The sequence below is a fragment of the Pseudomonas sp. L7 genome, from assembly GCF_046605565.1.
GTDB lineage: Bacteria > Pseudomonadota > Gammaproteobacteria > Pseudomonadales > Pseudomonadaceae > Aquipseudomonas > Aquipseudomonas wayambapalatensis.
Genome location: NZ_CP176784.1, coordinates 4,802,501 through 5,029,125, shown reverse-complemented (window position 1 = coordinate 5,029,125; position 226,625 = coordinate 4,802,501). Strand labels below are relative to the sequence as shown.

At 64.2% G+C, this 226,625-nt stretch carries 195 protein-coding genes, 2 tRNA genes, 1 rRNA gene, 2 pseudogenes and 1 riboswitch (2 of these 201 running past the window's edge); of the genes and pseudogenes, 111 read left to right on the top strand and 89 right to left on the bottom strand.

Annotation, left to right across the window (positions count from 1 at the left end; all coding sequences use genetic code 11):
* From dbpA to ACK3BK_RS23005, 5 genes are all read right to left on the bottom strand, one after another.
* Positions 1–266, bottom strand: the beginning of a protein-coding gene (gene dbpA / locus ACK3BK_RS23025) for an ATP-dependent RNA helicase DbpA (RefSeq protein ID WP_411384507.1). The gene continues 1,072 nt to the left of window position 1, outside the view; 266 of the gene's 1,338 nt are visible here — the first part of the coding sequence; it begins with the start codon at positions 264–266; the stop codon falls past the left edge of the window.
* Positions 267–378: 112 nt separating this feature from the next.
* The gene (gene mdtD / locus ACK3BK_RS23020) at positions 379–1,806 is read right to left on the bottom strand and encodes a multidrug transporter subunit MdtD (RefSeq protein ID WP_186665860.1); all 1,428 of its coding nucleotides are present in this window, start codon (positions 1,804–1,806) and stop codon (positions 379–381) included.
* A 70-nt stretch (positions 1,807–1,876) separates the two neighbouring features.
* A complete protein-coding gene (locus ACK3BK_RS23015; RefSeq protein ID WP_411383393.1) occupies positions 1,877–3,208 on the bottom strand; it encodes a TldD/PmbA family protein in 1,332 nt (443 codons plus the stop codon).
* Entirely contained in the window at positions 3,208–4,650 is a 1,443-nt protein-coding gene (locus ACK3BK_RS23010) for a TldD/PmbA family protein (RefSeq protein WP_186721293.1), read from the bottom strand. The genes ACK3BK_RS23015 and ACK3BK_RS23010 overlap by 1 nt, the downstream gene beginning before the upstream one ends.
* A 30-nt stretch (positions 4,651–4,680) precedes the next feature.
* Positions 4,681–6,483, bottom strand: a complete 1,803-nt coding sequence (locus ACK3BK_RS23005; protein WP_411383392.1) for an acyl-CoA dehydrogenase — start codon at positions 6,481–6,483, stop codon at positions 4,681–4,683.
* Positions 6,484–6,756: 273 nt separating this feature from the next.
* Between ACK3BK_RS23005 and ACK3BK_RS23000 the strand changes: the two genes are divergently transcribed.
* Positions 6,757–9,657, top strand: a complete 2,901-nt coding sequence (locus ACK3BK_RS23000) for an RHS repeat domain-containing protein (protein ID WP_411383391.1) — start codon at positions 6,757–6,759, stop codon at positions 9,655–9,657.
* Positions 9,658–9,731: 74 nt separating this feature from the next.
* Here ACK3BK_RS23000 and putA read toward each other — a convergent pair whose 3' ends face one another.
* Positions 9,732–13,682, bottom strand: coding sequence for a trifunctional transcriptional regulator/proline dehydrogenase/L-glutamate gamma-semialdehyde dehydrogenase (putA, locus tag ACK3BK_RS22995; protein ID WP_411383390.1), 3,951 nt, complete (start codon positions 13,680–13,682; stop codon positions 9,732–9,734).
* Positions 13,683–14,039: 357 nt separating this feature from the next.
* Here putA and putP point away from each other — a divergent pair, with 357 nt between their 5' ends.
* The 9 genes from putP (at position 14,040) to ACK3BK_RS22950 (ending at position 24,762) form a co-directional block, all read left to right on the top strand.
* A complete protein-coding gene (gene putP, locus ACK3BK_RS22990; protein ID WP_411383389.1) occupies positions 14,040–15,518 on the top strand; it encodes a sodium/proline symporter PutP in 1,479 nt (492 codons plus the stop codon).
* A gap of 148 nt (positions 15,519–15,666) precedes the next feature.
* Positions 15,667–16,503 (top strand): 23S rRNA (adenine(2030)-N(6))-methyltransferase RlmJ, encoded by an 837-nt coding sequence (locus tag ACK3BK_RS22985; RefSeq protein WP_411383388.1) that lies wholly within the window; start codon positions 15,667–15,669, stop codon positions 16,501–16,503.
* Positions 16,504–16,619: 116 nt separating this feature from the next.
* On the top strand, positions 16,620–18,377 hold the full coding sequence (locus tag ACK3BK_RS22980; protein ID WP_186665871.1) for a carbamoyltransferase: 1,758 nt from the start codon (positions 16,620–16,622) through the stop codon (positions 18,375–18,377).
* Positions 18,361–19,491, top strand: a complete 1,131-nt coding sequence (locus tag ACK3BK_RS22975) for a glycosyltransferase (protein ID WP_288374109.1) — start codon at positions 18,361–18,363, stop codon at positions 19,489–19,491. Before ACK3BK_RS22980 ends, ACK3BK_RS22975 begins: the two co-directional genes overlap by 17 nt.
* Positions 19,491–20,387 carry an antimicrobial resistance protein Mig-14 gene (locus tag ACK3BK_RS22970; RefSeq protein ID WP_411383387.1) on the top strand — a complete coding sequence of 299 codons (897 nt, stop codon included), beginning with the start codon at positions 19,491–19,493 and terminating at the stop codon, positions 20,385–20,387. Before ACK3BK_RS22975 ends, ACK3BK_RS22970 begins: the two co-directional genes overlap by 1 nt.
* Positions 20,384–21,787 (top strand): PIG-L deacetylase family protein, encoded by a 1,404-nt coding sequence (locus ACK3BK_RS22965; RefSeq protein ID WP_411383386.1) that lies wholly within the window; start codon positions 20,384–20,386, stop codon positions 21,785–21,787. Before ACK3BK_RS22970 ends, ACK3BK_RS22965 begins: the two co-directional genes overlap by 4 nt.
* 46 nt (positions 21,788–21,833) lie before the next feature.
* Positions 21,834–22,790, top strand: a complete 957-nt coding sequence (locus tag ACK3BK_RS22960) for a glycosyltransferase (protein WP_186665879.1) — start codon at positions 21,834–21,836, stop codon at positions 22,788–22,790.
* A gap of 58 nt (positions 22,791–22,848) precedes the next feature.
* Complete coding sequence (locus tag ACK3BK_RS22955) at positions 22,849–23,622, top strand: glycosyltransferase family 2 protein (protein ID WP_186665881.1); 774 nt, start codon at positions 22,849–22,851, stop codon at positions 23,620–23,622.
* Positions 23,623–23,670: 48 nt separating this feature from the next.
* The gene (locus tag ACK3BK_RS22950; protein WP_411383385.1) at positions 23,671–24,762 is read left to right on the top strand and encodes a glycosyltransferase; all 1,092 of its coding nucleotides are present in this window, start codon (positions 23,671–23,673) and stop codon (positions 24,760–24,762) included.
* A gap of 3 nt (positions 24,763–24,765) precedes the next feature.
* Here ACK3BK_RS22950 and ACK3BK_RS22945 read toward each other — a convergent pair whose 3' ends face one another.
* A complete protein-coding gene (locus ACK3BK_RS22945) occupies positions 24,766–25,371 on the bottom strand; it encodes a toluene tolerance protein (protein ID WP_186708231.1) in 606 nt (201 codons plus the stop codon).
* A 100-nt stretch (positions 25,372–25,471) separates the two neighbouring features.
* Here ACK3BK_RS22945 and ACK3BK_RS22940 point away from each other — a divergent pair, with 100 nt between their 5' ends.
* The 3 genes from ACK3BK_RS22940 (at position 25,472) to hldE (ending at position 30,022) form a co-directional block, all read left to right on the top strand.
* Positions 25,472–26,647: an O-antigen ligase family protein gene (locus tag ACK3BK_RS22940; RefSeq protein ID WP_411383384.1), complete on the top strand. Its 1,176-nt coding sequence runs from the start codon at positions 25,472–25,474 to the stop codon at positions 26,645–26,647.
* A gap of 15 nt (positions 26,648–26,662) precedes the next feature.
* A complete protein-coding gene (msbA, locus tag ACK3BK_RS22935) occupies positions 26,663–28,471 on the top strand; it encodes a lipid A export permease/ATP-binding protein MsbA (RefSeq protein ID WP_186708227.1) in 1,809 nt (602 codons plus the stop codon).
* A gap of 129 nt (positions 28,472–28,600) precedes the next feature.
* A complete protein-coding gene (hldE, locus tag ACK3BK_RS22930) occupies positions 28,601–30,022 on the top strand; it encodes a bifunctional D-glycero-beta-D-manno-heptose-7-phosphate kinase/D-glycero-beta-D-manno-heptose 1-phosphate adenylyltransferase HldE (protein ID WP_151926040.1) in 1,422 nt (473 codons plus the stop codon).
* Between the two features lie 50 nt (positions 30,023–30,072).
* Here the strand turns inward: hldE and ACK3BK_RS22925 are convergent, their stop codons facing one another.
* From ACK3BK_RS22925 to ACK3BK_RS22910, 4 genes are all read right to left on the bottom strand, one after another.
* Complete coding sequence (locus tag ACK3BK_RS22925; RefSeq protein WP_186708225.1) at positions 30,073–31,041, bottom strand: metal ABC transporter ATPase; 969 nt, start codon at positions 31,039–31,041, stop codon at positions 30,073–30,075.
* 37 nt (positions 31,042–31,078) lie between these two features.
* The gene (locus tag ACK3BK_RS22920; RefSeq protein WP_186665887.1) at positions 31,079–31,891 is read right to left on the bottom strand and encodes an aldo/keto reductase; all 813 of its coding nucleotides are present in this window, start codon (positions 31,889–31,891) and stop codon (positions 31,079–31,081) included.
* Positions 31,888–33,063, bottom strand: coding sequence for an NAD(P)/FAD-dependent oxidoreductase (locus tag ACK3BK_RS22915; protein WP_411383383.1), 1,176 nt, complete (start codon positions 33,061–33,063; stop codon positions 31,888–31,890). The genes ACK3BK_RS22920 and ACK3BK_RS22915 overlap by 4 nt, the downstream gene beginning before the upstream one ends.
* Positions 33,064–33,130: 67 nt before the next feature.
* Complete coding sequence (locus tag ACK3BK_RS22910) at positions 33,131–33,463, bottom strand: DMT family transporter (protein ID WP_186665890.1); 333 nt, start codon at positions 33,461–33,463, stop codon at positions 33,131–33,133.
* Positions 33,464–33,550: 87 nt separating this feature from the next.
* Between ACK3BK_RS22910 and ACK3BK_RS22905 the strand changes: the two genes are divergently transcribed.
* The 3 genes from ACK3BK_RS22905 (at position 33,551) to ACK3BK_RS22895 (ending at position 36,337) form a co-directional block, all read left to right on the top strand.
* Complete coding sequence (locus ACK3BK_RS22905; RefSeq protein ID WP_186708219.1) at positions 33,551–34,441, top strand: LysR family transcriptional regulator; 891 nt, start codon at positions 33,551–33,553, stop codon at positions 34,439–34,441.
* A 98-nt stretch (positions 34,442–34,539) separates the two neighbouring features.
* Entirely contained in the window at positions 34,540–35,817 is a 1,278-nt protein-coding gene (gene waaA / locus ACK3BK_RS22900; RefSeq protein ID WP_288374119.1) for a lipid IV(A) 3-deoxy-D-manno-octulosonic acid transferase, read from the top strand.
* A gap of 85 nt (positions 35,818–35,902) precedes the next feature.
* Positions 35,903–36,337, top strand: a complete 435-nt coding sequence (locus ACK3BK_RS22895) for a hypothetical protein (protein WP_186665893.1) — start codon at positions 35,903–35,905, stop codon at positions 36,335–36,337.
* Positions 36,338–36,404: 67 nt separating this feature from the next.
* Here the strand turns inward: ACK3BK_RS22895 and ACK3BK_RS22890 are convergent, their stop codons facing one another.
* Complete coding sequence (locus tag ACK3BK_RS22890) at positions 36,405–37,841, bottom strand: TolC family outer membrane protein (RefSeq protein ID WP_054893157.1); 1,437 nt, start codon at positions 37,839–37,841, stop codon at positions 36,405–36,407.
* 160 nt (positions 37,842–38,001) lie between these two features.
* Positions 38,002–38,109: riboswitch (TPP riboswitch) on the top strand.
* Between the two features lie 160 nt (positions 38,110–38,269).
* Between ACK3BK_RS22890 and thiC the strand changes: the two genes are divergently transcribed.
* Both thiC and cytX read left to right on the top strand, forming a co-directional pair.
* Positions 38,270–40,150: a phosphomethylpyrimidine synthase ThiC gene (thiC, locus tag ACK3BK_RS22885; protein WP_411383382.1), complete on the top strand. Its 1,881-nt coding sequence runs from the start codon at positions 38,270–38,272 to the stop codon at positions 40,148–40,150.
* A gap of 165 nt (positions 40,151–40,315) precedes the next feature.
* Entirely contained in the window at positions 40,316–41,599 is a 1,284-nt protein-coding gene (gene cytX / locus ACK3BK_RS22880) for a putative hydroxymethylpyrimidine transporter CytX (protein WP_411383381.1), read from the top strand.
* Here the strand turns inward: cytX and ACK3BK_RS22875 are convergent.
* Positions 41,568–42,314: an RsiV family protein gene (locus ACK3BK_RS22875; protein ID WP_186665896.1), complete on the bottom strand. Its 747-nt coding sequence runs from the start codon at positions 42,312–42,314 to the stop codon at positions 41,568–41,570. The genes cytX and ACK3BK_RS22875 overlap by 32 nt on opposite strands.
* A gap of 172 nt (positions 42,315–42,486) precedes the next feature.
* On the opposite strand from ACK3BK_RS22875, the gene ACK3BK_RS22870 reads away from it, so the two are divergent.
* From ACK3BK_RS22870 to ACK3BK_RS22830, 9 genes are all read left to right on the top strand, one after another.
* On the top strand, positions 42,487–43,104 hold the full coding sequence (locus ACK3BK_RS22870) for an NUDIX domain-containing protein (RefSeq protein ID WP_186665897.1): 618 nt from the start codon (positions 42,487–42,489) through the stop codon (positions 43,102–43,104).
* Positions 43,095–43,547, top strand: a complete 453-nt coding sequence (locus tag ACK3BK_RS22865; RefSeq protein ID WP_186665899.1) for a DUF1249 domain-containing protein — start codon at positions 43,095–43,097, stop codon at positions 43,545–43,547. Before ACK3BK_RS22870 ends, ACK3BK_RS22865 begins: the two co-directional genes overlap by 10 nt.
* A gap of 84 nt (positions 43,548–43,631) precedes the next feature.
* A complete protein-coding gene (gene cpdA, locus ACK3BK_RS22860) occupies positions 43,632–44,441 on the top strand; it encodes a 3',5'-cyclic-AMP phosphodiesterase (protein ID WP_189657734.1) in 810 nt (269 codons plus the stop codon).
* A gap of 154 nt (positions 44,442–44,595) precedes the next feature.
* Positions 44,596–45,204, top strand: a complete 609-nt coding sequence (locus ACK3BK_RS22855; RefSeq protein WP_411383380.1) for a YqiA/YcfP family alpha/beta fold hydrolase — start codon at positions 44,596–44,598, stop codon at positions 45,202–45,204.
* A 36-nt stretch (positions 45,205–45,240) separates the two neighbouring features.
* Positions 45,241–47,145 carry a DNA topoisomerase IV subunit B gene (gene parE, locus ACK3BK_RS22850; RefSeq protein WP_054893165.1) on the top strand — a complete coding sequence of 635 codons (1,905 nt, stop codon included), beginning with the start codon at positions 45,241–45,243 and terminating at the stop codon, positions 47,143–47,145.
* Positions 47,142–48,128, top strand: a complete 987-nt coding sequence (locus ACK3BK_RS22845) for an esterase-like activity of phytase family protein (protein WP_411383379.1) — start codon at positions 47,142–47,144, stop codon at positions 48,126–48,128. Before parE ends, ACK3BK_RS22845 begins: the two co-directional genes overlap by 4 nt.
* Complete coding sequence (locus ACK3BK_RS22840; RefSeq protein WP_186665905.1) at positions 48,125–48,643, top strand: TIGR02281 family clan AA aspartic protease; 519 nt, start codon at positions 48,125–48,127, stop codon at positions 48,641–48,643. The genes ACK3BK_RS22845 and ACK3BK_RS22840 overlap by 4 nt, the downstream gene beginning before the upstream one ends.
* A 10-nt stretch (positions 48,644–48,653) precedes the next feature.
* A complete protein-coding gene (gene parC / locus ACK3BK_RS22835; protein WP_186665907.1) occupies positions 48,654–50,909 on the top strand; it encodes a DNA topoisomerase IV subunit A in 2,256 nt (751 codons plus the stop codon).
* A gap of 173 nt (positions 50,910–51,082) precedes the next feature.
* Positions 51,083–51,793: a membrane integrity-associated transporter subunit PqiC gene (locus ACK3BK_RS22830; RefSeq protein WP_186665908.1), complete on the top strand. Its 711-nt coding sequence runs from the start codon at positions 51,083–51,085 to the stop codon at positions 51,791–51,793.
* Between the two features lie 111 nt (positions 51,794–51,904).
* Here ACK3BK_RS22830 and ACK3BK_RS22825 read toward each other — a convergent pair whose 3' ends face one another.
* Positions 51,905–53,377, bottom strand: a complete 1,473-nt coding sequence (locus tag ACK3BK_RS22825) for a histidine kinase (RefSeq protein ID WP_186711414.1) — start codon at positions 53,375–53,377, stop codon at positions 51,905–51,907.
* A gap of 135 nt (positions 53,378–53,512) precedes the next feature.
* On the opposite strand from ACK3BK_RS22825, the gene serB reads away from it, so the two are divergent.
* Complete coding sequence (serB, locus tag ACK3BK_RS22820; protein WP_186665910.1) at positions 53,513–54,727, top strand: phosphoserine phosphatase SerB; 1,215 nt, start codon at positions 53,513–53,515, stop codon at positions 54,725–54,727.
* A 45-nt stretch (positions 54,728–54,772) separates the two neighbouring features.
* Here serB and asd read toward each other — a convergent pair whose 3' ends face one another.
* The 3 genes from asd to ACK3BK_RS22805 are packed head-to-tail and all read right to left on the bottom strand — an operon-like array spanning position 54,773 to position 58,036.
* Entirely contained in the window at positions 54,773–55,636 is an 864-nt protein-coding gene (asd, locus tag ACK3BK_RS22815; RefSeq protein WP_411383378.1) for an archaetidylserine decarboxylase, read from the bottom strand.
* A 9-nt stretch (positions 55,637–55,645) separates the two neighbouring features.
* Positions 55,646–56,455 carry a rhodanese-like domain-containing protein gene (locus ACK3BK_RS22810; RefSeq protein WP_186709718.1) on the bottom strand — a complete coding sequence of 270 codons (810 nt, stop codon included), beginning with the start codon at positions 56,453–56,455 and terminating at the stop codon, positions 55,646–55,648.
* Positions 56,456–56,500: 45 nt separating this feature from the next.
* On the bottom strand, positions 56,501–58,036 hold the full coding sequence (locus ACK3BK_RS22805; protein ID WP_186709716.1) for an HDOD domain-containing protein: 1,536 nt from the start codon (positions 58,034–58,036) through the stop codon (positions 56,501–56,503).
* A gap of 130 nt (positions 58,037–58,166) precedes the next feature.
* On the opposite strand from ACK3BK_RS22805, the gene motA reads away from it, so the two are divergent.
* Positions 58,167–59,018, top strand: a complete 852-nt coding sequence (gene motA / locus ACK3BK_RS22800; RefSeq protein WP_151926055.1) for a flagellar motor stator protein MotA — start codon at positions 58,167–58,169, stop codon at positions 59,016–59,018.
* Between the two features lie 3 nt (positions 59,019–59,021).
* On the top strand, positions 59,022–60,047 hold the full coding sequence (motB, locus tag ACK3BK_RS22795; protein ID WP_411383377.1) for a flagellar motor protein MotB: 1,026 nt from the start codon (positions 59,022–59,024) through the stop codon (positions 60,045–60,047).
* Positions 60,048–60,089: 42 nt separating this feature from the next.
* Here the strand turns inward: motB and rsgA are convergent, their stop codons facing one another.
* Positions 60,090–61,121 (bottom strand): small ribosomal subunit biogenesis GTPase RsgA, encoded by a 1,032-nt coding sequence (rsgA, locus tag ACK3BK_RS22790; protein ID WP_186665913.1) that lies wholly within the window; start codon positions 61,119–61,121, stop codon positions 60,090–60,092.
* A 92-nt stretch (positions 61,122–61,213) separates the two neighbouring features.
* On the opposite strand from rsgA, the gene orn reads away from it, so the two are divergent.
* Together orn and ACK3BK_RS22780 are read left to right on the top strand one after the other, a co-directional pair.
* Positions 61,214–61,756, top strand: a complete 543-nt coding sequence (gene orn / locus ACK3BK_RS22785) for an oligoribonuclease (RefSeq protein ID WP_054893178.1) — start codon at positions 61,214–61,216, stop codon at positions 61,754–61,756.
* Between the two features lie 85 nt (positions 61,757–61,841).
* Positions 61,842–62,453, top strand: a complete 612-nt coding sequence (locus tag ACK3BK_RS22780; RefSeq protein ID WP_054893179.1) for a trimeric intracellular cation channel family protein — start codon at positions 61,842–61,844, stop codon at positions 62,451–62,453.
* A 127-nt stretch (positions 62,454–62,580) separates the two neighbouring features.
* Here the strand turns inward: ACK3BK_RS22780 and queG are convergent, their stop codons facing one another.
* A complete protein-coding gene (gene queG / locus ACK3BK_RS22775; protein WP_186665915.1) occupies positions 62,581–63,648 on the bottom strand; it encodes a tRNA epoxyqueuosine(34) reductase QueG in 1,068 nt (355 codons plus the stop codon).
* A 65-nt stretch (positions 63,649–63,713) separates the two neighbouring features.
* Here queG and ACK3BK_RS22770 point away from each other — a divergent pair, with 65 nt between their 5' ends.
* From ACK3BK_RS22770 to ACK3BK_RS22665, 22 genes and pseudogenes are all read left to right on the top strand, one after another.
* Entirely contained in the window at positions 63,714–64,574 is an 861-nt protein-coding gene (locus ACK3BK_RS22770) for an NAD(P)H-hydrate dehydratase (RefSeq protein WP_186709715.1), read from the top strand.
* The gene (gene tsaE, locus ACK3BK_RS22765; protein WP_186665919.1) at positions 64,562–65,032 is read left to right on the top strand and encodes a tRNA (adenosine(37)-N6)-threonylcarbamoyltransferase complex ATPase subunit type 1 TsaE; all 471 of its coding nucleotides are present in this window, start codon (positions 64,562–64,564) and stop codon (positions 65,030–65,032) included. The genes ACK3BK_RS22770 and tsaE overlap by 13 nt, the downstream gene beginning before the upstream one ends.
* A gap of 3 nt (positions 65,033–65,035) precedes the next feature.
* Entirely contained in the window at positions 65,036–66,481 is a 1,446-nt protein-coding gene (locus ACK3BK_RS22760; protein ID WP_288374136.1) for an N-acetylmuramoyl-L-alanine amidase, read from the top strand.
* Positions 66,478–68,379, top strand: coding sequence for a DNA mismatch repair endonuclease MutL (gene mutL, locus ACK3BK_RS22755; RefSeq protein ID WP_186709706.1), 1,902 nt, complete (start codon positions 66,478–66,480; stop codon positions 68,377–68,379). Before ACK3BK_RS22760 ends, mutL begins: the two co-directional genes overlap by 4 nt.
* Position 68,380: 1 nt before the next feature.
* Positions 68,381–69,352: a tRNA (adenosine(37)-N6)-dimethylallyltransferase MiaA gene (gene miaA / locus ACK3BK_RS22750; protein WP_411383376.1), complete on the top strand. Its 972-nt coding sequence runs from the start codon at positions 68,381–68,383 to the stop codon at positions 69,350–69,352.
* 93 nt (positions 69,353–69,445) lie between these two features.
* Positions 69,446–69,706 carry an RNA chaperone Hfq gene (gene hfq / locus ACK3BK_RS22745; RefSeq protein WP_029612777.1) on the top strand — a complete coding sequence of 87 codons (261 nt, stop codon included), beginning with the start codon at positions 69,446–69,448 and terminating at the stop codon, positions 69,704–69,706.
* A 12-nt stretch (positions 69,707–69,718) separates the two neighbouring features.
* Positions 69,719–71,020 (top strand): ribosome rescue GTPase HflX, encoded by a 1,302-nt coding sequence (gene hflX, locus ACK3BK_RS22740; RefSeq protein ID WP_411383375.1) that lies wholly within the window; start codon positions 69,719–69,721, stop codon positions 71,018–71,020.
* 96 nt (positions 71,021–71,116) lie between these two features.
* Positions 71,117–72,298 carry an FtsH protease activity modulator HflK gene (gene hflK / locus ACK3BK_RS22735; protein ID WP_063546405.1) on the top strand — a complete coding sequence of 394 codons (1,182 nt, stop codon included), beginning with the start codon at positions 71,117–71,119 and terminating at the stop codon, positions 72,296–72,298.
* On the top strand, positions 72,298–73,167 hold the full coding sequence (gene hflC / locus ACK3BK_RS22730) for a protease modulator HflC (RefSeq protein ID WP_054893186.1): 870 nt from the start codon (positions 72,298–72,300) through the stop codon (positions 73,165–73,167). Before hflK ends, hflC begins: the two co-directional genes overlap by 1 nt.
* A 280-nt stretch (positions 73,168–73,447) precedes the next feature.
* A complete protein-coding gene (locus ACK3BK_RS22725) occupies positions 73,448–74,635 on the top strand; it encodes an ATP phosphoribosyltransferase regulatory subunit (RefSeq protein ID WP_063546403.1) in 1,188 nt (395 codons plus the stop codon).
* A 55-nt stretch (positions 74,636–74,690) separates the two neighbouring features.
* Positions 74,691–75,983 carry an adenylosuccinate synthase gene (locus ACK3BK_RS22720; protein ID WP_028688256.1) on the top strand — a complete coding sequence of 431 codons (1,293 nt, stop codon included), beginning with the start codon at positions 74,691–74,693 and terminating at the stop codon, positions 75,981–75,983.
* 552 nt (positions 75,984–76,535) lie between these two features.
* Positions 76,536–77,228, top strand: a pseudogene (locus tag ACK3BK_RS22715) (methyl-accepting chemotaxis protein); the annotation flags it as partial.
* Positions 77,229–77,249: 21 nt separating this feature from the next.
* Entirely contained in the window at positions 77,250–78,134 is an 885-nt protein-coding gene (locus ACK3BK_RS22710; RefSeq protein WP_411384506.1) for a methyl-accepting chemotaxis protein, read from the top strand.
* Positions 78,135–78,390: 256 nt separating this feature from the next.
* Entirely contained in the window at positions 78,391–79,101 is a 711-nt protein-coding gene (locus ACK3BK_RS22705) for an autoinducer binding domain-containing protein (protein WP_186665926.1), read from the top strand.
* Positions 79,102–79,213: 112 nt separating this feature from the next.
* A complete protein-coding gene (locus ACK3BK_RS22700; protein ID WP_186709702.1) occupies positions 79,214–79,834 on the top strand; it encodes an acyl-homoserine-lactone synthase in 621 nt (206 codons plus the stop codon).
* Between the two features lie 47 nt (positions 79,835–79,881).
* Complete coding sequence (locus tag ACK3BK_RS22695) at positions 79,882–80,478, top strand: NAD(P)H-dependent oxidoreductase (RefSeq protein WP_054893190.1); 597 nt, start codon at positions 79,882–79,884, stop codon at positions 80,476–80,478.
* A gap of 16 nt (positions 80,479–80,494) precedes the next feature.
* Positions 80,495–81,016, top strand: coding sequence for a DUF2867 domain-containing protein (locus ACK3BK_RS22690; protein WP_411384505.1), 522 nt, complete (start codon positions 80,495–80,497; stop codon positions 81,014–81,016).
* Positions 81,017–81,025: 9 nt separating this feature from the next.
* On the top strand, positions 81,026–82,240 hold the full coding sequence (locus tag ACK3BK_RS22685; protein WP_411383374.1) for an AfsA-related hotdog domain-containing protein: 1,215 nt from the start codon (positions 81,026–81,028) through the stop codon (positions 82,238–82,240).
* A gap of 5 nt (positions 82,241–82,245) precedes the next feature.
* On the top strand, positions 82,246–83,385 hold the full coding sequence (locus ACK3BK_RS22680) for an NADH:flavin oxidoreductase (protein WP_186665929.1): 1,140 nt from the start codon (positions 82,246–82,248) through the stop codon (positions 83,383–83,385).
* Positions 83,386–83,396: 11 nt separating this feature from the next.
* Entirely contained in the window at positions 83,397–84,170 is a 774-nt protein-coding gene (locus tag ACK3BK_RS22675) for an SDR family NAD(P)-dependent oxidoreductase (protein WP_411383373.1), read from the top strand.
* A complete protein-coding gene (locus ACK3BK_RS22670; RefSeq protein ID WP_411383372.1) occupies positions 84,139–84,921 on the top strand; it encodes an SDR family NAD(P)-dependent oxidoreductase in 783 nt (260 codons plus the stop codon). The genes ACK3BK_RS22675 and ACK3BK_RS22670 overlap by 32 nt, the downstream gene beginning before the upstream one ends.
* Positions 84,918–85,349 (top strand): hypothetical protein, encoded by a 432-nt coding sequence (locus ACK3BK_RS22665; protein WP_186665932.1) that lies wholly within the window; start codon positions 84,918–84,920, stop codon positions 85,347–85,349. The genes ACK3BK_RS22670 and ACK3BK_RS22665 overlap by 4 nt, the downstream gene beginning before the upstream one ends.
* Before the next feature lie 38 nt (positions 85,350–85,387).
* On the opposite strand, the gene ACK3BK_RS22660 is transcribed toward ACK3BK_RS22665, so the two are convergent.
* From ACK3BK_RS22660 to ACK3BK_RS22645, 4 genes are all read right to left on the bottom strand, one after another.
* Positions 85,388–86,953 carry an ABC transporter permease gene (locus tag ACK3BK_RS22660; protein WP_411383371.1) on the bottom strand — a complete coding sequence of 522 codons (1,566 nt, stop codon included), beginning with the start codon at positions 86,951–86,953 and terminating at the stop codon, positions 85,388–85,390.
* Positions 86,953–87,966, bottom strand: coding sequence for an extracellular solute-binding protein (locus tag ACK3BK_RS22655; protein ID WP_186665935.1), 1,014 nt, complete (start codon positions 87,964–87,966; stop codon positions 86,953–86,955). The genes ACK3BK_RS22660 and ACK3BK_RS22655 overlap by 1 nt, the downstream gene beginning before the upstream one ends.
* A gap of 170 nt (positions 87,967–88,136) precedes the next feature.
* Positions 88,137–88,223: transfer RNA gene (locus tag ACK3BK_RS22650), tRNA-Leu, on the bottom strand.
* An 81-nt stretch (positions 88,224–88,304) separates the two neighbouring features.
* Positions 88,305–88,391, bottom strand: a tRNA-Leu gene (locus tag ACK3BK_RS22645).
* 273 nt (positions 88,392–88,664) lie between these two features.
* On the opposite strand from ACK3BK_RS22645, the gene rnr reads away from it, so the two are divergent.
* From rnr to ACK3BK_RS22605, 8 genes are all read left to right on the top strand, one after another.
* Entirely contained in the window at positions 88,665–91,265 is a 2,601-nt protein-coding gene (gene rnr, locus ACK3BK_RS22640) for a ribonuclease R (RefSeq protein WP_411383370.1), read from the top strand.
* Positions 91,262–92,008 (top strand): 23S rRNA (guanosine(2251)-2'-O)-methyltransferase RlmB, encoded by a 747-nt coding sequence (gene rlmB / locus ACK3BK_RS22635; protein WP_411383369.1) that lies wholly within the window; start codon positions 91,262–91,264, stop codon positions 92,006–92,008. Before rnr ends, rlmB begins: the two co-directional genes overlap by 4 nt.
* A 316-nt stretch (positions 92,009–92,324) precedes the next feature.
* On the top strand, positions 92,325–92,750 hold the full coding sequence (gene rpsF, locus ACK3BK_RS22630; protein WP_029612766.1) for a 30S ribosomal protein S6: 426 nt from the start codon (positions 92,325–92,327) through the stop codon (positions 92,748–92,750).
* A gap of 28 nt (positions 92,751–92,778) precedes the next feature.
* Entirely contained in the window at positions 92,779–93,009 is a 231-nt protein-coding gene (gene rpsR, locus ACK3BK_RS22625; protein ID WP_003249563.1) for a 30S ribosomal protein S18, read from the top strand.
* A 33-nt stretch (positions 93,010–93,042) separates the two neighbouring features.
* Complete coding sequence (locus ACK3BK_RS22620) at positions 93,043–93,933, top strand: hypothetical protein (RefSeq protein ID WP_186665938.1); 891 nt, start codon at positions 93,043–93,045, stop codon at positions 93,931–93,933.
* A 20-nt stretch (positions 93,934–93,953) separates the two neighbouring features.
* Complete coding sequence (rplI, locus tag ACK3BK_RS22615; RefSeq protein ID WP_003249568.1) at positions 93,954–94,400, top strand: 50S ribosomal protein L9; 447 nt, start codon at positions 93,954–93,956, stop codon at positions 94,398–94,400.
* A 113-nt stretch (positions 94,401–94,513) separates the two neighbouring features.
* Positions 94,514–95,911, top strand: coding sequence for a replicative DNA helicase (gene dnaB / locus ACK3BK_RS22610; protein WP_054894540.1), 1,398 nt, complete (start codon positions 94,514–94,516; stop codon positions 95,909–95,911).
* Positions 95,912–96,126: 215 nt separating this feature from the next.
* Positions 96,127–98,424 carry a YgiQ family radical SAM protein gene (locus ACK3BK_RS22605; protein WP_186709692.1) on the top strand — a complete coding sequence of 766 codons (2,298 nt, stop codon included), beginning with the start codon at positions 96,127–96,129 and terminating at the stop codon, positions 98,422–98,424.
* A gap of 64 nt (positions 98,425–98,488) precedes the next feature.
* Here the strand turns inward: ACK3BK_RS22605 and ACK3BK_RS22600 are convergent, their stop codons facing one another.
* Complete coding sequence (locus ACK3BK_RS22600) at positions 98,489–99,076, bottom strand: TIGR00730 family Rossman fold protein (protein ID WP_186665942.1); 588 nt, start codon at positions 99,074–99,076, stop codon at positions 98,489–98,491.
* A gap of 372 nt (positions 99,077–99,448) precedes the next feature.
* Between ACK3BK_RS22600 and azu the strand changes: the two genes are divergently transcribed.
* Complete coding sequence (azu, locus tag ACK3BK_RS22595; RefSeq protein WP_186665943.1) at positions 99,449–99,898, top strand: azurin; 450 nt, start codon at positions 99,449–99,451, stop codon at positions 99,896–99,898.
* Between the two features lie 116 nt (positions 99,899–100,014).
* Here the strand turns inward: azu and nadE are convergent, their stop codons facing one another.
* Together nadE and pncB are read right to left on the bottom strand one after the other, a co-directional pair.
* Positions 100,015–100,842 carry an ammonia-dependent NAD(+) synthetase gene (gene nadE / locus ACK3BK_RS22590; RefSeq protein WP_411383368.1) on the bottom strand — a complete coding sequence of 276 codons (828 nt, stop codon included), beginning with the start codon at positions 100,840–100,842 and terminating at the stop codon, positions 100,015–100,017.
* 3 nt (positions 100,843–100,845) lie between these two features.
* Positions 100,846–102,051 carry a nicotinate phosphoribosyltransferase gene (gene pncB / locus ACK3BK_RS22585; protein WP_411383367.1) on the bottom strand — a complete coding sequence of 402 codons (1,206 nt, stop codon included), beginning with the start codon at positions 102,049–102,051 and terminating at the stop codon, positions 100,846–100,848.
* A 472-nt stretch (positions 102,052–102,523) separates the two neighbouring features.
* Here pncB and ACK3BK_RS22580 point away from each other — a divergent pair, with 472 nt between their 5' ends.
* The 6 genes from ACK3BK_RS22580 to ACK3BK_RS22555 all read left to right on the top strand — a co-directional run bounded on the left by ACK3BK_RS22580 (position 102,524) and on the right by ACK3BK_RS22555 (position 108,986).
* Positions 102,524–103,660: a branched-chain amino acid ABC transporter substrate-binding protein gene (locus ACK3BK_RS22580; protein ID WP_411383366.1), complete on the top strand. Its 1,137-nt coding sequence runs from the start codon at positions 102,524–102,526 to the stop codon at positions 103,658–103,660.
* 159 nt (positions 103,661–103,819) lie between these two features.
* Complete coding sequence (locus ACK3BK_RS22575; protein ID WP_186665947.1) at positions 103,820–104,734, top strand: ABC transporter permease subunit; 915 nt, start codon at positions 103,820–103,822, stop codon at positions 104,732–104,734.
* 2 nt (positions 104,735–104,736) lie between these two features.
* Complete coding sequence (livM, locus tag ACK3BK_RS22570; RefSeq protein ID WP_186665951.1) at positions 104,737–106,038, top strand: high-affinity branched-chain amino acid ABC transporter permease LivM; 1,302 nt, start codon at positions 104,737–104,739, stop codon at positions 106,036–106,038.
* Complete coding sequence (locus tag ACK3BK_RS22565; RefSeq protein WP_186665953.1) at positions 106,035–106,910, top strand: ATP-binding cassette domain-containing protein; 876 nt, start codon at positions 106,035–106,037, stop codon at positions 106,908–106,910. The genes livM and ACK3BK_RS22565 overlap by 4 nt, the downstream gene beginning before the upstream one ends.
* A complete protein-coding gene (locus tag ACK3BK_RS22560) occupies positions 106,907–107,623 on the top strand; it encodes an ABC transporter ATP-binding protein (protein ID WP_054894550.1) in 717 nt (238 codons plus the stop codon). Before ACK3BK_RS22565 ends, ACK3BK_RS22560 begins: the two co-directional genes overlap by 4 nt.
* A 595-nt stretch (positions 107,624–108,218) precedes the next feature.
* Positions 108,219–108,986: an SDR family oxidoreductase gene (locus tag ACK3BK_RS22555; protein WP_411383365.1), complete on the top strand. Its 768-nt coding sequence runs from the start codon at positions 108,219–108,221 to the stop codon at positions 108,984–108,986.
* 174 nt (positions 108,987–109,160) lie between these two features.
* Here the strand turns inward: ACK3BK_RS22555 and ACK3BK_RS22550 are convergent, their stop codons facing one another.
* From ACK3BK_RS22550 to ACK3BK_RS22540, 3 genes are all read right to left on the bottom strand, one after another.
* Positions 109,161–110,270: an AGE family epimerase/isomerase gene (locus ACK3BK_RS22550; RefSeq protein ID WP_411383364.1), complete on the bottom strand. Its 1,110-nt coding sequence runs from the start codon at positions 110,268–110,270 to the stop codon at positions 109,161–109,163.
* Between the two features lie 82 nt (positions 110,271–110,352).
* Positions 110,353–110,985, bottom strand: a complete 633-nt coding sequence (locus ACK3BK_RS22545; protein WP_054894553.1) for a TetR family transcriptional regulator — start codon at positions 110,983–110,985, stop codon at positions 110,353–110,355.
* 125 nt (positions 110,986–111,110) lie between these two features.
* Positions 111,111–111,611: a phage infection protein gene (locus ACK3BK_RS22540; RefSeq protein ID WP_411383363.1), complete on the bottom strand. Its 501-nt coding sequence runs from the start codon at positions 111,609–111,611 to the stop codon at positions 111,111–111,113.
* 341 nt (positions 111,612–111,952) lie between these two features.
* Between ACK3BK_RS22540 and ACK3BK_RS22535 the strand changes: the two genes are divergently transcribed.
* On the top strand, positions 111,953–114,016 hold the full coding sequence (locus ACK3BK_RS22535; protein WP_411383362.1) for an AsmA family protein: 2,064 nt from the start codon (positions 111,953–111,955) through the stop codon (positions 114,014–114,016).
* A gap of 158 nt (positions 114,017–114,174) precedes the next feature.
* Here the strand turns inward: ACK3BK_RS22535 and ACK3BK_RS22530 are convergent, their stop codons facing one another.
* Entirely contained in the window at positions 114,175–114,762 is a 588-nt protein-coding gene (locus ACK3BK_RS22530; protein WP_411383361.1) for a TetR/AcrR family transcriptional regulator, read from the bottom strand.
* Positions 114,763–114,878: 116 nt separating this feature from the next.
* Here ACK3BK_RS22530 and ACK3BK_RS22525 point away from each other — a divergent pair, with 116 nt between their 5' ends.
* Positions 114,879–116,060 (top strand): epoxide hydrolase family protein, encoded by a 1,182-nt coding sequence (locus ACK3BK_RS22525; RefSeq protein ID WP_411383360.1) that lies wholly within the window; start codon positions 114,879–114,881, stop codon positions 116,058–116,060.
* Between the two features lie 90 nt (positions 116,061–116,150).
* Here the strand turns inward: ACK3BK_RS22525 and ACK3BK_RS22520 are convergent, their stop codons facing one another.
* Together ACK3BK_RS22520 and osmE are read right to left on the bottom strand one after the other, a co-directional pair.
* The gene (locus ACK3BK_RS22520; protein WP_411383359.1) at positions 116,151–116,681 is read right to left on the bottom strand and encodes a bacterioferritin; all 531 of its coding nucleotides are present in this window, start codon (positions 116,679–116,681) and stop codon (positions 116,151–116,153) included.
* A gap of 39 nt (positions 116,682–116,720) precedes the next feature.
* Positions 116,721–117,062, bottom strand: coding sequence for an osmotically-inducible lipoprotein OsmE (osmE, locus tag ACK3BK_RS22515; RefSeq protein ID WP_186665960.1), 342 nt, complete (start codon positions 117,060–117,062; stop codon positions 116,721–116,723).
* A gap of 134 nt (positions 117,063–117,196) precedes the next feature.
* On the opposite strand from osmE, the gene ACK3BK_RS22510 reads away from it, so the two are divergent.
* Complete coding sequence (locus ACK3BK_RS22510; RefSeq protein WP_411383358.1) at positions 117,197–118,087, top strand: esterase/lipase family protein; 891 nt, start codon at positions 117,197–117,199, stop codon at positions 118,085–118,087.
* Here the strand turns inward: ACK3BK_RS22510 and ACK3BK_RS22505 are convergent.
* Positions 118,068–118,961, bottom strand: a complete 894-nt coding sequence (locus ACK3BK_RS22505) for a DMT family transporter (protein ID WP_411383357.1) — start codon at positions 118,959–118,961, stop codon at positions 118,068–118,070. The two genes, ACK3BK_RS22510 and ACK3BK_RS22505, sit on opposite strands and share 20 nt — an antisense overlap.
* A gap of 166 nt (positions 118,962–119,127) precedes the next feature.
* On the opposite strand from ACK3BK_RS22505, the gene ACK3BK_RS22500 reads away from it, so the two are divergent.
* The 3 genes from ACK3BK_RS22500 (at position 119,128) to ACK3BK_RS22490 (ending at position 121,350) form a co-directional block, all read left to right on the top strand.
* Positions 119,128–119,916 (top strand): AraC family transcriptional regulator, encoded by a 789-nt coding sequence (locus ACK3BK_RS22500; RefSeq protein ID WP_411383356.1) that lies wholly within the window; start codon positions 119,128–119,130, stop codon positions 119,914–119,916.
* Positions 119,917–119,978: 62 nt separating this feature from the next.
* The gene (locus ACK3BK_RS22495) at positions 119,979–120,272 is read left to right on the top strand and encodes a PsiF family protein (protein WP_186665964.1); all 294 of its coding nucleotides are present in this window, start codon (positions 119,979–119,981) and stop codon (positions 120,270–120,272) included.
* 70 nt (positions 120,273–120,342) lie between these two features.
* Positions 120,343–121,350, top strand: a complete 1,008-nt coding sequence (locus ACK3BK_RS22490; protein WP_411383355.1) for an AI-2E family transporter — start codon at positions 120,343–120,345, stop codon at positions 121,348–121,350.
* A 129-nt stretch (positions 121,351–121,479) separates the two neighbouring features.
* Here the strand turns inward: ACK3BK_RS22490 and ACK3BK_RS22485 are convergent, their stop codons facing one another.
* Positions 121,480–122,751: an Hsp70 family protein gene (locus ACK3BK_RS22485; protein WP_411383354.1), complete on the bottom strand. Its 1,272-nt coding sequence runs from the start codon at positions 122,749–122,751 to the stop codon at positions 121,480–121,482.
* Positions 122,752–122,914: 163 nt separating this feature from the next.
* Between ACK3BK_RS22485 and cbpA the strand changes: the two genes are divergently transcribed.
* Positions 122,915–123,868, top strand: coding sequence for a curved DNA-binding protein (gene cbpA, locus ACK3BK_RS22480; protein ID WP_186665967.1), 954 nt, complete (start codon positions 122,915–122,917; stop codon positions 123,866–123,868).
* A gap of 2 nt (positions 123,869–123,870) precedes the next feature.
* A complete protein-coding gene (locus tag ACK3BK_RS22475; RefSeq protein ID WP_186665968.1) occupies positions 123,871–124,176 on the top strand; it encodes a chaperone modulator CbpM in 306 nt (101 codons plus the stop codon).
* Between the two features lie 126 nt (positions 124,177–124,302).
* Here ACK3BK_RS22475 and ACK3BK_RS22470 read toward each other — a convergent pair whose 3' ends face one another.
* The 17 genes from ACK3BK_RS22470 to cbiE form a co-directional block, all read right to left on the bottom strand.
* Complete coding sequence (locus ACK3BK_RS22470; RefSeq protein WP_411383353.1) at positions 124,303–124,818, bottom strand: N-acetyltransferase family protein; 516 nt, start codon at positions 124,816–124,818, stop codon at positions 124,303–124,305.
* A 31-nt stretch (positions 124,819–124,849) separates the two neighbouring features.
* The gene (urtE, locus tag ACK3BK_RS22465) at positions 124,850–125,548 is read right to left on the bottom strand and encodes an urea ABC transporter ATP-binding subunit UrtE (protein WP_054894570.1); all 699 of its coding nucleotides are present in this window, start codon (positions 125,546–125,548) and stop codon (positions 124,850–124,852) included.
* A 117-nt stretch (positions 125,549–125,665) separates the two neighbouring features.
* Positions 125,666–126,523 (bottom strand): urea ABC transporter ATP-binding protein UrtD, encoded by an 858-nt coding sequence (gene urtD, locus ACK3BK_RS22460; RefSeq protein ID WP_186665971.1) that lies wholly within the window; start codon positions 126,521–126,523, stop codon positions 125,666–125,668.
* On the bottom strand, positions 126,520–127,599 hold the full coding sequence (urtC, locus tag ACK3BK_RS22455; protein WP_186665973.1) for an urea ABC transporter permease subunit UrtC: 1,080 nt from the start codon (positions 127,597–127,599) through the stop codon (positions 126,520–126,522). The genes urtD and urtC overlap by 4 nt, the downstream gene beginning before the upstream one ends.
* Positions 127,599–129,086 (bottom strand): urea ABC transporter permease subunit UrtB, encoded by a 1,488-nt coding sequence (gene urtB / locus ACK3BK_RS22450; protein ID WP_411383352.1) that lies wholly within the window; start codon positions 129,084–129,086, stop codon positions 127,599–127,601. Before urtB ends, urtC begins: the two co-directional genes overlap by 1 nt.
* A 139-nt stretch (positions 129,087–129,225) precedes the next feature.
* Positions 129,226–130,491: an urea ABC transporter substrate-binding protein gene (urtA, locus tag ACK3BK_RS22445; protein ID WP_186665977.1), complete on the bottom strand. Its 1,266-nt coding sequence runs from the start codon at positions 130,489–130,491 to the stop codon at positions 129,226–129,228.
* A gap of 270 nt (positions 130,492–130,761) precedes the next feature.
* Positions 130,762–132,168 carry a D-serine/D-alanine/glycine transporter gene (gene cycA / locus ACK3BK_RS22440; RefSeq protein ID WP_411383351.1) on the bottom strand — a complete coding sequence of 469 codons (1,407 nt, stop codon included), beginning with the start codon at positions 132,166–132,168 and terminating at the stop codon, positions 130,762–130,764.
* A 229-nt stretch (positions 132,169–132,397) separates the two neighbouring features.
* Complete coding sequence (locus ACK3BK_RS22435) at positions 132,398–133,765, bottom strand: PepSY-associated TM helix domain-containing protein (protein WP_411383350.1); 1,368 nt, start codon at positions 133,763–133,765, stop codon at positions 132,398–132,400.
* A 57-nt stretch (positions 133,766–133,822) separates the two neighbouring features.
* A complete protein-coding gene (locus ACK3BK_RS22430; RefSeq protein WP_411383349.1) occupies positions 133,823–135,880 on the bottom strand; it encodes a TonB-dependent copper receptor in 2,058 nt (685 codons plus the stop codon).
* A gap of 67 nt (positions 135,881–135,947) precedes the next feature.
* A complete protein-coding gene (locus tag ACK3BK_RS22425; RefSeq protein WP_186665984.1) occupies positions 135,948–136,385 on the bottom strand; it encodes a DUF2946 domain-containing protein in 438 nt (145 codons plus the stop codon).
* A gap of 19 nt (positions 136,386–136,404) precedes the next feature.
* Complete coding sequence (locus ACK3BK_RS22420; RefSeq protein ID WP_186665986.1) at positions 136,405–136,887, bottom strand: copper chaperone PCu(A)C; 483 nt, start codon at positions 136,885–136,887, stop codon at positions 136,405–136,407.
* A 44-nt stretch (positions 136,888–136,931) separates the two neighbouring features.
* Positions 136,932–137,318: a DUF2946 domain-containing protein gene (locus ACK3BK_RS22415; RefSeq protein ID WP_411383348.1), complete on the bottom strand. Its 387-nt coding sequence runs from the start codon at positions 137,316–137,318 to the stop codon at positions 136,932–136,934.
* Positions 137,319–137,548: 230 nt separating this feature from the next.
* Positions 137,549–138,403: an SPFH domain-containing protein gene (locus tag ACK3BK_RS22410; RefSeq protein ID WP_186665990.1), complete on the bottom strand. Its 855-nt coding sequence runs from the start codon at positions 138,401–138,403 to the stop codon at positions 137,549–137,551.
* A 24-nt stretch (positions 138,404–138,427) separates the two neighbouring features.
* Positions 138,428–138,865: an NfeD family protein gene (locus ACK3BK_RS22405; RefSeq protein ID WP_054894581.1), complete on the bottom strand. Its 438-nt coding sequence runs from the start codon at positions 138,863–138,865 to the stop codon at positions 138,428–138,430.
* A gap of 135 nt (positions 138,866–139,000) precedes the next feature.
* Positions 139,001–139,720: a cobalt-precorrin-6A reductase gene (locus ACK3BK_RS22400; RefSeq protein WP_186665992.1), complete on the bottom strand. Its 720-nt coding sequence runs from the start codon at positions 139,718–139,720 to the stop codon at positions 139,001–139,003.
* On the bottom strand, positions 139,717–140,811 hold the full coding sequence (locus ACK3BK_RS22395; RefSeq protein WP_411383347.1) for a cobalt-precorrin-5B (C(1))-methyltransferase: 1,095 nt from the start codon (positions 140,809–140,811) through the stop codon (positions 139,717–139,719). The genes ACK3BK_RS22400 and ACK3BK_RS22395 overlap by 4 nt, the downstream gene beginning before the upstream one ends.
* Positions 140,804–142,015, bottom strand: coding sequence for a precorrin-6y C5,15-methyltransferase (decarboxylating) subunit CbiE (gene cbiE / locus ACK3BK_RS22390; RefSeq protein ID WP_411383346.1), 1,212 nt, complete (start codon positions 142,013–142,015; stop codon positions 140,804–140,806). Before cbiE ends, ACK3BK_RS22395 begins: the two co-directional genes overlap by 8 nt.
* Positions 142,016–142,182: 167 nt before the next feature.
* On the opposite strand from cbiE, the gene cobG reads away from it, so the two are divergent.
* From cobG to ACK3BK_RS22355, 7 genes are all read left to right on the top strand, one after another.
* Positions 142,183–143,514, top strand: coding sequence for a precorrin-3B synthase (gene cobG, locus ACK3BK_RS22385; protein ID WP_411383345.1), 1,332 nt, complete (start codon positions 142,183–142,185; stop codon positions 143,512–143,514).
* Positions 143,507–144,133, top strand: a complete 627-nt coding sequence (locus tag ACK3BK_RS22380) for a precorrin-8X methylmutase (RefSeq protein ID WP_054894218.1) — start codon at positions 143,507–143,509, stop codon at positions 144,131–144,133. Before cobG ends, ACK3BK_RS22380 begins: the two co-directional genes overlap by 8 nt.
* Positions 144,133–144,864, top strand: a complete 732-nt coding sequence (locus ACK3BK_RS22375) for a precorrin-2 C(20)-methyltransferase (protein ID WP_186710806.1) — start codon at positions 144,133–144,135, stop codon at positions 144,862–144,864. Before ACK3BK_RS22380 ends, ACK3BK_RS22375 begins: the two co-directional genes overlap by 1 nt.
* Positions 144,852–146,558 (top strand): precorrin-3B C(17)-methyltransferase, encoded by a 1,707-nt coding sequence (gene cobJ / locus ACK3BK_RS22370; RefSeq protein WP_411383344.1) that lies wholly within the window; start codon positions 144,852–144,854, stop codon positions 146,556–146,558. The genes ACK3BK_RS22375 and cobJ overlap by 13 nt, the downstream gene beginning before the upstream one ends.
* A gap of 92 nt (positions 146,559–146,650) precedes the next feature.
* The gene (locus tag ACK3BK_RS22365) at positions 146,651–147,331 is read left to right on the top strand and encodes a hypothetical protein (protein WP_411383343.1); all 681 of its coding nucleotides are present in this window, start codon (positions 146,651–146,653) and stop codon (positions 147,329–147,331) included.
* A 60-nt stretch (positions 147,332–147,391) separates the two neighbouring features.
* Positions 147,392–148,072: a hypothetical protein gene (locus ACK3BK_RS22360; RefSeq protein ID WP_411383342.1), complete on the top strand. Its 681-nt coding sequence runs from the start codon at positions 147,392–147,394 to the stop codon at positions 148,070–148,072.
* On the top strand, positions 148,065–148,688 hold the full coding sequence (locus tag ACK3BK_RS22355) for a hypothetical protein (protein WP_411383341.1): 624 nt from the start codon (positions 148,065–148,067) through the stop codon (positions 148,686–148,688). The genes ACK3BK_RS22360 and ACK3BK_RS22355 overlap by 8 nt, the downstream gene beginning before the upstream one ends.
* Positions 148,689–148,702: 14 nt before the next feature.
* Here ACK3BK_RS22355 and ACK3BK_RS22350 read toward each other — a convergent pair whose 3' ends face one another.
* The 13 genes from ACK3BK_RS22350 to ACK3BK_RS22290 form a co-directional block, all read right to left on the bottom strand.
* Positions 148,703–151,474: a hybrid sensor histidine kinase/response regulator gene (locus ACK3BK_RS22350; protein WP_186666004.1), complete on the bottom strand. Its 2,772-nt coding sequence runs from the start codon at positions 151,472–151,474 to the stop codon at positions 148,703–148,705.
* Positions 151,475–151,609: 135 nt separating this feature from the next.
* Positions 151,610–152,905, bottom strand: coding sequence for a phosphoribosylamine--glycine ligase (gene purD, locus ACK3BK_RS22345; protein ID WP_186666006.1), 1,296 nt, complete (start codon positions 152,903–152,905; stop codon positions 151,610–151,612).
* Between the two features lie 133 nt (positions 152,906–153,038).
* Positions 153,039–154,646, bottom strand: a complete 1,608-nt coding sequence (purH, locus tag ACK3BK_RS22340) for a bifunctional phosphoribosylaminoimidazolecarboxamide formyltransferase/IMP cyclohydrolase (protein ID WP_186666008.1) — start codon at positions 154,644–154,646, stop codon at positions 153,039–153,041.
* 80 nt (positions 154,647–154,726) lie between these two features.
* Entirely contained in the window at positions 154,727–155,047 is a 321-nt protein-coding gene (fis, locus tag ACK3BK_RS22335) for a DNA-binding transcriptional regulator Fis (protein ID WP_029614158.1), read from the bottom strand.
* Positions 155,044–156,057 carry a tRNA dihydrouridine synthase DusB gene (gene dusB / locus ACK3BK_RS22330; protein WP_186666009.1) on the bottom strand — a complete coding sequence of 338 codons (1,014 nt, stop codon included), beginning with the start codon at positions 156,055–156,057 and terminating at the stop codon, positions 155,044–155,046. The genes fis and dusB overlap by 4 nt, the downstream gene beginning before the upstream one ends.
* Before the next feature lie 156 nt (positions 156,058–156,213).
* Positions 156,214–157,527: a DUF3426 domain-containing protein gene (locus tag ACK3BK_RS22325; RefSeq protein ID WP_411383340.1), complete on the bottom strand. Its 1,314-nt coding sequence runs from the start codon at positions 157,525–157,527 to the stop codon at positions 156,214–156,216.
* 54 nt (positions 157,528–157,581) lie between these two features.
* Positions 157,582–158,460 (bottom strand): 50S ribosomal protein L11 methyltransferase, encoded by an 879-nt coding sequence (gene prmA, locus ACK3BK_RS22320; protein ID WP_186710798.1) that lies wholly within the window; start codon positions 158,458–158,460, stop codon positions 157,582–157,584.
* 160 nt (positions 158,461–158,620) lie between these two features.
* Complete coding sequence (gene accC / locus ACK3BK_RS22315) at positions 158,621–159,976, bottom strand: acetyl-CoA carboxylase biotin carboxylase subunit (RefSeq protein WP_186666012.1); 1,356 nt, start codon at positions 159,974–159,976, stop codon at positions 158,621–158,623.
* Positions 159,977–159,993: 17 nt separating this feature from the next.
* Positions 159,994–160,452, bottom strand: coding sequence for an acetyl-CoA carboxylase biotin carboxyl carrier protein (accB, locus tag ACK3BK_RS22310; RefSeq protein WP_186666013.1), 459 nt, complete (start codon positions 160,450–160,452; stop codon positions 159,994–159,996).
* 109 nt (positions 160,453–160,561) lie between these two features.
* Positions 160,562–161,014, bottom strand: a complete 453-nt coding sequence (gene aroQ, locus ACK3BK_RS22305) for a type II 3-dehydroquinate dehydratase (RefSeq protein ID WP_186666014.1) — start codon at positions 161,012–161,014, stop codon at positions 160,562–160,564.
* 179 nt (positions 161,015–161,193) lie between these two features.
* Positions 161,194–162,966: a protein-disulfide reductase DsbD gene (locus ACK3BK_RS22300; protein WP_411383339.1), complete on the bottom strand. Its 1,773-nt coding sequence runs from the start codon at positions 162,964–162,966 to the stop codon at positions 161,194–161,196.
* 203 nt (positions 162,967–163,169) lie between these two features.
* Positions 163,170–163,949: a methyl-accepting chemotaxis protein gene (locus ACK3BK_RS22295; protein ID WP_411384504.1), complete on the bottom strand. Its 780-nt coding sequence runs from the start codon at positions 163,947–163,949 to the stop codon at positions 163,170–163,172.
* 1,295 nt (positions 163,950–165,244) lie between these two features.
* A complete protein-coding gene (locus tag ACK3BK_RS22290) occupies positions 165,245–166,861 on the bottom strand; it encodes a diguanylate cyclase (protein WP_411383338.1) in 1,617 nt (538 codons plus the stop codon).
* Between the two features lie 250 nt (positions 166,862–167,111).
* On the opposite strand from ACK3BK_RS22290, the gene ACK3BK_RS22285 reads away from it, so the two are divergent.
* The 4 genes from ACK3BK_RS22285 to speA all read left to right on the top strand — a co-directional run bounded on the left by ACK3BK_RS22285 (position 167,112) and on the right by speA (position 171,356).
* Positions 167,112–168,179 (top strand): DUF2333 family protein, encoded by a 1,068-nt coding sequence (locus tag ACK3BK_RS22285; RefSeq protein ID WP_411383337.1) that lies wholly within the window; start codon positions 167,112–167,114, stop codon positions 168,177–168,179.
* A complete protein-coding gene (locus tag ACK3BK_RS22280) occupies positions 168,176–168,709 on the top strand; it encodes an NUDIX hydrolase (protein ID WP_288376604.1) in 534 nt (177 codons plus the stop codon). The genes ACK3BK_RS22285 and ACK3BK_RS22280 overlap by 4 nt, the downstream gene beginning before the upstream one ends.
* 209 nt (positions 168,710–168,918) lie before the next feature.
* Complete coding sequence (locus ACK3BK_RS22275) at positions 168,919–169,290, top strand: translation initiation factor Sui1 (RefSeq protein WP_186666026.1); 372 nt, start codon at positions 168,919–168,921, stop codon at positions 169,288–169,290.
* Between the two features lie 152 nt (positions 169,291–169,442).
* Positions 169,443–171,356: an arginine decarboxylase gene (gene speA / locus ACK3BK_RS22270; RefSeq protein WP_153774079.1), complete on the top strand. Its 1,914-nt coding sequence runs from the start codon at positions 169,443–169,445 to the stop codon at positions 171,354–171,356.
* Positions 171,357–171,398: 42 nt separating this feature from the next.
* Here speA and ACK3BK_RS22265 read toward each other — a convergent pair whose 3' ends face one another.
* Positions 171,399–172,736 (bottom strand): MATE family efflux transporter, encoded by a 1,338-nt coding sequence (locus ACK3BK_RS22265; protein WP_411383336.1) that lies wholly within the window; start codon positions 172,734–172,736, stop codon positions 171,399–171,401.
* A 204-nt stretch (positions 172,737–172,940) separates the two neighbouring features.
* Here ACK3BK_RS22265 and ACK3BK_RS22260 point away from each other — a divergent pair, with 204 nt between their 5' ends.
* Positions 172,941–177,842 carry an alpha-2-macroglobulin family protein gene (locus tag ACK3BK_RS22260; protein ID WP_411383335.1) on the top strand — a complete coding sequence of 1,634 codons (4,902 nt, stop codon included), beginning with the start codon at positions 172,941–172,943 and terminating at the stop codon, positions 177,840–177,842.
* A 58-nt stretch (positions 177,843–177,900) separates the two neighbouring features.
* On the opposite strand, the gene ACK3BK_RS22255 is transcribed toward ACK3BK_RS22260, so the two are convergent.
* Positions 177,901–178,194, bottom strand: a complete 294-nt coding sequence (locus ACK3BK_RS22255) for a hypothetical protein (RefSeq protein WP_054894193.1) — start codon at positions 178,192–178,194, stop codon at positions 177,901–177,903.
* A gap of 59 nt (positions 178,195–178,253) precedes the next feature.
* Between ACK3BK_RS22255 and pbpC the strand changes: the two genes are divergently transcribed.
* From pbpC to ACK3BK_RS22240, 3 genes are all read left to right on the top strand, one after another.
* Positions 178,254–180,614, top strand: coding sequence for a peptidoglycan glycosyltransferase PbpC (gene pbpC, locus ACK3BK_RS22250; protein ID WP_411383334.1), 2,361 nt, complete (start codon positions 178,254–178,256; stop codon positions 180,612–180,614).
* 252 nt (positions 180,615–180,866) lie between these two features.
* Positions 180,867–182,453 carry a collagen-like triple helix repeat-containing protein gene (locus ACK3BK_RS22245; protein WP_411383333.1) on the top strand — a complete coding sequence of 529 codons (1,587 nt, stop codon included), beginning with the start codon at positions 180,867–180,869 and terminating at the stop codon, positions 182,451–182,453.
* 137 nt (positions 182,454–182,590) lie between these two features.
* Positions 182,591–184,261 carry a ShlB/FhaC/HecB family hemolysin secretion/activation protein gene (locus tag ACK3BK_RS22240; protein WP_411383332.1) on the top strand — a complete coding sequence of 557 codons (1,671 nt, stop codon included), beginning with the start codon at positions 182,591–182,593 and terminating at the stop codon, positions 184,259–184,261.
* Positions 184,262–184,280: 19 nt separating this feature from the next.
* On the opposite strand, the gene ACK3BK_RS22235 is transcribed toward ACK3BK_RS22240, so the two are convergent.
* On the bottom strand, positions 184,281–184,691 hold the full coding sequence (locus ACK3BK_RS22235; RefSeq protein ID WP_411383331.1) for a response regulator: 411 nt from the start codon (positions 184,689–184,691) through the stop codon (positions 184,281–184,283).
* Positions 184,692–184,739: 48 nt separating this feature from the next.
* Positions 184,740–184,916 carry a Flp family type IVb pilin gene (locus ACK3BK_RS22230; protein WP_065861672.1) on the bottom strand — a complete coding sequence of 59 codons (177 nt, stop codon included), beginning with the start codon at positions 184,914–184,916 and terminating at the stop codon, positions 184,740–184,742.
* A gap of 283 nt (positions 184,917–185,199) precedes the next feature.
* Between ACK3BK_RS22230 and cpaB the strand changes: the two genes are divergently transcribed.
* Genes cpaB through ACK3BK_RS22190 form a run of 8 tightly spaced genes read left to right on the top strand, consistent with a single transcriptional unit; the run spans position 185,200 to position 192,607 of the window.
* Complete coding sequence (gene cpaB, locus ACK3BK_RS22225; protein ID WP_411383330.1) at positions 185,200–186,147, top strand: Flp pilus assembly protein CpaB; 948 nt, start codon at positions 185,200–185,202, stop codon at positions 186,145–186,147.
* 18 nt (positions 186,148–186,165) lie between these two features.
* Positions 186,166–187,410, top strand: coding sequence for a type II and III secretion system protein family protein (locus ACK3BK_RS22220; protein ID WP_411383329.1), 1,245 nt, complete (start codon positions 186,166–186,168; stop codon positions 187,408–187,410).
* Positions 187,407–188,597, top strand: coding sequence for a pilus assembly protein (locus ACK3BK_RS22215; RefSeq protein WP_186666039.1), 1,191 nt, complete (start codon positions 187,407–187,409; stop codon positions 188,595–188,597). Before ACK3BK_RS22220 ends, ACK3BK_RS22215 begins: the two co-directional genes overlap by 4 nt.
* Entirely contained in the window at positions 188,594–189,850 is a 1,257-nt protein-coding gene (locus tag ACK3BK_RS22210; protein WP_411383328.1) for a CpaF family protein, read from the top strand. Before ACK3BK_RS22215 ends, ACK3BK_RS22210 begins: the two co-directional genes overlap by 4 nt.
* Complete coding sequence (locus tag ACK3BK_RS22205; protein ID WP_186708553.1) at positions 189,847–190,728, top strand: type II secretion system F family protein; 882 nt, start codon at positions 189,847–189,849, stop codon at positions 190,726–190,728. Before ACK3BK_RS22210 ends, ACK3BK_RS22205 begins: the two co-directional genes overlap by 4 nt.
* 1 nt (position 190,729) lies before the next feature.
* Entirely contained in the window at positions 190,730–191,617 is an 888-nt protein-coding gene (locus ACK3BK_RS22200) for a type II secretion system F family protein (protein WP_411383327.1), read from the top strand.
* Between the two features lie 10 nt (positions 191,618–191,627).
* Positions 191,628–192,329 (top strand): tetratricopeptide repeat protein, encoded by a 702-nt coding sequence (locus ACK3BK_RS22195; RefSeq protein ID WP_186721874.1) that lies wholly within the window; start codon positions 191,628–191,630, stop codon positions 192,327–192,329.
* Between the two features lie 17 nt (positions 192,330–192,346).
* Positions 192,347–192,607: a DUF3613 domain-containing protein gene (locus ACK3BK_RS22190; RefSeq protein ID WP_186666045.1), complete on the top strand. Its 261-nt coding sequence runs from the start codon at positions 192,347–192,349 to the stop codon at positions 192,605–192,607.
* 51 nt (positions 192,608–192,658) lie between these two features.
* Here the strand turns inward: ACK3BK_RS22190 and ACK3BK_RS22185 are convergent, their stop codons facing one another.
* Complete coding sequence (locus tag ACK3BK_RS22185) at positions 192,659–193,435, bottom strand: response regulator transcription factor (RefSeq protein WP_186708557.1); 777 nt, start codon at positions 193,433–193,435, stop codon at positions 192,659–192,661.
* 122 nt (positions 193,436–193,557) lie between these two features.
* Entirely contained in the window at positions 193,558–194,028 is a 471-nt protein-coding gene (locus tag ACK3BK_RS22180) for a prepilin peptidase (protein WP_054895204.1), read from the bottom strand.
* Positions 194,029–194,104: 76 nt separating this feature from the next.
* On the opposite strand from ACK3BK_RS22180, the gene ACK3BK_RS22175 reads away from it, so the two are divergent.
* Together ACK3BK_RS22175 and ACK3BK_RS22170 are read left to right on the top strand one after the other, a co-directional pair.
* The gene (locus ACK3BK_RS22175; protein WP_186708559.1) at positions 194,105–194,548 is read left to right on the top strand and encodes a TadE/TadG family type IV pilus assembly protein; all 444 of its coding nucleotides are present in this window, start codon (positions 194,105–194,107) and stop codon (positions 194,546–194,548) included.
* Positions 194,545–197,184, top strand: coding sequence for an ATP-binding protein (locus ACK3BK_RS22170; protein ID WP_411383326.1), 2,640 nt, complete (start codon positions 194,545–194,547; stop codon positions 197,182–197,184). The genes ACK3BK_RS22175 and ACK3BK_RS22170 overlap by 4 nt, the downstream gene beginning before the upstream one ends.
* Here ACK3BK_RS22170 and ACK3BK_RS22165 read toward each other — a convergent pair.
* The 7 genes from ACK3BK_RS22165 to ACK3BK_RS22135 all read right to left on the bottom strand — a co-directional run bounded on the left by ACK3BK_RS22165 (position 197,169) and on the right by ACK3BK_RS22135 (position 203,955).
* The gene (locus ACK3BK_RS22165) at positions 197,169–199,133 is read right to left on the bottom strand and encodes a pilus assembly protein TadG-related protein (RefSeq protein ID WP_411383325.1); all 1,965 of its coding nucleotides are present in this window, start codon (positions 199,131–199,133) and stop codon (positions 197,169–197,171) included. The two genes, ACK3BK_RS22170 and ACK3BK_RS22165, sit on opposite strands and share 16 nt — an antisense overlap.
* 219 nt (positions 199,134–199,352) lie before the next feature.
* Positions 199,353–199,913, bottom strand: coding sequence for a DUF4136 domain-containing protein (locus ACK3BK_RS22160; protein ID WP_411383324.1), 561 nt, complete (start codon positions 199,911–199,913; stop codon positions 199,353–199,355).
* An 18-nt stretch (positions 199,914–199,931) separates the two neighbouring features.
* Positions 199,932–200,564: a DUF4136 domain-containing protein gene (locus ACK3BK_RS22155; RefSeq protein ID WP_411383323.1), complete on the bottom strand. Its 633-nt coding sequence runs from the start codon at positions 200,562–200,564 to the stop codon at positions 199,932–199,934.
* A gap of 22 nt (positions 200,565–200,586) precedes the next feature.
* Entirely contained in the window at positions 200,587–201,336 is a 750-nt protein-coding gene (locus tag ACK3BK_RS22150) for a methyltransferase domain-containing protein (protein ID WP_411383322.1), read from the bottom strand.
* A complete protein-coding gene (locus tag ACK3BK_RS22145) occupies positions 201,333–201,638 on the bottom strand; it encodes a MazG-like family protein (RefSeq protein WP_186666055.1) in 306 nt (101 codons plus the stop codon). Before ACK3BK_RS22145 ends, ACK3BK_RS22150 begins: the two co-directional genes overlap by 4 nt.
* A gap of 110 nt (positions 201,639–201,748) precedes the next feature.
* Entirely contained in the window at positions 201,749–202,600 is an 852-nt protein-coding gene (locus ACK3BK_RS22140) for a MaoC family dehydratase (protein ID WP_411383321.1), read from the bottom strand.
* 2 nt (positions 202,601–202,602) lie between these two features.
* The gene (locus tag ACK3BK_RS22135; protein WP_411383320.1) at positions 202,603–203,955 is read right to left on the bottom strand and encodes a 3-oxoacyl-ACP reductase; all 1,353 of its coding nucleotides are present in this window, start codon (positions 203,953–203,955) and stop codon (positions 202,603–202,605) included.
* Between the two features lie 162 nt (positions 203,956–204,117).
* Between ACK3BK_RS22135 and ACK3BK_RS22130 the strand changes: the two genes are divergently transcribed.
* From ACK3BK_RS22130 to ACK3BK_RS22120, 3 genes are all read left to right on the top strand, one after another.
* Positions 204,118–205,395 (top strand): acetyl-CoA C-acetyltransferase, encoded by a 1,278-nt coding sequence (locus tag ACK3BK_RS22130; RefSeq protein WP_186721886.1) that lies wholly within the window; start codon positions 204,118–204,120, stop codon positions 205,393–205,395.
* Positions 205,396–205,434: 39 nt separating this feature from the next.
* Positions 205,435–206,223, top strand: a complete 789-nt coding sequence (locus ACK3BK_RS22125) for an AraC family transcriptional regulator (RefSeq protein WP_411383319.1) — start codon at positions 205,435–205,437, stop codon at positions 206,221–206,223.
* Positions 206,224–206,373: 150 nt separating this feature from the next.
* Positions 206,374–208,509: an autotransporter outer membrane beta-barrel domain-containing protein gene (locus ACK3BK_RS22120; protein WP_411383318.1), complete on the top strand. Its 2,136-nt coding sequence runs from the start codon at positions 206,374–206,376 to the stop codon at positions 208,507–208,509.
* 43 nt (positions 208,510–208,552) lie between these two features.
* Here ACK3BK_RS22120 and ACK3BK_RS22115 read toward each other — a convergent pair whose 3' ends face one another.
* The 5 genes and pseudogenes from ACK3BK_RS22115 to ACK3BK_RS22095 all read right to left on the bottom strand — a co-directional run bounded on the left by ACK3BK_RS22115 (position 208,553) and on the right by ACK3BK_RS22095 (position 213,933).
* Complete coding sequence (locus ACK3BK_RS22115) at positions 208,553–209,257, bottom strand: methyl-accepting chemotaxis protein (RefSeq protein WP_411384503.1); 705 nt, start codon at positions 209,255–209,257, stop codon at positions 208,553–208,555.
* Positions 209,258–209,458: 201 nt separating this feature from the next.
* Positions 209,459–210,343: pseudogene (locus ACK3BK_RS22110) on the bottom strand (cache domain-containing protein); the annotation flags it as partial.
* A 346-nt stretch (positions 210,344–210,689) separates the two neighbouring features.
* Entirely contained in the window at positions 210,690–211,094 is a 405-nt protein-coding gene (cueR, locus tag ACK3BK_RS22105; protein ID WP_186666067.1) for a Cu(I)-responsive transcriptional regulator, read from the bottom strand.
* Entirely contained in the window at positions 211,091–213,493 is a 2,403-nt protein-coding gene (locus ACK3BK_RS22100; RefSeq protein ID WP_411383317.1) for a heavy metal translocating P-type ATPase, read from the bottom strand. The genes cueR and ACK3BK_RS22100 overlap by 4 nt, the downstream gene beginning before the upstream one ends.
* A 53-nt stretch (positions 213,494–213,546) precedes the next feature.
* Positions 213,547–213,933 (bottom strand): hypothetical protein, encoded by a 387-nt coding sequence (locus ACK3BK_RS22095; protein ID WP_186666071.1) that lies wholly within the window; start codon positions 213,931–213,933, stop codon positions 213,547–213,549.
* A gap of 147 nt (positions 213,934–214,080) precedes the next feature.
* On the opposite strand from ACK3BK_RS22095, the gene ACK3BK_RS22090 reads away from it, so the two are divergent.
* The gene (locus ACK3BK_RS22090; protein ID WP_186666072.1) at positions 214,081–214,278 is read left to right on the top strand and encodes a heavy-metal-associated domain-containing protein; all 198 of its coding nucleotides are present in this window, start codon (positions 214,081–214,083) and stop codon (positions 214,276–214,278) included.
* Between the two features lie 125 nt (positions 214,279–214,403).
* The gene (locus tag ACK3BK_RS22085) at positions 214,404–215,585 is read left to right on the top strand and encodes a multidrug effflux MFS transporter (RefSeq protein WP_288376637.1); all 1,182 of its coding nucleotides are present in this window, start codon (positions 214,404–214,406) and stop codon (positions 215,583–215,585) included.
* Here ACK3BK_RS22085 and ACK3BK_RS22080 read toward each other — a convergent pair.
* Positions 215,536–215,733 (bottom strand): hypothetical protein, encoded by a 198-nt coding sequence (locus tag ACK3BK_RS22080; protein ID WP_238343432.1) that lies wholly within the window; start codon positions 215,731–215,733, stop codon positions 215,536–215,538. The two genes, ACK3BK_RS22085 and ACK3BK_RS22080, sit on opposite strands and share 50 nt — an antisense overlap.
* Before the next feature lie 526 nt (positions 215,734–216,259).
* On the opposite strand from ACK3BK_RS22080, the gene ACK3BK_RS22075 reads away from it, so the two are divergent.
* Positions 216,260–216,973: a transcriptional regulator gene (locus ACK3BK_RS22075; RefSeq protein WP_411383316.1), complete on the top strand. Its 714-nt coding sequence runs from the start codon at positions 216,260–216,262 to the stop codon at positions 216,971–216,973.
* Positions 216,974–217,005: 32 nt separating this feature from the next.
* On the opposite strand, the gene ACK3BK_RS22070 is transcribed toward ACK3BK_RS22075, so the two are convergent.
* The 6 genes from ACK3BK_RS22070 to ACK3BK_RS22045 form a co-directional block, all read right to left on the bottom strand.
* Positions 217,006–217,953: an adenosine deaminase gene (locus ACK3BK_RS22070; RefSeq protein WP_186666079.1), complete on the bottom strand. Its 948-nt coding sequence runs from the start codon at positions 217,951–217,953 to the stop codon at positions 217,006–217,008.
* Between the two features lie 94 nt (positions 217,954–218,047).
* Positions 218,048–219,403, bottom strand: a complete 1,356-nt coding sequence (locus ACK3BK_RS22065) for an 8-oxoguanine deaminase (RefSeq protein WP_411383315.1) — start codon at positions 219,401–219,403, stop codon at positions 218,048–218,050.
* Between the two features lie 120 nt (positions 219,404–219,523).
* Positions 219,524–220,210 (bottom strand): SDR family oxidoreductase, encoded by a 687-nt coding sequence (locus ACK3BK_RS22060; RefSeq protein WP_186666082.1) that lies wholly within the window; start codon positions 220,208–220,210, stop codon positions 219,524–219,526.
* A gap of 365 nt (positions 220,211–220,575) precedes the next feature.
* Positions 220,576–221,160 (bottom strand): IMPACT family protein, encoded by a 585-nt coding sequence (locus tag ACK3BK_RS22055; protein WP_186666084.1) that lies wholly within the window; start codon positions 221,158–221,160, stop codon positions 220,576–220,578.
* A 9-nt stretch (positions 221,161–221,169) separates the two neighbouring features.
* The gene (locus ACK3BK_RS22050; RefSeq protein ID WP_186666086.1) at positions 221,170–221,832 is read right to left on the bottom strand and encodes a TetR/AcrR family transcriptional regulator; all 663 of its coding nucleotides are present in this window, start codon (positions 221,830–221,832) and stop codon (positions 221,170–221,172) included.
* 72 nt (positions 221,833–221,904) lie between these two features.
* Positions 221,905–222,822, bottom strand: coding sequence for a LysR family transcriptional regulator (locus tag ACK3BK_RS22045; protein WP_186666088.1), 918 nt, complete (start codon positions 222,820–222,822; stop codon positions 221,905–221,907).
* A gap of 118 nt (positions 222,823–222,940) precedes the next feature.
* Between ACK3BK_RS22045 and ACK3BK_RS22040 the strand changes: the two genes are divergently transcribed.
* The 3 genes from ACK3BK_RS22040 to ACK3BK_RS22030 form a co-directional block, all read left to right on the top strand.
* Complete coding sequence (locus ACK3BK_RS22040) at positions 222,941–224,287, top strand: aspartate aminotransferase family protein (protein WP_186708573.1); 1,347 nt, start codon at positions 222,941–222,943, stop codon at positions 224,285–224,287.
* A gap of 66 nt (positions 224,288–224,353) precedes the next feature.
* The gene (locus ACK3BK_RS22035) at positions 224,354–225,847 is read left to right on the top strand and encodes a CoA-acylating methylmalonate-semialdehyde dehydrogenase (protein ID WP_411383314.1); all 1,494 of its coding nucleotides are present in this window, start codon (positions 224,354–224,356) and stop codon (positions 225,845–225,847) included.
* Positions 225,848–226,572: 725 nt separating this feature from the next.
* A 16S ribosomal RNA gene (locus ACK3BK_RS22030) occupies positions 226,573–226,625 on the top strand; it runs 1,484 nt beyond the window's last position.

The following is a 226,625-nucleotide window of genomic DNA, read 5'->3' as shown; positions in this document are numbered from 1 at the left end:
TTGATGTTGTCTTCGGCGCGGGCCAGGCGGCGCAGCTCCTTGGCGACCTGGTCGGCCAGTTCGCGCGTCGGGCACAGCACCAGCGCCTGGCAGCCGAAGAAGCGCGGGTTGATCGGATTGAGCAGGCCGATGCCGAAGGCGGCGGTCTTGCCGCTGCCGGTCTTGGCCTGGGCGATCAAGTCCTGGCCCTTGAGGATGACCGGCAGGCTCTGGGCCTGGATCGGGGTCATCGAGGCATAGCCCAGGGCGTCCAGGTTGGCCAGCATGGCGGCGGACAGCGGCAGGGAGGCGAAAGCGGTGGATTCGGTGGTCACGAGGCGGGCCTGCGGTGCGAAGCGAAAAATGCCGCACAGTCTACCAGCCTCATGGCCATTCGCCCTACGTTTCCACGTGCTCTTCCGGACGACGGGCACGCCTTCCGTCCGTCGGCGACAGTTGCAGGAAGATCGCCGCGGCCAGCATCGCCATCAGGCCGATGGTCAGGAAGGTCAACTGGAACGCGCCCAGTGTGGTTTCCACACCCTCGGCGCTGCCGGAGGCGGTAAAGCCGCCGAGCAGCGCACCGGCGCAGGCTACGCCCAGGCTCAGCGACAGTTGCGCGACCACCGACAGCAGGCTGTTGCCGCTGCTGGCGCTGGCGTCGTCGAGGTCGATCAGCGTCACTGTGTTCATTGCAGTGAACTGCAGCGAGTTCACCGCCCCCAGCAAGCCCAGTTGCACCAGCAGCAGCCAATAGGGTGTCTGTTCGTCGACCAGCCCCAGGCTGGCCAGCAGTACACCCAGCAACAGCGTGTTGCCGGTGAGGATGATGCGGTAGCCGAGGCGCTCGATCAGCGGCCGTGCCACCGACTTGGCGATCATCGCCGCTGCGGCCAGCGGGATCATGCTCATGCCGGCCTGGGCCGGCGAGTAGCCCAGCGCCACCTGCAGCAGCAGCGGCACCAGGAAGGGCAGGGCGCCGCTGCCCAGGCGGGCGAACAGGTTGCCGAGGATGCCGATGGCAAAGGTGCGCACGCGGAACAGGCTGGGCGAGAACAGCGGCTCCGGGTCACGCCCGGCGCGCAGCCAGTAGGCGGCAAGGCAGGCCATGCCAGCAAACAGCAGCAACATCACCCGCAGGTGCGGCAGGTGCAACTCGCCCAGGCCCTCCATGGCGATGGTGATCAGCACCATCGCGGCACCGAACAGGATGAACCCGGGCCCGTCGAAGGTGGTGCGTTCGCTGCCGCGCAGGTCGGGGATGAACTTCCATACTGCGTAGCAGCCCAGTGCGCCGACCGGCAGGTTGAGCAGGAAGATCCAGTGCCAACTGAGGATTTCCACCAGCCAGCCGCCGACGGTCGGACCCAGCAGCGGACCGAGCAGGCCGGGGATGGTGATGAAGCTCATGATCCGCACCAGCTCCGAGCGCGGGTAGGCGCGCAGCACCACCAATCGCCCGACCGGCAGCATCAGGGCACCGCCCAGGCCCTGGATGACGCGGGCGATGATCAGGAAGCCCAGGCTGTTGGCCGCCGCGCACAGCAGCGAACCCAGGCTGAACAACAGGATGGCGCCGAAGAAAATGTGCTTGGTGCCGAAGCGGTCGGCGATCCAGCCCGAGGCCGGGATCAGCAGCGCCACGGTGAGCATGTAGGCGATGATCACACCCTGCATGCGCAGCGGGTCTTCTGCCAGCGAGCGGGCCATGGCTGGCAGTGCGGTGTTGAGGATGGTGCCGTCGAGCGACTGCATGAAGAAGGCGATGGCCACCACCCAGGGGATCCAGCGGGCGGTGGTGGGGTCGAGCGGGGCGCGTTCGGGCATGGCCTCAATCCTGAAAAGTGCGCAGTTCCCTGCGGGCGCGGCGAACCGCCGCTCCCACAGGGGCGTGACGTTACAGTGTCAGCGTCAATCCTCTGACCAACGCCCCGGGCAGATGACTCGATCCGGTTTGCCGCTGCCCATAGGTACTGGTCGACAGGATCAGCTCGCGGTCACGGGTCAGCTCTTCCAACTGCTTACCCAGCAGGTTATAGAGGCTGTCGTCGAAGCGCATGGTGCTGACCGGGCCCTGGATCTGGCCGTTTTCCACCCAGAAGGTGGCGAAGCGCGTCAGGCCGGTCATCCGCGCTGCCGGCAGGTCTGAATAGTTCAGATACCAGAGGTTGCTGATGTACAGCCCGGTATCCAGGCGCGCCAGGATATCCGCCGACGCCAGCTCGCCCGGTGCCAGGCTCAGGGCGCACGGTGCCTCGTAGCTGTCGGCGCCGTTGCCCGGCAGGTCGAACTCTACTGCGCTGCGGGGGCTGACCAGGCGTGCGTGGCCCCGGCCTTCGACGATCAGCGCTACGTCCTTGCGGGGCGAGCCCTCGCTGGAGAACGCCGGGCTCAGCGAACCGCTGACCTGCTCCGAGAAGCTGACCCGCGGATCGAGCTTGTCATCACCGGTGTACAGACGCTGCAGTGGGCTGTTGCCGGTGGCCAGGGCCTGGGCCGAGAAACCGCCCCAGGCCAGCATGCCGGCGATCTCGTCCATGGCCGCGGGTGCCAGGTAGGCGCGGTAGCTGCCAGGCTTGAGGGTGATCGTCGGGCGCCCCAGGTACTCAAGCTGTTCGCGGGCCAGTTGCAGGCGTGCACTGAAGGCCTCGCCGCTCCAGACCTGGCCTGCATAGTTGGCCTTCACGGCCTGGCCATTGGTGTGGAACAGGCTCCAGTCGAAATTGAAGCTGTTGGCCTGGTGCCAGCCGAAGGCGCGGAACGAGCTGGCAAAGCCCCGGCAGATCGGGCCGGCGGCGTAGATGCCGACCAGGTCGAGGTCGCCTGCCTGCTGCTCGACCAGCGTCAGCACTTCGCTGAAGTCGGGCAGTGTTGGATCTTGCACGCTGTGGCTGTGCCAGGCGCTTTCGTCGAGTTTCAGGTAGGGGTCGAGCGGCAGCAGCGGCAAGGTCTGGCGCAATCGCTTCAGGGCATCCTGCAGGCGCTGGCGATCCAGTTGCGCATCGTCACCGAGGGTGAACTGCTGTTCGGCCTGGCGTCCTTCACGTATCAGGCGCAACTGCGCGCTAGCTTGGGCCACCTCGCCCGCCTGGCGCACCTTGGCATGGTTGAAACGCACGAAGCGCGACTGTTCGGCGTTGTAGCCGAGGGTGAATTGCTCGCCGGGGTGCAGCGCCTCGCGCAGGGCACTGACCAATGCCTCGAAGCGTTCTTGATAGGGGGTACTCATCAGGCGTCTCCTCCGAATACGTCGATCTGGCGGAACACGCAGGCCGGCGAGGCATGGCCGACCCGGATGACCTGGTTGGGTTCGCCCTTGCCGCAGTTGGGGGTGCCAAGCACCTGGAAGGTGCTGCTATCGCCCACGGCCGACAGGTTGCGCCAGAACTGCGCGGAGATGCCGCGATAGTTGGGGTTCTTGACCACGCCCTTGAGCTCGCCGTGCTCGATCAGTTGGCCCCATTCGCAGCCGAACTGGAACTTGTTGCGCGCATCGTCGATGGACCAGGAGCGGTTGGTGCGCATCAGGATGCCGTGCTCGATCCCCTTGATGAGCTGGTCGAGCGACTGGTCGCCCGGCTCGATGTTGAGGTTGGCCATGCGGTCGATCGGAGCGCGGTTCCAGCCACAGGCGCGGCTGTTGGCCACGCCGTCGAGCCCCGAGCGGAACTGCGACAGGGCGCCGCCCAGCGGGCGCAGCAGCTTGCCCTCGCGGATCAGGAACTGCTTGCTGGCCGCGGTGCCGTCGTCGTCGAAGCTGTAGCTGGCCAGCTCCTCGTCGATGGTAGGGTCGAAGGTCACGTTCAGCAGGGGCGAGCCGTATTGCAACTGCCCGAAATCGCTGGGCTTGACGAAGCTGGTGCCCGCGTAATTGCGTTCGTCGCCGAGAATACGGTCCATCTCCAGCGGATGGCCGATGGACTCATGGATCTGCAGCATCATCTGGTCGGGCATCAGCAGCAGGTCGCGCGCACCGCTCGGGGTGTTGGGCGCCAGCAGCAGTTGCAGGGCTTCGTCGGCGATGCGCCGGGCGGCGCCGACCAGGCCGCAGCGCTGGACGACTTCGAAGCCACCCTGCTGGCCAAAGTTCTCCCGGCCCAGGCTGCGGCTCTGGCTGTCGCGGCCATCGCTGGCGGTGACGCCAAGGCCCGGAAAGATGAAGCGCTGCGCGTTGCGCAGCTCGGCGCCGGCCGAGTTCAGGTAAGTCTGCTCGACCAGGGTGATGCCCAGGCTCGCCTGCCAGTCCACCAGACGTTCGTCCTTGGGCACGCTGGCCGATTCGGTGGCGAGCAGCTCGAGGCAATCCGCAAGGTTTGGCAGCGATTGGTCGAAGTTGGGCGAGATATGGTCGTGGCGCGTGCTCGGCACCGGTTGGTCGCGCAGGTCGAGCAGGTGGTGGCCGGTGATCTGCCGGGCCAGGGCCTCGGCGTGTTCCAGGGCGCGTTGCAGGCCGCTCTGCGACAGGTCGGCGGTGGCGGCGTAGGCCTCGACGCCGTTCAGGCGCACGGTGAGCATGGCACCTTCGTCCTGGCTGAAGAATGGCGGTTCGGCGACGTTGCGCCGCACCGACAGCGATTGATGCGATTGCTTCACGTGGCGAAGCGAGAACAGTTCGGCCTTGCTGCGCAGCGCTGCGAAGCGCTGGCGCAGCAGGGCGCTGGAATCGAACATGCGGGAACCTCCTGTTCGCGGTGGCTCCCCCTAGAACCACCCCTCTTGCATGCTCAGGCAGGTGTCGTCGCGTGCCTCGAGCAGTGCGAGCTCAGTATGGCAGCCTGGCACTTCCCAAGTCAGGAAATAACGTGCGGCCTGCAACTTGCCGTAGTAAAAATCGCGGTCGACCTCGACGCCTTTCATCAGCCCGAGCTCAGCATGGATGGCCTGCTCCAGCCAGCGCCAGCCGATCACGCAATGGCCGAACACCTTGAGGTACAGGGCCGAGTTGGCCAGGGCTCCGGCAACCTTGCCCTGGGCCAGGTCGCCGAGCAGTGCCAGGGTCACGGCTTGCAGGCGGTTGACCAGTTGCTCCAGCGGCTGGCGCAGTGCGTCCAGGTTGGGGTGATGGCTGGCGCGCTCGGCAGTGGTGGCGATCAGGCGAATCAGTTGCTTGAGCCCGGCGCCGCCGTTCTGTGCCAGCTTGCGCCCGAGCAGGTCGAGCGACTGGATGCCTTCGGTGCCTTCGTGGATCGGGTTCAGGCGGTTGTCGCGGTAGTACTGCTCTACCGGGTATTCGCGGGTGTAGCCGTGGCCACCGAGGATCTGGATCGCCAGTTCGTTGGCCTTGAGGCAGAACGTCGAAGGCCAGGACTTGACGATCGGGGTGAGCAGGTCGAGCAGTTCCTGGGCCTGGGCGCGTGCCGCCTCGTCGGGTGCGCTGTGGGTGTCGTCGAACAGCCGTGCGGCGTACAGACCCAGGTCGAAGGCGCCTTCCACGTAGGCTTTCTGCGCCAGCAGCATGCGTTTTACATCGGCGTGCTCGATGATCGGCACTGCTGGGCTGCTGGGGTCCTTGTTGTCCACCTGGCGGCCTTGCGGGCGCTGGCGTGCATAGTCCAGCGAGTACAGGTAGCCGGCGTAGCCGAGCATCACCGCACCCATGCCGACGCCGATGCGCGCTTCGTTCATCATCTGGAACATGCACGCCAGGCCCTGGTGTGGCTTGCCGACCAGGTAGCCGACGCACTGGCCGTTGTCGCCGAAGTTCAACGCCGTGGAGGTGGTGCCACGCCAGCCCATCTTGTGGAACAGACCGGCCAGCAGCACGTCGTTGCGGGCACCGAGGCTGCCGTCGTCGTTGACCCGGTACTTGGGCACGATGAACAGCGAAATGCCCTTCACCCCAGGCGGTGCATCCGGCAGCTTGGCCAGGACCATGTGCACGATGTTTTCCGACAACGCGTGGTCGCCGCCGGAGATGAATATCTTGTTGCCCTTGAGCCGATAGCTGCCATCGCCAGCGGGCTCTGCACGGGTGCGGATATCGGCCAGCGACGAGCCGGCGTGGGGCTCGGTCAGGGCCATGGTGCCGAAGTAGCGGCCTTCGATCATCGGCTGCAGGAACAGGCGCTTCTGCTCCTCGCTGCCAAAGCTCTCGATCAGGTTGGCTGCGCCCATGGTCAGGAAGGGATAGGCCGTGGTGCCAGCGTTGGCGGCCTGGAAATGGGCGAAGCAGGCTTGCGAGACCAGGCTCGGCAACTGCATGCCGCCGACGTCGAAGTCGCGGTTGGCGTTGAGGAAGCCCGCCTCGAGGAAGGCCTCTACCGCAGGCTTGACCTCGGGAATCAACTCGGCGCGGCCGTCGACATAACGCGGCTCGTGCTCGTCGCCCTTGCGGTTGTGCGGGGCGAAGTACTTCTCGGCAATCGCGCGAGCAGTACCGAGCGCGGCGTCGAAGGTCTCGCGGTTGTGCTCGGCGAAACGCGGGCGCTGGGTCAGGGCTTCGGCGTCGAGGACTTCGTAGAGTTCGAAGGCGAGGTTGCGGGGGTTGAGGAGGTGCTCGGACATGGCGGGATTCCTGGGTTCGAGATGCTGCGAGTCTAGAGCCAGGGAGAGGGGCTGCACAGGCTCATGGGTGCGCGTGATGACACTCCAGAAGGCTGAGCATAGGTGTGCGATTGGTGGCGCTCGCTGCGTCTCGAGATCCTTTGCGCTGCTCTACTGGTATTTGTGTCAGGTGTGGCCTGTACATCACTGGCGTAGCCTAGGCCTTTGCCGGATCCCCGTTGAGTCCTGATTGGGGGCTGCATGCCATCTAGACCTGAGCCGGAGCATCGCCCAATGACCAGCAACGCGCCATTAGTCCATCGCCAAACCCCATCGGTATCGGCGTTTGCTCGCAAGCTGAAGGTACGGGAAATCGCCTGCCATCGTGATGCGCTTGCGCTTGGACAGACCACACTGCTCATCACGCGGCACAGGTACGATCCTCGTGGTTTCCTGGATCGGAGCGTCGACCCGCGTATGGCTGGGCGCGGTCTGGTGAACTTCGCGTTGGGCAACGATTTCACTGGCAAAGTGCTGCGTGTTCAGAGTGTCGACGCGGGCATAGAAGTTGCCTTGGCTGATATCGATGGTCGGCCTTTGGTGCATGTCAGTGCAATCGCGGCAGGCGCAGAAGGGCGTGACGACTACAGCCAGGCGGTGGTACGTCGATCGATGTACGAGGCTCACGGTCTGGCGGGCCGTTTGTCGAGCATCAGCGATACAGTTGGCGGTGGTGTTCCCCGCATGACCCAGCGCTTTGTCTATGGGGGGAGCAGTGCACTGGAGCGGGGGCGAAACCTGGCTGGTCGCTGTACACGTCTTTACGACACTGCTGGCCTTGCGTTGCACGACGCCATCGCCATGACCGGTACCACGCTGTCTGTCACCCGTCGTCTTCTGGGGCAGGGAGATGAAGTACAGACAGTGGTCGATTGGCAAGGTGAGAGTATCGATGAATGGGACCGCGCACTTGAGCCGACTGCGCAGGCACACACTACGTGTTCGGTCGTGGACGCAACCGGAACCGTATCGAGCATCGTCGATGCAGCCGGGAACCGGCGGCGTGTCACCTATGATATCGCGGGTCGGCTCCAGGCAAGTTGGCTGAGACGCAAAGACTCTCAAGAGTGCGAGATCGTCCGGTCGACGAGTTACCTGGCAGGTGGAAATAAGACCCGTGAACTGCAGGGTAACGGTGTGTCGAGCACCTATTTCTTTGAGCCACGAACGCAACGCCAGGTTCAGCTACGGATCGAGCGGCCTGCGAGTCATGCCCTGGGTGCGAGGCTCCTGCAGGATTTGCAGTATTCGTTCGACCCGGTGGGCAATGTGGTGAGCGAACGGGACGAGGCCGACAACAGAAGATTCTGGCGGAACCAGGTGGCGGAGCCGCAGACCACGTACTGTTACGACAGCCTTTATCAATTGGTCGGCGCCTGCGGAAGAGAGCAGGTCAATGCGTCATCGCGGGCGGGAGAGTACAACACACCGTCTCCCTCTCCCTACGATGAGACACTCGTTACCCGTTATACCCGCAACTATATCTATGACACTGCTGGCAACCTGACGCGCATGGTGCACCGGGTGCCGGCCAGCAATCACTGTCGTGTCGTCGAGATCACAGTCAGTGACCGCAGCAATCGGGCGGTGCTGGGCATAATGGCGAAGACACCCGCCGAGGTGGAGGCGTTGTTCACGGCAAAGGGTCAGCAGATCTCGCTGTTGCCCGGCAATCCCCTGTGCTGGACGCCTCAAGGGGAGTTGCATCAGGTCATCTCCCAGCAACGCGAGGAGGGGCGGCATGACCATGAGCACTACCGTTATGACAGTGCCAGCATGCGGGTCCTGAAAGTCAACACGCAGTGGGCCGCTGCAAGCCGGCACACGCTTCGAGTCACCTATTTACCCGGGCTTGAATTGCGCTGCACTACCCGCGATGCCTCCCTTGAGGAGGAGTTGCAGGTTATTTCGGTCGGTGAGCCCGGTCATGCACAGGTGCGAATGTTGCACTGGTGCAGCGAGGTGCCAGACGGGTTGGAGAACGATCAACTGCGCTACAGCTACGACACGCCGCTGGGCAGCGGCATCCTGGAGGTTGACGGCGCGGGCAGGCTGATCAGCCATGAAGCGTATTACCCATTTGGGGGAACCGCGTTGTGGGTGGCCCGTAGCGAGCTTGAAGGGAGTTACAAGACTCTGCGTTATTCAGGCAAGGAACGAGATGCGACAGGGCTGTATTACTACGGTTATCGCTACTACCAGCCGTGGGTCGGGCGATGGCTGAGCGCAGACCCGGCGGGGGCGGTGGATGGCCTTAATTTGTATTGCATGGTGCGCAACAATCCGGTGACGCGCAGAGATGCCAACGGATTACACAGTTTTGAGGAGGAATTCGGGGCCGACTTCGCTGCGTTGGACAAGTTGATCGAGTTTCCGGAGATTTTTAAAAATCTGAAGCCTGGTGTTGTACTAAAGGGCAATGTCAGTCACGACACGCAACATCGAAAGAAATTAACGGTGTATTGGATGCGTGAGAGTGAAGCGTATCAACCCACTGAACTGGAAAGGGTCATAGGTCCGGCGGGCAACAGCGAGCAAGAAGCTCTTGGCCCGGCTGCGCAGCTCGCGCAGGATCTAGGGGTGACTGAACAGTTTGCCAAGGACTTTATGCGTGACACGTACACCCTGAAAGTAAACGAAAAGGAAACTCCCTTGGTTGTAGAGAACATTAAGAAGTATTTCAAAAAGCAGCAGCGAGGGATTATTTCGATGATTGCGCATCAAGCAATGGCTGCCGAGATTACCAGCTTACTCTACTCCATCAAGCCTGCCGGCGGGGAGTTTGACGAAAAAGGCGAGATGCGCGGCATATGGTCAGCGGCCTCGGGCGCGGCCTCTGAATACCAGATTGAAAGGAGTGAAGGGGGCGACGAGGTATCGATCACCTCGAGACAGGTCTTCCGCCTGAAGGATGTGGCGACAGGGGATTTTTTAGCTAAGGTTGATGCGATTACCCAGCAGACTGTATTTCTGGCCACATCTACAAAGAATGAAAAGCTAATTTATAACCTCCAGAATAAGGTGCCCAGCCTGCAAACAATAACGCTTTTGCATGATTTACCGGAACAACCGGTGACCAAAAAGTCGCCCGTTGTATCCAGATTCAAATTCTGGAAATCGAATAAAAAACAATAGCTGGGTTGCCCGCTGCCACCGTTTCGCTGCTGAACCGGTAGGAGCGGGCATGCATCCTGAATGCGTCAGTACCGTCAGCCGATGGTCATCAGGCTGGCGTTACCCCCTGCAGCCGCGGTGTTCACGCTCACCGCACGCTCGATCACCAACCGCTCCAGCGCGATCTGCTGATCGCCGCTGGACAGCCCATGCACACCAACGATGGCACCGGCGCGTTTGGCGACCTGCTGGCACACTGCGCGCAGCTGGTCGGAGTCGCCGTGGTGGATGACCGCGTCGAACGCCACGTCATCTTTGCTCCAGTCGGCCACCAGCTTGATCTTGCCTTGCAGGTCTTTCGGCAGGCGACCGCGCAGGCCCTTGGCCGGCTCGCCGTCGGCCCACACCGCCGAGCTGCCAACCGCCAGCACCGCGGCGAACTGCGCGAGCAGGTCGGCCTCGTTGTCAGCCAGGCACAGCACATGCTCGCGAGGCAGCACGGTGTAGGTGTTGCGCTCGCCGGTCGGGCCAGGCAGTACACGGGTGATGCCACTTTGCGACTGTTCGGCGAACTGCTCGCACAGTGCCACCAGCTCGGGCTGGTTGCTCGAAGCCCAGGCCTTGAGCACCTGCAGCGGCTTGATCAGCTGGTCGCGCAGGGTGGTGTCGGCTTTGGTCTCACCGTCGGCACGCTGGAAGTGGCGGGCGATGGCGTCAGCCGGGCGGGTCGACAGCAGGCGGTACAGGTACAGCGGGCCACCGGCTTTCGGGCCGGTGCCCGACAGCCCTTCACCACCGAATGGCTGCACGCCGACCACGGCACCGACGATGTTGCGGTTGACGTACATGTTGCCGGCGTTGACGTTGTCCACCACCTTGGCGATGGTTTCGTCGATGCGGGTGTGCACGCCCAGGGTCAAGCCGTAGCCGGAGGCGTTGATCTGCGCGATCAGCTGGTCGAGGTGCTTGCGGTTGTAGCGCACCACGTGCAGCACCGGGCCGAAGATCTCGCGCTTGAGCTCGTCGAAGCTCTCCAGCTCGATCAGGGTCGGCATGACGAAGGTGCCGCGCTTGCACTCCTCGGATTCGGCAATGGCCACCTGGTAGACACTGCGACCTTTCTCGCGCATGGCCTGGATGTGCTTCTCGATGCCGGCCTTGGCTTCGGCGTCGATCACCGGGCCGATGTCCACCGACAGGCGCTCCGGGTTGCCCATGCGGTTCTGCGCCATGGCGCCCTTGAGCATCTCGATCACGCGGTCTGCGGAATCCTCTTGCAGGCACAGTACGCGCAGCGCCGAGCAACGTTGACCGGCGCTGTCGAAGGCCGACGACACCACATCGATCACCACCTGCTCGGTCAGCGCCGAGGAGTCGACGATCATCGCGTTCTGCCCGCCGGTTTCGGCGATCAGCGGGATCGGACGACCCTGGGCATCCAGGCGGCCGGCGACGTTGCGTTGCAGCAGGCGCGCCACTTCGGTGGAGCCGGTGAACATCACGCCCTTGACCCGTTCGTCACCGACCAGGCCGGCACCGACGGTTTCGCCGCGCCCCGGCAGCAGTTGCAGCACACCTTCGGGGATGCCGGCTTCGAGCAGCAGGCGCACGGCCTGGGCCGCGACCAGCGGGGTCTGTTCGGCCGGCTTGGCCAGCACCGGGTTACCGGCGGCCAGTGCGGCGGCCACCTGGCCGGTGAAGATCGCCAGCGGGAAGTTCCATGGGCTGATGCACACCACCGGGCCGAGCGGGCGGCAGGCGTCGTTGCTGAAATCGTTGCGTGCCTGCACGGCGTAGTAGCGCAGGAAGTCGACGGCTTCGCGCACTTCGGCGATGGCGTTGGCGAAGGTCTTGCCGGCTTCGCGGATGAGCAGGCCCATCAGCGGCTGGATCTCGGCTTCCATCAGGTCGGCGGTGCGCTCCAGGATCGCGGCGCGCTCGGCTGGTGGGGTGGCTTGCCAGATCGGCGCGGCATTGAGGGCGCACTGGATGGCGTTGTCGACGTCGGTGACGCTCGCCTCTTGCACATGGCCCACCACGTCGCGGTGGTCGGCTGGGTTGAGTACCGGTGCGGCGGCTTCCTGGCTGGTGGCGCAGGCCAGCAGCGGGGCAGCCTTCCAGTCGTTGTGGGCGGTTGCCAGCATGGCGCAGGACAGCGACGCCAGGCGGTGTTCGTTGGCCATGTCGATGCCGGCCGAGTTGGCCCGTTCGCTGCCATAGAGGTCGCGCGGCAGCGGAATGCGCGGATGCGGCAGCCCGATGCTGCCTTCCTGGGTGGCCATGCGCTCGATGCTCGCGACCGGGTCGGCGACCAGTTCCTGGATGGAGATCGAGTGGTCGGCGATACGGTTGACGAACGAGGTGTTGGCGCCGTTTTCCAGCAGGCGGCGTACCAGGTAGGCCAGCAGGGTTTCGTGGGTGCCGACGGGTGCATAGACGCGGCACGGACGGTTCAGCTTGCCATCGGCGATCTTGCCGACGACCTGCTCGTACAGGGGCTCGCCCATGCCGTGCAGGCACTGGAACTCGTACTGGCCTGGGTAATAGTTCTGGCCGGCAATATGGTAGATGGCCGACAGGGTGTGGGCGTTGTGCGTGGCGAACTGCGGGTAGATGGCTTCCGGCACCGACAACAGCTTGCGGGCGCAGGCGATGTAGGACACGTCGGTATAGACCTTGCGGGTGTAGACCGGGTAGCCCTCCAGGCCTTCGACCTGGGCGCGCTTGATCTCGCTGTCCCAGTAGGCGCCCTTGACCAGGCGGATCATCAGGCGGTGACGGCTGCGCTTGGCCAGGTCGATGACCGAGTCGATCACGTACGGGCAGCGCTTCTGGTAGGCCTGGATGACGAAACCGATACCGTTCCAGCCCGTCAGCGATGGCTCGAAGCACAGGCGTTCGAGCAGGTCCAGCGACAGCTCCAGGCGGTCGGCTTCCTCGGCGTCGATGTTCAGGCCGATGTCGTACTGCTTGGCCAGTTGGGTCAGCGACAGCAGGCGCGGGTACAGTTCTTCCATCACACGCTCGTATTGCGCGCGGCTGTAGCGCGGGTGCAGCGCCGAGAGCTTGATCGAGATGCCCGGGCCTTCATAGATGCCGCGCCCGTGCGAGGCCTTGCCGATCGAGTGGATCGCCTGCTCGTAGGAGGCCAGGTACTTCTGGGCGTCGTGCTCGGTCAGCGCGGCCTCGCCGAGCATGTCGTAGCTGTAGCGGAAGCCCTTGGATTCGAAGCGGCTGGCGTTGGCCAGGGCTTCGGCGATGGTCTCGCCGGTGACGAACTGCTCGCCCATCAGGCGCATGGCCATGTCGACACCCTTGCGGATCATCGGCTCGCCACTCTTGCCGATGATGCGGGTGAGCGAGGAGGTCAGGCCGGATTCGTTGTGGGTGGAGACCAGCTTGCCGGTCAGCAGCAGGCCCCAGGTTGCGGCATTGACGAACAGCGACGGGCTGTTGCCCAGGTGTGGCTGCCAGTTGCCCGTGCTGATCTTGTCGCGGATCAGGGCGTCGCGCGTACCTTTGTCGGGGATGCGCAGCAGGGCTTCGGCCAGGCACATCAGCGCCACGCCTTCCTGGGACGACAGCGAGAACTCCTGCAGCAGGCCCTGGACGATACCGGCGCGGCCGCTGGCGCTCTTCTGGTTGCGCAGCTTGTCGGCAAGGCCTGCGGCCATCTTGTTAGTCGCTTCGGCCAGCGGGGCCGGCAGGCGGGCCTGCTCCAGCAGCATCGGCACCATTTCCTGCTCGGGGCGACGGTAGGCTGCGGTGATCGCTGCGCGCAGCACGGACTGCGGCAGAATGCTCTCGGCGAATTCGAGGAAGCACTGGTGGGTGTGGTCGGCCGGGAGTTCGCCAGCGTCGTCACCGAGCTGCGCAGCGTGGCCGTTGATTTCGTTCAGGGTTGCACCACCCTCGAGCTTCTCCAGGTAATTGAAGATCGCTTGCTTGATCAACCAGTGCGGGGTGCGGTCGATGGACTGCGCAGCCGCTTTGAGTCGCTCACGGGTCGGGTCGTCGAGTTTGACCCCAAGGGTGGTCGTCGCCATTTCTTATCCTCGTTATTGCCACGGGCGTGGCTAAGCTGGCGGCAAGATTAGCGCCAGGCACCTCTCGGGTGCAACCGGGTGCAACCCGAATTTTTCATGAAAAAGGTGCAACTCGTCTGGCGCAAAACGCTAAACAGCGGAAAGGGTCGTTTTTGCTGCTCTTGCTTATTAAAAGCGACGTTTTTGCTTCAAAAAGGAGCAAAAAAGGGGTTTTGACTGAAAAGACATTTCCAGGTGCAACTTGCAAATGAAAAATGGTTGCACCCGCTTCATGTTGTTGCATAGGATTCGCCGCCTGGGTGCAACCGTCTCACGAAGGTCGGCTGCAAGAGATAACAACAACGCCAGGGCACAACCATGGGCAATCCAATCACGATCACCTTTGTGGTCTACATCGCGGTAATGGTGCTGATCGGCTTCGCGGCCTATCGCTCCACCAAGAATCTCTCCGACTACATCCTCGGCGGTCGCAGCCTCGGCAGCGTGGTCACCGCGCTTTCTGCTGGCGCTTCCGACATGAGCGGCTGGCTGCTGATGGGCCTGCCGGGCGCCATCTACATGTCGGGCCTGTCGGAGGCCTGGATCGCCATCGGCCTGACTGTCGGTGCCTACCTGAACTGGCTGTTCGTCGCCGGCCGTCTGCGGGTGCAGACCGAGCACAACGGCGATGCGCTGACGCTGCCCGACTACTTCGCCAGCCGTTTCGAAGACCACAGCGGCCTGCTGCGGGTGATCTCGGCCATCGTCATCCTGGTGTTCTTCACCATCTATTGCGCCTCGGGCATCGTGGCGGGTGCGCGCCTGTTCGAAAGCACCTTTGGCATGTCCTACGAGACAGCCCTGTGGGCCGGTGCTGCGGCGACCATCGCCTACACCTTCATCGGTGGTTTCCTGGCGGTAAGCTGGACCGACACCGTGCAGGCCTCGCTGATGATCTTCGCGCTGATCCTCACGCCGATCATCGTGCTGATCTCCACTGGCGGCTTCGACACCACGATGTTGGCGATCGAGGCGCAGAACCCGGCGAACTTCGACATGTTCCGCGGCGCCACCTTCATCGGCATCATCTCGCTGATGGGCTGGGGCCTGGGCTACTTCGGCCAGCCGCACATCCTGGCGCGCTTCATGGCCGCCGACTCGGTGAAGTCGATCGCCAAGGCTCGTCGCATCTCCATGACCTGGATGATTCTGTGCCTGGCCGGCACTTGCGCCGTGGGCTTCTTCGGGATTGCGTATTTCTCGGCCAACCCTGATCTGGCTGGCCCTGTCACCGAGAACCACGAGCGTGTGTTCATCGAGCTGGCGAAGATCCTGTTCAACCCGTGGGTTGCCGGTGTGCTGCTGTCGGCCATCCTGGCGGCAGTCATGAGCACCCTGAGCTGCCAGTTGCTGGTGTGCTCGAGTGCGCTGACCGAGGACTTCTACAAGGCTTTCCTGCGCAAGGGTGCTTCGCAGACCGAACTGGTCTGGGTCGGTCGCCTGATGGTGCTGGCCGTGGCATTGATCGCCATCGCCCTGGCGGCGAACCCTGACAACCGTGTGCTGGGCCTCGTGGCTTATGCCTGGGCGGGCTTCGGTGCTGCGTTCGGGCCGGTGGTGCTGCTGTCGGTATTGTGGAAGGGCATGACCCGCAACGGTGCCCTGGCGGGGATCGTGGTGGGTGCGCTGACCGTGATCCTGTGGAAGAACTACGTCGGGCTTGGCCTGTACGAAATCATCCCGGGCTTCCTGTTCGCCACCATCGCCATCATCGTGGTGAGCAAGCTGGGGCGTCCGAGCGGCAGCATGGTTTCGCGGTTTGAAACGGCTGATGCTGCATATCACGCAGACAAGTAACACCTGCTGATTCGGCGACGGCTGCTTCGCGGGCGGGCCCGCTCCTGTGGGGGCGGGCCTGCCCGCGAATGGCCCTTGTGCCGATCGACGGCCAGGCCTGACTCCGCCCGCAAGGCAAGGTAAACTTGCCGCCCCCGCAGGAGTTGCCATGAACTATCGTCACGCCTTCCACGCCGGCAATCATGCCGACGTCCTCAAGCACATCGTGCTGACCCGCCTCATCGCCCTGATGTCGCGCAAGGAACAGCCGTTCGCCTATATCGACACCCACGCCGGCCTGGGTCTGTACGACCTGCAAGGCGACCAGGCGACGCGTACCGGTGAGTATCTCGAAGGTGTTGCCCGCCTGTGGAATCGTGAAGACCTGCCGGCTGCGACCGCCGACTACCTGCGCATCATCAAGCGCCTGAACGCGGATGGCGAGTTGCGCTACTACCCCGGCTCGCCGGAGTTGGCACGGCGCCTGATGCGCCAGCAGGATCGCGCACTGCTCAACGAGAAGCACCCTGAAGACGGGCCTTTGCTCAAGGAAAACATGAAGAAGGATCCGCGGGTCACCGTGCACCTGGGCGAGGGCTGGCATGTGCCGCGCGCCCTGCTGCCGGTGCAGGAAAAGCGCGCGATCATGCTGATCGACCCGCCCTTCGAGCAGGCCGACGAACTCAAGCGCTGTACCGTGGCGATGAAGGAGGCGATCGGCCGCATGCGCCAGACCGTCGCGGCCATCTGGTACCCGATCAAGGACCAGCGTTCGCTGACCCGCTTCTATCAGGACCTGACCAGCACCGGCGCGCCCAAGCTGCTGCGCGTCGAACTCTATGTGCATCACCAGGACAGCCCGCAGGGGCTGAACGGCTCGGGCCTCGCCATCGCCAACCCGCCATGGGGGCTGGAGGATGAGCTCAAGGACCTGCTGCCCTGGCTGGCCAGGGAGCTGGCGCAGACTTCGGGCAGCTTCCGCATGGACTGGCTGATCGCCGAATAGCCCCGCGCCGACAAGGGGCGGTGTGCCCCTGATCTTTGCGTTATAATCCCGCCCTTTAGCCGCCAGCCGCCCACGAGGCCGCTGGCGCATCTCTACCGAATGAAGAGGCTAGTCCCTTGGCATTGACGATTCTTGGCCTGTCCGGCGCCCTTAGCCATGACCCTTCCGCGGCCTTGTACATCGACGGCAAGCTGGTTGCCGCCGCAGAAGAAGAGCGCTTCGTGCGTGACAAGCATGCGAAGAACCGCATGCCCTACGAATCGGCGAAGTTCTGTCTGGAGCAGGCCGGTATCAAGCCGTCCGACGTCGATGTGGTGGCCATTCCGTTCGCCCCCATCAGCCTGTTCGGCAAGGCCCGCTGGCACTACGCCAAACGCTACTGGTACGCCCCGGATCGCGCCCTCGACGCGATCCTGATGGGCAACCGTCGCTACAAGCGCTACCGCAAGAAGATCGTCTGGTGCCTGGAGCAACTGGGCTTCGACCCGAAAAAGGTCAAGATCGAGCCGGTCGAGCACCACCTGGCCCACGCCTCCAGCGCCTACCACTGCTCGGGCTTCAAGGAAAAGACCGCGATCCTGGGCATCGACGGCAAGGGCGAGTACGCCACTACCTTCTTCGGCTACGGCGAAAACGGCAAGATCCACAAGATCAAGGAGTTCTTCGACCCGGATTCGCTGGGTGGCCTGTATGGCGCGATCACCGAGTTCCTGGGCTTCGAGATGCTCGATGGCGAATTCAAGGTCATGGGCATGGCCCCGTATGGCGACGCCAGCAAGTACGATTTCTCCCGTCTGGCCAGCTTCGAGAACGGCGAGCTGGTGATCAACACCGAGTACGCCAACGTCATCGGCCTGCGTCGCTATAAAGAGAAGGGCAAGGGCTTCTACTTCTCGCCCAAGCTGATCGAATGGCTGGGCCCCAAGCGCGAAGGCGATATCGCCGACGAGCCGTACATCCATTACGCGGCCAGCATGCAGGCGCTGTTCGAGAAGCTCGCCTTGCAGATGATCGATCATTACCTGGGCGACATCCTCAAAGAGACCGGCAAGCTGGCCTTCGCTGGTGGCTGTGCGCTGAACGTCAAGCTGAACCAGAAGATCATCGCCCGCCCAGACCTCAAGGAACTGTTCGTCCAGCCGGCCTCCGGCGACGCTGGTACCGCGGTCGGTGCAGCGGCCTACGTGTCCCACGCCCGTGGTGTGCCGGTCGAGAAGATGGAGCACGTCTACCTCGGCCCTGCGTACTCCAACGAGGACGTGATCGCCGCCTGTGCGCGCCATCCGAATGCACCGAAATGGCGCAAGCTCAGCGACATGCCGCAGCGCATCGCCAAGATCATGGTCGACGGCAACCCGGTGGCCTGGTTCCAGGGGCGCATGGAGTTCGGCCCGCGCGCATTGGGTGGTCGTTCGATCATCGGTTGCCCGAGCGTGCCGAACGTCGCCGACCGTATCAACGAGCAGATCAAGTTCCGCGAACGCTGGAGACCATTCTGCCCGTCGATGCTCGACACCGTTGCGCCACAGATGATCAAGATCGACCATCCTGCTCCGTTCATGACCTTCACCTTCGAAGTGGCCGAGGAGTGGAAAACCCGCGTGCCGGAAGTGGTGCACGAGGACGGCACCTCGCGTGCCCAGGTGCTCAAGCGTGAGTACAACCCGCGCTACTACGACATGATGAAGGCGCTCGAGGAGCTGACCGGCAACGGCGTGTCGCTGAACACGTCGCTCAACCGCCGTGGCGAACCGATGATCTGCTCGCCTACCGACGCGCTGAACATGTTCTACGGTTCGGACCTGCAATACCTGATCATGGAAGACATCCTGGTGGTCAAGGACGGCGCGGCCCCGTATGACCAGCCGCTCTGACCTGCGCGTCCTGCAGTTCTGCCATGGCTACGACGGGCCGTTCCTCGACTGCGCCCGTCAGTACGCCAGCCTGTTCGAGGGGCGTGGCTACAAGGTCACCACGGTCTTCCTGACCGGGAAGGCCGACCCGCAGGTGGCCGCTGGCTGCGCCTCCGACGAAGTGCTGTTTCTCGAGTTCAGCTCCAAGGCCGTACGCGGCCTGAAGCTGGGCGCGATCCGTGCGCTGCGCAAGATTGCGGCCGAGCGTCGTTTCAGCTTTTGCATCGCCCACCGCTTCAAGCCGATCTATGTCGCACTGCTGGGCACCGGCTTGCCGGTGATCGGCGTGCACCATGCCTTCGGCGATTACCAGCGCAAGGGGCGACGCCTGTTCGCCAACCTGTTTCGCAAGCGCTTGAGTCTGCTGGGTGTGTCCGACGCCGTGCGTGACGACATGCGCCGCTGTCTGGCGCAGTGGCCGCACGAACGCATCCAAACGCTGTACAACCGTATCGACGTCGAGGCGCTGCAGGCCAGTCTCGTGCCGCGCGACGAGGCGCGGCGTGCCCTGGGGCTCGATGCACAGGCGTGGATCGTCGGCAACGTCGGCCGTCTGCACCCGGACAAGGACCAGGCGACCCTGCTGCGCGGTTTCGCCGAGGCGTTGCCGGGCCTGCCGGCCAATGCGCGGTTGGTGGTGCTGGGCAAGGGGCGGCTGGAAGACACGCTCAAGGCCCAGGCGAGCGAGTTGGGGATTGCCGACCGTGTCGACTTCCTTGGCCAGGTGCCGGATGCCCGCCGCTATTTCCAGGCGTTCGATGTATTCGCCCTGAGCTCTGACCACGAACCTTTCGGCATGGTCCTGCTGGAAGCGATGGTCGCCGGTGTGCCGTTGCTGGCCACGGCCTGTGGTGGTGCGCGCGAAGTGGTTGAAGGCGTAGGCGTGCTGTTCCCGCTGGGCGATGCCGGGCAACTGGCGCAGGGGCTGAAGCACATGGCTGGGCTGAGCGACGATCAGCGTCGCGAATGCGCGCAACTGATGCTGCAGCGCCTGCGCGAGCGGTTTTCCGACGCAGCCGTGCGCCAGGCGTTCTGGCAGTTGCCGCAGGTGCGCGCACTGGAGGCTCGGGCCTGATGCTCAATCATCTGCAAGCCTGGCGCGAACGCGGCTGGGCCGTTATCGATGCGAACGAGTACGCCGACGCCTGGCAGCGGTTCGGCGGCAGTGTCGCCACCCATCCGCTGGTGGTCGAGCAACTGGCTGAACTTGCACAGATTCCGGTGCGCTACCTGGGCTGGTGCCGGGGCGGCGAGCTTGTGGCGGCAGTCCCTACCTGGGGACGGCACCTGGCGTTGTCCAAGGATGTTCTCAAGCGTCATGGCAAGAAGGGGCTGTTCGACCTGGGCAATGCCGAGCTCATCCTGCCTGCAGCCGTTGAAGCGGGTGCGCCCTTGCGCCATGCCGGGCGCTACCTGTCGGAGCTCAATCACGGGCGTTTCGAGGGTTTGAAACCCCAGGCCGAGCAATTGGCCATGGCGCGCCCGCATGAAGACCTTTCGAAGAAATTCCGCTACAACCAGCGCCGCGAACTGCGCCTGCTGGAGGAGGCCGGTGGAGTGGTGCGTCCGATCAGCGACTTCAGCGCCGCGGAGATCGCCGCGATGTACTGCGACCTGTTCCAGCGCCGCTGGAGCTTCCCCGCGACCGGCGCTGCGCGCATGGCCGAAGTCGTCGAGCGCCTGCGCGAGCTGCTGATCGGCTCGGTGCTGTTTCTCGAGGACAAGCCGATCGCCATCCAGTTGATCTATCGGGTCGAGTCGCCCGAATGGATCAGTGTCGAGTACGTCAACGGTGGTGTCGATCCTGAAACCAAGGCCTTCAGCCCCGGCAGCGTACTGAGCTTCCTCAATACCCAGGCCGCCTGGGAAGACGCCAACGCCCGTGGCAAGGCCCTGCGTTTCTCATTCGGCCGTGCCGACCGCGAATACAAGGACCGTTGGTGCAATCCGGTCCCGGTGTATCAGGCATGAGTCGCAAGCAGCAATTGCTCAAGCGCCACCGGCGCAACAAGCGCCTCGGGTTGGTGATCGCGTTGTTGCTGCTGATCGCATTGGGAGCGCTGGCCTGGTGGTGGCTGCCACTGCTGCTGCTGCCGCTCGTCTGGGCTGCCCACGAAGCCTGGTTCGCCGACCATCTGTTCTACGCGCCCGGCGAGGATTACACCTTCGATTTCGGTGAGCACAGCCGTGTCGAGGCCGTCAGCATTCAAGGCGGCGCGCTGAACAGCGATGCATCGTTCGGCGATGATGACACGCTGATCCTCGAGATTCGTGTGAAGTCCGGGTGGCTTGGCCGCTTTCTCGATCCTCGGGTCGAGCTGGTCGCGGACGCCATGCGCGACAGCCAGACCTTCGAGCGCGGTGTCGATGGCGTGCGTTTTCTCAACCTGACCGGCCTTGCTGCGGCCCTGCGCGATGGGCGACTGCGCCTGTCGGGGCGTCACTGTCGGCTGCTGGGCGAACCACGCCTGTGGATAACCCCGGCGGTGGTGTTGCGCCAGCGTCGGATCATGGTGGTCGCGCCCCATGCTGACGATGCAGAGCTGGCGGCCTATGGGCTCTACAGCCAGGCCGACGAGGCCTGGGTGGTTACCTTGACCGCAGGCGAGATCGAGGCCGAGCACTATCAGCAGATGGGCCTGGCCAAGGCCGAGGCGGCGCAGCTCAAGGGGCGCCTGCGCGCCTGGGACAGCATCGCCGTGCCACGCTGGGCCGGGGTGCCGGAGGCCCGTTGCGTGCAGTTGGGTTACTTCTGTCTGCAATTGCCTGCCATGCAGGCTGCGCCGGATCAGCCAGCGGCCTCGCGCGAGGCGGATATGGCCGATATCCGGCCGTTCCGTCGCTTCAATCCGTTTCCGCTACCGGCCGATGCCGATGGTGCGCCGACCTGGAACAACCTGCTGGCCGACTTGCGCGTACTGCTGCAGATGGCTCGCCCGGAAATCCTGGTCATGCCGCACCCGCAGCTCGATCCGCACCCGGATCATCTCTGCGCCCAGGCCGCCGTGCTCGAAGCCCTGCAGGGGCTGGACTGGCAGCCGCAGACCTTGCTGTGCTACGCCAACCACCTGCACGACAACGACCGCTGGCCCATGGGTGACAGCGGCGACGGTGTTGCCCTGCCGCCGCAACTCGAAGCCGCTCAGCCCTGGGCGCCCTGCAGCCTGGTGCTGGACGTGCCGACCCAGCGCGACAAGGCCATGGCGTTGGGCATGATGCACGACCTGCAGCCGCCGGCCCCGTTCAAGCGTCGCCTGCGCCGTCTGTTGCAGCGCTGGCTGGCCGGGCGTCGACCGTCGCCTTACGGGGAGAACGAATTCTTCCGCAAGGCGGTGCGTCGACATGAACTGTTCTGGCGCCGCGAGCTGTGAGTGCCCGATGATTGACCGCGATGGCGTCACGCCCCCAAGGAATGCAATGAAAGTCCTATTTCTGGTGCAGAAGGAACAACGGGCCATCCTCGATCGCCTGTACGACGGCGTCGCGGCCAACTGCGAGTGCGACTTGCGCTGGCTGTCGAGCGACGACCAGCGCAACCTGCGGCGCTACTTCAAGCGTGAAGTGGACGTCGAGCGTTATGACCGTATCGTCTTTTTCCTGCGCTTCAAGCAGGAGATTCGCCAGGTTGGCTTTATCCGCACGGTCCCTAATCTGGTGATCCTCGAGCACGATGCCTACCAGAACTACATTCCCTGCAAATACACCGGCAAGTTCAGCGCGCACTACCGCAAGCTGCCTTGGGCGCGAGTGATCAGCTCTGGCTACATGGTCAGCGAGCGCCTGCGCCAGGAAGGTTTCGATGCGGTGTTCGTGCCCAAGGGCTATGACGAGCAATTGCTGACCGACCAGGGGCGCGAGCGTGATATCGAACTGGCCTTTGTCGGCAGCACCAAGAGCGTCGCCTATAGCGGCCGCAAGGCGTTGCTCGATGAACTGGGGCAGGTGGAAAACCTGGTGGTGACTCGCACCAAGTCCGGTGAAGACTACTGCAACACGCTCAACCGTATCCGCTTCTTCGTCAGTGCCGACGTTGGCATGGGCGAGTACATGATCAAGAACTTCGAGGCCATGGCCTGTGGCTGCGTGCTGCTGGCCTTCGACCAGGGCGAGGCGGAAAACCGTGCGTTGGGTCTTGAGGACATGCACAACGTGGTGCTGTACGACAGCATCCCGGTGCTGCAGGAGAAGTTGCGGACATTACGCGCCGATCCGGCACTCGCCGAACGCATCGCCGCCAATGGCCGCGAACTGGCGGTTTCTGGCTTTAGTTTTGCCCAGGTCGGGCGTAGCATCGTCGACCACATGATGCCCCCCCTCAGACCGCGAGCGCCGCTTAGTGCGTGGCAGCGCCTGCGTCTGAAACTGGGGCTTTGAACCACATCAACCTGTCCGTCGGACGGATCGGAAATGGCCGCAAGGCGGAGGGAGCCCAGTGCGCTTCTCGGAAAACAGTGACATCACGCTGGTGGTAACCAGTTGCGGGCGTTTCGACCTGCTCAAGACAACGCTGGAAAGCTTCGACCGCTACAACACCGCGTCGATCCGTGAGGTGTTCATCACCGAAGACTCGGGAGACGATGCGGTTCACGCGGCCGTTCCCGAGCATTGGAAGGCCCACTGCAAGGTGTTCGTCAACCGGCCCAAGCTGGGGCAGCTGGCGTCGATCGACCTGGCCTACAGCCACGTCAAGACGCCCTACATCTTCCACTGCGAGGATGACTGGAGCTTCTATCGCCAGCACTTTGTCGAGGACTCCCGGCTGATCCTCGAGGCCAGCCCACAGATCCTGCAGGTGTGGCTGCGCAGCCATGCTCACGACCTGGCGATCCATAGCCCCTACATTCGCCTGGGCGACCGGCAGGTCATCGCGCAGGTGCCGTGTTACCCGCTGCTTTCGGATAAAGCCGATTGGCAAGCGTTTTCGCTTAACCCAGGATTGCGCCGCCTGAGCGATTACCAAACCTGCGCACCATTTGCTGCCTATTCTGGAGAGAAGGCGCTGTCGCGTCGTTATGCCGAGCTGGGCCTGACTGCGGTCACGCTCGAGGGCGATGCGGTGCTGCATACTGGTTTCGGTAGCCATGTGACCTTGCCCGAGGAAGTTCAGCGCAAGGCCAAGCGTCGCCAGCGCGATCGGATCAAGCTGGTGGCCGCGCTCGTTGTAGGAACATTGGTCGGTATTGGAATCGGCTTTCTTGCTCATTGAATCGGTTGACCTGGCGGTCGGCCCGCCGGGTATGAGGGAGCTCTACCGATGAATGTTGTCAATGTGATGTGGTCGGGAGGTGCCCCGTACATGTCAGTTCACAAGGTGCACCGTCAGATGTTGTGCCATGTTGCAGAAGGGGCCGAGATCAGCAACTGGCTGCTGCTGGGCGATGGCCTGTGCTGCGGCGAGGGCACGACCCGAGAGTGGCACATGCCGCCTCGAACACTCAAAGGCCGAAGTTTCTGGCGCTGGCTGACGCCTGTGTTGCGGCGCCGTTTGTACAAGGCACTGCAGCAGACCCGCCCCGATGTCTTGCTGCTCGACGGCATGGGTGTTGCGCGCCTTGTCTTGCCGTTGATGCGCCATTTCCCTGATGCGCGAGTGACGGTGCTTTTTCATGGGTCGACTCGGTTGCGCGGCAGCGACATTCGCTTGCTGCGTGCGGTCGAGGCGCACCGCCTGAGCATCGCTGCGGTTTCCCACACCCTTGCCCAGGCGCTGGAGCAGGCGCTTGGTCGTTCTGTCGAAACGCTGCGTGTCGCGCTGGACCCACAGGTGTTCGACGCAGCACTCTTCGAGCGTGACCACGCCAGACGAGAGCTTGCCCTCGTTCAGCGTCCGGGGCCTGTGTTCGGCGCGGTCGGTCGGCTGGTGGAAAGCAAAGGTTTCGAGATGCTGATCGATGCCTTTGCCCAGGTGCACCGGCAGCAGCCGGACGCTCGCCTGGTGATCCTCGGCGACGGCGAGCTGCGAGAGCGCCTCAGCGCCCGTATCCAGGCGCTCGGGCTGGGCGAAAGCGTGCAACTGTGCGGTTATCGTCCCGATCTATCTCAGCTCTATCGTGCCTTCGACTGGCTGCTGGTGCCTTCGCGTTCGGAAGGGCTGGGGCTGGTGCTACAAGAGGCGGTGCTGGCCGATGTGCCGGTGCTGTGCAGCGACCTGCCGGTGTTCCGCGAGCAATTGGGGCAGGCCGGACGCTACCTGCCGGTAGGGGACCAGGCCGCCTGGGCGCATGCCATCGGGGAGTGCAACACGCTCAGCGTCAAGGAGACGGCTGCCGGGCAGCGTGAGGCGCTGGCCCCGGAGCAGGCCTGGCGGGCATTCAGCCAGGGCTCGCGGACGTTGTTGCGGGGTTGAGGCTCAGCGCTCGAGCAGCGCCGACTTCAGTTCGGTGAGTGGGAAGTGGTCGCCGAGCCGCTCCCGTTCGATGTAGTTCGCCAGATGCTGCACGTTGCGCCGAACCATGCGTGCCGACAGCGGAGGGCGCAGGAAACGCATGTCGGCGACATCGATGAGGCCAAGCTGTTGCTCAGGGGTGACCACGACGTTGCCCAGGTGCAATGAACGGAAGTAGATCCCTGAGCGATGAAGGTGGCGGATCAGCGCGATCAGTGCCGGCAGGTAGTCATTCCAGCTGAACCCCGGCAGGCGCGAGCGCTGCAGCAGGGTTTCGCCCGGCAGCGGGCGGTAGAGCACCGCGGTGCGCCCCGGCAGGTCCAGCTTGTGATGGCTGATCACTTCCAGAGTGGGAATGCCCAGTTGCACCAAGCGCGCAGCGTTGTCGATGAAGCGCTGGGAGTAGGGACGCAGCAGCGCAGATGAAATCAGACGCTTACGACGAAAAACCTTGAGGATATTGCCATCCTCGAGCAGGTAGACTTTGGCGCCGTGACTGTCGGCCTCCAGAACCCTGGCGCCGAGTGTCAGCTGATCGAAGTCGGGCTGGGAGAGTCGGGAGCATTGCATGGATGGGTGCCTTGTCTTCTGCAAGCAAAATGACTGGCAATAATGCCGAAAATAATGCGGTTGCACCATGACGGTGTCATTGGACTGATCGGGGGAAGGAATGTTGTATGAAAAGCGCTGGGCCCAGGCCTGGCTCGGATTCGGTTTCGTCTGGTTCCTGGCGGCGATCGCCCTGGCGCCGAGCAACAAGCTCTACCAGCAAGGCCTCATCCTGTTCCTCTGGCTACCGACCCTGGTCTTCGCCTGGTCCGCCCGGCACCTGTTCGTGAGCGGGTGGCGACGTCAGCCGGCACTCTGGACGGCGATTGCACTGTTGTTGGCCTGGGGAGCGTTGAGCCTGGTGTGGTCATCCACCGAAGAGGGCGGACGCGAGGGTAAGCGTCTGGTCTATATCCTGCTGTTCCTTATGGCTTTCCCATTGCTGGCGCAGCTTGGTGCCCACCGTGTGCGTATGTTGTTGCGCATCGGTGGAGTCCTGATGGCGGTTGCTGCACTGATTTCGATCTATCGCTTCTATCATGTGGCCGGCAACGTACTGGTTTCTCGTCTTGAGGGAATCGGTGAAATCAGCCATCCGATCCTGGGCGCCTATGTCGTCGGTGTCATGGCCGTATTGATGCTCAACGATTGTCCGCGCAACCGCTTCGTGCAGTCGGGTTGGCTGCTGGCTCTGGCCTGCCTGGGGGCTTTCATTGCCTTTTGCCAGAGCCGCGGCGCGGGCGTGGCCTTGCTGCTCACTGTGCTGTTGGCGCCATTCTGGATGCGTGATCGGCTCAGCAAGCTGGTCTTCGTGTCATCGCTGCTGATCACTGCCGTCGCGATATTCCTGTTCCAGGACCTGATCATGCAGCGGGGTTCCTCTTACCGGCCCGAGATATTCCAGTCCTCGATGCAGATGATCGAACAGCACCCATGGACCGGCCTGGGGCTTGGCGCGTTCTACCGCGTGGAGGCAATGGGGATCCAGTTCGACCATACCCACAATATGCTCACTCACGTCGCCGTCGAGCTGGGGCTGCCCGGTATGTTGCTGTGGATAGCGGTATGGCTGTTCGCCCTGCGCGAGATCCTGCGTGCCCGGGAGACCATGTTGGGCAAGCTGGCGCTGGCGGTCTGGGTGTTTTCAACTGTGGCCATGCAACTCGATGCGGCAAGCCTGACTGGCACGCCACGGGCGGAGTGGTTCATCAGCTGGTTGCCGGTCGGTCTGGCGATGATGTTGCCGTGGGTGCATGCCGAGCGAAAAGCCTGTGGTAAAATTTCCGGTTCAACCTGAACAGCGAGCTCGATGATGGCCGAAACACCGCGACCGGCGGAGAACCCCACCAGCCTGAAGATCTATTTCAGGCTGCTGGGCTATGTGAAACCCTACATCGGCATTTTCCTGCTGAGCATTGTCGGTTTCGTGATCTTTGCCTCGACCCAGCCGATGCTGGCGGGGATCCTCAAGTACTTCGTCGATGGCCTGAGCAATCCGCAAGCGGTGTTGTTCCCCGACGTTCCCTATCTGCGCGATCTGCAATTGCTGCAGGCGGTGCCGTTGCTGATCATCCTGATCGCTGCCTGGCAAGGGCTCGGGTCGTTCCTCGGCAACTACTATCTGGCCAAGGTCTCCCTCTGCCTGGTCCACGATCTGCGCCTGGAGCTGTTCAACAAGCTGCTGGTGCTGCCCAACCGCTACTTCGACAGTCATAACTCCGGGCACCTGATCTCGCGCATCACCTTCAACGTCACCATGGTCACCGGTGCTGCCACCGACGCGATCAAGGTAGTGATCCGCGAAGGCCTGACGGTGGTGTTCCTGTTCGTCTACCTGCTGTGGATGAACTGGAAGCTCACTCTGGTGATGGTTGCCATCCTGCCGGTCATTGCAGTGATGGTGAGTACCGCCAGCAAGAAATTCCGCAAGCAGAGCAAGAAGATCCAGGTGGCCATGGGCGACGTCACCCACGTGGCCTCCGAAACCATCCAGGGCTACCGCGTGGTGCGCAGCTTCGGCGGCGAAGCCTACGAAGAGCGTCGCTTCAGAAACGCCAGCCAGAGCAACACCGACAAGCAGCTGCGCATGAACAAGACCGGCGCCCTGTACACCCCGGCGCTGCAACTGGTGATCTACAGCGCCATGGCCGCGTTGATGTTCCTGGTGCTGTTCCTGCGTGGCGATGCCTCGGCTGGCGACCTGGTCGCCTACATCACGGCGGCAGGTCTGCTGCCCAAGCCGATTCGCCAGCTTTCGGAGGTCAGCTCGACCATCCAGAAGGGCCTGGCCGGCGCCGAGAGCATCTTCGAGCAGCTCGACGAGAAGCCTGAGGTGGACGGCGGTACCGTGGAGAAGGAGCGTGTCGAGGGTCGTCTGGAGGTGCGCAACCTGAGCTTCACCTACCCAGGCACCGAGCGTCAGGTACTGACCGACATCAGCTTCGTCGCCGAGCCCGGGCAGATGATTGCCCTGGTGGGGCGTTCGGGCAGCGGCAAGTCGACACTGGCGGCGCTGATCCCACGGTTCTACCACCACAACAAGGGCGAGATCCTGCTCGACGGTGTGGAAATCGAACACTATCGCCTGCGCAACCTGCGTCGGCATGTGGCCCAGGTGACCCAGCATGTCACCCTGTTCAATGACACCGTGGCCAACAATATCGCCTATGGCGACCTGGCCGGTGCGCCGCGCGAGGCCATCGAGGCTGCCGCGGCCGATGCCTACGCCAAGGAGTTCGTCGACCAGTTGCCCAAGGGTTTCGACACCGAGGTGGGCGAGAATGGCGTGCTGCTGTCCGGTGGTCAGCGTCAGCGCCTGGCAATCGCCCGGGCGCTGTTGAAGAACGCCCCGCTGCTGATCCTCGACGAGGCGACCTCGGCGCTGGACACCGAGTCCGAGCGGCATATCCAGGCGGCGCTCGACCATGTGATGGAGGGGCGCACCACCCTGGTGATCGCGCATCGGCTGTCGACCATCGAGAAGGCCGACCTGATTCTGGTCATGGACCAGGGGCGTCTGGTCGAGCGTGGTACCCATGTCGAGTTGCTTGAGGCTAATGGCCATTATGCCCGCCTGCACGCCATGGGGCTCGATGAGCCGGACAAGGCCGATATCACTTGAAACCCTCATGAATCGGGGCGTGTGCGCCCCGATTGTCACTGGAATTGTCCCCACCGCAGTTGGCGTTAAAGCCGCCGGCTGCCGTGTGCTAATATCCTGCCCCTGTTCATTTTTTCATATGGGTTGCCCATGAAGTTGTCCATGCCGCGTTTCGATCAAGCCCCGGTACTGGTGGTCGGCGATGTGATGCTCGACCGCTACTGGCATGGCGGTACCTCGCGTATCTCGCCTGAAGCGCCGGTGCCGGTGGTCAAGGTCGACCAGATCGAGGATCGGCCTGGCGGTGCGGCCAACGTTGCCTTGAACATCGCGGCGCTTGGGGCCCCGGCTTCGCTGGTGGGTGTCACCGGCCAGGACGAAGCAGCCGACAGTCTGGCCAACAGCCTGCAGGCCGCAGGTGTGCGTTCGGTGTTCCAGCGTATTGCGCACCAGCCCACCATCGTCAAGCTGCGGGTCATGAGCCGCCACCAGCAACTGCTGCGCATCGATTTCGAAGAGCCCTTCGCCACCGATCCGCTGTCGCTGGGTGCCGAGGTCGATGCACTGCTCGAAGGCGTCAAGGTGCTGGTGCTGTCGGACTACGGCAAGGGCGCACTGAAGAATCACCAGTCGCTGATCCAGGCTGCTCGCAGCAAAGGCATTCCGGTACTGGCCGACCCCAAGGGCAAGGATTTTTCCATCTATCGCGGTGCCAGCCTGATTACCCCCAACCTCAGCGAATTCGAGACCATCGTCGGGCGTTGCGCCGATGAAGCCGAGTTGGTCGCCAAAGGCCTGCAATTGCTCGATGATCTTGACCTCGGCGCGTTGCTGGTGACGCGCGGGGAACACGGCATGACCCTGCTGCGCACCGGGCATCCGGCCTTGCACCTGCCGGCCCGCGCCCGCGAGGTGTTCGATGTCACTGGTGCTGGCGATACCGTTATCTCGACGCTGGCGGCTGCCATTGCCGCAGGCGAGGACCTGCCGCACGCGGTGGCTCTGGCCAACCTGGCCGCTGGCATCGTCGTCGGCAAGCTGGGTACGGCGGCCATCAGCGCCCCGGAATTGCGCCGCGCGATCCAGCGTGAAGAAGGCTCCGAGCGCGGGGTGCTGGGGCTCGAGCAACTGCTGCTGGCCATCGACGACGCGCGTGCGCACAACGAGAAGATCGTCTTCACCAATGGTTGTTTCGACATTCTCCACGCTGGGCATGTGACATACCTGGAGCAGGCTCGCGCCCAAGGGGATCGCCTGATCGTTGCGATCAACGACGATGCTTCGGTCAGCCGTCTCAAGGGGCCTGGGCGTCCGATCAACAGCGTCGATCGCCGCATGGCGGTGCTCGCCGGCCTGGGCGCGGTGGACTGGGTCATCAGTTTCCCTGAGGGAACCCCTGAAAACCTGCTGCGCCAGGTCAAGCCGGATGTGCTGGTCAAGGGGGGCGACTACGGGATCGACCAAGTGGTTGGGGCGGATATCGTCAAGGCCTATGGCGGCACGGTGAAAGTGCTGGGCCTGGTCGAGAACAGCTCGACCACCGCGATCGTCGAGAAAATTCGCAAGAACTGACCTGCCCTTGAAGGCGCAGGGCAGGTGGCAGCGGCCAAGCGCCGCTGCTGCTATTTATGCAGTGTGGTCTTCGCCCGCTGCAACAACGCCCGTGCCTTGTCGCTGAAACGCTGCAGGTGCGAAGGCTTCTCGGGCCGACTCTCCACCAGCCCTTGCTGACGCACCCATTCCCGCCAACGTACGCGTTCCTCTCTCACCACCCAGCCATCCTGCAGGGCGAAGCTTTCGGCCAGGTACAGCCCGCGCGTGCTCGCGGGAACAAGCTGATCCTTCTTCAGGGTGTACAGCTCCGCCAATGGCTGGCCGTCCTTCAGGGGCATCAGGTACAGGTCGGGGCGCTTTCGGTTGAGCCGGGCCACCAGTTGGTCACCTTCCAGGCGCTCGTCGACGTGAAACAGGCTGAGCGACTTGGCCTCCTTGGGTACTTGCAGGCGCAGATCGTAGATCAGTTGCAGCGAGGCGGTGGGCAGGTGCACATAGGCCCGTGGCCGCTCCAGTAGCATCAGGTTGCCGCAGTGTACCGGCCGCGCCGCGCCCGAGGCCGGGCTCAGGGTGAAGGGCAGGGCTTCGCGGTAGTGCAGGGCAGCGGCATACGGGGCGGGTAGCCAGGTGTCGTTGAAGCGTCCGCTCAGCCAGCCTTCCGGGGTTTCCAGCAGGCACTCTTCTGCCACTTCCTGAATGGCAGTGTGCAGTGGGAGGTTGAGCTCCTGGGCAGGTACGTAACCGGAGATCAGCTTGAGTACCACGTCGCCGCGGTCCTGGCGGCGTTGACGCACCAGCACCCAGTAGTCGCGGTTCTGCCAGTTGAGGGTCAGGCGTACCGAAACGCCCAGGTTGGCCAGTTCGATGACGAAGCGTTGGCTGTCATCCAGCTGGATCGCCTTGCGCCGTTGCAGGGTCTGGGCGAAGTTCAGCGGCATACCGATGCTCTGGTAACTCAGGCGTTCGGGGGTGGCTTCGACATGCAGCGGCAGGGTCTTGAAGTTGCTCGGGTTCTTGCGGATAAGCGTACGCGCCACGAGGCTCCTCCTTGCATTCGGCGGCCGCGTGAGCGGCTCAGGCCTGGCCCAGAATACGGGCGACGGTGGCCACGTTGTGGGCCAGGTGCAACGGATTGATGGTGCCGACAATAGCACTGCTCACCCCCGGATGGGTGAACAGCAGCTCGAAGCTGGCCTGTACCGGGTCCACGCCTGCAGACAGGCAGATATGCCCGCTGGCCAGGGCCTTCTTCACCAGGATGGCCTTGCCGTGTTCGGCAGCGTAGTCCAGCACCGGGCGCTCCGCCTGCTCGTTGAGGTTGTAGGTGACCATCGCGCAGTCGCCCTGCTCAAGCGCTTTCAGGCCGCCGGCGGCGGTCTTGCCGGAGAAGCCGTAGCCGAGGATCTTGCCCTCCTGTTTGAGTGCGGCGAGCGTCTGGTAGACCTCTTGCTGCTCGAGAATGGCCAGGTCGTTGCCGTCGGAGTGCACCAGCACCAGTTCGATGCGGTCGGTTTCCAGGCGCTTGAGGCTGCGCTCGACTGAGCGTCGGGTATGGGCGGCGCTGAAGTCGAAGTGCGACAGACCGTTTTCGAACTCTTCGCCGACCTTGCTGACGATGATCCACTCGTCACGCTGGCCACGCAGCAGCGGGCCGAGACGCTCTTCGCTGCGGCCATAGGCCGGCGCGGTGTCGATCAGGTTGATGCCCAGCTCGCGAGCCTGCGACAGCAGCAGGCGGGCATCGTCGTCGCCGGGAATGGTGAAGCCGTTGGGATATTTCACGCCCTGGTCGCGGCCAAGCTTGACCGTGCCCAGCCCCAGTGGCGATACCTTCAGGCCGGTGCTGCCCAACGGGCGGTGGAAATCGTGCAGGGTCGGCAGGCTCATGGCAGCAGTTGCTCCCAGGCTGGCGCGCCGAGCGGTGGACGCGGCAGGTCCGTCAGATCGACCTGGGCGCTCGGGCGAATACCATCGCGTTCGAAGGCGGCCAGGATGCGGTCGGAGAAGTCTGGCGCCAGCGCCAGTTTGGTCGGCCAGCCAACCAGCAGGCGATCCTGCTCGCTGAGGAACGCGTTGTCGGGGCGCACCAGGCCCGACTGTGCGGGCTCTGCGCGATCGACGCGCAAGGTCGCCCAGCGCACCTGGCTTTGATCGACCCAGGGCAGCAGGCTGGCGATCTCTTTTTGCGCCGCAGCGATCTGCGCGGCCGGCTCGCGTGCCACGCCATCGGCTTCGGCGAGGTCGCCGCCCAGATACCAGACCCACTGGCCATCGGCCGCCGGGTGGGTGGTCACGGTGACCCGTGGCTTGGGCCCACCGCCCAGGCAGTGGGCGTACAGTGGCTTGAGGTTGGGGCCCTTGGCCAGGACCATGTGCAAGGGGCGGCGTTGCTGCGCGGGCTGGCTCAGGCCGAGGGCATGCAACAGGTCCTCGGTGCCGCCGCCGGCACTGAGCACGATGCGTTGGGCACGGATCTCGCGGCCATCGACCTTCAGGCCGACCAGCGCCTGGCCGTCGCGCAGAGGCTCGATCCGCTCGCCGGCGAGCAGGCTGTCACCGGCGAGCTGCGCGAGGTTGGCGAGCAGGCTGGGCACATCGATGACCAGCTCGGCCAGGCGGTAGACCTTGCCTTTGAACGCGCGATCCTGCAGGGCAGGGGGCAGTTGCTCGCCCTTGACCTGGTCGACCCGGCCTCGCACGGCCTTGCTGGCGAAGAAGCTGGTGAGGTTGCCGGCCAGGGTGCCCGGCGACCAGAGATAGTGGGCGTCCGAGAGCAGGCGGGTGTCGCGCAGGTCCAGCTCGCCGCTGCCGGCCAGCGCCTCGCGCCAGCGCCGCGGCATGTCGGCGATGGCCTCCGAAGCGCCGGTCAGCGCGCCATGCAGGGCGTACTTGGTGCCGCCATGGATGATGCCCTGGGACTTGATGGTCTGCTCGCCGCCAAGGCTGGCGCGCTCCACCAGCACCGTCGAATAGCCCTGGCGACGCAGCCGGGCATTGAGCCAGAGGCCTGCGACCCCGGCGCCGACGATGAGTACGTCAGTGGAAATGGCGGATGGCATGCGGGCACCTCGAAAACTGGAACGATTGCCCAGTATACAGCCCGTGCCCGGCAATGTTGCCTATCGATCAATGCCCAGCAGTCTTGGAGAAGAGCTGGATCACCACCACGCCCCCTACGATCATCGCCATCCCCAGCATGGCCGGCACATCCAGCTTCTGCCCATAGATCACCAGCGCTGCGAGGCTGATCAGCACGATCCCCATGCCGGACCACACCGCGTAGGCGATACCCACCGGGATGCTGCGCACCACCAGCGTGAGCATCCAGAAAGCCACGGCATAGCCGCACACCATCAGCAGCAGCGGCAACGGCGTACTCAGGCCCTTGACCGCTTTCATCGAAGCGGTGGCGATGACTTCGGCGCAGATGGCGATGGTGAGATAGGTGTAGGCATTCATGATCGGTTTCCTCTGGTTACTGGTCGGGCATTCTAGGTTGTTCCTGATTGCGGTAAAGTCATTACCTATCGATTCTGGAGATAGGTAATGGCCGAACAGTGGAACCTTGAACAGTTGCGGCTTTTCGTCCAGGTCGCCGAGCTACGCTCGTTTTCTGCCGTCGCCCGTGCCCAGCGCAAAGCGCAGTCGGCCGTGAGCAACGCCATTGCGCTGCTCGAAGCAGACCTTGGCGTGACACTTTTCGAACGCAGCAGTGGTCGCCAGCCGCGCCTGACCGAAAGTGGCGAAGCCTTGCTGCGTGACGCCCAGGAGTTGTTGCGTCAGTGCGAGCGGCTCGATGGTCGCGCCCAGGCCTTGATGCGCGGCCAGGAACCGCTGCTGCGGGTGGCCCAGGATGAAGCCATGCCCTACCAGCCGGTGATCGACAGCCTCGATGAACTGGCCAGCCAGTTCCCCTTTCTCCAGGTGCAGCTGGCCAGCGGTGCACAGGGCGACGTGGCGCGCAAGCTGGTTGAGCGACGCGCGGACCTCGGCTTGTTCTTCCATCACGAAAGCATCCCGGACTCGCTGGAGCGTCGCACCCTGGGCAGCGTCGAGATGGTCACGGTCTGTGCTACGCATCATCCGCTTGCCCATGCCGGGCGGGTAACCTGCCAGCAGCTGGCGCGCCACCGGCAGTTGCTCATCGCCCCACAGGACAGCGACTATCCGGGCGGCGAGCCGGTCAGCGCTCAGGTCTGGCGTGCCGACAGCTTCTATGTCATGGCCGAACTGCTGATGCGAGGCCTGGGCTGGGCCTGGCTGCCGCGGCATGTGGTGCAGTACCCGACGTACCAGGCGCACATGGTCGAACTCGACAGCGAATGGCGTCCGCCTGCGCTGGTCGCTGAGCTGGCGTGGCGGCGCGACGAGCCGCTTGGGCCGGCAGCTCAGTGGCTGGCTGAACGCTTTGCCATGCACCTGCGGGCAATCGGCTAGGCCAACAGCCCTTTTGCTGCCGATCCCAGGGGCCGTCTTCAACGCTCTATGGGCGAGTGCAGACACATTTCAGACAGACCCTAGTAAACTGCGACGCCATGAACAGAACCCTCTACACCCTGCTGTTTCACCTGGGCCTGCCGCTGGTTGCGCTGCGCCTGTTCCTGCGTGGGCGCAAGGCGCCAGCGTATCGCCAGCGCATCGCCGAGCGCTTTGCCTGCAAGCTCCCGGCCATGCGCCAGGGTGGCATCTGGGTGCATGCGGTGTCGGTGGGCGAGAGCATCGCTGCGGCGCCGATGGTCAAGGCACTGCTCAAGGCCTACCCGGACCTGCCCATCACGCTGACTTGCATGACACCGACCGGTTCGGAGCGTATCCGCGCGATGTTCGCCAGCGAGCCGCGGGTCCAGCACTGCTATCTACCCTACGACCTGCCCTGGGCAGCGGCGCGTTTCCTCGATCATGTGCGTCCGAAGCTTGGCGTCATCATGGAAACCGAGCTGTGGCCCAACCACATCCACCAGTGTGCCAGGCGCGGTATCCCCGTTGCCCTGGCCAATGCGCGGCTGTCGGAGCGCTCGGCACGCGGTTATGCCCGCTTCGCCGGGCTGACTCGGCCGATGCTCGAAGAGATGAGCCTGATTGCGGTACAGACCGAGACTGAAGCAGAGCGTTTCCGCAGCCTGGGCGCCCGCGCGCAGTGCGTGCAGGTGACCGGCTCGATCAAGTTCGACCTGAAGGTGGATGATCAACTGCTGCCACGCGCACGCCAATTGCGCGAGCAGTGGGCGGCGACGCAGCGCCCGGTATGGATCGCCGCCAGCACGCATGAGGGTGAAGATGCGCTCATTCTCGAGGCTCATCAGCGCCTGTTGCAGGTTCATGGCGATGCATTGTTGATCCTGGTGCCGCGTCACCCGGAGCGTTTCGATGCAGTACACGCGCTGTGTCGCGAACGTTTCACTACAGTGCGGCGTTCTTCAGGAACGGCGGTGGACGGGCAGGTCCAGGTCCTGCTTGGCGATACCATGGGCGAGTTGATGTTCCTCTATGCCCTGGCCGATATCACCTTCGTCGGCGGCAGCCTGGTGCCCACGGGCGGACACAATCCGCTGGAACCGGCGGCGTTGGCATTGCCGGTGATCACTGGGCCCCATGTGTTCAACTTCCTCGAGATCACTGCGATGTTGCGTGAGGCCGGGGCGCTGCAGCAGGTGGACGATACGGAAGGCTTGGCCGTGGCAGTGCGTCGTCTGATCGAGTTGCCGCAGGACGGCCGGCGCATGGGCAAGGCGGGCAGGGCGGTGATGCAAGCCAATCAAGGGGCCTTGCAACGCCTGCTCGAGGGGCTGGGCGGCTTGCTGGGGTGTCGGTAATTAAGTGAGGCCTCTGCCCACTGACCCTTGTTTACCTTGATCAAGACGCGCGCCATGCCGGCGCGCTTTGATCAAGGTAAACATCATGGTATTCAAGACATTAGCGCTATTGCTGTCGGTAGTGGTCCTGCCGGCTCATGCCTTCATCGTACCGCGGCCCTACCCGGGAAAGGCCGCCCCGGCGCCACGGGTCAGCATGATGGTCGATTACGCGGACTCCAAGGCGAAGATCGATCATGCCGGGGACTTCCTCACTCCGGATTGGAACGCTTCCTTCGCAGTGGACGATGAGTCCAGGGGGCGACTGTGGTTCCTGGAGAAAGCGTTTGGAGGGAAGAACTTCAAGGAATCCGTCACCCTGACCAGTGGTGGCAAGCGCTGCAAGTTCACCCTTCGTTTCGATGCATCGAGCCGCGAGGTGAGGGCCAGCACGACGTCCTCCGGGTCGGAGTTGGCAGACTGCAGGAGCTCGATCGAGATGAACGGTGAAGTGCTCGATGTGCGATTCACAATGAACTGAAGTGGCGAGCGGCCTGCACGTGGGGCGCACGTGCAGGCCGCTCTCTTGAAGTGCGTTGGGGTCTGGTTCAGGGTCGCCGTTCGAAGTTCTTCGCCGCTGCCGCAGCCAGATCCGGTGGCAGGAAGTCCTTGTCCGGGTTGTAGTCGGCTTTCAGGTAGCGCCCCAGGTCCTGCAAATCTTGCGGGCTCAGGGTGCCAGCGGCCTGTTTGAGGCGCAGGTTGTCGAGGATGTAGTCGTAGCGGCTGTTGTTGTAGTCGCGCACCGACGTGTAGAGCTGACGCTGGGCGTCGAGCACATCGACGATGTTGCGGGTTCCGACCTGATAGCCGATCTCGGTAGCTTCCAGGGCGCTCTGGTTGGAGATGATCGACTGCTTGCGGGCCTGCACCTGCTCCACATCGGTATTCACCGCGCGGTGCAGGTTGCGGGTGTTCTCCACCACCTGGCGGCGCAGGCTTTCGCGCTGCTGTTCGCTTTGGCTCAGGCGGGCATAGGCTTCACGCACCTGCGAGCTGGTCAGCCCGCCGCTGTAGATCGGGATGTTCAACTGCAGGCCAATGCTGGTCTGCTCCACATCACCGCCGTAGCGCACGCCTGGTTGTGGCGCTGGGTTGGTGAAGCCGAGGTTGTCGTTGTCGCCTTTCTGGTAGCGCGCCACGGCGTCGAGGGTCGGGGCGTGGCCGGCCTTGCGCTGGCGCAAGGTTTCCTCGGCGGCATCGACGGCGTGGTTGGTCGCCAGCAGGTTGAGGTTCTGCCTTGCGGCGGTCTCCACCCAGGCCTTGGCGTCGTTGGGCGCCGGCACCTGCACCGGCAGGCTGTGGACCACACCCTGCAGCGATCCGTACTCACGGTTGGTCAGGGTCACCAGCGCCTCGAACGCGTCCTGCACCTGGCGCTCGGCGATGATCCGGTTGGCACGGGCGGTGTCGTAGCTGGCCTGGGATTGCAGTACGTCGGTCTTGTCGGAGAGCCCGACGTCGAAACGCTCGTTGGATTGGTCGAGCTGGCGCTTGAATGCTGCTTCCTCGGCCTTGGTCGAGGCCAGGTTGTCCTGCGCGCGCAAGACAGCGAAGTAGTTTTCGGCCGTTTGCAGGATCAGGTTCTGCTCGGTGGCCGACAGCTCCAGCGCCGCTTGCTCGTTGACCGCCTCGGCGGCCTGCAGCTGGAACCAGCGGTCGGCACGGAAGATCGGCTGCGACAGCGTGGCACTCCAGGAGTTACCGCTGCGGTTGGAGGTGATCGAGGGTTCGTCCAGCTTGGTGCGGGTGTTCATCATTTCTGCACCGGCGGACAGATTGGGCAGCAGGCCTGCCCTGGCCTGGGGCACCACTTCGCGGCGGGCGCCGTAGTCGGCGCGGGCGGCGGCGAGGTCGGCGTTGTTGTTCACCGCTTCCTGGTAGACGCTGACCAGGTCGGTCTTCACCGTCGTGGGCACATCCGCTGCCCAGACCACTCCGTTGGACGCACAAGACACGGCAATCGCCAGTGAAAGTTTGCGCAGCATAGGGCAATCCTTGTACGAAATTGAATTTCTGAACTGTTGAGTATCGTGCGATGCGCCAGTGTAGTGCCGCGCGCCGTCGGCAACAATCCGCCTGTTGCGCCTTTCGTCTCCCGTGCATTTACGGGCTTGGCTTTGCCGACCACTCCAGTCTAGACTGCGCACGTTCTTGTCGGGGTGCCTTGAATCGAAGGCTGAGATCGGAGAGTTTCCGGATCCCGTTGAACCTGATCAGGTTAGCGCCTGCGTAGGGAACAAGATTGCTCGCCTTCCCGGGGAGCCTCTTGTGCCAGGTCCGGGAATGTCAGCGCTGTCATGCAGCCAAGGCACCCCCATGTATCCGGCACTGCACTCCATCCAAGGGGTGCGTCCGCGCCTTTCAGGTTCTCCCCGACATTCCGCCCGCTAGGAAGCTGTCTGGAGAGCCTGTGATGAGTAAACAAGAAAAAGCGATCAGCCTGAGCGAGTCGGCCAAAGTCGACCAGCAGTCCGTGCAACCCCTGCCCAATTCGCGCAAGGTCTACGTCCAGGGCTCGCGCCCGGACATCCGCGTGCCGATGCGCGAGATCAGCCTGCACGACACCCCTACCGACTTCGGCGGCGAGAAGAACGCCCCGGTGCTGGTCTATGACACTTCCGGCCCCTACACCGACCCCAACGTCATCATCGATGTGCGCAAGGGCCTGGGCGATGTGCGCTCGGCCTGGATCGACGCGCGTGGCGACACCGAGCGCCTGGAAGGCCTGAGCTCTAATTTCGGCCAGCAGCGGCTGAACGACGCCGAACTCGCCAAGCTGCGCTTCGCCCACGTACGCAATCCGCGCCGCGCCAAGGCCGGCGCCAACGTCTCGCAGATGCACTACGCGCGCCAGGGCATCATCACCGCCGAGATGGAATACGTCGCCATCCGCGAGAACATGAAGCTGCAGGAGGCGCGCGCTGCCGGCCTGCTCGACCAGCAGCACGCCGGGCACAGCTTCGGTGCCAGCATCCCGAAGGAGATCACCCCCGAGTTCGTGCGTGAAGAGATCGCCCGCGGTCGCGCGATCATCCCTGCCAACATCAACCACACCGAACTCGAGCCGATGATCATCGGCCGCAACTTCCTGGTGAAGATCAACGGCAACATCGGCAACAGCGCCCTGGGCTCCTCGATCGAGGAAGAAGTGGCCAAGCTGACCTGGGGTATCCGTTGGGGTTCGGACACGGTCATGGACCTGTCCACCGGCAAGCACATCCACGAGACCCGCGAGTGGATCATTCGCAACTCGCCGGTCCCGATCGGCACCGTGCCGATCTACCAGGCCCTGGAAAAAGTCAACGGCGTTGCCGAAGACCTGACCTGGGAGCTGTTCCGCGACACCCTGATCGAGCAGGCCGAGCAGGGCGTGGACTACTTCACCATCCATGCCGGCGTATTGCTGCGCTATGTGCCGCTGACGGCCAAGCGTGTCACCGGGATTGTCAGCCGTGGCGGTTCGATCATGGCCAAGTGGTGCCTGGCGCATCACAAGGAGAACTTCCTCTATACGCATTTCGACGAGATCTGCGAAATCATGAAGGCCTACGACGTCAGCTTCTCGCTGGGCGATGGCCTGCGTCCGGGCTCGATCGCCGACGCCAACGACGCGGCCCAGTTCGGTGAGCTGGAAACCCTCGGCGAGCTGACCAAGATCGCCTGGAAGCACGACGTGCAGTGCATGATCGAAGGCCCAGGCCACGTGCCGATGCAGTTGATCAAGGAGAACATGGACAAGCAGCTCGAGTGCTGCGACGAGGCGCCGTTCTACACCCTCGGCCCGCTGACCACCGACATCGCTCCGGGCTACGACCACATCACCTCCGGTATCGGTGCGGCGATGATCGGCTGGTTCGGCTGCGCCATGCTCTGCTACGTCACGCCCAAGGAGCACTTGGGTCTGCCGAACAAGGATGACGTCAAGACCGGCATCATCACCTACAAGATCGCCGCGCACGCCGCCGACCTTGCCAAGGGCCACCCGGGCGCGCAGATCCGCGACAACGCATTGTCCAAGGCGCGCTTCGAGTTCCGCTGGGAAGACCAGTTCAACCTCGGCCTGGATCCGGACACCGCCCGCTCGTTCCACGACGAGACCCTGCCCAAGGAGTCGGCCAAGGTTGCGCACTTCTGCTCGATGTGCGGGCCGAAGTTCTGTTCGATGAAGATCACCCAGGAAGTGCGTGAGTACGCGGCCAAGATCGAGACCGTGGATGTGACTGCCGAGCAAGGCATGCGCGAGCAGGCCGAGCGCTTCCGCCAGGAAGGCAGCCAGATTTATCACAAGGTGTAAATGATGCCGGCAGGGTGGTGGTGAGCCACTCTGCCGTTGCATTTGTATCGAGGCCTCTGGCGCTTTCGCGGGCAAGCCCGCTCCTACAGGTTTTTGGGAGCGGGCTTGCCCGCGAAAGGGCCGGAGACTTCACCACAGACCCCAACTCCTTTGGCGACCCTTCCAATGACCACCCCCAGCCATTTCTCCCCCGATCACCCGGTCCCTTCCAGCCAGCGCCTGTTCGGCGCCCGCGACCTGTTCTCGCTGTGGTTTTCCCTCGGCATCGGCCTGATGGTGCTGCAGGTCGGCGCCTTGCTGGCGCCGGGCCTGGGCCTGGCGGGCTCGGTGCTGGCGATCGTGCTCGGGACTGCGGTCGGGGTGCTGTTGCTGGCAGCGGTCGGGGTGACCGGCAGTGATACCGGCCTCTCTGCGATGGCCGGTCTGCGCCTGTCGCTGGGGCGCCATGGCGCGCGCCTGCCGGCACTGCTCAACCTGCTGCAGCTGGTCGGGTGGGGATCGTTCGAGATCATTGTCATGCGTGACGCCGCCAGCCTGCTGGGCGCACGCACCTTCGGCGAAGGCAGTGCCTGGAACAGCCCGCTGCTCTGGACCCTGTGCTTCGGCGCACTGGCAACCCTGCTCGCCGTCAGCGGGCCGCTGGCCTTCGTGCGCAAGGTGCTGCGCAAGTGGGGGATCTGGCTGTTGCTCGGTGCCTGCCTGTGGCTGACCTGGAACCTGTTCGCCAAGGCCGATCTTGCCGACCTCTGGCGTCGCCCCGGCGATGGCTCGCTGTCACTGGCGGTGGGCTTCGATATCGTCATCGCCATGCCGCTGTCGTGGCTGCCGCTGATCGCCGACTACTCGCGTTTCGGCAAGCGTGCCAGCCGAGTCTTCGGTGGCACCGCGCTGGGCTTTTTCATCGGCAACGCCTGGCTGATGAGCCTGGGCGTGGCCTACACCCTGGCGTTCGCCCCGAGCGGTGAGGTGAATGCCCTGCTGCTGGCCCTGGCTGGCGCCGGGCTTGGTATCCCGCTGTTGCTGATCCTGCTGGACGAGTCGGAAAACGCCTTCGCCGACATTCATTCGGCGGCAGTGTCCACAGGCTTGTTGGTAAAGCTCAAGGTGGAGCACCTGGCGCTGGCGATCGGCCTGCTGTGCACCCTGATCGCGTTGCTGGCGCCGCTGGCCCAGTACCAGAACTTCCTGCTGCTGATCGGTTCGGTGTTCGCGCCGCTGTTCGGCGTGGTGCTGATGGATCACTTCGTGATCCGCCGTCGCCGCATGCCGCAGCAGGTGCCAGGGCTGCATTGGCCGGCGCTGCTGGCCTGGCTGGCGGGGGTGGTGGTCTACCACCTGCTGGCGAACAAGGCGCCGGAGCTGGGCGCGACCCTGCCAGCCTTGCTGCTGGCAGGTGGCCTATATGGGGTGCTGCGTGCTATCCGCGGCCGGGAAACAGTTCGGGCTTGATGACGCCGTTCAGGCGCGGATAAGGGATCTTCAGTTCGACGTGGCCCATGGAATAGGGCGCGATCGCGTAGACCTCATACTTCACCACCACCGCGCCGTACGTCAGGGCGATGTGCGGCGAGCGCTTGAATGGCCAGGTCTTCACGAACTCGGCGTCCTTGTCCATGCCGGTGCTGATCAGCCAGGCGCGGTGCGACTCCTCGACGGTCTTCCAGAAGGTCTCCTCCTGGCCGGGCACCAGCATGTCCTGCAGCGTGAGGACCTTGTCCTGCTTGCGTGAATAGTTGATGAAGGCCCGCCCTGGCATGCCGTGGGCGCCGCCGCTGTCCAGGTAACTGGACAGCTCGACGATCACCAGTCCGTCATGCTGCTCGCGTACCTTGGCCTGCAGGTAGCTGCTGTTGCGCGCTTGCGCGCTGGCCAGGTATTGCTGCTCGTACTGCTGCAGCGTGGTGGGTGCGGTGCCGCGCTGGTTGTCTTCGGTCAGTTGCAGCAAGCGACGCTCGACGATGGCATCGAGCTTGGGCAGCGCCGGGAAGTGTACGGTGTCGATGTTCACCAGCGGGCAATCGCGCTCGCTGCAACCGGGTTTGACGTGCTCCCAGGCTTCGCGCTTGACCTCGAGCGGTGCGCGATAGTTGGGCGTGAACAAGCTCTGGCAGGCGCCGAGGGTCAACGCCAGCAGGGCGACGGCAGTCAGTTTGACGAGCGTCATGGTGATCCTTGCAGAACATGGATGATCGGCCTTGGACCGTCGGCAGGGCCTTCGGTTCGCCACTAAGCTAACAGAGTGAGAACAGCCTGTCCCGGTCGCCGGAAAGGGATGAAAGCTGGCGGCACGCAGAGTAGGATGGCGCGACGCAGTCGTTGATGTAACGAGGAATTCCATGTCAGACACCTTGAATTCGGTGCCCAGGGCGGTCGAGATCGTCGAACGGGCCAATTGCTTCCAGGGCTTCTACAAGCTCGACAAGGTGCGCCTGCGCCACGAACTGTTTGCCGGTGGCATGGGACGCGAGATCAGCCGCGAGCTGTTCGTGCGCCACGACGCCGTCTGCGTGCTGCCCTACGATCCGCTGCGTGACGAAGTGGTGCTGATCGAGCAGTTCCGCGTCGGTGCGCTGGACAAGACCGACAATCCCTGGCTGATCGAACTGGTCGCCGGGCTGATCGACAAGGATGAGCAACCTGAGGAAGTCGCCCACCGCGAAGCCGAAGAAGAGGCAGGCTTGAGCTTCTGCGCGCTGTGGCCGATGACCCGTTACTTCCCGTCGCCTGGTGGCAGTGACGAGTTTGTTCATCTGTTTCTCGGGCGTTGCAGCAGCGAGGGTGCCGGTGGCCTGCACGGGCTGGAGGAAGAGGGCGAGGACATCCGCGTGCGTGTCTGGTCGTTCGAGGATGCGTTGCAGGCAGTACGTGACGGACGCATCGCCAACGCGGCAAGCATCATCGCCCTGCAGTGGCTGGCGCTGAACCGTGACGAAGTCCGGGGGATGTGGAAGTGAACCTGCTGCGCGAACGCTACCGGGTCGATCTCGTCGGCCTGCAGGCAGCCTGCGAGGCCAACTACGCGCGGCTGATGCGCCTGCTGCCGGACATGCGTACCACGCAAAGCTCGCGACGCATCGGCATGACCCAGGGCGACCAGATGCTCGGCGTGCTGGTGCTCGACGTGGTGCTGGCCTGCCCCTACACCACCACGCTGCGGGTATGCCAGGAGCACAGCCTGCCGTGGCTGCCGGTGCCGCAACTCGAAGTGCAGGTCTATCACGATGCACGCATGGCCGAAGTGGTGAGTGCCGAGCACACCCGGCGTCTGCGCAGCATCTACCCGTATCCCAACGCGGCCATGCACCAGCCCGACGAGAAGGCCCAGCTCAACCTGTTCCTCGGTGAGTGGCTGAGCCATTGCCTGGCCTGCGGCCACGAGTTCGAAACCGTGCGTTGAAATGTGACGCCGGTTGGTTTCGAGTATTTGCTCCAACTCTTTCTGCGGCCATAATCGTGCCGAATCCGATCAAGGAGACGGCCGTTGTCGCATTCACCAACCCCTCCCGCGCAGGCTCCGGTGCATGTGGTGCAGCTCACCGACGCCCACCTGTTCGCCGATCCGGCTGGCACCTTGCTGGGCCTCAACACCCGTGACAGCCTGCGCCACGTGGTGAGCCAGGTGCGGCGCGAGCAGCCGCGCATCGACCTGTTGCTGTGCACCGGTGACCTGTCCCAGGACGCCAGCGTGAACTCATACGCGGCGTTCCGCGAGCTGACCGACGGTTTTGCCGTGCCGACCCGTTGGTTGCCGGGCAACCATGACGAGGCCGAGGTCATGGCGCGTGTGGCGCCCGATCTGGTCCATGCCGTTACCGACATTGGCGCCTGGCGCGTGGTGATGCTCAACTCGGCGGTACTGGGTGCCACCCACGGGCTTCTTGAACAAGACCAGCTGGCGGCCCTCGATGCGGCTTTGGCGTCGGCGGGTGAGCGCCACTGCCTGGTGTGCTGCCACCACCAGCCGGTGGATATCGGCTGCGCCTGGATTGCGCCGATCGGCTTGCGCAATGCCGATGAGCTGCTGCAGTGTCTGCGGACTTATCCACAGGTGAAGGCGTTGCTGTGGGGGCACATCCATCAGGAGTGGGACGAGGTCCGCGACGGTATTCGCTTGCTGGCCACGCCCTCGACCTGCATCCAGTTCGCCGCGCACAGCGAAGACTTCAAGGTCAGCGAAGAACAGCCGGGGTATCGCTGGCTGCGGCTGCATGCCGACGGGCGGCTCGAAACCGGCGTCGAGCGGGCGAAGGATTTTGTGGTGACCCTGGATTTCAACAGTCCGGGTTACTGACAGGCTACCGCTCTTGCAAAGACCGCGGCAGCCGTGGGATTTGAAGATTGTGTTGCGAAAATCCCACCCTTGCGCCAAAACCCGGCGAACGCGCTACACTGCGCGTCCCTGTGCCCGCATCGTCGGGCGCGAAGCCACAGATTCCGGGGGCAGCATGTCGGGTTCCATCCTCTATATCCATGGCTTCAACAGCTCGCCGTTGTCCGCCAAGGCGCGCCAGCTCGAAGCGGTGATGCAGCAGTTGGGTCTGGGCGACCACCTGTGCGTCCCGGCCCTGCATCACCATCCGCGCCAGGCCATGGCCCAGCTCGAGACGGCTATCGCCGAGCTCGGTGCTCCGCTGCTGGTCGGCAGCTCCCTCGGCGGCTACTATGCCACGCACCTGGCCGAGCGCCATGGCCTCAAGGCCCTGCTGGTCAACCCGGCAGTGACCCCGCACAAGCATTTCGACGGCTACCTCGGCACGCAGCGCAATCACTACAGCGAGGAAACCTGGGAACTGACCCTCGACCACGTTCAGGCCCTGGCCGAACTGGAGGTGCCGCCGCCCCAGGACGCCTCGCGTTATCAGGTGTGGTTGCAGACTGCTGATGAAACGCTGGACTATCGCCATGCCGAACGTTATTACCGGGCCTGCGCCCTGCGTATCGAGGCGGGCGGTGATCACAGTTTCCAGGGTTTCGCCGAGCGCCTGCCGGCCCTGCTGGCCTTCGCCGGCATTGCCCGCGCGCAGTATGCGGCGCTTGATTTTTCTGTATTTTGACCTTTTTTGCACTCACCAGACTGACGACGAGAACCCATGGCCAATCCCAGCGCTAGCGCCTATAACGCAGACGCCATCGAAGTCCTCTCCGGCCTTGACCCGGTCCGCAAGCGGCCGGGCATGTATACCGACACCAGCCGGCCCAACCACCTGGCCCAGGAAGTCATCGACAACAGCGTCGACGAAGCCCTCGCCGGTCATGCCCGGTCGATCCAGGTCGTGCTGCATGCCGACCATTCGCTGGAAGTCAGCGACGATGGTCGCGGCATGCCGGTGGATATCCACCCTGAAGAAGGCGTCTCGGGTGTCGAGCTGATCCTTACCAAGCTGCACGCCGGCGGCAAGTTTTCCAACAAGAACTACCAGTTCTCCGGCGGCCTGCACGGCGTGGGCATTTCGGTGGTCAACGCCCTGTCGACCCAGGTCCGCGTGCGGGTCAAGCGCGACGGCAATGAATACCAGATGACCTTCGCCGATGGTTTCAAGGCCACCGAGCTGGAAGTAATCGGCACGGTCGGCAAGCGCAACACCGGTACCAGCGTCTACTTCGCGCCCGATCCCAAGTATTTCGATTCGGCCAAATTTTCCATCAGCCGTCTCAAGCACGTGCTCAAGGCCAAGGCCGTGCTGTGCCCGGGGCTGTCGATCAGCTTCGAGGACAAGGGCACCGGCGAGAAAGTCGAGTGGCACTACGAGGATGGGCTGCGCTCCTACCTGGTCGACTCGGTCAGCGAATTCCAGCGTCTGCCCGACGAGCCGTTCTGCGGCAGCCTGGCCGGTAATAAAGAAGCTGTTGATTGGGCGCTGCTGTGGCTGCCTGAGGGCGGCGACAGCGTTCAGGAAAGCTACGTCAACCTGATCCCCACCGCCCAGGGTGGCACCCACGTCAACGGCCTGCGCCAGGGCCTGCTCGATGCCATGCGCGAGTTCTGCGAGTTCCGCAACCTGCTGCCGCGTGGCGTCAAGCTGGCGCCTGAGGACGTGTGGGAGCGCATCACCTTCGTGCTCTCGATGAAAATGCAGGAGCCGCAGTTCTCCGGCCAGACCAAGGAGCGCCTGTCGTCTCGCGAGGCCGCGGCGTTCGTTTCCGGCGTAGTCAAGGATGCCTTCAGCCTGTGGCTCAACGCCCACCCGGAGCTGGGCATGCAACTGGCGGAGCTGGCGATCAGCAACGCCGGCCGTCGCCTCAAGGCGAGCAAGAAGGTCGAGCGCAAGCGCATCACCCAGGGGCCGGCATTGCCCGGCAAACTGGCCGATTGCGCCGGGCAGGACCCGATGCGTGCCGAACTGTTCCTGGTCGAGGGCGACTCGGCAGGTGGTTCGGCCAAGCAAGCGCGTGACAAGGAGTTCCAGGCGATCCTGCCCCTGCGCGGGAAGATCCTCAACACCTGGGAAGTCGATGGCGGCGAAGTGCTCGCCAGCCAGGAGGTGCACAACATTGCCGTGGCCATCGGCGTAGACCCAGGTGCCACCGACCTGTCGCAACTGCGCTACGGCAAGATCTGCATCCTCGCCGACGCCGACTCCGACGGCTTGCACATCGCCACGCTGCTGTGCGCGCTGTTCGTCCAGCATTTCCGCCCGCTGGTCGAGGCCGGGCACGTCTATGTGGCCATGCCGCCGCTGTACCGTATCGACCTGGGCAAGGAGATCTACTACGCCCTCGACGAAGCCGAGCGCGATGGCATTCTCGACCGCTTGGTCGCCGAGAAGAAACGTGGCAAACCCCAGGTCACCCGATTCAAGGGCCTGGGCGAAATGAACCCGCCACAATTGCGCGAAACGACCATGGATCCGAACACTCGGCGCCTGGTGCAGCTCACCTTGGATGACCTGGCCGGCACCACAGAGATCATGGACATGCTGCTCGCCAAGAAGCGTGCGGGCGATCGCAAGAACTGGCTGGAGACCAAAGGCAACCTGGCCGAGGTCCTGGTTTGATTCGTCTGCTTGTCGCAGCCTTGCTCGCGCTGGCCAGTTTGGCGAGTTTCGCCAGCGACTGGCCGGAGCTCAAGCTCACCGGCGAGCACCCGATCGAGGGCATGCGCGGCGGCAACCTGTCGGGCCTGGCCCTGTGCCGTGGCGCCCTGTGGGGTGTCTCGGACCGCGACGACGATCGTATCTACCGGCTGGAGCAACAGGAAGGTGTGTGGCGGGCAGAGGCCCTGGCCTTCACCCCGCCACCAGTGCCGGAGAGCGGGCTGCCCTGGGGGCTGAAGTCACGCAACTGGGCGGTATCGTTCATTCGTGGCGGCGAGCTGGATTTCGAAGGCATCACCTGTGACAGCGCGGGCAACTTCTATGTGGTCAGCGAGGCACATGCGGCGGTGTTGCAATTGCCCGTCGAGGGCGAGCCGAACTGGTTGAAGATCGATCCGGCCATGGTTCGCCAGGCCCGTGCCAGTGGCATGCTGCTGCACTTCAATGCCTTGTTCGAAGGCCTGGCCATCAATCCGGCCGGTGACCGCCTGTGGTTGGCTGCCGAGCGCGAGCGTCGTGGGCTGATCGCCGTGCAGCGTCAGCAAGCGGTATGGACCTGCGGACGCAGTTGTGTGCTGCTCAGCGAGGCCGGAGTGGAGATGCAACCGTCACAGATGCCCGGCTCGCGGGCACTGTCGCGGGACTTCGCCGACCTTGCACTGTTCGACGGCAAGCTGTTCACCCTGGAGCGCAATGCCTTCCGCATTTGCCGACGTGATGCCGACACCGGAGCGGTCGAGCGCTGCTGGTCGTTCGCCGCCGATGCCCTGGTCGACACGCGTCGCTACGACCAGCCGTTCGGCCTGGCCGAAGCGCTGGTGATCGACAAGGACGGCGCCTGGATCGGCCTGGACAACAACAACGGCACCCGTGCCGATGGTGAAACCCGCCCTATCGTCTGGCGCTTTGCCGCGCCTGCGGGCGGCTGGAGCGCGGAGCCTTGAGCCAGCCAGCGGGCAAGCGGGCGGGCCGGGTCCTGATGGTCCTCGCCTGGGCGGCGGCGATGTTTCTTGCCACGCGCTTTTTCGGGCAGTGGGAGGATCGCCAGCAGAACCCCAACAGTGTCGTGCAGTCCGAGCGCGGCGAAGGCTTTGTCGAGGTGCGCCTGCTGGGCAATGGCCAGGGCCACTTCGTCGCCGATGGCGCGATCAACGGCAAGGTCGTGCATTTCATGCTCGATACCGGTGCCACCGATGTGGCGATCCCCGAGGCACTTGCCCGTGATCTGGCGCTGCAGCGCGGCGCGCCGGTGATGCTCAGCACCGCCAATGGCCGCACCGAGGGCTATCGCACACGGCTCGACAGCCTGCAGTTGGGCGATATCCGCCTGCGCGATGTGCGTGCCCTGGTGGTGCCCGGGCTGGACGGACAGACGGTGCTGCTCGGCATGAGCGCGTTGAAACAACTTGAATTTACTCAGCGCGGCGGCACCATGCTGCTGCGCCAGAACCTGAAATGACGAGGCTCGCATGAGCGACTTACTGGACAGTCTCGAAGGCGTCGAACGCCGTTCCCTGGCCGACTTCACCGAACAGGCCTACCTCAACTACTCCATGTACGTGATCATGGACCGCGCCCTGCCGCACGTCGGCGACGGCCTCAAGCCGGTGCAGCGACGCATCGTCTATGCCATGAGCGAACTGGGGCTGGATGCCGACTCCAAGCACAAGAAGTCGGCGCGTACCGTCGGCGACGTGCTCGGCAAGTTCCACCCCCACGGCGACTCGGCGTGCTACGAAGCCATGGTGCTGATGGCGCAGCCGTTCAGCTACCGCTACACGCTGGTCGACGGCCAGGGCAACTGGGGTGCGCCGGACGATCCGAAGTCGTTCGCTGCCATGCGTTACACCGAGGCGCGGCTGTCGCGCTACTCCGAGGTGCTGCTCAGCGAACTGGGCCAGGGCACCGTCGACTGGGTGCCGAACTTCGACGGCACCCTGCAGGAGCCGCAGGTATTGCCGGCGCGCCTGCCGAACATCCTGCTCAACGGCACCACCGGCATCGCCGTGGGCATGGCCACCGACGTGCCGCCGCACAACCTGCGTGAAGTCGCCAGCGCCTGCGTGCGCCTGCTCGACGAGCCTAAGGCAACCATCGAGCAGCTGTGCGAGCACATCCAGGGCCCTGACTACCCAACCGAAGCCGAGATCGTCACGCCACGGGCCGAGATCCAGAAGATCTACGAAACCGGCAAGGGCTCGATTCGCATGCGCGCGGTGTACCGTGTCGAGGACGGCGACATCGTGGTCACTGCTCTGCCGCATCAGGTGTCCGGTGCCAAGGTGCTGGAGCAGATCGCCGCGCAGATGCAGAACAAGAAGCTGCCGATGGTCGCCGACCTGCGTGACGAGTCGGACCACGAGAACCCGTGCCGCATCGTCATCATTCCGCGCTCCAACCGTGTGGACGCCGACGAACTGATGCAGCATCTGTTCGCCACCACCGATCTTGAAAACAGCTACCGGGTCAACGTCAACATCATCGGCCTCGATGGCCGTCCTCAGTTGAAGAACCTGCGCACGCTGTTGCAGGAGTGGCTGCAGTTCCGCATCGGCACCGTACGCCGCCGCCTGCAGTTCCGCCTCGACAAGGTCGAGAAGCGCCTGCACCTGCTGGATGGCTTGCTCACAGCGTTCCTCAACCTGGATGAAGTGATTCACATCATCCGCACCGAGGATCATCCCAAGCAGGCGCTGATCGAGCGCTTCGAGCTGACCGAGATTCAGGCCGACTACATCCTCGAGACCCGCCTGCGTCAGCTGGCGCGCCTGGAAGAGATGAAGATCCGTGGCGAGCAGGACGAGTTGCTCAAGGAGCAGGCCAAGCTGCAGGCCCTGCTGGGCAGCGAGACGAAGCTGCGCAAGCTGGTACGTAGCGAACTGATCAAGGACGCCGAAACTTACGGCGACGATCGCCGTTCGCCAATCGTCGAGCGCGCCGAGGCCAAGGCGCTGTCGGAAAACGAGCTGATGCCGACCGAGCCGGTCACCGTTGTGCTGTCGGAAAAAGGCTGGGTACGTTGTGCCAAGGGCCACGATATCGATGCCACAGGCCTTTCGTACAAGGCTGGCGATGGCTTCAAGGCTGCAGCGGCGGGGCGTTCCAACCAATTCGCGGTGCTTATCGACTCCACCGGGCGCAGCTATTCGCTGGCAGCCCACAGCCTGCCATCGGCCCGTGGCCAGGGCGAGCCGCTGACCGGGCGTCTGACGCCGCCGCCGGGCGCCACCTTCGAGTGCGTGCTGCTGCCGGACGATGATGCGCTGTATGTGGTGGCATCCGATGCTGGCTACGGTTTCGTGGTCAAGGGCGAGGATCTGCAGGCCAAGAACAAGGCGGGCAAAGGGCTGCTCAGCCTGCCCAATGGCGCCAAGGTGATGACGCCGCGGCCCGTCGCCGATCGTGAGCAGGACTGGCTGGCGGCGGTCACCACCGAAGGTCGCCTGCTGGTGTTCAAGGTTGCCGACCTGCCGCAACTGGGCAAAGGCAAGGGCAACAAGATCATTGGCGTACCGGGTGATCGCGTGGCCAGTCGTGAAGAATTCGTCACCGATCTGGCGGTGATCGCCGAGGGATCGACGCTTGTATTGCAGGCTGGCAAGCGTACCCTGTCACTGAAGCCGGATGACCTTGAACATTACAAAGGCGAACGCGGACGTCGTGGTAGCAAATTGCCACGTGGTTTCCAGCGGGTCGACGGCATGGCGGTAGAGCGCCCGGAGTAAACCGGTGGTTCGCCTGGAACGGCGTTTTCAGCGTCGTTCCGGGCGGAAATGCTGGAGTCTGGCGACTATTTCGCGGATGATACACCCCTTGCGGGGCCGGCGTGGCCGTGTGCCCGCGGGAATCCACACGAGTATCACTGCGGTTGCCGGGCGGCGGCCGCTTGGATGGGATGATGAAATTTCTGCGCCTTCCATTTGCGCTGCTGATGACGGGGTTGCTGGGTCTGAGCGGGTGCAGCATGCACCAGCCGGTGGCCCTGTACCAACTCGACAGCGGCGACCCCGGCCAGCCTTCGCAGGCTGCCGGCATGGCGGTCGTGCTAGGTCCGGTATCGGTAGCCGACTACCTGCAACGTGAAACCTTTCTGCAACGCCAAGCCGATGGCAGCCTGACTGCGGCGACCGACGGTCGCTGGGCCGGCAGCCTTTCGTCGGATATCGACCAGTTGCTGGTGCGCCAGCTCGCCTGGCGCCTGGACAGCCAGCGTGTCGTGCTTGCACCTGCCAGCGCCGGCTTCACGCCGGATGTGCAGGTACTGCTGTCGATCACCCGCCTGGACTCGGGCGCCAACCAGCCGGCGATCCTCGATGCCCAGTGGCGCGTGCTGGACCGTCGTGGCCATGTGCGCGACAACCGTATCGTCCACCTCGAGCAACAGCATGAGGGCAGCGAGGCCTCGCAAGTCCAGGCCCAGGGGCAGTTGCTGCAGAAGCTGGTCGAGCAGTTGAGCGTTGCCGTCAAGCCACTGGCGAACCAGCCAGCGGTCGCTGAAGAGACGCCGAAAAAGCCGGCGGCTCCAGTTCAGGTCAAGAAGGAGCCGGAGAAATCGAGGATTCCGATGGCTTCGCCGATCCGCACCGATATGGAAGTCTATCGGTTCTGATTCAGCACCCACAAAAAAGCCCGCAGCGATGCGGGCTTTTTTGTGGGTGCCGGATTGCAGGCCTTTCGCGACACAGGGCCGCTTCGACAACTGCACCGCGGATCAGGCCATTCAGGCCCGACGCTCATGCATCCGCGCCAACTGGCGCTCGAGCATCGACGGGTAGGGCTCCATCAGTCGCTCGACACAGCAGGCGCCTTCAGGGCTGGCGATCGGGCGAATGCGCGCGCGCTGGCGGATCAGGGCGTCGTCGCTGACCTGGCGCTCGACCAGCAGCAGGTTGCGGCTGTGTTGCGACAGGGCCAGGGCATCCTGGGCCTTCTCGGTCATCAGCAGTTCGACCTGATCCATGCCCAGCAGGTCTTCACCCAGCGCCAGGCCCAGCTGCAACTGCAGGGTGATACCGCTGTCGGCGACCTCGATCTGCAGGGCGTGGCCCAGGGCGCGCAGCAATTCGCCACAGCAGATGGCGTTGGTGAGGTAGTCCTCGCCGCTGTCACGGCTGTGGAACAGCAGCAGTGTGCTGCCATCGTCGAGGGTGTGCACTTCACCTTCGTACAGCGACGCGGCCTGGTCGAGGCAGTCGCGATAACGCTCCAGCAATTCGGTCAGGCGCGTGCGTGGCAGACGGCGCAGTTGCTCCTGGGAGCCGAGTTGCACGGCGAGCACGGCGCTGGTGTTCGGCTCGTCAGATTCCGGTGCGGCCAGCGCCTTGGGGCTGTGCTCGGTGTCGTCGAGCAGGTCGGCAAAGGCGTCGTCGTCTGCGTCGTCGTCCTGGGCGGCCACCCTGGCCGCTACGGGCTTGGGTGCGGCCTTGCGTGGCGGCTCCTCGACATGCAGGTCGGCGAAATCATCCTCGTCGTCTTCCTCTTCTTCCGGCTCCGGCGGTGGCGGCGGGGCCAGACGGGCGTGGAGCTGACGAGCGAGATCGCCGATTTCGTCCTGGCGCTCGATGGCCGGGGTATAGGGGTGCGGGTCACGCAGCCAGACACGCAGTTGCAGCAGCGGCGTCGAGATGAAGCGACCCAGGCGCAGGCTGAGGGTGAGCGCCAACGCCAGCAGAATGGCCGCGAGAATACCCATGCTCTGCAGGCTGATCAGCATGGGTTGCTGGAACTGGCTCATGTCCAGGCTGATGCGCAGTTGCCCGGCGGTCACGTCCTGGAAGGTGATCTTGGTCTGGTAGACCCCTTCGGCCTCGCCCAGCAGGCTGTTCTTCGGCCGTTGCCCGGCCTCGGCGAGGATGCGGTTGTCGACGCTGTAGATCGCCGCGTGGGCCACCAGCGGGTTCTTCACCAGGTTGCCCAGCAGCACGTTGAGGCTGAGGATGTCGTTGGACACCAGCAGCTCGGTAGCCGAGGTCGCGGTCTGCACGGTCAGGCTCTGGCCGACGGCATCGGCCTGCTCGTGCATGGCCTGCTTGAACTGCAGGCCCATCACGCAGGCATAGATCACCAGAGCCAGCGCCACCAGGAAGATGTTGTGGCTGGCGATGCGCAATGCCAGGGGAATACGACGCTGGCGCAGGGCTCGGAAGATCATCAGAAAGAAGTTGTCGGTTTTGACAGGCGTGGGCCGGTTCACAGAGCGCGGCTCTTTATGGCGGAATAGATGCTGGGCAGTATAGCGACCCGCGTTTTGTCGGCAAAGTATCGATGGCGCCCGATGGTCATGGAAAGTGGGTAGAATGCGCATTTTTCATCGAGTTGGAGCCCGGTCTTGCGCGAAATCGTCCTGATCAATATCACTGGTGAAGACCGTCCGGGTCTCACTGCGGCCATCACCGGCGTCCTGCTCCAGGGCGGTGTGAACATCCTCGACATCGGTCTTGCGGTCATGCATGGCACGCTGTCGTTCGGCATTCTGGTCGATATTCCCGACAACGAAGTCGCCACCGGCTTGCTGCAGGGGGTGCAGTCCAAGGCCCATGAGCTGAACCTGCAGGCGCGCTACACGCCGATCTCCGAGGCAGACTACCAGCAATGGGTGGACGGCCATGGCGATAATCGCCACATCGTCACGCTGCTCAGCCGCAAGGTCACGCCTGAGCAACTGCAGCGGGTGAGTGCGGTCATCAGCCGATATGGCCTGACCATCGAACGTATCGAGCGCCTGTCGGCACGTGTGGCGCTCGACGCCGCCACCGACAAGAGTCGCGCCTGCCTGGAAATCTCGGTGCGTGGTGAACCGACCGACGCCCAGGCCCTGCGCGCCGATTTCTTCGCATTGTCGGCCGAGCTGGGTGTCGACATCGCCTTCCAGCAGGATGACCTGTTCCGTCGCAATCGCCGCCTGGCGGTGTTCGACATGGATTCGACGCTGATCGAGGCCGAGGTGATCGACGAGCTGGCCAAGGCTGCCGGTGTCGGCGAGCAGGTGTCGGCGATCACTGAGCGCGCCATGCGTGGCGAGTTGGATTTCCGTGCCAGCTTCAAGGAGCGCATGGCGCTGCTCAAGGGCCTGGACGTCGGCGTGCTGGACGAAATCGGCGCGTCGCTACGCCTGACCGAAGGGGCCGAACACCTGTTTGCCGAGCTCAAGCGCCTGGGTTACAAGACTGCGATCCTCTCCGGCGGTTTTTCCTACTTCGCCAAGCAGGTGCAGGCACGCCTTGGCATCGACTATGTGTTCGCCAATGAGCTGGAAGTGGTGGATGGCAAGGTGACGGGCGTGGCGGTCGAGCCGATTGTCGATGCCCAGCGCAAGGCCGACCTGCTGAAGGAGCTGGCGCACAAGGAAGGATTGCAACTGGAGCAGACCATCGCCGTGGGCGATGGCGCCAACGACCTGCCGATGCTGTCGCTGGCCGGCCTGGGCGTGGCCTTCCGCGCCAAGCCGCTGGTGCGTCAGTCGGCCAAACAGGCGATTTCCACGCTGGGCCTCGATGGCGTGCTGTACCTGCTCGGCTGGCGTGACCGCGACGGTCGCGCGTAAGGCCCTGAAACAGCGGGGCTGCAGAGCAGCCCCGCCAATCCTGAGTCAGCCCTGTGCCGGCAGCGCCAGTTGCTCACCCATGCGTACGGCAGACCCGGCGCCCAGGGCTTCGGCCCATTTCACCTGCTCTGGTCCGAACAGCACGATCGCGGTCGATCCCAACTTGAAACGCCCCAGTTCCGCGCCTTTTTCCAGATAGATCGGCGCGCGGCTGGCTTCGTCGTAGCGGAAGGTCTTCAGTTCGCGCTTGGGCGGCGTGACCAGCCCGGCCCAGACCGTCTCGATCGAGGCAACGATCATCGCCCCCACCAGCACTACGGCCATCGGCCCGCGTTCGGTGTCGAACAGGCAAACCACGCGCTCGTTGCGGGCGAACAGTTCCGGGACGTTTTCTGCCGTGGTCTGGTTGACCGAGAACAGGCGGCCCGGTACGTAGACCATTTCACGCAGGGTGCCGGCCAGCGGCATGTGCACGCGGTGGTAGTCCTTCGGCGACAGGTAGATGGTGGCGAACTCGCCGCCCATGAACGGCGCGGCCAGTGCCGGATCGCCACCGAGCAGCTCGAGGGCGCTGAAGCTGTGGCCCTTGGCCTGGAAGATGCGACCGTGCTCGATCGGGCCGAGCTGGCTGACCGCGCCGTCGGCCGGGCACAGGATCGCGCCCGGGGTTTCATCCAGGAGGCGCGCGCCGGGCTTGAGGGCGCGGGTGAAGAACGCGTTGAAGTGCTCGTAGGCGGTCAGGTCTTCGACCAGCGCCTCGGACATGTTCACCTGGTAGCGTTTGGCGAACCAGGCGGTGAAGGCATTCTTGAACCAGCGTGCGCGGCACTCGGCGACGCAGCCGGCCAGGCGCGACAGCAGGTGATGCGGCAGCAGGTGCTGGCTGATGATGAACAGACGGGATTTCATGCAGGTTCCTTAAACTTCTACAGGCGTGTCCGGGTGATTGCCCCACTCGCTCCACGAGCCGGCGTAGGCCTTGACCCGTGGATAGCCGAGTGACTTGGCCACCAGGTAGGTGAATCCGGAGCGACGGTGGGTCTGGCAGTGGGTGATCACTTCCTTGTCAGGGGTGATGCCCAACTGCTGCAGTACTTCGGCGATGTCCTTGCGAATGCGCAGGTGGTCGTTGAGGTCCATGCCGGCAGTCCACTCGAAGTTGACCGCGCCGGGGATATGGCCGCCCTTGGCTGCCAGGACTTTCTCGCCATTGAACTCCTGCGGGCCGCGGGCGTCCCAGACCACCAGGTCGTCTGCGCCCAGGCGGCTTTGCAGGTATTCGCGAGTGGCGGTGGGTTCGGCGCGCAAGCGCAGGCGTACAGGCGTGCTGGCGGCTGGTGGCACTTCAGTGACGAGCTTGTCCGCGGGCCAGGCCTGGATGCCGCCGTTGAGGTAGTGGTAGCGCGTGTGGCCGATCACGTCGAGCAGCCAGATGAAGCGCCCGGCCCAGCCGCCGCCTTCGTCGTCGTATACCACGTACACCGCGTCGTCCCGATGGCCAAGCTCGCTGAACAGCTTTTCCAGGTCGGCCTGGGTCGGCAGCAGGCCGGGGGCCGGGGGCTGGCCCAGTTGGGTGCGCTTGCCCTCGACGAACCGCGCGCCGGGGATATGGCCGCTGACATAGCGGTTGGCGCTGCTCAGGTCGACCAGGATCAGCTCAGGCGAATCCAGGCGTGGCAGCAGGTCGGCGGCTTCGATCACCAGGGGCAAGCCGGAAAAATCAGTCATCCACGGTCTCCGGGGAGCAAGGGAGGTGCGATTGTAGCGCAAGGCTCAGGCATTGCGGTTGGCGAAGCTGGCCAGCGCGCGCTCGATACACTGTGCGGTTTTCCCGAAGGCCTGCACGCTCACGTCGGCAAGCGGCTTGCCGCCCTGGTCGGCGATCGCCAGCATCAGCACCTGGTCGTTCACGGCCAGCGAGCGCAACAGCAGGTGTTCGCTGGGGAACAGCGCACGCAGCGGTGCGGGCAGCAGGGCGGAAAACTGGGCATGGTTGTCGGGTGTCAGGCGCAGTTGCGCGGCTTTGCTCAGCAGTTTTTGCAGCAGCTTGCTCTGGCCCAGTGCCAACGTCAGCCCTGAGGCTTCGCGCGGCAGGCCGGCGCTTTGCTGGACGCGCAGGCAGTCGTTGGGTTTGTCGAGCAACAACAACAGCACCCGCTGCATGCCGCAAGCCAGCAGCGCCTCGCGTGCCTGGGTGGCCAGGTGCACGGTGTTGGTGAAGGGGCTGGGCTGTGCAAGAAGGTCGCCGCACAGCGTGCGCCAGCGCGCCAGGTCTTGGGCGGGTGGCGGTGGCGGGGTGAGCATGTCCGGGTGCGGACGCCGCTGCTGCCAGGGCCAGATCAGCGCCTCGGCCGGGTGGAACAGCGCATGCCGGGCGTGGTGACGGGCGCTGGCCGCCGCTTGCTGGTGCACTTGCTGCTGCACATCGTCCAGCGTGGTTTGCAGGTACATGGCTGTGAGCAGTTGCCAGCGCAGCAGGTGCGGGTTGTCCCAGCCGACCTGGGCCGACAGCGCGAGGCCGTTGGCCAACAGCACGGTGTTGGCCGGTTGGTTGAACCAGCGGCGCAGCCCGGGCTCTTCGTCCAGTCGATGCTGCTTGCTCAGATCGTCGGGCTCGCGGGCGATGTTCAACACCTGGGCCAGTTGCTCGCGTTCTTCGAGCAGCAGGCGATAACCCTGGGTGACCCATTCCGGCAGGCGCCAGTGTGTGGCGACGGCGCGGCACAACTCCATGATGCGCACACCAAACAGTGCATGTTCCACCTCTGAAGCTTCTTCGCCCTTGTGAATGACCCGCAGTTCCCAGGTGTCGAGCAGCTTGGGGTAGGCCAGGGCCAGCGCCCACAGTGGCGAGAGGAACAGCAGGCTGCCCCAGTGGATTTCCTGCCACAGGCGTGCCAGGCGGCTGGCGAACAGGCCGTTGGCCTGCTGGGTGGCGTGCTGGCTGATCAGCAGGAACTGGCGCAGTACTGGGGGGATGTCGTCGCCCGGTATCGATGGCAGGCGCCCCATCAGTTGCAGGGTGCGGCTCAGGCCCAGGCGATTCAGGGCGACTTCCAGGCTCTCGGCGGGCTCGGCCTGGCTGGCGTGGGTCGGGTGATTGGCTTCGCGCATCACGCACAGCACCAGCGACGGGCTGTCCTGCATCAGTTCGGCGATGTCGCGCAGCGAGCGACGGTTGTCGTTGATGGCCGCCAGAACGCGGTCGTGACTTTCTTTGGGCACCGGCACGCGGATGCCGTCGAGCAGCCTTACCCAGGCATCTAGAGAGGAGGGGATCTGCGCTGGCACCTTGGTTTCGATTGGCATTTTGACATCAGTCCAAACTGGCTTTTCGCATTGAGTGGCTATAGTCTGGCGCAGTTCTGCCGATAAGGAGAAGAAGAGTTTCCAAGCTTCCGCCCCTGACCCTGACCACGACAGCAAGTGCTTTCAATCTATGGCTAAAATTATCGGCATCATCGTCGTATTCGCGAGTGTGCTCGGCGGATACGTGCTCTCCCACGGCAAGATCGCGGCGCTGATCCAGCCGTTCGAAGTGCTGATCATCGGCGGTGCGGCCTTTGGCGCGTTTCTCCAGGCCAACCCTGGCTACATGACCATGCACGTCATGAAGAAGTCGCTGAAGATGTTCGGCAGCCGCTTCACCCATACGTTCTACCTGGAAGTGCTGGGCCTGATCTACGAGATTCTCAACAAGAGTCGCCGCGAGGGCATGATGGCCATCGAGGGTGACATCGAGGATCCCGCGGCCAGCCCGATTTTCGCCAAGTACCCTGCGGTCATGGGCGATGCGCGGATGACCGCGTTCGTCTGCGACTACCTGCGCATCATGTCGACCGGCAACATGGCGCCCCATGAGCTCGAAGGCCTGTTCGACATGGAGCTGCTGAGCATGAAGGAAGACCTCGAGCACCCGTCCCATGCAGTGACCAGTGTCGCCGACGCCATGCCCGGCTTCGGTATCGTCGCTGCGGTACTGGGTATCGTGGTGACCATGGCCTCGCTGGGCGATGGCGACCAGAAGTCCATCGGCCTGCACGTCGGTGCAGCGCTGGTCGGCACCTTCTTCGGTATTCTCGCCGCCTACGGCTTCTTCGGCCCGCTGGCCAACTGCCTGCGCCACGATGCCAAGGAAGAACTGAACGTCTACGAGGCGATCAAGGCTTCGCTGGTGGCCTCGGCGTCCGGCATGCCGCCGTCGCTGGCTGTCGAGTTCGGGCGCAAGGTGCTGTACCCGGCGCACCGACCGAGCTTTGCCGAACTGGAACAAGCGGTTCGCGGTCGCTAAGTCATGGAGAACAATCAGCCCATCATCGTCAAGCGCGTCAAGCGCTACGGCGACGGCCACCATGGCGGTTCCTGGAAGATCGCCTTCGCCGACTTCGCCACGGCGATGATGGCGTTCTTCCTGGTGCTGTGGTTGCTGTCCACGGCCACTCCGGAGCAGAAGATCGCCATCGCCGGCTACTTCAAGGACCCGATCGGCTTCTCCGAAAGCGGTACGCCCTACGTCATCGACCTGGGCGGCTCGCCGCAGCTGGCACCGGAAAAGACCATCAACCCGGAAGAGAAGTCCGAGCCGACGCCTGACACCAGCGTGCAGATGGACAAAGACCGGATCGAGACCATGGCCGAGCAGGTCGAGCAGGAGCGTCTGCAACTGCTGCTGCAGGAGCTGCAGAACAAGGTCGAGGAAAATCCGCAACTGCAGAAGTTCAAGGACCAGATCCTGTTCGAGATCACCCAGGACGGACTGCGCATCCAGATCATGGACGCCGAGAACCGACCGATGTTCGACCTCGGCAGTGCGCGCCTGAAGCCCTACTTCGAAGACATCCTGCTGGCGATGGCCGACACCATCAAGGCTGTGCCGAACAAGATCAGCGTCAGCGGCCATACCGATGCCAAGCCTTATGCCGGCATCGGTGATTTCGGCAACTGGGAGCTGTCGGCCAACCGTGCCAACGCCGCGCGACGTGCGCTGGTGGCGGGTGGTTATCCGGATGGGCAGGTCGCAAGGGTGGTGGGTTACGCCTCCTCGTCGCTGTTCGACCGCGAGAACCCGTTCAATCCGGTCAACCGCCGGATCGACATCATCGTGCTGACCAAGAAAGCCCAGCGGGATATCGAGGGCGAGCAGGGCGCACCTGAAGCACCGGCCAATCCGACCCCGCCTGCCAATGCGGCGCCAGGAGCACCTGGTGCCTCCGCCGCGCCGGCCGATGGCGCGGCGCCGATGCAGCCGCGTGAATTGCGTCAGAAGCTGAACATCTTCGAGGATGGCGTGCTGAAGATGGACGAGCCCAAGGAAAACTGAGCACGTAATCGGCAAGAGCGGCGCAATGCCGCTCCTGCATCTTCAGTAGGTGTCTTGCGTCAGGCTAGCCACGATCGAGCGGTAGCTGTGCATCCGCTGCGCCGAGATACGCCCTTCCTCCAGCCCTTTGAGCAGCGCACACCCCGGCTCGCGGTCGTGCTTGCAGTCGCGGAAGCGGCAGTTGCCGAGCAGTTCGCGGAATTCGATGAAGCCTGCTTCCACATCGTCCCGGCTGACATGCGCCAAACCAAACTCGCGGATACCGGGTGAGTCGATCAGGTCGCCCCCGTTGGGGAAGTGGTAGAGCCGTGCGGTGGTGGTGGTGTGGGTACCCTGGCCCGACCACTCCGACAGGTCGCCCACTCGCGTCTGTGCCTGCGGCAGCAGGCTGTTGACCAGCGACGACTTGCCCACGCCCGATTGCCCGACGAACACGCTGATGTGCTCGTCCAGTGTCTGCTGCAGGCGTTGCATGCCATCGCCGTGGTGTGCAGACACCTCCAGCAGCGGGTAACCGAGGTCGCGGTACACTGCCAGCAACGCATTGAGCGTCGCTGCGTTGTCGTCGTTGATCAGGTCGGCCTTGTTCAGCAGCAGCAGCGGGCGGATGCCGGCGTGCTCGGCGGCGACCAGGTAGCGGTCGATGAGATTGGCCTGGGGCTCGGGTGCCGGGGCGAAGACGATCACGATCAGGTCGACGTTGGCCGCCACTGGCTTGAGTTGCCCGTGGTTGTTCGGCCGACACAGCTCGGTGCTGCGCGGCATCTGCGCGACGATCACGCCGTTGCCCTGGTTGCCGGCCCGCCAGACCACCTTGTCACCTGTGACCAACGCCGGCAGGTTGGCGCGCAAGTGGCAGCGGAACACCTGGCCTGCGACGTCGCCGTCCTGGGCCTCGACCTCGACCGTGACGCCGAAGTGGGCGATCACCAGGCCCAGTTGTTCGGGCCCCAGGTCGCCGCCTTCGAGCTCCTGCAGGGCGTGCTGCTCGCGTTTGGCGGCGCGGGCGGCGCGTTCACCCTGGATCTTTTCGATGCGCCAGTTCTGGCGGCGGTTGAGCTGGCGTTTGGCCATGGAGGTTCCGTGTTGGCGGGGCAAAAGAAAACGGCAGGCAGTTTAGCACGCTCCACTAGGCTAATATGTCGGCCTATTCGAGGAGCTCATTCATGCACAACCCACAGAACCTGATCTGGATCGATCTGGAGATGACCGGCCTGGATCCGGACAACGACGTCATCATCGAGATGGCCACCATCGTCACCGACAGTGAACTGAACACCCTGGCCGAGGGCCCGGTTATCGCCATTCACCACAGTGACGAAGTACTGGCGCGCATGGACGAGTGGAACACCCGCACCCATGGCGCCTCGGGCCTGACCCAGCGCGTGCGCGAAAGCCGTATCGACATGGCCGAAGCCGAAGCACAGACCATCGCCTTCCTCGAGCAGTGGGTACCCAAGGGCAAGTCACCGATCTGCGGCAACAGCATCTGCCAGGATCGCCGCTTCCTCTACCGCCACATGCGCGCGCTGGAAGGCTACTTCCACTACCGCAACCTCGATGTCTCCACCCTCAAGGAGCTCGCTGCACGCTGGGCACCCGACGTGCGCGACAGCTTCAAGAAAGGCAGCACGCACCTGGCACTGGATGACATCCGCGAGTCGATCGCCGAGCTGCGTCACTACCGCGAACATTTCATCAAGGTCTGATGAATCAAGGGGCGTACATGCGCCCCCTTTTGGTGCCCCGCGCGAGTGAGTAGACTGCGCGCCTTTTCTCGCACGGATCTGCGCCATGCTGTTGATGCTCTACCTCATCGCCATCACCGCCGAAGCCATGACAGGCGCCTTGTCCGCCGGTCGGCGCGGCATGGACTGGTTCGGCGTGGTGCTGATCGCCTGCATCACCGCCCTGGGTGGCGGCTCAGTGCGCGACGTTCTGCTTGGGCACTACCCGCTGACCTGGGTGAAGCACCCTGAATACCTGGTGCTGACCAGTTTCGCCGCATTGCTGACGATCTTCATCGCGCCGCTGATGCGTCACCTGCGCTCGCTGTTCCTGGTGCTCGACGCCCTTGGGTTGGTGGCCTTCACCTTGATCGGCTGCATGACGGCGCTGGAAATGGGGCAGGGGATGCTGGTGGCGTCGATCAGCGGCGTGATCACTGGCGTGTTCGGCGGGATCCTGCGCGACATCTTCTGCAACGATATTCCCTTGGTGTTCCGGCGCGAGCTGTATGCCAGCGTGTCGTTCGCAGCGGCCTGGTTCTATCTGGGCTGCGTGTACTTCAAGGTGCCAGCCGAGCAGGCGATGCTGTTGACCCTGTTTGGCGGCTTCCTGCTGCGGTTGCTGGCGATCCGCTTCCACTGGGAAATGCCCAAGTTCCACTACAACGACGAGCATTGAATCTTCGGGATCGACTGCGGCCTTTTCGCGGGCAAGCCCGCTCCCACAGGGACTGGCTGGCCTTTAGATTTGAGCAAGACAGTCTCCTGCAAGAGGTGCCGCCCGCGAAAAGGTCGCACTGTGCCTGTCAGCTCGCCGCCTCGTGCCGCGCCAACGCCCACTCCACATGCTCCCTGACCAATGCCGAAGGATGCTCGCGCCGCGCTTTCAGCGCCTCGAGCACGGCAATCGTCGAAGGTGCGTTGCCCAGCCCAACCGCCAGGTTGCGCAGCCAGCGCTCGTAACCGGCACGACGCAGCGGCGAGCCTTCGGTGCGGCTGAGAAAGGTCTTTTCGTCCCACAGGAACAGTGCCGCCAACTCGACATTGTCCAGTCCGTGACGCGGCTTGAAGTCGTCCTCGCCAGTCGATTTGGCGAAGCGGTTCCAGGGGCAGACGATCTGGCAATCGTCGCAACCGAACACCCGGTTGCCGATCAATGGACGCAGCTCCACGGGGATCGCGTCCTTGAGCTCGATGGTCAGGTACGAGATGCAGCGCCGCGCATCGAGCTGGTAGGGGCCGACGAAGGCTGCGGTGGGGCAGATGTCCAGGCACGCCTGGCAGCGTCCGCAGTGCTCGCTGGTCTGGGCTTCGTCGGCGGGCACAGGCAGATCGACGAACAGCTCGGCCAGGAAGAAGTAGCTGCCCGCTTTACGGTTGAGCAACAGGGTGTTCTTGCCGATCCAGCCGAGCCCGGCCTGTTGGGCGATGGCTTTTTCCAGTACCGGGGCGCTGTCGACGAAGGCACGGTAGCCGAAGGGGCCGATGGCTTCGTGGATGCGGTCAGCCAGGTGCTGCACGCGCTTGCGCACCAGCTTGTGATAGTCGCGGCCCAGCGCGTAGCGGGAGATGTAGGCTTTTTCCGGCTGAGCCAGGCGTTGGGCCATCAGCGTATCGCCGGGCAGGTAGTCCATGCGCAGCGAAACCACCCGCAAGGTGCCGGGAATCAGTTCGGCGGGGCGCGAACGTTTCGTGCCGTGCGCTGCCATATAGTCCATCTCGCCGTGATGGCCGGCCTCCAGCCAGCGCTGCAGGTGCTGTTCATGCTCGCCAAGCTCGACATCGGCGATGCCCACGTGGGCAAAACCGAGTTCGCGGCCCCAATCCTTGATCGATTGGGCCAGTGCTTGAAGGTCTAGAGAGGAGGCGGACATGGATGGACAAGGCATTGCAGGCTCAGGTGCGTATAATTCTGCCAGACATCGGAGCCTTTGACCCCATGCCTCAGACCAAACACCCCACCAACACCCCGCAAACGCTCAGCAGCGTGACCGTCGCGCACCTGCCTGCGCGGCCGGCGACTGCCCACAAGGGCGATTTTGGCCATGTGCTGGTGGTCGGCGGCGATCTGGGGACCGGCGGCGCCGTGCTGCTCAGTGCCGAAGCCGCCCTGCGCTGTGGCGCGGGGCTGGTCAGCCTGGCGACACGCCCCGAACATGTGTCCGCGAGCCTCAGCCGCCTGCCGGAAACCATGTGCCTGGGCGTCAGTTCGGCCAACCAGTTGATGGCGGTGCTGGAGCGCGCCTCGGTGCTGGTGGTGGGGCCTGGTCTTGGCCAGGCTGCCTGGGGCCGCAGCCTGCTTTCGGCTGTTGCCAATGCGCACCTGCCGCAGGTCTGGGACGCCGATGCGCTCAACCTGCTGGCGCGCACGCCCCTGGCTTTGCCGAGCGGCAGCATCCTGACCCCGCATCCTGGGGAGGCTGCGCGTTTGCTGGGCGTTTCCACCGAGGCCGTACAGGCCGATCGGCCTGGGGCTGCGCGTAAACTGGCGCGTCGCTACGACAGTGTCTGCGTGCTCAAGGGCGCCGGGACCCTGGTCGCCAACCCGGACGGCCAGTTGCGGCTGTGCGAGCGAGGGCACCCGGCCATGGCCGGTGCCGGCCTGGGCGATGTGCTGACCGGCGTGCTGGCCGCGTTGCTGGCCCAGGGCCTGGACGCCTGGCAGGCGGCGGGCCTGGGCGTGTGGTTGCACGCCTGCGCTGGCGAACGTCTGGGCGCGCAGGGCAGAGGTCTGGCGGCCAGCGATCTGGTTCCGGTCATTCGAGAATTGTTGGAGGAGCATTCAGCGTGTCAGGCATAACCCTGTTTCTGGCCGACGAGCCGGCCACCGTCGCGTTCGGCGCGACACTCGCCAAGGTCACCGGCGGCCATGGCGTGATCTTTCTGGAAGGCGACCTGGGCGCCGGCAAGACCACCTTGTCGCGTGGTCTGATTCGTGGATTGGGTCACACTGGCGCAGTGAAAAGTCCGACCTTCACTGTGGTGGAACCTTATGAAATAGGCGACATCCGCGCCTTCCATTTCGATCTTTACCGCCTGGTCGACCCGGAAGAGCTAGAGTTCATGGGGATTCGCGACTATTTCGAAGGCGATCCGCTGTGTCTTTTCGAATGGCCGCAGAAGGGCGAGGGCGTTTTGCCAAAGCCCGACCTGACCATTACCATAAGCCCCCAGGCGGGCGGCCGCTCGCTGAACCTGTCGCCGCAGGGGGCTCGCGGCGAAGCCTGGTGTGCCGCTCTGGCTGCCGAAAACAAATAGTAAGTGGGGAAAGGTATGCTGCGCATTCGCGCACTGGTCGCCGTCGTTGGACTGCTGCTGACAGCGGTGACCGTTGACGCTCTGGCCGTCACACAAGTCAAGAGCATGCGCCTGTGGCGCGCGCCGGACAACACGCGCCTGGTCTTCGACCTGTCCGGCCCGGTGCAGCACAGTGTCTTCACGCTCAGCGCGCCTGATCGCCTGGTCATCGACATCAATGGTGCGACGCTCGCCTCGCCATTGAATGTTTCCACCTCGAACACGCCTATCACCAGTGTGCGCTCGGCCCAGCGTACCGCCACCGACCTGCGCGTGGTGGTCGACCTGAAAAAGGCGGTCACGCCCAAAAGCTTCACCCTTGCACCCAACGCCCAGTACGGCAACCGCCTGGTGGTCGACCTGTACGACCAGGAAGCCGATGCGGTTGCCGCCAGCAACCCCACGCCGCCGCCGGTCACCCAGGCACCGGCGACCACGCCTGCGGTGCCAGTGACGCCGGCGCAACCGGCGATCAAGCTGCCGCCGGTGCCCAACGGCAAGCGTGACATCGTGGTCGCCATCGATGCTGGCCACGGCGGGGAAGACCCCGGCGCTTCCGGCTCGCGCGGCCAGCACGAGAAAGACATCGTGCTCGACATCGCCCGCGAGCTTCAGCGCCAGATCAACACCGAGAAAGGTTATCGTGCCGAGCTGACCCGTACCGGCGATTACTTCATTCCGCTGCGCAAGCGCACCGAGATTGCCCGCAAGAAGGGCGCTGACCTGTTCATCTCCATCCACGCCGACGCCGCGCCGTCGAAAGCGGCCTTTGGTGCGTCGGTGTTTGCCCTGTCCGACCGTGGCGCCACCTCCGAGACCGCGCGCTGGCTGGCCGACAGCGAGAACCGCTCCGACCTTATCGGCGGCGCCGGCAACGTCAGCCTCGATGACAAGGACCGCATGCTCGCCGGCGTGCTGCTCGACCTGTCGATGACGGCCACGCTCAGCTCCAGCCTCAACGTGGGCCAGAAAGTGCTGGGCAACATGGGCCGCATCACGCCGCTGCACAAGCAGCGCGTGGAACAGGCCGGGTTCATGGTGTTGAAGTCGCCGGACATCCCGTCGATCCTGGTCGAAACCGGGTTCATCTCCAACGCCAACGAAGCCAACAAGCTGGCAACCAAGAGCCACCAGCAGGCGCTGGCCCGCTCGATTCATACCGGTGTGCGCCAGTTCTTCCAGCAGAACCCGCCACCAGGCACCTACATCGCCTGGTTGCGCGATTCCGGCAAGATCGCCCAAGGCCCACGTGAACACAGCGTGCGCCCGGGCGAGACGCTGGCGATGATCGCCGTGCGTTACCAGGTCAGCGTGGCCAGCCTGCGCAGCACCAACAACCTCAAGAGCGATGAGCTCAAGGTGGGTCAGCACCTCGACATCCCGGCCACTACCCTGGCGTCCCAGCAATGAGTGGTGGTTCGCGAATCCAGCTGCTCAGCCCGCGGCTGGCCAACCAGATCGCCGCCGGCGAGGTGGTCGAACGCCCTGCGTCGGTGGCCAAGGAGCTGCTGGAGAACAGCCTGGACTCCGGTGCCCGGCGCATCGACGTGGATGTCGAACAGGGCGGCGTGAAGCTGCTGCGCGTGCGTGACGATGGTAGTGGCATCGCCCCGGACGACCTGCCGCTGGCGCTGGCGCGCCACGCGACCAGCAAGATTCGCGAGCTGGAAGACCTTGAGGGCGTGCTCAGCCTGGGCTTTCGCGGCGAGGCGCTGGCTTCGATCAGTTCGGTAGCACGCCTGACCCTGACCTCGCGTACCGCCAATGCCAGCGAAGCCTGGCAGGTCGAGACCGAGGGCCGTGACATGCTCCCGCGGGTGCAGCCGGCGGCGCACCCGGTCGGCACTTCCGTCGAAGTGCGCGACCTGTTCTTCAACACTCCGGCCCGGCGCAAGTTCCTCAAGGCCGAAAAAACCGAATTCGATCATCTGCAGGAAGTGATCAGGCGCCTGGCGCTGGCGCGTTTCGATGTCGGCTTCCACCTGCGTCACAACGGCAAGAGCATCCTCAGCCTGCACGAGGCGCCCGACGAACTGTCGCGTGCGCGACGGGTCGGGGCGATCTGCGGGCCCGGCTTCCTCGAGCAGGCGCTGCCGATCGAGGTCGAGCGCAATGGCCTGCGCCTGTGGGGCTGGGTCGGTTTGCCGACCTTCTCGCGTAGCCAGGCAGACCTGCAGTACTTCTTCGTCAATGGCCGCGCGGTGCGCGACAAGCTGGTCGCCCACGCGGTGCGCCAGGCCTACCGCGACGTGCTGTTCAACGGGCGGCATCCGACCTTCGTGCTGTTCCTGGAACTCGACCCCACCGGTGTCGATGTCAACGTGCACCCGACCAAGCACGAAGTGCGCTTTCGTGAAGGGCGCATGGTCCACGACTTCCTGTACGGCACCTTGCACCGTGCACTGGCCGATGTGCGCCCTGAGGACCAGCTCGCGGCGCCGGCGGCGACCACTGAAATCGTGCGTCCTAGCGGCCTGCAGGCCGGCGAGTTCGGCCCCCAGGGCGAGATGCGCCTGGCCGCCTCGGTGCTCGAGCAGCCCCAGGCGCAACCGCAGCCGTCGTTCTCCAGCGGTGGCGCCGGTGCAGGCTACCAGTACCAATACACGCCGCGCCCGTCGCAGCCGGTGCCGGCAGCCGAGGCGCAAGCGGTCTATCGCGAGTACTTCGCCCCGCTGGAGAACAGCGCCCAGCCAGCTGTGGCGCTGCCGCAAAGCCAGGGTGACATTCCGCCGCTGGGCTATGCCCTGGCTCAGCTCAAGGGCATCTACATCCTCGCCGAGAACGCCGTGGGCCTGGTGCTGGTAGACATGCATGCCGCCCACGAACGGATCATGTACGAGCGCCTGAAGCTGGCGATGGCCAGCGAAGGGTTGAGCGGCCAGCCGTTGCTGGTGCCCGAATCGCTGGCGGTGAGCCAGCGTGAGGCTGACTGCGCCGAGGAGCATGCCCAGACCTTCCAGCGCCTGGGCTTCGAGCTGCAGCGCCTGGGCCCGGAAACCCTGGCGATCCGCCAGATTCCCGCGCTGCTCAAGCAGGCCGAGGCCAACCGCCTGGTGCAGGATGTGCTCGCCGATCTCATGGAGTACGGCACCAGCGACCGCATACAGGCGCACATCAACGAGCTGCTCGGCACCATGGCCTGCCACGGTGCGGTGCGCGCCAACCGACGCCTGGCGATCCCCGAGATGAACGCCTTGCTGCGTGACATGGAAAACACCGAGCGCAGCGGCCAGTGCAACCATGGCCGACCGACCTGGACCCAGATGGGCCTGGATGATCTGGACAAACTTTTCCTGCGCGGTCGATGACATGAGCGGCAAGCCCCCAGCGATTTTTCTCATGGGCCCGACGGCTGCCGGCAAGACCGACCTGGCCATCGCCCTCACCCAGAGCCTGCCGTGCGAGCTGATCAGCGTCGACTCGGCCATGGTCTACCGCGGTATGGACATCGGCACCGCCAAGCCCTCGCCAGAGGTGCTGGCTGCCCATCCGCACCGTCTGGTAGACATCCTCGACCCGGCCGAGAGCTATTCGGCGGCGCAGTTCTGTAGCGATGCGCTGCAGGCCATGGCCGAGATCACTGCGCGCGGCAAGATCCCGCTGCTGGTCGGCGGCACCATGCTGTACTACAAGGCGCTGGTGGACGGCCTGGCCGACATGCCGCCCGCTGATGCCGAGGTTCGTGCCGAACTCGAGGCGCAGGCCCGCGAGCTGGGCCTGGGTGAACTGCACCGGCAGTTGGCCGAGATCGACCCGGTATCGGCGGCGCGCATTCATCCGAACGATCCGCAGCGGCTGATCCGTGCGCTTGAGGTGTACCGGGTGAGCGGCCAGAACATGACTGCCCACCGCGAGCGTCAATCAGCCGAAAGCCGCGGTTCAGACGCAGGCGCGGGCGGGCATTTGCCCTATACTGTCGCCAGTCTGGCGATTGCGCCTACAGATCGTCACATTTTGCATGAGCGAATTGCGCTACGATTTTCGCAGATGCTGGAACAGGGCTTCGTCGACGAGGTCCGAGAGCTGCGGGCCAGAAGTGACTTGCATGTCGGGCTGCCGTCTATACGGGCAGTGGGGTACAGGCAGGTATGGGACTATCTGGACAGCAAACTGACAGCCGAGCAGATGCGCGAACGCGGTATCATCGCCACCCGCCAGCTGGCCAAGCGGCAGTTCACCTGGTTGCGTAGCTGGTCCGACGTACATTGGCTGGACAGTCTGGCCTGCGACAATCTGTCCCGCACCTTGAAATACCTGGAATCGGTCTCCATATTGAGCTGAGTCCCTGCAATTGCCGTCTATTCTTGCGACTGACGGCCTTAATGAACGAATTTTTTCAGTTTTTTACTATTGATCCTTACAGGAGTGCGGCATATGTCAAAAGGGCATTCGCTACAAGACCCTTACTTGAACACCTTGAGAAAAGAAAAGGTCCCGGTTTCGATCTACCTGGTCAACGGCATCAAGCTGCAAGGCCAGATCGAGTCCTTCGACCAGTTCGTCGTGCTGCTGAAGAACACCGTCAGCCAGATGGTCTACAAGCACGCGATTTCCACTGTCGTACCTGCCCGTCCGGTTCGTCTGCCAAGCCCGTCCGATTCCGAACACGGCGACAGCGAGCCAGGCAACGCCTGATAGGAGCCTGCATTGTTCTTTGAGCGCCACGGTGGTGGTGAACGGGCGTTGCTCGTTCACTTGGAAGGTCAGAACCCTGAGGCGCGCGAAGACCCGCAGGAGTTTCAGGAGCTGGCACTGTCGGCCGGAGCGGACATCGTCCACCTGGCTACGGTTGCCCGGCACCAGCCCACAGCCAAGTTTCTGATCGGCAGCGGCAAGGTCGAGGAACTGCGCGACCTGGTCAAGGCCGAAGAAGCCGACCTGGTGATTTTCAATCACACCCTCACGCCCAGTCAGGAGCGCAACCTCGAACGCGTCTTCGAGTGCCGCGTGCTTGACCGTACCGGCCTGATTCTCGATATCTTCGCCCAACGAGCACGTACTCACGAAGGCAAGCTGCAGGTCGAATTGGCCCAGCTCGAGCACATGAGCACGCGGCTGGTGCGTGGCTGGACCCACCTTGAGCGGCAGAAGGGTGGTATCGGCCTGCGCGGCCCGGGTGAAACCCAGCTTGAAACCGACCGCCGCCTGCTGCGGGTGCGCCTGCGTCAGATCAAGGCGCGTCTGGAGAAGGTGCGCAGCCAGCGCGAGCAGGCCCGACGCGGGCGCAAGCGCGCGGACATCCCTTCGGTGTCGCTGGTGGGCTATACCAACGCCGGCAAGTCCACGCTGTTCAACGCCCTGACGCAATCGGAGGTCTACGCGGCCGACCAGTTGTTCGCCACACTCGACCCTACATTACGCAGGCTCGAACTGGATGACCTGGGGCCGATCGTGCTGGCCGACACCGTGGGTTTCATTCGCCACCTGCCGCACAAGCTGGTCGAGGCTTTTCGGGCTACGCTCGAAGAGTCGAGCAACTCCGACTTGCTGCTGCATGTGATCGATGCGCACGAACCCGAGCGCATGGAGCAGATCGAGCAGGTGCTCGCCGTGCTGGGCGAGATCGGTGCCGAAGGCTTGCCGATCCTCGAGGTCTATAACAAACTCGACCTGCTCGAAGATGTCGAGCCGCAGATCCAGCGCGATGCCGACGGCAAGCCGGAGCGGGTATGGGTTTCGGCCCGCGACGGGCGCGGTCTTGAGCTTGTGGGGCAGGCGATAGCCGAATTGCTGGGGGATGATCTGTTTGTCGGAACCCTGCGCCTGGAACAGCGACTTGCACGCTTGCGCGCGCAATTCTTCGAACTGGGGGCAGTGCAAGGCGAAGAACATGATGAACAGGGCAGCAGCTTGCTGAGCTTGCGTCTGCCACGGGTAGAGCTCAATCGCCTGGTCAGCCGCGCAGGCCTGGAGCCTGAGGTGTTCATCGAGCAACACACTTTGCAATAAATGCCCGTCGAGGTCGCCGGGCAGCCGTGACAGGCATTCTGTAGCATTGGACGGCGCGCCGTGGGCGCGTCTTTGCTTTATCAGATGGAGAGCGCTATGGCTTGGAACGAGCCGGGTGGCAACTCGAACAATCAGGATCCCTGGGGCGGCCGCCGTGGTGGCGGTGGTGGTGGCGACAAGAAGGGACCACCGGATCTCGACGAGGCCTTCCGCAAGCTGCAGGACAGCCTGAACGGCATGTTCGGCGGCAGCAAGAAACGCGGTGGCGGTGGTGACCGCAACATCGGCAAGGGTGGCGGCTACGGCTTGCTGGGCATTGGCTTGGCAGTACTGGCGGCCATCTGGCTGTACAGCGCCGTCTACGTGGTCGACGAGCAGGAGCAGGCCGTGGTGCTGCGCTTCGGCAAGTACTACGAGACCGTGGGGCCGGGCCTGAACATCTACTTCCCGCCGATCGACCGCAAGTACATGGAAAACGTCACGCGTGAGCGTGCGTACACCAAGCAGGGCCAGATGCTCACCGAAGACGAGAACATCGTCGAGGTGCCGCTGACCGTGCAGTACAAGATCAGCAACCTGCAGGACTTCGTGCTCAACGTCGACCAGCCGGAAGTCAGCCTGCAGCATGCCACCGACAGCGCCCTGCGCCACGTCGTGGGCTCCACCTCGATGGACCAGGTGCTGACCGAAGGCCGTGAGCAGATGGCCGTGGATATCCGCGAACGCCTGCAGCGCTTCCTCGACACCTACCGCACCGGTATCACCGTCACCCAGGTCAACGTACAGAGCGCGGCAGCCCCGCGTGAAGTGCAGGAAGCCTTCGACGACGTGATCCGCGCCCGTGAGGACGAGCAGCGTGCGCGCAACCAGGCCGAGTCCTACGCCAATGGCGTGGTGCCTGAGGCCCGTGGTCAGGCGCAGCGCATCATCGAGGATGCCAACGGCTACCGCGATGAAGTGATCGCCCGCGCCAAGGGTGAGGCGGATCGCTTCACCAAGCTGGTCGCCGAGTACCGCAAGGCGCCTGACGTCACCCGTCAGCGTCTGTACCTGGAGACCATGCAGGAGGTGTACAGCAACACCAGCAAGGTCATGGTGGCCACCAAGGACGGGCAGAACAACCTGCTCTACCTGCCACTGGACAAGATGGTCGAAGGCAGCCGCAACACTGCAGCGCCGTCCAGCAGCGTGTCGCCGTCGGTCAACGACGCTGCCACCCGCGCTGTACAGGACCTGCAACAGCAACAACAGCCGCTGCGCACTAGGGAGAGCCGCTGATGAGCAATAAATCGCTGTTCGCCCTGATTGCCGCCGTGGTGCTGGCGATCGTCGCCTGGAACTGCTTCTACATCGTGTCGCAGACCGAGCGGGCGGTATTGCTGCAGTTCGGCCGTGTGGTCCAGGCGGATGTCCAGCCGGGCCTGCATGTGAAGGTTCCGTACGTCAACCAGGTGCGCAAGTTCGACGCCCGTCTGATGACCCTCGACGCCCCGACCCAGCGTTTCCTCACGCTGGAGAAGAAAGCTGTGATGGTCGATGCCTACGCCAAATGGCGCGTGAAGGACGCCGAGCGTTTCTACACCGCGACCTCGGGCATGAAGCAGATCGCCGACGAGCGCCTGTCGCGTCGTCTGGAAAGCGGCCTGCGTGACCAGTTCGGTAAGCGCACCCTGCATGAGGTGGTTTCCGGTGAACGTGACGCGCTGATGGCCGACATCACCGCTTCGCTGAACCGCATGGCTAACAAGGAGCTGGGGATCGAGGTCATCGACGTTCGCGTCAAGGCCATCGACCTGCCGAAGGAAGTCAACCGCAGCGTGTTCGACCGTATGAGCACCGAGCGTGAGCGTGAAGCGCGCGAGCACCGTGCCAAGGGTAACGAGCTGGCTGAAGGTATTCGTGCAGATGCCGACCGTCAGCGCCGTGTGCTGCTGGCTGAAGCCTACCGTGAAGCTGAAGAAACCCGCGGTGATGGCGATGCCCAATCGGCTGCCATCTACGCCAAGGCCTACGGCCAGGACGCTGACTTCTACGTGTTCTACCGCAGCCTGCAGGCTTATCGCGAGAGCTTCGCCAGCAAGAGCGACGTGCTGGTCCTGGATCCGAAGAACGAGTTCTTCCGCTTCCTGGACAAGAGCAAGCCGTAACAGTAAAGACCCCCACCGGGCAGCTAAAACGCCCGGTGGGGTGCATCCCGAATCAAAAGGGGTGTATGATGAGTCAGCCGGGAAATTCCCGGCTTTTTTGCGTCTGCAAGGTTGATTGGCCCCAGGCTTTTTGACGACTTGGACAGGACGCGCGGTTTTTCGAGGGTGTTGGCACGGCGGCGGCGCTGGGATCGGTGCTGCCTGCTGTTGTGCGCCAATGCCTGCTTCACAGACGGCTAACCTGTTGGGCAGCCGCCCGGACCAGAGGGGAAATGGCGTAATGGCAACGGTAGACCGCTGGCTTCTGCCAGATGGCATCGAGGAAGTACTGCCACCTGAAGCGGCGCGCATCGAGATTGCGCGTCGCCAGGTGTTGGACCTGTTCCAGAGTTGGGGTTATGAACTGGTCGTCACCCCACATATCGAGTACCTGGAGTCGCTGCTCACCGGCGCCGGCCAGGACCTGGATCAGCGTACCTTCAAGGTGGTCGACCCGCAGTCCGGTCGCCTGATGGGTTTCCGTGCCGACTTCACGCCGCAGGTGGCACGCATCGACGCCCACACCCTGCGCCGCGAAGGCCCGAGCCGCCTGTGCTATGCCGGCAGTGTGCTGCACGCCGAGCCGCGTGCGCTGTCGACCTCGCGCAGCCCGATCCAGTTGGGCGCCGAGCTGTATGGCGACGCCAGTCCGACCAGCGACGTCGAAGTGATCAGCCTGATGCTGACCACCTTGCAACTGACTGACGTTGCCGATGTGCACATGGACCTGGGTCACGTCGGTATCTACCGCGGCCTGGCCCGTGCCGCCGGCCTGTCGGGCGCGGTCGAGCAGCAGTTGTTCGATGCGCTGCAGCGCAAGGCTGTCGATGAAGTTCACGAGCTGACCGCCGACCTGCCGAAAGACCTGGGCAACATGCTGCGTGCCCTGGTCGAACTGTGCGGTGGTCGCGAAGTGCTGGCCGACGCCCGTGTGCGTCTGGGCCGAGCCCCGGCCAGCGTGCTGGCGGCCCTGGACGACCTGCTGGCGATCGCCGATCGCCTGGCAGCGCGTTATCCGGACCTGCCGCTGTACTTCGACCTGGGCGAGCTGCGCGGCTACAACTATCACACCGGCGTGGTGTTCGCGGTGTTCGTACCCGGGGTCGGCCAGTCGATCGCCCAGGGCGGGCGCTACGATGACATCGGCGCCGACTTTGGCCGGGCACGTCCGGCCACCGGTTTCTCAACGGATTTGAAGACCCTGGTCACACTGGGGCGAGCGGAGGTCGTATTGCCTTCTGGCGGCATCTGGATGCCGGACAGTGGCGACGCGGCCCTCTGGCAGCAGGTCTGCCAGTTGCGCAACGAGGGCCAGCGCGTGGTCCAGGCACTGCCTGGCCAGCCGCTGAGTGCTGCTCTCGAGGCGGATTGTGATCGGCAATTGATTCAGCAAGACGGGCGCTGGCAGGTTCTGCCGCTGACCCATTGAGATTCTTCGCCGGCAATGGGCCGGCAACCAAGTTGCGTGAATGAGGACAAGTGTTATGGGTAAGAATGTCGTCGTCCTGGGCACCCAATGGGGTGATGAGGGCAAAGGCAAGATCGTCGATCTGCTGACCGAACATGCTGCCGCCGTCGTGCGTTACCAGGGCGGCCACAACGCGGGCCACACCCTGGTGATCAACGGTGAGAAGACCGTTCTGCACCTGATCCCGTCGGGTATCCTGCGTGAAGGCGTACAGTGCCTGATCGGCAACGGCGTCGTCGTCGCGCCGGACGCCCTGATGCGCGAAATCACCAAGCTGGAAGAGAAGGGCGTACCGGTTCGCGAGCGTCTGCGCATCAGCCCGGCTGCTCCGCTGATCCTGTCGTACCACGTGGCGCTGGACCAGGCCCGTGAAAAGGCCCGTGGCGAAGCCAAGATCGGCACCACCGGCCGTGGTATCGGCCCAGCCTACGAAGACAAGGTCGCCCGTCGCGGCCTGCGCGTGGGTGACCTGTTCCACCGCGAGCGTTTCGCCGCCAAGCTCGGTGAGCTGCTGGACTACCACAACTTCCAGCTGGTCAATTACTACAAAGAGCCGGCCATCGACTTCCAGCAGACCCTCGACGAGTGCATGGCCTATGCCGAGCAGCTCAAGCCGATGATGCTCGACGTCACCGCCGAACTGCACAACCTGCGCCGTGCCGGCAAGGACATCATGTTCGAAGGCGCCCAGGGCTCGCTGCTGGACATCGACCACGGCACCTACCCGTACGTCACCAGCTCGAACACCACTGCCGGCGGCATCTCCACCGGTTCCGGCGTTGGCCCGATGTACCTGGACTACATCCTCGGTATCACCAAGGCCTACACCACCCGCGTGGGTTCCGGTCCGTTCCCTACCGAACTGTTCGACGAAACCGGTGCTACCCTGGCCAAGCGTGGCCATGAGTTCGGCTCCACCACCGGTCGTGCCCGTCGTTGCGGCTGGTTCGATGCCGTGATCCTGCGTCGTGCCATCGACGTCAACAGCATCTCGGGCATCTGCCTGACCAAGCTGGACGTGCTGGACGGTCTGGAAACCATCAACATCTGCGTCGGCTACAAGAACGAGAACGGTGCGGTGATCGACGCGCCTTCCGATGCCGACAGCTATATCGGCCTGGAGCCGGTGTACGAAGAGATGCCAGGCTGGAGCGAATCGACCCTGGGCGTGAAAACCCTGGAAGAGCTGCCGCAGGCCGCGCGCAACTACATCAAGCGCATCGAGGAGCTGGTCGGCGCTCCGATCGACATCATCTCCACCGGCCCGGACCGCAACGAGACCATCGTGCTGCGTCATCCGTTCGCCTGATCTGCCTTCTGGCTGATCCAGCGCCGCAGCCCTGCAAGGGGTTGCGGCGTTTTTGTTCCTCGCTGCAGTGGTCTTTCGCGGGTAAGCCCGCTACCACGGTTCATCGTGCTGCTAGACCTTGGCGTATTTCCCTCCTGCTTCAGGCATGACCCTTGCTGTAAGAAGCTTCTGTAGATGCCATCAAAGTAATGGCGCCAGAAACACGGGGGTTCAAACGTGTCTGCCATCCTCTCTCTGTTACGAAGCCGCCTCCTGCGGCCTGTTTTTGTTGCACTTGGTATCGCTCTTCTGGTGCAGGTCGTGGTCGCCGTCGTGCTGACCCGCAGCACCGTCACTGCACTGGAGGCCGATTTGGGCGAACGCCTGGGGGCTGACAGTCGCAAGCTGGCAGGTGAGCTGGAGCAGGCGGGGCAAGATGTGCGCTCCGGTCTCGACAGCCTCTCGGCCAGTACCCGGCAACGCCTGAGCGCGGGGCTTTCCACGCGATTGCAGAGCGAACAGCAACAGCTACGCACCACACTGGAGCAAAGCCTCAAGGAGTCGGCCAACGACATGGCCGAGTTGCTGGCCTCGGTGGCACCGAGGGCGATCTGGGACAATGACGTCCCCACGCTATCTGACTTCGCTCGTCGCGCGCAGCGCAATCCCAACGTGCTGTTCGTGATCTACGACAACGCCGAGGGCGAGCACCTTACCCGTTACCTCAACCGCCAGAACCCGATCAATCAGGCACTGATGGAAAAGGGCCAGGGCGAGCGGGCGCTGGACAAGGTGCTCGACGCTGCGCGCCGGGATCCATCGGTGTACTTCGTCGAGGCTTCGATCAGCCCCAATGGCGCCCAGATCGGCAAGGTACTCATGGGGGTCTCCACCGCCGCCGTCGATCAAGAGCTCAAGGCGCTCGACCAGCGCTTTGCCGCCCTGATCGCCAGTAGCGAACAACTGGTCGGCGAGAGCCTCGGCGCTGCCGCAGCGGATAGCGGCAAGACCCTGCAGGCTCGTCTTGAGACGGCGCAGAACAGCGCCACTGCCATGCAGGCCAATACCGCGCAGACGGTTCGCGACGCGGCCGGCGAGCTGCGTTGGCGCATCGGCGTCGGCCTGGTGCTGGTCGGGCTTGGCGTGCTGTTGGTGGTTGCCGTGGTGCTGGGGCGGCGGGTGGTCAGCAAGCTGCGCCTGTTGATCGCTGCCCTCGACGACCTGGCGGCCGGGGAGGGCGACCTGACCAAGCGGGTGGCGCTCGACAGCCGTGACGAGATCGGCGACATGGCGTCGGCAGTCAACCGCTTCGTCGACAAGCTTCAGCCGATCGTCCGCGAAGCCGGTGAAGTGGCCCAGCGTACCGGGGTGGAGATCGGCACCATGGCCGAGCGTAATGCGGGGGCCGATGCAGCGGCAGCGTTGCAGCGCGACGAGGTGGCGGCGAGTCTGCGCGACCTGTCGAGCATGGCCGACGAGGCCCAGGCCGAGAGCCACGCCATGCAGGCGGCGCTGCAGCAGGTCGTGGATATCCGCCAGGCTACCGACGAGAACAGCCGTGCCTCGACCCAACTGGCCAAGCTGATCGAGAAGCTGGCGGGAGAAGTGGAAAGCGGCTCGCAGGTCATCGAGCGCCTTGCCAAGCAGAGCGAGCAGATCGAAGTAGTGCTGACCGTGATTCATGGCATCGCCGAGCAGACCAACCTGCTGGCACTCAATGCGGCGATCGAGGCAGCGCGGGCCGGCGAGACAGGGCGTGGTTTTGCAGTGGTGGCCGATGAAGTGCGGGCCCTGGCGAGCAAGACGCAGAGCTCCACCGGCGATATCCAGGCGCATATCGTTGCCTTGCAGCAGGGGGCGAAAGAGGCTGTGGCCACCATCGGCCAAGCCGGGCGTCAGGCCAGCGAAGGGCTGCTGGTGCTGCGCGATAACGAACGTCGCCAGCAGTCGGTGCAGGCGGCGGTGGAGCAGGTGCATGCCGCAATCGGCCTGGCGACTCGCGCCGCCGAACAGCAAGCCAGCGGCGCCCAGGCGGTGCGGGGGCGGGTCGAGAATATCCACGCGCAGGCAGAGCGCTCGGCCGAAGTGGTGATGCAGACCACTGCCAGCAGCAAGGTGCTGGATGATCTGGCGGCGCAGTTAAGGGCGAGCCTGGGGCAGTTCAGGGCTTGAGCAGGTGTCGATCCAGACAGGCACGAGATATCGTTGAGTTGCGCAGCGGCGGCAGCATTCTCGTAACGCTGTGCTTGTAGCGTCAGCGGTACGGTGCCGAACCGACGGGCTGGCCGCGCGATAAATATCGCGCGACAGCATTCGTCAACGTTGTGGCAAATTGATATCGCTCAATGCCCGGTTGTTGTAGCTTCGCTAGGCTCGCACCTTTCTGGGTGCGGCTGGGGCGGCTTCACACTCATGGAGAGAATAATTAATGCAATGGATGGGCGACATGCTGTCGGCGGTTTATGACGCGCGCGATACGCAAACGTTGTTGGAAGAGGTCAAGGCAGCCGCACGCCATCTGGGCTTCGATTACTGTGCCTATGGCCTGCGCACGCCGCTGCCAGTCACCAAGCCACGGATCTTCATGCTCAGCAACTACAGCCGGCCATGGTGTGATCATTACCATGCCAATGGTTACCTGCTTCTTGATCCGACGGTCCGCCACTGCCAGCGCTCGATGCAGCCAGTGGTCTGGGGCGACGAAATATTTGCCGACGCTCCGCAATTGTGGGATGAGGCGCGCCAAGCCGGTCTTCGCCACGGGTGGGCACAATCGTGTCTGGAGGGGAGCAAGGGCGGGGGGATGCTGACCCTGGCGCGCTCCGGTGAAGGCATCGGCGAAGGTGAGTTGCGTGCCCATGAGACGCGGATGCGCTGGCTGGCGAATGTCGCCCACCAAGGCTTCTCGCGGCTGCTGTCGGATTCCTGGCAACCGCAGCCGCAGTCCCCGCTTTCCGAACGGGAGCGCGAAGTGCTGCGTTGGGCTGCCGATGGCAAGACGCTCAACGAGGTTGCCGACATCCTCACCTTGTCGATTGAAACGGTGAAATTCCACACCCGCAATGCCGGCGCCAAACTGGGCGCTGCGAATCGTACGGCAGCGGTAGCGCGGGCGGCGCTTCTGGGGTTGCTGGCCTAGCGCGAACGCCCTGCGCTTATGTGCAGAAGTACCCTGCCAAATAGTGCAGTTTTGCTATCACCCTACTTCGAGTCGAATACGCGTCCTTTCCACATTGGCCGGAGGACGCGAGATGGAGATCGTCGTTGGAACACAGCAGGAGCTAGGGCAGACGCGCTTGCAGCAGATGGACCGTTATCGTTATCGGGTATTCGTCGACACCCTGGGTTGGGAGCTGGCTTGTGATCCAGGTCGCGAGCGTGATCAGTTCGACCATGACGAGACGCTCTATGTGCTTGCCTGCAACGATCAGGAGCAGGTCATAGGCACCGCGCGCTTGCTGCCAACCAGCCAACGCTACCTGCTTGCAGAGGTGTTCCCGCAGTTGATGGGCGATCAGACACTGCCATGTGATTCGCGTATCTGGGAGCTGTCGCGCTTCTCCGCCATGGACTTTGGCCTGGCCGGGACGAGCTCTGGCGGCCAATTTTCCTCCGTCGTTGCCACACAGTTGCTGGATGCCGTGTTGCGCTGCGCGGCCGCTCGGGGCGTGCGGCAGTTGATCACCGTGTCACCACTGGGCATCGAGCGGTTGCTGCGCCGTGCAGGCTATCGCGCCCGTCGAGCCGCGGCGCCGATGCGCGTGGGCGATCATTGGCTGTTCGCCTGCTGGATCGACGTCCCGACCCAGGCCTGCACAATTGGGGAGGTTACAGATGCCGCGGACTATCGTTCAATCCACCGCGCCGCATAGAAGCCCCTGGCTGCGGCCTGGACACCATCACTTGAAAGGACTTCTCCATGGATAACATTCTGGTCGTAATCGGTCATCCTGACTTGAGCAGCTCGCGGGCCAATGCCGCCATCGTCGAAGCCCTGCAAGGCAGCAATGTCACACTGCACCCCCTGTCGGCGGCATTGGGCAGCAATGGCTTCGACATTGCCGCCGAGCAGAAGCTGCTGTGCGCCCATGAGCGTATCGTGCTGCTGTTCCCGCTTTACTGGTACTCGTGCCCGGCATTGATGAAGCGCTGGATCGACGATGTCTTCACGCCCGGTTTTGCCTATGCACGCGGTGGCGACAAGCTGCAGGACAAGGAGTTTCTGATCGTCACCACCGTCGGGGCGCCAGCGTCCGGCTACCGCGCGGGCGGGTTCAACCGGTTCACGCTGGATGAGCTTCTGCGACCGCTGCAGCAGACCGTCGCCTACGTGAAAGGTCATTACCTGCCGCCGATTCCGTTGTTCGAGTCGGTGTTCATCGCCGATGAGCCGCTGGACGAGTCGGCGCGTGAAATCGCGGGCTTGATCACCAGCCGCCAGGAGTCGCCCGACGAGGCCTACGAGAAGCTCCTGCTCAAGGCCGAATTGGCTGCCATCGCCCTGCTGCAGCAATGACTGGGGCGTGCAGATGATGCCAGCGGCCCTGATTTGCGCCCCCAAGGATGTTCGTCTGGTCGCCGAGCTTGCGCAGCTGGATTTCCTGCACTGCGCTGCGGTGCGCGTCGGTGGGCGCATCACGGCCCTGCAGGCTTACTGCGCGATGACTGCGCATATCCCGGCGTGGCTGTCTGCGGCTTTTCGCCTTCGTGACTTCGTTTCCCGCCGGTTTCGGGTGGCCGACATCCATGGTTTTACACCCCGAACGGCCGAGCGGGAACCTGCGGTGGGCGAGCGCCTCGACTTCTTCACGGTGGAGGCGATCGATGCGCATCGGCTGGTCCTCACCTCCCGCGATACGCATCTGGCGGTCATGGTCTGCCTCGATCTCACACCTGCGGGCGAGGGGGGGCAGCGCTTGAGCGTGACGACCTCCGTCCAGCGATACAACGCCTTTGGAAGGCTCTACATGATCCCGGTCGGCCCTGCGCACGGCCCCATCGTCAAGCGCATGCTGAAGAACGCTGTGCTCGCCTTCCCCGTCGAACCCTATTAGGTAATCAACATGGAACGTCAGTTACCCCTGACCCCACAGGTCTTGCACAAGGGCACTGTGGATGACGTACTGCTCTCCGGATTTCAGGATCTTCTGCCGGCTCGTCTGACCCTCGAAGAGACCGACTTCCTGCTCGAGCATCTCGATGAGCGCGGTTGTGCTGTGTTGGGCGCCCTGTATCGCGACGACGATCAAGGTGGCCGGGTGCTTGCCAGCGTCCCCGCCACACTCGGGCAGGAAGACTTCGATTCCCTCGACAGTTTCGAAATGAATGCCCAGGGCTACTATGCGTTGCACGAGGGGGGCTATCGACTGTCCGCCGCCTGGCTGCCGCGCCAGGTCGAGTGCTACCTGCAGAGGCGTTTCGGGTTGCCGGTAGCAGATTCGGCGTTGGTCACTCAATTGGCCGACACGCTGCACGCGCTGCCGGGCTGGACACGTGCCAACCTGTCGTCGTACGGCCTGATGAACGACACCAACAACTACTTTTTCTACAACAAGCCCCATGAGCACGTGCCTGGCCTGATGCTGATCGAAGTGGCTCGTCAGGCGATGTACCACTATTTCTACAGCCATTCGGGTTACCGGCGCGGTGAAGTCTCGATCTCGATCGAAGACTTGTCCGTCTCCTTCAACAACTACACCGAGTCCACCTATGCGGTGGAGGTCGTGGTCCAGCACAGCGCTGGCGAAAAGCGCGCCCAGCCCCGGACGGTGGACAAGACCGCGATGTTCTTCCAGAACGGTAATCTGGTCACCACGCTGCGCCTGCGTGGCAGTGCGATCAAGATGCCGCTGTTCAAGCGCATGCGCACGGTCAACTTTCCGGAGAACCACTGGTTCGCCCCCTCCGACCGGGTGTTGCCGCAGGTCTTGTTGCACACGGCGCAAGGCACGGCAGTCGAAGGGTTGCTCGAGCATGTTTCACTGCGGGCGGTGAGGTTCCGCATGAAGGAAAACGCGCAGGCCCCTGAGGTGGTGCAACTGTCCATCTATGTACGGGACATGGGTTTCCTGAGCTTCCCGATCGCAGAATGCCGACCTTCGCAACAGCCCTCGGTGCAACTGGCCGTATTCGCCAAGCTCGATCGCGCCACCCTGTCGACGCTCAAGGAAGTCATCAAGTGCCATTGCTTCCACGAGCCCTTGCAGGAGCTGTCGGTGGCTGCCCAGGCGAGCAATGATGCCCAGGGCACGCCTTGCAATGATCGGCAGAGCGGGTAACTGGCGTGGCCTCGGGATACCCGTTGACACGCCAGTCGATCACCCTCGGACGACACCTGAACCTGAAGAACCGTGTGTACTTCGCACCCATGGGTATCGATCTGGGTCGTGAAGGTTGCCTGACGCCGCAGATGCTGACCTTCTACAAGGGCATCATCGACGGAGGCTGCGCCATGGTGGTGTTGGCCAACTCAGCAGTCGATGCATCCACGCGGCTGCACGAGGGAGGGTTGTGCCTGTACGAGCAGCGTCACGTCGAGCACTTGGCGCCGCTGATCGACTACGGGCGGGAAAATGCCTGCCCTGTGGTCGTGCAATTGCAGCACTACGGCAGCCAGGGCGATCTGGCGCGCAGTGGCGGTGTTCTGCTGACGCCCAGCCGGGCGGTGGGTAGTCGAAGCCGTCGCGGTACGAGGGTCATGACTCACGAGGACGCCCGCAGCGTCTGTGCCCAGTTCGCCAATGCCGCACGTCTGGCGCAGCAAGCCGGTGCGCGCATGGTGCAATTGCAGGCCTCCAATGGCTACCTGTTGAGCAGCTTCCTCTCGCCCTACAGCAACCGACGAACGGATCGCTACGGCGGCTCGCCGTTGCGCCGGGCCCGTCTGCTGCTGGAGGTCATGGACGCGATCGTGGAGGCAACCCAGGGCGGAATCGACATCTCCGTGCGTCTGGGTATCGATGATTGCCTGGGTGACAAGGGGCAGCAACCGGCACTGCTCGAGCAGGTGGTCCCTGCGCTGGAGCGTGCAGGTGTGGCGGCCTTGATGTGTTCGGCGGCAATCAAGGAAACGTTCCACTACATGCTGCGTGCCGATCCGCGTGTTCACGCCATGCTGGTGCATGGCGTGAAGCACATCCGCGAACTGACGTCGCTCCCGGTCGGCTTTGCCGGCTTCACAGGCTCGCTGGCCCAGGCCGAGGCCTTGCTCGAGCTGGGCGTCACTGACCTGGTGGGCATGAGTCGTGCCCTGTTCGCTGACAACGACCTGGTGAACAAGTCGTTGCAGGGCAAGCCGGGAAGCGTTCAGGCCTGTCGATTCGAGGGCAACTGTTTCCGTGACAAGAGCAATCCCCAGCTGGATCGCGTGTACTGCTGCGTCAATGAGCGGTACAAGCGGCCAGCCTCTATTCGATATGACTAAGGAGAGTCCAGATGCAGTTCCAGGGAAAGACCATCGTTGTCACCGGTGGCAGCAGTGGTATCGGCCTGAGCATTTCCCGGCGGCTGAGCGAGGAGGGGGCGCGCGTCGTCGTGCTTGGGCGCAGCCTGGAGAAGGGGCGTTCGGCGCTTGAGCAACTGGGCGCGCAGGCCAGTTTCATCCCGTGCGATGTCGCTGAGCCTGGCGCGGTGCGCGATGCCTTCGCCGAGATCGAGGCGCGTTTCGGCGGACTCGACCATGCCGTCAATGCCGCGGGTATCACAGCACCGTATGCACAGGTCGCCGACCTTCAGGTACAGGACTGGGAGCGGGTCGTGCGTATCAATCTGAACGGCCCGTTGTATTGCCTGCAACATGAGTTGCGGTTGATCGCCAGGAAGCCAGGCGGCTCGATCGTCAATCTGTCCTCCTGCGCGGGGGTGATGGCCATGCCCAACCAGGCTGCTTATGTGGCGAGCAAGGCAGGGCTCAACGCCCTGACCCAAGTGGTGGCGATGGAGAATGCCTGCGACCGCGATGGACGCCACGCGGTGCGTGTCAATGCGGTAGCGCCAGGGCCGATTCTTGGCGGGATGAATTCTCCGGAACGGCTGGCGGCCAATCCTGCGGGCACCGAGCGCAAGATCAACGCCACTGTCATGAAGCGCTTCGGCGAGGCAAGCGAGGTGGCTGCTGCAGTGCTGTTCCTGCTTGGCGACGGCGCCAGCTACATGACTGGCAGCGTGTTGAGCGTCGATGGCGGTTATCACATCGGCAAGTTCGAGTGAGGCGCTGATGGCTCACATATTCATTACGGGCGTCAGTTCGGGCATCGGGCTGGCACTGGCCAGGTTGCACCTTGAGCGGGGCGATGAGGTCTGGGGTATTTCGCGACGGATACCAACGGCGCTGCTGGAGCATCCGCGCATGCATTTCCGGGCGCTGGATCTTTGTGCGGGCGAGGCTGTCCAGCCTGTTCTGCAGGCCTTCATCGGTGAGACGACATTCGAAACGGCCTACCTTAACGCCGGAACATTCGGTAGCGCGCCGGAGCTTGCGAGCAATACGCCAGTGGAATCCTTCCGCTCGGTGCTGGAGCTCAACCTGGTGGCGGTGAAATGGGTGCTTGACCTGCTGTTGTGCCGACAGGCCAAGGTTAGCCAGGTGGTGTTCTCGGCCTCGGTTTCAGGCATCCGTCAGCGCGCAGGCATGCTTTCCTACAGCGTCTCTAAAGCCGCCCTCAACGCCCTGGCCAAGGTCTACCAGTTGGAGAATCCGCAGGTGTTCTTTGCGGTGCTGGGGTTATGCAATGTCGCCACCACCGTGGCGCAAACCATCCTGCAGGCCGACGAGCGCTTTCCCGAACTGGTGGCCTTGCGAGAGCGCTCGACGCAGCCGGGGTACATCGTCAGCGCACAACAACGCGCCGCGCAAATCGTCGACCTGCTTGGCCGGCGTCGCGCAATCGCGCTGCAATCAGGACAATTCTACGAAGTCAGAGAGCTTCTCGAACGCATGCACATGGAGGTTTGCCAATGAATCAATCCCGTTACGCCAACATCGTCCGGATCGGCGCGATCTATGACATCGTCGCCACCCTGCCATTTGCCGTTCCATTGCTGAGTGCCTGGGCATTCCAGCTTTTTGCAGGGCTCGATGCCTGGCTTGGCCTGGGTACGTCCTTCAGCGTGCTCGACCCCACCTCGATGTTCTTCATCAATCTAGGTGCCCTGGCTTATGTCATCTGGGGTGTGGCGCGCCTGCGCGAACCTTCGGTGGCCAATGGTCGACTCGATGCGTTGCTGCGTCTGTTGGTCGTCGGTCTGCAGATGGTGGCTCTGAGCCAGGGAGCGACGCCGATCCTTTGGGGGCTGGCGGTGGTTCTGTCGATTTTCGCGGTATTGCAACTGCGCAGACCGAACCATGCCGTTAGTGCCGCAGCGGAAAAACGCGCGCTGGGCTATTGAATGGCTGTGCCCGGGCCGCCTGCGCCCGGGCCTCGATGCTACGCCTTGTTCAGGTACATCCGCGTGGTCAGCAGGTATACCGGCAATCCCGATACCAGGATCAGCAACGCCGCATAGGGCGCTGCCGCTGCGAACTCGACGTTGGCCGTGTGCGCCCAGACTTCCGTGGCCAGGGTGGTCATGCCCGTGGGGCTGAGCAGCAGGGTCGCGGTCAGCTCCTTCATGGCGTCCAGGAACACCAGGGCGAAGGCCGCCGCCAGTGCCGGGAAGATGATCGGAAGGGTGACCCGGCAGAACGCCGCGAAGCTGCTGGCGCCCAGGGTGCGGGCGGCTTCCTCGAGTGTCGGCGAGGCCTTGTTCAGCGCTGTGCGCACTGGCGCCTGGGCCAGGGGCAGGAAGAGCAGGGCGTAGGCCAGGATCAGCAGTGCAGTGGTCTGGTAAAGCGCCGGCACGTAGTGCAGGGCGAAGAACACCAGGGTCAATGCGATCACCAGGCCCGGCAGAGCATGCAGCAGGTAGGGCAGGCGTTCGGCCCAGATCGCCAGACGGCCTTTGTAGCGCACCACCAGGAAGCTGATCGGCAATGCCAGTACCACGCAGAAGCCAGCACCACCAAGCGATACCGACAGAGAGGTCAGCAAGGCCTTGCCGATCGCCGCGACCGGGAAGGCTGCCGATGAGCCGACACTCAGCCAGTAGCCGAGCATGGCCAGCGGAATCCCGCTGCCCAACACCGCCAGTCCAAGGCAGAACAGTTGTGCCGGCAGGCTCCAGCCTTTGAGTCGCAATGGCTGTGCACGACGCGCCACGCCCTGGCCGATGCGCACGTGGCGGGCCTTGCCGCGTACGCGCAGTTCCAGCCAAAGCATCACCAGGCACAGTGCCAGCAGCACAGCCGAGAGCATTGCCGCGTTAGCGTTGCTGAACTCCAGTTCGAACTGCTGGTAGATCGCCGTGGTGAAGGTCTGCAGGCCGAGGATCGACAGTGCGCCGAACTCCACCAGCATGTGCAGGGCGATCAGCAACGCACCGCCGAGCATGGCTGGCCACAGCAATGGCAGGGTGACTTTGAGGAACACGCCCCAGCGGCTGCAACCGAGGGTGCGCGCCGACTCCTCCAGCGAGGTGTCCAGATTGCGCAGGGTCGCTGCCACCGGCAGGAACACCAGCGGATACTTTGACAGCGCCATCACCAGGATCGCCCCGCCGAGCCCTTCGAAGTCCGAGCTCAGCGACACCCAGGTGAAGCTGCTGACGAACGACGGTACGGCAAACGGCAGGCACAACACCACGCCCCACAGGCGGCGCCCGCGCAGGTCGCTGCGTTCGAGCAGCCAGGCCAGCGCCAGGCCGACCACCATGCACACCAGGGTGACACCGACCATCAGCAGCAAGGTGTTGCGCAGCAACCCCCAGACGAAGGGGCGCCAGAGCAGGCGCAGGGCTTCATGCCAGCCGGCTTCCCAGGCTTTGATGGCGACATACAGCAATGGCAACAGGCTCATCGCCACCAGGAACAGCACAGGCAGCACCACCCACACGGAGGGGCGCTTGCGGCGTGGCACGAAGCGTACCAGGGCCGGGTCGGGCGCGGCGGCAGTCATCAGAGCAGACCGACCTCGCGTTCGAGCTCGATGGCTTCTTCGGCATTGCCGAGGTCTGCCGGGCTGATCTTCGGTGGGCGCAGCTCTTCGAACGGCTTCAGACCGCGGTCAGACACCATGCCTTTGTGCAGTGGATATTCGGCGGTGGTCTGGGTGATCACGCGCTGGCCTTCTTCGCTGGCCATCCAGTTGAGCAGCGCTTGGGCTTCCTTGGGATGCTTGCTGGCCTTGACCGCTGCGGCGCCGGAAATGGTGACCAGGTTGCCGGCATCGCCATCGGCCAGGTAGTACAGCTTGGAGTCGAGCTTGCCGCGCTCGCGCTCCAGGGCGTACCAGTAATAGTTGTTCACCAGCACGGCAGCGACTTCGCCTTTTTCCACCGCTTTCAGGGCGACCATGTTGTTGGTGTAGGTCTTGCCGAACGCCTTCAGGCCGGTGAGCCATTCTTCGGTGGCTTCGCGCCCGTGCATCTTGAGGATGGCCACGGCCTGTTCCTGGAAGGCGCCGCTGGTCGGTACGTAACCGACGCGGCCGTCCCACTCAGGATCGGCAAAGTCCATCACGGTGGTGGGTAGGTCTTTCTCGTCGATCTTCTTCGGGTTGTAGACCACCACGCGGGTGCGCGCGGTCACGCCCATCCAGGTGCCGTTGGCACCCACGTATTCCTTGGGCAGCATGTCCAGGGTGGCGTCGTCGATTTTCGCCAGCAGGCCCAGTTCGCCCAGGTTGTTCAGGGGTGGGGATTCTTCGGTGTAGATGACGTCGGCAGGCGAGCGTGTGCCTTCCTCGATGATCTGGCTGGCCAGCTGGTTGCTGCTGCCCTTGCGGATATTGATGTGGATACCGGTCTTGGCCTCGTAGGCCTTGGCGATGGCTTCGCCGATTTCCTTGTGCTGGCCGTTGTACAGGGTCAGGCTGACCGGTTCGTCTGCCAGGGCGGCCGGCGCGCCAATCACCAGGCCCAGGACAGCGGCGGCCAAGGTGCGCATCAGCGGTTTCGGGCGGATCGTCATGCGGGTACTTCCTCGCTTACGGCTACATATTTCGAAACAATGGTAAACGAAATCGTTTCTCATGTGGCCGTATGAGGGCAAATAGTCGGGGGGAGGCGGATGCTGGCGCGGCGGGAGGGCAAAAAACGCAGGCAAGAAAAAACCCACTAGCAAGCTAGTGGGTTTTTATATGGTGCCCAGGAGAAGACTCGAACTTCCACGACCGTTAAGTCACTGATACCTGAAACCAGCGCGTCTACCAATTCCGCCACCTGGGCAAAGCTTTTACATCTACTGCATGAAACTTGAATCGTGTTGCTGAATGACAGAAAAACCTGCTATCTATCACTCGAAATATTTGGTGCCCAGGAGAAGACTCGAACTTCCACGACCGTTAAGTCACTGATACCTGAAACCAGCGCGTCTACCAATTCCGCCACCTGGGCACACATTTTGTCGAGGTCACATGATGCTTTACATCAGGTTTCATCTCAACTACAACGTCGGCTGTCCGTCGTTGTGGTGCGCACTATACGGATGCCCCTGAGGGCTGTAAAGCCCCGGATCGAAAAAAATTTCAAAAAATTCAAGTTGTTGATTCCAGTGACCTATTGCCGCTGCCGGGGCGCCCGGCAGGGGCTGTCCAAGGCAAAGATTTCCGGTTTCAATACGCGTATGCCAGAATCCCTATCTATATACCCCAAGGTGAACCCCTTCTGATGGCCGATTGGCAATCCCTCGATCCCGAGGCCGCTCGCGAAGCGGAAAAATACGAGAATCCCATCCCCAGCCGTGAGCTGATCCTGCAGCGCCTTGCCGACCGTGGCGAACCCGCCGCGCGCGAGGAGCTGGCGGCAGAGTTCGGTCTGTACGAAGAAGACCAGATCGAGGCCCTGCGCCGCCGTCTGCGCGCAATGGAGCGTGATGGTCAGCTTATCTATACCCGGCGCGGCACCTATGCCCCGGTAGACAAGCTCGACCTGATCTGCGGCCGTGTCTCCGGCCACCGCGATGGCTTCGGCTTCCTGATCCCCGACGACGGCAGCGAAGACCTGTTCCTCAGCCCGGCACAGATGCGCCTGGTGTTCGACGGCGACCGTGGCCTTGCCCGGGTCTCTGGTGTCGATCGCCGTGGTCGCCGCGAAGGCGTGCTGGTCGAGATCATCTCCCGCGCCCATGAAAGCGTGGTTGGCCGCTACTTCGAAGAAGGCGGCATCGGCTATGTGACCCCCGACAACCCGAAGATCCAGCAGGAAGTGCTGGTGACTGCGGGGCGCAACGGCGGCGCCAAGATCGGCCAGTTCGTCGAGATCAAGATCACTCACTGGCCGACCCCGCGGTTCCAGCCGCAAGGTGACGTGGTCGAGGTGATCGGCAATTACATGGCGCCGGGCATGGAGATCGATGTCGCCCTGCGCAGCTACGACATTCCGCACGTCTGGCCCAAGGACGTGATCAAGGAAGCGCGCAAGTTCCGCTCCGAAGTCGAAGAGAAGGACAAGGAAAAGCGCATCGACCTGCGCCACCTGCCGTTCGTCACCATCGACGGCGAGGACGCCCGCGACTTCGACGATGCCGTCTATTGCGAGCCTTTGGGCAAGCTGCGCCTGTTCTCCGGCGGCTGGCGCCTGTACGTGGCGATCGCCGACGTTTCCAGCTACGTGCGCCTGGGCTCGGCCCTGGACGTCGAGGCCCAGCAGCGCGGCAACTCGGTGTACTTCCCCGAGCGTGTGATTCCGATGCTGCCCGAGGAACTCTCCAACGGCCTTTGCTCGCTGAATCCGCATGTCGATCGCCTGGCCATGGTCTGCGAGATGACCATCAACAAGGCCGGCCAGATGGTCGACTACCAGTTCTATGAAGGCGTGATCCACTCCCATGCGCGTCTGACCTACAACAAGGTCAGCAGCATGCTCGAGCACTCCCGCACTCGCGAAGGCAAGGCGCTGCGTGAGGAGTACAGCGCAGTCCTGCCGGACCTCAAGCACCTCTACGCGCTGTACAAGGTGCTGGTCGATGCCCGCCATATCCGTGGTGCAATCGACTTTGAAACCCAGGAAACCCGGATCATCTTCGGCGAAGACCGCAAGATCGACGAAATTCGTCCGACCGTGCGCAACGACGCCCACAAGCTGATCGAGGAATGCATGCTGGCGGCCAACGTCGCCACCGCCGAGTTCCTGCAAAAGCACAACGTGCCGTCGCTGTACCGCGTGCACGATGGTCCGCCACCGGAGCGCCTGGAAAAACTGCGCGCCTTCCTCGGTGAGCTGGGGCTGTCGCTGCACAAGGGCAAGGATCCATCGCCGAAGGACTACCAGGCCCTGCTGGCGAGCATCGCCGGGCGCCCGGACTTCCACCTGATCCAGACCGTCATGCTGCGCTCGCTGAGCCAGGCGGTGTACAGCACGGAGAACAACGGCCACTTCGGCCTGAACTACGAGGCTTACACCCACTTCACCTCGCCGATCCGCCGTTACCCTGACCTGCTGGTGCACCGCGCCATCCGCAGCGTGATCCGCTCGAAGATCGATACTCCGCACGTCAAGCGCGCCGGTGCGATGAGCATTCCCAAGGCGCGGATCTACCCGTACGACGAGAACAGCCTCGAGCAGATGGGCGAGCAGTGCTCGATGACCGAGCGCCGCGCCGATGAAGCCACCCGCGACGTGGTCAACTGGCTCAAGTGCGAATACATGCGCGACCGCGTGGGTGAGACTTTCCCAGGCGTGATCACCGCAGTGACCGGTTTCGGCCTGTTCATCGAGTTGACCGACATCTATGTCGAAGGCCTGGTGCACGTCAGTGCGCTGCCGGGCGATTACTACCACTTCGATCCTGTGCACCATCGCCTGGCCGGTGAGCGTACTGGCCGCAGCTTCCGCCTGGGCGACACCATCGAAGTCAAGGTGATGCGCGTCGACCTCGAGCAGCGCAAGATCGACTTCGAGCTTTCCGAGGCCGCGATCAAGGCGCCGGGCGGCCGCAAGCCGCGTAGCGAATCGGCTGACACCGGCAAGCCTGCGGGCACCAAAGGTTCGGTCAAGTCCGAGCCTGCACCGGCTACCGAGGCGAAGATTTCGCCCAAGCCGCGCAGCCGCAAGAGCGAAGCTTCCGAGGCCTACTTCCCGAAAGATGCCGTGCAGCGTAATGCCGAGGTGCGCAAGAGCCGCGAAATGAAGAAGGCGCTGATGGGGGATGCGCGGCAGCACACCAGTGCCAAGGCCGAGAAGGGCACCAAGGCGTCCGGCAAGACCAAGCATCGCAAAGGCCCGTCGAAGTCCGGCGCGCCACGTAAGGGCAAGAGCGGCAAGTCATGAGTCAGCTGGAAAAAATCTACGGCGTGCATGCCGTGCAGGCGTTGTTGCAGCACCATCCCAAGCGGGTCAAGCAGATCTGGTTGTCGGAAGGGCGTAGCGAGCCACGTCTTCAGACGCTGCTGGCGCTGGCTGCAGAAAACCGCGTTGCGGTCGGCCAGGCCGAGCGCCGTGAGCTGGACGCCTGGGTCGAGGGCGTGCACCAGGGTGTGGTCGCCGAGGTGAACCCCAGCCAAGTGTGGGGCGAGGCGATGCTCGAGGAGTTGCTCGAGCGCACCGAGACGCCGCCGCTGATCCTGGTGCTCGACGGTGTCACCGACCCGCACAACCTCGGCGCCTGCCTGCGCACCGCCGATGCTGCGGGCGCGACGGCCGTGGTGATTCCCAAGGACAAGTCGGCCACGCTCACCGGCGTGGTGCGCAAGGTCGCCTGTGGCGCTGCCGAGGTGATTCCGCTGGTGGCCGTGACGAACCTGGCGCGTACCCTGGAGAAACTCCAGCAGCGTGGCCTTTGGGTGGTCGGCACTGCTGGCGAAGCGGAGCAGGAGATCTATCAGCAGGACCTCACCGGGCCCCTGGTGATGATCATGGGCGCCGAAGGCAAGGGCATGCGCCGCCTGACCCGCGAGCATTGCGACTTCCTGGTGAAGCTGCCGATGGCCGGCAGTGTCAGCAGCCTGAACGTCTCGGTGGCGACCGGGGTGTGTCTGTTCGAGGCGGTGAGGCAGCGTCAGGCCAAGCGTTGAGAGCCTGAAGCGGCGGCGTTCCTTTCGCGGGCAAGTCGGACCGCCGAACCGCCGCTCCCACGGGGCCTGTGCAGGTCTGTAGGAGCGGGCTTGCCCGCGAAAGAGTCACCGCCGCTCTCACATACCCCGCCAATATGTTTCCGACTGTTCAAATAATCGCCAATCACCTTGCTTGTCCAACCCGCCTTCTCTACAATTGCGCCCCTTGCCGGGCTGGCAGGTGCGCATGCGCCTTCCCTCAAGCAAGACATACAGTGTCATTCACTCCTTGTCTGACCAGATTCGCTGGCAGACTACTAACCCGTAAGGAGCATTCATGCGTCATTACGAAATCATCTTCCTGGTTCACCCGGACCAGAGCGAGCAAGTCGGCGGCATGGTCGAGCGTTACACCAAGCTGATCGAAGAAGATGGTGGCAAGATCCACCGCCTGGAAGACTGGGGCCGTCGTCAACTGGCCTACGCAATCAACAATGTTCACAAGGCTCACTACGTGATGCTGAACGTTGAGTGCACCGGCAAGGCCCTGGCCGAGCTGGAAGACAACTTCCGCTACAACGATGCCGTGATCCGTAACCTGGTCATCCGTCGTGACGAAGCCGTTACCGGCCAGTCCGAGATGCTGAAGGCTGAAGAGAACCGCAGCGAGCGCCGTGAGCGTCGCGAGCGTCCTGAGCATGCTGACTCCGCCGATGGCGACGACAGCAATGACAGCGACTCCAGCGATAACGCTGACGAGTAATCCACGGACCTTTAGAGGAGCCTATTAAATGGCACGTTTCTTCCGTCGTCGTAAATTCTGCCGCTTCACTGCTGAAGACGTGAAAGAGATCGACTTCAAAGATCTCAACACCCTGAAAGCTTACGTATCCGAAACCGGCAAGATCGTTCCAAGCCGTATCACTGGTACCAAAGCTCGTTATCAGCGTCAGCTGGCTACCGCTATCAAGCGCGCCCGCTTCCTGGCCCTGCTGCCCTACACCGACAGCCACGGCCGCTGAGACCGGGTCGTCGACAAGCAGTAAGGGATAGGCATGCGAGCGTTGGCTGATTTCATCATGCGCGGTCGTGTGCAGGCCACTGTCGTGGTGGCTGGTTGTGCGGCATTGCCGCTGTTGTTCTGGTTGAGTGCCGCCGCCGGGAGCCTGGTGTTCCTGCGGCGTGGTTTCAAGGACGCATCCTCGGTCATCGTGTGGGGCATCTTGCCCGCGCTGGCCTGGTGGGTCTTCGGCGAGCCGCGCACCTTGATGGTGTTGCTGGGGACGCTGGGGCTGGCTGCGCTGTTGCGCGCCGGGCATTCCTGGAACCGGGTGCTGTTGTCCAGCATCGCCTTGGGCCTGTTGTACGGTGTCATCCTCGGTTCAGTGTTCCGCGAACCGATCGAAGCTCTGGCGCGAGCGCTTGAAAAAGCCCTGCCGCAGATGCTCGACGGTCTCTACCAGCAGTTGACGGTAGAGGAGCAGGCACACCTGGGGGCACTCATCGTACCGGTGCTCAACGGCCTGATTGCAGCTTTGCTGCAGGTCGTCAGCGTTCTGGCCCTGATGTTGGGCCGGTACTGGCAGGCCGCGTTGTACAACCCGGGAGGTTTCGGCCGCGAGTTTCAAGCGGTGCGGATTCCCCTGGTGCCGGCACTGGTGCTGCTGGCGTGCATGGTGTTCGGACCGAACTTCGGTTCCGCCGTCGCCTTGCTTACGCCGCTGTGCAGTGTGCCGCTCATGTTCGCGGGCATCGCCCTGCTGCATGGGCTGGTAGCCCAGAAACGCCTGGCCAGGTTCTGGCTGGTGGGGTTGTACGTCACGCTGGTGCTGTTCATGCAGCTGACCTATCCGTTGCTCGTGGTCTTGGCCATTGTCGACAGCCTGATTGATTTTCGCGGTCGCCACTCCCCCAAGGGGAATGATTCCGCGAACGGTGAAGGTTAAAAGTTAAGAGGTTTTACCAAATGGAACTGATCCTGCTGGAAAAAGTCGCCAACCTGGGCAACCTGGGCGACAAAGTAAAAGTTAAGGCTGGTTACGGCCGTAACTTCCTGCTGCCATTCGGCAAGGCCACCGTTGCCAACGCCGCTAACCTGGCTGCATTCGAAGAGCGTCGCGCAGAGCTGGAAAAAGCCGCTGCCGACAAGAAAGCTTCGGCTGAAAGCCGCGCTGCCCAACTGGCCGAGCTGGAAGTGACCATCACTGCCACCGCTGGCGACGAAGGCAAGCTGTTCGGTTCGATCGGCACCCACGACATCGCTGATGCCCTGACCGCCTCCGGCGTTGAAGTGGCCAAGGCTGAAGTTCGTCTGCCGAACGGCACCATCCGTCAGGTTGGCGAATACGACGTAGCCGTGCACCTGCACAGCGACGTTGAAGCCACCGTACGTGTGGTCGTCGTAGCTGCCTAAGCTGCGCTGACTGACTGGCCCCTCGCGGGCCAGCCGGTTAACATCGGGCACGGTCCTGTTTTTCAGGCCGTGCCCTTTGTCTTTTTGAACCCCCCCAGAATTCTTGCGTGGCCATGAACGAGATTACCAATCCCGAACAGCTCGACCTGCAAACCGCTGCCCTGAAGGTGCCGCCGCATTCCATCGAGGCCGAACAGGCTGTGCTCGGTGGCTTGATGCTGGATAACAACGCCTGGGAGCGAGTGCTGGACCAGGTGTCCGATGGCGATTTCTACCGGCATGACCACCGCCTGATCTTCCGTGCCGTGCACAAGCTGGCCGATGCCAACCAGCCGTTCGACGTGGTCACCCTGCACGAGCAACTGGACAAGGAAGGCCTATCGACCCAGGTCGGTGGCCTGGCGTACCTGGCCGAGCTGGCCAAGAACACTCCGTCGGTGGCCAACATCAAGGCCTACGCCGCGATCATCCGCGAGCGGGCGACGCTGCGCCAATTGATCAGCATCAGTACCGACATCGCCGACAACGCCTTCAACCCGCAAGGGCGCAACGCCGAAGAGATTCTCGACGACGCCGAGCGGCAGATCTTCCAGATCGCCGAGGCGCGGCCCAAGACCGGTGGCCCGGTGGGGGTCAACGAGCTGTTGACCATGGCCATCGACCGCATCGACACCTTGTTCAACTCCGACAGCGACATCACCGGTGTGTCCACCGGCTTCACCGACCTGGACGAGAAGACCAGCGGCCTGCAGCCCGCCGACCTGGTCATCGTCGCCGGCCGTCCGTCGATGGGCAAGACCACCTTCGCCATGAACCTGGTCGAGAACGCTGTACTGCGCAGCGACAAGGCCGTGCTGGTGTTCTCCCTCGAGATGCCTGGCGAATCACTGATCATGCGTATGCTCTCGTCGCTGGGGCGCATCGACCAGACCAAGGTCCGTTCCGGCCAGCTCGACGACGACGACTGGCCGCGCCTGACCTCGGCGGTCAATCTGCTCAATGACCGCAAGCTGTTCATCGACGACACCGCCGGGATCAGCCCCTCGGAGATGCGTGCTCGTACCCGCCGCCTGGCGCGCGAGCACGGCGAGATCGCGCTGATCATGGTCGACTACCTGCAGCTGATGCAGATCCCGGGCTCGGCTGGTGACAACCGGACCAACGAAATTTCCGAGATCTCGCGCTCGCTCAAGGCCCTGGCCAAGGAATTCAACTGCCCGGTCATCGCCCTGTCCCAGCTCAACCGCTCCCTGGAGCAGCGTCCGAACAAACGCCCGGTGAACTCCGACTTGCGTGAATCCGGTGCAATCGAGCAGGACGCCGACGTGATCATGTTCGTCTACCGTGACGAGGTGTATCACCCAGAGACCGAGCACAAGGGCGTGGCGGAAATCATCATCGGCAAGCAGCGTAACGGCCCGATCGGTTTTGTACGCCTGGCCTTCATCGGCAAGTACACCCGCTTCGAGAACCTCGCGCCGGGCATGTACAACTTCGACGACGACGAATAACCACCCGGAACTGAATCGGCCCCTCTGTGGGAGCGGGTTTACCCGCGAATGCGAGGTTGAACCCGCCATCGCATTCGCGGGTAAACCCGCTCCCACAGGGGGCGATGTTTTTCTGGGCGATCACTATGATTCCGACCACCACCGTCGGATTTGGTCAAAATTTGTGCTATATTCCGCGCCCGCGATTTCCCTGCACACCAGAACCGGTCACTGACATGCAAGCAGCCAAACCACTCTACGACTATCCCAAGTACTGGGCCGAATGCTTCGGGCCAGCGCCTTTCCTGCCAATGAGCAGGGAGGAGATGGATCAGCTCGGCTGGGACTCCTGCGACATCATCATCGTGACCGGTGACGCCTACGTCGACCATCCGTCGTTCGGCATGGCCATCATCGGCCGCCTGCTGGAAGCCCAGGGCTTTCGCGTCGGCATCATCGCCCAGCCGAACTGGCAGTCCAAAGACGACTTCATGAAGCTCGGCGAGCCGAACCTGTTCTTCGGTGTCGCGGCCGGCAACATGGACTCGATGATCAACCGCTACACCGCCGACAAGAAGGTCCGTTCCGACGACGCCTACACGCCTGGTGGCCTGGCCGGCAGCCGTCCGGACCGCGCCAGCCTGGTGTACAGCCAGCGCTGCAAGGAAGCCTACAAGCACGTGCCGATCGTGCTCGGTGGCATCGAGGCGTCGCTGCGCCGCATCGCCCATTACGACTACTGGCAGGACAAGGTCCGCCACTCGATCCTGGTCGATGCCAGCGCCGATATCCTGCTGTTCGGCAATGCCGAGCGGGCGGTGGTCGAGGTTGCCCAGCGCTTGTCCAACGGCGAGAAGATCGAATCCATCACCGACGTGCGTGGCACTGCGTTCATCCGTCGTGACACCCCCGAGGGCTGGTACGAGATCGACTCCACCCGCATCGACCGTCCGGGCCGTGTCGACAAGATCATCAACCCCTACGTCAACACCCAGGATACCCAGGCCTGCGCCATCGAGCAGGCCAAGGGCGAGGTGGAAGACCCGAACGAAGCCAAGGTCGTACAGATTCTCGACAGCCCGCGCGTGACCCGCGAGAAGTCGGTGATCCGTCTGCCATCGTTCGAGAAGGTACGCAACGACCCGGTGCTCTATGCCCACGCCAACCGCGTGCTGCACCTGGAGACCAACCCGGGCAACGCCCGCGCCCTGGTGCAGAAGCATGGTGAAGTGGATGTGTGGTTCAACCCGCCACCCATTCCCATGAGCACCGAGGAAATGGACTACGTGTTCGGCATGCCCTACGCGCGCGTGCCGCACCCGGCCTACGGCAAGGAGCGTATCCCGGCCTACGAGATGATCCGTTTCTCGGTGAACATCATGCGTGGCTGTTTCGGCGGCTGCACCTTCTGCTCGATCACCGAGCACGAAGGCCGGATCATCCAGAACCGCTCCCACGAGTCGATCCTGCACGAGATCGAGGAGATGCGTGACAAGGTGCCGGGCTTCACCGGCGTGGTCTCCGACCTGGGCGGCCCGACCGCCAACATGTACCGCATCGCCTGCAAGAGCCACGAGATCGAGAAGCACTGCCGCAAGCCGTCATGCGTGTTCCCGGGGATCTGCGAGAACCTCAACACCGACCACAGCTCGCTGATTTCGCTGTACCGCAAGGCCCGCGCGTTGCCGGGGGTGAAGAAGATCCTCATCGCCTCGGGCCTGCGTTACGACCTGGCGGTCGAGTCGCCGGAGTACGTGAAGGAGCTGGTCACCCACCACGTAGGTGGCTACCTCAAGATCGCCCCGGAGCACACCGAGCGTGGTCCGCTGGACAAGATGATGAAGCCGGGCATCGGCAGCTACGACCGCTTCAAGCGCATGTTCGAGAAATACTCGAAAGAAGCAGGCAAGGAGCAGTACCTGATCCCGTACTTCATCGCGGCGCACCCAGGCACCACCGACGAAGACATGATGAACCTGGCCCTGTGGCTCAAGGGCAACGGTTTCCGCGCCGACCAGGTGCAGGCGTTCTACCCTTCGCCCATGGCCTCGGCCACGGCCATGTACCACTCGGGCAAGAATCCGCTGCGCAAGGTCACCTACAAGAGCGAGGGTGTGGAGATCGTCAAGAGCGACGAGCAGCGCCGCCTGCACAAGGCATTCCTGCGCTACCACGACCCGAAGGGCTGGCCGATGCTGCGTGAAGCGCTGACCCGCATGGGCCGCGCCGACCTGATCGGCCCGGGCAAGCACCAGTTGATCCCGCTGCACCAGCCGCAGACCGACAGCTACCAGAGCGCCCGTCGCAAGAACTCGACGCCTGCCGGTAGCCACAAGGTGGCCAAGGAGCAGAAGATCCTCACCCAGCACAACGGCCTGCCGCCGCGTGCCAGCGATGGCAGCAAGCCGTGGGACAAGCGCGAGAAGGCCAAGGCCGAGGCATTCGCCCGCAACCAGCAGGCGGCCAAGGAGCGCAAGGAAGCGGCCAAGGGCGGTGGCAAGAAGAAGCCGCGTCAGCCCGTTATCCCGCGCTGACCTCCAAGCCTGCATGGAGCATTGTGGGGGCGAAGCGCTGCCCCCACAGGTTCTGTAAAAGCTGTCAATCAGGCTTGTGATCGACCCACTTCGGTGCCACCGGGGCGATGAAGCTGTCCATGCCATCGAGCAACTCATCCGCCCGCTGACCGAGCAACAGCATCGCCCGGTGCTGCGGCCGCACGAAACCTTCCTCGACGATATGGTCGAGGAAGCCGCCAAGCTTTTCATAGAAGCCATTCACATCCAGCAGCCCCAGTGGCTTGGCGTGATAGCCCAGTTGGCCCCAGGTCCAGACTTCGAACAATTCCTCCAGCGTACCCAGCCCACCCGGCAGGGCGATAAAGGCATCGCTGAGTTCGGCCATGCGCGCCTTGCGGGCATGCATGCCGTCGACCACTTCCAGGCGCGTCAACCCTTTGTGGCCAACCTCGGCGTCCATCAGGCTCTGCGGGATGATGCCGATGACTTCGCCACCTGCCGCCATGGCAGCATCGGCGACGATGCCCATGAGGCCGACGGCGCCACCGCCGTAGACCAGGGTCAGGCCGCGGTGGGCGATGGCCTGGCCGAGGGCGATGGCGGCTTCACGATAGGCTGGGTTGGCGCCGATGCTGGCGCCGCAGAAGACACAGACGGAACGTACGGGCATTGCTTATCTCCAGTGCAGTTCACCCACTGCGCAGGCAGTGGGGCACACAGGGTAAGGCGCAATGGCGCGTGCTCCAAGCGTCGAATTCACTCCGGTCGGGCGAACTCATAGACCGCAGCACCGGTTGCGCCGCACGCATAGGCAGCCAACAGGCCGCGCATGAAATTTCCGAGATTCATGGCACTTGCTCCTAAATGAGAGGTTGTCCCATCGTCTATCAAGCAGGCATGATGTGCTCTTAGATTGTTTGTATACAATCCATTGAACAATACTACTGGCTGGCTCATTGATGGCCCTTGACTCAAATCAGCAAGGGTCTGGCCGGTTTCAGGCAGTCTCGCAATTGATAAAACCCTGCCAAGGAGATTCACGATGTTTGCGAAAGCTGTAGCGGTATCCCTGCTGACCCTCGCCAGCGCTTCTGTGTTCGCCGCCGAGTGCTCGGTGACCGTCGACTCGACTGACCAGATGTCCTTCAACACCAAGGAGTTCACCGTCGACAAGAGCTGCAAGGAGTTCACCGTCAAGCTGACCCACTCCGGCAGCCTGCCGAAGAACGTCATGGGTCACAACCTGGTGATCAGCAAGACCGCCGACATGCAGGCCATCGCCAACGAGGGCATGTCCCAAGGGCTGGACAAGGATTACATCAAGGCTGACAACGCCGCGATCATCGCCCACACCAAGATGATCGGCGCGCCTGAGAAGGAAACCGAAGTGAAGTTCGATGCGACCAAGCTCGAAGCCGGTGGCGACTACAGCTTCTTCTGCACCTTCCCGGGCCACATCTCGATGATGAAGGGCAAGGTTGTCGTCAAGTAATGACAGCTATGTAGGGCCTTAGGGCCCCATTCGCGGGCAAGCCCGCTCCCACAGGTTGTTCACTGCCATTGAGAACAGTGAACAACCTGTGGGAGCGGGCTTGCCCGCGAAGCTTTTTATGGGGCGAACGGCAGTTCGCGCTTGTGCTGGGTCTTGCGGTAGGTGGCGACGATGATGTCGAACGCTGCCTGGTCAACCGGCTGCCCATGCAGGAAGGCATCGATCTGCTGATAGGTCACGCCATGTGATGCCTCGTCCGGCTTGCCTGGTTCCAGGTCTTCCAGGTCTGCAGTCGGCACCTTCTCCACCAGCGATTCCGGCGCACCGAAGCTGCGCGCGATCGCCCGCACCTGGTTCTTCACCAGCCCGCTCAGCGGCGCCAGGTCACAGGCACCATCACCGAACTTGGTAAAGAAGCCCATCACCGCCTCGGCGGCGTGGTCGGTGCCGATCACCAGGCCTGCGCGCGCGCCAGCGATGGTGTACTGGGCGACCATGCGGGTGCGCGCCTTGACGTTGCCAACGACGAAGTCGACCAAGGTCGGCGAGCCGTTCTTCAACTCCACCACTTCGGCGGCCAGGGCTCGGACGGCCGGGGCGATATCGACGGTGTGCACTTCGTCTGCCTTGATCACCTCCAGGCAGGCCTGGGCGTCGTGTTCGTCGTGCTGCACCTGGTAGGGCAGGCGTACGGCGATGAAGGTGTAGGCCTTGTCGCCGGTCTCGGCGCGCAGCTCATTGACGGCGCGCTGGGCGAGCAGGGCGGCGGTCAGCGAATCGACGCCGCCGCTGATGCCCAGCACCAGGGTCTTGAGTCGGGCTTTGGCCAGGCAGTCCTTGATGAAGGCCACGCGCCGGGCCACTTCCTTCTCGAGCGCGGCGGCGTCGGCGAAGGGTGGCTGTACCTTGAGCGCCTGGGCAATCTCTTGCTGAACGGCTTGCATGGGTTACTCCTTGCTAGGGACTTTGAATACGTGACGCAGGTAGGCGACGAAGTTCTCGTCGCGGCATTGGGTCTTGGCGGCTTCGTCGGAAATCTTCGCCACTGGCGAGCCGTTGCAGTCGGTCATTTTAAGCACGATGCTCATCGGCGCCACACCCGGGATGTCACAGGTCAGGTTGGTGCCGATGCCGAAGCTGACATTGATGCGGCCGCGCAGTGCGCGGAAGATCTGCAGGGTGCGCGGCAGGTCCAGGCCATCGGAGAACACCAGGGTCTTGGTCATCGGATCGATCCCCAGCTTGCGATAGTGCGCGATGGCCTTTTCCGCCCAGGCCACCGGCTCGCCCGAATCGTGGCGCAGGCCGTCGAAGAGCTTGGCGAAGTACAGGTCGAAGTCGCCGAGGAACGCATCCATGGTGATGCAGTCGGTCAGGGCGATGCCGAGCAGCCCGCGGTACTCGCGTACCCAGCAGTCCAGCGCGGCGATCTGGCTGTCGATCAGCCGCGGGCCGAGCTGCTGGTGGGCCATGATCCATTCATGGGCCATGGTGCCGAGCGGCTTGATATCCAGTTTCCATGCCAGGTCGACGTTGCTGGTGCCGACGAAGCGTGCCGGGAAGTCATCGCGCATCACCCGCACCACTTCTTCCTGCACGCGGCTCGAGAAGCGTCGGCGGGTGCCGAAGTCGGCGACCTGCAGGGCGCCCAGCTCCTCTTCACTGGCATTGGCGCGCAACCAGTCGAACTTGCGATAGAGCTGGTCGCGCGCAGCGTTCAGGCGCATCTGCGGATGCAGGGCGCGGTTGCGCACTTCGCTGATGATCGCCAGCAGCGGCACCTCGAACAGGATCACGTGCAGCCATGGGCCGCGCAGGCGCAGGAACAACTGGTCGTGCTCGATGCCGATGCGCAGGTAGCGCAGGTTGAAGCGGAACAGGCCGAGAAAGCGCAGGAAGTCGGGCTTGAGGAAGCTGATGCGTTCGAGGAACGCCAGTTGGCCGTCGTCGAGGGTGAGGTCGGCCAGCAGTTCGATCTGCCGGCGGATTTCACCCAGATAGGGGCGCAGGTCTTCGCCGTTGCGGCAGCGGAATTCCCATTCCACGTCGGCGTCCGGGTAGTTGTGCAGGACGCCCTGCATCATGGTGAGCTTGTAGAAGTCGGTGTCGAGCAGGTTATGCACGATGCGCTCGGCGAATGCGCTCTCGCTCATTGAATGGCTCCAGGGCGGCGATTGGTGCCTATTGTGCCAGCTTCGAGAGGGAGCCAGGGATTTGTGGTGGCCTCTTTGCGGGGAAACGCCGCCTGAATGCGAAAAGGCCATCATCGATAAACCACCATTCCCCGTCACAACGTCTAGCCTTGAAACAGTGCCTGCCTGTAGCAGTCGCGCACCAGCGGTGTGCACTTCGGTGACGTCATGCTGTTACAGGATGGTTGCACGTAAACACTTGCGAGGGTTGCAATGATGGCACCTTGCGGTTGCTCCTTTGTTTTGCGTTCAGTGGCGCCTGCCCTGTGGCAGACGGTTGCACGCTCAATAAAGAAACGACCGTCGGGCGTCCGCAGCGGCCCGGCGGAGTGTGTTTTCCCGGAATACAAAACTGATGGCACGGCCCTTGCTCGGAGCACGGGGCTGAGAAGTTGTAGTGCCAACCAAAAAAAGACTCTAGGAGCACCACCTCATGTCGCAGACGTTTTACAAGAAAGGTTTCCTGGCACTGGCCGTGGCTACGGCACTGGGTGTTTCTTCCTACGTACAGGCCGACGTAAAGATCGGCGTAGCGGGCCCGATGACCGGCGCCAACGCAGCGTTTGGCGAGCAATACATGAAGGGTGCCCAGGCGGCAGCCGATGTGGTCAACAAGGCTGGCGGCATCAACGGCGAGAAGATCGTCCTGGTCAAGGGCGATGACGCGTGCGAGCCGAAGCAGGCCGTGGCCGTGGCCAACCGCCTGGTCGATCAGGACAAGGTGATCGGCGTGGTCGGACACTTCTGCTCCTCCAACACCATTCCCGCTTCCGAGGTGTACGACGAAGCCGGTGTCATCGCGATCACCCCCGGGTCGACCAACCCGCAGGTCACCGAGCGCGGCCTGTCGGCCATGTTCCGCATGTGCGGTCGTGACGACCAGCAGGGCATCGTCGCTGGCGACTACATCGTCGATGTGCTCAAGGGCAAGAAGGTCGCGGTCCTGCACGACAAGGACACCTATGGCCAGGGCCTGGCCGATGCGACCAAGGCGCAGCTCGAGAAGCGCGGCGTCAAGCCTGTGCTGTACGAAGGCCTGACCCGTGGCGAGAAGGACTTCAGTGCCGTGGTCACCAAGATCCGCGCCAATGGTGCCGACGTCGTCTACTTCGGCGGGCTGCACCCGGAAGCCGGTCCGCTGGTGCGCCAGCTGCGCGAGCAGGGCCTGAAGGACGTCAAGTTCATGTCCGACGACGGTATCGTCACCGACGAACTGGTGGCCACCGCAGGCGGTGCGCAGTACACCGACGGCGTGTACATGACCTTTGGTGCCGACCCGCGCCTGCTGCCAGACAGCAAGGCGGTGGTCGAGGAGTTCCGCAAGGCCGGCACCGAGCCTGAGGGCTACACCCTGTACGCCTACGCCTCGATCCAGGCGCTGGCCGCCGCGTTCAACGGCGCCAAGTCGAACAAGGGCGAAGACGCCGCCAAGTGGCTCAAGGCCAACCCGGTCAAGACCGTCATGGGCGAGAAGAAGTGGGACAGCAAGGGCGACCTGACCGTCTCCGACTACGTGGTCTACCAGTGGGATGCCAACGGCAAGTACCACCAGCTGGAAAAACAAAAATAACAATGGCTTGAAGCCCGGTCGCCTTGGCGCACCGGGCCGCGGCCCCGCGGTATTTGTACTTTATCCGTAGATCTGCACAGTCCTGCGCGGCGAGGGACGCTCTACCCTTGCCCCCGCCGTGGTCGGCGCTCGTGCAATCTCAATAGGTGAGATTGCGTTATGGATGGTATTTTCCTGCAGCAACTGATCAATGGGCTGACCCTCGGGTCTGTCTATGGTCTGATCGCCATCGGCTACACAATGGTCTATGGCATCATCGGCATGATCAACTTCGCGCACGGCGAGGTGTATATGATCTCCGCGTATCTCGCGGCGATCAGCCTGGCATTGCTGGCCTACTTCGGTATCGAATCCTTCCCGCTGCTGATGCTTGGCACGCTGTTGTTCACCATTGTCGTCACCGGTGTCTATGGCTTCACCATCGAGCGCATCGCCTACAAGCCGCTGCGCAACTCCACTCGCCTGGCTCCGCTGATCAGCGCCATCGGCATCTCGCTGATCCTGCAGAACTACGCGCAGCTCAGCCAGGGCGCGCGTCAACAAGGCGTACCGACCCTGCTCGAAGGCGCCTGGCGCGTCGATATCGGCACCGGCTTCGTCCAGCTCACCTACACCAAGATCTTCATCCTGGTTGCCGCCTTCGTCGGCATGGGCCTGCTCACCTACGTGATCAAGTACACCAAGCTCGGGCGCATGTGCCGCGCCACCCAGCAGGACCGCAAGATGGCGTCGATCCTCGGGATCAACACCGACCGCGTGATCTCCTATGTGTTCGTCATCGGTGCGGTGATGGCGGCGCTGGCGGGTGTGCTGATCACCATGAACTACGGCACCTTCGACTTCTACGCGGGCTTCATCATCGGCATCAAGGCGTTCACTGCCGCGGTGCTCGGGGGCATCGGCTCGTTGCCGGGTGCCATGCTCGGCGGGATCATCCTGGGCATCTCCGAATCGCTGTTCTCTGGCCTGGTCAACTCCGACTACAAGGACGTGTTCAGCTTCTCGCTGTTGGTGATGATCCTCATCTTCCGTCCACAAGGCCTGCTCGGTCGCCCGCTCGTGGCTAAGGTGTGATCATGTCCGTTGCCAATACTGCCTCCACTTCTCCAAGCAAGGGCTTCGACATCAAGCGCAGCCTGATCGAGACCCTCGTCGCCGGCCTGCTGGCGCTCATCGTTTTCGGCCCGGTCGTCGGCGTGGTGCTCGACGGCTACAGCTTCAATGCAGAACCCCGGCGAGTCGCGTGGCTGGTCGGCGGGGTGATGATCGGTCGCTTCGTGCTCAGCCTGTTCCTGCAGACACCCACCGGCCAACGCCTGCTGCAAGGCTTCGACAGCGGCGGCTCCGGCGTGCACGTGCTGGCTCCCGACTACAAGTCGCGCCTGCGCTACATCATCCCGGCGCTGATCGTCATCGCCATCGTCTTCCCGATCTTTGCCAACAAGTACCTGCTGACCGTGGTCATCCTCGGGCTGATCTACGTGCTGCTGGGCTTGGGCCTGAACATCGTGGTCGGCCTTGCCGGACTGCTCGACCTGGGTTACGTGGCGTTCTACGCCATCGGCGCCTATGGCCTGGCGTTGGGCTACCAGTACCTGGGGCTGGGTTTCTGGACCGTGCTGCCATTGGCGGCCATCGCTGCGGCGCTGGCGGGATGCATACTGGGCTTCCCGGTGCTGCGCATGCATGGCGACTACCTGGCGATCGTCACCCTGGGGTTCGGTGAAATCATTCGCCTGGTGCTGAACAACTGGTTGTCGTTCACCGGTGGCCCGAACGGCATGCCGGCGCCGTCGCCGACCTTCTTCGGGCTGGAGTTCGGCCGTCGGGCGAAGGATGGCGGGGTGCCGTTCCACGAGTTCTTCGGTATCGAATACAACGCCAACTACAAGTTCCTGTTCATCTACATCGTGCTGTTCCTGGTGGTATTGGCGGTGCTCTACATCAAGCACCGGCTCACGCGCATGCCGGTCGGTCGAGCCTGGGAGGCGCTGCGTGAAGACGAGATCGCCTGCCGTTCGATGGGCCTGAACCACGTGCTGGTCAAGCTTTCGGCCTTTACCCTGGGCGCCTCTACTGCGGGCCTTGCCGGGGTGTTCTTCGCCACTTACCAGGGTTTCGTCAACCCGTCGTCGTTCACCTTCTTCGAATCGGCCTTGATCCTGGCCATCGTCGTGCTTGGCGGCATGGGCTCGACCGTGGGCGTGGTGATCGCCGCCTTCGTGCTGACCGTGGCGCCGGAGCTGCTGCGCAGCTTCTCCGAGTACCGCGTGCTGCTGTTCGGTGTGCTGATGGTGCTGATGATGATCTGGCGACCGCGAGGGCTGATCCGCATCAGCCGCACTGGCGTGGTCCCACGTAAAGGAGTGGCGCCATGAGCGACGAAATCATTCTCTCGGTCGATAACCTGATGATGCAGTTCGGCGGCATCAAGGCGCTCAGCGACGTCAGCCTGAAGGTCAAGCGCAACCAGATCTTCGCCCTGATCGGCCCCAACGGCGCCGGCAAGACCACGGTGTTCAACTGCCTGACCGGCTTCTACAAGGCCAGCGGCGGGCGCATTGAGCTGAACGTGCGTGGCCGTCACACCAACGTCATCCAACTGCTGGGCGAACGCTTCGAGGCGACGGATTTCGTCTCCCCGGCGCGCTTCGCCAACCGCCTGTACTACAAGATGTTCGGTGGCACCCACCTGGTGAACCGCGCGGGCCTGGCACGCACCTTCCAGAACATTCGCCTGTTCAAGGAAATGTCGGTGGTGGAAAACCTGCTGGTGGCCCAGCACATGTGGGTCAACCGCAATCTGCTGGCCGGAGTGCTCAACACCAAGGGCTATCGCCAGGCCGAAAGCGATGCGTTGGACCACGCGTTCTACTGGTTGGAGGTGGTCGATCTGGTCGATTGCGCCAACCGCCTGGCCGGCGAGCTGTCGTACGGTCAGCAGCGCCGCCTGGAGATCGCCCGGGCCATGTGCACGCGGCCGAAGATCATCTGCCTGGACGAGCCGGCCGCCGGCCTCAACCCGCAGGAGACCGAGGCCCTGAGCCGCATGATTCGTGTGCTGCGCGACGAGCACGACATCACCGTGGTGCTGATCGAGCATGACATGGGCATGGTCATGAGCATTTCCGATCACATCGTCGTGCTCGACCACGGCAATGTGATCGCCGAAGGCGCCCCGCAGGACATCCGCAACAACCCGACGGTAATCGCCGCCTACCTGGGTGCCGACGAAGAGGAACTGATATGAGTGCACCCATTCTCGAGCTCAAGGACCTGGATGTGTTCTACGGGCCGATCCAGGCGCTGAAGAAGGTCTCGATGCATATCGAGGAGGGCGAGACGGTCAGCCTGATCGGTGCCAACGGCGCGGGCAAGTCCACGCTGCTGATGTCGATTTTCGGCCAGCCGCGGGCAGCTTCCGGGCAGATCCTCTACCGTGGCACCGACATTACCCGCAAGTCGTCGCACTACATCGCCTCCAACGGCATCGCCCAGTCGCCGGAAGGGCGGCGGGTGTTCCCCGACATGACCGTCGAGGAGAACCTGATGATGGGCACCATCCCCATCGGCGACAAGCATGCCGACGAAGACATGCAGCGCATGTACGAGCTGTTCCCGCGACTCAAGGAACGCCGCAACCAGCGGGCCATGACCATGTCCGGCGGCGAGCAGCAGATGCTGGCCATCGCCCGTGCCTTGATGAGCCGCCCCAAGCTGCTGTTGCTGGACGAGCCGTCGCTGGGGTTGGCGCCGATCGTGGTCAAGCAGATCTTCTCGACCCTGCGCGAACTGGCCAAGACCGGCATGACCATTTTCCTGGTCGAGCAGAACGCCAACCATGCGCTGAAACTGTCGGACCGGGCGTATGTGATGGTCAACGGCCAGATTCGCATGACCGGGACCGGGCAGGAGTTGCTGGTCAACGAAGAGGTGCGCAGCGCGTATCTGGGCGGGCATTGAGGTGGGGCAGGGGCTGCAAGGCAGCCCCGGTCGCCAATGTGGACAACTTGTCGCACATCGCGCTTGAAACACCGTAGATTCCTTGCATAAACCCTTGTTTCCACAGGCACGGTCTTTTCCACGATTAATGTGGAACCGCCTGTGGAAAACATGGTGGCACCTCGCTGGACCCCTCGCACTCCAAGGTCTGCATGGCAATGATCAATAATTGATCAATCGAGCTTTGTGCACAATTGCGTGGCTCTTTTGCCGTTGAAACGCGGCCAGGGATCGCTGCTGTCTTTCTGTGGATAAGTCTGTGCGCAACCCTTGGACAGACCGCTGTACACGGCATGGCTGAAAGCGTTGAGCCATCACCCTGAGCGCTCTGAAAGAGTTCCCTCAGGCCACAGGGTTCCCTTTACCCGACGAGTTGCCCCCAATCCGTGGGGAAAGCCTTGTGGATAAGATGCGTATAGCCTGCACCAGCCCTTGTGCTGCAAGGCTTTCGAGGCGTTGCCTGTTTTTTGACCAGTACCGAAAACGGCTTGCTGCCGGCGAGCGCCGCGGGCATGCTGCAAGGCCTGCGACGACCCCTACAGCGAAGGAGAACAGCATGACGTCCACCATATTCATCACAGGTGCCACTTCCGGTTTCGGTGAAGCCACTGCCCGTCGTTTCGCCGACGCGGGCTGGAAGCTGGTGCTCACCGGTCGCCGCAAGGAGCGCCTGGACGCCCTGTGCGCCGAGCTGTCGGCCAAGACCGAGGTGTTGGGCCTGGTGGTCGATGTGCGCGACCGCAAGGCAATGGAGGCGGCGATTGCCGGCCTGCCGCCGACCTTCGACAAGTTGCAGGGCCTGGTCAACAACGCAGGGCTGGCCCTGGGCGCCGACCCTGCGCCGCAGTGCGACCTGGACGACTGGGAAACCATGGTCGACACCAACATCAAGGGCCTGATGTACACCACCCGCCTGCTGTTGCCGCGCCTGATCGCCCATGGCCGTGGCGCAAGCATCCTCAACGTGGGTTCGGTGGCGGGCAACTACCCCTATCCGGGCAGCCATGTGTATGGCGGCACCAAGGCCTTTGTCGGGCAGTTCTCCCTGAGCCTGCGCTGCGACCTGCGCGGCACCGGCGTACGGGTGACCAACATCGAGCCGGGGCTGTGTGAAAGCGAGTTCTCGCTGGTGCGCTTCGGTGGCGACCAGTCGCGCTACGACGCTACCTACGCGGGCGCCGAGCCGATCCAGCCGCAGGACATCGCCGACACCATCTTCTGGGTGCTCAACCAGCCGGCGCATATCAACATCAACAACCTTGAACTGATGCCGGTAAGCCAGGACTGGGCTGGGTTCTCGATCGACCGCTCGGCCAAGGGCTGAAAACGGTTCCTCGCCAACTCTTGTAGGAGCAACTGTCTTGCTCAAAATCTAAAGGTCAGCCCAATCCCCCTGTAGGAGCGGGCTTGCCTGCGAACACGGGCGTAGCCCGTGCCAGGCAGCGCGGTGTCTTTTTCGCGGGCAAGTCGGGGCGCCGAACCGCCGCCCCTACAGCCATTAGTGCAGGCGTTGCAGGCCTTCGAGGCAAGTGACCAGGTGGTAGGGCGTGGTGGACGGCATGTCGTGCCGGCTGACTGCGCCCTGGCCATCACGGCATTCGTGCCAGCCGCCGGCATGCAGGAAGTTGTCTTCGAGGGCTTTGAGCTGGGTCATCAGCTTTGCCTCGTTGCCTGGCTTCAACGCCAGCGCCCGCAGATATTCGGCCTGGGCCCAGATCCGCTGGGTCGCATCAATGACCTTGCCATCCACATCCAGCGACGCGAGCACCGCCGCATCCTTCACGCCGCAACCCTCGGCGTACTCGAACGCCCGGCTGATCGATGCATGCAGCGGGGTCCCGCGCAGCAGTGGCGAGGTGTCGAGCAGGTAGAACCATTCGAACTGATGGCCGGGCTCGAACCAGTTATCCACAGCATCGCGGGGTTTTTCCAGCATCACGCCGTGGGTCGGATCGATGAACTGCGCCTGCAGGGCTGTGCATAACTGCACCAGGGCCGCTTGTGCGGCATCGTCCTTACGCACGGCCAGGGTTTGCAGGAAGGCTTCGGCCAGGTGCATCTGCGGGTTCTGCAGCGGGCCGCTGCCAAGGTCGGACCAGTCTTCGCCCAGCACGGCTTCGTACAGACCATCATCCCGAGCGAACTGCTCCTCGATGATTTCCAGGGCCGCGTTCAGCGCCGACTCGACCAGCCCTTCGCCGACCTTGCCCCAGTAGTGGGCGCAGGCGAAGACGATGAAGGCGTGGGTGTAGAGGTCCTTGCGTCGGTCCAGTGGCTTGCCGTCGGCATCGATGCTGTAGAACCAGCCGCCGTGCTCGGCGTCGTGAAAATGTCGCTGCAGCGAGCGGAACAGCGCGGCAGCGCGCTCGGCGGCACCGGGTTGCTCGATGCGGCTGCTGAACAGGTAGAGCTGACGTGCGCAGGCCATGGCGCGGTAGCGCTGCACCGGCAGGGGGTGGTGTTCGGCGTCGAGGGCTTCGAAGGGCAGGGCCATGTCGGCGTTCCACCCGGGACCTTGCCACAAGGGCACGATGCGCTCGGCGAAATGTTCGCGCACAGAAGCCAGGCAGGTGGTCAACTCGGACGGGGTAGGGCGGGGGTTGGACATGAAGGCGCTCGTCGCAATCGGGCAGGGCGCCATGGTAGCAGAACTGGGGAAGGGGTTGATTGTGCCGGCCGCTTCGCGGGCTTCAGCCCGGATTCCCCAAGCCCTGCCAATGCCGCGCCCCGACGAAGATGAAGCGCAGTTGCTGGGTGATCTTGTCCTGCGCGGTCAGCGCCTGCGGGCACGCCGGATCAGGGCTGTCGATCAGCTCTGGCAGGGTGGCGAACACGGTCTTGACCACCAGGTCGGCCATCACCCCCAGGGCGGCGCTGTCCAGGTGCTGCCAGCGGGTCATGCGTGCAAGGTCGGTGGCCAGGTCAGAGCTGATGTCCCGGCGCAGCCGGGCGATGGCTTGGCGCACGGGCTGCGATCCGCCGTACTGTTCACGGGCGAGGAACAGGAATTGGGCGCGGTGTGCCGCCACCACATCGAGAAAGATGCGCACCGAGGCGTCGGTGATGCCGCCGAGTTCGAATTCGTTGTGGCGCACCAGGCGAATGGTCTGGCGGAAGGTTGCGTCGACCTCGGCGACCAGCGCGAGGCCCAGGGCATCCATGTCGGGGAAATGCCGATAGAAACCGGTGGGGACGATGCCAGCGGCCTTGGCCACTTCGCGCAGGCTGATGCTGCCAAAGCCACGGCCACTCTCCATGAGCTGGCAGGCGGCGTCGAGCAAGGCCTGGCGGGTCTGTTGCTTCTGTTCGGCACGCGGCAGCATGGGGTTCTGGATTCTGTGACAGTACGGCTGGGCACTCTAGATAAAAAAACGAAGCCCGGTCAATGGACCGGGCTTTGGAGGGGAGCAAGCGCTGTATGTCGAGTTGTCGTTATCAGCCATGGGCATCAGCTCACGCGGCGGATTTCGACCAGACGATCCGAGCCACCTTCGGCAACGCGGTTGTTACGTTCGATCAGACGGTCCGAGCCACCTTCGGCAACGCGGTTGTTGCGTTCGATCAGACGGTCCGAGCCACCTTCGGCAACGCGATTGTTACGTTCGATCAGACGATCCGAGCCACCCTCGGCAACGCGGTTGTTACGTTCGATCAGGCGATCCGAGCCACCCTCGGCAACGCGGTTGTTGCGTTCGATCAGGCGATCCGAGCCACCCTCGGCAACGCGGTTGTTGCGTTCGATCAGGCGATCCGAGCCACCCTCGGCAACGCGGTTGTTACGTTCGATCAGACGATCCGAGCCACCTTCGGCAACGGTTTTCAGGGGCTGGGCAATCACTGCCGAGCTGGAACGGGCTTCGGCGCTCAGGTGTTGGTCGGCAGCCGGCAGGGCGAAGGCGTTGGCGGCAAGGATGGAAAGACTCAGGCTCAGCAGCAGTTGGCGTTTCATGATTCGGTGCTCCTCGTGGGACGCTGGAAAGTGGGTACGAGGGCAATGCTACGCTTGGTAACTCAAGAAAAAAGTTCATATGGCTAATGGTAACAATCGACGGAAATGATGGTTGGGCGCAAAGGCTCTAGATCAATGATTTCGGGGTGATGGGTGGCTACGTGCTACCCCGTTTTGCCGGTAACACCCGGGTCGATTTCATCCCCGAAGCTGAGAATTAGGTCAGGAAAAACTTCGCTATCATTGCTGTCATCGATAAAACCCCGCGGGCTTTCGTCAGTCCGAAGTAATGAACGCCTTTGCCGCACCGCTTCATGTCATGCAGTCAGGAGAGCCCCGCAATGACGCGCCCCGCCAGAATCTTTACCTGGACCCTCGCTATCCTCGCGGCCTTGCTGGCGATACTGGTGGTGGTGATCGCCACCTTCGACTGGAACCGTATAAAGCCGTTGCTCAACGAGAAGGTCTCCGAGGCCCTGCATCGGCCTTTCGCCATCAATGGCAACCTCGCCGTGCACTGGCAGCGCGAGCCCGATGAGGGCGGCTGGCGCGCCTGGGTGCCGTGGCCGCGCTTCGTGGCCGAAGACCTGACCCTGGGCAATCCCGACTGGCTCAAGGAGCCGCAGATGGTCGGCTTGGAGCGCGTCGAGTTTCGCCTGTCGCCGCTACCGCTGTTGTTCCAGCAGATCTCGATCCCGCGCATCGACCTCACCCATCCCACCGCCAGCCTGACCCGCCTGGCCGACGGCCGGGCCAACTGGACCTTCGACTTCGGGCCCAAGGACGAGAACGCCGAACCGTCGAAATGGGTGCTGGATATCGGCGCCATCGGCTTCGACCAAGGCAACGTCACTTTCGACGACCAGACCCTGCAGACCAGCATGAAAGTGCAGATCGACCCGCTGGGCAAGCCGATCCCTTTCAGCGAGATCGTCGGCAAGGCCAGCGCGGAAAAGGCCGGTGGTGCGCAGGATTACGCGTTCGGGCTCAAGGCCGAAGGTCGCTACAAGGGCCAGGCAGTGTCTGCGACCGGCAAGATCGGCGGCCTGCTGGCGCTGCAGGACGCCAGGCAGCCATTCCCGCTGCAGGTCGATGCACGCGTCGGCGATACGCGCGCAGCGGTCGCCGGCACCTTGACCGATCCACGCAACCTTGGCGCCCTTGACCTGCGCCTGAAACTTTCCGGCAGCAGCCTGGGCAACCTCTATCCACTGACTGGCGTGACCTTGCCCGATACTCCGGCCTATGCCACCGACGGTCATTTCACCGCCAACCTGCACGATCCGCAGGGCGCGCGTTTCCGCTACGAAGGCTTCAACGGCAAGATCGGTGACAGCGACATCCATGGCGACCTGGCCTTCGTCGCCAGCCAGCCACGGCCCAAGCTTTCCGGCAACCTGGTCTCCAACCAGTTGCTGTTCAAGGACCTGGCGCCACTGATCGGCGCCGACTCCAACGCCGAGCAGAAGGCCCGTGGCGGTGCCAGCAAGCAGCCGACCGGCAAGGTGCTGCCGGTGGAGGAGTTTCGCACCGAGCGCTGGCGGGCGATGGATGCCGACGTGACGTTCGCCGGCAAGCGCATCGTGCATAGCGAGCAGTTGCCGTTCAAGGATCTGTCTGCCCATGTGGTGCTCGAGGACGGTCTGCTGCGTATGGTCCCGCTGCGCTTTGGCGTGGCCGGCGGCAACCTCGATGCCAATATTCGCCTCGATGGCCGCTCGGTGCCGATGCAGGGCCGCGCACGCCTGACTGCCCGCGGCTTCAAGCTCAAGGAACTGTTCCCCACCTTTGCCCCGATGCAGACCAGTTTCGGTGAGCTGAACGGCGATGCCGACCTGAGCGGACGCGGCAATTCAGTGGCGGCGTTGCTGGGCACCTCCAATGGCGACCTGCGCCTGCTGATCAACGATGGCGCGATCAGCCGCAGCCTGATGGAGATCGCCGGGCTCAACGTCGGCAACTATGTGGTCGACAAGCTGTTCGGTGACGAGGATGTGAAGATCAACTGCGCGGCGGCCGACGTCGGTATCAAGGATGGTTTGGCGACCACGCGGCTGTTCGTGTTCGACACCGAGAACGCGATCATCTACATCGATGGCACGGCGAATTTTGCCAGCGAGCAAGTGGACCTGAAGGTCACTCCGGAATCCAAAGGCCTGCGCCTGTTCTCGCTGCGCTCACCGCTGTATGTGCGGGGGCCGTTCGCCAAGCCCAGTGCTGGTGTGCAGGCTGTGCCGCTGGCCTTGCGTGGCGCAGGGATGGTGGCACTGGGTGTGGCGATCGGGCCAGCTGCGGGGTTGCTGGCGCTGATTGCCCCCGGTGGTGATGTGCCCAACCAGTGCACGCCGCTGCTGGAGCGGATGAAGGCCGGCAAGGCGCCTGCGGCAGTGAAACCGAAGAAGTAGAGGCCATGATCGCGGGACCAGTCCGCAGGTTCACCGCTGTCCTCAGTGGCAGCAGTGAACCTGCGGGAGCAACTGTCTTGTTCAAAATCTAAAGGCTAGCCCAATCCCTGTGGGAGCGGGCTGGTCCCGCGATAGAGCCGGCCCAGGCCAATAACCGCTTACAGCCCCAGCGCCGTCAGGAAGGCATCGATCTGCCGCTCGAACGCCGGTCGCTCGTATTCCACCAGCGCCACACGCCACAACCCTTTGAGGTAGGTGGCGATGATCGACGCCGTCATCTGCGGTTCCAGCCCTTGCGGCAACACCCCGCGCTCGCGGTCCTCGGCCAGACGCCCGGCGAACATCGCTTTCAAGTCTGTCAGCGCCTGTTCGGCGCGGGCCTTGAGCTCGTCATCGGCCAGCACTTCCTCGGTTTCCATCGCCGCCAGCATGCACAGGCGTGACGGCGTGGCCGGGTTGTCGAGGCTGTCGAGCACATCGGCGAAGAACGCACGGATGCCCAGGGCCGCAGTCGGTGCGGCCAGCAGGGCCTGTTCCCGCTTGCCGACCACCTCTTCGTTGTAGCGCTCGACGCAGGCCAGGTAGAGCTGTTTCTTGCTCTTGAGGGTGTTGTAGAACGAGCCCTCGCCAATGCCCATGACCTTGAGCAGGTCACGCAGGCCGGTGGCGGCGTAGCCGTTCTTCCAGAACAGGCCCGTGGCGCTGGCCAGGGCTTGCTGATAGTCGAATGAGATTTTTCGTGTCATGGACGGCACTCTATCGTATTTGTAGCAGTCGTTAAAGTTTTTCGTTGACAGTATCCGGAGGGGCGGCTTATTTTTTGTAGCGACCGCTACAGGTTTGTTTTCATCCGGAGTTGAACATGTCCACGCTTTCCACCCTCGAGCCCTTCAAGGTCGATATCCCGCAGGCTGCAATCGACGACCTGCACCAGCGCCTGCGGGCTATCCGCTGGCCCGACCCGGAACTGGTCGCCGATTGGTCCCAGGGCGTGCCCCTGGAGGCCGCCAAGGGCCTGATCGATCATTGGCTCAACCACTACGACTGGCGCCGTTTCGAGGCCCGCATCAACCGTTTCGAGCAGTTCCATACGCAGATAGACGGCGTCGCCATTCACTTCATCCATGCGCGCTCGCCGCATCCTGAGGCGATGCCCATCCTGCTGACCCACGGCTGGCCGGGGTCGGTGGTGGAGTTTCTCGACGTCATCGAGCGCCTTACCGATCCAACCCGTTTCGGGGGGTGTGCCGAGGACGCCTTCCATGTCGTGGTGCCGTCGATTCCTGGCTACGGCTTCTCGGGAAAACCCACCAGCCTGGGCTGGAACCCACAGCGGATCGCCCGTGCCTGGGCCGTGCTGATGACCGAGAAACTCGGCTACACGCGCTGGGTCGCCCAAGGCGGTGATTGGGGATCGGCGATCACCCACGCACTGGCCAGCCAGCAACCGGCGGGCCTGTTGGCGGCTCACGTGAACCTGTTGCTGGTGGTGCCCGAGCAGGCGCCGGAGCACCCGGACGAGGCCGAGCTGCAGGCGCTGAGCGATGTGGATCACTACCTGAACCAGATGTCCGGCTATGCCGACCAGATGAACACCCGTCCGCAGACCATCGGCTATGCACTGAACGACTCGCCGCTGGCGCTGGCCATGTGGATGTACGAGAAGTTCTGGGAATGGACCGACAACAAGGGCCGTCCGGAAGATGCCCTGAGCCGCGACCAGATGCTCGACGACATCTCGTTGTACTGGTTCACCGGCACCGGCACGTCCAGCGCCCGCTTGTACTGGGAGGGTGTGGGCAGCACCATTCGCGACCGCAGCTTCTTCTCGGCCGTGCGCGCGTCTTCAGAGCGGATCCAGTTGCCGATGGGGGCCACGGTGTTCCCCGCCGAGACCTTCCAGCCGCCACGCAAGTGGGCCGAGCAAGCCTACGCTGAACTGTTCTACTGGAATGAAGCCGAGCATGGCGGGCACTTCGCGGCGTTCGAGCAGCCGCAGATCTTCGCCCGGGAAATGTGGCAGGCCTTTGCGCGGTTCCGTTGAGAGGGCTGGAGCGGGGTTGTCGCGGTGCGGGGCACCGCGATGGCCTCTTTGCGGGCAAGTCGCAACGGCGAACCGCCGCTCCTGAAGTATTTACAGCCCTTGCAGCAGGTCCGACATATCGTCGGCGTGCTCTTCTTCCTGGGCCAGGATGTCCTCGAAGATACGACGGGTGGTCGGATCCTTGTCACCGATGTACTGGATGATCTCGCGGTAGCTGTCGATGGCGATACGCTCGGCGACCAGGTCTTCGAGCACCATCTCCTTGAGATTGCTGCCGGCCACGTACTGCGCGTGGGAGTTCTTGCTCAGGTTGTCCGGGTCGAAGTCCGGCTCGCCGCCCAGTTGGACGATCCGCTCGGCCAGCTTGTCGGCGTGTTCGGCTTCCTGTTTGGCGTGCTCGAGAAACTCCTCGGCGGCGACGCTGGCCTTGATACCGCTGGCCATGAAGTAGTGGCGCTTGTAGCGCAGGGTGCAGACCAGCTCGGTGGCCAGCGACTCGTTCAGCAGGCGGATGATTTCCTGGCGGTCGGCGTTGTAGCCCTCGGTGACCGCGCCTTGCTCGACATGCTGGCGCGCGCGCTGGCGCAAGGTGTTGATATCGGTCAGTTCAACGTTGCTCATGACTCTCTCCATACAGATCAGGGGTTGGGGCGGGAGGGCTCACTGGCCGGGGACGGCCTTGCGGTCCTCTTCTCGTTGCTTGCAGGTCTTGAAGCCTTTGGCATCGACATGGCCGCTGGCGTCGAAGCGCACGTAGTAGGGCTGCTGCTTGCCATCCTTGTAGAGGATGTAGTCGTTGCAGATCCCGCCGTTGGGCAGGTCGCTCATGTTCGACGGGCTGCCGCCGATGGCGATGACCTTTTGCGTGGTCATGCCGTGCTCGACCTGCTTGACCAGCGGCTCGTCGCGGTAGGTCACGTAGTCCACCGGGTTCTCCGGGCGACTGCCGCAGGCGGCGAGGGTCGTGCTTGCGACAAGAATGGCCAGGATCGCTTTGTTCATGGTTCCGCTCCTTGCAGAAGGTCCGTTGCGGGTAGCTGTTAAGGTTGGAACCGCACGGCGCGTCAGGAGTTCGATTCATCAAGCGAAGCGGCGACTACTCTGAGAAGGGCAGGGTTCAGGGAGAGAAATGGCAGATGGCAAACGAACTGGCCACACGCTACCCGCTGGTGCTGGTGCCGGGCATGCTCGGTTTCGTGCGGTTGCTGCTCTATCCGTACTGGTTCGGCATCGTCCCGGCGTTGCGCCGGGGCGGGGCGCAGGTGTTTGCAGTGCAGGTCTCGCCGCTTCATTCCAGCGAGGTGCGTGGCGAGCAGTTGCTGGCGATCATCGAAGACATCTGCCAGCGCACCGGGGCAGACAAGGTCAATCTCATCGGCCACAGCCAGGGTGCGTTGAGTGCGCGCTATGCCGCGGCCTGCAGGCCCGGGCGGGTGGCGTCGGTGACCTCGGTGGCCGGCCCCAACCAGGGCTCGGAACTTGCCGATTATCTCGAACGCAGCGCCCCTGGCGACTCGGCCCGGGGGCGCCTGCTCAAGGCTGCGCTGCATGGCCTGGCGCTGCTGCTGGTGTGGCTGGAGACCGGCTGGCGCCGTGATCCGCTCCCCATCGATGTGCATGCCTCGCATCAGTCGCTGACCTGTTCGGGCGTGGCGCTGTTCAACCAGGCGTATCCGCAGGGATTGCCGCAGCACTGGGGCGGCGAGGGGGCCGCCGAGGTCGGTGGCGTGCGCTATTACTCCTGGTCCGGCATCCTGCAGCCCGGGCGTACCGACAACGGCTGGAACCGCTTCGATGGCAGCAACCGGTTCTGCCGCCTGTTCGCCCGCAGTTTTACCCGCGAGAAAGGCCAGTGCGATGGCATGGTCGGGCGTTGCAGTTCGCACCTGGGCCAGGTGATCGGCGACGATTACCCGCTCGATCACCTGGACATCGTCAACCAGCAGTTCGGTGCCGTGGGCAAGGGCGCGGACCCGGTGCGCCTGTTCACCGAGCACGCTGCCCGACTCAAGGATGCCGGGCTGTAGGCGCGCGGCGCACGGGGGTGGTCCAGCGTTCGGCGAGGATGACCCCGGCCAGTGTCAGCAGGCCGCCATACAAGTGATAGCTGGCCAACTGCTCGTTCAGGACCCCGGCGGCGATCACGGCAGTCACCACCGGCAACAGGTTGAAGAACAGGGTCGTGCGGGTCGGCCCGAGCCTGTGCACGGCCTGCATCCAGAACTGCGGCGCGATCATCGACGCCAGTACACAGGCGTACAGTACCAGGCCGATATTGTTCGCGGTCAGCCCGGTCTTCTCCGACAGCAGGTACATCGGCAGCAGTACCAGGATCGCCATCCAGATCTGCATGTACAGCAGTTGCATCTGTGGCAGGCGCAATTGCCATTTCTTCAGCAGCACGCTGTACAGGGCGTAGGCGAAGGTGGCGACCAGCATCAGCAGGTCACCGCCATTGAGCCCTTGGTGCAGCAGCGCGCCGGGGTTGCCGGCGGACACCACCTCCAGCACGCCGAAGAACGACACCAGGGCGCCGAGCGAGGCGCCGTAGGTCAGGCGCTGGCCGAGCCAGGCGATCGACAGGCCCAGCGACATCAGCGGCATCAGCGAGAGGATGATGCCCATGTTCGTGGCACTGGTGATGCCGGCGGCGAAGTAGGCCATGCTCTGGTACATGACCATGCCCAGCACGCCCAGGACGAACAGCTTGCCCAACTGCGCACGGATCGCCGCGCGGTTGCGCCACACCTGCGGCAGCAGGAACGGGGTGAACAGCAGGCCGGCGAGCAGCCAGCGGTAGAAGCCGATCTCGGCGGGAAAGATCGCTCCGGCGGACATCTTGGTGACGACGGTGTTGCCGGCCCAGATAAGAATCGCCAGGACGGGGAAGCTGTAGTTCATGAGGCTTTGACTCGTGGGAATTGCTGTTTCGGTGTGACACTTCTGTGGGTCGGTTCGGCGCTCCGACTTGCCCGCTGGAAGACCACCGGAGATGCCCGCCATTATCCGCTGTCTGTCCACGAGGCTATACTCCCATCCAGACAACTCACCCTATGAAGCAGACAGCATGTCCGCCAAATACCTCGACCATCCCCGTTTCCCCGAACTCCCGGCCCCGGTGTACTTTCGCTACGACGAGTTCGGCGCCGACACGGTCAGCGCCCCGCACTTTCATCCGTGGGGCCAGCTCAACTATGCCGCCCACGGCGTCATGCACCTGGATGTTGACGGCCAGCGTTTCATCTCGCCGCCAAACCATGCGGTCTGGGTGCCGCCTGACCGTGAACACGGTTGCTACAACCCGCAGGCCGTCGTGTTCCGCTCGGTCTATCTCGACCGCAGCCTGTGCGCCGAGCTGCCTTCCCAGCCCTGCAGCCTGGCGATCAGCGACATCCTCAAGGCGATCCTCGGCGACTTCGCCCGTCGTGACCTCAACATCGCCCAGGACGAACGCGACCAGCGTCTGGTCCAGGTACTGCTCGACCAACTGCTGCTGGCACCCACGCAAACCTGCTACCTGCCTTTCGCCCGCAGCGACGGCCTGCGTCAGGTGCTCGAGGCCCTGCACGCCGAGCCCGGCGACAACCGCCCGCTCGGCCACTGGGCGGGGCAGGTGCATGTCAGCGAGCGTACCCTGGCCCGCCAGTTCATCCGCGAACTGGGTATGAGCTTTGGTGAGTGGCGCCTGCGCCTGCGCTTTCTGCGCGCCATCGAAGCGCTGGAGACCGGCACGCCGATCCAGAGCATCGCCTTCGACCTGGGCTACAGCAGTGCCTCGGCGTTCATCGCCATGTTCCAGCGCCAGGCCCGATGCACGCCGGAACAGTACCGGCGGCGGGTGCGATCAGGGATGTAGGAATTGTTGTCTACACTCAGCTCGACGACCGCGCATCCTGCGCGGGACAAGGAGACCACTCCATGAAGATGCTGCACGTTTCATTGCTGGTACTGGGGATGTCGATCGTCGGCCAGGGATTCGCCGCCACCCCGCAACAGGAAAAGATGAAGACCTGCAACGCCGACGCGACCGCCAAGGAGCTCAAGGGTGACGAGCGCAAGGCGTTCATGAGCACCTGCCTGAAAAAAGCCGAGCCTGCCAAGCCAGCCACGCCGCAGGAGCGCATGAAGGCCTGCAACGCCGACCCGAAGGCCACGGCGCTCAAGGGCGACGAGCGCAAGGCATTCATGAGCGAATGCTTGAAGAAGAAGTGACCTGCGCCTATGCCTGTCGCCTGAAGGCTGGCAGACTGCGGGTCTTTCCGCTGTCTGCCGCCGAGGCTGTATGACTTTCACCCCCCGCCAGATCACCCTGGCCAGCTGCATCATCGTCGTTGCCGGCCTGCTCCTGGCGTTGCCCCTCAAGCTGTTGCCGAGCCTGCTCGCGGGCCTGCTGGTGTTCGAGCTGGTGAACATGCTCACCCCGCGCCTGCAGCCGCTGATCGCGGGGCAACGGGCGCGCTGGCTGGCGGTGGCGCTGCTCGGCACCCTGGTGGTGAGCACGCTGACCTTGCTGATTGCCGGGGCCTTCAGCTTTCTGCTGCACGAAGCCGAAAACCCTGGCGCCTCGCTGGACAAGTTCATGGGCCTGGTGGAGCGCGCCCGGGGGCAGTTGCCGCCGTTCATCGAGGGCTACCTGCCGGCCAGCGCGGCAGAGTTCAAGGTGGCCATCGGCGACTGGATCCGCAGCCACCTGAGCGACCTGCAACTGGTGGGCAAGGGCATGGCACACATGTTCGTGACCCTGCTGATCGGCATGATCCTCGGCGCCATCATCGCCTTGCAGCGGCTGCCCGACCTGTCCCGACGCAAGCCGCTGGCCGCCGCGCTGTTCGAGCGCCTGAGCCTGCTGGTGCAGGCGTTTCGCAACATCGTCTTCGCGCAGATCAAGATCTCGCTGCTCAACACGACGTTCACCGGCATCTTTCTCGCCGTGGTGCTGCCGCTGTTCGACGTGCACCTACCGCTGACCAAGACCCTGATCGTGCTGACCTTCCTGCTCGGGCTGCTGCCAGTGATCGGCAACCTGATGTCCAACACCCTGATCACCATCGTCGGGCTGTCGCTGTCGATCTGGGTGGCGGCGGCGGCGCTGGGCTACCTGATCGTCATCCACAAGGTCGAGTATTTCCTCAACGCGCGGATCGTCGGTGGGCAGATCAGGGCCAAGTCGTGGGAACTGTTGCTGGCGATGCTGGTGTTCGAAGCGGCGTTCGGCTTGCCGGGGGTGGTGGCGGGGCCGATCTACTATGCCTACCTGAAGAGTGAGCTCAGGCGGATGGAGCTGGTCTGAGGGGGTGCTTGAAATTGTACAGGCCTCTTCGCGGGTAAACCCGCTCCCACAGGTTCTCCGCTGCCTTCAAGGCATAGGTAACCCTGTGGGAGCGGGTTTACCCGAGAAGAGGCCAGTACAGGCAAAGGATCAAATTGTCCCGTAACGCTTGCGCGCCTCGATGGCCAGCCCGCTGCCAATGCTGCCGAAGATATTGCCTTCCACATGCCGCGCATTGGGCAGCATCGCCGCAACGCTGTTGCGCAGCGCCGGAATACCGCTCGAACCCCCGGTGAAGAACACCGTATCCACCTGCGTTTCACTGACCCCAGCCTTGGCCAGCAGCTCGCTGACACTGCCACGGACCCGCTGCAGCAGGCCGTCGATGGCGTCCTCGAACAGGTCGCGGGTCAGGTCCGCCGCCAGGCCCGGCTCGACCCGGCCCAGGTCGATGCGCCGACTGGCCTGGTCGGTCAGCTCGATCTTGCTGGCCTCCACTTCCATCGCCAGCCAGTGCCCGGCGCGCTGTTCGATCAGGTTGAACAGGCGGTCGATGCCCAGCGCATCCTCGATGTCGTAGCGCATGCTGCCCAGGGCCAGTTGCGACTTTTGCGAATACAGGGCGTTGATGGTGTGCCAGGTCGCCAGGTTCAGGTGGTAGCTGGTCGGCATCAGCGCGCCGCTCTTCATCCGGCTGCCATAACCGAACAGCGGCATCACGCCCTGCAGGCTCAGTTGCTTGTCGAAGTCGGTTCCGCCGATGTGCACGCCGCCGGTGGCGAGGATGTCATCCTGGCGCTCATCGACCAGGTGGCGCTCGGGCGACAGGCGGATCAGGGTAAAGTCCGAAGTACCGCCGCCGATATCGACGATGAGCACCAGCTCTTCGCGGCTGATCCCCGATTCATAGTCGAAGGCTGCGGCGATCGGTTCGTACTGGAACGACACGTCCTTGAAGCCGATCTTGCGCGCTACTTCGGCGAGGGTATCCTCGGCCTCCTGGTCGGCCGCCGGGTCTTCATCGACGAAGAACACCGGGCGGCCCAGCACCACCTGGTCAAAGCTGCGCCCGGCATTGGCCTCGGCGCGTTTCTTCAGCTCGCCGATGAACATGCCCAGCAGATCCTTGAACGGCAGGGCGCTGCCCAGCACGCTGGTGTCGTGCTTGATCAGCTTGGAGCCCAGCAGGCTCTTGAGCGAGCGCATCAGGCGGCCTTCGTAGCCTTCCAGGTACTCGTGCAGGGCCTGGCGGCCGTACACCGGGCGCCGCTCCTCGATGTTGAAGAACACCACCGACGGCAGGGTGATCTTGCCCTCTTCCAGGGCGATCAGCGATTCGACGCCAGGGCGGTGCCAACCCACCGTGGAGTTGGAGGTGCCGAAGTCGATGCCAAGGGCGCGAGCCGGGGATAGGTCAGACATGGGGAGGGGCTTCCGGAGGCCAAACGGCCGCGCAGTTTATGCCAGTGGCCGACAGAATCAAGACCGATCGTCTGCCATAAGACAAACCCAAGCGAACCTTGAAAGGCTATGCTTGACCCCAATCTTCAGATGCAACACGAAAATTCCTACTGGTGATCCTTAGATGGACTTCAAAGACTATTACAAGATACTCGGCGTCGAGCCCAGCGCGGACGAGAAGGCGATCAAGGCCGCGTACCGCAAGCTGGCGCGCAAGTATCACCCTGACGTCAGCAAGGAACGTGACGCCGAGGACAAGTTCAAGGAGGCCAACGAGGCCTACGAAGTGCTGGGCGATGCGCAGAAACGCGCCGAATTCGACGAGATCCGCAAGTACGGCGGCCAGCATGGCCGGCCGTTCCAGGCGCCGCCAGGCTGGGAAAGCCGCGGCGGTGGTGGCGGCTTCGAGGGCGGCGATTTCTCTGACTTCTTCAGCTCGATCTTCGGTGCCCGTGGCGGCAATCCCTTTGGCGGCGCACGCGGCCAGCAGCGCAGTGCCGGCAGGCGAGGGCAGGACGTGGAACTGGAACTGGCGGTCTTTCTCGAAGAGACCCTGAGCAAGGAATCCAAGCAGATCAGTTTCCAGGTCCCGCAGACCAACGCTGCCGGGCAGCGCACCGGTTTCACCACCAAGACGCTGAACGTGAAGATCCCCGCCGGTGTGACCGATGGCGAGCGCATCCGCCTCAAGGGCCAGGGCGCTCCGGGCGTGGGCGGTGGCGCCAACGGCGACCTGTTCCTGACCATTCGCATGGCGCCGCACCCGCTGTTCGATGTCGAAGGTCACGACCTGATCATCACCGTGCCGCTGGCCCCCTGGGAGGCGGCGCTGGGGACCAAGGTGGCGGTACCGACACTGACCGGCAAGATCAACCTGACCATCCGCCCCGACAGCCAGAGCGGGCAGCGCCTGCGGGTCAAGGGCATGGGCCTTGCGAACAAGCAGGGCGAGCGTGGCGATCTCTACGCCCAGCTCAAGGTGGTCATGCCGAGCACCTCCGATGCGACCACTCGCGAACTGTGGACCAAACTCTCCGAGAAGGCCGCGTTCAACCCGAGGACACAATGGAGTAAGTGACCATGAGCAGCACCCTGATCGTTCAACTGGACATGCGAACCTTGTGTCAGGAGGCCGATGTCACGGCCGACTGTGTGATCGAAATCGTCGAGCACGGCATTGTCGAACCCTCCGGGCGCACCCCGGAGGACTGGTTATTCGACGATCAGGCGCCGCTGCTGGCCAAGCGTGCGGCCAAGCTGCACCAGGAGCTGGAACTGGAGTGGGAAGGGGTGGCGCTGGCGCTGGAGTTGCTGCAGGAAGTGCAGCAGTTGCGCAGTGAGAACAGCATGTTGCGGCAGCGGTTGGGGCGGTTTACCCAGATGTGAGGTTTGCAGGCTTGGCCTCTTCGCGGGCAAGCCCGCTCCTACAGGTACTGCGCGGGTCTCATATACGGTGCAATACCTGTGGGAGCGGGCTTGCCCGCGAAGAGGCCAGCACAGCCAACATCAATTTCAGGTTGGTTCGGCACCTGGATTCAGCACCAACTGCATCAAGGTAAGGTCCATCCAGCGTCCGAACTTGACGCCCACCTGCGGCATCTGCCCGGTCACCACGAACCCCAGCCGCTCATGAATGCGCACCGAGGCAGCGTTGCCACTCTCGATGGCCGCCACCATCACATGCTTGCCACAACTGCGTGCACGTTCGATCAACAACTGCATCAGCACCGGCCCCAGGCCTTTACCACGTTGATCCCCACGCACATACACCGAGTGCTCGACGGTGAAGCGGTAGCCCTCGAAGGTACGCCAGTCGCCAAAGGAGGCGTAGCCCAGCACGCCGCTTTCATCCACGGCCACCAGCACCGGATAGCCCTGCTCTACACGTGCAGCGACCCAGGCCTGGCGGTTGGCCAGGTCTACCTGTTGTTCGTTCCAGATCGCCGTGGTGTTGCGCACGGCGTCGTTGTAGATGTCGAGGATGCCCGCCACGTCGTCGGGTAGGGCATCACGGATCAGGTAGCTCATGGCAGTGTCTTCGCGAACTCGATGCTGCAGATTAAATGGTTACCAGCCCGCGCACACCTTCGGCCTGCATGTTTTCGCCGCGGCCACGCTGGACGATTTCACCGCGGGCCATGACCAAGTACTGGTCGGCCAGCTCCTCGGCAAAGTCGTAGAACTGCTCGACCAGCAGGATGGCCATGTCGCCGCGCTGGGCCAGGCTGCGGATGACCGCGCCGATTTCCTTGATCACCGACGGCTGGATGCCTTCGGTGGGTTCATCGAGGATCAGCAGGCGCGGGCGGCTGGCCAGGGCGCGACCGATCGCCAGCTGTTGCTGCTGGCCGCCGGAGAGGTCGCCGCCACGGCGCTGCTTCATCTGCTCGAGCACCGGAAACAGCTCGTAGATGAATGCCGGCACCTCCCGCGCCTCGCGGGCGCTGAAGCGCGACAGGCCCATCAGCAGGTTTTCCTCCACGGTCAGGCGCGGGAATATCTCGCGGCCCTGAGGCACGTAGGCGATGCCGGCATGCACCCGCTGCTGGGGCTTGAGCGCGGTGATCGGCTTGCCCTCCCACTCGATGCTGCCTTCGCGGGCGGGGACCAGGCCCATCAGGCAGCGCAGCAGGGTGGTCTTGCCCACACCGTTGCGGCCCAGCAGGCAGGTGACTTCGCCGATCCTGGCTTCGAACGACAGGCCTCGGAGGATGTGGCTGCCGCCGTAGTACTGGTGCAGGGTGTCGATCTTGAGCATGTTTGGTTCCTGACAATTCTGCTTTGACTGTGCCGGCCCTTTCGCGGGCAAGCCCGCTCCTACAGGGATCACGCTGTCCTTGTGGGAGCGCGAAAAGGCCGACACAACTCCCTCTGTTCAACGACCGAGATATACCTCGACCACCCGCTCATCCGCCTGTACCTGCGCAAGTGACCCCTCGGCCAGCACCGAGCCTTGGTGCAGCACCGTCACATGGTCGGCAATGCTGCCGACGAAGCCCATGTCGTGCTCCACCACCATCAGCGAATGCGTGCCCGCCAGGCCCTTGAACAGCTCGGCGGTGAATTCGGTCTCGGCGTCGGTCATGCCCGCAACCGGCTCATCGAGCAGCAGCAACTGCGGCTCCTGCACCAGCAGCATGGCGATCTCCAGGAACTGCTTCTGGCCGTGTGACAACAGCCCGGCCTGGCGCGAGGCCAGGCTGTTCAGGCGCACGGTCGTCAGCACGTGCTCTATCCGTTCACGCTGCTCGCCGGTCAACCGCGCCGCCAGGCTGGCCCAGACCGACTTGTCGGCCTTGAGCGCCAACTCGAGGTTTTCATGCACGCTCAGTGCCTCGAACACCGTGGGCTTCTGGAATTTGCGGCCGATGCCCGCCTGGGCGATCTGGTATTCGCTCATGCGGGTGAGGTCCAGGGTGTCGCCAAAGAACGCACTGCCGGTGTCGGGGCGGGTCTTGCCGGTGATCACGTCCATCATCGTGGTCTTGCCCGCGCCATTGGGGCCGATGATGCAGCGCAGTTCGCCGACGCCGATGTACAGGTTGAGCGCGTTGAGCGCCTTGAAACCGTCGAAGCTGACGCTGATGTCTTCAAGGCTCAGCACCGTGCCATGGCGGGTGTCGAGCCCGGCCTTGCGCGGCTGGCCCAGGCCGATGGCGTCGCGGCCAGTGCCAACCTGGTCGAAGACCGGCTCCAGCATGAATTCCGGATGAACCGCAGGGATGCCTCTCATGGCTGGCTCCTTTTCTTCAGCAACCCGACCACGCCCTTGGGCAGGTACAGGGTGACCAGGATGAACAGTGCGCCGAGGAAGAACAGCCAGAACTCCGGGAAGGCCACGGTGAACCAGCTCTTCATGCCATTGACCAGGCCGGCGCCAAGCAGGGGGCCGATCAGGGTGCCGCGCCCGCCCAGGGCAACCCAGACGGCGGCTTCGATGGAGTTGGTCGGCGACATCTCGCTGGGGTTGATGATGCCCACCTGCGGCACGTACAGCGCCCCGGCCAGGCCGCACAGCACGGCGCTGAGCACCCACACCAGCAGCTTGAAGCCGCGTGGGTCGTAACCGCAGAACATCAGGCGGTTCTCGGCGTCGCGCAGCGCGGTGAGCAGGCGCCCGAACTTGCTGCGCGTCAGCCGCCAGCACAGGTACAGGCTGCCCAGCAGCAGTGCGACAGTGAGCAGGAACAGCACCGCGCGGGTGCCCGGCGCGGTGATCTCGAAGCCCAGGATGGTGCGGAAGCTGGTGAAGCCGTTGTTGCCACCGAACCCGGTTTCGTTGCGAAAGAACAGCAGCATCCCGGCAAAGGTCAGGGCCTGGGTCATGATCGAGAAGTACACGCCCTTGATCCGCGAGCGGAAGGCGAACCAGCCGAACACCAGTGCCAGCATCCCCGGCGCCAGTACCGCCAGGCACAGCGCCCAGGCGAAATGCTGGGTGCCGGCCCAGTACCAGGGCAGCTCGCTCCACGACAGGAAGGTCATGAAGCCCGGCAGGCCGTCGCCGGCCGCCTGGCGCATCAGGTACATGCCCATGGCGTAGCCGCCCAGGGCGAAGAACAGGCCGTGGCCCAGCGACAGCAGCCCGGCGTAGCCCCAGACCAGGTCCAGCGCGAGGGCGACGATGGCGTAGCAAAGGATCTTGCCGACCAGGGTCAGGGTGTAGGCCGAGACCTGCAGAGCATGGCCGTCAGGCAGCAGCGACAGCAGCGGCAGGGCCAGCAGTGCCAGGACGACGACAACGCCGATGGCCATCGACAGCCGGGGGCCGGCCTTTTGTGTGGCAGTGACAAGCAGTGGCTGGTTCATCAGTCGATTACCCGTCCCTTGAGGGCGAACAGGCCTTGCGGGCGTTTCTGGATGAACAGAATGATCAGCGCAAGGATGAGGATCTTGCCGAGTACCGCACCGATCTGCGGCTCCAGCAGCTTGTTGGCGATACCCAGCCCGAAGGCGGCCCAGAGGCTGCCGGCCAGTTGCCCGACGCCGCCGAGCACCACCACCAGGAAGGAGTCGATGATGTAGCTCTGGCCCAGGTCAGGGCCGACGTTGCCGACCTGGCTCAGGGCGACCCCGCCCAGCCCGGCGATACCCGAGCCCAGGCCGAAGGCGAGCATGTCGACGCGCCCGGTGGACACCCCGCAGCAGGCCGCCATGTTGCGGTTCTGCGTGACCGCGCGCACGTTCAGCCCCAGCCGCGTGCGGTTGAGCAACAGCCAGGTGAGCAGCACCACCGCCAGGGCGAAGCCGATGATCACCAGGCGGTTGTACGGCAGCACCAGGTTGGGCAGCACCTGGATGCCGCCAGACAACCACGCCGGGTTGCTCACCTCGACGTTCTGCGCGCCGAACAGCAGGCGTACCGCCTGGATCAGGATCAGGCTGATGCCCCAGGTCGCCAGCAGGGTTTCCAGCGGGCGGCCGTACAGATGGCGGATCACCGTGCGCTCCAGCGCCATGCCGATGCCGGCACTGACGGCGAAGGCTACCGGCAGCGCGATCAGCGGGTAGAACTCGATCGCGCCTGGGGCATAGCGCTGCACCAGCACCTGCACCAGGTAGGTGCTGTAGGCGCCGAGCATCAGCATCTCGCCGTGGGCCATGTTGATCACCCCGAGCAGGCCGAAGGTGATCGCCAGGCCCAGGGCCGCCAGCAGCAGGATCGAACCCAGCGACAGGCCGCTGAACGCCTGGCCGAGGATTTCACCGAACAGCAGCTTGCGCTGCACTTGGGCCAGGCTGGTCTCGGCGGCGGTGCGCACTCCGGCGTCGGGTTCTGCGCCAGGCTGCAACAGAGCTTCCAGACGGGTACGTGCCAGCGGGTCGCCGGTTTCCCCGAGCAGGCGCACTGCGGCCAGGCGTACCCGAGGTTCGCTGGCGCCCAGTTGCAGGTTGGCCAGGGCAAGGCCTAGGGCGGCGTGCACGGCGGCGTCCGGCTCACTGGCGAAGGCGCGGTCGAGCAGCGCCATTTGCGCCGGTTGCGCGCTTTTTTGCAGTTGCCGTGCTGCGGCCAGACGCAGATTGCTGTCGGCGCTGAGCAATTGATGGCTGGCCAAGGCATTGTCGATCAGGCCGCGCAGGCGATTGTTCAGGCGCACCTTGCGCGTGTCGTCTTCGGCGATGCGCCCTTCGCGCAGGTTTTCCAGCAGCGCCAGGCGCGCCGGTTCGGGTTGTGCGGCCCAGCCTTCGAGCAGGCTGGCCTGTTCGGCGGGCTTGGCACCGAGGAAGAATTCGCCCTCGCTGGCTTGGGTGGCCAGAGGCAGGAGCAGCAGGAGGGAGAGCAGGAGTCTGAACATGCGGGTAATCCTGGAAATCAGCGGTGGATTCTTCGCGGGTGAACCCGCTCTCACAGGGACCGCGCCGGTTCCAGACCTTGCACCGTACCTGTGGGAGCGGGCTTGCCCGCGAATGGGCCGCAACGCGGCCCCCGTGCAATCAGTTGCCCTTCACCGCATAGTCAGGTCGCTTGTCGTTACCCGGAATGAACGGGCTCCACGGCTGCGCACGCAGCGGCTGCTCGGTCTGCCAGACCACACTGAACTGCCCGTCATCCTGGATCTCGCCGATCATCACCGGCTTGTGCAGGTGGTGGTTGGTCTTGTCCATGGTCAGGGTGAACCCCGACGGTGCCTGGAAGCTCTGCCCGGCCAAGGCCTCACGCACTTTGTCGACATCGGTGGACTTGGCTTTCTCGACCGCCTGCGCCCACATATGGATACCCACGTAGGTGGCCTCCATCGGGTCGTTGGTCACCGCCTTGTCGGCACCCGGCAGGCCCTTGGCCTTGGCGTAGGCCTTCCAGTCGGCGACGAACTTCTGGTTGACCGGGTTCTCCACCGACTCGAAGTAGTTCCACGCCGCCAAGTGGCCGACCAGCGGCTTGGTGTCGATACCACGCAGTTCCTCTTCACCCACCGAGAAGGCCACCACCGGCACGTCGGTGGCTTTCAGTCCCTGGTTGGCCAGCTCTTTGTAGAAGGGCACGTTGGAGTCGCCATTGACGGTGGAGATCACCGCCGTCTTGCCGCCTGCGGAGAACTTCTTGATGTTGGCGACGATGGTCTGGTAGTCGGCATGGCCGAACGGCGTGTAGACCTCTTCGATGTCCTTGTCGGCCACGCCCTTGCTGTGCAGGAAGGCGCGCAGGATCTTGTTGGTGGTGCGCGGGTAGACGTAGTCGGTGCCCAGCAGGAAGAAGCGCTTGGCGCCGCCGCCGTCTTCGCTCATCAGGTACTCCACCGCCGGGATCGCCTGCTGGTTGGGCGCAGCGCCGGTGTAGAACACGTTCGGCGACATCTCCTCGCCTTCATACTGCACCGGATAGAACAGCAGCCCGTTGAGCTCCTCGAACACCGGCAGCACCGACTTGCGCGACACCGAGGTCCAGCAGCCGAACACTACCGCGACCTTGTCCTGGGTCAGCAGCTGGCGACTCTTCTCGGCGAACAGCGGCCAGTTCGAGGCCGGGTCCACCACCACCGGTTCGAGCAGCTTGCCGTTGACCCCGCCCTTGGCGTTGATCTCGTCGATGGTCATCAGCGCCATGTCCTTGAGCGACGTCTCGGAAATGGCCATGGTCCCGGACAGCGAATGCAGGATGCCGACCTTGATGGTCTCGGCCGCCTGGATGCTCCAGCTCAGGCCCATCGCCGCGATCGATGCGCTGAGGGTGAAGGCCTTGATCAGACTGCGTCGCTTCATGTGCTCTCTCCGCTGAGTGTTGTGCTGTTGGCAGAGGGGAGAGTGCAAAGGCTGTGCCGTGGTGCGCGAAGCTGCGGATTAGAAGGGTTGTGCTTCGATGCGGGGCTCTGGCAGGGGCCAGGTTGGTGCTTGCTCGGCGAGCCTGCACAGGATTGGGGCCAGAGGGTGAGCAGTTTATGCGCAGCGCGCTGGGGGCGAAGTGAAACTGCACACCATGAGTGTGAGAGCGGGGTTTGCCCGCGAAAGGGCTGCAGAGCAGCCCTGTGCAGATCAGTTGTCGCGCACCACCGCTCGTGGCTGGCGCTTGCTGCGCACGAACTGGTAAGTGACCGCCAGGATCACAAACCAGATCGGTGTCACCACCAGCGCCGAACGGGTGTCGGCCTCAAGGCTCAGCAGCACCAGGATGCCGGCGAAGAACACCAGGCACACGTAGCACATGAAGCGCCCGCCAGGCATCTTGTAGATCGACTTCTCGTGCAGCGCCGCACGTTGCTTGCGGTAGCTCAGGTACGACAGCAGGATCAGCGTCCAGACGAACATGAACAGCACCGCCGACACCGTGGTCACCAGGGTGAAGGCTTCGATCACGTTCGGCACCAGGTAGATCAGCACCGCGCCGAGCAGCAGGCACAGGCAGGAGAAGTACAGGCCGTTGGCCGGCACGGCGCGCCGCGAGAGTTTCTCGAAGGACTTCGGGGCATCGCCTTCCTGGGCCAGGCCGTAGAGCATGCGGCTGGTGGAGAACACGCCGCTGTTGGCCGACGAAGCGGCCGAGGTCAGCACCACGAAGTTGATAATGCTTGCCGCTGCCGGCAGGCCAGCCAGCACGAACAGCTCGACGAACGGGCTCTTGCCCGGCACCACGTCGCGCCAGGGCGTGACCGCCATGATCGCGATCAGCGCCAGCACGTAGAACACGATGATGCGGATCGGGATCGAGTTGATCGCCCGCGGCAGGGTGCGCTCGGGGTTCTTCGCTTCGGCGGCGGTGGTGCCCACCAGCTCGATGCCGACGAAGGCGAACACCGCGATCTGGAAACCGGCGAAGAAACCGAACAGGCCATTGGGGAACATGCCGCCGTCATTCCACAGGTTGGCCAGGCTGGCCGTGTGGCCGCTCGGCGACTGGAAGCCGGTGACGACCATGTACAGCCCGGTCGCGACCAGGCCGAGGATGGCGATGATCTTGATCAGGGCGAACCAGAACTCCATTTCGCCGAACAGTTTCACCGTGACTAGGTTCAGCGACAGCAGCACCGCCACGCAGGTCAGCGCCGGTATCCACTGCGGCAGGTCGGGGAACCAGAACTGTGTATAGGCGGCGATCGCCACCACGTCGGCGATGCCGGTGACGACCCAGCAGAACCAGTAGGTCCAGCCGGTGAAGTAGCCGGCCCAGGGGCCGAGCAGGTCGGCGGAGAAGTCGATGAACGACTTGTAGTTGAGGTTCGACAGCAACAGCTCGCCCATGGCCCGCATGACGAAGAACAGCATGAAGCCGATGATCATGTAGACGAAGATGATCGATGGGCCGGCGAGGCTGATGGTCTTGCCCGAGCCCATGAACAGGCCGGTGCCGATGGCGCCACCGATGGCGATGAGCTGGATGTGGCGGTTGGTCAGGTTGCGTTGCAGATGCTGGTCATCTGCCTGGGGGGATGAGGTCCGGGTCATAGGCTGCATTCCATTGAGGGTCAGTCTTCTTGTGAGCGAAAGCCGGTTAGGCTAACACGCACTGCAAAGGTGCGGGCGTGACAGATCGCCACGATCTTGGCGGTGCAGTGGCGATTCTTGAATGACTGAAATCAACGGATGCCCTTTTCGCGGGCAAGCCCGCTCCCACAAGCTACGGCGCCGCTGTACCTTGTGGGAGCGGGCTTGCCCGCGAAAAGGCCGACGCGATTCAGGCCTGAACCGCGACCCGCCCGCGCCGCACCACCAGGCTGTCCACCACCCACATCACTACCATCGACACCCCCACCAGCGGGAACACGACACCCAGCACCAGCATCACCCCCACGGCAGTCTTCCAGCGCGGCAGGTCATGACGCAGCGGCGGCACGCCAAGCCCGCCTGACGGGCGGCGCTTCCACCACATCACCAAGCCGCTCACCGAGCCCAGCAGGATCATCAGGCACACCAGCAGGATGACGATCTGGTTGAGCGCCCCGAACATCTTGCCCTCGTGCAGCATCACCCCAAGCTCGGTGGCGCGGGCTACCGGGCTGTAGTCGTGCCAGCGCACGTCGGCCAGGACCTTGCCGGTGTACTGGTCAACATGCAGGGTGGCGTCGTTGCGCGGATCGTCGGCGAACACCGCGATGGTGAACACACCTTCAGCGGTACTCGGCGAGGTGATGCTGTAGCCCGGCGCCACGCCGCGGGCGTTGGCCAGGTCCTCGACCTGCTGCAGGGTGATCTGCGGCGCGGCTGGGGCGCTGTGCATGTCGTGATGGCCCATGTGCTCGGCATGCGCGCCGGACACCGGCATCGGCGTGTTTTCCAGGGCCCAGGGCACGGTCTGGCGATGGGCGCTGTTCAGCGCGCCGGCCTGCTGGTCGGATTTCGGTACGTCGTTCCACATCGCCGCCGGGAAACGGTTCCACAGATCGGCGTACTGTTTGCCCCACAGCCCGGTCCAGGTCATGCCGCTGAGCAGCATCAGCAACAGCAGCGCCGAACCCCAGAAGCCGCTGACCGCATGCAGGTCGCGCCACAGCACGCGCCCGCGTGCCGACAGGCGTGGCCACAGTACGCCACGGCTGTTGCGGCCACGTGGCCACCACAGATAAAGCCCGGACACCACCAGCACGATGCCCCAGCCTGCGGCCAGCTCCACCAGCCGATCGCCGACGGTGCCGACCATCAGCTCGCCATGCAGGGCACGGGCGATGGCCTGCAGGTTCTGCTTGCCGTCCTGCGCGCCCAGCACCTTGGCGCTGTACGGGTCGACGAACACGTTCAGTTCGCGGCCGCCGTCATGCACCACGAACTGCGCGCTGCGCTCGGCGTTCAACGGTGGCAGGTACTGGCCGACATGGCCCTGTGGATAAGCCTGGTGCACCTGGGCCAGCAGGGTATCGGCGCTTTGGCGTTGCTGGCCGGCCTCGACCACCATCAGGTCGCGGTACATCCACGGGTCGAGCTGCGGCTTGAACAGGTAGATGATCCCGGTGATCGCCAGCAGGATCATGAAGGGCGCGACGAACAGCCCGGCATAGAAATGCCAGCGCCAGGCCAGGTTGTAGAAGGATTGCTTTGGTTTGCTCATGGAGCCTCCCGTTCGACCAGGTGGGGCGCGGTCAGGCCCGCGCCCCGGTTGTTATTGTCAGAAGCTGAAATCGACCTTGGTCCAGAAGGTCCTGCCCGGCTCGTTGACCGGCTGCGGGTCTGCCGCCGGATAGCCGAACCCGGCGTTCCCGGCCAGGTTCAAGTGCTCGGCGTAGGCCTTGTCGAACAGGTTGTCGACGCCCGCGCTGAGCTTGAGGTTGTGGTTGACCTTGTAGGCACCGTTGAGCGAGAACACGCCGAAACCGCCGCTCTTCTCGTAGTCCTTGCCCACCACGTTGCCCTGGTTCTCGGCGATGCGATTCTGCGCCGCGACCAGCCGCCACAGCGCACCGACGCTCCAGGTATCGCGGCTGTAGGTCAGGCCCAGGCGGCTTTCCAGCGGGGGCATCTGCGGCAGGGCCTTGCCGTCGCTGCTGTTCTTGCCCCAGGCGTAGGCCAGCGTGGCGTCGGCCTTCCAGTTCTCGTCCAGCTTGTAGGCCGCGCCCAGCTCGCCACCCATGATGCGGGCGTCGATGTTCTGCGCCTGGGTGCTGCTCATGCCCATCATGCTGCGGTAGTCGAACAGGATGTAGTCGCGGATCTGCCCGACGTAGCCGGAGGCCCAGGCCTGCAGGCGTTCGTCCTGGTACTGGATGCCGAAGTCGAGCTGGGTGGTCTTCTCTGGCTTGATGCTGTCGAAGGCATTGACCGAGCCACGCGGGCCGTTGGTTGGCGAGAACAGCTCCCAGTAGTCGGGGAAGCGCTGGGCGTGGCCCAGGCCGATATAGCTGGTGGCCGGGATCGACGCCAGGTCATGCTCGTAGCGGATGAAGCCGCTGGGCAGGGTATCGGCGCGGGTGTCGCCGTTGGTGGCACTGGCCTGGCGGAAGTCGCGGGCCGAGGCCCGGTCCAGGCGCGCACCGCTGATCAGGCGATCCTCGCCGGTGGCGTACCAGGTCAGCTCGCTGAACACGCCGTAGTTATGGAAGTCGGCGTCCTTGGTCCAGGGCTGGCCCTTGTGCGCATCGACGCCCATGCCGCCGCGTTTGCGGTGTTCGTTGGTCTGCGCGTCGATGCCGCTGATCAACTGCACGTCGGCCCAGCGCCAGGTCGCCTTGATGCGTGCGCCGAGGGTACGGCGATCGACATTGCTGACCATGGGCATGCCCATCATGCCGCTGCCCGAGGGCGTGCGCAGGCTGTAGTTGTCCATCACGTGGTCGGCGTAGTTGTAGTAGACCTGCGCCTCGACCTTGTCGAGCACCTCGCCGAGGTTGGACTTTTCAAAGCGCAGGCCCAGGCTTTCGCGCTTGAACTGCGAGCCGTCCATGCCGCGCCCGGCGTAGCGCGCCTCGCCATCGCCCTTACCGGCGGTGAGTTCGAGCAGGGTGTCGGTATCCGGGGTCCAGCCGAGGGTCACGTCGCCGTTCCATTTGTCCCAGCGCGACGGCACGGTATCACCGTTGCCATCCTTGTAGTCATCCGAGCGCGATTGGTTGCCGACGAAGCGCGCGTAGGCCTGGCTGTTGCCGGCGGCGGCGTCGAGCACCTTGTCGAAGCGGCCGTTGGAGCCGGCGAGCAGGCTGGCGTTGACCCGGCTGCCGAGGGTGCCGAATTTCTCCGGCTCGCGCTCGAAGAGGATGGTGCCAGCCGAGCCGCCGGGGCCCCAGATCACGCTTTGCGGGCCTTTGATCACGGTCAGGCGGTCGTAGGTTTCCGGCGAGATGTACGAGGTCGGGGCGTCCATGCGGTTGGGGCAGGCGCCGAGCATCACGCCGCCGTTGGTGAGGATGTTCAGGCGCGAACCGAACATGCCGCGCAGCACTGGGTCGCCGTTGGTGCCGCCGGAGCGGATGGCGGAAAAGCCTGGGATGGTCTTGAGGTAGTCGGCGCCGTCGCTGGCCGGCACCGGCTGGCGGGGATCCTTGGGGTTGGTGACCACGGTCAGCGGCGAGCTGGGCGCGATGGCGGTGATCACCGTCGGGCTCAGTTCCGGGGTGTCATGGCCTTCGTGGCCAGGCTCGACGGCGAGTGCCAGCGGGCTCAGCAGCGAGCCGCAGAGCATGGCGAGGGTCCCATGGCGGGACAGGGCAGAAACAGGGGTGCAGCCGGACATAATGATTCCAGTCGATCAGTCATGAGTAAGCGCGAAGCCTCCTGGCTTCGGGCGTTAAACGGGGTGGTCAGACGTTGATCGACGCAGGTGGGGCGCGGCTGCGGGCACCGGGAAACACCGCTTGCAGGGCATGGCCCTGGCGGGTCGGGTAGGTGGTGAGGGTGGACGGGATGGCGCTGGCGAGGCTGAGTGGGCTGAGGGTCTGGGGCAGGGCGGGGCAGTTGAACAGCAGGCTGCAATAGCCGCATTTCTCCCAGTCCGCGTGTAGCTGGCCATCGTTGCCGTGGCCGTGGTGGTCTTGCCCGGCATGCGAATGCCCCGAGGCCATGGGCATGTCCATGGCCATGCTCATGTTCATGCCGGCGTGGTGATCCATCGGCATCGACTGGGAAACCAGTGGGCCGATGAAGATCATCCACATGGCGAACAGGCTCAGCCAGCCGCCACCGACGCGCCTGCGATCAGGGCGGGTGCTGCGGGCTGTGCTGTTGCGCGGCAAGCTCATGACGAGCGCCTGTCAGCGGTCAGTGCGCGTGTTCGTGTCCTGCCTGATCGGCGGGCGGCTGCTTCTGCACGGCGACCTCGACGGTGATGTCACCGGCTTTCTCGAAGTGCAGGGTGAGCGGGAAGCGCTTGCCGTCAGTGAGCAGGCTGCGGTCCTTGGGCTGCATCAGCATCACGTGGTAGGCGCTGGGGGCGAAGGTCAGGTCCTTGCCTGCGGGCACGACCACACTCTGCACCTGCTGCATCTTCATGGCACCGGCGGCGGTCTTGATGTGTTCGTGCAACTGGGCGTCATCGCTGACGGGGCTGTCGACGCTCAACAGGCGGTCGTCGACCTTACCGTTGTTGTGAACGATGAAATAGGCCGCGACATTGGGCGCGTTGGGTGGCAGCTCCAGCGACCAGGGATGGGCGATATGCAGGTCGCCGACACTGTATTCGTGGGCGCTGGCAAAGGCGCTGGGCAGCAGCAGGGTGGCCAGGATGAGGGCTTGCTTGAGCATGGTGGGTCTCCGGTCTGTACGGGTTCAGGAACAGCGTCTTGAACTCAGGCCAGTGGAGAGGCTCGCGGATTGAGCGCCGGCCAGAGCTGGCGCGGCGTGGACTGGTGCGTGGCGAGTGGCGGCGCCTGGCCGAAGCGCAGTTGCGGCGGGTTGTGCAGTTGCGGTGCGTGGCTGGCCAGGGCGAGCACAGGCGAGGTACCCGAGCAGCACCAGCAGTGCTGCATGTTGGAGTGGTCGTCCTGTTGGCCCAGGTCGATCTTGGCCAGGGCCTGGACATCGAGCTTGGCCTTGCCCGCGCCAGTCGAGCAGAAGGCACCCCACAGCAGCTGCTCGGCCGGGCCCTTGGGCACGGCGGAAGACAGCGGCATGGCCAGCAGGTTGAACAGCACTGCAAGGCAGGCTATCCAGGCGATGTGCCGACGTGGGGTCATGGAGAGATCCGGTCAGGAATCAGGTGGCTATTGTACGGCGGAGTATAGGTAAAAATGCGGGGGTGCGGTGAAGTGCCGCAGTTGCTGTTGCACAGCCGGTGAAAGTGGCGTTGTGTTCTTCGCGGGCAAGCCCGCTCCTACAGGAGCCCCGCAATCTTCATCTCGACGGGGCATTTGTGGGAGCGGCGGTTCGGCGCCCCGACTTGCCCGCGAAGCAGTCACCGCCGGTATCAGGCCTTGCCGCGCCCCAGCAGGCCGCGCACTGTTTCCTGCAGGTCCGCTGGCAACACTACGACTTTCGAATTGTCGCTCCCGGCGAGGTTTTCCATCGCGCCGATGTAGCGCTCACCCAGCAGGTACATGGCCGGGGTGGTCTCATTGCCCACCGCTTCACGCACCAGCGAAATCGCCCGGGCCGAGGCTTCGGCCAGGTTGATCTGTGCCTCGGCATCGAGCTTGGCTGACTGCAGGCGCGCCTCGGCTTCGAGAATCGCCGCCTGCTTGGCGCCTTCGGCACGGGTTACGTCGGCTTTACGCTCACGCTCGGCCGCAGCCTGGCGCTCCATGGCCACCTGCATGTTCTCCGACGGTTTGATGTCCTGGATCTCCACCGAACGCACGGTCACGCCCCAGTCTTCGGTCTGTTCGGACATCGCCTCGCGCAGGCGCGCCTTGATCTGCTCGCGGCTCGACAACGCTTCGTCGAGGTCCATGGCGCCGACGATGGCGCGCAGCGAGGTCATGGTCAGGCTGGTGACCGCGAAGGAGAAGTCCTGCACGCCGTACGAGGCCTTCTGCGGGTCGACCACCTTGGCAAAGCACAGGGCGTTGGCGACGATCACCGCGTTGTCGCGGGTGATGATTTCCTGTTGCTGCACGTCGAGGATGATGTCCTTGGTCGGCAGGCGGTAGGCGATCACGTCCATGTAAGGGATGACGATGTTCAAGCCGGGTTTGAGCGTGGTGTGGTAACGGCCCAGGCGTTCGACGATCCATTCCTCGCCCTGGGGCACGATGCGCACCCCCTTGAACAGGGTGATCAGGACGAACAGGGCGATGGCGGCGACGACGATGAGGCTGGTCATTGCAAGCTTCCTTTCAAGACAGGTTCAGGGGCGGGTAACCCGCGCGGTGTTGCCTTCGATGGCTGCCAGGCGAACGCGCTCGCCGGCGGGGATGTCGCTGTCGGCGACGCAGGTCCATTCTTCGTTGCCGAGGATGGGCTTCTGGAAGCGCACCCGGCCTTTCTGGAACTGCGACACGCTGGCGGTCAGCAGGCCGACTTCACCGATCACGCTGTCTGCAGTCCAGCGTACGTCCGGCTTCTTGCGCCGGAACAGCTTGAACCACAGCAGGGTGGTGAGGGAGGAGAATGCCACCCACAGCAGCACCTGCATGTCCAGTTGCAGTGCAGGGGCGGCCAGGGCAATCAGCGACACCAGGATGGCGCCGATGCCGAACCAGAGGATGAAGAAGGTTGGCAGGACCAGTTCGAGCAGGACCAGGGCGATGCCGAAGACGAGCCAGATCCACCATTGCATTTCCATATGGGCAGGGCCTTGCGGTGAGGGAGGCTGAAGTCTAAGGCAGGGGGGACTGGAAGACTATTCCGAGCTGGATGATGAATGTGTCGGAAATGGCTGGGGCTGCTGCGCAGCTCCCGCGCGAGCCGAGCCTGCTGCTCACATCGACAAGGCTTCGCGCAGTTGCGCCACCGATCCGAACAGCCGATTCACCTCCGGCAGCTCAGGCCGCTTCAACACCAGCACCGGCACCCCGCGCTCGCGCGCCACTTCAAGCTTCGGCTCGGTCGCGGCGCTGCCACTGTTCTTGCTCACCAGCACATCGATCTGGCGCCGTTCGAACAGCGCCCGCTCATCCTCGAGGTGGAACGGGCCACGGGCACCGATCACCTCGCAGCGATCATTGCCCGGGCAGGCTTCCAGGGCGCGCAAGGTCCAGAACTGGTGGGGCGGAATATCTTCGAGATGTTGCAGCGGCTCGCGCCCCAGGGTGAACAACGGGCGCTTGAAAGGCGCCAGTGCGTCGATCAACTCATCCCAGCCCTCGACCTCGCGCCAGTCGTCACCCGGCTGCGGTTGCCAGGCGGGGCGACGCAAGGCCCAGCAGGGAATGCCCGCCGCCTTCGCCGCCTGCGCGGCATTGGCGCTGATCTGTGCGGCATAGGGGTGGGTGGCGTCGATCAGCAGCGCGATCCGTTCGCGTTGCAGGTAGTCGGCCAGGCCGTCGGCCCCGCCGTAACCGCCCACCCGCACCTGACAGGCCAGATCCTGCGGGATGCGGCCGATACCGGCGAGGCTGTAGACATGCTCAGGCCCCAGCAACCGGGCGATGGCCAGCGCCTCGGTGACGCCGCCCAGCAGCAGGATACGGCCGGTCATTGCACACCTGCCTTGCCGACGACGCCGCCCTGACGGTCGATGGCGAACACCTCGACCTGCACCTGCGCAGGCACCACGCTGCGGGCGAATGCCAGGGCGTGGGCGCAGACGGCATCGCCCAGGGCGATACCGGCGGCATGTGCGAGCGCCAGTGCCTGTTGGCTGGTGTTGGCACCGATGATCGCCGCCTGCAGTGCGGGGTCCGCGCCGATATCCGCGGCCCAGCCTGCCAGTTGCGGCAGGTCGATGCTCGAATGACGGCTGTGCAGGTCCATGTGGCCGGCTGCCAGTTTGCTGATCTTGCCGAAGCCGCCGCACAGGGTCAGGCGCGGCACCGGCACCTTGCGCAGGTGCTTGAGCACCGCGCCGACGAAGTCGCCCATCTCGATCAGGGCGATTTCCGGCAGCCCGTAGACCCGGCGCATGGTGTCTTCGCTGGCGTTGCCAGTGCAGGCGGCGATGTGGGTGTAGCCGTTGGTGTGGGCAACGTCGATGCCCTGGTGGATCGAGGCGATGTAGGCCGAGCAGGAAAATGGCCGGACGATACCGCTGGTGCCGAGGATCGACAGCCCGCCGAGAATGCCCAGCCGCGGGTTCATGGTCTTGAGCGCAAGCTCCGCGCCACCCTGCACATTTACCGTGACCTCGAATCCGCCCGCGTAGGCGCAGTCGCCTGCCAGTCGCTGCAGGTGCTCGCTGATCATCCGCCGCGGCACGGGGTTGATCGCCGGTTCCCCGACTGCCAGTACCAGGCCGGGGCGCGTCACCGTGCCCACGCCTTGCCCGGCGACGAAGCGCACGCCCGGCTCGTCGGTCAGGCGTACCTGGCTGTAGAGCAGGGCACCGTGGGTCACGTCGGGGTCGTCGCCTGCGTCTTTCAAGGTGCCGGCCTCGGCGCGCTCGCCGTCTCGGCGGCAGAATTCCAGGCGCATCTGCACCTGCTTGCCCTTGGGCAGGGTGATCTGCACGGCGTCGTTGGACTGGCCCGTGAGCAGCAACTGCGCTGCCGCCAGGCTGGTGGCGGTGGCACAACTGCCGGTGGTCAGGCCACTGCGAAGTGGCGCGGGCTGTTCGCGGGTTTCTTCACGCATCGAAGGGCTTCACCACCTCGAGCAGCGTGATCGGCAGGGCCTGGCGCCAGGTGTCGAAACTGCCTAGGGCCTGGGCCTGGGCCACATGGATGCGGGTCAGTTCGCCTCCGTGTTGCTCACGGAAATGCGCCAGGGCCAGTTCGCTCTGCAAGGTCACGGCATTGGCCACCAGCCGCCCTCCAGGGCGCAGGCGCTCCCAGCACAAGGGCAGTACGCCTTCGCCGGTGACGCCGCCGCCGATGAAAATAGCGTCGGGGCGTTCGAGACCGGCCAGGGCTTGTGGCGCCTTGCCGCGAATCAACTGCAGGCCAGGAACGCCGAGTTGGTCGCGGTTGAATTCGATGAATGCCTGGCGACCTTCGTCGGCCTCGATGGCCAGTGCGCGGCAGCTGGGGTGGGCGCGCATCCATTCGATACCGATCGAGCCGCATCCGGCGCCGACATCCCACAGCAGTTCGCCGGGTTGAGGCGCCAGGCGTGCCAGGGTGATGGCGCGCACGTCGCGTTTGGTCAACTGGCCGTCGTGGCGAAAGGCGCCGTCGGGCAGGCCGCTGATCGGCGACAGGCGCGGGCTGTCCGGCGCGGCCTGGCATTCGATGGCGACCAGGTTCAGTGCTGCGGCCTGGGCGTGGGGCCAGTCTTCTGCGCTGCCATTCAGGTGCTTCTCATCGGGGCCGCCCAAGTGTTCGAACACCTGCATCCGGCTCGGGCCGAAGCCGCGTTCACGCAACAATTGCGCAATGGCTGCAGGGCTGTCGCCGTCATTGCTCAGCACCAGCAGGCGCACACCGCTGTAGAGCTGGGCATTGAGCGCCGCCAGCGGCCGCGCGACCACTGACACCACCTGCACGTCCTGCAACGGCCAGCCCAGGCGCGCGGCGGCCAGGGCGCAGGAGGAGGGCATCGACAGCACCTGCATCTGTTCGGCCGGAACCTGGCGCGCAAGGCTTGCGCCAACGCCGTAGAACATCGGGTCGCCGCTGGCCAGCACGCACACGGGCTCGCCGGACAGAGCCAGCACAGGGGCGAGGGAGAACGGGCTGGACCACGTCAGGCGCTCGCCGACCACGCAGCGTGGCAGCAGGGCGAGCTGACGCGGGCTGCCGAAGATACGTGCAGCAGACAGCAGCGCGCGCCGGGCCTGCTTGCCCAGGCCGCTGAAGCCGTCTTCGCCGATGCCTACTACTGTCAGCCAGGGGGTCATCTGATCATTTCCGTCGTGTTGGGAATCGTGTCGCCTTTTTCGCGGGCAAGTCGCAGCGGCGAAAAGGACGACACTGTCCTGAAGCATTGCTCGACCATCGGCTTTTCATGCCGTCGGACAAAGCAGGCATAATACCGCGCCTTCTACACTGAAGCGCGTCTTCACGATTGCCGGATACCCCCTTGAAGCCACCCCACACACCCGCCGTTTCGCCCCGCCCCTCGGCCTGCCCGGGGTTGTGGCGCATCGTCGCGGCGCGAGATGGCGGCATTTGCCGGATCAAACTGCCCGGCGGCCTGCTGCTGGCCGAGCAGGCCGAGGCGGTGGCCGAGGCTGCCGAGCGCTTCGCCGGTGGAGTGATCGAGGCGACCAACCGCGCCAATTTGCAGATCCGCGGTATCGGCGACGACCACCTGGCGCTGGTCGGGCACCTGCTCGATGCCGGCCTGGGGCCGCGCGAGGCGGCCGGTGACGATGTCCGCAACCTGATGCTCAGCCCGCTGGCCGGTGTCGATCCGGCGATGTTGATCGACATTCGGCCGCTGGCCGGACAGATCCTGCACCTGCTGGAAACCACCCCGCGCCTGCATGAGTTGTCGGCCAAGTTCGCCGTGCAGCTCGACGCTGGCGAGTCCCTGGCGATGCTCGCGCACCCCCATGACCTGTGGTTGTCGGCGCTGCTGCTCGACCGGCAGGTGTGGCTGGCCTTCGGGCTGGCGGGCTGCCCGGGCGATGGCGCAACCCTTGGCGCCGTACCGCTGGACCAGGGAGTGGCATTGGTGCGGGCAGTGCTGGAGCGCTTCCTCGACCTTGCCACGCCCGAGCAGACACGGATGCGCCAGTTGCTGCAGACCTGCCCGGTGCAGGATTTCGTCGAAGGGCTGGGGCTGCCGATTCGTCGTGACAGCGCTGTGCGCCAATGGCGGCGAGCGCCCGCCAAGCCGCGCTGGCTCGGTATGTTGGCCCAGCGTGAGGGCAGTGCGTTCGGCGTGGCACCGCCGCTGGGGCGCTTGACGCCCGCGATGCTGCGCGGCCTGGCCAGGCTTGCGCGCGAGGCCGGTGATGGCAGCCTGCGCCTCACGCCCTGGCAGAGCCTGGTGCTGCCGAACTTCGACCCATCGCTGCTCGGGCAGGCCCAGGCCGAAACGAAGGCGCTGGGCATGATCAACGACGTCTTGCAGCCACTTGCACGCATCAGCGCTTGCACCGGTTCCAGCGGTTGCGCCAAGGGCCAGTCCGACACCAAGGCCGATGCGCAGTTGATCGCTGGGCTGCTGCACCATGGCGCCCCGGCCAGTGTGCACCTGACGGCTTGCCCGCGTTCCTGTGCCGTGGCCCATGTCGCCCCGGCCACCCTGCTGGCCCGTGCCCCGGGCCGTTATGACCTTTATCTTCGCGATGCGCGCCTGCCGGGTTTCGGCCGACTGCGCGCATCCGACCTTACCCCAGAAGAAGCAGGCGCCATGCTCGACCTGCCGACGGAGCACCTTGATGATTGACTACATCCGCGATGGTCAGGAGATCTATCGCAATTCCTTCCGCATCATTCGCGAGGAGGCTCGCCTGGAGCGGATTCCGGCCGATCTGGAAAAGCTCGCCGTGCGAGTGATCCACGCCTGCGGCATGGTCGAGGCGATCGACGGCCTGCAGTTTTCCGAAGGCGCCGGAACGGCGGGGCGCCAGGCCCTGGCCAAGGGCGCACCGATCCTCTGCGACGCGCACATGGTTGCCGAAGGCATCACCCGCGCGCGCCTGCCGGCCGACAACCCGGTCATCTGCACCCTGCGTGACCCCAGCGTGCCGGGCTTGGCCAAGGACGCCGGCAACACCCGCTCGGCGGTGGCCCTGGAGCTGTGGCGCCCGCATCTGGAGGGCAGCGTGGTGGTGATCGGCAATGCCCCGACCGCGCTGTTCTACTTGCTGGAAATGCTCGACGCGGGTGCGCCCAAGCCTGCGTTGATCCTCGGCTTTCCGGTAGGCTTCGTCGGCGCTGCCGAGTCCAAGGCGATGTTGGCCGCCGACAGCCGTGGTGTGCCGTTCGTCATCATGCAGGGGCGCCTGGGCGGTAGCGCCATGGCCGCCGCGGCTGTCAATGCCCTCGCCACGGAGGTGGAATGATGCAGCCTCGTGGACGTCTGCTCGGCCTGGGGGTCGGCCCCGGCGATCCGGAACTGATCACGGTCAAGGCCCTGCGCCTGCTGCGCGAAGCGCCGGTGGTGGCGTATTTCGTGGCCAAGGGCAAGCGCGGCAATGCCTTCGGTATCATCGAGGCGCATCTGCAGGCGCAGCAGACCCTGCTGCCACTGGTGTATCCGGTCACCACCGAGGTGCTGCCGGCACCACTGTCGTACGAGCAGGTGATCAGCGACTTCTACGACGAAGCCAGCGTGCAGGTGGCCGAACACCTGGATGCCGGTCGTGATGTGGCGGTGATCTGCGAAGGCGATCCGTTCTTCTACGGCTCCTACATGTACCTGCACGATCGCCTGGCCCAGCGCTACGAGGCCGAGGTGATCCCGGGCGTGTGCTCGATGCTCGGCGGGGCTTCCGTGCTCGGTGCGCCGCTGGTCTACCGCAACCAGACGCTGACCGTGCTCTCCGGTGTACTGCCCCACGAAGAGCTCAAGCGCCGCCTGGCCGACGCCGACGCCGCCGTGATCATGAAGCTTGGGCGCAACTTCCCCAAGGTACGCGAGGTGCTCGCCGAGCTGGGCCTGGACCAGCGCGCGCTGTACGTGGAGCGTGCAACCATGGCCAACCAGAAGATCGTCGCGCTGGACGCGGTCGATCCGCAGTCTTCGCCGTATTTCTCGCTGATCGTCGTACCGGGTGAAAAATGGCAGGGATGAACAGCGACAAGGCACCGGCCATCGTCATTCTCGGTCCTGGCAGCCTGGCCACCGCCCAGCGTATCCAGCAGCGTTATCCACAGGCGCGGATTCACGGCCTGAGCGGCCGGGTCGAGGGCGTCGAGCACGGCTACGAATCCTTCGGCGACACGCTCCGTGGGCTGTACCGCGAAGGCGTGCCGATCATCGCCCTGTGCGCGGCCGGGATCGTCATTCGTACTTTGGCGCCCCTGCTCGACGAGAAGGGCGCCGAGCCGCCGGTGCTGGCGGTGGCGGAGGACGGCAGCGCCGTGGTGCCGCTGCTGGGCGGCCTGAGCGGGGTCAATGTCATGGCCCGGGAGATTGGCGAAGTGCTGGGTGTGGCGGCGGCCATCACCACCAGCGGCGAGCTGCGTTTCGGCACCTGCCTGCTCAATCCGCCGGCAGGCTACGCCTTGGCAGACCTGGAGCAGGGCAAGCGCTTCGTCTCTGACCTGCTGGCCGGCGAGCGCGTGCGCATCGAAGGTACGGCGCCCTGGCTGGCCCAGGCGCAGTTGCCCGAAGACGCCGCGGCCCGACGCAGTATTCATGTCGGCTGCCAGGCGCGCCCGGCCAGCCGCGACGAGTTGCTGATCCATGCGCGCTCGGTACTGGTGGCTGTGCAGGCCGGGCAGGCCGATCTGCCTGCCCGTGTGCGTGACGCTTTGGCTGCGGCGAACATCGCCGACGCATCGCTGGCGTGCTTGCTGGCTGGTGACGATGCGCTGGCCGAGCCCGCCGTGCACGACGCCGCCCGAAGCTTGGGTGTGCCCCTGCGGTTCGCTGCAGCGGGTGGCAGCCTGGTCGAGATGGCCGGGCGGGCGCTGGAGGGCGCGCAACTGATCGAACAGGGTGAGGTGGTCATCGCTGTAGCGCCGGCGCCGATCGACCCGTTGCAGGTCGGACGTGCGCGCGGTCGCCTGGCTGTGATCGGCCTGGGCCCGGGGGCCGCGGAGTTCATGGTGCCGGCAGTCAAGGCCGAACTGGCCCGCGCCAACGATGTACTGGGCTACGAAACCTATGTGCGTATGGCCGGCCCCTTCCGCGCCGATCAGGTGCTGCACTGCACCGACAACCGCGAGGAGATGCAGCGTGCGCGTCACGCCTTCGAGCTTGCGGCGCAGGGGCGCTCGGTGGTGGTGGTCTCTTCGGGCGATCCTGGCGTGTTCGCCATGGCGGCTGCGGTGCTCGAGGCGCTGCATGAATCGAGCGATCCGGCCTGGCATCGCGTCGACCTGCAGATCCTGCCCGGCGTTTCCGCCTCCCTGGCCACCGCGGCCCAGGCCGGTGCACCGTTGGGGCACGATTTCTGCGTGATGTCGCTGTCGGACAACCTCAAGCCCTGGTCGATCATCGAGAAGCGCCTGGACCTGGCGGCGCAGGCCGACCTGGTGCTGGCGTTCTACAACCCGATCTCCCGCGCCCGGCCTTGGCAACTGGGGCAGGCCCTGGAGATCGTGCGCCGTCATCGGGATGGGCAGACCCCTGTGGTCCTGGGGCGCGACATCGGCAGGCCGGGGCAGAGCCTGAACGTCGTCTCGCTCTGCGAGTTGCTGCCTGAGATGGTCGATATGCGCACCATGGTGCTGGTCGGCTCCAGTACGACCACCGTGTTCAAGCATGCCGATGGCGCGCAGTGGGTCTATACCCCGCGCTGGTATCCCCCGCACCGCTGACCTTATTGGAACTCCTTCAGTCCGCCAGGCCGAGCTGGCGCTGGCTAACGTGGTCGCCCCTGGTGTTCAGGGGCAACCCAAAGGAGTTTCAGATGAGCGATGATAAACAAGTCACCACCACCGACGCTGGCCTGCTGGTCGAGGGCAACTTGCTGGCCTGTGGTGCAGGCATGACGGCACAGAGCCGCCGCGACGTGAAGAACGCGTTCCACTTCGCCACCCTTGTCGCGGACAAGGCGCTGGATATCGAGGAAAACGGCAAGGCCTGGTACGACAAGTTCCTCGATGCGATGCGTGACCTGGGCTTCACCACCCCCCACCGCAGCTTCGAACTGGAAACCTCCTCGCAGTTGAGCGTCACGCTGGGCGCGGTGGGCGTGCGTATCATCGGTGCAGCCGGCACTGCACTGCTGGGCGGCACGAAGCTGGGCGCACTGGCCAAGCGGGCGTTCGACAAGCTGACCGACGTCGAAAAAGACACCCGCATCATCCATCACAAGAAAAAGAGCAAGGCCAGGGGCGTGGTCGGGATGGCGGCTTGCCTGGAAACCGAGCAAGGCGATGTGGTCATGGTGATGAGCTGTGTGCGTTCGACGGAGCCGAACCTGGATGAAGATGTACTGGGGGTGCAGTTCCAGCTCGAGAAGTCGGAGTACTACGCCGGCCAAGCGGTGCTGACGCTGAACAATTTCGTCTACGAGAAAGTGCGGGCCACGGTGGAGGAGAAGCTCGGCGTGCGCAGTGTCGAGAACATTCTGCAGTACGACATCTGATCAAGGGCGCGGGCTTGCGAGCACCGCGCTTTTTTGTTTCTACAGACAGGAAAACCTGCCATGACCTATGCAGATCACACGCTGATCCTGATTGGCCAGACCGTGTTGCTCGTGCCGCCAGGCATCGAGGTGCAGCAGCGCGAGGATGCCCTGGATTCACTGCACTACTGTCAGTTGCTGGCCAACAAGCACGCTGGCTCCTGCTTCGACGATCCCGACGCTTGGGCGCTTGCCTATCGCCAGGGTTTCGAGTCACTGAACTGGATCAGGTTCGTCAGTGCGCATGATTGGATCGCCCTTGGACCAGGGGCTGCCCGCAACGAGGAGACGCCGCTCTTGAACTGGTTGAAGCAGCGCAAGATCGATGTCGATGGGGTACTGGCCACGTTGTCGAAGGCACTGACGGGCATGCCTGAGGGCCTGGACCATCTGCTGCGTTTCGCCGTGCGCAACGAGGCCGATACGGGCGAGCTGCACATCGAGTTCGGGCTGCTCGGTGCCGGGCCGATTCTCGACCTGTGCAGCGTGTCGCTGCGCTGCGAGCACCCGATCACGCGGGAGACGCTGGCCGCCGCTGCACAGCGTACGCAGCTGCAGGGCGAGCTAGCGGTACGGGCGCTGTCGCTGAACCTGAGCAAGCAGCACTTTGCTTCGCAGCGCTCGGACCTGCACAACTTGATACTCGACAAGGAACGCGAGAAGCCTCGTCGACTGACGCTGGGAGTGATGACACATGAATGAAGCCAATGCTGCTGTGATCGGGGCGGGCGTCGTCTCGTTCCTGCCGGGCTTGTCGCTGGCGCAGAAAGACAAGGTGAAACTGGCCCTGGCGTTGGCCGAGCGGGCCACACAGACGGCCTTCGACGAAGGGTTGGTGCAGGATTGGTTCGCCTACTACCGCAACCAGTTGAAGTTCATGGGCTGGGATGCGGTGTCTGCCGAGCAGGTCCACTGGCCGGATGCGGGGCGCGCCGAACAGGTCGACAAAGTCCTTGCGCTGATCACCAAGACCGCGGGGGAGCGATTCGCCAGCAATGTGGAAATGTCGTTGCAGCGCCTGCGCAACAGCCCAGAGACGCTCGCCAGCTTGGAGAAGAACGCACGCGAGCGAGGGCACTTCCAGTTACTCCCTTGCGCTCCGGCCGGGCAGAACCGGGTCGATATGGTGCTGTATCACGAGGTCGATACTCAGGATGCCTGGCGCGCGGGCTTCATCACCCGCAAGCGCAGCATGAAGAACGTGCGCGCCGAGCTTGTACGGTTCAACATCCTGGCTTTCGAGAACAGCTACCTGTCCAAGGTGCACCAGCGGGTCGTGGAGGTATCCCTGAAGCGGATACACGACTACGACATTTGAGGGGGGCTGGGTGATCAGGGCGTGTGGAGGGGGCCGGTGGCCGCTTCGCGCTGGTTCGCCCAGAACTGGATCAGTTCGCGCAACTGCGACAGTTCCACCGGCTTGGCCATGTGCCCGTCCATGCCGGCCAGGCGTGCACGTTCCTTGTGCTCGCTGAGGATATGCGCGGTCAGTGCCACCACCGGGGTGCGCTGGCGCTGATTGGCCGCTTCCCAGTCACGCAGGCGCTGGGTCGCGGAGAAACCATCGAGAATCGGCATTTCGCAGTCCATGAGCACCAGGTCGTAGCGCTGCGCTTTCATGGCCTCGAAGGCCTCTTCGCCGTTGCTGGCCGTGTCGGGCTCGAGGTTGAGCTTGCCGAGCATGCCGCGGATCACCTTGGTCGAGATGCTGTTGTCTTCGGCGACCAGGATACGGAAGTCGGCGGGCAGGTCCAGCGGCGCCGGCGCGCCACCGAGGGCAGCAATGATCGCCGGCTCGCGGCCACGCTGGCTCAGTTCCTCGGCCAGGGTGGTCTTGAGCGTGTAGCCGGCCACCGGCTTGGCCAGGATGCGTTTGACCCCGGCATTGCGGGCGATGATCTTGCTGGGCGCGTTGCTGATGCCGGTCAGCATGATCACCAGGATGTCGTGGTTCAGGCTCGGGTCTTCCTTGATCTTGGCAGCCAGTTGCATGCCGGTCATTCCGGGCATGTTCTGATCGAGCAGCACGGCATCGAAGTAGTCGCGCAGGTGCGCCTTGGTGCGCAGCAGCGCCAGGGCTTCCTTGCCGGAGGGCACCGCACTGACGTTCATGCCCCAGGCGCTGCACTGTTGTACCAGCACCTTGCGGCAGGTGTCGTTATCGTCCACCACCAGCACCCGGGCATCGCGCAGCGGGCCGTCGAGATCGGCGGGCGGTTGTTCCAGGCGAAGCGGATCGAGCGGCAGTGTCAGCCACAGCGTATTGCCCAGGCTGGTGCTGGTCTTGATGCCGAATTCGCCGTGCATCAGGCCGATCAACTGCTTGGCGATCACCAGGCCCAGATGGCCGCCGAGCTTGTTGCTGGAGAGGAAGTGGTGGCTGTGCAGCTCGGCCTGCAGCAAAGCCTCGCGCTCGGCGCTGGCCATCGGCTCGCCGCTGTCCTGCACGGCGATACGCAGGCGCGGGGCGTCACCGCGCTGGTCGAGGGCCACCACCAGCAGGATTTCGCCCTGGTCGGTGTTCTTCAGCGCATTGTCCAGCAGGCTCGACAGCGCCTGGCGCAACCGCGTCGGATCGCCGCTGATCACGCGTGGCACCTGTGGCTGGGTGAAGCTGATCAGCTCGATGTTCTGCTGTTCGGCCTTGGCCCGGAAGATGTTCAGACAGTCTTCGATCAGTGCGTTGAGGTCGAACTGCACATCATCCAACTCGATCTGCCGCGACTCGAGCTTGGAGATGTCGAGGATTTCGTTGATCAGTGTGAGCAGCTCGTTGCCGGCGCTGTGGATGGTTTGCACGTAGTCGCGCTGCTTGACCGACAACGGCGTGCCCAGCAGCAGCTCGGTCATGCCCAGCACGCCGTTCATCGGCGTGCGGATCTCGTGGCTGATCTTGGCCAGGAATTCGGCCTTGGCGTTGATCTCGGCGTCGCTGGCGGCGAGGGCACGGCTGGCACGTACGCGCTCCTCGTTGATCTTGCGCAGGCGCTCGCTGACCGCAAGGTTCAGCAACAGGCCGCTGACCACGGTCAGTCCCATCAGGATGACCAGCAGCCATGGGGTGGGGGTGCGTGTCAGACCGAGCAGCGCAGGCAGCAGGACCAGGCCGCCGAGGTTGAACACCAGCATGGCCAGGGTGAACAGGCGTGCGGGGTTGTAGCCCTTGTACCAGTAGTACGTACTGGCCAGGAGCATGCTCAGGCTGCCGAGGGCCAGCAGGGTGTAGGTGGTCAGGTTCAGCGGCAGGCTGTCGATGAACAGCAGGAGCAGGCCGCTGAGGGCGGCGATCAGCATTTCTGCCTGCAGGATGCGGGTGAGCCGCAACGAGGCGCAGGGCGAGAAGAAGCGCTGGGTGAAATACAGCCCGCAGAGCCCCGCCAGGACCAGCGTGAGGTAGGCGGCAGGCGTTTGCGCGCTGTGCCACAGGTGCCACCACGGGCCGCAGAGGTTGAGCAGGATCAAGGCGCTGAGCAGCATCAGCGCGTGGTAGAGCGCCAGTACCAGGGTGGTGCTGGAGCGCGTGTAGAAGAAGCGGATCAGGTTGTGCAGGATCAGCATCACCAGGCCGCCGAACAGCAGGCCGAACAGCAGCGGCTGGCGTTGGTCGATGGCCGCGCTGGCCGCCGATTCCAGAGAGATTGCCGGGCGTAACTGGTGTTCGGAGACCAGACGCACGTAAATATCCAGCGGTTGCGTGGCGTTGGGTAGTGGCAGAACGTGATCGCTGCCGCGCAGGGTAGGGCTGGCATTGCCCAGTTGTCGGCCATGGTGCAACTGGCGCAGTAGCGTGCCGCCGTCGAGGGCGTAGAGGTCCAGGCGCGACAGGTCGGGAGCGAAGATGCGCAGCAGGCGTTCCTGGTCGGCGGGCTCGAGGCGGTAGTGCAGCCACAGGGCCTGGTCGGGCAGGGCGGCATCCAGCGCGTCCAGTTGCAATGGGCTGAACTGGTTGCGGTAGCGGTCGGAGCGTACGTCGGAGAGCTGCAGGCTTGCCTGTTCATCGAGCAGCACAGACCACCCGCCGCCTTGTTCGGCTGCAGCCGGAAGCAGGCAGAGCAGGGTCAGCAAGCTGACGATCAGGGCAGTGGCAATCCGAAGCCGACGCACGACGAGATCCTTTCTTGGCTGATAAGCCGGATAACAACTATGCGCGGCGTGCCGCGCCAAAGGCAAGGCCCCGATGGGGCCCTGTCGACGAGCCGCAGGCCGCGCGCCATGGCGCTGCGACCTGCGGGCCGCAGTTTACTGCTGGTGCTCACCGCGCTCGCGGGCGATGGCCCGGTAGCCGATGTCGGTGCGGTAGAAGCTACCGTTCCAGCTGACTTCCTTGGCCAGGCGGTAGGCCTGCTGCTGTGCATCGGCAACGGTGCTGCCCATGGCGGTGGCACACAGGACACGCCCGCCGTTGGTGGTCACCTGGCCATCCTTGAGCGCAGTACCGGCGTGGAACACCTTGCCTTCGATCTTGGCCGCAGCGTCCAGGCCGTTGATCAGGTCGCCCTTGGCGTAGTCGCCCGGGTAACCGCCAGCGGCCAGCACCACGCCCAGGCTCGGGCGCGGGTCCCACTGCGCTTCGACCTTGTCCAGGGCCTTGGCGAATGCGGCCTCGACCAACAGCACCAGGCTCGACTCCAGGCGCAGCATGACCGGTTGTGTCTCGGGGTCGCCGAAGCGGCAGTTGAACTCGATGACCTTCGGATTGCCTGCCTTGTCGATCATCAGGCCCGCATAGAGGAAGCCGGTGTAGACGTTGCCTTCCTCGGCCATGCCGCGCACGGTCGGCCAGATCACCTGGTCCATCACGCGCTGGTGCACCTCGGCGGTGACCACCGGGGCTGGCGAGTAGGCGCCCATGCCACCGGTGTTCGGGCCGGTATCTTTATCGCCGACACGTTTGTGGTCCTGGCTGGTGGCCATCGGCAGCACGTTGTGGCCATCGACCATGACGATGAAGCTGGCTTCCTCGCCGTCGAGGAACTCTTCGATCACCACGCGCGAACCGGCCTCACCGAAGGCGTTGCCGGCGAGCATGTCGCGCACGGCGTCTTCGGCTTCCTGCAGGGTCATGGCAACGATCACGCCCTTGCCTGCGGCCAGGCCGTCGGCCTTGATCACGATCGGTGCGCCTTTCTCGCGCAGGTAGGCCAGCGCCGGCTCGATCTCGGTGAAGTTCTGGTAGTCGGCGGTCGGGATCTTGTGGCGAGCCAGGAAATCCTTGGTGAAGGCCTTGGAACCTTCGAGCTGGGCCGCGCCCTTGGTCGGACCGAAGCAGTCCAGGCCACGGCTGCGGAACAGGTCGACCACACCGATGACCAGCGGCGCTTCAGGGCCGACGATGGTCAGGTCGACGTTCTTCTCGGCGAAATCGGCCAGTTGCTCCAGGGCGCAGACGTCGATGGCGACGTTCTCGCATTTGGCTTCGATGGCAGTACCGGCGTTGCCCGGGGCCACGAAGACTTTTTCGACGCGGGGGTCCTGGGCGACTTTCCAGGCCAGGGCGTGTTCACGACCGCCGCTGCCGATGATCAAAACTTTCATGTCAAAACCTCTGTCTAGCGGTGATCCCCGATCCTGTGGGAGCGGGTTTACCCGCGAATGCGGCGGTGAATCCAGCATCGCATTCGCGGGTAAACCCGCTCCCACAGGGGCCGGCGATCAGCCTGTCATCTGATTAATGGCGGAAGTGGCGCATACCGGTGAACACCATCGCGATACCGGCTTCGTCAGCGGCGGCGATGACTTCTGCATCACGCATCGAGCCACCTGGCTGGATCACGGCGCTGATGCCCACTTTAGCCGCGTTGTCGATGCCATCACGGAACGGGAAGAACGCGTCCGAAGCCATGACCGCACCCTGCACCTGGAGGCCAGCATGCTCAGCCTTGATTGCAGCGATGCGAGCGGAGTTGACGCGGCTCATCTGGCCGGCGCCGACACCGATGGTCTGGCGGTTCTTGGCGTAGACGATGGCGTTGGACTTGACGAACTTGGCGACTTTCCAGGCGAACACCAGGTCGTGGATCTCTTGCTCGGTCGGCGCGCGTTTGGTGACGACTTTCAGGTCTTCGGCGGCGATCATGCCGATATCGCGGCTTTGTACCAGCAGGCCACCGTTGACGCGCTTGAAGTCCCAACCGGCAGCGCGCTCGGCAGGCCATTCGCCACACTCGAGCAGGCGTACGTTCTGCTTGGCGGCGACCACGTCACGGGCGGCCTGGGAGATCTTCGGTGCGATGATCACTTCGACGAATTGGCGGTCGACGATGGCCTTGGCGGTTTCGCCGTCGAGTTCGCGGTTGAAGGCGATGATGCCGCCGAACGCCGACTCGGTGTCGGTGGCGTAGGCCAGGTCATAGGCCTTGCGAATGCCACCTTCGTTTTCCGGAACCACGGCCACGCCGCATGGGTTGGCGTGCTTGACGATGACGCAGGCCGGCTTGACGAAGCTCTTCACGCACTCCAGTGCGGCGTCGGTGTCGGCCACGTTGTTGAACGACAGCTCCTTGCCCTGCAGCTGTACGGCGGTGGAAATGCTGGCTTCGCCTTTTTTCTGCTCGACATAGAACGCCGCGCTCTGGTGCGGGTTCTCGCCGTAGCGCATTTCCTGGGCCTTGACGAACTGGCTGTTGAAGGTGCGCGGGAACTCGCTGCGGCCTTCGGTCGACAGGGTGTCCTTGGACTGGTCGATGCTGCCCATGTAGTTGGCGATCATGCCGTCGTAGGCGGCGGTGTGCTCGAAGGCCTTGAGCATCAGGTCGAAGCGCTGGGCGTAGGTCAGGCCGCCGGCCTTGAGGCCTTCGACGATGCCGGCGTAGTCGCTGGCGTTGACCACGATGGCGACGTCCTTGTGGTTCTTCGCCGCGGAGCGAACCATGGTCGGGCCGCCGATATCGATGTTCTCGATGGCGGTCGGCAGGTCGCAACCTGGCTTGCTGATGGTGGCTTCGAACGGATACAGGTTGACCGCGACCAGGTCGATCGGCTTGATGCCGTGCTCGTTCATGATGGCGTCGTCGGTGCCGCGACGGCCGAGGATGCCGCCGTGGATCTTCGGATGCAGGGTCTTGACCCGGCCGTCCATCATTTCGGCGAAGCCGGTGTAGTCGGCCACTTCCACCGCGTTCACGCCGTTGTCCTTGAGCAGCTTGTAGGTGCCGCCGGTGGACAGGATCTCGACACCGAGCTGTTGCAGCTCACGGGCGAACTCGAGGATACCGGTCTTGTCGGAGACGCTGATCAGGGCGCGGCGGATCGGCAGGCGGGTAGTCTGGTCGGTCATTTCGGATTCCATAACGCGGTGGAGTCAGCAAAAAAGGCGCCTCTTTCAACGGAGCCGCCTTTTCTGATTGGGATTCTGGCTTACAACAGGTCGTACTGTTTGAGCTTCTTGCGCAGGGTGCCGCGGTTGAGCCCGAGCATCTCGCTGGCCTTGGTCTGGTTGCCCTTGACGTGGTTCATCACGCTCTCGAGCAGCGGTGCCTCGACTTCCGAGAGCACCAGGTTGTACACGTCCGTGACGGTGGCGCCTTCCAGGTGGGCGAAGTAGTTGTGCAGTGCCTTCTCGACGCTGTCGCGCAGGGTCTGGCCCTCTTCGCTCGGCGTATTCAGGTGCTGCTTGAGGTTGGCGTTGTCGCTCACGGGCGTTGTTCCACTCACTAATGTCTCGGTCATCATCGTCATGCGGCCACCCCTTGTCCGTCCTCTGTCTCAAGGCTCTGTCGACGTTCGGCAAAAAATGCCCGAACGTTGGCGCACTGCGCTTGGGTCTCTTCCAAGGCATTGAACCGGGCGCGAAACTCCCTGCCGCCCGTGCGTGTTGCCAGGTACCAGCCCACGTGCTTGCGGGCGATACGTACGCCCATGACATCCCCATAGAAGGCATGCAGCGCGGCAAGGTGCTCCAGCAGAATGCGTTCAACTTCGTCCAGCCCGGGAGCCGGAAGATGTTCGCCTGTCCGCAGGTAATGCTCGATCTCGCGGAAGATCCACGGCCGCCCTTGGGCGGCACGGCCGATCAGCAGGCCGTCGGCCCCGGTGGCATCCAGCACCGCCCGGGCCTTTTCTGGCGACGTGATGTCGCCGTTGGCGAAAACCGGGATCGACACCGCCTGCTTGATCGCGGCGATGGTGTCGTACTCGGCTTCACCGGTGTACAGGTCGGCGCGTGTGCGGCCATGCACCGCCAGCGCCTGGATTCCGGCCTGTTCGGCGATCTTCGCCACGTTCAGGCCATTCTTGTTCGAGCGGTCCCATCCGGTGCGAATCTTCAGGGTGACCGGCACATCGACCGCACCGACCACCGCATCGAGGATTTCAGCGACCAGCGCTTCATCTCTCAATAAAGCAGAGCCTGCCGCTTTGTTGCAGACTTTTTTCGCCGGGCAACCCATGTTGATATCGATGATCTGGGCACCGGACTCGACGTTGGCCCGCGCTGCCGCGGCCAGCATCTGTGCATCGCCACCGGCGATCTGTACCGAGCGCGGCTCGGGATCGCCTTCGTGGATGCGGCGCAGGCGCGATTTGCGGCTGTTCCACAGGTTCATGTCGCTGGTGACCATTTCCGACACCACCATGCCCGCCCCCAGGCGTTTGCAAAGCGTGCGAAAAGGCTGGTCCGTGACCCCGGCCATGGGCGCGAGGATCAGGTTGTTCTGCAGTGTGTATGGGCCGATGCGTACCGCCGACATAGGTGTTCCCTGTTGTGGGGCCGGATCATTGGAGTTCGAAAAAGGGATGGCATGATACCCGCTCTCGGTGACCGGATAAAGATGGAGCTGGATAAAATCTGAGCAGTTGTGGGCTTATGACTTTTGCGCTGGTTGGCGCTCCCGCCGACCCGCCGGTCACTCCGGGGATCGGAAGCTCAGGCTGTAGTTCACCGCCTTCGGGCCTGGATCGAGGATGTCCAGGGCGATGTGGATCGGCGTCTGGCTGGGCATCTCGCCGCGCCCGGCCAGCTCGCCCGACAGGTACTCGCTGGGCTTGAACCGACGACTGGCGATCAACTGGCCATTGAGGTCGGCGAAACGCAGCTCCAGCAGGGGGAAGGGCTGGCTGAAAGAGGCGCGGTTGTAGATGATCGCGTCGACGATCAGCGCGCCCTTGAAGTCTGGATGGCTGCGTACCACCAGGTTGCTGCTCTTGATGCGTGCGATGTCGACCCGGGTGGGGACCTGGCAGCCGACGATCGGGCACAGTTGCTGGAACAGCGGCCGGTAACGGTCGTGCCGGGCCATTTCATCGAAGTGGTAGTAGACATACTGGAAGGCCAGCAGGCCAGCGGCGAGCAGCGCCAGGAAGCCCCAGAGCAGGCGCTTGCCCCAGTTCGGTGCGGGCTTTTGCCAGTCCAGTTGCAGCGGGTCGTCGACGACATCGACCAGTGGTTCCTTGCGCGCACGCGAGGGTTTGGCGGCCAGCACCGGCTCCAGCCGTTCGTCGCCTTCGGTGTCGTCGTCGTGGTCGTCGCGTGCCGACAGGCGCAGATTCGCGACATCGTCGTCCAGGGCCGAGAGGCCTTTTTCCGGAAGAGGCTCGTCGAGGGGCGACAGCCGCTCGTTGGCCGGTTCGTCGTGTTCGGCGGGCAGGCGGGCAGGGGCGTCTTCGTCGTCGAGTTCGAGCGCCTGTCCGAGGGTGGGTTCGGTGCGGTCCTGGGCTATCGGCTCCAGGTCGAGCGGCTCTTGCTCGACCTGGACCGGTGCAGGTGTGGACTGCGGGTCGGGTTCGAGGCGGTCATCGGTTGCGGTGCCGAAGGGCTCGTCACCGTGCTGCTCGGGGTGTTGATCGTCACGTCGGGCCTGCAAGGATTCGTCGCGCTCGGCGCTTTGACGCTCGGGGCGAGGGCCGCGTCGCTCCAGGCGCGCAAGCTCCTGGTCCAGGTCCATGGCGTCCAGCGTGGCAGCCCAGTCGTCCTGGCTCGGCGCTGGGGGCTCGATCGCAGGCGCTGCTGGCGCAGCCGGCAACGGGGCTGCTGGCGCCGGTGCGGTGGCGACCGGCGGCGTCGTACCTTCCTGGCTTTGCTCGAGCAACTGCCGGGCGGCGTTGAATACCTGCAGGCACTGGCCGCAGCGCACCACCCCACGGGCCACGCTCAACTGGTGATACGTGACGCGAAAACGCGTCTGGCAATGCGGGCACTGGGTGACGAAACTGTCGGTCATGCGGCGATCCGGGGGTTGTGCAGGGTTTGAGTCTGGCGCTTTACGAACTGTAGCCTAGCGACGGCGGCCGCTGATGCGCACCCAGCCATCGCGCACGACGATCGGGTCGAGGTCGAAGTCGGCGGCATAGGCTGCGGCCACTTCCTCGCCTTGCTCGGCAAGAATACCCGACAGCGCCAGCAGGCCGCCGGGACGGACCAGGCCGGACAATTGCGGTGCCAGGGAGACCAGCGGGCCGGCCAGGATGTTGGCGACCAGCACGTCGGCCTGCATCGCCGGCATGTGCTCGGGCAGGTACAGCGCCAGCTTCTCGTCGGCGATGCCGTTGCGCTGGGCGTTGTCACGCGAGGCTTCGATGGCCTGTACGTCGATGTCGGTCCCCACCGCTTCGCGGGCGCCCAGCAGCAGGGCGGCAATGGCCAGGATGCCCGAGCCGCAGCCAAAGTCGAGCACCTGGGTGCCTTCGAGCGCCTGGCCATCGAGCCATTCCAGGCACAGGGCGGTGGTCGGGTGGGTGCCGGTGCCGAAGGCCAGGCCCGGGTCGAGCAGCAGGTTGACGGCGTCTTTCTCCGGGGCCTCGTGCCAGCTCGGCACGATCCACAGGCGCTGACCGAAACGCATCGGCTGGAAACCGTCCATCCAGCTACGTTCCCAGTCCTGGTCCTCGATGACTTCGGCCTGGTGCTCGGGGAGGTCGGCACCGGTCAGCAGCTGCAGGTGGGCGAACACCGCTTCGGGTTCGGCATCGGCTTCGAACAAGGCCAGTAGATGCGTGTGCGACCACAGCGGGGTGGTGTTGAGGTCCGGTTCGAAGATTGGCTGGTCTTCGGCATCCATGAACGTGACCGAGACGGCGCCGACTTCGAGCAGGGCGTCTTCGTAGGTTTCGGCTTGTTCCGGGCTGATGGCCAGACGTACTTGCAGCCAGGGCATGGCGGGCACCTTTGGTAAATCGACAGGGGCAGCGGGAGCTGCGCGAAAGGGCGTCAGTTTACGCGAGTGCGGGGGGTTTGTGGATGTTTCACCGCCCCTGTCGCGGGGCAATGAAAAACCCCGGCACAGGGCCGGGGTTTCGTGCATCACGCTAACGCGATCACTCCTGGTTGGCCAGTTTGTGCTCGAGGTAGTGGATGTTGATGCCGCCCTTGCAGAAACCTTCATCACGCACCAGGTCGCGGTGCAGCGGGATGTTGGTCTTGATGCCGTCGACGACGATCTCGTCCAGGGCATTGCGCATGCGCGCCATGGCTTCGTCGCGGTCCTTGCCGTAGGTGATCAGCTTGCCGATCAGCGAGTCGTAGTTCGGCGGAACCGAATAGCCGCTGTACAGGTGCGAATCGACCCGCACGCCATTGCCACCCGGGGCATGGAAGTGCTTGACGGTGCCTGGGCTTGGAATGAACTTCTTCGGGTCTTCGGCGTTGATCCGGCACTCCAGCGAGTGACCGCGGATCACCACGTCTTCCTGGCGGAACGACAGCTTGTTGCCAGCGGCGATGCTGAGCATCTCCTTGACGATGTCGATGCCGGTGACCATCTCCGAGACCGGGTGCTCGACCTGGACGCGGGTGTTCATCTCGATGAAGTAGAAGCGACCGTTCTCGTACAGGAACTCGAAAGTACCTGCACCGCGGTAGCCGATCTCGATGCACGCATCGACGCAACGCTTGAAGACTTCCTGACGGGCCTTCTCGTCGATGCCGGGGGCCGGCGCTTCTTCCAGTACCTTCTGGTGACGGCGCTGCAGCGAGCAGTCGCGGTCGCCCAGGTGCACGGCGTTGCCCTGGCCATCGGACAGTACCTGGACTTCCACGTGACGTGGGTTGGTCAGGAACTTCTCCAGATAGACCATCGGGTTGCCGAACGCAGCACCGGCTTCGGTGCGGGTCAGCTTGGCCGAGGCGATCAGGTCTTCTTCCTTGTGCACCACGCGCATGCCGCGACCACCACCGCCACCGGCGGCCTTGATGATCACCGGATAGCCGACTTCACGGGCGATGGCCAGTGCAGTTTCTTCGTCTTCCGGCAGCGGGCCGTCGGAGCCCGGTACGGTCGGTACGCCCGACTTGATCATCGCGTCCTTGGCCGAAACCTTGTCGCCCATCAGGCGGATGGTGTCGGCTTTAGGGCCGATGAAGGCGAAACCGGATTTCTCCACCTGCTCGGCGAAGTCGGCGTTCTCGGCGAGGAAGCCGTAGCCTGGGTGGATGGCGGTGGCGCCAGTCACTTCGGCGGCAGCGATGATCGCCGGGATGTGCAGGTAGGATTCTTTCGACGATGCAGGGCCGATGCAGACCGATTCGTCTGCCAGACCCAGGTGCATCAGTTCGCGGTCAGCGGTGGAGTGGACCGCGACGGTCTTGATGCCCAGCTCTTTGCAGGCACGCAGGATCCGCAGGGCAATTTCCCCACGGTTGGCGATCAGGACTTTTTCGAGCTTCCCAGACATCGTTGGCTCTCCGCGATTCAAACGATGGTGAACAGCGGCTGGTCGAACTCAACCGGCTGACCGTCTTCCACCAGGATGGCGTCGATGACACCGCCGATATCGGCTTCGATGTGGTTCATCATCTTCATGGCTTCGACGATGCACAGGGTGTCGCCTTTCTTCACCGCCTGACCGACTTCAGCGAAGTTCGGCGAGGTCGGCGATGGCTTGCGGTAGAAGGTGCCGACCATCGGCGAGCGGACCACGGTGCCTTTGAGGGCAGGTGCTGCAGCGGCTTCGGCAACCGGGGCCGCGGCGACAGGGGCGGCGGCAACGGGTGCGGCGACCGGAGCAGGCGCTGCGAAGTACTGGGCGCCGGCAGGTTGCTTGCTGTTACGGCTGATGCGAACGGACTCTTCGCCTTCCTTGATCTCCAATTCGTCGATGCCGGACTCTTCCAGCAGTTCGATCAGCTTTTTGACTTTACGGATATCCATTAATCAGCAACTCCCAAGGTTCGGTCGGGGACGTAATTGTTAAAACGTATCGAAAACGTTTCTTCGTAGTGCTTCGAGGCCCCGGTCGAAGGACCGAGGCCTTGCGTCATCAGGGCTGTGCGTTGGCAGCCAGGTGTTCCAGTGCAGACTCCAGGGCCAGCCGGTAACCGGTGGCGCCCAGGCCGCAGATCACGCCCACTGCCACATCGGAGAAGTAGGAGTGATGACGGAACGGTTCACGCTTGTGCACGTTGGACAGGTGCACTTCGATGAATGGGATGCTCACTGCGAGCAATGCGTCACGTAATGCGACGCTGGTGTGGGTGAAAGCGGCCGGGTTGATCAGGATGAAGTCCACGCCTTCGTTGCGCGCAGCGTGAATGCGGTCGATCAGTTCGTACTCGGCATTGCTCTGCAGGTACTGCAAGTGGTGGCCGGCGGCGCGTGCGCGCTGCTCGAGGTCCTGGTTGATCTGGGCGAGGGTGACGGCGCCGTAGACTCCCGGCTCGCGGGTGCCGAGCAGGTTGAGGTTGGGGCCGTGCAGCACCAGTAGGGTGGCCATCTGCGGTTTCCTTGGTTTTGTAGGGCAATTCGACATAGCGCGGCGACTATGCCGCAAGAGACTAGCGAGTGTCCAGTTCCCTGCAATAGCCAGCACGATGACCGAGATTCGCGCAAAGTATGTGACCAGATGATGAGCTCTGGTCACTTCATCGGAGAAAGTTACCGGTGCGCGGGAAGTTATAGACCGAGTTTGCTGCGCGTGCCCGTGAGAATTTTCGCAAATTCGTCGGCGTTCACCTCGCCTACCACCCGATCAGCGGTCATTTCGCTGCCGTTTGCGGCAAAAAACAACAAGGCGGGTGGGCCGAACAGTTTGTAGCGGTCGAGCAGGGCGCGTTGTTCGGCGTTGCTCTCGGTGATGTCGAAGCGCAGCAGTTTGAACCCACTCAATCCTGGCTGGACCTGCGCCGCGTTGAGCACCTCATGCTCGATCACCTTGCAACTGATGCACCAGTCGGCGTAGCAGTCCAGCAGCACCGGCTGGCCTGCGGCCTTGGCCTGGGCCAGTGCGGCGTCCAGGGCGGCAGGGGTGGTGAGGGTTTGCCACGCATCCGCCTGAGCGTTGGCGCTGGCGGGGGCCGAGGCGCTGACGCCGGGGCCTGGCAATGGACGCAGTGGATCGCCCTGACCGGCAAGTGCGCCATACCAGCACGCCAGTGCATAGACCAGGCAGAGCAGCCCCAGCAGTTGGGCCAGGCGTTGGCGCGGGGTCTTGACCACGAATTCCAGCGCCCCGAGGAACAGCGCCACGCCTGCCGACAACAGGCCGATCAGCAGCAGTGTCACCGGCCCCGGCAGCACGCGGCTGAGCAGGCCGAGCGCAACGCCCAGCAGCAGGACCCCGATCACGTTCTTCACCGTGTTCATCCACGCCCCGCTCTTGGGCAGCCAGGCGGCACCGCCGGTCGCCACCAGCAGCAGTGGCGCCCCCATGCCCAATCCGAGCGCGAACAGCTTCAGTGCGCCTCCCAGGGCATCGCCGCTGGCGCTGATATAGAGCAGGGCACCGGCCAGTGGCGCAGACACGCAGGGCGAGACCAGCAGGCTGGAAAGCACGCCCAGCACCGCAGCACCCAGCAGCGAACCGCCGCGGGTATTGCTGGCGACGCGGTCCAGGCGCTGGCTCACGGCGTGCGGCAGCTTGAGTTCGAACAGGCCGAACATCGCCAGGGCGAACAGCACGAAGAACAGTGCGAAGGGCACCAGTACCCAGGCCGATTGCAAACGTGCCTGCAAGTTGAGGCTGGCACCGAACAGGCCCATCAGCGCACCGAGCACGGCAAAGCTGGCAGCCATCGGTAGTACGTAGGCCAACGATAGGCTCAAGCCGCGCCAGCCACCCACCTGGCCGCGCAGCACCACGCCCGAGAGAATCGGCAGCATCGGCAGCACGCAGGGGGTGAAGGTCAGGCCCAGACCGGCGAGGAAGAACAGCAGCAAGGTCTGCCAGCTCCAGCGCTCGGCCGTGCTGGTGGACAGGGTGCTGCCTTCGCCGGGGATCGACAGCCGTGCGGTTTCCGGCGGATAGCACAATCCCTTGTCGGCGCAGCCCTGGTAGCCGACCAGCAAGGTGAAGGCGCGCGAGTCGGTGCGCGGTACTTCGATGTCGACGATGCCATGGTAGACCTCGACATCGCCGAAGAACTCGTCGTGCTTGGCTTCACCCTGGGGGATCCGTGCGTTGCCGAGGGCGATGTCGGCTGGCTCGCTGCGGAACTGGAAGCGATGGCGGTAGAGGTAGTAGCCCTCGGTGGCGACGAAGCGCAGCTTGATCGACTGGGCATCGGCGCTGATCAGGTCGAGCTTGAAGGCTTCGTGGACCGGCAGGAAGTCGGCGCTGTTGGACAGCGAGGCGGCACCGAGGGTGGCGCTGGGGCGGTTGTCGAGCAGGCCCGAGGCGAAGGCGGGGCTGGCCAGCAGCAGGAACAGCAGGAAGAACAGGCGGCGCATGGCGGACTCGCGAGGCGGAACGTGCCCGGCATGATAGCGGAGTTGGCTGGAGGCGGGGATGACAGGTGGTCGCAGGTTCGGCTGTTTGCAGGCCTGGCCCCTTCGCGGGCAAGCCCGCTCCCACTGGGTAGCGGCGAGGAAAACCTTCTGCTGGCGCGGTTCCGTGGGAGCGGGCTTGCCCGCGAAGGGGCCAGGCCTGCCGATCACACCCTGAAGGCCCGCACCGCGGTATTCAGCTCACCCCCCAGTTGCAGCAACTGCTCACCCTGCTCGCGCCCTTCGCCGATGCGTTGCAGGTTGTCCTCACCGAGCGCATGAATCCGCTCGCTGTGGTCGCGGATCTCGCTCACAGCACCGCTCTGCTGTGCGGTGACGTCGGCAATCCTCACCGCTGTATCGGAGATGGTGCGAATCGCGCTGACAATCTCATCCAGCGCACCGTCCGCCGCCTGGGCCTGGCTGGCGGTGGCCTCGGCGTGTTCGAGCTGGGTGCGCATGCCATTCACCGATTCGCGCGCCGCCTGCTGCAGGCGGTCGATCAGCGCCTGGATCTCGCCGGTGGCGCCGGTGGTGCGCTGGGCCAGCGAGCGCACTTCGTCGGCCACCACGGCAAAGCCGCGGCCCATTTCGCCGGCACGGGCCGCCTCGATCGCTGCGTTGAGGGCCAGCAGGTTGGTCTGCTCGGCGATCGAGCGGATCACCGTCAGCACGCCACCGATGGTCGCCGACTCCTCGGCCAGTTGTTCGATCAACTGCGCATTGCCCTGCACTTCATCGACCAACGCTCGCAGGCCGGAGAGGCTGTGGCCGATCACCGTCTGGCCGTGCTCCACGGCGCGCCCGGCGTCGCGGCTGGCATCCGCGGCCGAACTGGCATCGCCAGCCACTTGCTGGATGGTCGCCTCGAGCTCGCCCAGGGCATCGCGGATCTGTGCAGTATCGCCCGCCTGGCGTTCGGCACCGTCATGCAGCGCGCTGCTCATGCCGGCCAGGGCATGGCTGCTGCCAGCGACCTGTTCGGCGTTGTGGCGGATCGTGCCGACCAGGGTCACCAGGTACTGGCGCAGCCGGTTGAGCGACTCCTGGATGTCGTGCAGTTCAAGGTTGGTCTTGCCAAGGGCGACGGGCTGGGCGAAATCGCCCTCGGCCCAACGCGACAAGGCTGGCGCAAGGCTGGTAAGGGTGCGCGTCAGGCGGCGCTGCAAGGTGTCGATGAGCAGGGCGATCAGCAGAATCAGGCCGATCATCAGGCCCTGGATGACCCGGACCTCGCCAGCGATCTTCGCGTGCTGACCGCGCACTTCAGGTTCCAGTCCGGCGATGGCCTTTTGCACAGCTTCGAGGCGCTCGCTGGTACTGGCGGCCAGTGCGGCGCGGCGTTCGATCTGTTCACGGGTGCGCTGCAGTTCGGCCGGATAGCGCCCGAGCAAGCTTTGCAGTTCACGCTTGAGGCCGACGGCAACGTCCTCCTTCTGCTCGCTGCCCTGGCTTTGCAGGCCCATCATCGCGGCGAAGTCGTCGGCGTTGGATTCGGCCGCGCGGGTCACCCCCAGCAACGGCAGGCTGTCGATGATCTGCGCCTGGGCGCGGATCTGTTGCAGTTCGCGCTCCACTTCGTCGGCCAGTTCCGCGCGACCGCTGCTGACCAGCTTGTCGCGGGCCAGTGCCAGGCGGCCCAGGTGCAGCGAGGCGTCCATCAGTGGGGCCAGGTAGCGACCCGCCTCGGCGTTGCCACTGTCGCGGGCATAGCCGGCCAGTTGCTCCAGGTTGGCGCCCAGTTCGCGCTCGGCCTGCAGCAGCAATGCCTGCGGGTCTCCGGCCAGCTTGCCGGCGGCCAGCAGTTCGTTGGCGGTAAAGCCCTGCAGGCTGTCCAGGCTCGGGCGCAGCTTGGCGGCCAATGCGTCTGGCCATTCTCCGAGGGCGCTGTGCAACTGCTTGTTGGCCTCCATGGCCGAGGCATGGCGCAGGGCGTCGCCGCTGGCCAGGTAGGCCTGGATATTGCCGGCGGTCTCGTTCTGGAACTGCTGGGACAGCCCCAGGTAGCGCTCCATCATCTGATAGGGACGCTCCAGCGCACGCTGCGACCACCACAGGGTTGCACCCAGGGCAAAGCACACGGTCACCAGCAAGAGGGTGTTGAAATTGGTCAGCCACTTCAGGCGCATAGCCGCGAACTTCCTGCGGGAATGGAGAGGTAGGTGCCTGAAGTTATTGCGATTTTGTGACCGGGTGATGACGACGACGGGGTGGCGCCATAAAAAAGTGGCAGAGTGCCAGTCTAGGGCTCGACCCTCACCACACAGTTGCGCCCCGCGTGCTTGGCCCGGTACAGCGCCTCGTCCGCCGCGCTGGCCATGGTCAGCGCATCCAGCGCGTCATCGAGTTGCACCACCCCGGCGCTGAAGGTGCACTGCAGGTCGTGCGGCTGGGCGGGATAGTGGATTTCGGCAAAGCGCCGGCGGATCTCGTCGAGCACCTTGTGCGCAGCTTCCAGGCCGGTGTTGGGCATGACGATGGCGAATTCCTCGCCGCCATAGCGGCCGATGAAATCGGTCTTGCGCAGGCGCTGCTTGAGGAACAACGCCAGGCTCTTGATCACCCGGTCGCCCATGGGATGGCCATGGCGGTCGTTGATCTTCTTGAAGTGGTCGATGTCCAGCATGGCGAAGCTCAGTGGTTGTTCCTCGCGGCGGGCGCGGAAACTGCAGTCTTCGAGCAGTTGCAGGATGTGGGTGTGGTTGTACAGCCCGGTCAGGCTGTCGCGCACCATGCGCGCCTTGAGATGACGGGCGCGGGCGGCGCGGTTGCGCACGGTGGTGACCAGGTGACGGGCGCGGATCGGCTTGGTGAGGAAGTCGTCGCCACCTTCGCTCATGGCATCGAGCTGCTTGTCCAGGTCGTCCTCGGCCGACAGGTAGATGATCGGTACGCTGACATAACGGTCGTTGTGGCGGATCACCTTGGCCAGTTCGGTGCCGGTGCAGTCGGGCATGTACATGTCGAGGATGATCAGGTCGGGCTGGAAGTCAGCGAGCTCGGCCATGGTGCGGATCGGCTCGGTGAGCGTGCGGGTGATGATGCCGGCGCCGTTGAGCAGGCGCTCGGTGTGCATGGCCTGGGCGCGCGAGTCATCGATGATCAGCACCCGGAACGGGTCGTATTGGGTGGCGCTGGTCAGCAGTTCGACCTTCTCCAGCAGGCTGGATGCCTCCAGGGTGCCGGTGAGGAACTCCTGGCCTCCGGCGCGCACGGCGGCGAGGCGGGTCGGGGTGTCGGTCTCGTGGAGGCTGAAGAACAGCAGCGGGATGTGCAGCTCCAGCCCTTGCTGGGCGTCGGCGGCCAGTTTGAGGCCCTGGCCGGGGCCACTGAAGTCGACATCCATGACGATGGCCGACGGCAGCCGTTCGTTCATCGAGGCACGGAAGGCTTCGGCGTTGCCCAGTGCCTGCACGCCCAACCCGAAGAACTCCAGCTGTTGCGCCAGGCGTTCGGCGCGGTCATGGTCCTGCAGCAGGATGTACACCGGCTTGCGCAAGGGTGGCAGAGGCACATGATCGAGCTGGTCGCCCTTGCGCAGGCCGGTGCGCGACAGGCGTTGCATCAGGCGATTGAGCTCGCCGATCAGCTCGGAGTTGAGCCGCGTGCTGTTCGCTTCGATTGTCCTCAGCGTCTGTCCGATGGCAATCGACAGGCTGCCGTGCTCGGGCTGCTCGAAACGGTCGGCGTAGCGTTGCAGGCGCAGATTGGCATCGCCCAGTTCGCTCAGCCCTGCGCTCGACCACTCGCCACGCTGCAGGCGCTGCCAGATTTCGAGAATCTGTCGGGCCTGGTGAATGACCCGCTGGGCGAAATGCTGCTTCAAGCGCTCGTGGCTGGGCTCGGCTGGCTGGGTCATGTCCTGACTGCTTATTGGAGGTTGGTGTGCAGGTTCAATGATGGCTCTATGCTAGCAGGTCTTTTCCTGCTCGCGAGTGCTGTGGGTCAACAAAGCGTTCAGGCCCGATTATTCAGTTCCCGACCCATTGGTCGCTTATGCGTATGGCGGCGTCTGCTTTATAGTGCTGGGACGCGGGCTTGTCGTGGCACCCTGGCCGAGGCCTGTGGTCCAAGCCCCTGAACCGTCATGATTGATTAAGGACAACGCCATGCTGGACTGGAAAAACCGTGAGGCCAAGGCCGAGCGCCCCGAGCGCGTCGATGGCCGTGGCGCTGCCCCCCGTAGCTACCTCGGCGGCCTCTGGAGCCGCGCCCTGGGCACCCTGATCGGCCTGTACCTGCTGGTGTGCATCGGCCTTGGCTGGTACTGGAGCGAAGAGCCTGATCTGTTCCCGGTGCAACAGAATGCCCAGGCTGCGGCCGAGCGTAACGGCCAGCAGATGGTGGTTGGCTATACCACCATCGAAACCCTCAAGACAGTGGCCGGCACCCTGCTCGACAAGCCGGGTGGGTATATCTCCAACGACCGCTTCCCGCCGGGGCTGTGGATGGACAACATGCCGAGCTGGGAATATGGCGTGTTGGTCCAGGTGCGCGACCTGTCGCGTGCGCTGCGCAAGGACTTCGCTCGCTCGCAGTCGCAATCGACCGAAGACGCCGACCTGGCCAAGGCCGAGCCGCGCTTCAACTTCGACAACAAGAGCTGGATCCTCCCTTCCAGCGAGTCGGAGTTCGAGGAGGGCATTAAGTCGCTCAACCGCTACCAGGTGCGCCTGGCCGCTGGCGACCAAGGCGCGATCTTCTATACCCGCGCCGACAACCTGAACAACTGGCTGGGCGACGTTGCCACGCGTCTGGGATCGTTGTCCCAACGCCTGTCGGCCAGCGTCGGCCGGGTCAAGCTCAACAGCAACCTGAAGACCGAAACCGTCCAGGCCGGCCAGGCACCGCAGGTCGACGAGGAGATCGTCGAGACGCCATGGCTGCAGATCGACAACGTCTTCTACGAAGCCCGCGGCCAGGCCTGGGCGCTGTCGCATCTGCTGCGCGCCATCGAGGTCGACTTCGCCGACGTACTGGCCAAGAAGAACGCCACCGTCAGCGTGCGTCAGATCATTCGTGAGCTGGAAGCTTCGCAGGAGCCGCTGTGGAGCCCGATGGTACTCAACGGCAGTGGCTTCGGCATGTGGGCCAACCACTCGCTGGTGATGGCCAACTACATCTCCCGGGCCAACGCCGCAGTCATCGACTTGCGTCAGTTGCTCTCGCAAGGATGACCATCAATCCCGCCGAGGTCGCGCACCGCGCGGCCTCCGATGCCGAGCTGGTGGCCTGGGTGGACGAACACGACCAGCCGCTTGGCGCCCTGGCGCGGGCCGAGTTGCGCGAGCGAGGGTTGATCGGGCGCTGCACCTTCATCCTGCTGTTCAACAGCCAGGGCGAGCTGTGCGTGCACCGGCGCACCTTGAGCAAGGCGCTGTATCCCGGGTATTGGGATGTGGCGGCCGGTGGCATGGTCGGGGCGCACGAGGAGTACGCCGAGTCTGCGGCCCGCGAGCTGGAAGAGGAACTGGGCATCGCTGGCGTCGCGTTGCGTTTTCACGAGAAGTTCTACTTCGATCAGTTGGGCAACCGCTTGTGGTGCGCGGTGTTCTCGGCGGTGTCCGACGCGCCGCTGCGGCTGCAGCCTGAAGAGGTGATCGAGGCGCGCTTCGTCACTGTGGAACAGGCAGAGGCCGAGAGCCGGGAGAAGGACTTCTGTCCGGACTCGCTGGAGGCGTTGCGCCGGTACAAGGCGAGCCTGTAGCCGTCAGCGCTCCCCCACGTCGCAAAACATTCGCAAAATGCCGCAATCCAGTACTTAGCAAGCCAGGAATTTATCGTTACACTGCGCGCCCTTTTCGGGCTGTCGCAACACCTGCGACAGTAGCGCCGCCCCTGCCAGAGTGGGGCTTCGCGGTCGGTCCAGTCCCCCTGTGGTCCGACCAGTTTTTGTCCTCAGCAAGAGGAACAAAAGTGGCCAAGAAAGCTTCTTCCTTCTCCGCCCTCGGCGGTCTCGTGTTTTCCACCGACGCTGGTCGGCACTGCCCCGACTGCAGCCAGCCGGTGGACGCGTGTGTCTGCAAGCAGCAACTGATCCCCGAAGGCGATGGCATTGCCCGGGTACGCCGTGAAAGCAAGGGGCGTGGCGGCAAGACCGTCACCACCATCACTGGCGTACCGCTGCCGCTCGAGCAGCTCAAGGACCTCGCCAGCACGCTCAAACGGCGATGCGGCACCGGTGGTGCCTTGAAAGACGGTGTCATCGAGATCCAGGGTGATCACGTCGAACTGCTGCTCGCCGAGCTGATCAAGCAGGGTTTCAAGGCGAAGAAGTCCGGCGGTTGAGTGTTGCCCGCAGGCATTTTTGCCGAGCGCTTTCTAAACTCGTTTCCGTTGCCGGGGTCTACCCGGGGACGGACGAATCGTCATTTTCAGCTTCTACACTGCGCCCGCACCCACCGCGGGGCAGTGTCTTGACTTATCTATAGGGGACTTGAATGTCCGTACGACGCACACGCAAAGACGATGGCAGCCAATGGACCGTGGCCGACAGCCGCAGTGTTTATGGTATCCGCCATTGGGGCGCTGGTTATTTCGCCATCAATGAAGCCGGGCGTGTCGAAGTGCGCCCCAACGGCCCCGACAGCGCGCCGATCGACCTCTTCGAGCAGGTCGACGAGCTGCGCCAGAGTGGCCTGTCGCTGCCACTGCTGGTCCGTTTCCCGGACATCCTGCAGGACCGCGTACGCCAACTGACCGGTGCCTTCGACGCCAACATCGCGCGCCTGGAGTACCAGAGCCAGTACACGGCCCTTTATCCGATCAAGGTCAACCAGCAGGAAGCGGTGGTCGAGAACATCATCGCCACGCAAAACGTCTCCATCGGCCTCGAAGCCGGCTCCAAGCCCGAGCTGCTGGCCGTGCTGGCGCTGGCGCCCAAGGGCGGTACCATCGTCTGCAACGGCTACAAGGACCGTGAGTTCATCCGCCTGGCACTGATGGGCCAGAAGCTGGGCCACAACGTATTCATCGTCATCGAGAAGGAATCCGAGGTCGCCCTGGTGATCGAGGAGGCCGCCGAGCTCAAGGTCAAGCCACAGGTCGGCCTGCGCGTGCGCCTGTCGTCGCTGGCTTCGAGCAAGTGGGCCGACACCGGGGGCGAGAAATCCAAGTTCGGCCTTTCGGCTGCGCAATTGCTGTCGGTGGTCAGCCGCTTCCGTGATGCCGGGCTGGACCAGGGTATCCGCCTGCTGCACTTCCACATGGGCTCGCAGATCGCCAACCTCGCCGACTACCAGCACGGCTTCAAGGAAGCCATCCGCTATTACGGCGAGCTGCGCGGCCTGGGCCTGCCGGTCGATCACATCGACGTCGGTGGCGGGCTGGGCGTCGACTACGATGGCACCCACTCGCGCAACGCCAGCTCGATCAACTACGACATGGATGACTATGCCGGCGTGGTGGTGGGGATGCTCAAGGAGTTCTGCGACGCCCAGGGCTTGCCGCACCCGCATATCTTCTCCGAGAGCGGTCGCTCGCTGACTGCGCACCACGCCATGCTGGTGATCCAGGTCACCGACGTCGAAAGCCACAACGACGAAGTGCCGACCATCGAGAACAAGGAGGCGCTGCCCGAGACCGTGCAGTGGCTGGCCGACCTGCTCGGCCCGACCGACATCGAGATGGTCACCGAGACCTACTGGCGTGCCACCCACTACATGGGTGACGTGGCCGCGCAGTATGCCGATGGCAAGATCAGCCTCTCCGAGAAAGCCCTGGCCGAGCAATGCTACTTCGCTGTGTGCCGTCGCCTGCACAACTCGCTCAAGGCTCGCCAGCGTTCGCACCGCCAGGTGCTGGACGAGCTCAACGACAAGCTCGCCGACAAGTACATCTGCAATTTCTCGGTATTCCAGAGCCTGCCCGACACCTGGGCCATCGGCCAGGTGCTGCCGATCATCCCGCTGCACCGCCTGGACGAAGAGCCCATGCGCCGTGCGGTGCTGCAGGACCTGACCTGCGACTCGGACGGCAAGATCAACCAGTACGTCGACGAGCAGAGCATCGAGACCAGCATGCCGGTGCATGCGGTACGCGAAGGTGAGGACTACCTGCTGGGCGTGTTCCTGGTCGGCGCCTACCAGGAAATCCTGGGGGACATGCACAACCTGTTCGGTGACACCGACTCGGTGAACATCTACCAGAACGCCGACGGCAGCGTGTACCACGCTGGCATCGAGACCCACGACACCATCGAGGACATGCTGCGCTACGTGCACCTGTCGCCGGAGGAGTTGATGACCCACTACCGCGACAAGGTCGCCAGCGCCAAGATCAGCGCCCGTGAGCGGACCCAGTTCCTCGACGCGCTGCGCCTGGGCCTGACTCGGTCTTCGTACCTGTCGTCGTGATCGGCGGGCCGCTCCTGCAAGGTTTGCGGGAGCGGCCCTGCTTCAATCGATCCACGCTCCCCGCTGCTGCAACCGCCACCCCACCCACCCCAGCGTCACCGCGCGCAATCCCATGAACCCGAGAAACGCCAGCCACAATCCATGGTTGCCGAACCCTCGCAGGGCGAATGCCAGCGGCAACGCGATCGCCACCGATACCAGCATCGCGTTGCGCATCTCGCGCGCTCGAGTAGCGCCGATGAACAGGCCATCCAGCAGATAGCTCCACACCGCTACCAGCGGCAGCAGCGCCAGGTAAGGCAGGTAAGGGTAGGCTGCGTCACGCACGCTCTGGATGTCGGTCTGCAGGTCGATGAACAAGTGCCCACCCAGCAGGAACAGCCCGGCAAAGACCAGACTGACGATCAGTGACCAACCACAGGCGACCACCAGCGAGCGGCGCAGGGTGTCGCGCTCACGTGCGCCGATGGCGTGGCCGCACAGGGCCTCGACCGCATGCGCCAGGCCGTCCAGGGCATAGGCAGTCAGCAGCAGGCCATTGAGCAGCAGCGCGTTGGCCGCGACCGTCGCTTCACCCAGGCGCGCGCCCTGCACGGTGATCAGCAGGAACACCAGTTGCAGCGCCAGGCTGCGCAGGAAGATATCGCGGTTGACCGCCAGCAGCGGGCGCCAGGCCTGCCAGCGTTTCAGCGCAGCCCAGGCGATGCGTCCCGGATAGGCGCGCAGCGCCGGGCGGGTCAGGGCAAGGCCCAGTAGCGCCGCGCTCCATTCGGCGGTCACCGAGGCCCGCGCCGAACCGAGTACCCCCCAGTCCAGTCCGAGCACGAACCACAGGTTGAGGACGATGTTCAGCAGGTTGGTGGTCAGCAGGATCGCCAGCGGCGCACGAGCATTCTGGGTGCCGAGGAACCAGCCGACCAGGGCATAGCTGGCCAGTGCCGCCGGCAGGCCGAGCAGGCGGGTATGGAAGAAGGCTTCGGTCGAGGCTTGCAGGGCCTCGCTGGGCTGCATCGCCTGTAGGGCCAACTGGCTGAGGGGCAGGGCGAGCAGGCCGATCAGCACGGCGAACGCCAGCGCCAGCAGCAGCCCCTGAACCAGCACCTGGCGTAGTGCCGCGCCGTCGGCGCGACCGGCGGCCTGGGCTGCAAAACCGGTCGAACCCATGCGCAGGAACCCCATCAGGCCGACCATGAAGGTGAACAGTGTGGCGCCAACGGCGACGGCACCGAGCTGGTGGGCGTGGGGCAGATGGCCGATGACCGTGCTGTCGACCAGTGCCACCAGCGGCACCGAGATGTTCGAAAGGATCATCGGTGCGGCCAAGGCCCAGACCTTGCGGTGGGTGAGGCGGTGCTGCCAGTCGTTGAGCAGTGAGGGCATGCGATTGCGCTTATCCTGTGGGAGCGGGCTTGCCCGCGAAGGGGCGCACGGCGGCCCCGGTTTTCGGCTGCTGGCCATTGTACCGGCCAGGCAACCAATCCGTGCGAACGCGGTCTCATTTGCCACTGCAGCGCAGGTAGCCTGCCTGACGTTGCGCTATAGTTTCTGCCCTCACCACCCTGCTGCCGAAGAGTCCTCTCTCCTATGCTCAACAAAGGATTGTTGCTGGCCTGCGCGCTGGCCCTGCTCAGTGCCTGTGATTCCTCTTCCAAGGACACCCCCGCGCCGGCTGAAAAGCCCGCGGCCAGCGTGCCTGCCGAAGCCAAGCCCGCCAAGCGCGAGGACCCGGCAGCGCTCGCCAAGCGCTACGCCGACCGTGAACTCAACGTGCTGGACGTCTCGGAGGTCCAGCTCGACGGTGCCAGTACCCTGTCGATCAGCTTCTCGGTGCCGCTCGATGCCAACCAGGACTTCGCCGCCAAGGTGCACCTGGTCGATACCGTCAAGGGCAAGCTCGACGGCGCCTGGGAGCTGTCCGACAACCAGATGGAACTGCGTCTGCGCCACCTCGAGCCGCAGCGCAAACTGGTGCTGACCGTCGACAAGGGCCTGCTCGCGGTCAACGGCAAGACGCTTCAGGGTGAGTCGGTCAGCCGCCTGGAAACCCGCGACATGCAGCCGACCATCGGTTTTGCCAGCCGTGGCTCCCTGTTGCCCACCCGCCTGGCCGAAGGCCTGCCGGTGATCGCCCTGAACGTCGACAAGGTCGATGTCGAGTTCTTCCGGGTCAAACCGGAAATGCTCTCGACCTTCCTGGTCAACTGGGGCCGAAACAGCAGCCTGTACTACTACCAGTCCAAGGAAACCCTGGACATGGCCGAGCTGGTCTACAGCGGCCGCTTCGACCTGAACCCTGCACGCAATACTCGCGAAACCGTACTGCTGCCGATCGCCGGGATCAAGCCGTTGCAGGAGCCGGGCGTCTACCTGGCGGTGATGCGCGCCTCCGGCACCTACGACTATTCGCAACCGGCGACCCTGTTCACCCTCAGTGATATCGGCGTGTCCGCGCACCGCTACCGTGACCGCCTGGACGTGTTCGCCCAGGCCCTCGAGGGCGGCAAGGCCCTGAGCGACGTGACCCTCGAGCTGCACGACGACAAGGGCAAGCTGCTGGCTCAGGCCAAGACCGATGGCAAGGGCCATGCCGAGTTGCCGATCACGGCCAAGGCCGACACCCTGATCGCCACCCAGGGCGTGCACACCACGCTGCTGCGCCTGAACACCGCCGCACTGGACCTGGCCGAATTCGACATCACCGGCCCGCAAGCCAATCCGTTGCAGTTCTTCATCTTTGGCCCGCGTGACCTGTATCGCCCCGGCGAAACCGTACTGCTCAACGGCCTGCTGCGCGACCAGGACGGCAAGCCGGTCAAGGCTCAGCCGGTGACGGTCGAAGTGCGTCGCCCTGATGAGCAGGTCAGCCGCAAGTTCGTCTGGGAGGCCGACCAGAACGGCCTGTTCCAATATCAGCTGCAATTGGCTACCGAGGCGCCGACCGGGCGCTGGCAACTGCTGCTCGACCTCGGCGGTGGCCGCAAGCAGGTCTACGAGTTCCTTGTCGAAGACTTCCTGCCCGAGCGCCTGGCGCTGGAGCTCAAGGGCAGCAAGACCCCCCTCAGCCCCGAACAGACCGCACGCATCCAGGTCAATGGCCGCTATCTCTATGGCGCGCCAGCTGCCGGCAACCGCCTGAGCGGCCAGGCCTACATCCGCCCGCTGCGTGAAGCCGTACCGGCGCTGCCGGGTTATCAGTTCGGCTCGGTTACCGAGAGCGAACTGACCCAGGACCTGGAACTCGATGAAGTCACCCTCGACCAGGCCGGCAAGGCCATCGTCGATATCGAGAGCCGCTGGGCCGAGGCCCGCTCGCCGCTGCAATTGACCGTGCAGGCCAGCCTGCAGGAGTCTGGCGGTCGCCCCATCACCCGGCGTCTGGAACAGCCGATCTGGCCGGCTGATCGCCTGCCGGGCCTGCGCGGCCTGTTCGATGGCGAAGAGACCGACAGCGATGCCCCGGTGCAGTTCGAGGTGCTGGTCGCCGACCGCGACGGCAACAAGCTCGCCGCCGACGACCTCAAGGTGCGGTTGATCCGCGAGCGTCGCGACTACTACTGGAACTACTCGCAAAGCGATGGCTGGAGCTACAACTACAACGAGAAATTCCTCACCCAGAGCGAGGAAACCGTCAGCGTCAAGGCCGGCTCCACCGCCAAGTTGACCTTCCCGGTGGAGTGGGGGCCTTACCGCGTCGAGGTCGAAGATCCCGAAACCGGGCTGGTATCCAGCGAGCGCTTCTGGGCCGGTTACCGCGCCCAGGACAACGCCGAAGGTGGGGCAGTACGCCCTGACCAGGTCAAGCTGGCGCTGGACAAACCTTCCTACGCCGACGGTGCCACCGCCAAGGTTACCGTCACGCCACCTGCGGCCGGCAGCGGCTACCTGATGATCGAGTCCAGCGACGGTCCGCTGTGGTGGCAGGAGATCGACGTACCTGCCGAAGGCAAGACTTTCGAGGTCGAGCTGGACAAGAAGTGGGCCCGCCACGACCTCTATATCAGCGCCCTGGTGATTCGTCCGGGTGAGCGCAAGGTCAATGCCACGCCTAAACGCGCCGTCGGTGTGCTGCACCTGCCGCTGGACCGCGCCGAGCGCAAGCTGGCGGTCAGCCTGCAGGCGCCGGAGAAGATGCGCCCCAAGCAGCCCCTGACCGTGAAGTTCAAGGCCGTCAATGCCGACGGCAGCGTGCCGAAGCAGGTGCATGTGCTGTTGTCTGCGGTGGATGTGGGCATCCTCAACATCACCGACTTCAAGACCCCCGACCCCTTCGCCAGCCTGTTCGGTCGCAAGGCCTACGGCGCCGACCAGTTGGATATCTACGGCCAGTTGATCGAAGCCGGCCAGGGCCGCCTGGCGAGCCTGGCCTTCGGGGGTGACGCTGCCATGGCCAAGGGTGGCAAGCGCCCGAACACCACGGTCACCATCGTCGCCCAGCAGAGCCTGCCGGTGACGCTCGACGAGAAGGGCGAAGGGCAGGCCACAGTCGATATCCCCGACTTCAACGGCGAACTGCGCCTGATGGCGCAGGCCTGGACCGACGAGCACTTCGGCATGGCCGAAGGCAAGACGGTCGTCGCTGCACCGCTGATCGCCGAGCTGTCGGCGCCGCGCTTCCTCGCCGGTGGCGACCAGACTCGCCTGGCCCTGGACCTGGCCAACCTGTCTGGCCGTGCCCAGCAGCTCAACGTGCAGGTGACCACCGACGGGCAACTCGACCTCGCAGGTGCCGCCCAGCAGAGCATCAACCTTGCCGAAGGCCAGCGCAGCACGCTGATGATTCCGGTGCAGGCCCGCGGTGGCCTGGGGCAGGGCAAGGTGCACGTGCGTGTCGATGGCCTGCAGTTGCCGGGCGAGACGGCCACCGGCTTCGAGCGCGAATGGACCCTGGGTGTGCGCCCGGCGTATCCGGCGATGCTCAAGCACTACCGCGTGGCGCTCAAGGACCAACCCTGGACCCTGCCCGAGAACGAGCTGGCCGAGTTCGAACCGGCAGGCCTTGAAGCCAGCCTTGCGCTGTCGAGCCGCCCACCGCTGAACCTGGCCGAGCAGATCCGTGCCCTCGAAGCCTACCCCTACGGCTGCCTGGAGCAGACCACCAGTGGCCTCTATCCCTCGCTCTATGCCGATGCCGACAGCCTCAAGCGTCTGGGTATCAAGGGTGAGCCGACCGATGTGCGCAAGCGCAAGATCGAAATGGGCATCGAGCACTTGCTGGGCATGCAGCGCTACAACGGCAGCTTCGGCCTGTGGAGTTCGGACAGCGAGGAAGAGTACTGGCTGACCGCCTACGTCACCGACTTCCTTCTGCGTGCGCGTGAGCAAGGCTACGGCGTGCCTGCCGAGGCCTTGAAGAAGGCCAACGAGCGCCTGCTGCGCTATCTGCAGGAGCGCAACCTGATCGAGGTCGACTACAGCCAGGACGCCGAACACACCCGCTTTGCCGTGCAGGCCTACGCCGCGCTGGTGCTTGCCCGCAGTCAGCAAGCGCCGCTGGGTGCGCTGCGCAGCCTGTTCGAACGCCGCAGCGATGCCCGCTCCGGCCTGCCGCTGGTGCAACTGGCGGTGGCGCTGGACAAGATGGGCGACAAGCCGCGCTCGCAGCAGGCGTTGCAGGCAGGCCTGGCGATAGGCCGTGGCAAGGGTTGGCTGGCCGACTACGGCAGCGCCGTGCGTGACCAGGCGCTGATCCTGGCGCTGCTTCAGGAGAACAACCTGGCCAGCAACCAGGTCGATCAACGCCTGTTCGCGTTGTCCGACGAACTGGCCTCCAACCGCTGGCTGTCGACCCAGGAGCGTAATGCGCTGTTCCTCGCCGGTCGCGGCCTGCTGGGCAAGCCCGAAGGCAACTGGCAGGCGCGTCTGGACAGCGCTGGTGAGGTTCGCGAGTTCAACAACACCGAATCGGGCATGAAGCTCGAAGGCCCGTTGCTGGCATCGCCGCTGAGCATCCAGAACCAGGGCAGCGATACGCTGTACCAGCAGTTGACCCTGTCCGGCTATCCGCGCCAGGCGCCTGCGGCCAGCAGCAATGGTATGGAGATCCGTCGCGAGTACCTGGGCATGAACGGCCAGGCCCTGGACCTGCGCAACCTGCGTAGTGGCGACCTGGTGCTGGTGCACCTGGCGCTCAAGGCCCAGAGCCAGGTGCCGGATGCGCTGGTGGTCGACCTGCTGCCGGCGGGCCTGGAGCTGGAAAACCAGAACCTGGCCCAGAGCGCCGCCAGCCTCGACAACGCCAGCAGTGCCGTCAAGCAGTGGCGCGAATCGATGCAGAACGCCAGCGTGGTGCACCAGGAGTACCGCGACGACCGTTATGTGGCCGCCCTCAAGCTCGACAGCTACGGCACCACGCACCTGCTGTACCTGGCGCGTGCGGTAACGCCGGGCAGCTATCGCATTCCGCCGCCGCAGGTAGAGTCGATGTACCGGCCGAACCTGCAGGCAGTGGGGGATAGTCAGGGCGAGATGGTGGTGCGTAGCCGTTGATGCGACTGTGGGAGCGGGTGACTCCGCTCCCACAGGTTCATGGATGGCGGGCCTCGGGTCAGTGAATGATCCAGCTCAACACCCACAAGCCCAGCACCAGCCAGATGATGCCCATCACGATCGACGCCCGCATGAACGCCCGGATCGCCGAGTACAGCAGCATCAGCCCGACGATCAGCGCAAGGATGCTGACCAGCGAGGTGTCCATGCCCAAGGTGCGCGCCAGCCCGTCGATGAAATTGCCGCCGGCATTGGCCAGCAGATTGAACAGCCCGCTCATGATATCGACGATGAACTTGATCACCGCGCCCAGCGCCTGGCCCAACCACTCGAAAAACCCTTCTACATGCATAGCTGCTTCCTGATGATCATCCCAAGCCTTTGGCCATCGTTCGATGGGGTCGGTTCCCGATGCCAGGCGCAAGCATAGTTCGCCCGCGTACGCGCAGCGCAAGGATCTTGCGTGGTGTCGGCATTACTGTGCTGTCGAGCGTCGTCTTGCTGTGGCTGGCGGATCGCCTGTGGCCGTTGCCGATGCCTGGTGACGACCTGGCGCGGGTGGTGCTCGCTGAGGACGGCACGCCGCTGTGGCGCTTCGCCGATGCCGACGGCGTGTGGCGCTACCCGGTCAGCCCCGATGAGGTATCGCCCTTGTATCTGGAGGCGCTGCTCACCTACGAAGATCGCTGGTTCTACGACCATCCCGGGGTCAACCCGCTGGCGCTGGCGCGTGCGGCCTGGCTGAACCTGCGTGGCGGGCGCGTAGTGTCCGGCGGCAGCACGCTGTCGATGCAGGTAGCACGTTTGCTCGACCCCCATGATCGCACCCTGGCCGGCAAGCTCCGTCAGTTGTGGCGTACGGCGCAGCTGGAATGGCACCTGTCCAAGCGCGAGATCCTGCAGATCTACCTCGATCGCGCGCCCTTCGGCGGCACCCTGCAGGGTGTCGCTGCCGCCAGTTGGGCTTACCTGGGCAAGTCGCCCAAGCACCTCACGCCTGCCGAGGCGGCACTGCTGGCCGTACTGCCCCAGGCACCCAGCCGCCTGCGCCCGGATCGCCATCCCGAGCGTGCGCAGCGTGCCCGCGACAAGGTGCTGCAACGCCTGGCCGATTACCAGGTGTGGCCTGAGCAGCGGATTGCCGAGGCCCGCGAAGAGCCCTTGCTGCTCGCCCCGCGCCAGGAGCCGGCGCTGGCGCCACTGCTGGCTCGGCGGCTGAACACGGCGGACAGCCCACCGCTGATCCGCACCACGCTCGATGCGTCGTTGCAGCGCCGTCTCGAAGACCTGCTGCTCGGTTGGCGTGCACGCCTGCCCGAGCGCACCTCGGCGGCAATCCTGGTGGTCGAGGCTCAGACCATGGCCGTGCGTGCCTACCTGGGGTCCATCGACCTGGGCGATGAGCGCCGCTTCGGCCATGTCGACATGGTGCATGCCCTGCGTTCGCCCGGCTCGACCCTCAAGCCGTTTCTCTATGGCATGGCCCTGGACGATGGGCTGATCCACTCCGAATCGTTGCTGCAGGACGTACCACGCCGCTATGGCGACTACCGTCCGGGCAACTTCTCGATGGGCTTCAGCGGGCCGGTGTCGGCCAGTTCGGCGCTGGCGTTGTCGCTCAACCTACCAGCGGTTCAGTTGCTCGAAGCCTACGGGCCCAAGCGCTTTGCCGCGCAGATGCGTATCGGTGGGGTGCCGCTGATACTGCCGCCGCTGGCCGAACCGAACCTGTCGCTGATTCTCGGCGGTGCAGGCAGCCGTCTGGAGGACTTGGTCGGCGGTTATGCGGCGTTGGCCCGCGAGGGCAAGAGCGCGAAGATCCGCCTGCAGCCCCAGGATCCGCTGCTGGAGCGGCGCCTATTGTCGCCGGGTTCGGCGTGGATTGTACGGCGTATTCTCAGCGGCCAGGCGCGCCCGGACCGCGACCCGCACGCCGAGCTTGTGCAGCGCCCGCAACTGGCCTGGAAAACCGGCACCAGCTATGGCTTTCGCGATGCCTGGTCAGTGGGGGTCGGGCCGCGGTACATCATTGGTGTGTGGATAGGCCGACCCGATGGCACGCCGGTGCCGGGCCAGTTCGGCCTGGCTTCGGCAGCGCCGCTGATGCTGCAGGTGCACGACCTGTTGAGCAACCGCGACAGCCAGCGCGGCATTGCCGTGCCGGTGGAAAACGTGCCGGGCAGTGTCGGCGTCGCAGCGATCTGCTGGCCGCTGGGGCAGCCGATGAGTCGTCAGGATCCGCAGTGCCGCCGCCAGCGTTTTGCCTGGACCCTCGACGGCACCACGCCGCCGACCTTGCAGGCTGCCGACCAGCCGCTGGGGTTGGGCCTGCGCGAAACGGTGTGGGTCAATGAGCGCGGTTTGCGGGTCGATGCCAACTGTCCTGGGGCGAAAGCGCAGGAAATTGCCCTCTGGCCTGCCCCTCTGGAACCTTGGCTGCCGCGGGTAGAGCGGCGTAGTGCGCGGCTGCCGATGGTCGATCCTGGCTGTCCACCGCAGGCGGCGCCCAGCGCGCCGCCGCTGTCGATCGTCGGTGTTCGAGCAGGCGACAACTTGCGCCGGCCGCTCACCAGTCACGATCCATTGCAACTGCACGTATCGGCGCTGGGTGGGGCAGGGCGGCGCTGGTGGTTCCTCAATGGCCGTCCGCTGGGCGAGACCGAAGGGCAGGACAGCCTGCTGGTGCGTTTCGAGCAGTCAGGACGCATCGAGTTGAGCGCCTTGGATGAGAGCGGCGAGACGGCACGGGTCGAGTTCCAGGTGGCGGAGTAGCCTCTCTCAGCCAGCGTTTCGTTGTACTAATGACATGGTATTAAACCTTTCGGTCAGCCATTCGGGCGAATATTTCAACTTGCTGAATTTGATGGATTTTTTATCGGCGTCAGCACCTTATCCCGCCGTATTAATACCAACTTACGACCTACCGCCGTCGAACCGCCAGAGCTTCACTGCTGACTGAAGGCATAACGCTGGCCAGCCTGGCCAGCGCGCCTATCCAACAACAAAGCAGTGCGGGAGTCGCCCATGAAAACTCAGGTTTGGATGAAAGCGAGTACGGCATTGGCGCTGGTCATGGCCCTTGGGCTTGCCGGGTGCAGCAGCGGTGGTGGTGGTCATCACAGCGAGGTTGATGGCTCGTCCGCCGATGGTGGCGCTGGTGCAGGTGCAGGCGGCGGCTCCGACGGAACGGGCGGCAGCGGTGGTGATGGCGGCGGTATGGCGGGTGGTGGCAACGGCGCAGGCAGCGGTGGCACTGGTGGTGGCACTGGTGGTGGAGGAGATGGTACGGGAGGCGGTGGTACCAATCCTGGTAACGGTGGCGGAACGCCAGGCGGTGGTGATGGTGGTACCGGTGGAGGTAATACGCCGACTCCGCTGGTCACCGGTCAGGTCATCGGCCAGGTCGGCAATACCGTTTCCGGCCTGGGCGATGGTGTCAGCAACCTGGGTGAGGTGATCGGCTCGCTGCCTGTGGCGGGGAACACTTCGTTGACCGGCGGCGTGGGTTCGCTGGTGTCGTCCACGGGTGATGCAGTCAGCAGTGTCGGCTCCGGCCTGAGCGAGGGCCTTGGGCAACTGGGCACCGGAAACAATGCCGTCGGTACCACGCTGGGCGTGGTGGGTGCGGCCACCTCCAACCTGGGGACCGGCGTATCCGGCCTGGGGCAGGGCGTAGGTGGGCTGGCAACGAACTCACCGGTCGAGCAGATTCCGTTGGTCAATCAAGTGGTGGCAGGCGCCGGGCAAGGTGTAGACCGTGTCGGCCAGGCCGTCACCATGTTGGGCAACACGCTGACCCCCATCGGCACCAACGGGCCGCTGGCTGGTGCCACCCAAGGGGTGAGCAATGCGTTGGTACCGGTGGTATCGCTGGTGGAAAACACCACCGCCAACGTCACCCGACAAACCGGGCTCGCAGGCCCGCTGAACCAGACCCTCAACCAGGTCGGCGGTGCACTCGACCAGGCCGGGCAACAGGTTGCAGGTGCCGGTAACGGTAATCCATTGACCAGTACGCTCGGGCAAGCGGTGAGCAACGTAGGCAGCACTGTCAGCACCACCAGCGGCCTGGCCCCGACAACCGGCGGTGCACGCACGGGCCTGCTGGAAACCGTCGGCGGCGTGGTGGCTGGCGCAGGCAGCGGGCTGGCGGCGGGCACTGGCAATCCGGCAGTGGTGTCGGCAGGTGGCAGCACGGGGCAGGTTGGCAATACCGTTGCTGCGCTCGGCACCGTGCTCGGTGGCAATGGCGTCACCAATACTGCAGCAGGTGCTCCGGTGGCAGCGGTAACGCAACAGGTGAGCGCCGGTGTGGCGCCGGTCGTCAGTGGCGTGGCCAGTGTCACCCAGCAGGTTGGCGCTGCGACGGGCGTCGGTGCGCCGGTCGCCGGGTTGCTCAATCAGGTGGGTGGTGCGGTGGCCAGTGCAGGCAGCCAGCTCGGCGCGGCCACTGGCAACCCGGTAGTCAGCCAGGTGGGCGCGACGGTCAGCGCAGTCGGTGGCACCGTTGGCCAGGCAGGCACGCTGGTCAATGGCGGTGCTGGCCAGGGTGGTGGGCTCGGCGGCGTACTCGGTGGTGTGACCGGGGCCTTGGGTGGCGCGCAGCGTTGATCCACTGCCCGGCGGATCTTTTTCGCGGATCCGCCGGGCGCCTGGTTAGACGACAGCCTGCTCAGCACCTACGCTTGCATTGACAAGGGGCGCTCGAACCGGGCGCCCAGGGTTCCACAGGATCATGGAGTGTCCGAATGCGTCCACTGCTGGTGACGATGCTGGCGCTGTCCTGGGCCTGCGTGGCCCGCGCCGAACCCCTGCCGAGTTTTCTCAACAGCAACGAAACCGAACGCCGCCTGCCCACGCCGAACCTGCCGGTGGACGCCTACCGTCCCGGCAAGCCCGGGCTGCATGTGCCGGCGCCCGCCGCACCCCAGCAGACGCCCTTGCAGATGAACACCCAGGTCCTGGTGCGCAAGGTGCGCTTCGAGGGCGGGACCGTCTACCCCTTGGCGGATCTGCGCGAGCACTACCAATCGATACTCGACCGCAGCGTGACCCTCGCTGAACTGATCGAGGTCACCCGACGCCTGACTCAGCGCTACCAGCAGGACGGCTACCTGTTGTCCTACGCCTATCTTCCGCCGCAAGACTTCGCCGATGGCCGCGTGCGGGTCGTGCTGGTGGAAGGTTACATCCGCGACTATGAGGTTCAGGGCGATATCGGTTCCGCGTCGGGCTATGTCGAGCGCCTCGTGAACAAGCTCAAGGCCGAACGGCCGCTGACGCGCAAGACCTTCGAGCGCTACACCAGCCTGATCAGCCGTATCCCCGGTGTCACCTTCCAGGCCCAGGTGCCGCCACCGGGCACCACCGACGGTGCCACGCGCCTGATCGCCCAGGCTTCGCGCAAGCCCTTCACCACGACCCTCAACCTCAGCGATGGCAACCGTGACGACCTGCAGGCGCTGCTGGGGGCCAGCAGCAATGCCCAGACCCGCTTCGCCGAGCAATTGAGCGCCAGCGTGCTGGTGCCGCCGGGCGAGGACAAGGAACACTATTACCGCCTCGACTACAGCCAGTTCGTGGATGACGAAGGCACGCAACTGCTGTTGTCGGCATCGCGCTATCGCAGCGACCCGAAGGCGCGCATTCGCCTGGGCAACGGCATCGACCTGACCCAGCACCGCGAGAACGAGCGTTACTCGATCGGGCTCAGCCAGGCGCTGATCGCCTCGCCGACCGAATGGCTGGATGTGGTCGGGCGCTTCTATGCGGTCAATGACCAGATCGACTACCAGGTCGTGGGTTTCCCGCTAAAGCTCGACAGCCACACCGACATTCGCGCGCTGTCGTTCGAGGGCGATTGGCGCAAGGCCGAGGCCAGGCGCCTGCGCATTCTCAGCGCCGGGGTCTACCAGGGCCTCGACCATTTTGGCGCACGCACCAATGCAGGCTATGACCTGGATTTCCTGCGCCTGCGCCTGTCCGGCGTGCAGAGCGACAATTTCCTCGAGCACTGGCAGGGGGTCGTGTCCGCTGCCGGGTACTGGAGCAACGACAGTTTGCCCGACAGCGAACGGGCGGTGTTCGGCGGGCAGAACTTCGGCCGTGGCTACCCCAGTGACCAGGCGTCCGGCGACAAGGGCTGGGGCCTGGCCTACGAGCTGAACTACAGCATCCAGCGCGAGGGCCAGTGGCTGAAGGTGCTGCAGCCCTATGTGGTGCTCGATGCCGCGCGAGCCTGGTTCAACGAACTGGAGGTGCAGAAGGCGAAGATGTCGTCGGCGGCGGTGGGGGTGCGGTTTGGCGATGCGCGCTATTACAACATCGCGCTGGAGGTGGCCAAACCCATGTCGGACATCGCCCTCGACAGCCTGAACCGGCGGCCGAGGTTCACGGTGAGTTTCAGTTATCAGTTGTAGGGGAGGCTGCTCCTGCGGCCTACTGCCCCACCACCTGCATCACCGACTTGGGAAACAGATTGTCGAGTGTCTCCAGCAAGCGGGCGTGGTAGATCGGTTTGCGAAACAGGTCGAGCACATGCAGGCGTAGCAGGTCACTGACGTCGTCCATGTCGGCATGGCCGGACATGACGATCACCGGCAGGTGCTGGCGGGCGGTGTGATCGCGCAGGCGCTTGATCAGGCCGATGCCGCTTTCTTCGGGCATGCGCAGGTCGGTAATCACCAGGGCCACATCAGGGTAGCGGGTGAGCTGTTGCAGGGCGGCCTTCACCGAGTTGGCGGTGTGGCACTTGAAACCTTCGTTCTCCAGCAGTTCAGCCAGCTCCTGCAATGCCTCTTCCTCGTCGTCCACCAAAAGAATCTGCTGGCGCGAGGAAGAGTTCGACATGCTTGGCTCCTGTTCGCCTGGCGTTATGCTGCGGCGTGCTGCTCAAGGTCATAGCGCCCCGGAGATGGCGGTGAACATCGTGGTGATCTTGCCGGAGATCGCGGGTACGAACGGCACCAGCACCACCGCGACCATTGCGGCAATCAACGCGTACTCGATACCGGAAGCGCCGTCTTTGCGGGTAATGAAGTTCTTGCAGTGCTGAAGGATCTGCTGCAGTTGCATGGCACATCTCCTTGCGCCGAGGGCGCGGGGTAAGGACGTGGCTAAGTAACGTCCATTTGCCATCATAGAATTGCCAAGCTGGTGAAGCCTGCAAATGTAAAAAGGCATTAACCCTAAAGTATTGGAAGCCGAGGCTTTTTCTAAGTGCCTGTTTTCCCTGCAAGTCCGCGTGCCAGACGAAAAAATCCCGTTTCCGCTCATGGCGAACGGTGAGGTCTGCGCTACCGTTCAATAGCGAAATAGTTACCTTTTGCCATCACGGCAATAGCGCAGGGAGGCGGAGATGAGCAGTCGCTTGACCATGGCCCTGGCTGTCCTGTTTCTACTCGGCGCCTTGCTCGCAGGTTACTGGGGGCTGGTGCTCAGCCGCCCGGCCACACCCCCCGTCATTCCTGCCCCGACGATTGCCGAGGCGCCTGCCGAGGTGATCGTCGCACCTCCCCAACCGCCTGAGCCGGCACGTACCTCCATCGTCGTGTTGCGCAGAGCGCTACCGGCGAACACGCCGCTGACCGAGGACGATGTGTTGCTCGAGCGCCTGCAGGTGGTGCCTGCCGGTGCGTTCCAGCGCATCGACCAGGTGCTCGGTCGCTCCAGCGCGCGTCCGTTGTCGGCAGGCAGTTGGCTGGACGAGGCGAGCTTCCAGGCGGGCGGGCCACTGGCGCGGATGATTCGTGCCCATGAGCGCGCGGTGGCCGTGGGCGTCGATGATGTGGTGGGGGCTGCCGGGCAACTGCGCCCGGGCGACTACGTGGATGTGTTGCTGTTTCTTCGCGAGGAGAACAACAACCCACAGTCTTCAGCCCAGGTGGTGTTGCCGGCCCTGCGCGTGCTGAGTGTCGGCGAGCAGATGGGGTTGGCCAACGATGGTCGCCCGGCACAAACCGTCGAGGAAGAAACGGCTCGGCGCGAACAGCACGGGAGCCAAGGCAGCGCCGGCGGCACCCGCACCGTGACCTTGGCCGTGCCCGAGGCGCTGGCCAGCCGCCTGATGCTCGCTGCCCAGGCCGGCACCCTGCGCCTGGCCGTACGCAGCGCCGATGAACAGCGCCTGGCGCGTTACTGGGCCGAACCTGAGACCCGGCCGCAGATCGAGAGCGCCGGACGCGAGCTCTATCGCTTCAGCCAATTGTCCCAGTCTCCCGTGGCCAGTGCTGCTCCTGCCACCGCTGCGCCTAGCATGCAGATCATTCGTGGCGCCAAGGCTGCCGACACCGACAAGACCCCCTGACCAGGCAAGGATGCAGCGATGCGACGTTCCGAGCGTAGTTTCCGAGATGCGTGCTGTGCACTGCTTCTGGCGGCATGGCTGCCCCACGCCCAGGCGGCGGTGAACGGGTGCGAGGCTTTCGGCCAGTTGCCCTCGGTGATCGAGATGGACCAGGGCCTGCAGCAGGAACTGCGCCTGCCGCTGGCGATCAGCCGGGTGGCGGTGGGTGAGCCCAAAGTCGCCGACGTGCAGGCCAGCGGCGATCGTGCGGTGCTGTTGACCGCCGTGGGGCCGGGCAATACCACGTTGATGCTGTGGACCGCCTGTGCGTCGGCGCCGCACCGGGCCATGCTGTTCGTCAAGGGGCGCGCCAGTGCCGACATGACGGAAGGCAGCCTGCTGCCGTCCCAGGATGCGCAGTTGCCAAGCCAGGTGCAGGCCGATATCCGCTTCGTCGAAGTGCGCCGCAACAAGTACAAGGAGGCGGGGGCGCGTTTGTTCTTCAAAGGCTCTAACAACAGCCTGATCGGCTCGCCGGGAACGGTGCCGAATACGGCCGTGACCCCGGGCTCGGTGCCGATCGCCCGTCCTGCGATTCCGCTCGACGACAACGTCTTCAACATCGTCTGGGGCGGTGGCAGCAGCAAGTTCCTGGCGGCGATCAACGCTTTGGAGAACAGCGGATTCGCCTACACCCTGGCGCGTCCCAGCCTCACCGTGCTCAGTGGCCTGACTGCCAGTTTCCTGGCCGGTGGCGAGATTCCGGTTCCGGTGCCCAGCTCCGGCAGCGACAACGTGTCGATCGAATACAAGGAGTTCGGTGTGCGCCTGGCGCTGACACCGACCGTGGTGAGCCGCGACCGCATCACCCTGAAGGTTGCTCCCGAGGTCAGCGAGCTGGACTACAACAACGCGGTAAACATCGCCGGCACCTTGGTGCCAGGGCTGAGCGTGCGCCGCACCGACACCAGCATTTCCCTGGCCGATGGCGAGAGCTTCATCATCAGCGGCCTGGTCAGCAACAACACCCGCTCCTCGGTAGACAAGCTCCCCGGCCTGGGCAACCTGCCGATCCTCGGCGCGTTCTTCCGCCAGTCGGCGCTGGTGCGTGAAGAGACCGAGCTGCTGATGATCGTCACCCCGCACCTGGTCCAGCCGCTGGCGGCCAATGCGCGCCTGCCGCAGTTGCCGGGTGAGGCGCTGCGCACCTATGACCCGAGCTGGGGCCAGCTGTTCTTCCTGGAAAACGGCAACTTCGAAGGCCATGGGGGGTTATCACGATGAACGACAGCCTCAACCAGACCTACCTGGCCATCACCCGCAACGAAGACGACCTGCAATGGTTGCAGGACGCCTTGGCGCCGCAGGGGCAGGTGATCGGCGCCAGCGCTGGCACCCTCGACGAATTGCTGGCGCTGGTGGATGTGACGTTCAGCAACCTGGTGTTCATCGGCCTCGACCGCGAGCAGTTGGTCAGCCAGTGTGCGCTGATCGAAGGGGTGCTGGAGGCCAAGCCGATGCTGGCCATCGTCGCGTTGGGCGATGGCATGGACAATCAATTGGTGTTGCACGCCATGCGCGCCGGCGCGCGGGATTTCGTCGCCTACGGCTCGCGTGCCAGCGAGGTGGCCGGGCTGGTGCGCAGGCTCGGCAAGCGCCTGCCGACGGTCACCAGCAACCCCAGCCTGGGTGGCCTGACCGTGCTCTATGGCGCCCAGCGCGGCGCCGATGGTGCGCTGCTGACCACCCACCTGGCGCGGGTGGTGCAGGAAAGCGGCCAGCAGACCTTGCTGCTCGACCTGGGCTTGCCACGCGGCGACAGCCTGGCTCTGCTCGGGCTGGAGGCATCATTTTATTTCGGCGATGCCTTGCGCCACCTGCGCCGCCTCGACACCACGCTGATCGACAGTGCCTTCACCCGCGACAAGGGCGGCCTGCGCCTGCTGAGCTATGCCGAGAACGATGATCCGCTGCGCCAGACCAGCGCCGCCGAGCTGTACATGCTGCTCAGTGCTTTGCGCCAGCACTTCCAGCACATCGTCGTGAACCTGACCGGGCACGCCGACAGCGAAGCGTTGCGCACCATCGTCAGCCACTGCGACAAGCTGATCGTCTACACCGACCAGAACATCCTGGACTGCCGGCGCAACCTGGAAGTCCTCGAACTGTGGCGCGACCGCGGCATCAAGCTTGAGCATGCCAGCTTGTTGGTGGACCGCTTCCTGCGCAATGTCGCCCCGGATGCCGAGGCGCTCGCCAAACGCTATGGCCTGCCGCTGCTCAAGGTGATGCCGGACTGCCCCGAAGTGCGCCTGAACGTTAAGAACCAGGGCCTGAGCCTGTTCGAGCTGGCCCCGCGCGAAGGCCTGACCCAGGCCCTGCGTGCCCTCGGCGAACGCCTGGCGCGGCGCTCGGAAAACCTCGCTCCACCGAGCTTCCCCTGGCTGCGTCGGCTGTGGGGTAGCAAATGAGTGGCGATGAGCCCTTTGGCGGTCAGCGCCACGCGTCGGGCGACCCCCACGCGCTCAAGCGAGCGCTGCACCGCTTTGCGATCGACGCCATCGAGGACAGCGGACGCAACCTGCTCGAAGGCGCACGCCCGGCCTTGACCCAGTTCGTCCTCGAGCAGGTGGGAGACTACGTCGGGCGCTTGCGCCTGGCGCTGTCGCGCTACGAAATGGAGCGCCTGGCCGAGGAACTGGTCGATGAACTCACCGGCTTCGGCCCGCTGGAAGTGCTGCTGCGCGATGCCAGCGTCACCGAGATCCTGGTCAATGGCCCGCACCGGGTGTTCGTCGAGCGGGCCGGGTTGTTGCAGCAGACCGACCTGCGCTTCATCGATGCGCACCATGTCGAGCGGGTCATGCAGCGTATCCTCGCGCCCCTGGGACGACGCCTGGACGAATCTTCGCCGATGGTCGATGCGCGCCTGCCCGATGGCAGCCGGGTCAACGCAATCATCCCGCCAGTGGCGCTGGACGGGCCGTGCCTGTCGATCCGCAAGTTCCGCCAGGACATGCTCAAGAGTGCCGACCTGCTGGCTACCCGCGCGATCGATCAAGCCATCTTCGATTTCTTCGAACGCGCCGTGGGCCGTCGTTGCAACATCCTGGTCAGCGGCGGCACCGGCACCGGCAAGACCACGCTGCTCAACATCCTCAGCCAGATGATCGCGCCGCGCGAGCGCCTGGTGACCATCGAGGATGTTGCCGAGCTGCAACTGCATCACCCCCACGTGGTGCGCCTGGAAACCCGCCCACCGAACGCCGAGGGGCATGGCGAGATCAAGCCCAGCGAGCTGATCCGCAACGCCCTGCGCATGCGTCCTGACCGCATCATCCTTGGCGAGATCCGCGGCGCCGAGGTGCTCGATGTACTCACCGCGATGAACACCGGCCACGACGGCTCGATGAGCACCGTGCACGCCAACACCGCGCAGGATGCCTTGCTGCGCCTGGAAACCCTGGTCGGCCTCAGTGGCCGGCAGATCGCCGAGAAGACCTTGCGCCAGATGATCTGCGCGGCACTGGATGTGGTGATCCAGTTGACGCGTTTGCCGGATGGTCGGCGTTGCGTCAGCGAAGTGCTGGAGGTGGTCGGCATACGTGAGGATGTGTATGTGACCAACACCCTGTTCCGCCTCGACCGGCGCGGTGGTGAGACCTTCCTGCGCGAGGCGCCGAACCCGGCAGGCAGCAAGCTGCGCCAGGACGGTGTGGCGTGATCGGGCCGTTGCTTCTGGCGCTGGCACCGCTGCTGCTGGGGTGCGCCCTGCTGCTGTTTCGCCTGGGGCTGTACAAGCGCGGCGAGGAGCGCGTCCTGCAGCGTCTGGGGCGCGCTTACCAGGCGATTCGAACGGGCAGCGCCCGGCGCGACTGGCTCGACCCGCTGCTGCAGCGGGCCGGCCTGGTCAGCGCTGATGTGCGTTTGCAGCGCTGGTTGCTGATGTGGGGCGCGCTGGCATTGCTGGCGATGCTGCTGGCCGGTTGGCTGGCCGGCCTGATGGTGCTGCTCGGTGCGCCGCTGTCGGGCTATCTGTACTTGAGTTGGCGATGCCGCCGGCGCATGCGTCAGCTCGTCGAGCAACTGCCGGGTCTGCTCGACTACAGCGTGCGCAGCCTCAAGGCCGGTCGGACCCTGAGCGATGCGGTGCTCGGCGGCATCGACGGCACGCGCGAACCGTTGCATTCGACCATGGGCCGTGTGCGCCGCAATGTGCAGATGGGCGTGCCATTGGAGGATGCGCTGAGCGAGCTGGCCGAGCTGTACGACCAGGACGAGTTGCGCCTGTTCGCCCTGGGCCTGCGCATCAACCAGCGCTACGGCGGCAATGCCAGCGAGCTGATGGAAAACCTGATCAAGCTGATCCGCGAACGCGAGCAGGGCGCGCGCCAGCTCAAGGCCATGACCGGCGAAACCCGCGTCACCGCCTGGGTGCTGGGGGCCTTGCCGCTGTTCATGGTCGGCTACTTCCTGACGGTCAACCCTAACTACCTGATGAGCCTGTGGCGCGACAGCAGCGGGCAGTGGCTGCTGTTCCTGGCCTTTGCCCTGCAGGCGCTCGGCTGCCTGGTGTTGTGGCGCATGATGAGGAGTCTTTGACATGGCCCTGCTGATTTGCGCGCTGTGCCTGCTTGTCGCCGCCCTGTTGTTGGGGCTGCAGGCCTCGCGCCAGTTACGTGCGCGCTATCTGGTTGCGCGGCGCCTGCAAGGGCGCCTGGCCCGCGAGGAACGCCTGGGCGACATGCTCCACTGGCTGGGCAGCAGCCCGCTGGGGCAACGCTTGCAGACGCTCGACGGGGAAACCCAGGGCCTGCTCGAGCGGATTGGCTGGCGTCGCAGTCGCCAGCGCGCGCTGTTCGCCGCTGTGCAACTGGGATTGCCGTTGCTGGCCATGGGGCTGGCGTTGCTGCTGCAGCATGCCTTCATCGGCGTCGATGCCCTGCATTGGCTGGTGCTGCCGGTGTGCGCACTGGTGATCGGCTACCTGCTGCCCAAGCGCCTGTTGGCGCTGGCAGCCACGCGCCGGCAACAGCGTATCGCGCAGGAGGTCAGCCTGATGATTCCGCTGCTGCGCATCCTCTTCGAGACGGGGCTGGCCGTGGAGCAGGCGTTACGTGTGCTCAGCCAGGAAGGGCGGACACTGGTGCCCGAGATCAGCGAGGAGCTGCGTCAGGTGTTGCAGCGGGTGGATTCAGGGCTGTCTCTCGGCCCGGAGCTGGAGAAAGCTGCGCAGGTGCTGGCAGTGGATGAGTTCTCCGACACCTGCGTGATCCTTCAGCAGTTGCTGGTGCAGGGGAGTGGCGGGATGAAGTCGCTGCTGGCGCTCAAGGCGCTGCTCGATGATCGACGCCTCACGCACTTGCAGGAGCGGGTGTCGAAGATGTCGGCAAAGATGTCGGCGGTGATGATGGTGTTCCTGTTCCCGGCCTTGCTCATCGTCCTGGCCGGGCCAGGTTTTACTGCGTTGGCACGGGCTTTGGGCGTCTAGGAGGAGAAGGATGAAAAAGATCCTGTTGTTCACCGGCATGCTGCTGCTGGGCGGTTGTGCCGGGCAGTCGACGCAGGGGCTGGGGGCATTGTTCGGCGGCCCGGGCTGCAGCAAGCCGGATGCCGACCAGCAACTGGCGTTGAACCTGGCGGACGAGATGCTCAACGAGGGACGACCGCACGCCAGCCTGGCTCACCTCGAGCAGCTGCCCAACACCCTCGACCAGGTGCGTCTGCGCAAGGCCAGGGTCTCGCGCCTGCTGGGACGCAGCGAGGCCGAGCCCTTGTACCGCAGCCTGCTGGGTGGCTGCCTAGCGGCCGAAGGTGAACATGGGCTGGGCCAGCTCGCCTCGGCGCGTGGCGACGATGCGCAGGCCTTGCAGAACCTGCAGCGCGCGGTGCGCCTGGCGCCCACTGACGAGCGCGTGCGCAACGATCTTGGCGTGGTGCTGATGAACCTGGGGCGCTACGAGCAGGCACGCTTCGAGTTTCTCACGGCCATCGAGCTGAAGGATGACAACACCTTGGCGGCGGTCAACCTGGTGACCCTGTCGTTGGTACAGGACAACTGGCAACAGGCGACCGATCTGGTCGGCCGCCTGCACTTGCGCCCCGAGCAGTTCGCCGATGCCCAGGCGCGGGCCAGGCAGGTGAAATCCACCGGGCGTGGACCCATTGCCTTGGCCAATGGTGCCGAGGCGGTGGTCAATTGAGCGGGAGGAGGGTGGTCATGTTCAGGTATCTGATGGTGCTTGCCGGGTGTGCCGGCGTGTCATTGGCGATGGCCCAGGAGCCACCTCGCCAGCCAGAGGCGCAGACGGCCACCGAGGCGTTGCTGCGAGTGCAGTCCAGCGGTGAGCAGGCGTCGAACCGTTTGCAGGTGCAGACGGCCCGGGAGCGCGACCAGTCGATGCAACGCTGGCTGGACACCTACAAGTACGTGATCCCGGACTTCTATCGCTGGACCAAGGTGACGTCTTCGAACAACTGAGCGCGAGACCTGCAGGCGCGGCGGACCACCGCGCCTGCAGCTGTGAACGGCCTAGTGGGTAGTGAACCGCTGGTGCAGCGCCGATGAGCGCGGCGTCAGGGCCAGGGCCAGTTGGGTGCGGTTGTGCATGTGGGTCAGGCGCAGCACCTGCGACACATAGAGTTTCACCGTGTTCTCGGTGATCCCCAGCTCGCAGGCGATCTGGTAGTTGGTCTTGCCCTTGCTGACCAGCTTGGCCACTTCCAGTTGGCGCGGCGAGAGCTTTTCGAACACCGGTGGCAGCTCGCCCTCGAGTTCTTCCACGTCACCGGCCCGGCGATGGGTGCCCTGGCCGCGGGCCTTTTCCAGGTCGTGGTAGAGGTCGTCGATGGATTCGGCCAGCTCCTGCAGGCGCTGGTTCAGGCTGCCCAGCTCGCGGAAGTTGCGGCGCCGCTCCATCAGCGCTGCTTCCTGGCGGCGCAGGCCTTCGAGCAGCTCTGGCAGGTCCATGGGCTTCTGGTAGTAATCGGAAAATCCTTCGCGCAGGGCGCGGATGACATCCTGCTTGTCGGCGCGGCCGGTCAGCATGATCGCCTCGAACAGCCGCTGCTGCCCGGCGATGTTCTTCAGTGCGCGCATCAGCGCGATGCCGTCCTGTTCGGGCATGTGCAGGTCGCACAGCACCAGGCCGATGGACTCGTCCGCGCCGTAGCGCTCGATGGCCTGCGCGGTGGAGTGCGCCGGCACACAGTGGTAGCCCGCACTTTCGAGATATTCGCAAAGCTCTTCGACGATCAACGGCTGATCGTCCACAACCAGTACTTTCACCTCACTAGCAGACTTGTTCACGTTCAACTCCCTGTTGGTACGGGCCCCGCTCCGTTGGCCAGACAGCCTGGCCGTTTAGAAAAGTAGTCGCACTTTGCAATTATGTACAAGGTCTATACACGCGGAATCGACCCACTGGTCATTCATTGGATCCAGACGGCGGTCAGGAGAAACCCGGCCAGCACGTAGGGTGCGAACGGTTGCTTGTCGCCCACCTGTTCGGCCAGGCGCTGCAGGCGCTTCTTCACCTTGGGGTTGGCCAGGGTCCACAGGCGGCGTCGGCCAAGCATCCACACCAGCACTGTCACGCCTGCACCGATGAAGGTGCCGAGCACGTACTGGTGGCTGGTGGCCAGAGCCAGGGCGCCGAGCAGTTTCACATCACCGGCGCCGAAGCGGCCGAGCATGTAGCCGGGAAGGGTCAGCAGCATGACGATGGCCAAGGCCCAGCCCGCATCGCTGGCATCGGCACCGATCCAGCTGTGCCCGGTGGCGAACAGCCAGGCCAGGGCGCAGGCTGCGACACCCAGGGTCAGGGTGTTGGAGATCTGTCGTTCACGGACATCTTGTTCGGTGCACAAGGCAAGCCACATCAGGAGAACAATGCTTTGCATTGGCAAATGGCCATCCCTATTCGTTGAGCGGGTTCTATGCTGTCACTCAGGACTTCTAGTCAGGGTAGACGTGATCATGCGAGCAAGCCCGGCAGTACGGCAAAAAGGCGCGGCAGCCATCGAGTTTGTCGCAGTCTTCATGATCTTCTTCGCGGTGTTCTATGGCTTGGTCAGCTACAGCCTGCCGATGCTCATGCTGCAGTCGTTCAACCAGGCCAGCAGCGAGGCGGTGCGCCGCTGCGTGGCGCTGGACCCGAACAGCGCCACCTATGCCACCGATGTGCAGAACCTGGCGCGCCAGGTGATCACCCAGCAACTGAGCTGGATGCCCGCTGCACTGGACTTTCAGCCCGCCACCGATGCGCGGATCGTACTGGCGCCCGGTAACCTGCTGACCGTGACCATCGATTACCCGAAAAACAAACTGACCAATGTCATGCCGGTGCTGGTGCTGCCGCTGATCGGCGAAGTGCCGCGGCTGCCCCAGCGCCTGCAGGCCCAAGCGAGCCTGCAGCTGTGAGTGGCGTGTTCGATCGCTGGTTGGGGGGCCAGGCAGCGGTGGCCGAGGCGCCGTTGGCGCTTGGCCTGCAAGTGTGGCTCGACGAGCGGGGCCAGGTGCTGCGTCTGTCCGGACCGCTGCGCACCCTGCTGGCCATGCCGACCCACCACGCCACACGGGTGCAGGACTACCTGCAGCACCATAGCTGGCTGGTACTCGAAGGCGATCCTGCCGATTGGCAGGGGCAGCCGTTGGATCTGGATTTTCGTACCGTGCACGGCCATACGCTGCACACTCGCGGTTGGCTGCAGCGTCAGGCCGAGGGCTGGTTGCTGCAGTTGTTCGATATCGGCGACCTGTTGCGCGCGCATGACCACGAAGCGCAACGCTTGAGCCTGCAGCGCCTGGCTGGCGACATCGGCCGTGCGGTGCGCGAGTGTGGCGAGGAGCGCCTGGCGCAGGTGACCGGCGAGCAGTTGCGGCGCCTGGTCGAACACTGGCAGGTCGATTCGGTGCGCCTGATGCTGCTTGAGGCCGGCGTCTGGCGCAGTCATGCCGACAGTGGCGATGACTGGCCCTGGGCCGACGACGGGCAGCTGCGTCCGTGGCTTGAGAGGTTCGCGCTACGGGGTGAACTCGATGCGTCCGAGCGCTCCGAGTTGCAAGTATTGTGCGGCGGTTTGCCGGTGTCGCTGCTGCCCTACCGGCTGGGGCCGAATATCCAGGCCTGCGTGCTGTGTGTGGCGAGCGGGACGCCGCCTGTGCACGAGGCGCAGGAGTGGCTCTTGCAGGCGTTGCTGGACCCGTTGCTGGCGCGCCTTCGGCAGCGCCAGTTGCAGCGCAGCGACCAGCACCTCGACGCGCTGCAGCGGCAATTGGGCGCCGGTTGGTGGGAGTGGCCACTGCAGGGGCCGCTGCAGTTGGACCCAGCCTTGGCGGCCAGTGTCGACCTGCCACGTGAAATCACCGTCGAGCAATGGCTGGCGCGGGTGCACCCGGCAGATCGCGAGGCCGCGCAACTGGCGCTCGAGCAACTGCTCGAAGGCCGTGCCCTGAGCCTCAGTCTGCGCCTGCAGGAGCACGCCCCTCAGATCAGCCCGCGCTGGCTGCACTGGGTGGGGCAACTGCAGGGTCGCCAGGTGCGCGGCTTTCTGCTCGACATCAGCGCGCTCAAGGCCCAGGAGCTGCAGGCGGGCGCCGCCCGTGCACGGCTGGAGAACCTGATCGCCAGCTCACCGGCAGTGATCTACATCCAGCGCTATGCCGAGGGTGCGCTGCACAGCGAGTTCTTCAGTGCCAGCCTGGCGCCGATGCTGGGCTGGCCCAGCGACAGCGAGCTGGCCCGTCAGCCGGGGTTGGCAGTGCATCCCGATGACCGCAACCTGTGGCTGGAGCGCACGCGTACGCTGCTGCGCGATGGCCAGGCGCGCTGTCGCTATCGCCTGCGCGACCAGGCGGGCGGCTATCACTGGGTACTCGATGAAGCCCGTCTGCTGCGCGACGACCTCGGTCAGCCTGTGGAGGTGGTCGGGCTGTGGCTGGATGTCAGCGAGGCGACCGAGGCCGCCGAGCGCGTGCGCCACAGCGAGGAGCGCTACCGGGTGCTGGTGGAGGATTCGCCGGCGATGATCTGCCGCTATCGTCCCGACCTCGAACTGCTGTTCGGTAACCGTCCGCTGGCCGACCATCTGGAGTGTGCGCCGCAGCAGCTTGCCGGCATGAACCTTGGCCAGTGGATGTCCGACGCTCAACGCAGCGCGTTCCTGCAGCGTCTGGCAACGCTGACCCCGGAGCGCCCCTTGAGCAATGCAGAAGTCTGCCTGCAACTGCCGGGGCGGGAAAACGCCTGGTGGGTGTGGGCTGACCGCGGCCTGTTCGACGCGCAGGGGCAGCTCCTGGAAATCCAGGCGGTGGGGCGTGACAACACCGAGGTGCGCCGCAGCCAGCGCCAGTTGCTGCAGGGGGCGAAGATGGCGACCCTCGGCGAGCTGGCGACCGGGTTGGTGCACGAGATCAACCAGCCGCTGAACGTGATGCGCATGGCTGTGGCCAATACCTTGAAGCGCCTGGAGAACGGCGCAGCGGACATCGATTACCTGACCGACAAGCTGCACCGTATAGAGGCCCAGGTGGAACGGGCGGCGCGGCTGGTGGAGCACATGCGTGTCTATGGCCGTCGCTCTGAACCGGAGCGTCAGGTGTTCGTGGCCTGGGACGCGGTGGAGGGTGCGGTCGCGTTGCTGGCCGAGGGGCTTCGGGGCAAGGGTGTGGCCGTGCATATCGCGTCGCCCGAGTCGTCGTTGGCGGTGCAGGGGCATCAGGACCAGCTCGAGCAGGTGTTGATCAACCTGATGATCAATGCCCGCGACGCGTTGCTCGAACGTCAAGCCCTGGCACCGGCCATCCGGGTCAGCCAACAGCAGGTCGAGGGGCGCGTCTGCCTGCGGGTCGAGGACAACGCGGGCGGCATCGATCCGCGCCTGCTCGGACGCATCTTCGAGCCATTCTTCACCACCAAGCCCGCGGGTGTCGGCACGGGCCTGGGACTGTCGGTGAGCCATGGCATCGTCGAGGCCATGGGCGGCAGCCTCGAGGCACTCAACGGCCCCGAGGGTGCGTGCTTTTGCATACTGCTGCCGCTCTACAGCGCCAGTTGAGCACGGCCTGTCGAGCAACTGAGGTTGGCGCCGACCTCGGCGTTGACCAGGTCGATACCCAGCACTTTCAGCAGCACGTTCAGCAAGGGGTCGAGCAGCGGGCTGAGCAGGCCTTTGATCAGCGGCTCCAGTATGGCCTTGACGCCATCGAGTACCCCACCCACCAGCACCAGCACCTGGCCCAGGCCGCTGTTGTTGGCGGTCGGTCGGTAGGCTTCCAGGTGAATGCCCAGCAGGGTGTCGCTGAGGCTGCCAACCACGTTGTCGTTGGCGGTTCTCATGGGCAGGTAGGCAGGCTTGAGGCCGATGTTCGGCGGCACGCTGGTAGGGGCCTGGAAGGTCAGTGCGCGCTCCTGGGCGCCGCTGCCCAGCACCTTGCTGTCCACACGCAGGCCTATGCCGCCGCCGACGAAGGGAATGCGCGGCTCGCAGTCCCCCAGCGGCAGGATCAACAACCGGGTACAGCGCTTGGTGCCGATGTCGATCAGCGGCAGCGCCTTCACGGCGGTGGTGCCGTTGGTGAAGAACTCGTCCGGGGAAGCGAACTGGCCCACCGCGATCTTGACCGCCGAGCTCTGGTTGCGGGTGGTCAGGCGCTTGGGTGAGCAACTGAAGGTGTCGGGGGCCGCAGGGTTCAGGCGGGTGCTGGCTTCGGCGACTTCCAGGCCGATGTCCAGGTGCAGCTTGCCGGGCACCAGGACGATATCGCTGACCGTACAGGGCACGCCGAGCAGGCAGAGCACTGATTGCACGGTGGCGGCGAGGTTCAGGCTGAGCAGGTTGTTGATCACGTTGGTCAGCGGTGCGGCGAGGTCGAGCACGGCGTTGACCAGGCCGAAGATGCCATCGAGCAAGGGCAGGTCGAGGGAGATCATCGCCCGCACCTGGGCAGTGTGTACGCGCAGTTCGTCGGTACGCGGGTCGCCGACCGAGGAGATCTGCTGCGGTTCGATGACCTTCAGGCGCACCCGTCCGTTGACCAGGCCGAGCACGTTGAGCGGCAGGTCGACGTTGGCGGCGCTTTCGCTGGCGGCGAGCTGGATCACGCCTTGGACTAGTTGCAGCAACTGGATGCTGGCATCCAGGCCAGCCTGGGCGGTGCCGTTCTGGATGTCGAGGATATCGCCCAGGCGCACCAGCGTGCCGTTGCCGGCCCCCAGGGCGACCTTGCCCAGGTTGGTCACCACCTCCAGCGCCGCGCCGCTTTGTTGCAACACCTTGACCGCCGCCTGCAGCAGTTGGGTGGCGGTGGCGTTGGCGTTGAGCAGCTGCTTGTAGTCGCCAACCGTGAGATTGAGGTCGACTGCCAATTGGTCGAGGTAGCTGAGCAGCTTGATGTCGGTGGCGGCGATGCCTTGCCAACCGGCAAGGTCCAGTTGCACGCCACCGCCGAGGGCGCCAAGCAGGGCATTGAGCAACACCGACTGACGCGAATCGACCGTGGCGAGAGTGGTGCGGATACTCAGCATTGCCTGCGGCGGCAGCGGCGCTGAAGCGACAGCGTGGGCTTGCAGGGTGGTGGTCAGCGGCACGCCATTGCCCTGGATCAGAGCATACACCCCCGCCGCGACGCTGGTGGTGACGGTGTTGCTGACATCGACCCGGATCGCTTCGTTGCGGTTGTCGTCGCGGGTGAAGCTGCGCAGGCTGTTGGCGCCGGTCTGCACGTAGCCGCAAGTGGCCTGCAGTGGGTTGCCAGGGGCGTGTCCGTTGCGGGTGGCAGCAGTGCGGGCGATCGCAGTGGCCTGTGGGCCGGTGCCGATGCACACGGCGAACTGCCCGGCGGCTTCCAGCGCCGCCATGTCGGCGATGCGCTGCAGCTTGCGTTGTTCGAGGTAGAGCCGCCCACTGTCGATTGCCAGCAGCAGGAACAGCAGGGCCATACCGAGGGTGATCACGGCCATCAGGCCGATCGCGCCGCGTTGGCGCGCAGCGGAAGAGCAAACCACGGGCACTCCTTTGCAGGCCGAAGGCCAGGCATCGCGATTGCGATTACAGGAGTGTAGTCAGGGTGATGGCATCTTGCCTTTTCTCAGCCTTCACGCCGCCCGGTTGTAGGAGCGGGCTTGCCCGCGAAAAAAACACCGCGCTGCTTGGCGCGGGCTACGCCCGTGTTCGCGGGCAAGTCGCAGCGGCGAACCGCCGCTCCTACAGATAGGCGTTGGGTTTCAGTGCGGTGGGTAGTTGCTCATCACCTGGGTCACTGTCTTCTGGATCGCGGCATTGCGCTCCTGCGGGCTCGGCGGGTAGTTGTTCATGACCTGTTCGGCGCTGCCGCGCCAGACCAGCTTGCCGTCCCGGCCATCGAACAGGTCGACCTGGATGGTCGCCACCTTGTAGTCGACGCTGCGGGTCTCGTTGTACATCGGCCCGCCCCAGTAGCCTCCCCAATAGCCGCCCCAGGCACCGCCGTAGTTGGTGGTGATCTGTTGCTGGCGGTCTTCGACGATCAGGTAGGCACGCACCCTGACATCCGCCCGGGTCGTGCCCTGGGCCGGGCGCAGGCCGCGCTGGTCGAGTTGGTCGGCCACGGCCTGGCGGATGCGCTGCTCGGTGAGGTCGCTCTTGATCCGCGGATCGTCCGGGCGATATTGCAGCGCCGGTTCCTGCCAGGCCCAGCTGCGGTAGGCGGCGAAGTCGCGGCTGGCATCGAAATCCTGGGTGACGTTGTTGCTGGAGCAGGCAGCGACCAGCAACGCGAAGGACAGCAGAACGAGACGGCGCAACATGATGATTCTCCTGACGCGTTAACTGGGAGGGTAGCCACTGAGGGCCTTGCGCACCGACTCGCGCAGGGCGTTTTCACGGTCCCGTGGCGAGCCCTTGTCGCTGCCGCTTTCGGCGCTGGCACTCCACACCGGCTGGCCGTTGCGGGCATCGAACAGGTCGATGCGCACCACCATCACCTCGACTTCGTAGGTGCGCACGATCGGTACGCTGCCGTAGGCACCATAGCCGTTGCGGTAGCCGCCATAGCCGATGCCGCCGTAGGGGGCAGGGCCATAGTAGGGGTCGTAGTCGTAATCGCGGACCTGGCGCAGGCGGCGTTCCATGCGCAGGTTGGCGCTGACCAGCAGGTCGCCGCTGGCGCCGCGTGCCGGGCGCAGGCCGTGCTGGTCGAGCGCACCGCTGATGGCATCGGCCAGTTGCGCAGGGTCGGCATTGGCGCTGCCGCTGGGTAACTGGCCGTTGCGCCAGCTCCAGCTGCGGTAGCGGCCATAGTCGCGTGGCGCGGCCGGGTAGGCGCTGGCGTCGAATGTGGTCGCGGCCTGGGGCGGAGCCGGTGGCAGTGGCCGGGAACTGGCGACATAGGGATTGCTGCTCTGGCACGCCGCCAGGGCGAAGGGGAGCAAGGCCAGGCACAACAGACGGTACGGCATGTATTCCTCCCGGCAGGCGAGATCAGCGTGGGCGACAGGTCCAGTGCAGGTAACGGCCGAGCCCGGCGAAGCTTGGGTGCCGGCGGTGGGCCAGTTCCATTTCCAGCAGGTCGAGCAGTTCGGCCTTGTCCTGGAACTCCTTGGACATGTAGTCGTGGAACACTCTCACGCCACTCTCGCTTTCGACCTGCCACAAGGGTTCAAGTTGCGCTCGCAGTTCTCGCGGATCAAGGGGTTTTTGCGGGGTGAGACTCTGTTTTTCCCCGGCCAGACGGTCGCTGCGCAGCTTGCGGAAGTGACCCTTGAGCAAGTTGCGGTAGACCAGCGCGTCGCGGTTGTAGAACGCCAGCGACAGCCAGCCACCCGGCGCGGTCAGTTGGTGCAGCACCGGCAGGATGCTGTGCGGTTCGGCCAGCCATTCGAGCACCGCGTGGCACAGCACCACATCGAAGGGCTCGGTGAGCTGACCGAGCAGGTCCTGCCAGGGGGCCTGGATGAAGGTGGCGGGTTGGTTGGCCTCGGCGAAGCGCGCGCGGGCGCCGTCTAGCATCGGCGCGGCGGGCTCGGCCAGGGTCACCTGGTGCCCGCGCTGCGCCAGCCACAACGCCATGTGTCCCAGGCCTGCGCCAATGTCGAGGATGCGCAGGGGGCGGTCGGGCAGGCTTTCGGCCAGGTCGGCCTGCAACACCGCCAGGCGGATCGCGCCTTTGGCCCCGCCGTAGATCTTCTCGGCGAAGCGGCTGGCCAGCTCATCGAAATGACGGTCGTTCATCGGGCGAAGCGCCTCTCGCTGTCGGCGAGCTTGGCCCGCACCACGCTTTCCATGTCCAGCCCCAGCTCGCTGCACAGCAGCAACAGATAGAGCACCACATCGCCGACTTCCTGGCCGGCGTGGGCGAGCTGCTCGGGGGCAAGCTGGCGTGACTGGTCTTCGCTCAGCCACTGGAAGATTTCCACCAGCTCGGCCATCTCGACGCTGGCGGCCATGGCCAGGTTCTTAGGGCTGTGGAAGCCGCGCCAGTCGTTGTTGTCGCGGATCTGGTGCAGGCGATCGGTCAGTTCTTGCAGGTTCATCGAGGGCTCTCCTTCTGGCGCATAGCTTCAGGTGCGCCAGGGAGCAAATCAAGTGAATTGGAGGCCATTGTTGGGGGCCAAGGGGGAGGGCTCAGCGCGCGCTTGACCGGTTACAGGGCGCTCCATTTGCCGGTCATGTGCAGCAGGCCCCCGTGTCCCGTCAGATTGAGTTGCCCTTGTGGCCCTGCGGCACTTGCGCCGAGCACCACCTCCGACGGCAGGCGCACCGGCTTGTGGAAATCCACCGCGAACCCATAACCCGCCACCGGCAGATGCCCGCGCAGCGCCGCCAGCGCCATGGCCTTGTTCCACATGCCATGGGCAATGGCCTTGGGGAAACCGAACAGCCGGGCACTCGCCGCGCTCAGGTGGATGGGGTTGTAGTCGCCGCAGACCTTGGCGTAGCGTCGGCCGATATCGCTGTCGGCGTACCAGCGCGTCACTTCCGGCGCTTCGCTGGTCGGCTCATCGTTGCTCTCGTGCGTTTCGCCTTCGAGCTTCAGCCCTCGCACTAGCATGCGGCTGGTTTCGCGCCAGAGCAGCCCCAGCCCGTCGTGGGCCTCGGTGATCAGGTCGAAGGTGCCACCCTTTGCATGTGCCTGCAGGTTGTCGGCATGCACGGCAAAGCGCAGGCCCTCGATGGCGCCCAGTGGGCGCAGCACCTGGATCTCGTTGTGCAGGTGTACCAGCCCGAGTAGCGGGAAGGGAAAGTCGCTGGCGGTCAGCAGCTGCAATTGCAGGTTGAACGCGACCACGTGCGGATAGGTAGGCGGCAGGCGACCCTCGTCGCTGAAGTGGCACAGGCGACGATAAGCCGCAAGGTTCGTTGGGTCGACCCGCAGGAAGCAGCGCAGGCCACCTGTGGGCAGGCGGTCGCCACTGATCTTGCGCTTGCCGAGCGCTCGCAGATAAAGCCTGGTGCGGGTTTCGGGGGTGTGCAGGTCCTGCCATGTCCGGTTCATGTTCATGCCCCCATCAGTGCTTGCCCGCAGACGCGCAGGTACTGGCCGCTGACCGCACCACTGCCGGGCTGGGCGAGCCAGGCGACAGCCTCGGCGACGTCTTGTGGGCGCCCACCCTGGCCCAATGAACTCAGGCGACGGCCAGCCTCGCGCAGACCCATGGGCATGGCGGCGGTCATGTGGGTTTCGATGAAACCGGGGGCCACGGCATTGATGCTGGCGCCCTGCTCGGCAAGCCTCGGCGCCCAGGCCTGGGCGAAGCCGATCAGGCCGGCCTTGCTCGCGGCGTAGTTGGCCTGGCCACGGTTACCGGCGATGCCACTGACCGAGGCGAGCAGCACGATGCGCGCATTGTCGTGCAACTGGCCGGCGTCGAGCAGGGCCTGGGTCAGCACTTGAGGGGCCTTGAGGTTGACGGCCATGACCGCGTCCCAGTACTCCGGAGTCATGTTGGCGAGGGTCTTGTCGCGGGTGATACCGGCATTGTGCACGACGATGTCGATGCCCGCCGGCAGGCCTTCCAGCAATTGGGTTGCGGCGTCGCTGGCGCAGATATCCAGCGCCAGGGCCTGGCCGCCGATACGTGCGGCAAGGGCATCGAGGTCTTTCTGTGCCGGCGGCACGTCCAGCAGGACCACCTCGGCGCCGTCACGGGCCAGGGTCTCGGCGATGGACGCACCGATGCCACGGGCGGCGCCGGTGACCAGCGCACGCTTGCCGGCCAGGGGCCGAGTCCAGTCCTGTACCTGGCTTGTACAGGCTTCGAGGCGCAGGACCTGCCCGGACACGAACGCGCTCTTGGGTGAAAGGAAGAAGCGCAGCGCACCTTCGAGCTGATCCTCCGCGCCGGAAGCGACATACAGCAATTGGGCCGTTGCGCCGTTGCGCAGCTCCTTGGCCAGCGAGCGGCTGAAGCCTTCGAGGGCGCGCTGGGCGACGCTGGCCTGGGGCGCTTCGACCTGTTCGGGAGGGCGTCCGAGGATCACTACATGGGCGCAGGGCGCCAAGCTGCGCAGCAGCGGCTGGAAGAATTCGCGCAACTGCCGAAGCTCATCGCTGTCGGACAGATGACTGGCATCGAACACCACTGCCTTGAGTTTCGGGCCGAGCCCGGCGACCCAGGCGGGGGCTGCGAGGTTTTCGCCAGCAAAGCTGTAGCACTCGTCGGTGAGTGCCGGGGCGATGGCTTCGACCTTGCGCACCAGCGGCCCGCCGCCCAGCACCAGTGCGCCTTCGATCGGGCGCAGGCGCCCGGCCTGCCAGCGCTCCAGCGGCGCCGGACGCGGCAGGCCGAGGGCGTCGACCAGGCGGCGGCCGAGATTGGAGTTGGCAAAGCCGAGATAGCGGTCGCTCATGGTGCGGGTCTCCCTGAAGGCAGGCATGCAAGTGTGGACCATGTTTGTGGCAAGGTCGTTCGAATGTGGCAAAAACGCCTAGGCTGTAGCCAACCTAGCCGAAGTGACGGGCTTTGAGACCGTCATCCAATCGGATCAAATTGTTTCAGGAGGAATCAGCGCATGCACTCACCTCGACGGGTCGCGATCCTGGGGGGCAACCGTATCCCCTTCGCCCGCTCCAATGGCGCCTACGCCACTGCCAGCAACCAGGCAATGCTCACCGCCACCCTGGAAGGCCTGGTGGAGCGCTACCGCCTGCATGGCCAGCGCCTGGGCGAGGTGGTGGCAGGTGCGGTGCTCAAGCACTCGCGGGACATGAACCTGACCCGCGAGTGTGTGCTGGGTTCGCGTCTGTCGCCGCAAACACCCGCCTACGACATCCAGCAAGCCTGCGGCACCGGCCTTGAGGCGGCGCTGCTGGTGGCCAACAAGATCGCCCTCGGGCAGATCGACAGCGGCATAGCTGGTGGCGTCGATACCACTTCGGACGCGCCGATCGCCATCAATGAAGGGCTGCGCCGGGTCTTGCTGCAGGCGAACCGGGGCAAGACCCTGAGCGAGCGCCTGAGGCCCTTCCTGAATGTACGTCCGAGTTTTCTGAAGCCTGAGTTCCCACGCAATGGCGAGCCACGTACCGGGCTGTCGATGGGCGAGCACTGCGAACGCATGGCTCAGACCTGGCAGATCGGACGCGCCGAACAGGATGAACTGGCACTGCTCAGTCATCGCCATCTGGCCGCGTCCTACACCGAAGGCTGGCATGACGACCTGCTCACGCCCTACCTCGGCCTGACCCGCGACAACAACTTGCGTGCGGACCTCACCCCAGAGCAGTTGGCCAAGCTCAGACCGGTGTTCGACAAAGGTGCCCAGGGCACCCTGACTGCCGGAAACTCCACGCCGCTGACTGATGGCGCCTCGTTGGTGTTGCTGGGCAGCGAGGCGTGGGCCGAGGCGCGCGGTTTGCCCGTACTCGCCTATCTGGTCGATGGCGAGACCGCGGCGGTGGACTTCGTCAAAGGCCAGGAGGGGCTGCTGATGGCGCCGGTTCATGCCGTGCCGCGGCTGTTGGCGCGTAATGGCCTGAGCCTGCAGGACTTCGACTACTACGAAATCCACGAGGCCTTCGCGGCCCAGGTGCTCTGCACGCTGAAGGCCTGGGAGGACGATCGGTACTGCCGAGAGACATTGGGGCTGGAGGGGGCATTGGGGGCGATCGATCGCAGCAAACTCAACGTCAAGGGCAGCTCGTTGGCCGCCGGGCACCCCTTCGCCGCCACCGGCGGGCGGATCCTGGCCAACATGGCCAAGCTGCTGGCCACGGCGGGCAAGGGACGCGGGCTGATCTCGATCTGTGCGGCGAGCGGGCAGGGGGTGACGGCGATCGTCGAGCGCTGAGGTGTTAACCTTGTCCGATCCAAGACAAAAAACAGTGCCATGCAGACCCTCGGACAGATTTCCGCCCCCCGCGCCATCCCCGACCTCGAGCAGCTGCCCAGGCCACTCTACGCCCGTGCCGAAAGCCTCGGCGCGGGCTCCTGGACCACGCGCCACCGGCACGATTGGGTGCAGTTTTCCTACGCGATCAGCGGTGTGCTGGGGGTCTACACCAGCGATGGCAGCTACTTCGCGCCACCGCAGTGGGGGGTGTGGATTCCGGCTGGCCTCGAACACGAAGTGGTGACTTCGATGCAGGCCGAGATGCGCAGCCTGTACGTGCGTCGCGATGCCTGTACCTGGGCCGCCGACGAATGCCGGGTACTCGAAGTGACGCCGCTGGCGCGGGAGCTGATCAAGCAGTTCTGCCAGATGCCCGCGTCGTATCCCGAAGGCGACAGCGCCGAGGCGCGTCTGGTAGCCGTCTTGCTCGACCAGTTGCAGGCGTTGCCGCAGGTGGGGTTTTCGCTGCCGCTGCCGCGCCATGCCGGGTTGCTCGCGCTGTGCAATCAGTTGATCGCCGCGCCCGACCAGGCGCAGACCCTGCAGCAATGGGCGCTGCAACTGGGGTGCTCGGGGAAGACGCTGATGCGCCTGTTCCAGCGTGAGACGGGGCTGAGCTTCCGTAACTGGCGCCAGCGCATGCGGCTGTTGTCGTCGCTGGCGTTGCTGGAGGCGGGGGAGAGCGTGACCGATGCAGCACTAGGCTGCGGGTATGACTCGACATCGGCCTATATCGCGGCGTTCAAGCAACTGTTCGGTGCGACGCCTGGGGAGCTTCGTTTCTAACGACGACCGACCAAGTCTTATCCGACGTTATTTCGAACGGTCAATGCGAACAACTCGCTTCTCACGATCAATACGGAACTGTCTGACCGATCTTCCTTTTGCTCCAACGTAACGTCCGCCTCTCGAGCCAATATCCTGAGAGGCATTTCCATGACTGGATCACTAATTTTACTGCGGCGCCATCCGCTGGCGGCAACCCTGACGTTCACTTTGGGCGCAAGTCTGGCTGCCAATGCCGCGGACTTGGGGCCTGGCGAGTTTGCGCTGGTCTCCCCTGGAGACCCTGTCGAGGATTGGCACCTGGGCAGCGGGGCGCGTCTTGACGTGCGCCCGGGCGCCGAGACCGGACGTATCACTGGATTCGACGGCGGTCAGGTCAACGTCGAGGGAGCCAAGGTGAGTTCGACCGACAGGGCTGCGATCAGCATCGTGGATGGTGCGGTCAACCTGACCAATGCCACGGTAGTCAGCACAGGCTCCATCGGTATGGCCCTTGGAACGCTGGGCGATGACACTTTGACGTCTACGGCGATCTTGAGCGGCAGCAGTGTGCGCGGTGCCACCACTGGGGTGGAGTTGGACTCGGCTGATCTGCACGCGCGCAGTTCGCGCATCCACGGTGACAGAGCAGGTGTTGTACTCAAGGGCGGAACACTTGCGTTGCATGAAGGGACCGTGGTGTCGGGGGACGTCGGTCTGGAAGTCGGTACACCGGAGTTCTGGCAAAAGGATCTGCCCAATCAGGTCGTTGTTCAGGCCAGTCTGATCGAGGGGCAGCAGGGTAGTGCGGTAGTGGTTCGTGACGCACAGGTGGACATCCGGGTCGCCGACGGAGGCCAACTCAAAGGCGACAACGGCGTGCTGCTTGAGGTCATCGAGGGCGGCGAGGCCTCGCTTCACGTGAGCAACAGTCGCCTGGAAGGCGACATCCGCGTCGAGCAGGGTGCCAGTGCTGATATCACCCTGGACAATGCGGCGCACTTACGAGGCCAGCTCCATAATGTCCAGCAGTTGCAGATTGGCGCGCAGTCCAGGTGGGAGACGATGGCGGATGCTCAGGTCGGTGCTCTCGACTTGCGCCAGGGTTCGGTAGTCGTGCAGTCAGGCAGTATTCTGCGAGCCGACACCTTGCAAGGAGAGGGTACGTTCTGGCTCGACCATAGCCGCTTGCAGATAGACAGTCATGCCAGCGGCAGCTTTGCCTTGCACCTGGCAAGTTCTGGCCATGAGCCACAGGGGCCGGTGGTCGGAATCGGCAGTGGTGATGCGACGTTCGATCTGGCATCCGGCCCGGTCGATGCAGGGGCCTTTGCTCACGAGTTGGTCCGCGAAGGCGACCAGTGGAGTTTGCGGCCACAGGTCGACATGCGGGGCAAGGCGAGACTGAGCAATGCCGGTGAGACGGCGATGGCGTTCGACAGTTCGCTTGAAGCCGCGTCGCAGGTCGAGTCCCGATGGGTTGTCGGACGCCTCGAAAAAATGCGGACCAATGGTGGTTCAGCCGGGTTGTGGATGCATACCGGCACGACCGGCTTTGATGTCGACAGTGCAGTCGGCACCCGCTATACCCAGCGCGTTGGTGGCTTTGCCCTGGGCGCTGATACTTTGCTCGATGATACTTGGCGGGTCGGTGCGGCAGTGGGGCTCAGTCGTTCGGCGATTGGCCTGCAGCGCGGCTCATCTGCAACACTGAACAGCTACTTCTCCGCGTTGTATGCCGGTTGGGGCGACAACTCCGGTTACTACGCCGATGCTGCGCTCAAGCTCAACCTGTTTGACGGCACCATCGATGCCCGGGCTCACGATGGACGCAAGGTGTCCGGCAATCGCCGTCAAGGGGGGTATGGGCTCACGCTGGAGACTGGTCGTCGCTTGAGCCTTGATCAAGGTTGGTATGTGCAGCCTTTTGTACAACTGAGTGCCGCGATCGTGCAGGGGCAGCGCAGCAGCTTGAGTAATGGGCTTGAGGTCGAGTCATCCAACCAACACCTGAACATGGGGACGCTCGGTATCAAGGGGGGACGCGTCATCGTCTTGAACAATGGTCTGGAAATGTCGACCCACGGCCGCATCGCGGTGATGGACAACCTGGGCGGCACGCGCAGGGTCAGCCTCAACGGTCATGAACTCGACAACAGGTTCAGCAGCGGGCGCACCGAGATGGCATTGGGCGTATCGTCCGAGGTGCTGCCAGGCTGGACAATCAGAACGGAGGTCGAGGCTGCCCGCGGGCGCAATGTTGATCAGCGTTATGGAATCAACCTCGGCCTGAGCCACTCGTTCTGAGTGTGGCGCGCCACACCGAGGTTTGCAGTGTGGCGCGTGAACTTCAGGTCCTGAACCGCCGCACCAACGCATCCAGCTCGTTGGACAACCCTTCCAGGCTCTGGGAGTCCTGCCGCGCCGCTTGCGCAAGCTCGGCCACCAACTGCGCATCGCCGTGAATCTGGCTGATATGCCGATTGATGTCCTCGGCCACCTGGTGCTGCTCTTCGGCGGCGGTGGCGATCTGGGTGTTCATGTCGCGGATGATGTCCACTGACTCGCGGATCTGCCCGAAGCTGTCGCGCGCCAGGCCGATGCGGTTGACAGACTGTTGCGACACTTCAAGGCTGGCATGCATCTGTTCGGCCACCTCGGCGGTGCGGTTGGCGAGGTTGCCCAGCAGCCCGTCGATCTCGGCGGTGGAGTCGGCGGTGCGCTTGGCCAGGGCGCGGACTTCGTCGGCTACCACGGCAAAGCCACGGCCCTGCTCACCGGCGCGAGCCGCTTCGATGGCCGCGTTGAGGGCCAGCAGGTTGGTCTGTTCGGCGATCGAGCGGATGGTGCCGAGGATCGACTGGATCGCGTTGCTGTCACGCTCCAGTTGCTGGATCGACTGCGCCGACTGCTCGATCTCCTGGCTCAGGCGGTCGACGCTCTGCACCGCCGCATCGATCTGCTGCTGCCCCTCGCGTGCCTGTTGCTGGCCGCTGTCGGCCGACTGTGCGGCCTGGCTGCAGGAGCGCGCCACTTCGTTGGCGGTGGCGACCATTTCGTGGAAGGCGGTGGATACCATGTCCACCGCCTCGCGCTGACGGCCAGCGGCTTCGGCCATGTCGCCGGACACCCGGGTGGAACTGGCCGAGGTGCTGAGGATCTTGCCGGCCGCGCCGCCGATGTGCTGGATCAGGCCGCGGATCGCCCCCAGGAACTGGTTGAACCAGTTGGCCAGTTGCGCGGTTTCGTCGCTGCCTCGTACCTCGAGGTTGCGGGTCAGGTCGCCCTCGCCCTGGGCGATGTCTTCCAGGCCACTGGTGACGCTGTTGATCGGCCGTACGATGAGCTTGGCGAAGGCGGCGCCAGCCACGGCGAAGACGGCCGCCAGCACCAGTGCGAGGGTGCCGATCAGCCAGGTCAGGCGGGTGGTGGTCTGCATCACTTCGTCCTGGCGGATCAGACCGATGAAGGTCCAGCCCAGGCGCTCGTCCGGGTAGATGTTGGCCATGTAGCGTTCGCCATCGAGGGTCACTTCGGCCAGGCCCTTGCCGGCCTTGGCCAGTTCGGCGTAGCCGCCACCGAAACTCTCCAGCTGCTTGAAGTTGTGGCTCGCGTCACGCGGGTCGACCATGACGTTGCCGTTGTTCTCCATCAGGATCAGGTAGCCGCTGTCACCCAGCTTGATCTGCTTGACGATCTCGGTCAGCCCCTTGAGCGAGACGTCAATGTTGACCACCCCGCCCGGGCTACCGAGCTGGTTGGCCACGGTGCGCACGGTACTGACCAGCACGGCGTCGTCGCCGGCCCAGTAGTAGGGCGCGGTGCGCAGGGTCTTGCCGGGGCTGGCCATGGCGGCCTGGAACCAGGGGCGGGTGCGCGGGTCGTAGCTGGCCATCTTCGGGTCACCGGGCCAGAACGCATAGCCGCCGTCTTTCATACCGTAGGACACGTAGGCGTAGTCGGGGTGGCTCTGGGCCAGGCGGGTGAACTGGTCGTACAGCGCCTTGTCCTGCTCGCCCAGGGGAATCTGCGCGGCGTCGGCGGCAATGTACTTCTTGAGGTTGTCGGCGCTGGCCGTGACCAAGGGCTGGCTGGCGAGGTACTCGACGTTCTGCGCAATGCCCTGGAAGAAGATGTTCATCGCGTTGCCGACCTGGCGGATTTCCCGGCTGCTGCCATCCAGGAAGTCATCCTGCGCTTCTTCTCGCAGGTTCAGCACCACCACGGTGGCGACCAAGACGATGGGCAGGCCCGCAATGACGGCGAAGGCCCAGGTCAATTTTTGCTTGATGTTCATCCACGCTCCCGGATTTTTTCTTGTCGACGCATGAAACTGGTATGCAGGTCATCGGCAGAGCGCAGGAATATCTGAGTGAAACTCCCGTATTTATTGGATGAAACTTGATTTTAAGGTCGGTTTGGCCAGGTATGGCTAATATGGCATACCAAAATGCTGGCGTGGGTTGTCAGGCAGCCCACGCCAGCGTTCAGTGACAGCATCCACCTTCGTTGGCCAGGTCCCTGAGAATCGGGCAGTCTGGGCGATCATCGCCCTGGCAGTGGGCGACCAGCTCGCTCAAGGTGTCGCGCAGGCTCACCATCTCTTCGATCCGTCGGTTCAGTTCGTCGATATGCTGTGTCGCCAGTGCCTTGACGTCGGCGCTGGCGCGCTGGCGGTCCTGCCAGAGCGTCAGCAGCCGGGAGACTTCTTCCAGTGAGAACCCCAGGTCGCGCGAGCGCTTGATGAACGCCAGGCTGTGCAGGTCTTCCTGCTGGTACAGCCGATAGCCGCTGTCGCTGCGCAGCGCCGGCTTGAGCAGGCCGATGGACTCGTAGTAGCGGATCATCTTGGCGCTGAGCCCACTGCGCCGGGCGGCTTGGCCGATGTTCATGGCGTCTCCTTCGAAGCGATGCCGGTGGGCTTCCAGGTCTTGAGCCACAGGGCGTTGCTCACCACGCTGACGCTGGAGAGCGCCATGGCGGCGCCAGCCAGGACCGGGTTGAGGAAGCCAAAGGCGGCGAGCGGGATACCGATCAGGTTGTAGATGAACGCCCAGAACAGATTCTGACGGATCTTGGCGTAGGTCTTGTTGCTGATTTCCAGGGCTGCGGGCACCAGGCGAGGGTCGCCGCGCATCAGGGTGATGCCAGCGGCCTGCATGGCCACGTCCGTACCACCTCCCATGGCGATGCCGATGTCGGCTGCAGCCAGGGCCGGGGCATCGTTGATGCCGTCGCCGACCATGGCCACCACGCCGTTCTGCTTGAGTGCATTGACGGTGGCGGCCTTGTCGGCTGGCAAGACTTCGGCGTGCACATCGTCGATGCCCAGCGCCTCGGCGACCACCTTGGCGCTGCCGCGGTTGTCGCCGGTCAGCAGGTGGCTGCTGATGCCCTGTGCGTGCAGGGCCGCGATCGCCTGCTCGGCACCGGGCTTGAGGCTGTCACCGAAGGCGAATAGTCCGAGCACCCGGGCATGTGGTGCGCGCTCGATCAACCACGACAGGGTGCGACCTTCGCTTTCCCAGGTCTGGGCCCTGTCGAGCAGATTGCCTGGCTCAAGGCCGCTTTCGTCGAGCAGGCGCCGGTTGCCCAGGGCCAGTACCCGGCCTTCGACCGTACCGGCGATGCCGCGCCCGGTCAGCGACTGGCTATCGCTCACCAGGGGAATCTCCAGCCCTTGCTCAGCGCCGGCATCCAGCACGGCCTTGGCCAGCGGATGTTCGCTGCCGCGTTGCAGGGCTCCGGCCAGGCGCAGCAGGTCGTGTGCGTCGCCGACGACGGCCTCGCTGTGGACGATGCGCGGGCTGCCGGAGGTCAGGGTGCCGGTCTTGTCGAAGACCACGCGATTGACCGCATGGGCTCGCTCCAAAGCTTGGGCGTCCTTGATCAGGATGCCATGGCTGGCTGCCACACCGGTGCCGGCCATGATCGCTGCCGGTGTGGCCAGGCCCAGAGCGCAAGGGCAGGCGATCACCAGCACGGCCACGGCGTTGATCAGTGCGTTTTCCAGCGGTGCACCGGCCAGCCACCAGCCGACCAGGGTGATCAATGCGAGCACCAGCACCGCCGGGACGAACACCTGGCTGACCCGGTCGACCAGCTTCTGGATCGGTGCCTTGGCCGCCTGGGCGTCTTCGACCAGGCGGATGATCCGCGCGAGTACGGTTTCGGTGCCCAGGGCCAGGGTGCGCACCAGCAGGCGGCCTTCACCGTTGATCGCACCGCCGGTGACCTTGTCGCCGGGCTGTTTGGGCACTGGCAGGCTTTCGCCGCTGATCAGCGCTTCGTCGGCGTGACTGCAGCCTTCGATCACCTCGCCGTCGACCGGGAAGCGCTCGCCGGGCTTGACCAGTACCAGGTCGTCCAGGCGCAGCTGGCTGATCGCTACATCTTCCTCGCGACCGTCGATCACGCGCAAGGCGCGCTCGGGGCGCAGGGCTTCGAGTGCGCGAATGGCGCTGGCGGTCTGGCGTTTGGCGCGGCTTTCCAGGTATTTGCCCAGCAGCACCAGGGCGATTACCACGGCCGAGGCTTCGAAGTAGAGGTGAGGTTCCATGCCCGCATGGGCCTGGGACCATTCGTACAGACTCAGGCCATAGCCGGCGCTGGTGCCAAGGGCGACCAGCAGGTCCATGTTGCCTGCGCCGGCACGCACGGCTTTCCAGGCGGCCTTGTAGAACCGTGCCCCTAGGATGAACTGCACCGGGGTTGCCAGCACGAATTGCGCCCAGGCCGGTAACATCCAGTGCAAGCCGAACGGCTGCACCAGCATTGGCAGAACCAGGGGCAGGGCCAGCAGCAGGGCGGCGATCACCGCCAGGCGTTCGTTGCGCAGGCGTCGCTGCGCATCGTGGCGATCGTCATGGGCGGTACGTGGCAGGCTGGCGCTGTAGCCGGCCTTTTCCACGGCGCCGATCAAGGCGTCGTCGCTGACGCCTTCGAGTACCCTGAGGTGCGCGCGTTCGCTGGCCAGGTTCACGCTGACCTGCTCGACCCCGGACACCTTGCCCAGGGCGCGTTCGACGCGGCCGACACAACTGGCGCAGGTCATGCCGCCTACCTGAAGTTCAAGGGTGCGGCTCGGCACGCTGTAGCCGGCCTTGCGCACCGCTTCGAGCAGCTCGGGCAGGCTTTCGGCCGGGGCCTGGACCCTGGCCTGTTCGGTAGCAAGGTTGACGCTGACCTGTTCGGCGCCGTTGACTTTACGCAGCGCGCGCTCGACGCGACCCACGCAGCTGGCGCAGGTCATGCCGGCGATCGGCAGGTCGAAGGTGGTTGATGCGGGCATGGGCTTTCCTCCGTGATCGAGCCTGCAGCATCAAGCTTGCCATGTTGGTAAGGTCAATACCCCAGGCCGGCTCGCTTCAATTCCAGCCCATTCTGGCCCACGGCGATCCGGTATTTGTTGATCTGGCCCGCCTGCAGGTTGAGGCGGGTGCTGCGTTGGTCCTCCACGCCGGGTGCACAACCGGGCACCTGCCCAGGCAGCAGGCGCAGGCGCACGTCCACCGGCCCTGGCGGCAGGTTGAACGAGGTCGATTGTTCCTGGAACACCCGCCCGGAGAGCTGGTCGTTGAGGTAGACACCGATTTCGCAGTTGGTGGCTACCTCCAGGCGCTCCCGGGAAATGATCAGCACGCTGTAGTCCGAATTGCCCTCGGCGCTGACCGGTGGCACGACGGCCACGGCACTCAGCAGTCCGACGAGGCCCAATGCTGCCCTGATCATGAAACTTCTCCTGGTTGGCGAGTCGTCAAAAGCGCAGCTTGGCCGAGCCGCACGCGGATTTCCAGCCCGGCCGTTTTGTGCAGAACTTGACCTTGCCATGATGGCAAGCTTGAAACTCTCTGCAAAACCCAGATGGAGGTAGTTCCGATGCAAGTCTTCAATGTGCAGGGCATGAGCTGCGGTCATTGCGTCAAGGCGGTGACCCGTGCGGTTCAGGAGCAGGATGCGACAGCGCAGGTGGAGGTCGACCTGGGGGCCAGGCAGGTGCGGGTTCAGAGCCAGCTCGGGGTGCAGCAGATCCTGGAGGCGATCCGTGAAGAGGGTTACCAGGCCGAGCCGGCCTGACGACTCGCGGTGGTGCCTGCTCCAGGGACCACCGTTTTCAGGTGTAACTGTTACAAAGCTTTTCATACCAGGCCGCCTCCAGTGCAGTTAGACTAGTCCGTTGCTTAGCCTGCTATGGATTTCCGATGAATCTGCGCACCCTGTTGATCCTCGGCGCTCTTTCGGCCTTCGCGCCATTGGCGATCGACTTCTATCTCCCCGCCTTCCCTGCCATGGCCCAGGCCTTCGGCACTGATGAGCAGCACGTCCAGACGACCCTGGCGGCCTATTTCCTTGGCTTGTCGCTTGGCCAACTGGCCTACGGTCCGATCGCCGACCGTTTCGGCCGACGCAAGCCACTGTTGTTCGGTATCAGCCTTTTCACCCTGGCGTCGCTCGCCTGCGCCTACGCCCCTGACCTCGACACGCTGGTCGTGGCGCGTTTCATCCAGGCACTGGGTGGGTGTGCGGGAATGGTGTTGTCGCGGGCCATCGTCGTCGACAAATGCGACGCCGTGGGGGCCGCCAAAGCCTTCTCGCAATTGATGCTGGTGATGGGGCTCGCGCCGATTCTCGCGCCGATGCTCGGCGGCGTCCTGATCAATGTGTCCGGCTGGCAGTCGATCTTCCTGGTGCTCAGCCTGTTCAGCGCCGCCTGCCTGCTGGCGGTGAGCCTGGGGCTGCCGGAAAGCCTGCCAGCCCACGTGCCGCGCCAGCCGCTGTCGGGTGCCTTGCGCCAGTACCTGCGGCTGCTGGGCGATCGGGTGTTCCTGGGGCATGCGCTGACGGGTGGCATCGCCATCGCCGGCATGTTCGCCTATATCGCCGGTTCACCGTTCGTGTTCATCAAGCTCTATGGCGTGCCGGCCGAGCATTACGGCTGGCTGTTTGGCACCAATGCTGCCGGTTTCATCCTCTGTGCCCAGGTCAACGCCCGGCTGCTGGCCAAGCGCGGCCCAGCCTTCCTGCTGGCCCGAGCGGTATGGCTCTACCTGGCTGCAGGGGTAGTGCTGCTGGGGGTGGCGCTGCTGCATCCGACGCAGTTGTGGCCATTGTTGGTACCACTGTTCGTGTGCATCGCCAGTCTGGGCTGCATCATTCCCAACGCCTCGGCTTGTGCTATGAACGGGCAGGGTGCCAGGGCCGGCAGCGCGTCGGCATTGATGGGCAGCCTGCAGTTCAGCGTCGCCGCAGGGGCCGCGGCGCTGGTGGGTGTCCTGCATGATGGCAGCGCAGTGCCGATGGCCTTGGTGATCAGCTTGTGCGGTGTTTTGGTGGTCAATGTCGCGATGCTGACTCGACGCCTTCAGTCCAGGCAGGCTGCATGAGGGGGTGAGGGGCCTTCAGGCGTGTCTCCAGAACGGCGACGAATGCCCGGGCCTCCGCCTCGCTGCGAAAACTCACCACATGTTGATCGAGCTGTACCTGCCAGGGGCAGTTGGGGTGGCGGTTCGATGTACTGACGACAATCTTCATCGCTGCATCCTCCTGTCGGGGTGAGAGCGAATCCAGTGTAGCGCTGTACCGATTGCCCGCCATGTGCCGCGACGACGTCCTGACTGACGGTCACCCCCGGGGCGATGGGCTGACTCAATCAAGATACGAACCTTCGCTTTTCCTTGCCCTACTTGTGGAACCCTACTGTCGGCAATGTTCCGCTCTTGTGGCCTTTACCTGGCAGTGGATGTGGCTATGTCCGGGATGCTAGAGGGGATGCTGGTAGCGCTCGTCATTCACTGGCATTTCCCTATATCGCCAAGGGTGCCGCTACCCTCGGCCTTGTGCCGCAAACCGGTGGCCAAACCCACCTAGTACAGGGCTTTCGGCGGCTTATACTTGTCCCCGCAGGCCCTTGCAGCGAGAGCGGTTTCCCCATCAGGCGGGGCTTCCCATACAGCCTGACAGGCTGCACCTACACCTATCTGCCGCAACCTCTGGCGATTCCTACTGCCATGGATGGCCATTGGACAAGAAACGTGACTTTGCATGGAGTTGATGGAGCATGAAAGCAGTCAGCAGTATCAGTCAGATCGCCGCTCTGATGGCCGAGCCCAAGCGCAGTGCCATGCTCTGGGCCTTGATCGATGGTTCGTCCCGGCACGCTGATGAGTTGGCGCTCATGATCGGCGTCACTCCATCATCGGCCTGCGCCCACCTGTCTTTATTGTCGGCTGCTGGCTTGCTGCGCCTCGAGGCGCGTGGGCGCAAGCGCTATTTTCGACTGGCCACCCCCGAGGTGATCGCCGCGGTCGAGGCACTGGCCAGCGTGCAGCTTGGTGGCCGTGCCGAATGCCAAACATCGGTCAGGCCCCTGCAGGTGCCGCTGTCGTTGCGCAGGGCGCGACGTTGTGGTGACCACCTGGGGGGCGAGATTGCGGTCGATCTTTATCGACGCATGGTGGCCGCCGGCTGGTTGGAGGGCAATGACCTGCATCCTACCGTGAGCCTGGAAGGGCGTCTGCAATTGGCTGCAATTGGCGTCTATATCGATGCGCTGGCGCCCCGCCAGCGCGGTGGATGTGTGGTCTGTCACAGCAGTGAGTGGAGTGACAACGGCCCCCACCTGGGCGGCGGTGTCGGGCAGGCGATGCTCAGGTTGTTCATGCAGTCTGGCTGGATACGCGAGCAGGAGGGATCACGCGTGATGCAGATTTCCACCTTGGGTATTCAGGAGATCAACCGTATCGCGAGGGTGCCGGCATTACAGGTGGGCTGAAGTACCCCTGTAACACCGGTTGTGCTCGCGACTCAGACCAGGCGTGCATCCAGGCTGTTCTGCGCCAGGCGTGTTGCCTGTTCCTGGGTCATGCCCAGATGCTGGTGCAAAGCGTGGAAGTTTTCTGTGACATAGCCGCCGAAGTAGGCCGGATCGTCGGAGTTCACCGTGACCTTGACCCCACGTTCGAGCATGTCGAGGATGTTGTGCTGGCTCATATGGTCGAACACACAGAGCTTGGTGTTCGACAGTGGGCAGACGGTCAGCGGAATCTGCTCGTCGATGATGCGTTGCATCAGCCGCTCATCCTCGATGGCGCGTACGCCGTGGTCGATGCGCTTGATCTTCAGCAGGTCGAGGGCTTCCCAGATGTATTCGGGTGGGCCCTCCTCGCCGGCGTGGGCAACGGCGACCAGGCCTTCGCTGCGGGCGCGGTCGAAGACGCGCTGGAACTTGCTTGGTGGATGACCTTTCTCCGAGCTGTCCAGGCCCACGGCAATGAAGGCATCGCGGAACGGCAGGGCCTGGTCCAGGGTCTTCTCGGCTTCCTCCTCGCTGAGGTGACGCAGGAAGCTCAGGATCAGGCCGCTGCTGATGCCCAGTTGCTCGCGACCATCCTTGAGCGCCTGGTTGATACCGCTGAGCACCACCTCGAAGGAGATACCCCGGTCGGTATGGGTCTGCGGGTCGAAGAAGGGTTCGGTGTGAATGACGTTCTGTGCCTTGCAGCGTTGCAGGTAGGCCCAGGTCAGGTCGTAGAAGTCCTGCTCGGTGCGCAGCACGTCGGCGCCCTGGTAGTACAGGTCGAGAAACTCCTGCAGGTTGTTGAAGGCGTAGGCGCTGCGCAGCGTCTCCACGTCGGCCCAGGGCAGGGCGACCTTGTTGCGTTCGGCCAGGGCGAACAGCAGTTCCGGCTCCAGCGAACCTTCCAGGTGCATATGCAGTTCGGCCTTGGGCAAGGCATTGAGCCAGTCATACATGGGGTGTGATCTCGAATCAGGTACGGTTGGCCGACATTCTACAGGGCTACGCGCTATTCGGTAGGGCGGGGCTGCCCAGCAGCCCCGCTGTGCTTCAACCGGCAATCAGTGCGGCTGCCGCCTGACGATGGTCGGCGATCAGGCCTTGGACATCGAGTCCCTCGATCTGGCCATCGATCACGCGCCAGTGGCCGCCGACCATGACTCGGTCAGCCCGGTCCGCCGCGCACAGCAGCAGCGCGGACAGCGGATCGTGGCTGCCGGAGAAACGCAGCTCGTCGAGCTTGAACAGGGCCAGGTCCGCCTGCTTACCCACCGCCAGCTCGCCGATGTCGCCACGGCCCAGCAGTTGTGCCGAGCCGCGGGTTGCCCAGCCCAGCGCGCGCTCGGGCGTGATCTGCTCGGCGCCGTAGCGCAGGCGTTGCAGGTAGAGGGCCTGGCGTGCTTCGAGGATCATGTTCGAGGCATCGTTGGACGCTGAGCCGTCTACACCCAGGCCGAGTGCGGCTCCGGCAGCTTCGAGCTCGACGGTTGGGCAGATGCCCGAGGCCAGACGCATGTTCGAACTCGGGCAATGGCAGATGCCGGTACCGGCAGCACCCAGGCGCGTGATTTCGTCGGGGTTGAAGTGGATGCCGTGGGCCAGCCAGGTGCGCGGGCCGAGCCAGCCGACACTGTCGAGGTAGTCCACGGTGCGCAGGCCGAACCGCTGTAGGCAGAAGTCTTCCTCATCGAGTGTTTCGGCCAGGTGGGTATGCAGGCGCACGTCCAGCTCTTCGGCCAAGGCGGCGCTGGCACGCATGATCTCTGGCGTGACCGAGAAGGGTGAGCAGGGCGCCAGGGCGATCTGGATGCGCGCGCCTTCGCCACGCTCATGGTAACTGTGGATAAGTCGCTGACTGTCGGCCAGGATCACCTCACCTTGTTGCACTGTCTGCTGCGGGGGCAAGCCGCCATCTGCTTCACCCAGGCTCATCGAGCCACGGGTCAGCATGGCGCGCATGCCGAGCTTGCGCACGGCTTCGACCTGTACGTCGATGGCGTGGTCCAGGCCTTCGGGGAACAGGTAATGGTGATCGGCGGCAGTGGTGCAACCTGACAGCAGCAACTCGGCCAATGCAACCTCGCTGGCGAGCGCCAGTTTGGTCGGGGTCAGCCGTGCCCACACCGGGTAAAGGGTCTTGAGCCAGGGAAACAATGGTTGGTTGACCACCGGAGCCCATGCGCGGGTCAGGGTCTGGTAGAAGTGGTGGTGGGTGTTGATCAGACCGGGCAGCACCACGTGCTCACGGGCATCGAACACTTGGTCACAGGGGGTGTTGGGTTGTTCGCCGAGGGCGAGCAGTTGGCTGATGCGGGCGTTTTCGATGACCAGGCCACCGCGGGCATCGGTGTCATTGGCAGTGAAGATGGCAAGGGGGGATTTCAACCAGATACGGGTCGCAGGCATGGTGCCGGCTCCTCTGAAAGTGGGTTCAGGGTTAGCCAGCTCAGTGTTGTCCTGTCTGCTGATCCAGGTCCGCCGCGAGGCGAGGCATCGAGTCTACTGCCTCGCCACGCGGCTTTCAATTCACCAGGTCAGGGCGTCGCCCTTGTAGTTGATAAAGCGCAGGCCGCCCTGGCCGCTTTGCTCGTTGATCCGGTCGAGCATGCCGCGTGTGCTGGTGAACACGTCGATTTCCGCGTTCTCGCCGCCCATGTCGGTTTTCACCCAGCCTGGGTGCATGGCCAGCACGCTCAGGTCGGATCGTTGCAACTCCACCACGAAGCTGTTGATCATCGAGTTGAGTGCAGCCTTGCTGGCCTTGTACAGGCAGATCTCGTTGCCATCCGGGCTGGTCACGCTACCCAGGCCCGAGCTCATGAACGCCAGCACCCCGGTGTTTTCGCGGATCTGTCCGACCAGCCGACGTGCCACGCGGATGGGCGCTACGGCATTGGTCATGAACAGGTCGCCGATCTGCGAGTCTTGTACGGTTTCCAGATCTTGCGGCAACGGCCCCATGACCCCGGCGTTGACGAACACCAGGTCGAAGATTTCGCCCTGCACACGCTGCTTGAGGCGGTCGAGCAAAGCGGTATCGTTCATTTCCAAAGATTCGATGCGCACACCTGCGACATCGTTGAGGGCGCTGGGCTTGCTCGCATCGCGCACGGTAGCCGTGACGTTCCAGCCGTCTTCACGCAGGCGTTGGACCAAGCCCAGTCCCAATCCGCGGGAGGCGCCGATGATGAGGGCGTTTTTGCTTGTGGACATGTGGACGCTCCGAAGTCGCTTGAAGAAAGGTATCGAGGATACTCCAGGCGGGCGCGACTCGCCTGCGTTGCTTCTGTACAAAAAATGATCAGACGCTCTGCGCCTTGTGCTGGTGGGCGCCCCGCTTGTTGGCGCACGGGTTATCCACAGGCTGTTCCACAGTTATTGTGCGCAAGCGTGTGGGCACCGGACGAGCCCGCGAAAACCGGGCGGTGGGGATAACTCTCTGGCTTTCAGTGGTTTGCAGGTGTCATAAAACAGTGATCAAAATATGCTCAATCGGCTGAAAGCCATATGTGGCAAGGCTTGCAAAAGAATGCCCCAAGCTTATCCACAGGCAGGCCCACAGCAGTTGTGGGCAGCTTTCAGCGAAGCTCCAGGCGAATCCGGCCACGGCTGAGGTCGGCCAATTGCTGCTGAAATGTCTGTACGTGCTCTGCGCCCAGCGCCAGGAGCAGATCGACACCGTTTGCCGTGAACTGTTCGTCCAGCACCAGCCCTTCGGCCTCGGCCAGGCGCAGCTTGAGCAAGGCCAGCTCGCTGAAGGTGCAACTGCAGGTGAATTCGCTGCGCTGTACAAGCAGCCGTTTCGGCGCCTGTTGCAGGCATTTGTTGGCGCCTCCGCCATAGGCCCGGGCCAGGCCCCCGGTGCCGAGCTGGATACCGCCATACCAGCGGATGACCAGCACGACCACCTGATCGCAGTCTTGGGCTTCGATCGCCGCAAGGATTGGACGTCCGGCGGTGCCGCCCGGCTCGCCATCATCGCTGCTGCGGTATTGCGCACCGAGTTTCCAGGCCCAGCAGTTGTGGGTGGCGGCTGGGTCGCTGTGGCGTTCGATGAAGCTCATCGCCTCGGCAGCGCTGCTGACAGGGCCGGCGAGGGTGATGAAGCGGCTCTTGCGGATGTCTTCGCGGAACTCGCAGAGCTCAAGCAGGGTAGAGGGCATAGGTCCGGGTCAGGCGGGCGGATTGATGCCGCAGCCTTTGAGAATGATGTGGATAAGGTTGTTGCTGGCGTCTTCCATGTCCTGCTTGGTCAGGCGGCTGCGACCGGTGACCTGGCAGATCTGGGTGGCGAAGTCAGCGTAGTGCTGGGTACTGCCCCAGAGCAGGAAGATCAGGTGCACAGGGTCTACCCGGTCCATCTTGCCGGCCTCGATCCAGGCCTGGAACACCGCGGCGCGGCCGCGGAACCACTCGCGGTAGTCGGCGCTGAAGTATTCGGTCAGGCAGTGCCCACCGCTGATCACCTCCATGGCGAAGATCCGCGATGCCTGCGGGTTGCGTCGGGAGAACTCCATCTTGGTGCGAATGTACTGGCTCAGCGCCACGGCCGGGTCGTCCTCGACGCTCAGGGCGTTGAAGGTACTGTCCCACAACTCGATGATGTTGCTGAGCACGGCGATATAAAGGCCGAGCTTGTTGGTGAAGTAGTAGTGCAGGTTGGCTTTGGGCAGGTTGGCCTTCAGCGCGATGGTATTCATGCTGGTGCCCTTGAAACCATGGCGGGCGAATTCGTCTTCGGCGGCCTGGATGATGGCCTGTTCGTTCTTCTGGCGAATGCGGCCGGCGGGCTTGCCCGAGGCGGAGAGGCGATGCGCAGGGACTTCAAAGGTCATGGACGTTTCCGTACGGGGTCTGTGGGCAACGGATGTCGGACAGATTACCTGCCTGTGCCGAAGTGACAAGCATTAGCGCGTTGCCGCGAGGCTTTCGAGGAAACTTTCCAGAACCAGGTTCGGACGCCGTCCCTTGCGTGTCACCCAGCTCAGGCTCAGGTCATAGAAGCGTTGCGCCGGTTTCAATGCCCGCAGGCGGCCTTGCTGGACCCAGAACATTGCGTAGTGATCGGGCAGGTAGCCGATGTAGCGCCCGGTGAGGATGAGAAAGGCCATGCCCTCGCGGTCCGAGGCGCTGGCGGTGCAGTTCAGGGCCTGGTAGTGCGCCTGGATGTCGGCCGGCAGACGGAAGGTCGGGGCGATGGCTTCCTGGCTGTTGAGGCGCTGGTCGTCGATCTTCTGGTCTTCGGCATAGAACAGCGGGTGGCCCACTGCGCAGTAGAGCAACGAACGTTCGCTGTACAGGGGTTGGTATTCCAGGCCCGAGAGCGGGCTGGTCTGCGGCACCACGCCAACATGCAGACTGCCGTCCAGCACCCCTTGTTCGACCTGGCTCGGAGCGATCATGCGAATCTGGATGCGCACGTCCGGCCCGCGATCCTTGAGCTCGGCCAGCGCGTGGGTGATGCGCATGTGAGGCAGGGTCACCAGGTTGTCGGTCAGGCCGATGTTGAGTTCGCCACGCAGGTGCTGGTGCAGTCCATTGACCTCGGTGCGAAAGCTCTCCAGAGCGCTGAGCAGTTGCAGTGCCGAGTGGTAGACCTCGCGGCCTTCCTCGGTGAGCGAAAAGCCTGCCCGGCCACGCTGGCACAAGCGCAAGCCCAGGCGCTGCTCCAAGTCATTCATCTGCTGGCTGATGGCCGAGCGCCCGATACCCAGTACGTTTTCCGCCGCCGAGAAGCCGCCGCACTCGACGACACTGCGGTAAATCTTCAGCAGGCGAATATCGAAATCGCTGACTTGCGCGAGGGGATCGGGGCGACGACTCATAAGTTTAGTCCACTGCTAACTGAAGATTAGAAATGTTGGCTTTTTCAGACTTTATCCCCGTGACAATTTAGCTGCAACAACACCCGTCGTTGCCTAGTCGTCTTCCGAGGAACCGCCGATGAACATGCCCGAAACCGCCCCGTCCGGCCTGGCCAGCCAGCTCAAGCTGGATGCTCACTGGATGCCCTACACCGCCAACCGCAACTTCCAGCGTGATCCGCGCCTGATCGTGGCGGCCGAAGGCAATTACCTGGTTGACGACAAGGGGCGCAAGATTTTCGACGCACTGTCGGGCCTGTGGACCTGTGGCGCCGGGCATACCCGCAAGGAAATCACCGAAGCGGTGACGCGTCAGTTGAGCACCCTGGACTACTCGCCGGCCTTCCAGTTCGGTCACCCGCTGTCGTTCCAGCTGGCCGAGAAGATCGCCGAGCTGACGCCAGGTGACCTCAACCATGTCTTCTATACCAACTCTGGCTCCGAGTGCGCCGACACCGCGCTGAAGATGGTGCGTGCCTACTGGCGCCTGAAAGGCCAGGCAACCAAGACCAAGATCATCGGCCGTGCCCGTGGTTACCACGGCGTGAACATCGCCGGCACCAGCCTGGGCGGGGTCAATGGCAACCGCAAGATGTTCGGCCAACTGCTGGATGTCGACCATTTGCCTCACACCGTACTGCCGGTGAACGCGTTCTCCCGCGGCATGCCGGAAGAGGGCGGTATCGCCCTGGCCGACGAGATGCTCAAGCTGATCGAATTGCATGACGCTTCGAACATCGCCGCGGTGATCGTCGAACCGCTGGCCGGGTCCGCTGGCGTGCTGCCTCCACCGAAGGGTTATCTGAAGCGCCTGCGTGAAATCTGCACCCAGCACAACATCCTGCTGATCTTCGACGAAGTGATCACTGGCTTCGGCCGTATGGGTGCGATGACCGGCTCCGAAGCCTTCGGCGTGACCCCGGATCTGATGTGCATCGCCAAACAGGTGACCAACGGCGCGATCCCGATGGGTGCGGTGATCGCCAGCAGTGAGATCTACCAGACCTTCATGAACCAACCGACGCCGGAATACGCCGTGGAATTCCCCCATGGCTACACCTATTCGGCTCACCCTGTGGCCTGTGCTGCCGGCATCGCCGCACTGGACCTGCTGCAGAAGGAAAACCTGGTGCAGTCCGCCGCCGAACTGGCGCCGCACTTCGAGAACCTGCTGCATGGCGTCAAGGGCACCAAGAATGTCATCGACATCCGTAACTACGGCCTGGCTGGCGCGATCCAGATCGCAGCGCGCGATGGCGATGCGATCGTGCGTCCATACGAGACGGCCATGAAACTGTGGAAGGCCGGCTTCTATGTTCGCTTCGGGGGTGACACCCTGCAGTTCGGCCCAACCTTCAATACCCAGCCGCAGGAACTGGATCGCCTGTTCGACGCGGTAGGCGAAGCCCTGAACCAGATCGACTGATCTTTCCGACGCTGACGACAGGCGCCTGAGCGCGCCTGTTCCAACCTTCTTTATCTGGAGTTCTGCATGAGCATCGTTCAGCACCTGATCAATGGTGAGCTGGTTTCCAAGGGCGGTCGCACCGCCGATGTCTTCAACCCGTCGACTGGCCAGGCTACCCGCAAGGTCGAGCTCGCCAGCCGCGCCACCATCCAGGACGCCATCGACTCGGCCAAGGCTGCGTTCCCGGCCTGGCGTAACACGCCACCGGCCAAGCGTGCCCAGGTCATGTTCCGCTTCAAGCAGCTGCTGGAGCAGAACGAGGCGCGCATTTCGCAGATGATCAGCGAAGAGCATGGCAAGACGATCGAGGATGCCGCCGGCGAACTGAAGCGTGGTATCGAGAACGTCGAGTTCGCCTGCGCCGCGCCCGAGATCCTCAAAGGTGAATACAGCCGCAACGTCGGCCCGAACATCGACGCCTGGTCCGACTTCCAGCCGCTGGGTGTGGTGGCCGGTATCACGCCGTTCAACTTCCCGGCGATGGTGCCGCTGTGGATGTATCCGCTGGCCATCGTCTGCGGCAATGCCTTCATCCTCAAGCCCTCGGAGCGCGACCCGAGCTCGACGCTGTACATCGCCCAACTGCTGCATGAGGCTGGCCTTCCCAAGGGCATTCTCAATGTGGTGCATGGCGACAAGGAAGCGGTGGATGCGCTGATCGAGGCGCCGGAAGTCAAAGCCCTGAGCTTCGTTGGTTCGACGCCGATCGCTGAATATATCTATGCCGAAGGCACCAAGCGCGGCAAGCGCGTGCAGGCGTTGGGCGGGGCGAAGAACCATGCGGTGCTGATGCCGGATGCGGAACTGGACAACGCGGTCAACGCGCTGATGGGCGCCGCCTACGGCTCGTGCGGCGAGCGCTGCATGGCGATCTCGGTGGCAGTGTGCGTGGGCGACCAGGTCGCCGATGCGTTGATCGCCAAGCTGCAACCGCAGATCAAGGCCCTGAAGATTGGTGCCGGCACCCAGTGTGGGTTGGACATGGGGCCGCTGGTGACGGCGGCTGCACGTGACAAGGTGCTGGGCTATATCGACGATGGCGTGGCGGCTGGCGCCGAACTGGTGGTCGATGGTCGCGGTTTCTCGGTGGCGGGCAACGAGAACGGCTACTTCGTTGGCGGTACCTTGTTCGACCGGGTGACGCCGCAGATGCGCATCTACCAGGAAGAGATCTTCGGCCCGGTGCTGTGCGTGGTGCGTGTGCAGAGCCTGGAAGAGGCGATGCAACTGATCAACGATCACGAGTACGGCAACGGCACTTGCATCTTCACTCGTGACGGTGAGGCGGCGCGGCTGTTCTGCGACGAGATCGAAGTGGGCATGGTTGGGGTGAACGTGCCGCTGCCGGTGCCGGTGAGCTATCACAGCTTTGGTGGCTGGAAGCGCTCGCTGTTTGGCGACTTGCATGCCTATGGGCCGGATGGTGTGCGCTTCTACACCCGTCGCAAGGCGATTACCCAGCGCTGGCCGCAGCGTAAGAGCCACGAGGCGTCGCAGTTCGCGTTCCCGAGCTTGTAAGGTTGTGGTGATGTGAGAAGCGGGGAGGCCGACAGGCCTCCCCGTTTTGGTTTGTGGGGTGGGTGAGGCCTGGTTTGGATTAATGGGTGGCTGCAAGGCGCCTGCCTTGGGGTTTCTGGCGCCCTTAAAATCGAGCGCCGCGCGGTCGGCGCTCGATCTTGTAGGCGCAGCAGAGTTTGAGGCAGGCACTTGGTGGCCTATATAAGGTCTGCGCCGAGGATCTTTCAAATAACTGAAATAAAAGGTTGACGCCCTCTCAGATCCCCTTATAATGCGCCCCACTTCCGCAGCAAACGAAACGCAAAACTCCTTGTTAATCAACGAGTTAAGCGAGTTCGATGCGGCGTGAGGGGCTTCGATCATCTGATCGGCAGCGGTGAAAAAGGCAGTTGACAGCATCTTTGAGTGCTGTATGATTCGCCTCCCGCTACGAGAGATCGCAGCGAGTCAAGTGTTTGAAGCTAAACGAGTTTCTCGCGAAAAACTTCAAAATAAACGCTTGACAGGCAATGAGGAAAGCGTAAAATGCGCGCCTCGGTTGAGACGAAAAGCTCTTAGCCAAACGCTCTTTAACAAATTGAATCAAGCAATTCGTGTGGGTGCTTGTGAGTATGGACTGATAGTCGCCAAGATTATCAGCATCACAAGTGGCCATGCGAGAAATCACATAGTCATTTGAGATTGCTGAGCCAAGTTTAGGGTTTCTTAAAAACCCAAGCAGTATTGAACTGAAGAGTTTGATCATGGCTCAGATTGAACGCTGGCGGCAGGCCTAACA

What these genes read in the sequence shown, in the direction of transcription:
- ACK3BK_RS22045 (WP_186666088.1), bottom strand. Translation starts at nt 222,822, where the DNA reads ATGAGTCGTCGCCCCGATCCCCTCGCGCAAGTCAGCGATTTCGATATT.
- ACK3BK_RS22965 (WP_411383386.1), top strand. Translation starts at nt 20,384, where the DNA reads ATGAGTCGCAAGCAGCAATTGCTCAAGCGCCACCGGCGCAACAAGCGC.
- ACK3BK_RS22470 (WP_411383353.1), bottom strand. Translation starts at nt 124,818, where the DNA reads ATGAGCTACCTGATCCGTGATGCCCTACCCGACGACGTGGCGGGCATC.
- ACK3BK_RS22285 (WP_411383337.1), top strand. Translation starts at nt 167,112, where the DNA reads ATGCTGGACTGGAAAAACCGTGAGGCCAAGGCCGAGCGCCCCGAGCGC.
- ACK3BK_RS22525 (WP_411383360.1), top strand. Translation starts at nt 114,879, where the DNA reads ATGTCCACGCTTTCCACCCTCGAGCCCTTCAAGGTCGATATCCCGCAG.
- cobJ (WP_411383344.1), top strand. Translation starts at nt 144,852, where the DNA reads ATGGCAGGGATGAACAGCGACAAGGCACCGGCCATCGTCATTCTCGGT.
- ACK3BK_RS22295 (WP_411384504.1), bottom strand. Translation starts at nt 163,949, where the DNA reads ATGAGCAGCGCGCTGCATGACGGTGCCGAACGCCAGGCGGGCGATACT.
- ACK3BK_RS23015 (WP_411383393.1), bottom strand. Translation starts at nt 3,208, where the DNA reads ATGAGTACCCCCTATCAAGAACGCTTCGAGGCATTGGTCAGTGCCCTG.
- ACK3BK_RS22605 (WP_186709692.1), top strand. Translation starts at nt 96,127, where the DNA reads ATGCAAGCAGCCAAACCACTCTACGACTATCCCAAGTACTGGGCCGAA.
- ACK3BK_RS22695 (WP_054893190.1), top strand. Translation starts at nt 79,882, where the DNA reads ATGGATAACATTCTGGTCGTAATCGGTCATCCTGACTTGAGCAGCTCG.
- ACK3BK_RS22830 (WP_186665908.1), top strand. Translation starts at nt 51,083, where the DNA reads ATGAAATTTCTGCGCCTTCCATTTGCGCTGCTGATGACGGGGTTGCTG.
- ACK3BK_RS22405 (WP_054894581.1), bottom strand. Translation starts at nt 138,865, where the DNA reads ATGGAAATGCAATGGTGGATCTGGCTCGTCTTCGGCATCGCCCTGGTC.
- urtD (WP_186665971.1), bottom strand. Translation starts at nt 126,523, where the DNA reads ATGAGAGGCATCCCTGCGGTTCATCCGGAATTCATGCTGGAGCCGGTC.
- ACK3BK_RS22055 (WP_186666084.1), bottom strand. Translation starts at nt 221,160, where the DNA reads ATGCCCTCTACCCTGCTTGAGCTCTGCGAGTTCCGCGAAGACATCCGC.
- rsgA (WP_186665913.1), bottom strand. Translation starts at nt 61,121, where the DNA reads ATGGCCAAACGCCAGCTCAACCGCCGCCAGAACTGGCGCATCGAAAAG.
- ACK3BK_RS22065 (WP_411383315.1), bottom strand. Translation starts at nt 219,403, where the DNA reads ATGCCTGCGACCCGTATCTGGTTGAAATCCCCCCTTGCCATCTTCACT.
- ACK3BK_RS22435 (WP_411383350.1), bottom strand. Translation starts at nt 133,765, where the DNA reads ATGAGCAAACCAAAGCAATCCTTCTACAACCTGGCCTGGCGCTGGCAT.
- ACK3BK_RS22890 (WP_054893157.1), bottom strand. Translation starts at nt 37,841, where the DNA reads ATGCTGCGCAAACTTTCACTGGCGATTGCCGTGTCTTGTGCGTCCAAC.
- ACK3BK_RS22190 (WP_186666045.1), top strand. Translation starts at nt 192,347, where the DNA reads ATGTTCAGGTATCTGATGGTGCTTGCCGGGTGTGCCGGCGTGTCATTG.
- ACK3BK_RS22535 (WP_411383362.1), top strand. Translation starts at nt 111,953, where the DNA reads ATGACGCGCCCCGCCAGAATCTTTACCTGGACCCTCGCTATCCTCGCG.
- urtA (WP_186665977.1), bottom strand. Translation starts at nt 130,491, where the DNA reads ATGAAGCGACGCAGTCTGATCAAGGCCTTCACCCTCAGCGCATCGATC.
- ACK3BK_RS22720 (WP_028688256.1), top strand. Translation starts at nt 74,691, where the DNA reads ATGGGTAAGAATGTCGTCGTCCTGGGCACCCAATGGGGTGATGAGGGC.
- ACK3BK_RS22575 (WP_186665947.1), top strand. Translation starts at nt 103,820, where the DNA reads ATGGATGGTATTTTCCTGCAGCAACTGATCAATGGGCTGACCCTCGGG.
- ACK3BK_RS22685 (WP_411383374.1), top strand. Translation starts at nt 81,026, where the DNA reads ATGGAACGTCAGTTACCCCTGACCCCACAGGTCTTGCACAAGGGCACT.
- ACK3BK_RS22475 (WP_186665968.1), top strand. Translation starts at nt 123,871, where the DNA reads ATGAGCAGCACCCTGATCGTTCAACTGGACATGCGAACCTTGTGTCAG.
- putP (WP_411383389.1), top strand. Translation starts at nt 14,040, where the DNA reads ATGGGCAATCCAATCACGATCACCTTTGTGGTCTACATCGCGGTAATG.
- nadE (WP_411383368.1), bottom strand. Translation starts at nt 100,842, where the DNA reads ATGCAAGCCGTTCAGCAAGAGATTGCCCAGGCGCTCAAGGTACAGCCA.
- ACK3BK_RS22040 (WP_186708573.1), top strand. Translation starts at nt 222,941, where the DNA reads ATGAACATGCCCGAAACCGCCCCGTCCGGCCTGGCCAGCCAGCTCAAG.
- orn (WP_054893178.1), top strand. Translation starts at nt 61,214, where the DNA reads ATGCACAACCCACAGAACCTGATCTGGATCGATCTGGAGATGACCGGC.
- ACK3BK_RS22365 (WP_411383343.1), top strand. Translation starts at nt 146,651, where the DNA reads ATGAGCGATGATAAACAAGTCACCACCACCGACGCTGGCCTGCTGGTC.
- ACK3BK_RS22245 (WP_411383333.1), top strand. Translation starts at nt 180,867, where the DNA reads ATGAAAACTCAGGTTTGGATGAAAGCGAGTACGGCATTGGCGCTGGTC.
- ACK3BK_RS22080 (WP_238343432.1), bottom strand. Translation starts at nt 215,733, where the DNA reads ATGAAGATTGTCGTCAGTACATCGAACCGCCACCCCAACTGCCCCTGG.
- cpaB (WP_411383330.1), top strand. Translation starts at nt 185,200, where the DNA reads ATGAGCAGTCGCTTGACCATGGCCCTGGCTGTCCTGTTTCTACTCGGC.
- ACK3BK_RS22265 (WP_411383336.1), bottom strand. Translation starts at nt 172,736, where the DNA reads ATGCCCTCACTGCTCAACGACTGGCAGCACCGCCTCACCCACCGCAAG.
- ACK3BK_RS22555 (WP_411383365.1), top strand. Translation starts at nt 108,219, where the DNA reads ATGACGTCCACCATATTCATCACAGGTGCCACTTCCGGTTTCGGTGAA.
- rpsF (WP_029612766.1), top strand. Translation starts at nt 92,325, where the DNA reads ATGCGTCATTACGAAATCATCTTCCTGGTTCACCCGGACCAGAGCGAG.
- ACK3BK_RS22495 (WP_186665964.1), top strand. Translation starts at nt 119,979, where the DNA reads ATGAAGATGCTGCACGTTTCATTGCTGGTACTGGGGATGTCGATCGTC.
- ACK3BK_RS22395 (WP_411383347.1), bottom strand. Translation starts at nt 140,811, where the DNA reads ATGCGTGAAGAAACCCGCGAACAGCCCGCGCCACTTCGCAGTGGCCTG.
- ACK3BK_RS22215 (WP_186666039.1), top strand. Translation starts at nt 187,407, where the DNA reads ATGAACGACAGCCTCAACCAGACCTACCTGGCCATCACCCGCAACGAA.
- ACK3BK_RS23010 (WP_186721293.1), bottom strand. Translation starts at nt 4,650, where the DNA reads ATGTTCGATTCCAGCGCCCTGCTGCGCCAGCGCTTCGCAGCGCTGCGC.
- waaA (WP_288374119.1), top strand. Translation starts at nt 34,540, where the DNA reads ATGAACAGAACCCTCTACACCCTGCTGTTTCACCTGGGCCTGCCGCTG.
- ACK3BK_RS22090 (WP_186666072.1), top strand. Translation starts at nt 214,081, where the DNA reads ATGCAAGTCTTCAATGTGCAGGGCATGAGCTGCGGTCATTGCGTCAAG.
- ACK3BK_RS22855 (WP_411383380.1), top strand. Translation starts at nt 44,596, where the DNA reads ATGTCGGGTTCCATCCTCTATATCCATGGCTTCAACAGCTCGCCGTTG.
- ACK3BK_RS22115 (WP_411384503.1), bottom strand. Translation starts at nt 209,257, where the DNA reads ATGGTCGCCACCGCCAACGAAGTGGCGCGCTCCTGCAGCCAGGCCGCA.
- ACK3BK_RS22235 (WP_411383331.1), bottom strand. Translation starts at nt 184,691, where the DNA reads ATGTCGAACTCTTCCTCGCGCCAGCAGATTCTTTTGGTGGACGACGAG.
- msbA (WP_186708227.1), top strand. Translation starts at nt 26,663, where the DNA reads ATGGCCGAAACACCGCGACCGGCGGAGAACCCCACCAGCCTGAAGATC.
- ACK3BK_RS22255 (WP_054894193.1), bottom strand. Translation starts at nt 178,194, where the DNA reads ATGCATGTAGAAGGGTTTTTCGAGTGGTTGGGCCAGGCGCTGGGCGCG.
- ACK3BK_RS22415 (WP_411383348.1), bottom strand. Translation starts at nt 137,318, where the DNA reads ATGACCCCACGTCGGCACATCGCCTGGATAGCCTGCCTTGCAGTGCTG.
- ACK3BK_RS22530 (WP_411383361.1), bottom strand. Translation starts at nt 114,762, where the DNA reads ATGACACGAAAAATCTCATTCGACTATCAGCAAGCCCTGGCCAGCGCC.
- ACK3BK_RS22120 (WP_411383318.1), top strand. Translation starts at nt 206,374, where the DNA reads ATGACTGGATCACTAATTTTACTGCGGCGCCATCCGCTGGCGGCAACC.
- parC (WP_186665907.1), top strand. Translation starts at nt 48,654, where the DNA reads ATGAGCGACTTACTGGACAGTCTCGAAGGCGTCGAACGCCGTTCCCTG.
- ACK3BK_RS22960 (WP_186665879.1), top strand. Translation starts at nt 21,834, where the DNA reads ATGAAAGTCCTATTTCTGGTGCAGAAGGAACAACGGGCCATCCTCGAT.
- ACK3BK_RS22135 (WP_411383320.1), bottom strand. Translation starts at nt 203,955, where the DNA reads ATGAGCGACCGCTATCTCGGCTTTGCCAACTCCAATCTCGGCCGCCGC.
- miaA (WP_411383376.1), top strand. Translation starts at nt 68,381, where the DNA reads ATGAGCGGCAAGCCCCCAGCGATTTTTCTCATGGGCCCGACGGCTGCC.
- ACK3BK_RS22950 (WP_411383385.1), top strand. Translation starts at nt 23,671, where the DNA reads ATGAATGTTGTCAATGTGATGTGGTCGGGAGGTGCCCCGTACATGTCA.
- rlmB (WP_411383369.1), top strand. Translation starts at nt 91,262, where the DNA reads ATGAGTCAGCTGGAAAAAATCTACGGCGTGCATGCCGTGCAGGCGTTG.
- ACK3BK_RS22130 (WP_186721886.1), top strand. Translation starts at nt 204,118, where the DNA reads ATGCACTCACCTCGACGGGTCGCGATCCTGGGGGGCAACCGTATCCCC.
- ACK3BK_RS22670 (WP_411383372.1), top strand. Translation starts at nt 84,139, where the DNA reads ATGGCGGTTATCACATCGGCAAGTTCGAGTGAGGCGCTGATGGCTCAC.
- ACK3BK_RS23000 (WP_411383391.1), top strand. Translation starts at nt 6,757, where the DNA reads ATGACCAGCAACGCGCCATTAGTCCATCGCCAAACCCCATCGGTATCG.
- ACK3BK_RS22550 (WP_411383364.1), bottom strand. Translation starts at nt 110,270, where the DNA reads ATGTCCAACCCCCGCCCTACCCCGTCCGAGTTGACCACCTGCCTGGCT.
- cytX (WP_411383381.1), top strand. Translation starts at nt 40,316, where the DNA reads ATGACCACCCCCAGCCATTTCTCCCCCGATCACCCGGTCCCTTCCAGC.
- queG (WP_186665915.1), bottom strand. Translation starts at nt 63,648, where the DNA reads ATGTCCGCCTCCTCTCTAGACCTTCAAGCACTGGCCCAATCGATCAAG.
- cbiE (WP_411383346.1), bottom strand. Translation starts at nt 142,015, where the DNA reads ATGACCCCCTGGCTGACAGTAGTAGGCATCGGCGAAGACGGCTTCAGC.
- ACK3BK_RS22970 (WP_411383387.1), top strand. Translation starts at nt 19,491, where the DNA reads ATGCTCAATCATCTGCAAGCCTGGCGCGAACGCGGCTGGGCCGTTATC.
- ACK3BK_RS22375 (WP_186710806.1), top strand. Translation starts at nt 144,133, where the DNA reads ATGCAGCCTCGTGGACGTCTGCTCGGCCTGGGGGTCGGCCCCGGCGAT.
- hfq (WP_029612777.1), top strand. Translation starts at nt 69,446, where the DNA reads ATGTCAAAAGGGCATTCGCTACAAGACCCTTACTTGAACACCTTGAGA.
- rnr (WP_411383370.1), top strand. Translation starts at nt 88,665, where the DNA reads ATGGCCGATTGGCAATCCCTCGATCCCGAGGCCGCTCGCGAAGCGGAA.
- ACK3BK_RS22875 (WP_186665896.1), bottom strand. Translation starts at nt 42,314, where the DNA reads ATGACGCTCGTCAAACTGACTGCCGTCGCCCTGCTGGCGTTGACCCTC.
- ACK3BK_RS22060 (WP_186666082.1), bottom strand. Translation starts at nt 220,210, where the DNA reads ATGTCCACAAGCAAAAACGCCCTCATCATCGGCGCCTCCCGCGGATTG.
- ACK3BK_RS22710 (WP_411384506.1), top strand. Translation starts at nt 77,250, where the DNA reads ATGGCGTCGGCAGTCAACCGCTTCGTCGACAAGCTTCAGCCGATCGTC.
- thiC (WP_411383382.1), top strand. Translation starts at nt 38,270, where the DNA reads ATGAGTAAACAAGAAAAAGCGATCAGCCTGAGCGAGTCGGCCAAAGTC.
- mdtD (WP_186665860.1), bottom strand. Translation starts at nt 1,806, where the DNA reads ATGCCCGAACGCGCCCCGCTCGACCCCACCACCGCCCGCTGGATCCCC.
- ACK3BK_RS22145 (WP_186666055.1), bottom strand. Translation starts at nt 201,638, where the DNA reads ATGAACCTGCAAGAACTGACCGATCGCCTGCACCAGATCCGCGACAAC.
- ACK3BK_RS22945 (WP_186708231.1), bottom strand. Translation starts at nt 25,371, where the DNA reads ATGCAATGCTCCCGACTCTCCCAGCCCGACTTCGATCAGCTGACACTC.
- fis (WP_029614158.1), bottom strand. Translation starts at nt 155,047, where the DNA reads ATGACGATGATGACCGAGACATTAGTGAGTGGAACAACGCCCGTGAGC.
- ACK3BK_RS22665 (WP_186665932.1), top strand. Translation starts at nt 84,918, where the DNA reads ATGAATCAATCCCGTTACGCCAACATCGTCCGGATCGGCGCGATCTAT.
- ACK3BK_RS22355 (WP_411383341.1), top strand. Translation starts at nt 148,065, where the DNA reads ATGAATGAAGCCAATGCTGCTGTGATCGGGGCGGGCGTCGTCTCGTTC.
- dusB (WP_186666009.1), bottom strand. Translation starts at nt 156,057, where the DNA reads ATGTCGGCGGTACGCATCGGCCCATACACACTGCAGAACAACCTGATC.
- prmA (WP_186710798.1), bottom strand. Translation starts at nt 158,460, where the DNA reads ATGCCCTGGCTGCAAGTACGTCTGGCCATCAGCCCGGAACAAGCCGAA.
- pbpC (WP_411383334.1), top strand. Translation starts at nt 178,254, where the DNA reads ATGCCAGGCGCAAGCATAGTTCGCCCGCGTACGCGCAGCGCAAGGATC.
- ACK3BK_RS22325 (WP_411383340.1), bottom strand. Translation starts at nt 157,527, where the DNA reads ATGACCGACAGTTTCGTCACCCAGTGCCCGCATTGCCAGACGCGTTTT.
- ACK3BK_RS22870 (WP_186665897.1), top strand. Translation starts at nt 42,487, where the DNA reads ATGTCAGACACCTTGAATTCGGTGCCCAGGGCGGTCGAGATCGTCGAA.
- ACK3BK_RS22490 (WP_411383355.1), top strand. Translation starts at nt 120,343, where the DNA reads ATGACTTTCACCCCCCGCCAGATCACCCTGGCCAGCTGCATCATCGTC.
- ACK3BK_RS22140 (WP_411383321.1), bottom strand. Translation starts at nt 202,600, where the DNA reads ATGAACCGGACATGGCAGGACCTGCACACCCCCGAAACCCGCACCAGG.
- ACK3BK_RS22910 (WP_186665890.1), bottom strand. Translation starts at nt 33,463, where the DNA reads ATGAATGCCTACACCTATCTCACCATCGCCATCTGCGCCGAAGTCATC.
- ACK3BK_RS22300 (WP_411383339.1), bottom strand. Translation starts at nt 162,966, where the DNA reads ATGCGCCGCCTGTTCTTCCTGCTGTTCCTGCTGCTGGCCAGCCCCGCC.
- ACK3BK_RS22280 (WP_288376604.1), top strand. Translation starts at nt 168,176, where the DNA reads ATGACCATCAATCCCGCCGAGGTCGCGCACCGCGCGGCCTCCGATGCC.
- ACK3BK_RS22565 (WP_186665953.1), top strand. Translation starts at nt 106,035, where the DNA reads ATGAGCGACGAAATCATTCTCTCGGTCGATAACCTGATGATGCAGTTC.
- ACK3BK_RS22085 (WP_288376637.1), top strand. Translation starts at nt 214,404, where the DNA reads ATGAATCTGCGCACCCTGTTGATCCTCGGCGCTCTTTCGGCCTTCGCG.
- ACK3BK_RS22915 (WP_411383383.1), bottom strand. Translation starts at nt 33,063, where the DNA reads ATGCCATCCGCCATTTCCACTGACGTACTCATCGTCGGCGCCGGGGTC.
- ACK3BK_RS22620 (WP_186665938.1), top strand. Translation starts at nt 93,043, where the DNA reads ATGCGAGCGTTGGCTGATTTCATCATGCGCGGTCGTGTGCAGGCCACT.
- ACK3BK_RS22380 (WP_054894218.1), top strand. Translation starts at nt 143,507, where the DNA reads ATGATTGACTACATCCGCGATGGTCAGGAGATCTATCGCAATTCCTTC.
- hflK (WP_063546405.1), top strand. Translation starts at nt 71,117, where the DNA reads ATGGCTTGGAACGAGCCGGGTGGCAACTCGAACAATCAGGATCCCTGG.
- urtE (WP_054894570.1), bottom strand. Translation starts at nt 125,548, where the DNA reads ATGCTCAAGATCGACACCCTGCACCAGTACTACGGCGGCAGCCACATC.
- pncB (WP_411383367.1), bottom strand. Translation starts at nt 102,051, where the DNA reads ATGAGCGAGAGCGCATTCGCCGAGCGCATCGTGCATAACCTGCTCGAC.
- ACK3BK_RS22485 (WP_411383354.1), bottom strand. Translation starts at nt 122,751, where the DNA reads ATGTCTGACCTATCCCCGGCTCGCGCCCTTGGCATCGACTTCGGCACC.
- asd (WP_411383378.1), bottom strand. Translation starts at nt 55,636, where the DNA reads ATGAAATCCCGTCTGTTCATCATCAGCCAGCACCTGCTGCCGCATCAC.
- motB (WP_411383377.1), top strand. Translation starts at nt 59,022, where the DNA reads ATGGAGAACAATCAGCCCATCATCGTCAAGCGCGTCAAGCGCTACGGC.
- ACK3BK_RS22895 (WP_186665893.1), top strand. Translation starts at nt 35,903, where the DNA reads ATGGTATTCAAGACATTAGCGCTATTGCTGTCGGTAGTGGTCCTGCCG.
- ACK3BK_RS22420 (WP_186665986.1), bottom strand. Translation starts at nt 136,887, where the DNA reads ATGCTCAAGCAAGCCCTCATCCTGGCCACCCTGCTGCTGCCCAGCGCC.
- ACK3BK_RS22690 (WP_411384505.1), top strand. Translation starts at nt 80,495, where the DNA reads ATGCCAGCGGCCCTGATTTGCGCCCCCAAGGATGTTCGTCTGGTCGCC.
- ACK3BK_RS22660 (WP_411383371.1), bottom strand. Translation starts at nt 86,953, where the DNA reads ATGACTGCCGCCGCGCCCGACCCGGCCCTGGTACGCTTCGTGCCACGC.
- ACK3BK_RS23005 (WP_411383392.1), bottom strand. Translation starts at nt 6,483, where the DNA reads ATGTCCGAGCACCTCCTCAACCCCCGCAACCTCGCCTTCGAACTCTAC.
- ACK3BK_RS22175 (WP_186708559.1), top strand. Translation starts at nt 194,105, where the DNA reads ATGCGAGCAAGCCCGGCAGTACGGCAAAAAGGCGCGGCAGCCATCGAG.
- hflC (WP_054893186.1), top strand. Translation starts at nt 72,298, where the DNA reads ATGAGCAATAAATCGCTGTTCGCCCTGATTGCCGCCGTGGTGCTGGCG.
- accC (WP_186666012.1), bottom strand. Translation starts at nt 159,976, where the DNA reads ATGTCTGGGAAGCTCGAAAAAGTCCTGATCGCCAACCGTGGGGAAATT.
- ACK3BK_RS22805 (WP_186709716.1), bottom strand. Translation starts at nt 58,036, where the DNA reads ATGCCAATCGAAACCAAGGTGCCAGCGCAGATCCCCTCCTCTCTAGAT.
- dnaB (WP_054894540.1), top strand. Translation starts at nt 94,514, where the DNA reads ATGAACGAGATTACCAATCCCGAACAGCTCGACCTGCAAACCGCTGCC.
- ACK3BK_RS22500 (WP_411383356.1), top strand. Translation starts at nt 119,128, where the DNA reads ATGTCCGCCAAATACCTCGACCATCCCCGTTTCCCCGAACTCCCGGCC.
- ACK3BK_RS22050 (WP_186666086.1), bottom strand. Translation starts at nt 221,832, where the DNA reads ATGACCTTTGAAGTCCCTGCGCATCGCCTCTCCGCCTCGGGCAAGCCC.
- ACK3BK_RS22510 (WP_411383358.1), top strand. Translation starts at nt 117,197, where the DNA reads ATGGCAAACGAACTGGCCACACGCTACCCGCTGGTGCTGGTGCCGGGC.
- ACK3BK_RS22940 (WP_411383384.1), top strand. Translation starts at nt 25,472, where the DNA reads ATGTTGTATGAAAAGCGCTGGGCCCAGGCCTGGCTCGGATTCGGTTTC.
- ACK3BK_RS22425 (WP_186665984.1), bottom strand. Translation starts at nt 136,385, where the DNA reads ATGAGCTTGCCGCGCAACAGCACAGCCCGCAGCACCCGCCCTGATCGC.
- ACK3BK_RS22725 (WP_063546403.1), top strand. Translation starts at nt 73,448, where the DNA reads ATGGCAACGGTAGACCGCTGGCTTCTGCCAGATGGCATCGAGGAAGTA.
- ACK3BK_RS22780 (WP_054893179.1), top strand. Translation starts at nt 61,842, where the DNA reads ATGCTGTTGATGCTCTACCTCATCGCCATCACCGCCGAAGCCATGACA.
- urtB (WP_411383352.1), bottom strand. Translation starts at nt 129,086, where the DNA reads ATGTTCAGACTCCTGCTCTCCCTCCTGCTGCTCCTGCCTCTGGCCACC.
- aroQ (WP_186666014.1), bottom strand. Translation starts at nt 161,014, where the DNA reads ATGGCCACCCTACTGGTGCTGCACGGCCCCAACCTCAACCTGCTCGGC.
- mutL (WP_186709706.1), top strand. Translation starts at nt 66,478, where the DNA reads ATGAGTGGTGGTTCGCGAATCCAGCTGCTCAGCCCGCGGCTGGCCAAC.
- ACK3BK_RS22360 (WP_411383342.1), top strand. Translation starts at nt 147,392, where the DNA reads ATGACCTATGCAGATCACACGCTGATCCTGATTGGCCAGACCGTGTTG.
- ACK3BK_RS22035 (WP_411383314.1), top strand. Translation starts at nt 224,354, where the DNA reads ATGAGCATCGTTCAGCACCTGATCAATGGTGAGCTGGTTTCCAAGGGC.
- ACK3BK_RS22810 (WP_186709718.1), bottom strand. Translation starts at nt 56,455, where the DNA reads ATGACTGATTTTTCCGGCTTGCCCCTGGTGATCGAAGCCGCCGACCTG.
- ACK3BK_RS22520 (WP_411383359.1), bottom strand. Translation starts at nt 116,681, where the DNA reads ATGAGCAACGTTGAACTGACCGATATCAACACCTTGCGCCAGCGCGCG.
- ACK3BK_RS22705 (WP_186665926.1), top strand. Translation starts at nt 78,391, where the DNA reads ATGCAATGGATGGGCGACATGCTGTCGGCGGTTTATGACGCGCGCGAT.
- ACK3BK_RS22540 (WP_411383363.1), bottom strand. Translation starts at nt 111,611, where the DNA reads ATGAAACGCCAACTGCTGCTGAGCCTGAGTCTTTCCATCCTTGCCGCC.
- ACK3BK_RS22210 (WP_411383328.1), top strand. Translation starts at nt 188,594, where the DNA reads ATGAGTGGCGATGAGCCCTTTGGCGGTCAGCGCCACGCGTCGGGCGAC.
- accB (WP_186666013.1), bottom strand. Translation starts at nt 160,452, where the DNA reads ATGGATATCCGTAAAGTCAAAAAGCTGATCGAACTGCTGGAAGAGTCC.
- cueR (WP_186666067.1), bottom strand. Translation starts at nt 211,094, where the DNA reads ATGAACATCGGCCAAGCCGCCCGGCGCAGTGGGCTCAGCGCCAAGATG.
- ACK3BK_RS22180 (WP_054895204.1), bottom strand. Translation starts at nt 194,028, where the DNA reads ATGCAAAGCATTGTTCTCCTGATGTGGCTTGCCTTGTGCACCGAACAA.
- ACK3BK_RS22600 (WP_186665942.1), bottom strand. Translation starts at nt 99,076, where the DNA reads ATGCCCGTACGTTCCGTCTGTGTCTTCTGCGGCGCCAGCATCGGCGCC.
- ACK3BK_RS22290 (WP_411383338.1), bottom strand. Translation starts at nt 166,861, where the DNA reads ATGACCCAGCCAGCCGAGCCCAGCCACGAGCGCTTGAAGCAGCATTTC.
- ACK3BK_RS22675 (WP_411383373.1), top strand. Translation starts at nt 83,397, where the DNA reads ATGCAGTTCCAGGGAAAGACCATCGTTGTCACCGGTGGCAGCAGTGGT.
- ACK3BK_RS22150 (WP_411383322.1), bottom strand. Translation starts at nt 201,336, where the DNA reads ATGAACGACCGTCATTTCGATGAGCTGGCCAGCCGCTTCGCCGAGAAG.
- ACK3BK_RS22920 (WP_186665887.1), bottom strand. Translation starts at nt 31,891, where the DNA reads ATGAGCCTGCCGACCCTGCACGATTTCCACCGCCCGTTGGGCAGCACC.
- ACK3BK_RS22220 (WP_411383329.1), top strand. Translation starts at nt 186,166, where the DNA reads ATGCGACGTTCCGAGCGTAGTTTCCGAGATGCGTGCTGTGCACTGCTT.
- ACK3BK_RS22975 (WP_288374109.1), top strand. Translation starts at nt 18,361, where the DNA reads ATGACCAGCCGCTCTGACCTGCGCGTCCTGCAGTTCTGCCATGGCTAC.
- ACK3BK_RS22200 (WP_411383327.1), top strand. Translation starts at nt 190,730, where the DNA reads ATGGCCCTGCTGATTTGCGCGCTGTGCCTGCTTGTCGCCGCCCTGTTG.
- ACK3BK_RS22560 (WP_054894550.1), top strand. Translation starts at nt 106,907, where the DNA reads ATGAGTGCACCCATTCTCGAGCTCAAGGACCTGGATGTGTTCTACGGG.
- hldE (WP_151926040.1), top strand. Translation starts at nt 28,601, where the DNA reads ATGAAGTTGTCCATGCCGCGTTTCGATCAAGCCCCGGTACTGGTGGTC.
- ACK3BK_RS22125 (WP_411383319.1), top strand. Translation starts at nt 205,435, where the DNA reads ATGCAGACCCTCGGACAGATTTCCGCCCCCCGCGCCATCCCCGACCTC.
- parE (WP_054893165.1), top strand. Translation starts at nt 45,241, where the DNA reads ATGGCCAATCCCAGCGCTAGCGCCTATAACGCAGACGCCATCGAAGTC.
- ACK3BK_RS22700 (WP_186709702.1), top strand. Translation starts at nt 79,214, where the DNA reads ATGGAGATCGTCGTTGGAACACAGCAGGAGCTAGGGCAGACGCGCTTG.
- ACK3BK_RS22075 (WP_411383316.1), top strand. Translation starts at nt 216,260, where the DNA reads ATGAAAGCAGTCAGCAGTATCAGTCAGATCGCCGCTCTGATGGCCGAG.
- ACK3BK_RS22260 (WP_411383335.1), top strand. Translation starts at nt 172,941, where the DNA reads ATGCTCAACAAAGGATTGTTGCTGGCCTGCGCGCTGGCCCTGCTCAGT.
- osmE (WP_186665960.1), bottom strand. Translation starts at nt 117,062, where the DNA reads ATGAACAAAGCGATCCTGGCCATTCTTGTCGCAAGCACGACCCTCGCC.
- ACK3BK_RS22770 (WP_186709715.1), top strand. Translation starts at nt 63,714, where the DNA reads ATGCCTCAGACCAAACACCCCACCAACACCCCGCAAACGCTCAGCAGC.
- ACK3BK_RS22985 (WP_411383388.1), top strand. Translation starts at nt 15,667, where the DNA reads ATGAACTATCGTCACGCCTTCCACGCCGGCAATCATGCCGACGTCCTC.
- azu (WP_186665943.1), top strand. Translation starts at nt 99,449, where the DNA reads ATGTTTGCGAAAGCTGTAGCGGTATCCCTGCTGACCCTCGCCAGCGCT.
- ACK3BK_RS22160 (WP_411383324.1), bottom strand. Translation starts at nt 199,913, where the DNA reads ATGTTGCGCCGTCTCGTTCTGCTGTCCTTCGCGTTGCTGGTCGCTGCC.
- ACK3BK_RS22905 (WP_186708219.1), top strand. Translation starts at nt 33,551, where the DNA reads ATGGCCGAACAGTGGAACCTTGAACAGTTGCGGCTTTTCGTCCAGGTC.
- ACK3BK_RS22430 (WP_411383349.1), bottom strand. Translation starts at nt 135,880, where the DNA reads ATGTCCGGCTGCACCCCTGTTTCTGCCCTGTCCCGCCATGGGACCCTC.
- ACK3BK_RS22400 (WP_186665992.1), bottom strand. Translation starts at nt 139,720, where the DNA reads ATGACCGGCCGTATCCTGCTGCTGGGCGGCGTCACCGAGGCGCTGGCC.
- cycA (WP_411383351.1), bottom strand. Translation starts at nt 132,168, where the DNA reads ATGACCCGGACCTCATCCCCCCAGGCAGATGACCAGCATCTGCAACGC.
- ACK3BK_RS22100 (WP_411383317.1), bottom strand. Translation starts at nt 213,493, where the DNA reads ATGCCCGCATCAACCACCTTCGACCTGCCGATCGCCGGCATGACCTGC.
- ACK3BK_RS22195 (WP_186721874.1), top strand. Translation starts at nt 191,628, where the DNA reads ATGAAAAAGATCCTGTTGTTCACCGGCATGCTGCTGCTGGGCGGTTGT.
- ACK3BK_RS22230 (WP_065861672.1), bottom strand. Translation starts at nt 184,916, where the DNA reads ATGCAACTGCAGCAGATCCTTCAGCACTGCAAGAACTTCATTACCCGC.
- purD (WP_186666006.1), bottom strand. Translation starts at nt 152,905, where the DNA reads ATGAAAGTTTTGATCATCGGCAGCGGCGGTCGTGAACACGCCCTGGCC.
- ACK3BK_RS22095 (WP_186666071.1), bottom strand. Translation starts at nt 213,933, where the DNA reads ATGATCAGGGCAGCATTGGGCCTCGTCGGACTGCTGAGTGCCGTGGCC.
- rplI (WP_003249568.1), top strand. Translation starts at nt 93,954, where the DNA reads ATGGAACTGATCCTGCTGGAAAAAGTCGCCAACCTGGGCAACCTGGGC.
- livM (WP_186665951.1), top strand. Translation starts at nt 104,737, where the DNA reads ATGTCCGTTGCCAATACTGCCTCCACTTCTCCAAGCAAGGGCTTCGAC.
- ACK3BK_RS22505 (WP_411383357.1), bottom strand. Translation starts at nt 118,961, where the DNA reads ATGAACTACAGCTTCCCCGTCCTGGCGATTCTTATCTGGGCCGGCAAC.
- putA (WP_411383390.1), bottom strand. Translation starts at nt 13,682, where the DNA reads ATGGCGACGACCACCCTTGGGGTCAAACTCGACGACCCGACCCGTGAG.
- cbpA (WP_186665967.1), top strand. Translation starts at nt 122,915, where the DNA reads ATGGACTTCAAAGACTATTACAAGATACTCGGCGTCGAGCCCAGCGCG.
- purH (WP_186666008.1), bottom strand. Translation starts at nt 154,646, where the DNA reads ATGACCGACCAGACTACCCGCCTGCCGATCCGCCGCGCCCTGATCAGC.
- ACK3BK_RS22655 (WP_186665935.1), bottom strand. Translation starts at nt 87,966, where the DNA reads ATGACGATCCGCCCGAAACCGCTGATGCGCACCTTGGCCGCCGCTGTC.
- rpsR (WP_003249563.1), top strand. Translation starts at nt 92,779, where the DNA reads ATGGCACGTTTCTTCCGTCGTCGTAAATTCTGCCGCTTCACTGCTGAA.
- ACK3BK_RS22240 (WP_411383332.1), top strand. Translation starts at nt 182,591, where the DNA reads ATGCGTCCACTGCTGGTGACGATGCTGGCGCTGTCCTGGGCCTGCGTG.
- ACK3BK_RS22580 (WP_411383366.1), top strand. Translation starts at nt 102,524, where the DNA reads ATGTCGCAGACGTTTTACAAGAAAGGTTTCCTGGCACTGGCCGTGGCT.
- speA (WP_153774079.1), top strand. Translation starts at nt 169,443, where the DNA reads ATGTCCGTACGACGCACACGCAAAGACGATGGCAGCCAATGGACCGTG.
- motA (WP_151926055.1), top strand. Translation starts at nt 58,167, where the DNA reads ATGGCTAAAATTATCGGCATCATCGTCGTATTCGCGAGTGTGCTCGGC.
- ACK3BK_RS22155 (WP_411383323.1), bottom strand. Translation starts at nt 200,564, where the DNA reads ATGCCGTACCGTCTGTTGTGCCTGGCCTTGCTCCCCTTCGCCCTGGCG.
- ACK3BK_RS22410 (WP_186665990.1), bottom strand. Translation starts at nt 138,403, where the DNA reads ATGACCAGCCTCATCGTCGTCGCCGCCATCGCCCTGTTCGTCCTGATC.
- ACK3BK_RS22545 (WP_054894553.1), bottom strand. Translation starts at nt 110,985, where the DNA reads ATGCTGCCGCGTGCCGAACAGAAGCAACAGACCCGCCAGGCCTTGCTC.
- ACK3BK_RS22070 (WP_186666079.1), bottom strand. Translation starts at nt 217,953, where the DNA reads ATGTATGACTGGCTCAATGCCTTGCCCAAGGCCGAACTGCATATGCAC.
- urtC (WP_186665973.1), bottom strand. Translation starts at nt 127,599, where the DNA reads ATGAACCAGCCACTGCTTGTCACTGCCACACAAAAGGCCGGCCCCCGG.